Source organism: Collinsella sp. LCP19S3_A6, assembly GCF_052122015.1.
Classification (GTDB): domain Bacteria; phylum Actinomycetota; class Coriobacteriia; order Coriobacteriales; family Coriobacteriaceae; genus Collinsella.
In genome coordinates this window covers 1-230,686 of record NZ_JBQKDD010000002.1, presented here as the reverse complement: position 1 = coordinate 230,686, position 230,686 = coordinate 1, and the positions used below count along the sequence as shown (strand labels likewise).

The window sequence follows — 230,686 nt, the reverse complement described above, 5'->3', positions numbered from 1 at the left end:
GTCAATGAGCAGCGTGCAGTTCTTAGGGCTCGACTTGGCAAAGGCACGGAAAGCCTCGAGCTCGGAATCGAAGCTCATCACCCAGCTGTGCGCATGCGTGCCAAAGACGGGAATACCGTAGCGGCGACCGGCGAGCACATTGGACGTAGAGGAACAGCCGGCAACGTAGCTCGCGCGCGCGACGGCCAGACCGCCATCGGGACCCTGGGCGCGGCGCAGGCCAAACTCGGCCACGGGACGGCCGTCCGCCGCCAGCACCACGCGCGCCGTCTTGGTGGCGACAAGCGTCTGGAAGCCGACGATGTTGAGCAGCGCCGTCTCGAGCAGCTGGCACTCCAGCGCGGGGCCGGTGACGCGCACCATGGGCTCGCGCGGAAAGACGAGCTCGCCCTCGGGGACGGCGTCGATGTTTACATGCGCACGAAAACCGCGCAGGTAGTCGAGGAATTCGGGCTTAAACATCGCGCCGCCGGCCGGGGCCTGGAGCGATGCGAGGTAGTCGATATCCTCGGGCGTAAAGCGCAGGTTCTCGACCAGCTCGGGCAGCTCGGCGGTGCCGCACATAACGGCGTAGGCGCTGCCAAACGGATGGTCACGGTAAAACGCCGTAAAACAGCCCTGCTCATTGGCCTTGCCGCTCTCCCACAGGCCCTGGGCCATAGTGAGCTCGTACAGATCGGTGAGCATTGCGATGTCGGTGGGATGCGAGATGTCGGTCAAAGCCATGGGGCGACCTTTCGGATGCGTGGTGCAGAGGTTGAGGGTTGGACGAGAGCAGAGCATGCGGACATGATGCCCGATGCAAATCGGTTAGAGCAGGCCCATGCTGGTCATGATCGTGTAGCCCATAAAGACGACAAACGCGACCAAGGCGAGCGCGATGATGATCTTTTGAGCCGGGGCCATACCGGGGATCTCGCCCTCGGCCGTGGGTTCCTTGGAAGTGACCATACGCTGGGCAAACGTCATCTCGTCACGGCTCGGCTTGGGCTCGGCGGGCTTGGGGCGGGCGGCTTTTTTAGACTGAGGTTTGGGCTCGGCGGGCGCAGGCTTCGCAGCGGCGGGCCTGGGCGCGGGCGCGGGCTTGCGCTCGGATGCGGCGCTCGCGGCAGCCTCCTCGGCCTTCGCATGCTCGGCACGCAGGGCGGCCAGCTCCTCACGCTCGCGCCGGGCCTCTTCCTGGGCCTCGCGGCGGGCCTTCTCGGCGCGGAGCTCTTCCAACTCGGCGCGCTCCTCGTCGGACAATGGTTGGGAATCAAGCTCGGCCATAGTGCAGCCCTTTCTTTTTAAAAAAAGCCGCCGACACAATGTCAGCGGCTTATCAAATCCAAGGGTGGAGACGAAGGGAGTCGAACCCTCGGCCTCTGCCATGCGACGGCAGCGCTCTCCCAACTGAGCTACGTCCCCAGGACAAGTTGATATTTTACCTACGGCTCGCCAACTGTCAACGCCCAATACCCAGTCTTTTTGGGACGGGGCTTTTTTGACTACTTTTCGGATGGTAGCTCGACCCCCACCGGGAGCAGTCTTTTTGGGACGGGGCTATTTTAGCTACCCAGGCAGATAGCGAAAACGATTTGGACGATTAACGGCAGGGGCAGCTAAAATAGCCCCGTCCCAAAAAGACTGCTCAAAAGAGCTACTTTGCGCTGGTGAGGACGCCGGTAGTGTCGAACGCTGGGGTAAAGCTCTCGTCTACCGCGCCGCCCTCTTGCCAGAACATCGTCGTAAAGCCCAGGTCGTCGGCATGGTCGAGCACCCGCTCGTACTCCTCGCGCGTCACGGCTCGCGCCAAGTCGCCGCCCTGCTCGCGCATGAGCGCATTGGGCGTGTACTGGTTCATGACCGAGATAGGCACATCGCCCACCGTCTGCCACACCAGGTCCAGCACGCGACACGAATCGTCCGCATGCCCCGGCAACACCAGGTGACGCACGATCATGCCGCGCTTCATGAGCCCGTCCTCGTCCACCAGCTCTCCCCCACGGCGCTCAATCTCGCGCGCCATTTGCGCCAAACCCGACACGGCCACACGCGGGTAGTCCTTAATGTGGGAGAGCGACTGCGCAAGCCCCGCATCGGCATATTTAAAGTCGGTAAGCCACACATCGACCAGATCGCCGAGCGCCGCCACGGCACTCGCGCGCTCATAACCGCTTGTGTTGTAGACGATTGGAACAACCAGTCCGCGCGCCCGTGCCGCGGCAATCGCTGCCGGCAGCAGGTGCGCGTAGTGCGTCGCCGTCACCAAGTTAATATTGTTCGCACCCTGGTCCTGCAGCTCCAACATAATCTCGACCAGGCGCTCGGGCGAAATTTCAAGCCCAAAATTGCCCGTCGAGATCTCGTGGTTCTGACAATAGACGCATTTGAGCGAGCAGCCGCTAAAGAAGATCGTGCCCGAACCGGCCTCGCCCGAGATAAGCGGCTCCTCCCACATATGAAGCGCCGCACGGGCCACCTTGAGTGTGTCGTTAGCACCGCATACGCCGCGCGCACCCTCATCGCGCGCCGCACCGCAACGCCGCGGACACAAATGGCAGGCGGGCGAAAAAAGTTCGGTCAACGACGTCGGCATAAAAACATGCTCCAAAACAACGATTCAGCAGCTCAAGCGCAAAAGGACCAACCGCGCAGACGGCTCGAGCCCAAGGCGCCGTAATCGTCCGACACGATTTTTGTAATGTCAAGACTGGAATCGATAAAGTGTCGCTTTATGATGTAGGTATTCCGCCCCCCGCGGAGCAACTGGGTGAACCGTCGCGTTTATTTAGGGAGCCCACACAGTCGTACGTAGTACAGGTATCCTTCGTTGTTAAGGACGCTGGAACGGTCGATGAGGGCACCCACCTGTTTTAGGTGGGTTCATTTTCGTAACGTGGGGGGTGGTTTTCTTTTTCCGTTTTTGCCGAACATCAATGTTGCATAATCCCCACGGTTCCCAAAGAGCACCCTGCAGAGCCTCACCACCATCCCAATATCTGGTAAGCGCGTGATTATCGATCGGCGCGATTCCCCGCACCCCCTTTGGTCGAGTATCATGGGTCAGCTATACCCTTTGCGGCATGGCATCCTTTGACCTTTTCCTTCGACGCTTGGCGGTTTTTGATACATGGCTTCATCCACGAGCTACATACCGTTCCTTTGCGTGGCAGCCGCGGCATATATCACGACCTTCCTCACGGTGCCCCTGGTTAAACGTCTGGCAATCAAGCTCGACGCCGTTGACTATCCTTCAAAACGCCGTATCAACACCAAGCCCATCCCGCGCTTGGGAGGTACGGCGGTCTTTTTGGGCCTGGTCGTTGCCTGCATCGTTCAGATTATGGGCACCTGGCATCTGGGCTGGCCGCCCGTCTTGGTCCCGCATCCGCGCCTGCACATTAGCTACCCCATGCTGGCGCTTTCTTTTACCGTCATTTTTGCGACCGGCGCGATCGACGACGTCTTCCAGCTTAAGCCCAAGCAAAAGCTCGCCGGCCAGGTCCTCGCCGCGCTCATCGCCTGCGTGGGTGGCCTAAAAATCGGCGTCATCCTCAACCCGCTTGCCCCCGGCGAAATCATGCTCGGCTGGCTCGCCTACCCCATCACCGTGGTCTACCTGGTGGCGTTCACCAACATTATCAACCTTATCGACGGCCTCGATGGCCTGGCCACAGGCATCTGCGGCATCGCATCGTTCACGATGTTCTCGATGGCCGTTCTCTCGGGCCGCATCGATGCCGCCGCGCTCTCCATCGCGTTGTTTGGCGCCTGCCTGGCCTTCTTGCGCTACAACTTCAACCCCGCGAGCATCTTTCTGGGCGACTCGGGGTCGCTGCTGCTGGGCTTTGCGCTGGGCTCCATTTCGCTGCTTAATGTGAGTCGCACCGCCGCGCTCACCTCGCTTATCATTCCGCTCATCGTTGCCGGTGTGCCCATCATCGACACGTTTAGCGCCATCGTGCGCCGCAAGCGCGCCCACATTAGCATTGGACAGGCCGACAAAGGCCACATCCACCACCGCCTCATTCAAGAGGGCTATAACCAAAAGCAAGCTGTGCTGCTTATCTATGCCTGGTGTGTCCTGCTTTCGGCCGGTGCGGCCGCCATCAACCAGGTCGAAGTCCCCATGCGCGTGCTCATCTTTACCGTCCTTGGCATTGGCTCGGCAGCCTTCGCCAAGCACCTGCACCTGTTTGAGCCCGTGCTACGCCACCATTACAACAAGCGCACGCACGAAGACGAGCTGATAACCCCCGACGACCCCGCCTTTAAGCAGGAGGAGCAAGCGGCCGAGGAGCGTAAGGGAGAGCGCCACCACAGGTATTAAGGTTTGCTGCAGAAGGTTGTTCTGCTTACCGTCGGCCGCTCGTGACCGCGCCTCGACCGCCACGCATGCCTCGCCTTACCACCCCCTTGCCCACTTTCGCCCGCCCCTCTCAATAAACGCGTTATCATCTTGACCCATGAACATACGTTAGGAGCAATCATGCCAAACGAGAACAGCTACGAAGTCGCGCTGCAAAAGAGCAACGCCATTCGCGAGGGCCTGGCCAAGACGCCCGAGAAGTTCACCATGCTTACCGGCGACCGCCCCACCGGCCGTCTGCACCTAGGCCACTACTTTGGCACCCTCAAGGGCCGCGTGGAGTTGCAGAATATGGGAGCCAAGACCAACGTGCTCATTGCCGACTACCAGGTCATCACCGACCGCGACACCACCGAGCACATCCAGGACAACGTGTATAACATGGTCATGGACTACCTTGCCTGCGGTATCGACCCCGACAAGACCATGATCTACACGCACTCCGCCGTGCCCGCCGCCAACCAGCTCATGCTGCCGTTCCTGTCGCTGGTCTCCGAGGCCGAGCTGGCTCGCAACCCCACCGTCAAGGCCGAGATGGAGGCCTCGGGCCACGAGCTCACCGGCCTTCTGCTCACCTATCCGGTACACCAGGCCTGCGACATCCTGTTCTGCAAGGGTAACGTTGTGCCCGTCGGTCGCGACCAGCTGCCGCACATTGAGCTCACCCGTACCATCGCCCGCCGCTTTAACAACCGCTACGGCAAGGTGTTCCCCGAGGTCGACGCGCTGCTGTCCGAGACCCCGCTGCTGCCCGGCCTGGACGGCCGCAAGATGAGCAAGAGCTACGGCAACGCCATCAATATCTCGATGACCGCCGAGGAGACGGCCAAGCGCATCAAGAAGAGCCAGACCGACTCCGAGCGCATGATTACGTTTGATCCCGAGAACCGCCCCGGCGTGTCCGGCCTGCTTTCGACCGCCGCCATCTGCACCGGCCGTTCCGAGGTCGAGATTGCCGAGGAGATTGGCATGGGCGGCTCTGGCCAACTCAAGAAGTACGTGACCGAGGCCGTCAACGGGTACTTCGCACCTATCCGCGAGCGTCGCCAGCGCTACGAGAACGACCTGGACTATGTGAAGGACGTCCTGCACGAGGGCAACCGTCGTGCCAACGAGATCGCCGAGCAGACCCTGGCCGAGGTTCAGGACGCCATGGGCATGGTGTACTAGTCGAGAGCAATAAACAACACTCAAACTAAACCGCCGCGATTGGCACAATCCTCGTTGCGGCGGTTTTGTTTTCTTCAGAGGTCGGTCGCCGAGATATTCAGCCGCTTGGCAGAACCCCTAAGTCGCAAGCACCTTGAGGCTATATCCTGTTAAGCAATGACACCCTATTGTTTAACATGCGGCAGCTTTTACGGCAGACCCGACCGGAAGGAGTCCCATGAGCTCAGTTGCGTTTTGTACCTGCAACGACCGGAAATGCCCATTTAACCCTGTCAACCACGAGAAGGGCTGCACACCGTGTATCGCTAAGAATCTGCACGAGCACGAGATTCCAACGTGCCTGTTCAACGCGATTTCTCCCGATCGGCTTGAGGCCGATAAAGACGAGTGGTCGTGGCAAGCGTTCGCGCGGCATGTAGAAGCATATCTGGGAAGCGACAGCCCAAGAATCCCCGCAGGCGAAGAAGCGCCGCAGGGATTTACCAAGATCGGTTGCTGTAAGCGGGACTAACAATCAAAGTTAGTACCCCCCCTAAAACCAAACGTCAGTACCTCATTATGGGATAACAGACCTGATGGGTTTGCCCCATGCTTACAGGAAAGCGCCCGCCGACCATGGCAGCCGACGGGCGCTTTCCTGAAGTACACCGTTGAATCGCACAGAGGGGAGGAATGCGAATCAAACTCAACAGGGCAGGCTTTTCCATCGCCTACGGCCTGCTCCGTTGCTGCATACAATATAGTTCACCGTTGTTTACTTTGTAGCATCAAACCGCGCCGCCACACCTTCTGCATAAGTTAACCCCGTTAAACCTGCCAATTAGGGACAGGTTTATTTTGGCAGGTTTTATCTGGGGAAACATCAATGGAGCCAGCGTTCCACCACAAAGAGGACAGGCACCTTTGTGGTGGTCTTGGCCACGGCAGAGCCGCTAGAGCCCTGCTGGCCAACGACAGGCAGCCAAGTCGACGTGCATGGGGTCGACAAACGTCACGCCCTCCCCCAGCAGAAGTTCGCGCTGAGCATCGGGGCCGCCAAACGCAAAGCCCTCGCAAATGCTGCCATCGGCAAACACCACACGATGGCAGGGAATCTCGCCGGGGCGCGGATTGCTGTGCAGCGCATAGCCCACGTACCGCGCACTTCGTGGACGGCCGGCGAGCAGCGCCACCTGGCCGTACGTGGCAACCATCCCCTCAGGGATCTGCTCGACTACCTCGTACACCCGCTCAAAAAAGCCCTCAGACGCCATCGATGCTCCTTTCCGCCCGCAACAGCATAAATCAAATGATCCCTCGGGGACGGCAGGGTTGCTGATCATTTGCGGCCTCCGTGAGGCCGATGGTCCGCAACCCCGTCATCGCCGAGGGATCACATGGCATGGCAGGTAGCGTTTGCCCAGATAAAACCTGCCAAAATAAACCTGTCCTTTTTTGGCAGGTCGGTTAGTTGGCAGGCTGGAAGAAGGCTACGGCTACGGCACCGGGGCCTACATGGGTGCCGATGGTGGCGCCGATGGTGTGAACGGGCAGCTCGCCCTCGGTGTGGCCAGCCCACAGCGCGGCGCTGTCCTCGATATACTTCCTGAGCACCGCATCCGAAAGGCCCGTATAGCCCAGCGCCAGCGGCATGGAAAAGTCGACGCCGCCCGCCTTTTCGACCTTTTGGTTCAGCAGGTTGCGACCGTTCTTGGAACCGCGCGCCTTGCCCAGCTGCACGATCAGACCGTCCTCGGCAGCCACCACGGGCTTTACGTTGAGCAGCGTGCCCACGGCGCCGGCCGCAGCAGACAGGCGACCGCCGCGCACCAGGTACTCCAGCGTCTCGAGTAGGCCGATAACCACCACGCGGTCGCGCACGGCCTCAACCGCCGCCGCGATCTGAGCCGCGCTACGGCCCTCGTCCACCAAGCGCAGGGCATACTCGACCAGTACGCGCTCGCCCAGGGTGACGTTGTTGCTGTCTACCACGAACACATCGCCGCCCGGTGCCTCGGCAAGTGCGGTACGGGCACTCTGATTGGTGCCGGAAAGCTTAGCGCCCACGGTAATAATCACGGCCTCATCGCCGGCTTCACGAACCTCGGCGATAGCCTGCGAAAACGCGTACGGGTTGACCTGGCCGGTCTTGGGCAGCTCATCGCGCTCCACGAGCATCTCGTAAAAGCGCTGGTGATCGATGTCGACGCCATCCATGTACACATCGGTACCAAAGGTAACGGATAGTGGCAAAACAGCCAGTGCCGGGTGCTCCGCCGGCGACATATCGCTTGCGGAATCGGTAATAATGCGGACGGACATAGCGAATCCTTTCTTGCGCAGGTCCCGCGCAGGGAATTTTGACAGCAATGCCCCGGCACGGTATACGCGCTCAAACGGGACGATGCAGTTGTTAATGGGAAGCAAATGCCTAGGCGGCCCTACAGCTCGCGCAGGGTGTCGAGAATCGTACGCAGCGACGCGTACATCTGCTCGCGCTGCTCCACGCCCATGGCCTTGCCGGTGGCGTCGAGCACCTCGCGAATAATGCGATCGGCCTCATTCATGCTCTCGCCGCCCAACGTGGTCAGGCGAACCGGAGCGCGATACTTAACGGCGGCATCGCCCGAATCATCGACCTCGACGTAGCCGCCCTCTTCCAGATGCGCCAGCGTGCGCGAGACGGCAGCGCGGGTCACGCCTGCCATGCGGGCGAGGTCGGCACCAGTCAGGCCGTCCTTGCTGCGCTCAAGATAGTACAGGCACATGATATCGGAACCCTTAAGGCCCAGCCTTGCGCCCTCAGATGCCTTAATGCGCTGGATCTCCTTGTAGAGCCCGCTAATCAGTCCGACAAAATCCTCAAAACGTGTCTCGTCGTTCTGCTGCATGGGAGACGACCGCCTTTCGCTTACATGATGCTAACGGGTAAACATCTTAGCCGTACCCAGCGATCGCAAGCCCCGAACGCCCTAATTGTTAACTCATCAACATAAAAACCACCACAAAGGGGATAGCACCTTTGTGGTGGTTTGTGTGGTGGTTTGGCCCGAGCTAGAGTTCCACGCGCGGGTTATCGCGGGTCACAAGCGTCTTGACGACAACCGTCGCTCCCAGATAGCGCTCAAGCAGCTCGGCTAAGCGATCGATCGCGGCCTGACAGTCCCCCATTCGCTCGGGCCCAACACACTCAATCGCCAGGAACGCATCGGCAGAATCGTCGGACAGAGCCGTTCGAACGCCGTCGCGCCAGTTCCAGCAGCGGCACACGGCACCCGCATCATCGATGTAGGCGAGCTCGCCGGGCAGCGTCGGGTCATCCGCCTCCTCGCCAAGCGGCAGGAACGCATCGCCACCGTCGGTCACCTTCAAGCGAAGGTCTCCCTCAATCGCGTGCAAATCCTCGCCTCCCACGGGCAGCGCGTAGGTCAGCGACACCGTGTTGTAAATATCCACCGCCGGTGTGATATGACCGACCGGCTTGCCCTTGAGCACGCGCTTGAGCAAGTTCTCGATCGAGCAGCGGGCGCCCTTTTTAGTCTTGAACAGGCGATAGGCCTCGCGCCAAGCCTTGACCGGCGCGTTCTCGCTGATGGTATCGCTTGTCAGGTGGCGCTCCGCATCGATATTGGCGCGATCGAGCAGCGCCGCAATCGCGTCCACGTCCTCTTGAGGAATCGTAGCCGCGGGCTTCATGCCCTTTACGACCACGACGCCGACCGCCGCCTGTGGAAATAGCTCCCAAAATGAATCCTCGGCAACAAAGCTCTTCATACGTGCTCCTTTCGCAATTCGCGCCAACGCGAGCGCCTAAACAAAAAGCGCCCTTACAACGGCCACCTTCAAAGTCCTACGGTGCCGTCACAAGAGCGCTTACGCTGTCCCCATCCGGAGAAGGGGACGATATGTCAGGCGCATTGTAACCCGAGTCATCCACACGAGCAAAACCATCACAAAGGCGCCTGCCTCTTTGTGGTGGATATGGACTCGAGGCGACGCTAGTGGCGGAGTCCCAGCAGGCCGCGGCCGCGATGACGGGCCTCGGCGGACACCTGAGCGTGCGGGCCGGCGGCCTTGACGGACTCGGGCAGGTGCGAGTACTTCTTCTCGAAGTTCTCCTCGAACATCACCGCCAGGTTGTGCGCGGCCTCGTCGTAGCGCGCTGTGCTCTGCCAGTACTGGCGCGGCACCAGGATGCCGTCCGGCACACCGTGGCACGTGGTGGGAATGTCGACATTAAAGATATCGTCGTGCAAGAACTCGCTGTCCTCGATGGTACCGTCGAGGGCGCGTGCGACCAGGGCGCGCGTGTAGGCAAGCTCGATACGATGGCCCACGCCATAACCGCCGCCAATCCAGCCGGTGTTGAGCAGATAGACGCGGGTGCGACCGTCGGCGATACGCTCGCCGAGCATCTTGGCATAGACCATGGGGTCGAGCGGCATAAACGGCTCTCCGAACAGCGAGGAGAACGTAGGCGTGGGCTCGGTGACGCCGACCTCGGTACCGGGGATCTTGGCGGTGAAGCCCGTCACAAAGTGATACATGGCGGCATCGGCCGTCAGGCGCGAGATAGGCGGCAGCACGCCAAAGGCATCGCAGGTCAAAAACAGCACGACGCTCGGGGTGGTGCCCATGCCCTTGGTCCACGCGTTGGGGATATGCTCGACGGGATAGGCAACGCGCGTGTTGTGCGTGATCGAGACGTCATCGTAGTTGGGCTTGCGGTTCTCGTCGAGCACCACGTTTTCGCAGATCGCGCCAAAGCGAACGGCGTTGAAGATCTCGGGCTCGTGAAACTCGTCCAAGCCCTCGCACTTGGCGTAGCAGCCGCCCTCGATGTTGAAGATGCCCATGTCGGACCAACCGTGCTCGTCGTCGCCGATCAGCAGGCGCGTGGGATTGGCCGAAAGCGTGGTCTTGCCGGTGCCGGACAGGCCAAAGAACACGGCGGTCTCGTGCGTGACGGGATCCATGCTGGCCGAGCAATGCATGGGCAGCACATCGTCCTCGACGGGCAGCAGGTAATTCATGACGCTGAAGATGGACTTTTTAATCTCACCGGAGTAGCCGGTGCCGGCAACCAGAATCACGCGTTCCTGGAAGTTGATGACCACGGCGGCGCTGGAGTTGAGGCCCTTGATGGCAGGGTCGCACTGGTACCCGGGTGCCGCGAGCACGCAAAAGTCCGGCTCGCCGGTGCGCGCAATTTCGCGAGCGAGCGGACGGGCGAGCATCTGCTTAATGAAGAGCGCCTGGCTCGCGCGCTCGCAGGCAACGAGCAGGCGACGCGTGTGGTTGCGGTCGGCACCCGCCATGCCGCGCGTGACGAACACGTCGCGCTCGTTGAGGTAGTCAACGATGCCGGCCTTGATGGCCTCGTAGCTCTCAATCGAAAGCGGGCGGTTGACGGCGCCCCAGGCGATCTTGTCGTGAACATCGGGGGTGTCAACGATAAAGCGGTCGTTGGGAGAACGGCCGGTGCGCTCCCCCGTCTCGATTACCAGCGCGCCGTTGGATGCCATGCGGCCCTCTTCACGGCGGATGGCGTGCTCGACGAGCTCCGCAGCAGGTAGATCGACCAGCAGACGCGGCTGATTCTCGGCGGGATCTTCGACCAGCGTAATACCAAAGTTGGACAGAACTTCTGCAGGGGTAACACCAGGCATGGGGCCTCCTTTAAAAGCGCGTCACGCGGGCGCGGCGCGCACTTTACTCACGTAAAGCCCGTTGTACCCGATATGCAAAAACGTTTTTGCGGCAAGGGCGGCAAGCCCGCCCAACGGTCAAAAATCCCAGGCAAGCGGCCTAGTCATTGGGTAGTCATTGGGGACGTTCTTAAACGACGAGTCGTTGGGGACACTCTTGAACAGGCAACATTCAAGGAGTGTCCCCGGATGCCGGCACAAAAGGAGCGTCCCTAAGTGCCAACTATAGCGGCAAGCCTTGGCCGAGCATGGCGATGGCGCTCATGAGGACCAGCATGCCGGCGGCGTAGGGCAGGACGGCGCCCAGGAGCTCGGCATCCTTGCCGCGCACGTGCACGGCGGCCAGGCCGATGGCAAGCGTCTGCGGCGAGATCATCTTGCCGGCAGCGACGCCAAGCGCGTTCAGCGCGACCATCCAGTAGTCGCTCACGCCCAGCGCGGTGGCAGCCTGGCTCTGGATGGGACCAAACAGCATGCCAGAAGACGTGCCCGAACCGGTCACGAATGCACCGACCGCGCCGATCCACGGAGCCAGAATCGGGTACAGGCCACCGGCGACCGCAATGCAAAACGCGCTGATCGAAGAGATCATGCCCGCATAGCCCATAACCTTGGCACAGCCCAGAACCGAAAGCATGGTAATGACCGTCGGCATCATCTGCTTGACGGTCGCGGCCAGCACCTTGCCCATCATGCGCGGCGAAGCACCCTGAATGGCGCCGCCGACAAACGCCGCCAGGAAAATCCAGACGCCCGGCGTGTTGATCCACGAAAACGTGAGCGTGCCGGGGTTCTCGCCGCAATACACCTGCACCTGGCTCGCAAACGGTGCGAGCGCAGCATGCACGGCAGGCACCAGGTTAGACGTTCCCAACAGCAGCACAAAGATCAGGATGAAGCACGACCAAGCCGAAAGCGCCGACTTAGCGGTGAGCTGCTCGCCGGCCTCGATATTCATGTGGAAGCGTGCGTCCAGATGCCCCGACTTCTCGGCACGTATGGCAAGCGCAGCTGTCAGCGCGAGCGAAACGATGGAACCGACGACGACGGCAAGCTCGGGACCCACAAACATAGCAACGACAAGAGCCGCACCGGCAAAGGACACGCCGGAGAGCACGGCGATGCCCGCCACGCCGTTCAGGCGCTCGGCAACGCCCGCAACATTACCCTGGTCATCGGCGACACGACCCGCAACCAGCACGATAAACAGAGGCATCATCGCAAAGAAAGGCGCCAACTGCACCATCTGAACGGTCGCCAAATGCAGCGGATCCAGGCCCACCAGACCGGCAACGGACACCGTGGGAATGCCAATGGAGCCGTAGGGCGTGGGCACGCCGTTGGCCAGCAGACAGATGAGCACGGCGGGCACGGCCTCAAAGCCCAGGCCCGCGAGCATGCCGGCGGGAATAGCGACAGCGGTGCCAAAACCGGCCATGCCCTCCATAAAGCCACCAAAGCACCAGGCCACAAGCAGCGCCAGAAGACGGCGATCGCTGCTGATGGAGGTGATCATGCTGCCGATCACGTCCATGGCGCCCGTGCGAACGCACAGGTTATACGTGAACACCGCGGCGATGATTACCAAAACGATGGGCCACAGGGCCATCAAAAAGCCTTCGAGCGAGGCGGTCGCGATCTGTGCTGCCGGCAGGTGCCACCATGCGAAGGCAAGCACGCACGAAAGGACAAACGATCCGATGGCGGCTTTCCAAGCTGGCCATTTAAAGCACAGCAGCATCACGACAAGCCAAATGATCGGCACAAGAGCCAGCAAGAATGCGGCGACGTCCATAGGTAGAAGCTCCTTGGTGCCGCGCGGGCGGCATCGTGGTATCACATAACTTCAACAGGATACCGCACGCTCACCGACAATTTACTGCCGCCCCCCGAAAATATTGAACGATCCGTTCAAAAACATGAGTGACACCGTCGCGTCTATACTAGAACGCAGCAATAGAAAGGACCCGCCTTGAGCATCTCGCCCCTCGATAGCATCCGCCGCGCCATCGCCCGCCGCAACGGCATCGCCAACCCCGCCGTATCGGGCGGGGCGCACGGACAGGGCGGACGCATCGAGAATGGCCTCTTCCCCGCCTCGCACACCGCCGAGGAGCTCGCGCGCATCCAAGAGCTGAGTCAGCGCAACGCCGGCGGGCCAAATAGCGGCCAAGCCACACGCCGTCGCCGCGAGCGCGATCGCCAGCCCGGCCCCATCCGCCGCATGGTCAATGCCTGGTGGAACCGCCTGCTCGGCGCCGTCTACGGCGGCGGCTTCTCCACGCAAGAAGCCGAATACGAGGAGCACGCCACCAGCCGCGACTACCTTTGGAATACCCTCGGCACCGCCGTGTGGGGCATGGCGTTTCCGCTGCTCACTATCGTGTCCACGCAACTCGTGGGCGCCGAAGAAGCCGGCAAGTTCTCCATCGCCTTTGTCACCGGCACGCTCATCATGATCGCGTGCAACTACGGCGTGCGCAATTTTCAGGTCTCGGACATCGACGAGAAGGCGTCCTTTGCCTCCTACCAGCTCAACCGCTGGCTTTGCGGAGCTCTCGCCCTAGGCTGCGGCCTCATGTACAGCAGCGCCCGCGGCTACGACGCGCACATGGCGACGATCGGCCTGGGCGTCTACCTGTATAAGGTGATCGACGGCATCGCCGACGTGTACGAGGGCCGCCTGCAGCAGGCCGACAAGCTCTACCTAGCCGGCATGAGCCAAACGCTGCGCTCCGTCAGCGTCATCGCGGTCTTTAGCGCGGCACTGTTCCTCACGCGCAGCATGCCCATCGCGGCCATGGCCATGGGTGTCACAGCAATCGCCTCGCTTGTGCTGGTCACCGCCCCACTCGCCCTACTCGAGACCGAAAAATCGCGTCGCGTGAGCATACGCGAAGTCGGCCGCCTCTTTGCGCAGTGCGCCCCGCTCTTTGGCGCGCTCTTTTTGTTCAACCTTATCGAGAGCATGCCCAAGTTTGTGATGGAAGGCACGCTGGCCTACAAATATCAGCTGTACTTTAATGCCCTATTCTTTCCGGCGCAGGCCATTTTGCTGAGCATTGGATTTATCTATAAACCGCAGCTCTTACGCTTGTCGAGCATTTGGGCTAACCCGCGCAAGCGTCGCCGCTTTGACTTAATTATTGTCGCCGTCATGGCGCTGATCTTGGGTTTCACTGGCGCATGCGCCGCGTTTATGGCAGGCCCCGGCATTCCCCTTATGAGCTTTATGTACGGCCTCAACTTTGAGCGCTACCGCACATTGGCGCTGCTGATGGTCGTCGCCGGCGGCATCACCGCAGCCATCGATTATATCTACGCCATTATCACAGTGCTGCGCCACGCCGGCGATGTCACCAAGATCTACCTCATTTGCTTTGCCGTGAGCGTGGTGGTACCGATGGTCCTCATCAACCTACTGGGGCTGATGGGTGCCGTCGTGAGCTACCTGCTCATCATGGCCCTACTGCTGGTGCTATTGATTGTCGAGTACGCCCACATTCGCCAGCGCATAGAACGAGCCCGCAACCCGTACGGTGTCTAATTAGCTGCCTCGGCCACCGGAATTTGCGATGGAATTACCCGGGCTGGGGTCTTGTTGCGGACAATATACATCACGCAAAACTAAGTGAGTAGACTTTTACCGAATCCCCGACCACACCGACAAAGCACAAGTCTGTGACCTGCGGTTTTATTGAGGCAAACATGTTGGGTGCTCGGCATTTCCAAAAAAGTCTACTCACTTAGCCAGCGGGCAGCCAAATGATTACTTAATCCCCGTCCCAGAAAAATCATTTGATGGGCAGAAGGGCAAAAGTAGTCAAAAAAGCCCCGTCCCAAATTAGCTACCCTTTGCACCGATTACTCGCCAGGGAGAATGTTTGCATAGAACTCGGCCCCGTCGTCCAGGCGCAGAATGCCTACACGGCCGAACTCGGAGCCGGTGGCGGCGGCACAGTCGATGTCGATGCGGTCGGGAACGCCGGCGGTATCCTCGCCGCCCAGGCGCACAATCTGCCCGCGGCCCGACTCCTCATCGAGCCCTGCCAGGCCGCCAACCTCGCAATAGCGCCCCAGCGACACCGTGGGCGTGTGGCCACTCACCACGACCGGACCCTTGCCCTCGGCAGAAAGCAGCCCCGTCGGGGCATCCCAATAGCCATGCCGAATCCACAGCAGGTCATCGGACGACTGCACGGCGAGCATTTGCTGCAGCAGCTCGCTATCGGCATCGACGGCTCCCCTGCCATCAGCGCAATCGACACCATGCTCAAGCAAAAACGCACGCGCCGCCTCGGTCTGAATGCCGGCGTGCACCAGCAGATACGGACGCTCGGCAGTCTCTGCCACCGCATAGAGCGGCAGGGCGGCAGCCCAGCGCACCAGCTCCTCGTATGCCTCAAACTCCATTTCGTTGAGCTGCTGGCGCGTGGTCCATCCGCCGTTGATATCCCAGGTCTCGGCATCAAGCGGGTCCTGGCCAATGATCGCGTCGAGCATAATCTGCTCGTGGTTACCCTTAAGCACGCGAGCGTTGGGCAGCGAGCGCACCAAGTTAATGACGCCGACCGGGTCGGGACCGCGATCGACCATGTCGCCCAACACGTACAGCGTGTCGTCGGACGCCAGCGAGATCTTGGAAAGGGCCTCGTCCAGCGCGCGCACGTGCCCGTGAGCATCGGATGTCACATAGATCGCCATGGAACGCCTTTCCCTGCATTACGGCCGAAGCCCGGAGCCACAACTAAAACTTCAAGTTGAACTTAAACGTTACCCATTGTACTCCGTTGCAATAAAGCTGGGAAGTAGATACGAGCCGCCGCCAATAGTCTAGAAAAACGGCTCCGCCTTTGACGATATCACGAACGCCCTCCGTTCAACCCATAAACCCACCATCTTTTGGTACAAATAACCGCAGACAACTGACCGTGCCACGCCAACCTCCCAGGAGCGGACACTATCCATGAACCAGATACTTCTTTTTATCGGCCTCGTCATCATTTTGTGCCTGACCATCAAACCCGTCGGCAAAAAGCTTCCCTTCCCCACCCTGCTCATCTTTATCGCGCTGGGCATGCTGTTGGGCGTCAACGGCCTGGCTCACATCGACTTTAACGACTACGCGCTTACCGAAACCGTCTGCAGCACGGCGCTGCTGTTCATCATGTTCTACGGCGGCTTTAACACCAATATCGACCGCGCCAAACCTGTCGCCGCACCCGCGGTACTGCTGAGCACGCTCGGCGTCGTCATTACCGCCGGCATCACGGGCGCCTTTGCACACTTCGCGCTAGGCTTCGACTGGATCGGCGGCCTGCTGCTGGGCTCGGTCGTGGCGTCGACCGACGCAGCGAGCGTCTTTAGCGTGCTGCGCGAGCACAACCTGTCGCTAAAGGGCGGCACCGACTCGCTGCTCGAGGTCGAATCAGGCTCCAACGACCCTGTCGCCTACATGCTCACTGCCGTGCTCGCCACCCTCGCGGCGGGCGGCGACATTAACATCCCTGTGCTGCTGGCCAAGCAGATCATCCTGGGTGTGGGCCTGGGCCTTGCCATCGGCTGGGCATCGGGCCGCCTGATTGAGCGCGCACACGCAACGGCCGAGGGCGCGCAGACCATCTTTTTGTTCGCCGTGGCGATCGTCGCCTACGCGCTGCCGAGCTATCTGGGCGGCAACGGCTTTTTAGCCGTGTACCTTGCCGGCATCGTGCTAGGCGCGAGCGACATCACCGGTAAGGTCGAGCTGGCGCACTTCTTCGACACCCTCACCGAGATGGCCGAAATGACCATCTTCTTTTTGCTCGGCCTGCTCGTGACGCCCGCCCGCCTGCCGCAAATGCTGCTACCGGGCCTGGCACTCATGGCGTTTATGCTCTTCGTGAGCCGCCCCATCGCCGTCGGTCTGCTCCTGGCGCCCTTTAAGACAAACCCCCGCCAGGTAGCGCTCGTAAGCTGGGCGGGCCTACGCGGCGCGGCTTCGGTCGTCTTTAGCCTCTTTGCCGTGGTGGCCGGCGTTCCCGGTGGACATGACCTGTTTGACCTGGTCTTTGTGATTGCCGTGTCGAGCATTGTGGTGCAGGGTTCGCTACTGCCGGCGGTGGCGAAGAAACTCGACATGATCGATGCAGCAGGCGATGTACGCCGCACGTTTAACGACTACCGCGACGAGGACGGCATGTCGTTTGTTAAGCTCAAGGTTGGCGCGGGGCATCCGTTTGCCGGGCGCTCGCTTGCCGATATTGGCAACGCTACGAACATGCTCGTCGTCCTGGTGCTGCGCGATGGCGCGCATCCGGTACTGCCCAACGGGGATACTGTGATCAAGGAAGGTGACCTGTTGGTGATGGCTGCCCCGACGTTTGAAGAGCGTGCCGAGGTTACGCTGCGCGAGGTCACCGTGACACCCCACGGTCGCCTGGCGGGGCTGCGCCTGCGCGACGTGCCGCAAGGCAAGCACCCGTTTATCGTCGTGATGCTCAAGCGCGATGGCCAAACGATCATCCCCGACGGCAACACCCATATATACGCCGGCGACAAAGCCGTCATCGCCACCCTGGCGTCGTAGCGGCCAGGGGCAGCCGTCCCGAATTGGCTACATTTGAGCACCAATCGCCCCGGCTGGGGTCTCGTTGCGAACAATTAGCGCCTCTCAAAACTAAGTGAGTAGACTTTTGCCGAATCGCCGACCATGTCACCAAAGCACAAGTCTGTGACCTGCAGGTTTATTGAAGCAAATTAGTCGTGTGCTCAGGATTTCCAATAAAGCCTACTCACTTAGCCAGCGAGCAGTCAAAATAGAACGGTCGTGAGCTCATTAGACTCCATTGCAACGGCTTATCGTGCATTTTCGCGCAGCTGCGGATGCAGGCGCCCTATGCCAAATTAGCTACCCTTGTCACATTCCTAGTCATCGTCGACGGCAAAATCACGGAGGTCGAGGCCTTCGCGTTCGGCTCGGTCTAGAAGCTCTTGAGGGGACTCATCCTCGATATCCACTACGTCGAGCATGGCAGCCGGAAAGCCCACGCCCACTGCACTCCCCGCGCGATCGAGCAGGCTCTCGCGCAGTTGGTCTACGTCCACATCGATCTTCATGGTGTAACCTCCCACCGGGGAATCGCGTCCAAACAAACCGCACATCCCAAATGATGTGCAATAAACCCCAGATACGGTCATAATAAAATAATGAACATCTGGGAGGTTGCGGACGATGGATAAGCTCGATGCCATGACGGAACAAGTCAGAGATTTTTGCGACGATCGAGGCTGGCGCAAATATCACACGCCAAAAGAGCTTGCCATCGGCATGGCGACTGAGTCCTCCGAGCTCCTTCAGCTCTTTCGTTTTATGAGCGACGAGCGCATTGCAGAAATGTTCGAAGACACCGAGCAGCGCCAAGTCATCGAAGACGAAATTGCCGACATGCTTCTTTTCCTCCTGCGTTTTGCCGATTTAAATAGAATCGATCTCCCAGCTGCGCTCTCGTCCAAACTCAAACGCAATGGCGAGCGCTACCCCATCAACGCATCATCCAACGAATACAGAAAGGCGGGCCACCGTGAGTAATGAGTTCGCCCTTCGGCAATACACGCTTCCCCTGCCCCAGCCCTTTGAGACAAGCGAATCGCTTCAGGACTTTGGAACGCCAAAGCCTGGAGCCCATCATGACGAAAGTTGGCCCGTCCTTTACATTCTTACCAACAGCAGAAACAAGACGGCATACATCGGCCAAACAACCAACTACCAGCGCCGTATGAAACAACACGCTGCAAACGTGGACAAGGATTTCGATCGAACACTTCTGATCGACAACCCTACATTCAATCAATCAGCGACATTTGAGTTTGAAAACAGGCTCATCGAACTGTTCTGTGCCGACGAAAAATACCAGGTCACCAATGCCAACAACGGCTATGCCCAATTCGATTATTTTGAGCGGCCTCAATATCGCCAGAAGTTCCGAGACCTCTGGACAAAGCTTCGCGAAGAAAACTACGCGATTCATCCGATTGAAGAGCTCGAGAACTCCGATCTGTTCAAGTTCTCGCCTTTCAAGACGCTTACGCCCGACCAATACGAAACGATCGAGACGATTTATAAACGTCTCGAACAGGAGCATGAAGACACAAAACATGGCGGCTCAAAAAGAGAACGTATAACCGTCGTGAATGGCGCGCCGGGAACAGGTAAAACAATCCTCGCCATTAGTCTCATGTTCAAAATCAAAAATGAGCCCAACCTTTCCGGCCTGCGAGTCGGTTTTGTCACCCCGATGGATTCTCTGAAGAAGACCCTCAGGAAACTCACGCACTTCCTTCCAGGGCTAAAGCCTGGCGATATCTTGAGCCCCAGTGACGTAACCAAAAATGATCGTTATGACATCCTACTTGTCGACGAAGCACATCGACTGGGTAATTATCTAAGCATGGGCGCCGGCATTGGGGCTTTTTACAACACCTGCGATCGCCTCGGCCTTCCGCATACGAGCAACCAGGTTGACTGGATATTCAAATGCTGTGACAAGGCGTACCTGTTCTACGACCCCAAACAGCAGGTTCGCGCATCCGGACTCAATCGAGACGGCCTTGAGCAGCGACTCAATCAGCTCGAAGAAGCGGGCATTGAAACTGAAGAGTTCAGCCTAAGCACACAAATGCGCGTACGCGGTGGTGACGAATACCTCGATTTTGTCTATGACTTACTCAACAACAAGGCGTTTATGCATACCGGCATGAAGTTCAACGAACTCTTTTCATCGGAGCCTTACGATTCGCGAGCCGGGGATCCGGACAGCGATATCCCCAGATACCAGTTTGGAATCGTCGACCGATTTGAGGATTTCTGTTCCCTGCAGCAAGCCAAGGAAGAAGAAGTTGGTCTATCCCGCATGACGGCAGGCTTTGCGTGGAAGTGGGAAACGAAGAAACACAAAAACGCTTTCGACATCGTCATCGAGGGTATCCCCAAACGCTGGAACTCAACCCAAAAGGATTGGGTTAATTCTGCCAACGCCGTCAACGAGGTTGGATGCATCCACACGGTGCAGGGCTACGACCTCAATTACGGATTCGTCATTCTGGGGCCAGACATTTACTACGACACCGATAAAGGAGCCGTCTGCGTTAACAAAGCGAACTTCAAAGATGCCGTCGCAAAGAAAAAGGCGAGCGAAGATGAGCTACGGAAGATTATCGTCAACGCCTACTATGTCCTCATGACGCGTGGCATGCTGGGAACGTATCTCTATGTGTGCGACCCCGCGCTCAAGGAGTATTTGTCGCGGTATATCCCGGTGATTTAGACGCAGGACAGACGTCGCAAATCTAAGGCGTTACTCAAACGTTAAACACACGAACATATTTTCGTGTTTTATACTTGAGCTAGACAACCACAGCATGGTATAAAAGAGCTGCGTTCCGCTATGGAGGGCAGTCAAGGGCCGGGGGATCCCCCCGGCATTTTCTTTTTTGAAAGGCTGTTTCATGAACGAACTGCCCGCATTCCCCGACAAATCAAGGCGCCGCCCAGAAAAGATCAACTCGAGCGACGAGCGGGCACGAGTCCAGCAATCCATCGCCCGCGGCTACGATGACCTCGTCAACGGCCGCATGCGTCCTTGGAAACAAGCAAAAGCAGAGGCAGATCGGATGCGAGCCATCAGGTAAGGTCACCCCTCCCCCATGTAACCATCCTGTAAATCATAGCGGCGCGGTCGAGTTTTACCGTGATGCGGTCGCGCCGGGCGCTCCACTGTGCTAAAGTATCCCGAACGTTCAAACGACTACGAGGGGAACTAGAAGATGGCACGTGTGCACAACTTCTCAGCTGGCCCGGCCGCACTGCCCACAAGCGTGCTCGCCGAGATCGCCGACGAGATGATGGACTACCGCGGTTGCGGCATGTCCGTGCTCGAGATGAGCCATCGATCTAGCATGTACCAGCAGATCATCGACGACGCCGAGGCAACCCTGCGCCGCCTGCTGAGCATCCCCGACAACTACCGTGTCCTGTTTTTGCAGGGCGGCGCCACGCTGCAGTTTGCGGGCATCCCCATGAACCTCATGCGCCGCGGCCGCGCCGGCTACGTCGTGACCGGCAACTTCGCCAACAAGGCGTACAAGGAGGCCGCCAAGTACGGCGAGGCCGTGCTGCTCGCGAGCTCCAAGGACACCAATTTCGACCGCATTCCCACCATGGCCGACATAAACGCGCGCATTGCCGCCGAGGCCGCGGGCGACGGGCTCGACTACGTCTACATCTGCCAGAACAACACCATCTTTGGCACCATGTACCACGAGCTGCCCGCTTGCGGCGATGTGCCGCTGGTCGCCGATGTCTCGAGCTGCTTCCTGTCGCAGCCGCTCGACGTTGAGCGCTACGGGCTCATTTACGCCGGCGCGCAGAAAAACGCCGGCGCCGCGGGCGTGACCGTGGTTATCGTGCGCGACGACCTCATCGCCGATGGCCCCGCCTTTGCGCAGACGCCGCAGTACCTGGACCTTAAGACCCAGGCCGCCAAGGGCTCCATGCTCAACACGCCCAACACCTTTGGCATCTACGTGTGCGGCAAGGTATTCCGCTGGGTGGAGCAAGCCGGCGGACTAGCCGCCATGGCCGAGCGCAACTGGGCCAAGGCCAACCTGCTCTATGACCAGCTCGAGCACAGCGAGCTGTTCCATGGCACCACGCAGGCCGACAGCCGCTCCATCGCCAACGTAACCTTCCGCACCGGCGACGCCGATCTCGACGCGGCCTTTGTCGCCGGCGCGGCCGAGCACCAGATTCAAAACGTCAAGGGCCATCGCCTGGTGGGCGGCATGCGCGCCAGCGTCTACAACGCCGTAACCATGGAAGATGTGCAGGCACTGGCCTCGTACATGAAGGACTTCGAAGTGCAGCATAGTTTGAGTCCGCGATCTAACTAGCCCGCAACCCGCGGGCCGACCAGCCACTTCAAACCACTTGTTATAAACAAACCCGCTAAGGAGTTTTTCATGCGCAAGATCAAAACCATCGACGACATAACCAAAGACGGCAAGGTCGAGTTTGGCGAGGGCTACGAGTTTGTGGGCACCGCCGAGGAGGCCGACGCCATCCTGATGCGCTCCACCGACCTGCACGGCTACGAGCTGCCCGAGGGCATCCGCGCCATCGCCCGCTGCGGCGCCGGCGTCAACAACATCCCCGTCGAGGAGTACGCCAAGAAGGGCGTCGTCGTCTTTAACTCCCCCGGCGCCAACAGCAACGCCGTCAAGGAGCTCGTCCTGGGCATGCTGGTGCTCTCGAGCCGCGGCGTGGTGCAGTCGATGAACTGGGTGCGCGACAACGCCGACGACCCCGAGATTCAGGTCGACGCCGAGAAGGCCAAGAAGGCCTTTGTGGGCCGTGAGCTCAAGGGCAAGCGCATCGGCGTCATCGGTCTGGGCAACGTGGGCTCCAAGGTCGCCAACGCCTGCGTCGATCTGGGCATGGACGTCTACGGCTACGATCCGTTCATTTCCGTCGAGCACGCATGGGTGCTGAGCCGCGAGGTGCAGCGCGTGGGCACGCTCGAGGACCTCTGCCGCGGCTGCGACTACCTCACCGTACACGTGCCCAGCAAGGCCGACACCATCGGCATGATCAGCACCGAGCAGATCGACCTGCTGGCCCCGGGCGCCGTGCTCATCAACTATGCGCGCGAGACCATCATTGACGAGGACGCCGTCGACGCCGCCCTGCGCGCGGGCAAGCTGAGCTGGTTTAGCTGCGACTTTGCCACGCCCAAGACCGTCAAGATGCCCAATACGTTTATCACCACGCACTCGGGCGCCGGCACCGGCGAGGCCGAGGCCAACTGCGCCGATATGGCCATCAGCGAGCTCAAGGATTACCTGGAGAACGGCAACATCGCGCACAGCGTCAACTACCCCGCCTGCAGCATGGGCAAGGCGCGCGCCGCAAGCCGCATCGCCTGCCTGCATGCCAACGTGCCCAACATGATCGGCCAGATCACGGCAATCCTGGCCAAGGACAACGCCAACGTGCAGCGTATGACCAACGAGTCCGCCGGCGAGAACGCCTACACCATGTTCGACACGGACGAGCACCTAGATAGCAGCACCATCGAGGCGCTCAAGCAGATTCCGTCGATGTATCGCGTACGCGTGATCAAGTAGCGTCGGCGCCAAGCCTGCCAGACAGGCAATGAAGCTCATTCGGCCCCCGTTTTCGCGAAACGGGGGCCGATTTCGTTGCTCCGGCTGGTTTTGAAAATGCTACCCAGAATAAGTTTTTTCGGATAATAGACAGTACTACCCAAATCACTGAGCGCACCTACTCTGATAAACAGCTTTATCAGGGACTTTAGTAGGTAAAAATCGATCTCTATATGCCAAATTTAAGGTGACTGTCCATTTTCCGAAATAACTTGTTCTGGGTAGCGTTTTTAAAGCCTATTTCAAAGACCAACTGAAGCCTTTTCGTAACCAAGCCCTAGCTCACGCGACCGTTTTCCACCAGCGCGGCTACATTCCCGCCCAATCGATAAAAATCTCCTCACGAAGCCGCCGTTCGAGCTCCTGCTGCCGCGGCGTCTTGTCTTTCAACGGCACATCAAGATAGGACATGATGAGTTCCATCACCACGCGGAAGGCATCGGAGTCGACCAGCTGACCATAGGTCATCAGAACGACAGGATATCCCATCGCTTGAAGGGCCGTCGTTCGATCGGAGTCCGAGATCTTGGATTCTATGGATCCGTGAATGGCTTTACCTTGACATTCAACCAGGCACTCTCTGCTGCCGTCCTTATTTGACAGCAGGATATCGGCGTAGCGCCTATCAAGCCCCGAAATCAGGCGGGCGCTGCGCGTCATGCGAATCTCGACGTTATTGGTAAGGCGCAGCCCTTCGCCGCCGCGCAACCTCGTAAGGCCAAACAGCATCGAAGCCTGGACCTCGAGCGGCGATGCCACAACCCCCGTAATGCATTTCGCGGCACGCGTGAACGATTTAGCACCGCGGAGCCCCTGGATCTTATTGGCGAACTCTGTAAGTTCAGAGAGCTCAATCAAGGGCGGTCGTTTCCACAGGTCCGTTGGATTCCCCGAGGCATCCTTTACGTTTTCCCAGCCCAACCGTGCGTCACCCCACCGGCTCCCATACGCCTGCTCAAGTGCCGACTTTACCTGAGGCGCAATCTTGCACACGGCAAAGGTGCCGCACATCTCATACATGCACATGATCAGGCGCTCATTTGAGACCGAGGAAGCCAGGGTCAGCAGGGTAAAGAGCGGAGACGCAACATCAAGGCCAAACTCTGTCTGCCGCACGGAGCCAAACGGCCTCTCCCCGTTCCAGACATGCCTGACAATTCGACCGCCCTTACGCCCGCAGCCGCCCCGCGCCAACACGTGTAACGGAGTGCCCAGGAAATACTTGACAAGCGGATGCTCACAAAGATGCTCCCTGCGCGGATCGTCCGCAGAATCGGGCAGGTCCGGCATTATTGCCAAGACCTGCGGAGGTATCCGGTGATACCGAAAGGCAGATATGTCGCACAGCATGTCATCCATGAAGGATACCTACCCATTGCGTCGTTTGAGAGCCTGCCCGGACGCCAAACGCGATGGCTCGGCCTGCGAACGGTTAATACTGCTACGCACACGTCGCGAATCCTCCAGGTGGCTTACAATCGGTTTTGGAAGCAAACTGATTGTGAGGTTACATATGGTTGATGAAAACTTTGCCTGGCGGCTTACGCAGGAGCTCGTGAAGATTGATAGCTCGGACCCGGGCGCCTACGAAGGCGAGATCGAACACTTCATTAAGAGGCTCATTGAACAGCAGCTGGCGCAGCTTGATAGTCCTGCGCTCGATGCCGTGCAGGTTGCAGAGCTCGAAGTACTCCCCGGGCGCCGCAACCTTATGGTCACCGTGCCGGGTGTGAGCGACGAGGCGCGACTCGTCTACATCTGCCATATGGATACCGTCACCCTAGGAGATGGCTGGGACGCGGACACGCCGCCGCTTGGGGCGGTTGTGCGCAACGACAAACTCTATGGCCGGGGCGCCTGCGACATGAAGGGTGGTCTGGCTTGCGCCATTGCCGCGCTTATCCACGCACTCGAGCGCGTGGCGGCAGAGGGCGAGCTGCCCCACCGCGGCTTCTCGCTTATTTGCTCGGTCGACGAAGAGGACTTTATGCGCGGCTCCGAGGCGGCCATCGATGCCGGCTGGGTCGGCTCGCGCGAATGGGCGCTGGACACCGAGCCCACCGACGGACAGATTCAGGTGGCGCACAAGGGTCGCACATGGTTCGAGATCGAGATGACCGGCGTCACGGCGCATGCGAGCCAGCCCTGGAAGGGAGCGGATGCCGTCGCCGCCATGGCCGAGGCCGTATGCTCGCTTCGTCGCGCGTTTGCGGCGCTGCCCGCACATGAGGAGCTGGGTCCTTCGACCATCACGTTTGGACAGATCGAGGGCGGCTACCGCCCCTATGTCGTGCCCGACCACGCCAAGGTCTGGGTCGATATGCGCCTGACGCCGCCGACCGATACGGCCGCCGCGACGCGCATGGTAGAGCAGGCCATCGCCGGCGCCGAAGCCGCAATCCCCGGTTGCCATGGAAGCTATACCGTGACAGGCGACCGCCCCGCCATCGAGCGCGATCCGGTCTCTCCCCTTCTAGCCGCGCTCAAGCGCGCCGCCGATGACGTGACAGGCGCGGAGGCGAGCGTCGGCTTCTTTACCGGCTACACCGACACTGCCGTCATTGCCGGCAAGACGGGTAACCGCAACTGCATGAGCTATGGCCCAGGCTCGCTCGCGCTCGCCCATAAGCCCAACGAATATGTGCCCCACGCCGACATCGTTCGATGCCAGCGGGTGCTGATCGCGCTCGCCGACAACACGCTCTGGGGCGCGAATAGCCAAGTTGGGGCATAATAAGCCGCGAACAAACCGACTCGCGCGTTAGGACTGTCCATGAAAGCTCTTCCGTTTCCCTGCATCCGCCCGGCTCAGGACCGTGCGCTCGAGGCGCTGCCTGCGATGGACGGCATTCTGAGTGACAACGAAGCCCTGCGCGGTGCGATTGCCGATGGGCTCATGCTCAAGGATCCAGGTGCGGCATACTACGTGTACGAGTGCTCGGGAGAGCCGGGACGCGTAACGGGTGTCGTAGCGATCTGCCCGGTCGGCGTACTGACGGGTAGCGACGAGGCTGCCGCCGAGAGCGTCGACGCACTCGCCGCCGCGCGCGCGATCACCGAGCTCAAGGTGCAGCCGCGCCCCGTGTCGCTCGCCTACGAAGCCTCGCCCGTCATGGATATCATCCTTGGCGCCGCCAAAGAGGGCGCATCGCTCTACGCCGTCACCGATCCCGCAGGCATCACGCATCGCGTATGGGAAGTCAAGCGCGAGGACGCCGTTGCCGCCATCCGAGCCATGCTCGATCAGGCACCGGAGCCGGCGCCGGCAGACGACCCCGCCTACGCTGCCGCGCTGGCAGGGGCGGCGCAGCTCCTGGCAGACGAGGCCCGCGCAGCCGGCACCTACACGGGCAAAGAGCCGTTCAACTTTACCGTGGCCGTGCTGTTCCCCGCCGCGCAGGTCAGCGGCGGCGCGCCGCAGGTTCCGACGGGTCTGCTCACCCACCAGATCGCACGGTTCTAGCGAACTCAAACGCGAAGCAGGAAAACCCAGCATCCAAACAAACAAGGGGCGGAGATGCAATGCCCGTGCATGCATCCCCGCCCCTTTCGCATCAAACAATTACGCCGGCAAACCGCGCCGCGCCCGCGCTACCCGCGCTGTGGGCCCGCTGCCGCCACGAGCGGCTCTAGCCCCAGCTCACGCGCGTAATCCTCCTGCGTAAAGACTTCGACCAGTTCAAACGTATCGGTTGCATCGTCAAACGCAAAATGCAGAACCGAGCAGTTGCCCGGCACGCGCTCGCGCTCGTCGGCCGCCGCTCCCCTAGAGTGGTCCAAAAACTCCTTGATGGCCGAGGCATGGCTCACCGCGAGCACGCACGAATGGTCCGGGCGTCGCATAAGATCGGTCAACGTCGTCACCATGCGCTCACGTACCTGCATCTGGCCCTCACCGCCAAACTGACGATAAAAGTCACGCCACGGACGCTCGGGCATCAGCATCACGCGCTCGGCCTCAAAGTCGCCAAAGAACCACTCGCGCAGGCCATCCAGACGCTCGTAGGCAAGGCCCGGCCACAGGCTGGCGATAGTCTGCTCGGTGCGGTGCAGCGTCGAGGTGTAGGCGTGATCGGGCTCAACGCCACGCGCACGCAAGAACATACCGGCACGCGCCGCCTGCTCGCAGCCCAACTGCGTGAGCGGCGAATCGCTCCATCCCTGAATAATGCGTTTAAGGTTGAATATTGTCTGTCCATGACGGACCAGATACAGATCTTTGTTCATAGGGGTCCTTTCGTTCGTTACCAATCAAGGAGCGAAAACGCCCCGTCGCAATAGCCAAAATGAAGCACGGCACCGTTGTCGGGCTGCTCTCCCCCGCCGGTCACGCATCTAAGAAACTCCTGGCAGGCAGAGCCATGAGAGACCGCAAGCACACGATCGTGCTGCGGTCGGGCCATAATACGGGACAGCGCCGCGACCATGCGCGCCCGAAGCTCGCCTTCCGACTCGCCACCAAAGGCCACCGGATAATCGCCCCAGGGCTGCGGCGGCATATCGCGATTTGATGTGCCCTCCAGCGTGCCCAGGCGCCACTCGCGCAAATCATCGACCGGCTCTATGGGAAGATCCTCGCCAACGATCAGCTCGGCCGTGTGGCGCGCCCGACCCAACGGAGACGAATACGCGTGGTCAAAGGAGATGCCGCGCGCCTCAAACGCCGCGCGCGTCGCCAGTGCCTGCTCGCGCCCGCGCTCCGTGAGCGGCGAGTCTTGCCAGCCCTGCAAAATGTTCTGCACGTTAAGCTCGGTCTGCCCATGCCGAACCAAATACAGATCGGACACACGCCCTCCCCTCGCACCGCCACAAAGGGGACAGGCGCCTTTGTGGTGGTTTGCCGCCGGATCGCGCCGCAACGACGCAACTACACCAGCACGTCGGCAAGCGGACGCTTGGGCACGTGATGCACCTGCGCCTCGTCGCGCCAGTAATTAATTGAACCGTCGGGGTTGGAATCGATCGCGTCGATAACCTGGGTCTCGGCCGGCACGCCAAAGGCCATGATCAGCTTGAGCTCGTACTTGTCGCCGTCGAGCCCCATCGCATCGATCGCGCGGGGCGTAAAGGCCTTGAACATGCAAGCCGCCACCTCGGGCGTTGCGCTGCGCGCGGCGAGCATCATCGTCTGAGCCGCGATGCCCGTGTCGACCTCGGTGATAGGCGCGGCGGGCTTGCCGGGAACGGTGCGCTCGGCAAGAATTGCAATGTAGCCGGTCGGACGCTCGCCCTCGACAGGACCCGGCCAGTCCTTGAGCGCCCCGGCCCATGCAAGCTCGTCAAACACGCGAGCGCAGTCCTCGGCACCGCTCACCACATGAAAACGCAAGCGCTGGGCATTGGCGCCACAGGGGACCAGGTGCGCCAGCTCTGCCAGCTCGAGCAAAAACTCGCGCGGCACGCGCATGGACTCGTCAAAACGGCGGCATGTGCGGGCGCGACGGACCAGCGCATCAAACGCATCCAGGCCAAGCTTTTCGCAACCCTGCTTTGCCATCGACTCGGCGCTCGAAGGCGCCGCGGGAACAGCTTCGTTCATAGGGACCCCCAATAAAAGCCAATTGTTCTTAGGAAAATCTAACCTAAAACGCAGGCAATAACGAACAGAGCTGCAATGTTCTACACCTGTTGAATAGAAAATCGCGACGTGGGGAACAACGGAAACAAATCGGGGCCTTTGAGTTGCGTTTCGCCCTCCCCGGCCCATACGCCAGCTCCTTTAGGCGATACTGGTTGTAACGATCACGGCTTACGCCGTACGGAAAGGAGGCCTCATGGGCATCTTTAAGAATGACGACCAACAATCGAGTCTGTTTGGATTTGACGAGAAAAGCATGGCAGGCAAGGCGATTAAAGCCGTGCGCTGGATCTACGCCGCCACGGGTGTCATCGCGCTCATCGCCGGCATCGCGCTGCTGTTTGCACCCGCTAAGACCCTCGTCTTTTTGACGACCGTACTGGGCTTCTACTTTGTGATCACGGCTGGCGTCAGGCTGTTCACCGCCATTTTTGAGCCGCTGCTGCCCGCCGGCTGGCGCGTCACGAGCATCCTCGCCAACCTGCTCATCATCTTGGGCGGCGTGGTGATCCTACGCAACCAGGCGCTTTCGACCGCGACGCTCAGCACGCTTGTGGTGGTCGTGGCCGGCTTTGGCTGGATTGTCGAGGGCATCATGTCGATTCTGGAGTCCGAGCTTTCTTCCAACCGCGCCCTCGCCATCCTGAGCGGCGCGCTCTCCATCATCGCCGGCGTGTTCGTGTTCATCTATCCGCTGTGGTCGGCAAAGATGCTCGTCATCTTTACCGGCGCTGCGCTCCTGGTGTTTGGCGTGACGCTGGTTATTCGCGCTATCCGCTTTGGCAAGCTGGTGCACTAGATGCCGCGAACGCTGTTAATTGATGCCGACGCCTGCCCGGTCACGCGTGAGTCGATCGACTGCGCGCGACGGGCGGGTGTTGCCGTGGTTGTTGCCGGTAACAGTACGCAAAACCTGGAGCGGCACATTCGCCGTGACGACCCGCGCGATGCCGAGCACGCGCGACGTGGCTTTTGGGTCACAACGCTCGACGTGAGCGTAGGCGCCGATAGCGCCGACTTTGCCATTATCGAGCGTCTGCAGGCAGGCGATGTGGTCGTGACGCAGGACATTGGCCTGGCGAGCATGGTGCTCGGTCGCGATGCCGCCGCTATCGGCGTGCGCGGGCGCGTGTACGACAAAGCCACCATCGATATGCAGCTGTTTATTCGTCACGAAGAAAAGAAAGTGCGCCGCGCCGGCGGTCGCACCCGTGGACCGGCAGCCTTCACCAGCGAAGACCGCGCCCGCTTTAAGCGCAACCTCACCGACCTGCTGCGCTAACCAAAGTAGATTTTTGGGACATGCATAAAAATCTACCTTTTTGTTTTGGCGATTGGCGCGCATCCAACGCCGGTCATGGCGGTAGATGTTTGAGGCATGCCCCAGTTTTTACGGGATACCCCAAACATCTACTTAGAGGCCAAAGGCGGAAAGGATAAGGCCCCAGCCGGCGCCGATGACGTACATCATGACCAGGAACACCGCGTTTTCGCGAGCGCTGCGGTTGGTGCGGAACAGCACCAGGTAACCCACGCCGGCAGAAATGAGCGTGCCGGCGAGCATCGGTGCCAGCTGCAGCGCGCCTTCCAGATACAGCTGCGTAATGACCACGCTCGCCGAGCAGTTGGGAATGAGGCCGACAAGCGCCGAACCCAGGACAGCGAGCGTCTCGTTGCCGCGCAGGAACTGCTCGATCGCGGACTCGCCGAAGGTCTCGAGCACAGCGACCAGAATCAGCGTCACCAGGAAAATGAATACCGAAACCTGTACGGTGTGCGAAATCGCGCTGCGGATAATCGACAGGACGGGCGCGCCTTTGTGTGAGTGGGAGTGACCGTGGTGGTGTTCGTGCTCGCCCTCGTGTCCGTGGTCGTGGCCATGTCCGTGGTCACGCTCGTCCTCGTCTTCATCACAACCGCAATGATCGCGCTCGCACAGCTCATGGATGTGGTCGGCGCTCACGCCCGCCTCGGCCACCTCGTCGATGATGTCACCGCCGCTGTGATCGTCATGCGCGCAGTTAACGTGCGCCGGATTGGCAGCGGTTCCCAACACGGTACGGCGGATCGCCGCATGAGCACGGGCGTTGCGACGCAGGCCGCGAATGGCGGCATCCACGATAAAGCCCGTGACCAGCGCGATCAGCGCCTTCGAAGCCAAAAGCATCGCCATGGTCTGCACGGGAACCTGCTCGGCAAGTAGCAGTGGCAGCATCTCGTCGGAGGTCGAGAGAAACACCGCCACCAGGGTGCCCAACGTCACGACGCGACCGGCGTACAGCGTTGCCGCCATCGCCGAAAAGCCACACTGCGGCACCATGCCCAGCAACGAGCCAACCACGGGGCCAGCGGCGCCGGCACGCTTGATGGCGCCGTTGACACGATCGCCTGCCACATGCTCTAACGTCTCGAGGGTCAGATATGTCACCAACAAGAACGGCACCAGCGAGAGCGTGTCCTTGCCGGCGTCGAGCAAAATATCAATCAGCAAATCCATGACGGATGGAACCTTTCGTGTCTTTCGGCAGCATTGTAAAAGTCCTAGCGGTCAACTAGGGTATTGTAGTTGTCCTAGGCGTGATGCCAATAGTTGCCTGTGGTAAACTATCATCTCGCCACATCTCAATGATCCCGAGCCGCACGACGCGGCCCGTCCAAGGAGCAGTATATGAACGTTTCGCAAGCACTCGAATACGAGCGCCAGCCGTTTATCCCCATGTTCATCTATGGCGACCACGCCGCCATGGAGTCCGAGCGTCAAAAAGGCGAAGAGGCCCTCAAGGTGCTCGAGACCGAGTACTTTACCGCCGAGGGCGACCCTGGCTTCGACTTTGCCACCGTGCGCGACCTGGCCGACCGCAACCGCGACCTATGCGACCAGATTGGCGAGGCGCGCCTGCGCAACGTGACGCCCGCGACGCTTTCGCGCGGCCTGTCCGACGCCGATACCTGCGCCGGCATCGGCAAGATGCAAAAGCGCACCGCCGCGTCCGTCATGCGCGAGATCCGCGGCGACCGCGACGCACTCGGCGTGGCGTACGCCCGCAAGCCCATCCAGGGCACGGTGCTCGGTATCGACATCGAGACCACCGGCCGCGCACCCGAGCGCGGCTACATCATCAACGTGGGCTGGGAGATCATGGAGCTCACCAGCGACGCCGTCCCGCACGACGCCGAGGCACACTACTGCGGCCTGCCCGATATCTACCGCGGCGAAGATGTGCCGCTGTCGAATATCCACCACATCACCTGGGACGACATCGACGGCAAAACGCCCTTCCGCGAGAACAAGGAGCTGCAAAAGCAGCTGCTCAAGCTCATGAAGAAATACCCGTACATGGCGCACAACGCCGCCTTTGAGGACAGCTGGTTCAAGATCCATCTGGACGGCTATGCCGAGGCGCGCCGAGCCGGCAAGATTATCGTCATCGACTCGCGCCAGATCTGCCGCAGTCTGGACGCCGACGTGCGCTCGCTCCCCCGCGAGTCCGCACCCGCCGCACTCGAGAACTGGGCACGCCGTCGCGGCACCCTCGCGCCCGACGCCAACGAGCAGCACCTGGGCCTCGACGACACCGACCTCATGCTCCGGACGGTGCAGGCCGAGTTCAACCTCAAGAACCTGTTTGCCAAGTAGATTGCCAAGCAGAGGCGCCATTCGCGAGCAATACTTGCCGGACCATAGCGCCCCGCGCAAAAACGACACGCCGAGGCGCCCCTCTCAAGCGGCGCAAAAACAGGCCGATGTCCAAGCGGATATCGGCCTGTTTTTCGCGCCGTACAACGCGGCCCTCCAGCCCCCGATGTCTAGCCGCCGCATAACCAAGAACTTCATCTGCGCATGTTCAAGCCAAATTGCACATTTTTGTTGACGCCGTCTTTGCATCAAAACGATGCTGACCAGCATCAGTTGTGGAGGTCTGCGTAGCCAGCGAGCTGCGACAATGCTCCAAATAGCATCTTTCTCCATCATTGACGTCAAGCGCTTGGACAGCTTTTGTTATGCCGCGCCATTTTGCCTTGGCGTTCATTGCGAACCCCGCCGCCTGGTCTGCCATGCTATCTGTATGAGTATCGTGCTTTCACATAACACGGCAAAAGCGGTCTACCAAGCCGCATACTCGGTATCCGCAATTGGCACCGAGCCCTGCAGCCCTGCCAAGATCTACGGGGCGCGCCCCAGCAAGGAGCTGCTCGACTCTGCCGCCGACTGGCTCGCCAGGCACAACGTCGCTCTGGATAACGATGCCCCGCTCGATACAACGGTGTTCGAGCGCGCAAACGTGCGCAGCATGACGGGCTGCAAGTGCCACGTATCATCCAAGCGATTCGCGGGCTCGCGCTTTATCAAGCTTGCCGACGACATCTATATTGTCGGCGTCGAACTCTGTGCGCTTCAGGCCGCAACCTATCTTCCCTTTCGAGAACTTGTGGAGTACTACTTCGAACTGTGTGGAGCCTATTCCCTTGGGCACGATGCCTCGACATCCTATACCGAGCGCTTCGCGCTCACCTCGACTTCGAGCCTTAAACATTTCTTTAACTCCCTCATCGACTGCAAGGGCCTCGAGCTTGCCCGAAAAGCCATCCAATGCGTGCGGGACGGATGCCGATCGCCGATGGAAACGGCGTTTGTCATGATGCTCACGCTACCCAGGCGCGAGGGCGGTCTTGGCATTAGCGAGATCGAGACCGACTACGAAGTAAAGGTCACAGCTGCCGCAAAGAATCTCACGCGGCGCGAAAAGTTCTATATGGATGCATATCTCAAGCGGTCCCGAACCGACATCGAATACAACGGATTTCAGCACGATGCCGAAGAAGACCGCGCCATTGACGAAGAGCGCAAGAACGCGCTGGCGTCCATGGGCTACGGAATCATTACCGTCAGTCGCTATTCCTTTATGCACGCCAGCACCTTCGCCAGGGTTATGGAGGCAATCCAGCGAAAGGAGGGCATTCGCCCATCGCGCCTGCCCAAAGATTTCGCAATCAAGCAAGAAGAGCTGCGACAATTTGTGCTCAGGAGATTTATCGAGGAAAAGAAGCGTATTGAGGAGCTCCTCCGTCAAGACGCAGCGCAGGGTAATGCACTTGAGCTCGAGCGCGCAGTGCTCGAGGGCATCTCGCTGGACGACCCGACGATCAACAATGTCCCGGCCATCGACGACATGCAAGTCATCGAGCTGGATTGCCCGGAGTTCGCCCAAACAAGCACCTCCACACCCGAAGGCAGGGTGTACGGGGCCAGAAGTGAGGCGGACTGACAGGGTGGGTGCCCCGGCGACGTGCAAAAACGGGAGTTTTCAGCAGAGCCGAGTATCCGAGGGCGGCCGAATTGCCCCATTTTGCACCGAAGCCGCTGTTTTCGATGTAAGTTAGGCAACAGCTGGGGAATATCTATTGCCATTTGCACTCCAGTAAAGCCCTGTGGCGGCAAACGACGCCGTATCATGCAATAAATAACCCCTCGTCGATGCTGAAAACTCCCCTTTTTGCACGTCGCTAGGGTACCCACGTTGGCATCGGCGGCCTTATCAGCACCAACCAATGCCCTTAGCCGCCTCTAGAGCCATCCGATAGCAAAAAATTTCGCAAATTATATTGACATATGAACATGCGCTCATATACTCGGAAGTAAGTTATATGAGCACATGTTCATATGAAAGGATATTGCAATGAGCGAACACGCCGATGAAATAAGGACCGACATCGACACCACCATCGTGCCCGACATCCCCACCACTTGCTCGCCCGAGGACCTTCCCGACGAGGAGCTGCTGTACGACCTTGCCGACTTGTTCAAGGTTTTCAGCGACACCACGCGTATCAAGATCCTCTACGCTCTCATGGGCCGCGAACTCTGCGTGGCAGACATCGCCGAGGCGACTGCGACCTCGCAGTCCGCGGTGTCGCACCAGCTGCGCACGCTCAAACAGTCGCACCTGGTTAAATTCCGGCGCGACGGGCGCAATATCCTCTACTCGCTCGCCGACGATCATGTCTACACCATGCTCAACCAAGGCATGAGCCACATCTGCGAATAGCGACCAACCACGGTACCAGCGCGGTCTGCACCCAAGCCGCAAATACAGGGAAAGGAACCCATCATGAAAAAGCAGTTCAAGCTCGACGAGATCGACTGCGCCAACTGCGCGCGTAAGCTTCAGGACGAACTCGCCAAGCTCGAGGGCGTCAAATCCGTTTCGGTCAACTTTATGACCCAGAAGCTGACGCTTGAGGCCGACGACGCTGAGTTCGACGAGGTCCTTGATCGCGTCGTGGAGTTCACCGCCGACGCTGAGCCGGACTGCGAGATCATTCTCTAGCCTGCGCATACGCTGATACGCAAGGCCGCGCTTGCCGCGGCCTTTGCTCGCGAAATTACATGAGCGAGTGTTCATACATTCAAATGGAAGGATACGAGTCATGGCAACCGCCGACCCCAAGAAGAAAAAGAAGAAGCGCAAGAAAAAAGAGTCACTCGAGCATAAACGCAACCGCATCCTGGTAGCACTGGGTATTCTTGTCGTGGTGTACGCCCTCGATGAGCTCGGCGCCCTCACTATCGCATTTGGAGAGCCCGGCAACATCTACGCCAGCTTTGTGCTGTTCCTCGTGCCGTTTTTGATTGCCGGATACGACGTACTGCAAAAGGCATTCAATAACATCCGCCGCGGCAAGGCGTTCGACGAGAGTTTCCTCATGGCCGTCGCGACCATCGGCGCGTTTGCCATGGTGCTCTTCCCCGATACCGACCCGCACATGGCCGAAGGCGCCGCCGTTATGCTGTTCTACCAGGTCGGCGAGCTGTTCCAGGCATACGCCGTGGGCAAGAGCCGCAAATCGATCAGCGCCATGATGGACATCGCGCCCGATTACGCCAACGTTGAGCAGGCTGACGGCACGCTCGAGCAGGTCTTTCCCGATGACATCGCCGTCGGCACCGTCATTGTCATCAAGCCCGGCGAGCGCGTGCCCATCGACGGCGTTATCGTCGAGGGCGTAACCCAGCTCGACACCGCCGCCCTCACCGGCGAGTCAGTCCCCCGTACCGCCAAGACCGGCGACGATATCATCAGCGGCTGCATCAACATGACGGGTCTTATCCGCGTGCGCACCACCAAACCCTTTGGCGAGTCCACCGTCGCGCGCGTCCTGGAGCTTGTGGAAAACGCCAGCGAGAAGAAAGCACGCACCGAAAACTTCATCACACGGTTCGCCCGCGTCTACACGCCCGCCGTCACCGGCGCGGCAGCGGTGCTCGCGCTCGGCGGCGGCCTAGTGACCGGTGCTTGGTCCGATTGGATCCTGCGCGGCCTGACCTTCCTCGTCGTCAGCTGCCCGTGCGCACTCGTAATTAGCGTGCCGCTGAGCTTCTTTGGCGGCATCGGCGGCGCGTCCAAGCTGGGAGTTCTCATCAAAGGCTCCAACTACCTCGAGGCGCTCGCCGATGTGGATACCGTCGTCTTCGACAAAACCGGCACGCTCACCAACGGCACGTTCTCGGTCGTCGCGGTGCACCCCGAGGGCGGCTATACCGAGCAATCGCTGCTTGAAGTCGCAGCCCTCGCCGAGTCGTTCTCCGACCATCCCATCGCGCAGTCGGTGCGCGCCGCCTTCCAGGGCCAACTCGACCCCAAGCGTGTATGTGACTCCACCAACGACGCGGGCCACGGCGTGACGGCGAACATCGACGGCAAGCACGTCGTCGTCGGCAACGCCAAGATGCTCGCCGCGTCCGGCGTTGAAACACCGGACTGTGAGGTCGTCGGCACTATCCTCCATGTGCTGGTCGATGACGTCTATGCCGGTCACATCGTAATTGCCGACACCGTCAAAGCCGATGCCGAGCAAACGATTCGCGAGCTGCACGCCGCCGGCGTCAAGCGCACCGTCATGCTCACGGGAGACCGCGAGGAAGTGGCCGCCGCCGTGGCAAAGCAGTTGGGACTCGATGAGTTCCACGCGCAGCTTCTGCCAGCAGACAAGGTCGAGCGCGTCGAGGCATTGCTGGCGACCGAATCGGGCAAGGGCAAGCTCGCCTTTGTGGGCGACGGAATCAACGATGCGCCCGTGCTCACCCGCGCAGACGTTGGCATCGCCATGGGCGCCATGGGCTCCGATGCCGCAATCGAGGCAGCGGACGTTGTACTGATGGACGACAAGCCGTCCAACATTTCCCGCGCGATCCGCGTGGCTCGCAAGACCATGACGATTGTTTGGCAGAACATCATCTTTGCGCTGGGCATTAAGTTGCTGATTCTGGTGCTCGCGGCGCTCGGCATCGCCAACATGTGGCTCGCCGTGTTCGGCGACGTAGGCGTGGCGATCATCGCCATCCTGAACGCCATGCGCGCGATGGGTGTCAAGAACCTGTAGCATGCGTGGCTGTCCGGCCGGGCGACGCGGCACACCACGCGCAAGGGGCGTCCCCAACTGCCGGCAGAAAAGGAACGTCCCCAAGTGCCGAGCCGCAGCTATAGCAGCCCAAAGTGCTTTGCGGCGTTGTAAATTCCGTCGTCGTCCACGGCGGTCGTCACGTAGCTCGCCGCAGCCTTTACCGTGTCTTGCGCGTTGCCCATGGCCACGCTCGTACCCACGGAGGCAAACATCGACAGGTCGTTCTCGCCGTCGCCAAAGGCGATCGCCTCGCTCGCGTCGATACCCAGGCGCTCCAGCGTCGCCGCTACGCCCAGGTCCTTGCCGCCGTCTGCCGGAATAATATCGCAGAACAGGTCGCACCAGCGCGTGGTGAGCGAATGCGACACGGCATCGGTCACGATATGCTCGTCGGCAGGATCCACAAAGGCGCAAAACTGGTAAACCGGCGCATCGAAGGCGTGCTCAAACGGCTCCTCGTGGTAGACGATTCCCGCGTTGTTACCGGCCGTCACCACGCGTTCGGACAGGCGGTTCACAAACGAGTTCTCGCCCTGCATGCACAGTGAGTCATAGCGCCCCTCGGCCACCTGGTCCACAATCACCGCAACGTCGTCCGGATCAATCGGGCAGCTGCGGTAGACGCCCTCGGCATCAAAACAGTGCTGGCCCGAAAGCGTAATGTACGCATCCCAGCCCAAGCCGAACAGCCAATCCGGCATCTGGTAGGTCGGACGGCCCGTGGCGATCACGCACGCAATCCCCTGCTCGTGAAAGCTGTCGAGCACTTGCTGCGCCGACGCCGGAATCCGGTGCGTCTTAAAGCTCAATAGCGTGCCGTCGATATCGAAAAACGCGGCTTTGATCATCCTCGTCTACTCCTCGCCCTCGAGCTTCTCGCTTGCCTCGAGCCACGCCATCTCCAGCTCGTCCATAGCGGCGTGAGCCTCGTCGATCTTTGCCTGTTGCTCGCCCAGCGCCGTGTAGTTGGTGGGGTCGACCTGAGCCATCGCGGCCTCGGCCTCCTCCACGCGAGCGCGCTGCGTCTCCATCTTGCGCTCGAGCGAGCTCACCTCGCGGCGGAGCTTCTGGCGCTCGGCGTTGGAAAGGCCATTGGGCTGACCGCTCGCCTTGGGCTTTTCGGCCGCAGCTGCCGCGGCACCGGTGTCGAACGTGCCGGTCTTGGCGCTCGGCGCACCCACGGGCTCGCCCTCGGCGGTGGCATTGCACAGGCGCAGGTACTGGTCGACGCCGCCGGGCATGTGCGTCAGGTGGCCGTCGAGCAGCGCCCACTGCTGGTCGGTCACGCGCTCCATCAAAAAGCGGTCATGCGTTACCAGAATCAACGTGCCGGGCCAACCATCGAGCAGGTCCTCGACAATCGCCAGCATGTCGGTATCCAGGTCGTTGCCGGGCTCGTCCAAGATGAGCACATTGGGCTCGTCCAGGATCGTCAGCAGCAGCGACAGGCGACGGCGCTGTCCGCCCGAAAGATCGCCGATACGACTCCAGAGCTGCTGCGTCGTAAAGCCCAGACGCTCGCAGAGCTTCTCGGGCGAGGTCTCCTTGCCATCGATAACGTAGTACTTCTTGTAGTTGCTGAGCACCTCGCGGATCGTGTCGCCCATGTAGGGCTCGAGCTCCTCGAGCTGCTGCGACAGCACGCCAAAGCGCACCGTCTGGCCAATCTTCACGCGGCCGCGCAGGGGCGCGATCTTGCCCTGAATCACATCGAGCAGTGTGGACTTGCCGGCGCCGTTCTCGCCCAAAAGACCATAGCGGTCGCCCGCACCAATGAGCCAGGTCACGTCGGAGAGCACTTGCTTGGGCGCGCCGTCGGTATCGGCATAGCCGGCGTCCACGTCGACCACGTCGATAACCTGCTTGCCCAGGCGACTCACCGCCAGGCGCTTGAGCTCCAGCTCGTCGCGCACGGGCGGTACGTCGGCGATGAGCTCGCGAGCGGCCTCCACACGAAACTTGGGCTTGGTGGAGCGCGCCTGTGCGCCGCGGCTCAGCCACGCGAGCTCCTTGCGCGCCATGTTGCGACGGCGCTCCTCGGTAACGGCGGCCATGCGGTCGCGCTCTACGCGCTGCAGGATATATGCGGAGTAGCCGCCCTCGAAGGGGTCGACCTGGCCGTCGTGGACCTCCCACATGCTGGTGCAGACCTCGTCCAAGAACCAACGGTCGTGCGTGACCACGAGCATGGCGCCCTGGCCGCGCTGCCAGCGGGCCTTTAAGTGGCGCGCGAGCCAGTTGATGGTGCGCATGTCCAGGTGGTTGGTGGGCTCGTCGAGCATGAGTACATCGTAGTCGCCGATCAGCAGGCGCGCGAGGTCCACACGACGGCGCTGGCCGCCCGAAAGCTCGCCCACCGTGCCCTCCCAGGGCACATCGCTAATAAGGCCGGCCAGGATCTGGCGCGTACGCGGACTCGACGCCCATTCGTACTCGGGCGTGTCGCCGACGACGGCATGATGCACGGTGTCGGTATCGACCAGGTTGTCCTTTTGGCCGAGCAATCCGATCGTGGTGTCGCGGCGGTGCGTCACGCGGCCGTCGTCGGGCTCCAGCGTACCGGCGAGCACACTTAGCAGCGTCGACTTGCCGTCGCCGTTTTTGCCGACGATACCAATACGGTCGCCCTCGTCCACGCCGAGCGTCACGCTATCGAAAATATGCTTGGTGGGAAACTCTAGGCTGACGGAATCGCATCCCAAAAGAATCGCCATATGCCCTGCTCCTTCGTAGAAATTCAACGTTGTCCATGATAGCAGCGAGCCCCACCCCAAAACCTACCAAAAAGGGACAGGTTTATTTTGGCAGGTTTTATCTGGTCAAACGTCAGAGCAGTCCAAGGGCACTCCGTGGTAAAACGTTAAACCTGCCAAAATAAACCTGTCCCTTTTTGGTAGGTCGACGGCCGCATGCGACACAAAAAGGCGGGCCATCTCCCGCAGGAGATGACCCGCCTCTCCAATCAGTCCCGCGGCAAGCATGGCCGCCGCGGGCCTCAAGCATGTCCCGGACTAGGAGAACATGCCGGTGAGGTAATCATTCAGCCGCTTATCCTTGGGCCGTTGGAAAATCTCGTCGGTCTCGTCGTACTCGACCATATCGCCCATGTAGAAAAACGCCGTGCGGTTGGACACGCGCGCCGCCTGCTCCATGTTGTGCGTCACGATGACGATGGCGCGGTCGGCAACAATCGATGACATCAGGTCCTCGATCGCCAGTGTCGAGATGGGGTCGAGCGCCGAGCAGGGCTCGTCAAACAGAATCACATCGGGATTGAGCGCCAGCGTGCGCGCAATGCACAGGCGTTGCTGCTGGCCGCCCGAAAGCGCGTAGGCGCTCTTGTCGAGCTTGTCCTTGACCTCGTCCCACAGCGCCGCGCCGCGCAGGCTTTCCTCGACCATGCGATCGAGCTCGTCGCGGTCAGTAATGCCGTGGCGTTTGGGCGCAAACGTGATGTTGTCGCGAATGGACTTGCGAAAGGGGTTGGGCTGCTGAAACACCATGCCAATGGAGCGACGCAGCTCGTAGGTGTTCTCGGTCTTGGTGTTCACGTTGCGCCCGCGGTAGTTGATCTCGCCCTCCACACGGCAACCGCGAATCTCGCGATTCATAAGGTTGAGGCTGCGCAAAAAGGTCGACTTACCGCAGCCCGAAGGCCCGATGAGCGCCGTGATCTCGCCCTTGTGAAAGTCGAGCGACGTATCGTGCAGCGCATGGTGGTCGCCATAGTAAACGTTGACGTCCTTGGTGGAAAGCACGACCTCGTCGCTCACGGCTTTGCCGCTTACGCGCACGCGCTTCTCGCTCTCCCCCACGCTCGACAAAAAGTCCTGGGTCTCGGACGCGGCCGCCTCGGTTGCGGGCGTTGCATTTATCTCGCTCATTCGGCCGTCATCCTCCTTGCCAGTTGCTTGCCCACGATACGGGCGACTACGTTAAACAGCAGCACGCAGATCATCAGCAGTGCCGCGGTGCCCCAAACAATCTGCTGTACCTCGGGGCTGCCCTCGCCGTAGATCTTATAGATGTGCACGGCGAGCGACTCACCGGGGCGGAACACGTTCCAGGCGCAAGTGGGACTCGACAGGTTAAAGCTCAAGAAGTTCAGACGCACCGGCGAGCTCATGCCCGAGGTAAAGAGCAGTGCTGCCGCCTCGCCAAACACGCGGCCGGCCGAAAGCACGATACCGGTCACGATGGCGGGCATGGCCTCGGGGATCAGGATGTGCAGCGTGGCCTCCCAGCGGGTGAGGCCCATAGCCAGGCACGCATCGCGCTGGGCCTGCGGCACGTCCTCGAGCGCCTGCTGGATCACGCGCACCAGGATGGGGATGTTGAACATGGTGAGCGCGACGGCGCCGGAGATGATGGAGTACTTCCAGCCCAGCTGCACCGAGAACACCAGAAAGCCGAACATGCCGACGACGATGGAAGGCAGCGAGGACAGCGTCTCGATGGCGGTGGAGGCGATGTCGCGGATGGGGCCGTCCGGCGCGTACTCAACCAGGAAAACCGCGCCGCCCAAGCTGATGGGCACGGAGATACCTAGGGTGATCAGCAGCAGATAGAACGAGTCGAACAGCTGATAGAGCACGCCGCCCTGGGTTCCGTTGGCGCGCGCGGGCTGCGTGAGAAAGCCCGGCTGGAACAGCGTCGAGATGCCCTCGAACAGAATATAGGCCACCATGGAGACGACGATGAGCATGACGATGGCGACGATTGCCGTCAGCACGCCCGTGGCGATGCGGTCCTGTTTTTGGACGCGCCTGAGTCTCGCCTCGTCGATATGAATGCGCGTGCTAGCCACGAGCCTTCGCCCCCTTGCGGCCGATAAGGTGGATGATCAGGATAAAGATGAGGCTCATGCCCATCAGCAGCAGACCGAGCGCCCACAGGACATCGTCTTGGGCAGAGCCCTCGGCATAGACCGCCATGGACGTGGTGAGCGTGGTGGTGATGGTGGAGGCCGGCGACAGCAGCGACGTCGGCATGGCCTCGATACCGCCGATAACCATGCGCACGGCGAGCGTCTCGCCAAAGGCGCGGGTCATGCCAAGGATGACCGCGGTCATGAGCGACGGCATGGCGGATTTGAGTACCACGTGCCAGATGGTCTGCCAGCGGGTGTAGCCCAGCGCGAGCGAACCCTGACGGTAGCTATCGGGCACGGCACGCAGGCCATCGACCGAAAGGGTGGTCATCGTCGGCAAGATCATGACGGCCAGCACAATGGCGCCGGGCAAGATGCCCAGGCCCGTGCTCACGTGGAAAACGCTCTTCATAAGACCGACGACCACGTGAAAGCCGACCAGGCCAAAGACGACCGAGGGAATGCCGGTCAAAAGCTCAATAAGCGGCTGAAACACCTTGGAGCCAAACTTAGGGCTAATCTCGACCGCAAAGATAGCAGAGCCGATGGCGATGGGCAGCGCGATAAGCGTGGAGAGCACCATGACCGCAAACGAGGTGACGATCAGGGGCAGGGCGCCGGTATAGGGCAGGCCGTTTTCGGCCGTGTTGGCCAGGTCCCACTTGGTGCCGGTAAAGAACTCGACGACCGAAACGCCGTCCTTGAGAAAAGCCGAGAGGCCCTTTTGGGCGACCATAAAGATGAGCGCGGCAACGACAAGCGTCACGAGCGCTACGCACGCGCCCGTGACGCCCAGGCCCACGTTCTCAAGGTCGCGCTTTGGCAGCTGTTTTGCCATTGCAAACCTTTCCGGGGCGATTACTTATTTAGCGGAGACCTTGCCGCTGGCGTCCTTGACGACCTTCATGGCAGAGACGGGGATAAAGCCCTGCTCCTCGACAAGTTTGCCCTGGACGTCGTCGGAAAGCATGAACTCCAGGAAGGCCTTGGTGGCATCGTCGGCGTCCTTTGCGCAGTACATGTGCTCGGTCGCCCAGATCTTAAAGGAGTCGTCGGTGACGTTTGCGCTCTTGGGCTCCACGCCCTCGACCTTGATGGCGTTGAACTTGGAGTCGTCGAAGTGCGAGAAGTCGAGGTAGGAGATGGCGTTGTCGGTGCTGGCCATCTGAGTCTGGACGTCGCCGGACTTGTCGAGCTCGGCGTCGCCCTTAAAGTCGACGGCCTCGTCACCAAAGACGGCGGCCTCGAAGGTGGCGCGGGTGCCGGAGCCGGCCTTGCGGTTGAGAACGACGATGGTGGCGTCGTCACCGCCGACCTCCTTCCAGTTGGTGATCTGGCCGGAGAAGATGCCCTTGAGCTGCTCGAGGGACAAGTCGTCGACCTTCACGTTCTTGGAGACGACGGGACCCATGCCCACGACGGCGACCTCGTGGTCGACGAGGTTCTTGACCTGGTCGGCCTCGAGCTTGGTCTCGGCGAAGACGTCGGAGTTACCGATGGTAACGGTACCGGCGGCAACGGCGGTCAGGCCCTTGCCCGAACCGTTGCCCGAGCCAGAGACGGAGACGTCCGGGTTGGCGTCCATGAACTTCTCGGCAGCGGCCTCGACGAGAGCCTGGAACGAGGAGGCGCCGTCGTAGGTCACCTCGCCGGAGACGGACTCGGCAGCGGCGCTGCCCTTGTCGGCGGCGTTGGAAGCGCCTGCGCCGCCGCAACCAACGAGGCCGAGGCCCACGAAGCTGGCAAGACCACCAGCGAGGCCGAGGAACTGACGACGAGAATAAGCCTGATCGAGCATGATCTTCCTTTCATACATGCGACTCGCGGGCACCCTGCCCGCTTTGCTGTTTGGAAAGATACGGCCTCGATCGGGCGGTGCCCGCGCCAACTGCGGATTCTTACGGGCATTTGATAGACCCTTACCGCGAGCGCGACTCGGCTTTACAAACGAATAACAAACCCGCCCCCAAGCATGGCCCGCCTTTACACCAATAAAAACAAAGTTGCGGTGAAATAGTTCCTGCTTGGCCATCAAATGGCCCATTCTAGGAACTATTCCATCGCAACTTAGATTAGGAAACCGCGTAACCTTAAAGCTCTAATTCATTCAAGCGCAAAATCGCCACGATGTAGATCTTGAGCGCCTGCTTGAGCTGTTCCTCGTTGGCGCACTCGTTGGGGCCGTGCATCTGGCCGCCCCATGCGGGCAGCTCCAGGCCGGTTTCCTCGGGGCCAAACGACACGGCGCGGGCAAAGTTGCGCGCGTACGTGCCGCCGCCCATGGCAAAGGGCTCGGCATGCTTGCCCGTAAACTCGTTATAGGTATCAATAAGCGCCTTCACGGCCGGATCGTCGGCGGACACCGAGAACGGCACCTTTGCACGACCCACACGGCACGTCACGCCAAAGCGGCCCACGAGCGGATCGAGCTGCTCGCAGATGGTATCGGCGCTCGTGCTGTCGGGGAAACGTACGTCGATGACCTGCTCAATATGGCCATCCATCACACGGATAACACCGGGGTTGCACGTGAGCGGGCCAAACGCCGGGCTCGTCGCGTCGATACCCAGGCCGTGGCCATAGGCATCCGCATGTACAAAGGTCAGAAACTTGACAAACTCGTGCTCGGCGGGCGTCAGCAGGCGCTCGTCGCGTGCACCAAACGCGTCCTCGGCCTCGCGCAGATACGCCACGATGAGGCCGACGGCATTGATCGTTCCCTCGGGCATCGAAGCGTGACCGCCAATACCGTGGGCGAAAATCCGCGCATGCCCGTTATCGAGCGCCGTGATCTCCAGGCGGTCGGAGTTCTCAACGGGCGCCGGCAGCGCATCGGCGGCAATCGCGAGCTCGCAGATAGACTGCGACGGAATGGCGTTGCTCGCCTCGGCACCGCTCCACGATACGATGCGCCCGCCGTCGATCTTGGAGCTCACAAACGTCGCCCCAAACTGGCCCTTCTCGGCATTGCAGACCGGGAACTCGGCATCGGGCGTAAACAAAAAGTCGGGGTCTGCGTGGTTCTCCAGATAATGGTGAACGTCGGACATGCCCACTTCCTCATCGCAGCCCAGCAGCGCGCGGAAGGTATAGCGCGGCACAATGCCGTGCTTGATCAGGTAGGCACCGGCGTAGAGCGACAACACGGCCGGGCCCTTGTCGTCGATCACGCCACGACCGAGCAGCCAGCCCTCGCGGCGCTCCATCGCAAACGGGTCGGTGTTCCAACCGGGACCGGCGGGCACCACATCCACATGGCAGATGGTCGCAAGCTGCTTATCGCCGCGGCCGGGAATGTCGGCGATGCCCACATAGCCCTCGTCGTCGCTCGTCTGGTAGCCGAGCTTTTGCGCAATGCCGAGCGCACAAACGAGCGCATCACGGACCGGGCGGCCAAACGGCGCACCGGGCTCCGCATGGGCAGCAACGGCCACGGACGGATAGCTCACCAGCTGCTCGATATCGGCAACGACATCTTCCCAGATCTCGTCGACATACTCGGTAACGCTCTGCTCCACCTGATTCATGGACGACCTCCTTACCAATGAGCGACGGCCACACCCGCCCCTCGCATAACGTCATTAGATGGCGAAAAGTTTAGCAAGCTCGGCCACCGAGTGCACCACTGCATCGGCACCCGCCGCCTCGTGCTCGCCCGGCACCGCCGCACCCGAATAGATGCCAATGCACGGCACGCCCCTTGCGTGCGCGCCCTCCACATCGTTAAAGCGATCGCCGATCATCACGGCATCGTCCGCCGTCGCGCCGAGCGCCGCCAGGGCATCGCGAACCGAATCGGCCTTGGTCTCGCGCCCCTGCGGCGGATTCATACCGACCACCGCCTCAAACTGCGAAAGCCCCAGCTCGCCCACCATGTCGATGCACTTTGCCTCCATGCGCGACGTCGCCACGGCCAAGTGATGCCCCTGGGCGGCCAGGCCATCGAGCAGTTCGGGAATTCCATCGAATACGGGGTACTCTTCCGGTCCCAGCTCATCAAAAAAGGCACGGTACTCGTCGGCCACCACAAGCGACTCCTCGCGCGAGAAGCCGTAAAAGTCGTGGAAGCTCTTCCACAACGGAGGCCCGATCATGCGGCGCAGGTCACCCATCTGCGCCTCAGAAAACCCGCGCGCAGCCAGCGTTTTACGCGTCGAGGTCATCACCGCCCGGCCCGTATCGGCCACCGTGCCGTCAAAATCAAACAGCACGACCGGCCGCTTGCATATCTCCAGTGCCTCCATCGACATCCCTCTTCCCCAGTTGACGATTTCCACACCGACACTTCAAACTGTTGACTATTCAACAATTGAACCTAGCAATGTGGAGCGACTCTACTATACTTGTCGCACTTTGCTCTCAGAAGGCGGCGCGCAAGCGCCCCAACGAAAGGTGCAATTATGTCTTTTGCCATCATAACCGACTCCACGTCGGACATCTCCCCCGCCCGCGCCCAAGAGCTCGGCATTTACGTGATTCCACTTCATGTGATTATCGAAGGCGAAGACCTGCTCGACCAGGTGCAGATTACCGCCGAGGAATACGTCGCCCGCATGGCCGGATCCGAGCAGCTGCCGCACACCTCGCAGCCAAGCGCCGGCGAGTTCAAGGCACTCTTTGACCGCGTGCGCGCCGACGGCCACGATAGCGCCATCTTTATCTCACTGTGCAGTGAGTGGTCCGCCTGCTATGCCAACGCCAGCCTGACGGCCGAAGCGCACGAGCTCGACGTGCGCTGCATCGATTCGCGCACCGGCTCGGGTGCCGAGGGCCTGCTGGTGGAGTACGCGCTGGCCATGCGTGAGGATGGCCGCAGCCTGGACGAGACCGAAGCGCAGATCCGCGCGACGCTGCCCGACGCCCATCTGCTGCTGATTCCCCGCACGCTCGAGAACCTCGTTAAGAACGGCCGCGCGCCCAAGCTCGCCGGCCAGCTCACGCAGATGCTCAATATTCGCCTGGCCGTTTCGCCGGAGTGGAAATCGGGCGAGATCAAGGCGATCAAAAAGGGTCGTGGCGCCAAGTGCATCGTCACCAACACCATGGCAGATTGCCTCGCATTTTTGGCCGAGCACCCGGGCTCCAGCGTACGTGTGCTCACGACCGGCGCCGCCGAGGAGCAGGAGCTCGTCAACCAAGCGCTCGCAGGCCAGAACTACGTAGACGCCGGCACCGGCCCCATCGGCTGCACCATCGCCACCCACGTAGGCGTCGACGCCATCGCCATCAGCTACTGTCCCCGCTACCAGCCCATCCACTAGGGGCACCTTTACCACTTGCGGTGGAATAGGGACTGTTTTTGGCTTATCAACCGCAAATCAATCCCTATTCCACCGCAACTTGGAAGCAGTTCATTTGGGACGGGGCCAAAAAGACTGATATCAAACGTTTCAGACCAGTCTTTTTAGCCCCGTCCCATTTTACCTACCCTACATCAGCCCGCTCAGGACAATATCGACGGCCTCGTTGAGGTCATCGGTGATGTGGACGAGGTCTGGATCGAGTGGGCTGATCATGCCGGCATCCATCACCGGGCCGTTGAGCCAGTCGAACAGGCCCTGCCAGTATTCGCTGCCCACCAAAACAAGCGGCATGCGCTTGACCTTGTGCGTCTGCACCAGCGTGAGCACCTCAAACATCTCGTCGAGCGTACCAAAACCACCGGGAAACACGATGGCGCCCGAGCTGTATTTGACAAACATGGTCTTGCGCACAAAGAAGTAACGGAAGTCCATGCCGAGGTTCACGTATTTGTTGAGCCCATGCTCGTGCGGAAGCTCAATACCCAAGCCGACCGACTTGCCGTTGGCGCTCGCCGCTCCCCTGTTGGCCGCCTCCATAATGCCAGGACCACCGCCGGTGATAACCGCCACGCCGCGCTGCGCGATCTTGCGGCCGACCGTGCGCGCCGCCTTGTAAAGCGGATCGGTCTTGGGCGTACGGGCACTGCCGAAGATGGTCACCGCGGGCCCGAGCTCGGCAAGCGCGCCGAAGCCATCGACAAACTCGGCCTGAATGCGCAGCACACGCCACGGGTCGGCGTGCAACCAGTCAGTCGAGTCCTCGGGCGCCAGCAGGTTGGCGTAGGTGTTGTCCTTAGGAATCATAGGGCCGCGCATAACCACGGGGCCGCGTCGGTACGTCTCGTCGTAGGCCGGCTCGCCCTCGACGTTCTCATTCTTAATCATGGGATACTCCTATCGAAAATAGAAACGGGCGGGGTCGACGCCATGCGTCAAACACCCGCCCGAACATCAACCATTCGGTATGGTACCCACGATGCATCAAGCGCTTGCAAGGCATCGGTCAGAGGTCGTGCAAGCGATGCCGACGCATGCGATGCCCGGCGCCGGGTACGCACGGTCGATTGGCACGTAGCCTCGACACCGCGCGAGCGCCCCCGTAAGCGAACCCGCAGCTCTTAGTAATCCACTGCCGCGGGGCTGTTCATCCAGTCGCTCACGAACGCACCGTAACGGCCCTCGATAATGGCCTGGCGGGCACGCTGCATAAGGTTGAGCAGGTAGTAGATGTTGTGCATCGAAAGCAAAATGCCGCCGAGCATCTCCTTCTGCGTGACCATGTGGCGAATGAGCGCACGGCTGTAGCCGCCCGTGCACACCGGGCAGGTGCAGGTGGGATCGATGGGGCCGTCGTCGTGCGCAAAGCGGGCATTGCGGAAGTTAAGGCGACCCTCGCTCGAGAACGCCGTCCCCATGCGGCCGGTGCGCGTCGGCAGCACGCAGTCGAACATGTCGATGCCCACGCCTACACCACGCACGAGCGTCGTCGGGTTGCCGACGCCCATCAGGTAGCGCGGCTTATGTTTGGGCATGTACTCGCTCGCGAGCGGTGCCAGCGTCTCAAACATGGTCTCGTGGTCCTCGCCCACCGAGTAGCCGCCAATGCCGTAACCGGGGAAGTCACCGCACTCCTCCAGATGGCGCAGCGAACGCAGGCGCAGGTCCAGATGCATGCCACCCTGAACGATGCCAAAGAGCGCCTGGTCGTCGCGGGTATGAGCTTTATAGCAGCGCTCGGCCCACATGCTCGACAGCTCAACGGCGCGCTCAACGTAGGCGCGCGTGGCGGGATAGCCCGGGCACTGATCGAGCTGCATGCAGATGTCGGAGCCGAGCTTCATGGCGATTTCCATGTTGTCCTCGGGCGTCCAGAACACGTGGCGGCCGTCGTAGTCGTTGACGATAAAGCGCACGCCCTCGTCGGTGAGCTTGACGGCGTCGTTGTGGCTGAACACCTGGAAACCGCCGGAATCAGTGAGGATGGGGCCATGCCAGTTCATAAACTTGTGCAGGCCACCCAACTCGGCGATGGTGTCCTCGCCGGGGCGCATGGACAGGTGATAGGTATTGGCGAGCACGATCTGGGCGCCGAGCTGCTTGACGGTCTCGGCAGGAATGCCCTTGACGTTTGCCTTGGTGCCCACGGGCATAAAGATCGGCGTCTCGATGTCGCCGTGCGGAGTGTGCAGCACGCCGGCACGCGCATGCGTCGTCGGATCCTCGGCGATCAGGTCGAATTTAAATAGGCTCTGGTCCATAAACTGGAACTCCTTGGTTGCGGTTCATACGCAAACCATTATAAAGACCGTGGCAGGTGAACGGCATAACGTCTTTCGGAGAAGGGAATGTCAAGCGCAAACTGAATAGAGCGGCCAAATTTTTGCTATCCAAGCGAGCCATCGAACACGTTTTGAAACTTTGCTGCGGCGCGCGGGATGCCGGCGCGAGACTTTATCATAGGGTGACAATCAACGATGAGGAGCACATGCCTATGACAGAAGAGCTGGACCCCCAGACTCAGCAGCATATTGATCATTCCGCAGACGTCGTCGACGACTGCAGCACTCCTACCTGCGTCGCCGCTTCCGTCGATGCATCCGCCGAAGATGCGCACGCCGGTGCGGATAAGGCAACAGACACAGGCGATACTGTCGAGCATGACGAAGGCGAGCAACCGGAGTCGAACGACGCCGAGCCCGACGCGGACCCCGCGTCACAGGCGGCAGGCCCCATCGAGGTATCTTCGGAAGAAGAGCTCGATGCCGTCATGGACTCCATGATGGATGCCGTCAAAGCAATGAAAGACGCCGTGGCCGACGCCGATGTGGACGCCGAAGAAGAGAAGGCCGCCGAGGCCGCATCGACCTTCGTGCCTGGCGAGACCCCCGTTGCCGACCAAGGCAGCACCGTACCTTCGTTCTTACAGCTCGAGCACCCTACAATTGGCGCAGATGCAGTTGACCCGCACACTGCCGGATTTTCCGTGATCGAGGGTGGCACCGGCAATATCGCCACGTCGCAGGCGCCCGATGCGGGTACGGCCGACGCCGGTCACCCGACCGCTCCACACGCCCCTGCAGCCAGCCGCGATCTGGGAACCGCCGTCTCAAATACAGCAAACGCCGTAGGCACTTTTATCGCCCAGGGCGCCTCTGCCATGCGCGAGATGAACGCCGCAAAGAAGGCGCTCGCGGACGCTCGTGCCCACCTGGCCGAACTTGATCAGCGCATTTCCGATCAGACCGAGGAGCTCGAGACGCGGCAGGATATCGCGGGGCGTTACGACCAGATTGTCGCCGACCAGCGCCAGGCAATCGCCACGGCACAAAAGACCGCTGCGGCGGCAGAAATCGGCCGCGATACCCATGCCGCCAAGACAACAGAGCTCAAAGCGCAGCTCGAACAAATAAAAGAAGAGGACGACGCCACCGAGCGGCGTCTCAAAGCCGCACTCGATGCCGTCGAAGCGCGCGAAGCCAGCTCGCGCGAGACCGGTAACCGCCTCGTACGACGTCTCGAGGATTCCAAGCGCATCCGCGACAAGGTACAGGCCGAGCGCGACGCCGGCGTTGCCGCAGCGCAGCAAACCGTCGACGCCACGCGTGCTCAACTCGAAACGTTGCGCCGTGAGTATGCCGAGCTGCAGCGCAATCCCTCGGCAAATCCCGCCAACTATACGGTGCGCACCAGCGAGCTTTCGATGCAGATCTCCGACACGGCTGATGCCCTGCGTAAAGCCGAGGAAGATGTCCCGCGCATCACCGCCGATCTTGAGCACTCGCTCGCAGCCGCCGAGCACGCCGTCGAGCAGGCGCAAGCCCCCATCGCCGACGCCAAGCGCGCCCATCAGGCCGTGACGGCCGAGGCCGATGCCGCGCGCGACGAGCTGCAGACCGCAAAGGCGGCCGCTGCAACGCGCCAGCGCGAATTACGCGAGAAGATCGTCACCGAGGACAAAGCGCGTCAAGAGCAAGAGCAGGCTATCGCCAATGCCCAGGCGGACGTCGCGCATGCGCAGTCGATCATCGAGCAGGCGACCGAGGTGCACAACCATCCCGAGATCACCGAATCGCTCGCGGGCTCCCTGGCTCGCGATAAGGACGAGCGTGCCGAAACCGAGCGCGAAGTGGCTCAGCTCGAAGCCGCCGAGAACGACGTGCGCGAGCGCACCCGTGACTCACGCGTCAAATTCACCGGCGCAATCGTCTGCATTGTCACCGTAATCCTCGTGATCGTCCTAATCTGGCTGTTCGCGAGCAAGTAAACCAGCTGCCAAAAAACACTCACCGCAACGTTTTGATTGGTGCAAAGGGGCCAGGCTACTTTGCACCAACTTGGTGCATATAAAGCAGTCCCCATTGCACCAACAACGTTTGCCCAGATAAAACCTGCCAAAATAAACCTGTCCCTTTTTGGCAGGTTGAACCACGGCAACGCCAATGTTTTGGCGAAGTCAGCGAAAACCCGCCAGAACGGCAATCTCTTGACAACCAAAGAAATGCCGATGTTTTGCCAGCGACAGCGAGCGGGTCGCATTTGAGGCAAGGTGACGTGAAACGAAAGGGCGCTGACCTTCTGGTCGCGCCCTTGAAGTTGAACGTCAGATTGTCCAAATGCGGCCCGCGCAGCGTCGGCCGGTCCGCCGTTCGGTAGAACGGCGGAACCTACTGAATGAGCATGGCGTCGCCAAAGCTGAAGAAGCGGTAGCGCTGCTCGATAGCGGCGGCGTAGGCATCCATGATCTGGTCGCGGCTAGCAAGTGCGCTCACGAGCATCATGAGTGTGGAGCGCGGAACATGGAAGTTAGTGATCAGCGCGTCGACCACGTGATAGGTCGAGCCGGGCATGAGGTAGAGCTGCGTCGTCGCGTTCTCGCGCGCCACGATGTCACCACGGCCGAGCGTGTCGGCCCCGTCCTTACGGCCCTCAAAATAGCGCGCCGTCACAGCCGGATCGGACACCGGCGCGTCCGCGTCAAACGCACTCTCGAGCGAGCGGACTGCGGTGGTACCGACAGCAATCACGCGATGCCCCTCGGCCTTAGCCTTATGCACGGCGTCGACAACCTCCTGCGACACGTGATAGCGCTCGGTGTGCATCACGTGCTGCGTGGGGTCGTCCTCCTCCACCAGACGGAAGGTATCGATGCCCACCTCGAGCTCGACAGCGGCAAACTTCGCACCCTTGGCCTCGATAGCGGCCATGAGCTCGGGCGTGAAGTGCAGGCCCGCCGTGGGAGCGGCAGCTGAGTGCTCCTCCTTCATGGCGTAGACGGTCTGGTACTTCTCGGGATCGCCCTCGTAATCGGTAATGTAGGGCGGCAGCGGCACGTGGCCGGCAGCATGGATGGCCTCGTCGAGCGTGCGCGGCTCGCCGGCGGCATTGCAACCGGCCGGCTCAAAACGCACCAGGCGGCCGCCGCGGCTATCGGCGACAAAGTCGACAACCTCGGCCGTCAGCACCACGGGAGCACCCTCGGGCGCATGGGCACCACCGGCGCGATACTCAATCTGAGCACCGGGCTTTAGGCGCTTGCCCGGCTTGACCAGGCACTCCCAAACGTGACCCAGAGGATCCACGTCCTCGCGGCGCTTGAGCAGCAGCGTTTCGACCACGCCGCCCGAGCCGGCCTTGCGACCGATAAGACGGGCCGGCATCACGCGCGTCTGGTTGATGACGAGCACGTCACCCGGCTCGATATAGTCGATGATGTCGCGGAAGATGCGGTGCTCGACGGTGCCGCCATGCTCCAGCGGCGTTCCCGCCTGGGAGCCCTTGCGATCCACCACCAGCAGGCGGCAGGAGTCACGCGGCTCAGCAGGAGCCTGGGCAATCAGTTCCTCAGGAAGGTTGTAGTCAAAATCATCGGTACGCATAGACACGTCGAATACTCCTTATATAGCTAAAATCCGCTCTACATCCTAGCAGGCTACCAGCCCAAAAGAACTACTTTTTGGCGGCTTTGCGCTCGTCGCGGATGCGGGCGCGGTCCATGGCCGCCTCGACGGCCGAGAAGCGGCAACCACAGTAGTTCTGCCGATACATACCCAGCTCGCGCGAACGGCGTGTCGCCTCGGGATAATACGGGCGAAAATCGCGAATCACCGGGGTGAGACCATGTGCCGCCGCCAAGCGCTCCAACACATCGTTGCAGGTGTCGAACAACTGATACGGCGAGACGGCGAGCGTCGTGCCCACAAACTCAAACCCGCACTCCTGGGCCACACGGCATGCCTCGGCCAGGCGCAGGGCATAGCACGCACGACAGCGACGGGGTCGATCGGCGCCCAGCGGGGCCACGCCGGCCTCCCAGCGCTCGCGGTCCTCCCCCGCCTCGATAAGCTCGATGTCGCCATCGGCACACCACCGGCGAAGCTCGTCCAAACGCCGCTGCCATTCATCGCGCGGCTGAATATTGGGGTTGGTCCAGCAAATCGTGGGCTCAAACCCCTCCTCACGCAGCAGACGAACCGGCTCAAGCGAGCACGGCGCACAGCACGCATGCAGCAGCAGCGGCTTCATGGACATCTCCTCCCAATCTTTGCCCAGGGTAGTCTTTTTGGGACGGGGCTATTTTGACTACTTTTGACATAAAGCAGTCAAAAATACCCATCTCCAAAAAGTAGTCAAAATAGCCCCGTCCCAAAAAGACTACCTTGCGAAAAAGCGCACGCCAAAGGACGTGTCCTCGCAGGCGACAATGCGGCGGTCGCGCAAAATGGTCCGCACGTAATACCAGTCGCCCACACAGCCCGACAAATGCAAGCCGGCTGCCAGGTAGCACAGCAGCGGATAGCCCGAAAACGCAAACCCCAAGGTAAACGCTGTCGTCACGACAACCGTCGGCGCCAGACAAACTGCCATGTACCGCCGGCGCGAATACACCACGCCCTCGGCGCAGGCGTAAATCATGCACGTCTCGAGGTTCGCCCCAAAGGTCACGTGCGCACCGGCGGGCGCAAACAGCTTAAAGAACACGCCGTGCACCAACTCGTGCACGGCAAATGACGCCGCCGAAACCGCTGCCAAGCCAACTATCCAGCCCAAGACAGCCATCCAGCCACCCGCGTCAGCCGCGTCCAAGTCCGCGGGCCCACCCAGCAGCATAAACACCGGCACCAGGCACACGGCAAATGCGCCAAGCACGGCCATCCCCCACACAAAGCAAGCGTGCAGGAAATCCTCGTCTTCAAACGCATGTATGTTGGAAATCTCATTCATAGCATCTTAGGATAGCGCCCCTGCCACGTACCCGTCCGCATGTGCGATAATGTCGAACGATATGCACGAATTGACCACCGCGTCGCCGAGCCCCGCGCCCGGCCACGCTCTCACCATATGCGAAGGAGTCCCATGGCATCCAAATACTCCATGAACGACCGTCCCAGCTGGCCTCGCCGCGCCATCGTAACCGCCGGCGAGCCCTATGGCAACAAGGGCCTTCACTTTGGCCACGTTGGCGGCGTCTTTGTCCCGGCCGACTTCTTCGCCCGCTTCCTGCGCGACCGCCTGGGCCGCGAGAACGTCATCTTCACCTCGGGCACCGACTGCTACGGCTCACCCATCATGGAGAGCTACCGCAAGCTCAAGGAGAACGAGGGCTACGATAAGTCCATTAGCGAGTATGTCGAGTCCAATCACTCTCGTCAGGCCGCGACCCTCAACAACTACAACATCAGCTGCGACATCTACGGCGGCTCGGGCCTTGAGCCGGCGGCCCAGATTCACAACAAGGTGACCGCCGAGATTATCGAGCGCCTGCACGAGCAGGGCACCATCTCCAAGCGCTCTACCCTTCAGTTCTACGACGCCAAGGCCGGCACGTTCCTCAACGGTCGCCAGGTCATCGGCCGCTGCCCCATCCAAGGTTGCAAGTCCGAGAAGGCTTATGCCGACGAGTGCGACCTGGGCCACCAGTTTGAGCCCGAGGAGCTCATCGCGCCCAAGAGCCAGCTCACCGGCGAGGTGCCCGAGCTGCGCCCGGTCGACAACCTCTACTTCGACCTGCCGGCCTACCTCGACTTTATGAAGACCTACACCGCCAAGCTCGCCCAGAACCCGCAGGTTCGCTCCGTGGTCTCCAAGACCATGGAGGAGTGGCTGCTGCCGGCACAACTCTACATCCAGAACAAGTTCCGCGAGGCCTTCGATGCCGTCGAGGACCAGCTCCCCGAGCACACCGTGCTGGAGCCCGAGGGCAACAAGAGCAGTTTTACCGTCACCTTCCCCAGCTGGAAGGAGCGCGACGACGCCCACGCGGTGCTCGCCAACGGCGGCGTGCGCTTCCGTAGCGGCAAGGCGCTCGTGCCCTTCCGCATCACCGGCAACATCGACTGGGGCGTTCCGGTGCCCGAGGTCGATGGCGTGACCGATGTCACCTGCTGGTGCTGGCCCGAGAGCCTGTGGGCGCCCATCAGCTACACCCGCACCGTGCTCGCCCGCGACGCCCGCGCCGCCGGCGTGACCGAAGGCGTCGCCGCCCAGGATGCCGCCCTCATGGGCGAGCCCGCCGCCGATTCCACGCAGGTCCCCGCGCCCACCTACCAGCACAGCTCGCTCGACTGGCGCGACTGGTGGTGCTCTGACGACGCACAGATCTACCAGTTTATCGGTCAGGACAACATCTACTTCTACTGCATCGCGCAGACCGCCATGTGGGAGGCCCTGGGTTGGAACCTCACGCAGAGCACCGTCAGCGCCTGCTACCACCTGCTCTACATGGGCAAAAAGGCAAGCTCGTCCTCGCAGACGCCTCCCCCGCCGGCAGACGACCTGCTCAACCACTACACCTGCGAGCAGATGCGCGCGCATTGGCTGTCGCTCGGCCTGTCCGAGAAGCCGGTGAGCTTTAGCCCCAAGGCATACGACACGCGCGTGACCGGCAAGGACAAGGACGGCAACGAGGTACGCGCCTGCGACGACAAGCGCGTTATCGACCCGGCCCTTAAGGAGAGCGCGCTTTTGACCGGCGTGTTCAACCGCCTGGCCCGCAGCTGCTTTTACGGCGTCGCCGTCAAGGAGGGCGACGAGAGCCCCTACCGCAACGGCTGCATCCCCGCCGGCGCCGCCTCCGCCACCGTGATCGAAGCCGCCCAGCAGGCAGCTCTCGCCTTTGAGCAGGCCATGTACAAGTTCGAGACGCACCGCGCGCTCGCCGTGTGCGACGACTACCTGCGTGCCGCCAACAAGCGCTGGAGCGACGCCTCCAAGGCTGCCAACAAGCTCGAGGGTAGCGAGGCAAACGCCGCAATGACGCAGGCACTGGTCGACGCCTTTACCGAGCTGCGCGTGGCGACCGTGCTCATGCACGGCATCGTCCCGGCCGGCTGCGAGCTCATCTGCGAGTACTTCGACATCGATCCGGTCGCCTTCTTTAGCTGGGACAACATCTTTGCCTCCACGGATGAGTTTGTGGAGAGCCTGGGCGAGAAGCCCGGCGAGCACCGCGTAAAGCCGCTGCCCCCGCGCTTCGACTTCTTCAGCAAGCACGAGAGCCAGTACTAGACAAACGCCAAGGCAGAGTAGTCAATTTGGGACGGGGCTATTTTAGCTACCCCGTCCCAAATTTAACTGCAACGCCTGCCGAAACGGACGGGCAGCTAAAATAGCCCCGTCCCAAATTGACTACTTTTAATGGAATGGGAAGGAAAGACGGATGTCCAAGCCGCGTCGTCGTAAGCAGAAAAAGCAGGTTAAGCCCGAGCTCAAGCTCAGGCAGTTTGCCGCTACCGAGCTTTCCGACCAGCTTGCCGCCCAACACTCCGCCGCCGACCTGCCGCGCTTTATGGTCGATACGGTCGCCGGCGCCTATGCGCCTGCCGATGCCGAGCTCATGATTGAGGGCTTTGGCGCCGCGGCGACACGCCCGGTCACGCTGCGCGCCAACACGCTCAAGGCGACCGCCGAGGACATCGCCGCCGCGCTCGACGCAGCCGGCATCGCCCACCAAACCGTTGCCTGGTACCCGGACGCTTTCATCCTGCCCGAGGCCCAGGTATCCGACCTGTGGGATCTCGACATCTACCGCAACGGCATGATCTATCTGCAGAGCCTGTCGTCCATGATGCCTCCTTTGGTGCTGGGCGCTCAGGCCGGCGAGGATATCCTGGACATGTGCGCGGCCCCTGGTGGCAAGACGACGCAGATCGCCGCCCTCACCCAGGGACAGGCGCACCTCACCGCCTGCGAGATGAGCATTCCCCGCGCCGAAAAGCTCGAGGCCAACTTGGGCCGCCAGGGCGCCAAAAACGTGCCCGTCATGCGTATCGACGCACGCGAGCTTGACGAGTTCTTCCGCTTTGACCGCATCCTGCTCGACGCCCCCTGCACCGGCACGGGCACCGTCATCAGCGGCAACGAGAAAAGCCTGCGCGGCCTGACCGAGCAGCTGCTCTGCAAGTGCGCCCGCTCACAGCGCGCGCTTCTGGACCGCGCCATGGGCGCCCTCAAGCCGGGCGGCACGCTCGTCTATTCGACTTGTTCGATCTTGCCGCAGGAAAACGAGGACGCCCTGCAAGAGGCCCTCGACAAGCACATGGACTGCGAGCTCATTCCCCTCGACGGCACGCCGAGCGAAAGCGAAGCGCGTCGCGCCCAGGAAGCTGGCGAAGAGCCACGCGTCGAGAGCAACGCCCTCACCGAGGCCATCGCCACCGGCCACGTCTCGACCGTCGCCAACGGCATGCCCGGCACGCTGACCATCCCGCCCAGCCGCGACTTTGAGGGCTTCTACATCGCTCTGATCCGAAAACGCAGTTAGCGCACGGACCAACTCAACAAGCTATCTCCGTGCGCGCTTGTCCTGCTGGTCCTTATGCCGTGCAAACGCTTCACGCTCCTTGCGCTCGGCCTTTTTGCCCTTAATGGCCGTAACCACAAAGTAGATGACCGCGGCGGCTACGATTGCGCCCACGCATAGGCCAATCGAGCCCAATAATGTCGAGATTTCCATACCGCGTCACCTCTCTTTTGTATACGGGACATCCAAGATAGCACCTCGATTCCCGCCACCACAGCTCCTTCACGTTCGCGGCCCTTCGGTCTAACGGATAGCGCGGCGGGGAAAAATCAACTCGTCAAACGTTTTAGCAACGTAGCGCCGGTCGCACGCTGCCGACCGCACATTATAGAAACGGACCGCAATGGATTCTCTCAACGATTTGAACGAGCGTGTTGACGCTTTTGTCGCCACCAGCTCCTTCGACACGCCCGCCGCGACGAACGACCAAGCCCCCATCGATGTTCCCGCCGAGGTTCACGAGGACATCGTCGCCTCGGTCGATTTCTCAGAGGTTGAGCTTGCGGACGAATTTACCGAGCCCCAGGTGGCCGTAACCCCCAGCGGCCTTTTGCCCATGGAGCCGCTGCCCATCGACGGGCGCCTGCGCAAGGCGGCCCTCCGCATGCCCGATGAGATTGAGGAGGCCAGCGGCTTTACGCTCTTTGGACGCCGCATCAAATCGCTCATCTACACCACCGACGTGGCGGTCATCCGCAACTCCAATGCCGACGCCGTGTTTGCCGTCTACCCCTTCACGCCGCAGCCCGCCATTACGCAGGCGCTGCTGACTGTTGCCGAGTGCCCGGTCTTTGTGGGCGTTGGCGGCGGTACCACCACCGGTAAGCGCTCCGTGCAGATGGCGGCAGTCTCCGAGATGCAAGGCGCGGCGGGCTGCGTGGTCAACTCCCCCGCTACCGCCGAGATGGTCGAGCACATCACCAACATCGCCGACATCCCCGTCATCGCCACGGTCGTTCGCTGCGATGACGATGCCCACGCCAAGGTGCGCGCCGGGGCCAAGATCCTCAACATCGCCGCCGGCAAAAACACGCCCCAGGTCCTGCGCGAGCTGCGAGAGCACTATCCCAGCCTGCCGCTCATCGCACCGGGTGGCAAGACGCCCGAGAGCATCCGCGAAACCATCGTCGCCGGCGCCAACGCTATCATCTGGACGCCGCCTTCGGCCCAGCAGCTGCAAACCGACATGATGGAGCGCTACCGCAAGATGAAGGAAGACGCCACGCCTGTCATCTCGCGCGACGATGTGCCCATTATCGACCAGGTCGCCGCCGCCGAGGTCAGCCAGGTCGAGAACATGAATCCCGACGTGCCGATTCCCGACGAGGTCATCGAACGCGTCGCCTCGATCCACGATCATATCGAGGAGCGTCGTGCCAACCGCGGACTCAAGCCGTCACTGCACGGCTTTTTCTTCCGCGGAAAGAAACGCTAGCCGCAACAGCAAGGCCCGCCCCGCAAACAACGGGACGGGCCTTTTTCTGTTATCAAATGTCAGGAGGACAGGCGTAGCCGTTAAAACCGTCAGCCAGCCCACAAACGTTAGTCCACGCGCTTGTCGCCCATAAAGAAGAGCGCCACCGTACCAGGTCCGGTATGCGAGCCAATCAGAGTACCGATGTCATTAATCTCAATCTTGCCTTTAAGCTGCGGAACCTGTTCCTCGATCAGCGCCGCAACTGCCTCGGCATCCTCGCGACACGCCGAGTGCGACATGATGCACTTACCCGAATAATCCGCACCGCCCTGCACGTGTGCCATCATGGTCTTAGCCATCTCGGAAATCGCACGCTTCTTGGTGCGAATCTTCTCACGCGGCGCCAGCTCACCTTCGCAATCGACCGTCATAAGCGGGCAAATCTTGAGCGCCGTGCCGATGATCGCGCTCGCGGCCGAAATGCGGCCGCCGCGCAGATAGCTCGACAGATCGGTCGAGAAGAACCAGTGGTGCAGGTTGAGTTTATGCTCCTCAATCCAAGCGGCCGTCTCGTCGAGCGAAGCGCCGCTATCGCGAACGTCGGCGGCACATTCCGCCAGCAGGCCAAGGCCCGAAGACGCCGCCAGCGAATCGATGACGCGCACCTTGCCGCCCTGGGGATAGCGATCCGCGAGCATCTGCGCCGCAACGCAGGCCGATCCATACGTGCCCGAAATGCCCGACGATAACGTCAGGTGCAGCACGTCTTTACCCTCGACAATAAACGGCTCCCAAAACTCCTCGTACTCACCCACGCTCACCTGAGACGTCTTGGGCATAGCGCCCGCGGCAATCTGGGCAAAAAACTCGTCCGGCGTAATCGACTGATACAGATCGTCCGTATAGACAACATCGTCGATCTCGTAATGAAAACACACGACAGGAATATTGCGCGACGCAAAGAACTCACGGGTTCGATCGGCGGCGGATTCACAGGTCAGGACAAAATCACTCATATGAGGCTCCTTACTCATTGTTGCGCAAATTATCGCACAGCATGCGTGAATACGGTACAAATGTCCGTTATTTACCAAATTGAACCAAAGGTAGTGAACATCTTTACCGTCATCATCTCTAGCGATCCCGGAGGTATGCGCCTGCAAAAACGACCCTACGTCTCCACTCAACCGCCATATCTACCTCGACTAAATCGATTTAGCAAACCGTTCGGCCAACAATTCAATCTCCTAACCCCAATTGAAACAAAAGCGGCGCATACTGATAAACGTTTGACGCTGTTTATCAGTTTTACCAACCACATCGGAAGGTGTTTCATGGTCGCATTCGATCGCAATCCGCAAGACTTCAAGTATCTGCGCCTGCTGTCGAGACAGTTCCCCACCGAGCAATCCGCATTCACCGAGATCATCAACCTCTCGGCCATCCTCAACCTGCCCAAGGGCACCGAGCATTTTATGAGCGATGTGCATGGCGAGTACGAAGCCTTTATGCACATCCTCAACAACTGCTCGGGCGTCGTGCGCGAGCATGTCGACGAAATCTTTGGCGACACGCTCTCCTTTAACGAAAAGGGCGAGCTGTGCACGCTCATCTACTACCCGCGCGAGAAGATCGATCTGGTCCGCAGCCGGCACGAGGACTCGCCCACCTGGTACAAGACCATGCTCAACCAGCTCATTGTGGTTGCCCGCTCGCTTTCGAGCCGCTACACCCGCTCCAAGGTACGTAAGGCCATCCCGCGCGATTACGCCTACATCATCGACGAGCTGCTGCACACGCATCCGGACGAGAACAACTACCGCGTGCGTTATCACGAGCGCATTATCGAATCCATCTTGGAGACCGCCAGCGCCGACGACTTTATCGAGTCGCTCGCCTCGCTCATCAAGCGCCTCGCTGTGGACCACCTGCACTTGGTGGGCGACATCTTCGACCGCGGCGGCGGCGCGGCCAAGATTATGGACCGCCTGCTCACCTATCATTCGCTCGATATTCAGTGGGGCAATCACGACCTGTTGTGGATGGGCGCCGCTGCCGGCGAGCCCGCCTGCATCGCCACGGTGCTACGCAACAACCTGCGCTACGACAACTACGAGATTCTCGAGAACGACTACGGCATCTCGCTGCGCGAGCTTGTCGCCTTTGCCAACGCCACCTATACCGCCGGCGAGCCCATCAGCCCGCTCATCAAAGCCATCAACGTTCTACTCTTTAAGCTCGAGGGCCAGATTATCCAGCGCCACCCCGAGTTCGACATGGCCGACCGTCTACTGCTCGACAAGGTCGATCACGATGCCGGCACGGTCACCCTCGCCGATGGCAGCGTGTGGCCGCTCACGACTAACGACTTCCCCACCGTCGATCCAGCGGACCCCTACACGCTCACGCCCGAGGAGCAGCACATCATCGACAAGCTCGTGTCCGAGTTTGTCACCGCCGATCATCTGCATCGCCACATCGATTTCCTCTATACCCACGGCTCCATGTATAAGGTCGCCAACGGCAATCTGCTGTTCCACGGCTGCGTACCGCTCAACGAAGACGGCACCTTTAGCAGCATGAACTGCCTGGGTACCTGGCACGCCGGCCGCGATTATTTTGATTTTTGCGACTATATCGCCCGTCGCGCCTGGCGCGTCGGCGACCGCGATGCCCTCGATTGGATGTGGTACCTGTGGATCGGCTTTAACTCACCCGCCAGCGGACGCGTGGTGCGCACCTTCGAGCGCGCCTACATTGCCGATAAGAGCACGTGGGTCGAGCCGATGGACCCGTACTACACGCTCACCACGTCCTCGTCCGTTTGCGACGACATCATGCGGGAGTTTGGCGTCGCCCCCATGGCTTGCTCGCCGACGGGCCATATCATCAACGGCCATACGCCCGTCAAGACCACCAAGGGCGAGCAGCCCATCCGCGCCAACGGAAAGTTGCTGGTCATCGACGGCGGTTTCTGTCGCGCCTACCACCCCAAAACGGGCATCGCCGGCTACACGCTCATCTCGAGCTCGCGCGGATGCCGCCTCAAGTCGCACCAGGCCTTTACCAGCGTTGCCGAGGCGCTCACCCGCAACATCGATATCGAGAGCGAGACCAACCGCTTTGACGAGGCCGACCGGCGCCGCATGGTGAGCGACACCGATACCGGCGTCAAGATTCGCAGTCAGATCCAAGACCTGCGCCAGCTCCTCGATGCATATAGAAACGGTGCTATCGAGGAGCGCTCCTAGCCCCGCCTGTGGGGATTGGTTAAACTTGCTAGGTTTGTCATCCCCGCGGCGCCCCGGCGCCACCCTAAGGCAGGTACCATGCAAAAGCTCCTTGCGCAGATCATAAAGTTTGGCGTCGTCGGCGTCGTTGCCACCGTCATCGACTTTGGCATCATGAATCTGCTCCACTACGGCCTGGGCCTCAACATCTTGATCGCCAACACCAGCGGTTTTATCGTCTCGCTCATCTTTAACTACGTCGCGAGCATGAAGTACGTGTTTGCACACAAGGAGGGCATGAGCCGCCGCCGCGAGTTCATCATCTTTGTCGTGCTATCCGTTATTGGCCTGGCGCTCAACGACGGCATCGTGCTTGCCCTCAACGCCGGCCTGGGCCTCGAGGCCAATATCGCCAAGATTTGCGCTACCGCGCTCGTCATGGTCTACAACTTTGTAACGCGAAAGATCTTCCTAGAGGGCGAGCAGGCCAAATAGGTCGGCCTCCTCGTTGCACCACGGGGATCTGCGGATGACGCGCGTCAAGCGCAGCGTTGCCTGAGCCTTGCTCGTTTACGGGAAGATTTGCAGCGTTTGCGGATTTCCACTTGAATATTTGGCGAGTTCGTATAGTTCTTGCCAAAGACCTTACGTTTGCCATGCAAAAGCTCTAAAGTATCTTGTTGCTCGATTCATCAACGCATTGGATGTGATTACGTGCGCAACGCGCTGGCACAACCTCATACCAAGCAGTTCCTCAAGTTCGCTGTCGTGGGTCTTATCTCCTTTGGCGTCGACTGGGGCATGCTTATTGCGCTCGTCGAGCTGTTTCACCTCGACTTTTTGATGAGCACGACGGTCTCGTTTACCACGTCCGTCGTGGTCAACTACTGGCTCAGCATGAAGTACGTGTTCGACCATCGCGAGGGCATGAGCCGTAAGCGCGAGTTCACGATTTTTACCATCCTGTCGGTGATCGGTCTGGGCCTCAACGACCTGTACATGTTTGTGGGCGTCACGTTTTTGAGCATCGGCTACCAGGCCATGAAGGCCATCGCCACGTTCCTGGTCACCTGGTACAACTACTTTAGCCGTCGCTTTTTCCTCGAAGGCGCACGGTCGTAGACGGCCAAACATAATCTCGCTTCGCAGCCGGTTGGAATTCTCGTTCCAACCGGCTTTTTGTTTGCAGAGTCTGCCGAGGAAGGCGGGCTACGGTGCATGAATGGGACGCAGTTTCCCCATGAACGCCGTTCCGGAAAGTGTATCCCAGATTGCAGCCTCAGAATGGGATGCAGCTTCCGCAACGCCGTCCTAGCGGAAAGTATGTCCCGGAATTCACCTTCAGGGTGGGATGCAATTTCCGGTTGAGCCTCGATTGAGGAACCCCATCCCATCCGTATTAAAAGCGGGCGGCTCGGGTGTTGGTCCGAACCGCCCGCTCCGTGCGGTATGTCAAGGCATTTAGCCCGTTACGTAATACCAGACCACGCTGTCGCCATTGGAGAGAACATAGTTGCTGCAAGCCGTGTTGGGCGTTACGCCGTTGACGGAATACATCCAGCCGCTTGTACCACCGTGCTCCTTCTCAGCCAAACCACCGATAGCGGCGACATATGTGCCGTACGACGAACCGTGCGCATTGACGGAAAGGCCCAGTGCACACAAAGCATCGTAGGCCGTAGCGCCCTCGTTGAAGGTGAACGTACCGCCAGAAGACACAGGATTGCCCACGGCACTCGACGTCACAGAGACCGTCACAGTAATGTAGCCAGGCTGCTGCGAGCCGCCCTGATTGCCAGCAGAGGCGCTGTCGCCTTTGGATACAGACCCACCGTCAGACACCGAGCCGCCGCCCGAAGAGGAGCCGTTTGAAGAACTCGATCCACCAGCGGATTCGGAGTCCTGTCCGGCAGACGCGTTGTTGGACTTCTTGCCGCCCTTGTCTTCGGACTTCTTCTCTTTCGATTCCTTGCCCGACTTCTTGTCCGAAGACTCGGAAGCGTCCTTGGAATCCGATTCATTCGAGTCCTTGGACTCGGAGTCCACAGCGTCGGAAGACGAGGAGCCCGCTGTCTCCATCTTGCGAGAGGCGATAGAGCCAGAGTCGGCAACGCTCCTCCCCGCCACGGCCCGAGTGATCCAATCGATGGACCAGGCACCGCTGGCGGAAGGGTGAACAAAGCCCAGCGAGACGACAATCAGCGCGATGCAGACGGCCGTCAGAGAGCCAAGCAGCGCCTTGCGCCGAGGGGCGGACGCCGCCGAGGCGGCGCCCTTTTGCTTAGCATCGTCGAGCTGAATGAACGACGAGTCGGGTTGCTTGGAGTCGGCATCCTGAGGTTTATTGGACACAGCTCTCACCTACCGGCGCTTGGTAAACACGAACACGCCAATGACCGCAAGCCCGATCACGCCGGCCGCTACGCCGACAATGGCGAGCGGGTTGAAGCCAGACTGCTGCGCCAGAGCCTCAGCGGACTTCTTAGCGGTAGTCGCGGCAGCCGAGCCCGTATCGGACTTGGAGCTGGACTTGCCGGACTTCTTGTCAGACTTCTTGCTGTCCTTCTTGTCGCCCTTGCCGGAATCCTTCTTGGAATCCTTGCCGTCCTTGGTCTCGGTCGTGGTCGACGACACCGGCTTCTGCCCAGGCGAAACAGCGCCGCCGCTCTGCTGGCCGTTTGTGCCGTTACCGGAACCAGAACCAGCACCGGCATTACCCGAGCCGCCATTGGAGCCAGAGCCACCGTTACCGCCAGGGTTAACGGCATTCTTGGTCCACTTGGCGTAGAGCGTCATATCGGCCGTCACGACGTCTTTGGAGAAATTCCAAGCCTGATTACAATCGGCATCCTTATACCAGCCTGCAAAGGTGTAACCGGAGCGCTCGGGGTTCGCAGGGGCAATCATGGTCTTGTTTTGTGCGGTCATAGCGCTGGGAACCGTGCTGCCACCGCGCGTATCGAAGGCCACCGTATAACCCGGAGCAGCCTTGAGAGCAAATAGCGTACCGGAATCGTTGGTGTAGTAAAGGTTGCCCTGGACATCGGCGATCACGCTTGCAGTGCAATAGTTCGCATTGGAGCCAGACGGCGTATAGATCTCCACAGCCTCGCCAGTTGACTGGTTAAAGCAGTAGACAGCGCCCGGAGTCTTGTTGCAGGTAAAGTACACGTAGACATCGCTGCCCTGCACAGATGCAATCGGAGAGGCTTTGACCTCGGCCATTTTGCCCATATCGAGAGTTTTCTCGACCTTCATGGACGCAAGGTCGACAACCGTGAACTGGCCGTTATTCGAGGAGTCGCTTCCGCCAACATAGACCTTGCCGTTTGCCACGGCAGGCGTAGAGGTCGAGACCTTTGCGAACTCACAGGAGTCAGCAAGACGAAGGGCATCGCCTTCGCGAACGATCTTATAGAGCGTAGCCGGCTGACGACCGATCGCCAAAAAGACCGGGTTGCCACCCTCGGTACCGGCAGAAACGATCGTTGCACGAACGGGATTTCCAGACAGGCTCACAGAAGATTTGACCTTGCCGGATTTGCCGTCAATGAGCTTCACGCAGCCGCTCTCGTCACCGATAACAAGATCGGAGCCGGAAGCGGCGGCACCCGCCCAGTAGTAACCCTCGCCGGTCGAGGAACCGGTCTTTGTGATGACATCCGACCAGACGATCTTGCCCGTCGCAATATCGATGCAAACCATGGCCCCGCCCGTTGCGGTACCGGAAGCGCCGGCACCCGTGACAAACTCGGCGTATACACAGCCGTTCGCTACCGTCATGGTCGAATTCGCCTGATAGCGCCCGCCCGCGGCAGGAGCCTCGAGCGCAGAGGTCTTCCACACGCACTCAAGTGTCTCGGCAGAAAAGGCGTACACGGAACCATCGTCGTTTGCCGAGATAATCAGACCATCCGCGTACACAGGACGCGAGAAATAGTTAGTGGTCCCGCCCTTGGAAACGCGCGCAACAACCTTGCCCGCGTTGTCGATCTTGACGAGCTCGGAGTTCGTGGTAACGAAAACGTAGCCGCCCGCAATGATGGGGTCGCCCAGCGAAACCCACTTATCGGCAGCCGTGGCCAGATTGACCTTCCACAGCTCCGCGGCAGACTCGGTGGGCGTCGGCGTGTTCACGAGCGTCGTGCCGCCCGCATTGCCAAAGCCGTTCCAGCTTGCGGTCCAGTCCGGACGCGAAGCGAAGGGATTGACGATGAGGCCCTCGAGGGGCTTCTCGTTATCTGCAGTGTAGACCCACTGAACCTTGTCTCCCGGCTTGAGGGTAATCTGGCCCGCCATCTTTTGAGAATACTCGCCGTTGACATAGAGCTGCCAGTACCTACCGGTCGACTGGTCCCAGCCATAGGTCTTGCCGTTGCGGGTGATGCTGGCAAGGTAGAACGACGCACCGGACGTATCCTGGCTGTCATAGGTGAGACCTGCGGCCTTGAGCTCCTGCTCGGTAAGATCGGCAGCGGTGGATCCATCAGACATCTTGACGTCGCTGGCAAACGCCCATACGGAGTTGCCGCCATTCTCATCCGGTCCGATGAAGCTCACCGAGGCTTTGACGGTAGCCTTACTCGCATCGTCAAGGCTTGCGCCAAAGGCGGAGTAATACAGCACGACGCTATCGCCGGGGGCGAGGTGAACCTGGCCGGCGCCGACCTCAGACGCCTTCCCGTTAACAAAAAGCTGCCAGTACTTGCCCGTCGACGCATCCCAGCCCAGCTTGCGACCATCCGCCGAAGTGATATCACTCAGATAGTACCCTGCCGTGCCCACACCGGTCGCGGTATGGGTCATGCCCTTTAAGGCGTCTTCAATCACATCGCCGGCAGTCGAGCCGTAAACGACGCTCTTGGCGGAATCGGCCCAAACCTCGTCGTTGCCGTTGGCGTCGACGCCGACGAGCTTAAAGGCAACGGAAATCTTGGGGTCGGAATGATCGGCCGTACCAACAACGCGATACGTCGCTTTAACGCTCTGGTTAATGAGGCTCTGCAGCTTAGCGTTCTCGGGATGCGCCTTCGCCAGAGATTCGTACTTGGCGTACGTCAGGTTGCTCTCGACCGTAACAAGGGTATCGGCCTCAGGGCGCGTCACCTTTAGATTTTCGTTCGAGATGACCGAGGTGTCGCTCGTACGATACGTGCGCCAGTCGTTCCCCGACATCGCGTCGTATCCAGGAAGGTCTGCTGCCACAACGCCGGACAGCTTGCTGTCCTTACCCTTGCGGTACTCGATGCCGCCGTCTGCCGTAGGCACCGCCTCGGCAAAGGTCGACAGATTCTCGGTAACCGCGTCAACCGAAGCGTTAGCGCCGAGCAGAGACTTTGCGTAGGCATCCTTGACCTGCTGCATAAATGCCACAGCTTGGTCAATCTCGGAATCGTCGATGGGCTTAACCTTGATGACGATGTCGCGCGTTACGGTTATGCCGTCCTTGGCAAGCGTAGCCGTAATAACTACTTCATTCGAGACGCCTTTGGTATCACGGGTAACAACCACGCGGTAGCCGTTGACCTTCGCAACAGCCTCATTGTTCGATGCGTAGGAGAGTTTGGCGCCGGATGGAGCGTCGATGCCAGAACGACGGGTATTGGGCAGCTGGATGTCGCCCTCAACGGCATTGGCATCGATTACCTTTTGGGTAGCGAAATCCTTGAGCACAATGCGGTCAAGCGCAGCTGACAGCTCGGCCTTTTCGGCATCGATCTGCTCCTGAGTTTTCGCCTTGACGGTATAGGTGACAAGATAAGCCGTCCCGTTTGACGGGGCATTATTGTAGCCAGGAACCGCCAGCGAGAGCGTAGCCGTGAGCCAAGCAGTCTGGTCGGTCATACCGTGAGTATACGTAACCGTCGGATCGCCGTAGCTGGAATTCACCTTGGCAACAGAGTCATCAAGACTCATCCAGTCAATAGAAGCAACCTTTATACCGTTGATGCTGATTGAGCTGGGAAGCGTTCCCTGCGTGACGCCCGCCTCAATCTCGTCGGGCAGACCCTCAGCATGAGCCCATGCCGCCTTAAGATAGGCGATGACCTTGCCGCCGTCCCATGCGAGCGTCGATGCGCGACCGGGTGTATACGACACACTCTCGGAGCCAAGCGTCAGCGTATACGTCGGCGTAAACTGGCGAAGCAGCGAGTAATCAAGCGCGGAAGTCTTATCTGCAGGAGACAGGAAGAAATAGGAGATCTTTCCATCATCCGCGATGCCACCATCCTGCTTGGGATCGCGGCCGCCATAGGTTACGCCCGCAAGCGAAACCTTGATATCCGAGTAGCCCAAGTTGGCAAGCTTCGCCGAAAGCATGGAGCAGATGTTGGTATCGGTTCCCTGGGATGGATTGGGATACCAGCCTGAATAGCCATCGGCTTTGAGCTTCGCAACCGCCTCGTCCAGTTTCTTAGCCTCATCAGACTTGGGGGCCTCGGGCTCGGCAGAAGCCTCTACGGGATACTTGAGGCTTGCCGTGAACTCGTAGTCGCCGGCGCCGGCGCCATACGTAACACGGCATGCGACATACTTGCCGGCAAGATTGGAGGTCAGCTTGAGCTCACGAGCAGTTGCGCCTTCGATAGCGGTGTAGCCCGACGCCGTCGGAGCGGCAGACTGGCTATTGCCGACATACCACTGGTAACCCAGTTTCGCGTACTCGGTCTGGGAAATCTCGACGTCGTCCCAGTCGTAGTCGTCCCAATAATAGGCTGCGACCTTAACGGTATCGCCAACCTTGGCGATACCGCTGCCATAGGCAAGCCCCTTGCCGTCAGCATCAATAATTTCAGCCGAGTTAACGGTCACATATGCCGAACGTGCGGAAACGGCGACGGAGTCGGACGCATCGCCCTGCTCGGAAGCGACGGATACCGGCGCAGCCGAACCCTCTGTATTGACAGCATCACCAGCCGTCGCGTTATCGCTGCCAGCGGCATTTTCGGCGGCATCATCGTCGGCGCCTTCGGCAGCCGCGCCCTCGCCGCCCGTCGCAGCCTGGGCCACAGTCTCGGCAATGCCCTCGGTGCCCTCGGCCCAAAGTTGCGCCGGCGTGGTACCAAAAGCCATGGCAAAAGCCAGGAACGCCACCAGACCGCGCTTGGCTATGCCGCGGGCAATCGCTCCATGACGACGCCACGAGGCGCGCTGGCACTCGTCCTCAAACATATCCATTTGTCTCCTACTGTCTACACTTGGAGCATAGCCCAGCGGCTGCCCCACGTCATCGCGCACATTGCGCTCGAGTACCCCCATCGGGGTCCCCCCTTCCCTCCAGAGCCCAACGCGTACCGGCGGCATGCGCCGCGGCCGCGTGCAAGATGGGAGGCGATCCGACTTAACCTTACCGACCCGGGCGCGCCGTCCGATCTGCGGCGCGACCATCCCGGGCCAAGAGGAATTACGGTTACTGGTACAGCCGGGGACTTGCACCCCGATTCTCCCAAACGCGCAGGAAAACCGCGCATTCGTGCGTCTCCGCACCACCATCTAGGCCATCGATTATTACTGTCAATATGGTAGCACGCAAAAGGACCCCGCACGCAGGCGAAGCCCAAGGTAAAAGCTATGGTTTGCGATAGGAGAATGCGGTGACGGTCGCAGTCTCTACCGCTTGCCGCCGTGACTGTTGCGCCAGATCTCGCGGCCCAGCATCAGCGCCAGCGCCAGCGCACTCACGTAGCCCATAAAGCCAATGACCGGGATACCGAACACAACCGGCTCGATGCGCGCGTAGTACACCACCGACGAGCCGATAAACAGGCCGGCGATCACAATTGCCATCGACATGCGGTCGACAATTCCACCCAGCTGTCGCAGCGCCTTATCGCTGCTCATGATCTGCGTGTTCACCTTAAGCTGGCCGCGCGTGAGCATGCGCGACGCCAAGCCCAGATACTCGGCCGCCTCGAGCGAGCCTTTTGCCGCGCGATAGCTGCTCGCGGCAAGATCGTGCCCCATTTCGCGGACGCGCGCATAGGTGCTCTTCTCGTTTTTGATGTGCGTCTGGATGATCTGGATCATGTTGACGTCGGGCATATACTCGGTCAGCAGACCCTCGAGTGTCACCATGCCACGCGCGAACATCGTCACCACGCTCGGCAGCTCAACGTCGTTTTTGCGCGCCAGATTTAACAGCGAGGTTAAAAACTCGCCGATATCCAGGTCCTTAAGGTCGAGCCCTGCAAAGTCGGCGACGATAAAGTCCAAGTCGGACAAAAAGGCCGAATGGTCGAGCTCGGCAGAATCGCCGCGCGTCACGGCAAAGCGCATAAGCGAATCCTTGAGCTTGGGAACGTCACCTTCGGCCACGGCGAAAATCATATCCTTGACGATACCGCGGTCGTGACTCGACATGCGCCCGACCATGCCCAGGTCGATAAAGTAGACGATGCCGTCCTTGAGGATAATGTTTCCCGCATGCGGGTCGGCATGGAAAAAGCCGTCGTCGAGCACCTGCGTCGAGTAGTCCTCGACGATCGCGGCGCCAATCTTTTCCAAGTCATAACCCTCGGCCTCAAGGCGTTTGGGGTCGGCAATGGAGATGCCGTCGATGTAGTCCATGACCACGACGTGTTCGGTGCAAAGGTCCAAGTAGGATTTGGGACACGAGACGCCATGCACGCTTTTGTGGAAGTCATAGAAATCGTTGAGGTTTTGGGCCTCGGCCAAAAAGTTGGTCTCCTCGCGAAACGAGGTCCACAGCTCTTCGACCACGCCATGCAGGTCCACAAACTGGTCGGTGTTGACGAACTTGGAAACGATGCGCACCACCGAACGGATGATGTCGATGTCCTGAGCCATCAGCTGCTGCGCGCCGGGGCGCTGCACCTTAACGGCCACGTCCTCGCCAGTCACCAGACGGGCGCGGTGCACCTGCGCGAGCGACGCGCTACCGAGCGGGTTGGGGTCAATCGCGTCGAATATCTGCCCCAGGCGCTGGCCGTATTCCTCTTCCAAACAGCGGAGCACTACCTCATACGGCACCGGCTCTACGTCGGAGCGCAGACGGCGCAGCTCGTCGCAAAACCGCTGCGGCAAAATCTCGGAGCGGTTAGCCAGAATCTGCCCCATCTTAACGAACATGGGGCCGAGCTCTTCGAGCAGACGACGCAGGCGCACCGGCGTGAGGTTATCCCACACGCGGTACTTTTTGATCAGGCGAACGATCTGACCGATGCGCTCACGACGACCTGCCGGCGTGAGCTGGTATTCCTCGTCCGGCGCCATCGCGTCGGGCTCCTCGGGGACCATATCGACAGCGCGCGGCTTCTTGCGAGCGCCCGAGACGGCGGCCTCGACCTCATCGACAACCGCCGCCTCGTCACCCAAGGGATCTTGATTGCTGTAATCGGTGGTGGAATCTGCCATCTGCGCTGCTACTCGGCCTCTTCGGCGTCCTCTGCGTCGTCGGGCTCAACGGACTCGACGGGCACCGAGGTCACGTTGTCCTCGACCGAATCGACGATGTCGCGCACATGGGCCAAAAAGGCCGTGCGCTCGGGGGCGGTCATGACGCGCACGCGGGCGAGGATGAGCTCGTCGAGCACGCGCTGGGCCGCGGTCTCGCCCTGCATGCCCAGGCGCTCGGTCAGGTCGGAGATGGTGCCGCCGGCCTGTTCGAACATGTCGGACACGCTGCGGGCGATATCGGGGGTGCCGGCGTCCTTGCGCACCTGCTCGCCCTTGGCATTGAGGTCGTCGAGGACCTTCTTGCCGCCCTCGACGGCAACGGCGGCGGCACCGAAGCCCACGTTGATGGCACCGTTAACAAGCTGATCGAATTTCATAACCATGGTTGGCTCCAATCGTGAACAACTTCATTGGCCTACTTGTACCCAAGATTGAGCAAACGACACAAAATCGTTTGTCACCGGGATAGAAATCGAGCGAGGCAAAGCCTTTGACGGCGTTTGCCTCGCTCGTTCGCTGCAATGTGGCTTTTACCTAATGTTATCGTTCATCGCGAAGGAATTCTTCATGGCACAGCTCGTGGTGTAGAGCACCTTACCCAACAGGGCATCGGTCTCCACGCGCACAAGCTCGGCAAAGGCCTCGTTGGCGCGGGCGAGCTCGGCGGGCACCTCGGCCTCGGGCAGTACGGCTACAACGGCGTCAACGTCGTGGATCTGCTTGTGGCCCATGCCGCCGACCTTCTCCTGATAATCCTCGACCGCGCGACCGCACTCATGGAAGCGAACATCGGCCAAGGCGCCAATCAGGCGATTTGCCCAATAGAAATTCTCGGACGTCACGCGAGCCTGCGTGTCGGCATAGTACTCGGGCATGGTCTCGACATTGGCGTACAGCGGCACAAGCGCGTTAAACGAGTTGGAGCCAAACGCCATCCACTGCACGGCGCGATACGCCGGCTGCGCATAGGGGCGCAGCTGCAGCACGGCGAGCTGGCTGTTGCGGTTGATGCCGATGGGACGATAGGCGCCGCGCGTGGCGGGCGTACCCTTGCTGCCGTAGCAGTCGTACTCCGTGCCCTGGTAGTGGCTCGAAAGCACGTACTTGATGTCCTCGAGGGTCACCTTGCGCTCGGGCACGCGGCTCCAGGGAATGTCGTCGCTCTCGGGCGTGTAGTCGGCGTCGGGACCGTCCCACACATCGCTGGGGTTGAGACAGCGCTGCATGTACCAGGCGCGCGGTGTGTTGTAGACGTGGTCGCTGTCGCTGTGCGAGCCAAAGGCCTCGCGCGGGTTAAAGACCGCGGCGGGACCGTCGCCCTTAACGCCCAGCGTCAGGTCCAGATGCCACTCGGCCATCCAGGTGCGTAGGTCGGCCGAGCACATGTGGTCGACCTGCGCGCCCTCGGCGTCGTCCAAGTCAAAGCTGTCGATACCCAGCTGGTTGGGCATGGTCACATAGGCGTCGTCGGGCACGCGCTTGGCGATCCAGTGGTGGCCGCCGATGGTCTCGAGCCACCAGATCTCGTCAACGTCGCTAAAGGCGATGCCGTTGTTCTCGTAGGTGCCGTAGCGCTCGAGCAGGTCGCCCAGAATGCGCACACCGTCGCGGGCGGACTTGGCGTATGGCAGCACCAGGGTCACCATGTCCTCCTCGCCCAAACCGCCGGGCTGCGCCGGCACATAGCCGTCCTCGCCCTCGTTGCCCTTGGCGGGCACGAAATCCACGAGCGGATCGGCGCCGCGGACGCGCTCGTTGGTGGTGAGCGTCTCGGTTGCGGACATGCCAACATTGAGCTCGTTGAAACCGGCCTCGGCCCAAATGCCATGACCCGGGACAACGTCGGGGACGCTTGTGTAACGCATGGGATTGTCGGGCAGCTCAACGGTCAGGTGGCTCAGGACACTCGTGTAGACACGCGGCTGCTCGTCGGGATGCACTACGCGCATGCGCTTGGGCTCAAACACCCCATTGGACGAGTCCTCGTTGCGGGCAACCAGCGTCGACCCGTCGTAGCTCGCGTTCTTACCGACCAAAATCGTTGTGCACGGCATGCGCATCCTCCTTGAGCGAAGAAATCAAACGGCAACAGTGTATCGCTTCGGTGCAAAAAGGGCGAAACCACAGCCTCGGCAGCCCCCGTGGTCAAAAGCCTATTTCGATGTGCGCTCGACCGCTTCGATCACGTGTTTGGCGAGAATCGCGGTGGTCACAGCCCCCACGCCGCCCGGCACGGGTGTGATGGCGTTAACGATTGGCTCCGCAGCATCAAAATCGACGTCGCCGACCAGCTTGCCGGCGGCCTCGTCCCAGTTAATGCCCACATCGATGATCGTCTGGCCCTCGCGAACCGCATCCGCGCCAATCGTGTGCGCGCGCCCAACGGCCGCAACCACAACATCAGCCGCACGACACTCGGCAGCAAGGTCGCGCGTATGCGTATGGCACGTCGTCACCGTGGCATTGCGAGCCGTAAGCATGGCGGCAACGGGACGGCCAATCACCTGAGACCGACCGACGACCGCGACCTTGGCCCCATCCAGCTCAACACCGTAATGGTCCAGCAACGCCAACACGGCCTCAGCCGTGCAAGGAGCAAAGCCCTCGCCTCGCCCCGAAAGCGTGGTAAGTAGCGAGGCCGGCGTCATGGAGTCGACATCCTTGGCGGGATCGAGTGCCGCGGCAACCGCATCCTCGTCAAGCCCAGCGGGCAGTGGGCGAAACACTAGGCAGCCATGAACGGCGGGGTCGGCATTGATGTCCTTAATAGCCGCCAGCAGCTCATCCTGCGAAGCATCGGCAGGAAGCAAAACGCGGCGAGCCTCAATGCCAGCCTTTTCACAGCGCTTGAGGGCGCCGCGCTCGTACGATAGATCGTCCTCGCGCTCGCCCACACGAACGATGGCCAGCGTCGGCACAACGCCGCGTTCGCGCAAAGCAGCGCAGCGAGCGGCAAGTTCCTCGGTCAAAGTACGGGCAACGGGAGCGCCTTTGAGCAGCTCGGCCATGGCTATCCCCTCTTCCTGGCTGCGTCGGCGGCACGGCGCGCCAGCGCATCGGCACGCGGCAGCCACGTATCGAGCAGCTCATCGCACGCCGCCTCGAGCTCCTCGGCGCGTGCCCGGTCTTTCATAGACGTAGTGTTGGCAAAGAGCGTCAGACTCGCGCCCTGCATGGCGGCGCGGCAGAACACGGCGCCACAAGCCACGTCGGACAGCAGCTGGCGCGACCCCTTGTCCGCCATGTCCTCGAGCAGCGCCAGCGCGCGCCCGCAGGCATCCATAATGCGATACGGTGGCATAGCCGCCACGTGCAGCGCATCCTGAATCGCAGCCGGTCGAGCCGGATCCTCGCGCGAAATACCGTACGCCGCGGACACCTGCCCGTAGGCACGAACGTCCTCGGCAACCAACTCGACAAGCTCCTGGGCCAGCTCATCAGCCTGAGCAAACGCGTGCGCCAAATCGTCCGCTCGATCGGCAAGCGCGGGATTGGTCGCACCGTAGCGAGCAACCATCCCGCAAAGTGAGGCTCCCAGCGCGCCCACAAAGGCGCTCGCGCTACCGCCGCCGGGAACCGGCTCGCGCGCGGCAAGCGCCTCGGCAAACCCTCGGCAGGTCTTATCCATCATCTCTTGGCTCATGTGCATGCACCCTCAATGCTTGCCAAGCTAATCGGACAGTCGGCGCCGCCCGAACGCATCGTGTATTTCGTGGTGCCTAGTCTAGCCCATAAGAGCATTCGCGTCAGTGCGCCCAGTTATCGCACTTTTCTATGGCGGGCGATAGGCGCAACATCGCTGCGCTTATCGCCAAGCAATCAATCGCGACCCCTATCAAGGTCAGTCTTGCGCCCAGTCCATTGGGCCATAGACACACCAAGTGCCATCGCGCAAACCACACCGGCAAAACGAATGTATCTTTGTTGCACAATCCGATGCAACAAAGATGCAGGTATGCGGAATAAATATGCAAGAAGCGTGAGAAAGATTGGCGTACCGATAAAGGCGCGAAATAGGGGTTTAGCAAAATGTCAGAAGCTCTATAATATTTATGCTGATTTAATACTTTTAGAGTCGAAGGAGTCTCAGCATGAAGTCGTTTTTGAAAACGGTCTCTCGTGCGGTCGCAGCGCTGTTTGCCGTTGCGCTCGTCACGATGGGCGTAGCATCGCCTGCTTTCGCAGACGGTGCCGCCGGCACGATTACCAATGCCCGCACCGGTGAAATCTACAGCGATCTTGCCACCGCTACCGAAAAGGCGGAGAGCGGCGACACCATCAAGCTCGGCGAGGGCAACTATACCCTCTACGGCGTGAGCTCCGTGGGTCACACCAAGGGCAAGGACCTTACCTTTGAGGGTCTAGGCACGGACAAGACCGCATGGAACATCGGTGCGGAGGTTCCCGATCCTGCAAACTATGGTACCGAGTACAACGGCGACTATTCCTTTGACGGCGCCGGCACCGTTACGTTCAAGAACATGAAGCTGCGTTCGGGCTCTGCGGACTATCTTGGCTTCATTCGTGCCGACAAAACCGTGGTAGACAGCTGCATTGTTAATGGCAAGACGTTCTACTGGGGTTATTCTTCCGCCGAGTTCAGGAACACGACGTTCAACGCCCCGAATGGCGATTACGCCATCTGGACGTACAGCTCGCCGACCATGACGTTTGACAGCTGCACCTTTAATGCCAGTGGCAAGGTTATTAATGTCTACACCGATGCCGGTGCCGGCAGCCATGACATTACCGTTAACGTGAATAATTGCACGTTCAACTCGGCAACCAGCTTGCTTGCCCACAAGCAAGCTTTGAACATCAACGACTTTAATATGGGGGACTTCAAGTACATCCTCAACATTACCGGTACCAATACGGTTAACTTTACCGGTAACTATGCTAAGAATGCGCGCGACATCACTACCTGCTCGCAGCTCTTTGGCTTTGGTGGCAAGTCGGGCAACGACACCGGCCGCACCGATGTCTACATTGGCGGCACTCTCGTGTGGTCCAAAAAAGAAGGCGAGACGTTCAAAGGCGAGATGAAGACCCACTCCTACACCGACGGCGAGCATGACAACGCCTACGATGTCACCTACACCGAGTGGGCCTCTGACAATGCCGGTACTTGGACTCGTACGGGAACCCCTAAGTGCAAGTACTGCGGCTTCGTCAAGCCTGATTTCGTGGAAAAGGCCTACGATCTCTCCTACGACCTGAACGGTTCCGAGGATAAGCAAACTGTCGATTTCGCTACCGTCGAGCACGTTACCGAGGCCGAGGTTACGGCCGAGCAGCCGGTGCGCAAGGGCTACTCCTTCGTGGGCTGGAACACCGCAAAGGACGGCTCCGGCACAAGCTATGCCGCGGGCGATAAGGTTGAGCTTTCCGCTCCTGTGACGCTCTACGCCCAGTGGAAGAAGGATGAGCCCGCGCCCAAGCCTTCCGACAACAAGCCTTCCGACAACAAGCCTGCCGGCAAGCCTGCAAATAAGACCAAGGCAAACAAGCAGGATCTGCCCAACACGGGTGACGCCTCCGCCAACATCGTCGCTGCTATAGGCATCATGGCAATCGCCTGCTTTGTCGCCAGCGCTGTCGTGTCTAAGGTTCGCAAGTAATTTCAACTTCGAAACACGCCGCAGCAACTTGTTGCAACGCAAAGGGGTCCGCACCGCAAAAGGTGCGGACCCCTTTTTGCACAAAAAGCTGTGGCGAGACACCCACGATGACTACCCGGATGCGTCCATCGTCAAGATTCGCAGCCCCCGGCTACGCTCCGCCCCACCGCACCAAACATGGGACCAGTGGAAGGACAGCAGCACCGGCCCTCCCCTCTTTTGCGCCCGGACATATTGCCACTTAACGGCGCAAATCCAGCCCTCAGAATGGGACACATGGCCCACCCTTACGAGCCGCTCGCGCGTACAGTAAAGGCAGGTAATCCATGGGCGGTTACAGATGAGGAGACACGACCATGAAAAAGAAGGCCTTTGCGATTCTCACCCTCTGCATCAGTCTCTTTGCTGCAGTTGCCCTGGTGGGTTGCGGCGGAAGCGGTGGCGCTACCGGCAGTGGCGGTGGCGGCGGAGCAGAAAAACCAGCCGTGGATATGAGGACCGACTTCATCTGGTTTAAGGTCGAGGTCCCCGAGGGCGTCGAGATTACCGACGTCGCTGGCGACACCGCCGATAGGGCCCAGTTTAAGTTCACCGAGAGCGAGCACGCCAGCGATCGCTTCATCCCTGTCTTCGACTCTGACAAGAACGCCGACGAGCTGTTCGACTACGAGGCAAAGTGGAAGGCCAACTCCGGATGGACCGAGAGCGACCCCGTTAAGTACAACGGCAAGACCTGGCGCAGCGCCTACTTCACGCACTCCGGCGGTGTGACGACCGAGTACTTCACCGACGTTGACGGTGGCAGCGTGTATGTGCGCATCGACAACGTAGAAGAGCACAAGGACGCTGTCGAGACCATGATGAAGTCCCTGGAGTTTGCCGATGACATCGCCAAGGCCAAGACCGAGGCCATGGACGTCAAGCTCGACGATATCGAGATCAAGCGCTAAAGCTCCAACGGCATGCAGCAGCGCCGTTTTAGCTCAGCCGGGATGCAAGGTGTGACTCCTTGCATCCCGGTTTTTTGTGTTCGAAAGCGCCCGGTCACATCACCATATTGAGCACGTTGACGAATTCCTGCGCCTGGGAGCGGCTGCTCAGGCTAAAGACACAGGCAGTCAACAGCCGGTTACGTAGAAAAACGTCGCGGTCCTTGATCCTGTCGACCCTTTTCGCGGTCGCGCGCAGAACACCAAATCGTGTCCGCACGAGCAAATAAACTAATACCACAAGGAATATAAGCCGCCATCCAAGGATGGCGAAGTGAGACAAAGGGTTAGCAATAGCGAAGATTTAAGTCTAAAACCCTTAGGAAGTGCTAATATATAGTTATTGAAAGAGGCTAAGATGCAGAGACGCGAATTGATCCGCATCCTCGAAGAAGCCGGCTTCATCTCGAAAGGAGGCACTAATCACGAGAAGTTCGTCAAAGGAGATAAACTCGTGCTCGTGAAACGCCACCGAGAGATTGAGGATCAAATTACCAAAAGAATCTTAAGGCAGGCAGGACTTCGATAGCTCATCCTCATCACATTTCGCATCGAGTTTTAGAGGAGGTCTTACATGGTTTACGTATGGGAATTCGAGTTCTTTGATTCGGACGGCGTTGTCGACGCTGTGCCATGTGGCTCGCTGGGCGGAGGTGGAACGTTCGGATCCGACCTAAACGACGCTGTCGAAAGCGCCGCCGATTTTCTCGCATGTATGGTAGACGATCACCTTATGGGCGGCGCCGATCTTCCCGCGCCGGACTTTGGACACCAGCCACAACACGGCGGCAAGATTATCGCCGTGGCCGTCAGCCGCGAACTCGGCGACATCCCCGCCGTCACCGCAGCGGATGCCGCTCGTATGCTCGGTGTTAGCTCAGCACGGGTATCGCAACTGATAAATGCAGGACTGTTGGATTCATGGAAGGATGGCGCCAAGCGCATGGTGTCCAAAGCTTCCATCGAGGCACGACTCGCCGACGCCCCAAAGGCAGGACGCCCGAAAGAAATGCCTGTTGCCGTGTAAAGAGACGTCTATGCATACCATTTTGACATATTGACCATTGAGTTCTCTCGATTCGCTACGCACCGCGTCGCGAATCGAGCTGGACATATTGCCGCTGATTGCCGCGCATCTCCAATCCGAAGTGTAAGAGGAGTTTTCCATGACAGACAGACCGAAAACAACACTGCGCGACTGCATCTACGGACTTGCCGTCGGCGACGCGCTGGGCGTTCCATACGAGTTTATGCCTCGCGGCACGTTCGAATGCATGGACATGATCGGCTACGGCACGCATGGGCAACCCGCCGGCACCTGGAGCGACGACACATCTATGACGCTTGCTACCTGTGACTCGATTAGGGAGCTCGGGCATATCGACACCGCAGACATGCGCGACAAGTTCGTAGGCTGGATTGCCCGTGGCGAGTATACGATTGACGGTGTTTTCGATTACGGCGGCACGACCGCTCGAGCCCTGCGCACCGGCAAAGGAGGCTCCGGCGAGCGCGACAACGGCAACGGATCGCTCATGCGCATCGCGCCCCTGGCGTTTGTCGACGCGACGGACGAAGAGATCCGTGAGGTCTCTGCAATCACCCACGCTCATAGAACATCGACCGACACATGCGTCATATTTATCGAGCTGATGAGAGACGTGCTGAGCGGCGCACTCCCCTCGTGGGCGCTGCAGCTGAAAAGCGCGCCCGAGCACGAAATCAGATCCGGCGGCTTCGTGCGCGACACGCTTAAGGCAGCCACCTGGTGCTTCGTCAACACCAGCAGCTACGAAGACTGCGTGCTTGCCGCCGTCAACCTGGGCGACGACACCGACACCACCGCAGCCGTCGCAGGCGCCCTCGCCGGCACGGCATACGGTATCGAGGCAATTCCACAGGAGTGGGTCGATACCCTACGAGGGAAGGATCTGATTGAGAACTGCCTGTTTTAGGGCACCATTCAAGAAATAAGGTAGGAGGCATCGTGGAGGGGAAGATCGCGAATATCGATGAGTTCAAAATGGACGAAAACGAGACCCCGCTACTCCCAACGGAACTGAGGGAGGAAGAAAACCTTTACGTCCTCCCCGACGGGAGTTACCTCCCCTGCGGAGTCTACAAGACCGCGGACGGCGACTTGCTCCTTTATGAGCCATCCGAACTTAGTTTCTTCGGGCAGATGACTACCCAATTCAAAGAGAGCTAGAGGTTTGATTGCCCGTTAGATCGACACTGTTCCAAACCAGGGGATGGGTGGAGAAGGGGGTCATAGAAAAGGGCCAGTTGCTGCCGGCCCTTTAGACATTAGCTCCTGCGTTGCCCGCGTCTCCGAAGTTTAAGCGCTGAGGAGCGGGTTCCGCGGCACACCTTGATTTTACCCGGTGGGGCGGCTCTTTTGCATCCGTCCCACCGTTTATTTACATCTACCGCCACAAGCAGATATCGCGGGAACGAGAACAAAGAAACAACGCCAGCGCGGCCAACAGAACAGACAATCCATGCGACCAAAGAAATAGAAAAACTCCCGCGGCCTCGGTTCCTCACCCAGGTCTAGGCGCTTTTCTTGGCGCCATCGCACCACATCCGCCATCGCCTCCGGCCCGACACTCATTAAAATGCAAGCGGGAAACGATCTCAAGATCACCAACAACAGCTTCAAGCAAGCGCTTGGGCAGCTGTCACAACACGAGCGCCCATAAAGAGAAGTCGATTTAAATAACTAAGAGAGCCTTGCCACCAATTGTCGTTCTGGCGCGATCAACTGATAAGTCAAATGGCAACTAACAGGTGTCAGATATACCAATATACACAAGATTAACTGCTAGAATGCAATGGTGGACAGGCTCACCAACGTCGCGGAAGCATAAGGTAAGGAGTGCGCATGATTGCTGTCGATTACAGCTCCTCAACTTCATTTAATGAGGATGCTTTCGAACAAGGCATCATTGACCACTTGCAAACGAGTCTGGGGTACGAGCACCTCTATGGACCTGATGTCGCTCGTTCCTCCGACGCGTTTGACGACGCCTTCCTACCTGACGTCATCGGGCCCGCCCTTGAGTGCATTAACCCCACGCTCAATCGACACGCGATTGATGCCTCAATAACTAGACTAAAGGAAATCGAGGGCAGCGACCTCATCGCCAAGAACAGCATCTTCATGGACATGCTCCAGAACGGTGTGGAGACAAGCTGGTTTGACGGCAAAGAAGAGCATACGGACATCGTGCGCTTGGTCGATTACGACAATCCCGAAAAGAACTGCTTCCACGTTGTTAACCAGTGGACCTACATCGAGTGTGGCACCAACAAACGTCCAGATGTCATCGTATTCGTCAACGGGCTTCCGCTCGTTCTCTTTGAATTGAAGTCACCCGCTCGAGCCGACGCTGACAGCGAAGATGCCTACCAACAGATTCAAAACTACAAACGGCAGATTCCATCGCTTTTCGTGTACAACGCCTTCTGCGTCACCAGTGACATGCTTCACACCAAGGTTGGCACGATCACCGCCAACGAGTCACGCTTCGTTGAGTGGAAGAGCGTCGATGGAAGCTACGAGGCCACCCAGTACGCCGATTGGAAAACCCCTCTGGACGGCATGTTCCCCAAGAAGCGGCTCATCGACATCCTGAAGAACTTCATTCTGTTCTCCGAGGACGCGAAAATCCTCGCGGGATACCATCAGTACTTCGCGGTGAACAAAGCGCTCGAGAGCGTGCATGAGGCCATCGGCGGCGACGGCAAGGGCGGCGTCTTCTGGCACACGCAGGGCTCGGGCAAGTCGCTTTCGATGGTTTTCCTTGCCCATCTGCTCGAAGAGAAACTCGACAGCCCGACCATCGTGGTGATTACCGACCGCAACGACCTCGACTCGCAACTGTTCGCGCAGTTCTCCAGATGCTCAGATTTCCTGCGCCAGACGCCCGTTCAGGCGCAGAGCCGCGCCGATCTTGCGCAGCAGATCTCGAGCCGCCGCGCCAACGGCATCATTTTCACCACTATGCAGAAATTCGAGGAGGAGGCCATCGCCCTCTCCGAGCGCAAGAACGTCGTCGTGATGGTGGATGAAGCGCACCGCGGGCAGTACGGGTTCGAGGAGAAATACGACCGTGACGGCAAGAAGCACACAGGCACCGCGTTGCTCATCCGCCGCGCCCTTCCGAATGCAACCTTCATCGGCTTTACCGGTACCCCTATTTCTGCCGAAGATCGATCGACTCGCGAGGTTTTCGGCGATTATATTGACGTCTACGACATGACTCAGGCAGTAGAGGACGACGCAACTCGACCCGTGTTCTACGAGAGCCGCGTCGTCGCACTCAAGCTGGATCAGGGCATCCTTGCAAAAGTTGACGATGAGTACGAAAAGCTCACCGAGCAAGCTAACGCCGAAACCATTGACGCAAGCAAGCGTAACTTTGCAAATCTGGACGCCGTTCTAGGTGCACCCGAAGTCATCGATGCCCTATGTCAGGACATCGTAGCGCACTACGAGACCAACCGTGCGCACGAACTCACCGGCAAGGCGATGATCGTCGCGTATTCGCGCCCCGCCGCCATGGCTATATATCAACGCATATGCGAGCTGCGACCTTCTTGGAAGAACGAGGGCAAGCTCGGCGTTGTCATGACCATGGGCAATCAGGACCCCGAGTGGTGGTTCGACGTCGTAGGCAATAAGGCCCATGTGAAGGAGATGGCAAAGCGCTTTAAGGATGACGCCGACCCGCTCAAAATCGTAATCGTCGTAGACATGTGGCTCACCGGTTTTGACGTGCCGAGCCTTGCCACTATGTATGTGTATAAACCCATGCGCGGATATAACCTGATGCAGGCAATCGCACGCGTAAACCGAGTATACAAAGACAAGGTTGGCGGATTGGTTGTTGACTATGTAGGCATAGCCAACGCCCTTAAACGCGCCATGAAGGACTACACCAAACGCGACCAAAAGAAATACGGCGACATGGATATCGGGAAAACCGCCTATCCTAAGTTCTTGGAAAAACTGGCGGTCTGTCACGACAAAATGTTCGGATACGATTATTCGGAATTCATGAGCACCGAGTCCGCCGCACGTCGAAGCGAACTCATAACGGGTGGAGTAAATCATATCCTCGCACCCGGCGACGAAGATATCACCCGCGACTTTGTTGAGCAGGCAGGAGTCATGCTCAAAGCCTATGGACTCGCCAAAAGTCGCGCAACAGACATGCAGCGCATCGAGGCTGGCTATTTCCAGGTTGTTCGAGAGCTCATCCTTCAGCTCACCGAGCAGGGCGGCACCCGCAGCAAAAACGGAGGCAAACTTACCCTTAAGCAGGTAAATGACCGCATCAATGCACTACTCGAACAGAACATCGTCCATACCGACGGCGTAATAGACCTGTTTAAGGTGGAAGACGAAACGGTTTCGATTTTTGATCCCAAGTTTCTGTCGAGCCTCTCGCGTATGAAAGAGAGGAACTTGGCTTACGAGTTGTTGAAAAAACTCATCGACGACCAGATCAAGGGCTACCGCAAGAAGAGCGTAACGCAGGCAAAGAAGTACTCAGAACTCATGCAAAGCATGGTAAATAGCTATCTAAATGGACAGCTCACAAACGCTGAGGTATTCGAAGAAATGCTCAAGATGGCGAAAGAGATGCTTTCCGAAAACCAAAAGGCAAAGGAGCTTGGGCTTAGCGAAGAAGAGTTTGCGTTTTACGAGGCGCTAACACAACCGCAAGCAGTCGCCGATTACTATCGCGGGAGGAATGACGAGCTGGTCGCCATCACGCAAGAGCTCGCTGCGAAGATGCGCGAAATGCGCACGGTCGATTGGCAGAAGAAACAAAGTGCACGCGCTGCTATGCGCGTTGCAATCAAGCGTCTGCTCAAACATCATAAGTATCCGCCAGAGGGCATGGAGTCGGCACTGGCCACCGTGATGGATCAGTGCGAACTCTGGGCCGACAATGCAGCATAGGGAGTTAAAACAGCATGGCTAAAAGCAAGGCTAAGGACACCAAGAAGAACACGGCCGATGTTGGCTTTGAGGACCAACTGTGGAACGCCGCAGACGTGCTGCGCGGCAACTTGGACGCTGCTGAGTACAAAAACGTCGTATTAGGCCTCATTTTCCTGAAGTACCTCTCGGACCGCTTCGACGAGCGCTATCTAGAGCTCGTCGCAGAGGGTTACGGCGACGAGGAAGATCGTGACTGCTACATGGAGCAGAATGTCTTCTTCGTTCCCGAAGAAGCACGTTGGGCGAACATCTCACAGGCGGCGCATACGCCCGAAATTGGCCAGATCATTGACAATGCCATGCGCGCCATCGAGCGCGAGAACGACAAGCTCAAAGGCGTGCTACCCAAGAACTTCGCTCGTCCCGAACTAGATAAGCGACGCTTAGGCGACGTCGTAGACTTATTCACAAACGTACAAATGACCGATAACGAGAGCGAGAAAGACCTGTTAGGGCGCGCATACGAATATTGCCTACAGAAATTCGCATCAATGGAGGGCAAAAACGCCGGTGAGTTCTATACGCCGTCGTGCATCGTGCGCACGCTAGTTGAAATCCTCCAGCCTTTCCACGGTCGTGTGTACGACCCCTGCTGCGGCAGCGGAGGCATGTTCGTGCAGTCCGCCGCCTTCGTCGAGTACCATGGCGGCAACGTGGTACAGGACATCACTATCTTTGGCCAGGAGAGCAACCCTACCACGTGGAAGCTCGCAAAGATGAACCTCGGTATTCGCGGCATCGAGGCTGACTTGGGCAACTATGCAGACACCTTCAGCGCCGACCAGCACAAGAATGAAAAGTTTGACTATGTGTTGGCAAACCCACCCTTCAACCTCAAGAACTGGGGCGGCGAAGCGCTGCAGGAAGACGTACGTTGGAAGTACGGCATGCCGCCCACGGGCAACGCCAACTTCGCTTGGATGCAGCATATGATTTGGCATCTTAACGGCACGGGCAAGATTGGCCTCGTATTGGCAAACGGGTCGCTTTCGAGCCAGACGAGCGGCGAGGGCGATATCCGACGCGCTATCGTAGAGGACGATTTGGTCGAGGGCATTGTAGCCATGCCGGGGCAGCTGTTCTACAGCACCCAAATTCCCGTGTGTCTGTGGATCCTGAACAAGAAGAAGGCTCAGTCCGGCAAGACGCTATTCATCGATGCCCGCGAAATGGGCACCATGGTCTCTCGCAAACTGCGTGAGTTTACCGAAGAGGACATCAACAAAGTTGCATCCGCATTCGACTCCTTCCGCAAGGGCGAGTTCGAGCCCGTGAAGGGGTTCAGTGCCATAGCGGATTTGGATGAAATCGCCAAGCAAGATTTCATCCTGACGCCCGGTCGCTACGTAGGCATTGCCGAGGCTGCAGACGACGGCGAACCGTTCGAAGAGAAGATGTCGCGCCTGGCCAGCGAGATTTCGAAGTGCTTTGAAGAGTCCAACCGCTTGCAGGAGCAGATTAAGAAGAATCTGGAGGCGATTGGTTATGGGATGTAGGGCATCTTATGTCCCACTGGGCGAAATAGCTAAGTTTGAATCGGGCGGAACCCCGAGCAAAAAGAACAAAAAATACTGGAATGGTTCTATACCCTGGATTAGCGCAAAGACGCTTGTGGGGGATACGGTCTATGAGAGCGACTTTGCAATTACTAAGGAAGGCCTTGAGGCTGGTAGCAAATTAGCACCAAAGGGCTCACTGTTGCTTTTAACGAGAGGTAGCGGGCTGTTTAAACGAATACCACTTGCTATCGCTGGAAAAGAAGTCGCATTCAATCAAGATATAAAGTGCGTCAACTCAGCCGCTAAAGGCATATCAAATAGGTATCTTTTTTATGCACTCACATCGCTGGAGCCTTCCATTTCCGCAATGCTTGAGACAACGGGCATTGGTGCTGGGAAACTAGCGACCGATAGGCTTAAAGCACTGCCGGTCCCCGTTCTTGACGAAGCCGCCAGAGATAAAGTGACCCATTTTGCTGACTGCATCTATCGCAAGATACATCTCAACACTAAGCTAAATGGCTATTTAGCTGCTTGAGATCGACCTTTGAGACGTCGATTTCTCCTGACATTAATTTAGGGAGGAGGACGTCACGAAGAGCGGCGAGACGGTGTTTCTCTTTACTTGAGCTCGATGCTTGGCTAAGCGCTGATTCAATAAAATCAACAGTTGCTCCACTTGGATTACTTGCAACTTTATAAGTGAGCATCTGCTTTTTGTCCCCTCTTGGCATCTTTGTGCCCTTTGCGCCCTTCATGATGTAATCGAAGAAAGCATCGCTGCGCATACATGAATAGAGGTAACCGGACTGCTCCGGTTGCTTGGATCTAAACACTAGGACATCACCCGAACAGGTTCCAGTTCGGTCTGCGTACCAGATTTTTTTAAAGTATGGGCGAATGTTCGAAACCAGAATGTCCCCGGCCTTGTAGACCGTAACTTTTCCGGTTTGGGGCAGGGACGATGGTGCCTGCCTACCCTTCTTGCCAGGGAGCAGAGACTCTGTTGAAACGTAGGTATCAAAGTTAGCCTCATTGTAATCGACTTTCTCTTTCACTAAATCGCATAGCGAGGATAGTTCGACAGCGAAACCTTTTTCGTGATTGGCAACCGCTTCGCACTGTTCTTCTAAATAGCCATTTAGCTTAGCGTTAGTCACAATTTTTGACTCGAACAGTTCAAAGAGGCCAACCAATACGTCCCTGACATCGGATTGAGCCGGAATGTCCCAGTCCAAAAAGTCCTTTCGGGACAAGGACATATTTGTGGTGCCGGTCCCGCGGGCCTTACAATATGCGCGATATTGAGGGGTTCGCAAGCTCCAATAAACATACCGTCTCGTTTTCATATCTAGATCAGGATTGAATTCAAGCTTTACTGTGTCTTGGGTTAGACGACCTTCAGGCAAATCCGACGGAACACGTGCGACAGCGCCGAGCAAATCACACGACTGAGTCAAATCTTTAAGGGAGACATATAAATCCCCTGGATGAAGAAGAATGCGCGAATCAGAGTTGCCTGGGTATCGCTTCCAGGACCCGTGCTTAAATCCTCCGTTACGATGGATGCTGCCCAAACCCAAAAGGACGGGACCCTCCGTCTCCGAAAGTAAAGCGCTTTTATATGTATTCCCTCGAACAAGGGTAGTTACGTCTCCGAGCTTCATTCTAAATACTTCCTATGAGAAGCCTTCACGTTGTTTTGATTCACCATGGCGTAGTGCATGGTGGTATCTATTTTCGCATGCCCTAGCAGCTTTTGCACCTGCTCTATGGGCATTCCCTTATCGATGGCATGGGTGGCAAGCGTGCGGCGAAACTTATGCGGATGAACGCGGTTGATGCCGGCGCTTCTGCCTAGGTCGCGCAAACGGAGTTCTATGCTCCCAACCGTAATACGTCGAGCTGAGGAATCGAGCGCAACAAAGAGTGCAGGACTCTTGTCGACGCGGCTCGAAAGATATTCCGTAAGATGCAACTTAGCACGCGCGTCGAAATAAACGGGGCGCTGCTTATTTCCCTTTCCCATTACAAGGCATTCACGCTCGTGCAGATTGACATCCTTCCTGTCGAGTCGCACAAGTTCGCCAATACGCATGCCCGTCGAAGCGAGTAGATCGACGATGGCAAGATCTCGCTTGGACTCACAGGCATCTCGCAAGACCTCCAGTTCCTCATCGCTAAGCACCTCTTTGGCTACTTGAGCTGTTTTGACGCGACGAATGCGCCTTACAGGACTTTTTACAATGTAATCCTCATCTTCAAGCCACGAATAGAAGCTCGACATGATGCGGCGTATATTATCGATTGTGACTTTACTAGAACCGCGTTTCACCTCGTAATCATTGAGATAACGGCGCAAGTCGTCACTCTCAACCTGGGTATAGGGCTTAGCAAGCGCTGTGTTCATATGCTGTAAGGTTGCCTCATAGTATGCAATGGTTTTAGGAGAGCACCCCTCGACCTCTTTAGCGGTGAGAAAGAGCGCGAGCAGATCTTGTCCCGGTTCCGCTTGTTTCGGTCCAAGTGCCCGTCTAAGCGCAATGGCAAGATGCTTGAGCTGATGTGGGTCGAGAAGGCTCTGCATTTCCGAAAGCACGGCATTGATGACAGTTTCCACGCTGCTCCTTTCGTCGAGTACGATAGCCACAGTGTGGACGACGCGTTGTACATAGTGAAGTAAATGGCTATTTACTTGATTTGGCAACAGCGCAATTTGAGGCTGCGCTGAAAGAGTGTGCGTCCAATGTGAGGCTTGGAGATATCATCGGGCTCGAAGATTCAAAGAGAGTTCCTCTTAATAGCAGGGATCGTAAGAATCGAAAAGGGCCTTATCCATATTACGGGGCAACGTCAATCATGGATTATGTCGACGATTACCTTTTTGATGGGGTGCGGGTGTTGCTTGGTGAAGACGGCTCGGTCATCGATTCTGAGGGGAAGCCCGTTCTTCAGTACGTCTGGGGAAGATATTGGGTCAACAACCATGCCCATATTCTGAAAGCTGCTGGCGCGTATTCTCTAGAAGCTATATATGTCGCGTTGAGGCGCACTTCGATCGGCCATATTGTTACCGGTGCAGTCCAAATGAAGATCAGCCAGCGTAATTTAAAAAAACTCGAGGTATCTATGCCAGATCCGGGGTCGCTCGACTACCTACAGCCCCTTTTCGCTGCATACCGTAATCTGTGTGAAGAAAGTCGCTACCTTGCAACTCTTCGCGACGCCCTTCTGCCCAAGCTCATGTCAGGTGAAATTGACGTCTCGAAGGTCGTCCTCACGCAGCTAAATAGCCATTTAGCTAAGTCTCTACGGCAGCTCGGACTCCATGTCTCGTCGCAAAATAACGGGGCGGCCCGCACCCCTGCGAGCCGCCCCGTGCCCCTAGCTATCGCGTCATAAGGCTAACCAGCGCCACTCCCCTACTTCCCAAATAGCGCACCCAGCAGGCCGCGGCGTTTGGACTTCTCCTCTCGGTAGGAGCCCTCGGCCACCGCTGCCACCTGACGCGGTTGCCCGCCGCCTCCATGGCGCACGATCTGGTATAGGAAGGGCGATTTAACGTATTTGACCTCGATGGGCGTGGCGTGCACGGTGCTTTCGCTCGACAGCATCACGTTGGGATTGAGCGGTGCCACCACATGTGTCTCGCGCTTGTCGCTAAACACTACCGCGGCCGCGCGGCCCGTCTGGCCGTTTACGGCAATGCGCACCTGCTCGCCTTCGCGGCTGTCCGTCGCCGGACGATCGACAAAGTAGACCGGCACCATCACCAGACCATCCTTGTGTTTGCGGGCCTTGCGCGCCCACGTGCGGATACTCTTTTTATTGAGCCCCAGCACCGCCTCGGCATCGTTGCCGGCAACGTCGAGCGCCAGCTTATCAATGACCACCTGGTCCTTGGTAGACGCATCGACGGAAACAACGCGAAAGTCACCTTCCTGCATGGCAGGATCGAACGGCCCCACCTTGCCAAAGTCCCACGGCTCCAAAATGCCCATAAGACGAACGTCCAGGTAGTTTGCCCGCGGATATGCCCAGTCGAGCACCTCGTAGTACACCAAGGTCTCCTTGCTCAGCCCCTTGCCCGGGAAGGACGCCATCATGCGCAAATCCGCGAGCGCCATGGGAAAGTAGAAGAGCATCATGTCGTTTTGGATCGCGTCTTCTACATCGTGACCGGCAAAGGCTTCCGCATACTGGTGCACCAGCTGCAGCGCGTTGGCACGTGCCTGCTGCGGCGAGATTTCGCAGGGAATACCCTGCTCGGGTACATACTCCGCACCAACGCCCATGGTCAGGCGCTTGCTAAAGGTACCGGGCTTGAGTAGGTCTGCAACGCCGATCTTATTGCCGCAGGACGGGCATTCAAATACGCGCTGGGTCGACTCGCCTTCGAAGGATGCGCCACAGAAGGGGCACGGGATGCTCACATGCGCGGCCTCCTGGAACTCCTGCGCCGTGCCGCGGTCCTCCCACAGTAGATGCTCCAGAACCGACTGGTTGCGCCAGTGCGCATGAAAGAAATACCAGTCGGGGTCCACCGGGCGCTCGAGCTGCGACACATGGGTGAGCTTAAGCAACCCATCGACAACCGTCAGCGGCGCATGGCGAATGCCCAGGGCGCTCTTGGGCTCCCCCGCATCGGCCTGCCACGGAACGACCGTGCCGCAATAGGCGCACTCAAAGCTGCGTTGAGCCTGGTGCGAGTACATAGGGCCTCCGCAGTTTTGGCATTTAATGGCAAACATCTCGTCCATGGATACATCCTCCTTTACGCAGGGGCTGTCGACATTAAGTATGTCGGGCAGGCAGGCACAAGCCCATACCCATGTGGCCCAAAATGGAGCACCCGGTCGGACAAGAAGCCCCGATCGTTAGCTCCAGCAGACCATTGCTGCATTTTCTGAGCATCGGCGCACGGCGCGCCCATGCGAGCTACACTATCCCCTTAAACGAGGATGCGAGGAGGTACGCCATGCTATTTGTAAATCGGCTGGTACATACACTTGTTCCTGGCAGCGAGGGCGAGCCGGTCGATGCATCTTGTCGCACCAACGCGGGCTTTGCCGCAAGCCTCATCTGCATTGGCCTCAACATAACCCTGTGCCTGGCCAAGGGCATCGCGGGTCTGCTCGCCGGCTCTGTCTCGCTTGTCGCCGATGCCTTTAACAACCTCTCCGATGCCTCGAGCAACATTGTGAGCTTGCTCGGGTTCCGCCTTGCCAGCCGCCCGGCAGACGAAGGCCACCCCTATGGCCACGGCCGTTACGAATACCTCGCCGGCTTGTTTGTCGCCGTCCTCGTTTGTGCCGTCGGCATCAACCTGGTGCTCGAGTCCATTACCAAGATCATCAAGCCCTCCCCCACCGCCTACACGCTGGTCTCCCTAGCCGCCCTCGTCTTATCCATGCTCGTCAAATTATGGATGGCCGCATTCAACCGCGCGCTGGGCGACCGCATCGACTCGGAGACGCTCATCGCCACGGCGCAGGACTCCAAAAACGACGTCATCACCTCGGGCTCGGTCTTGGCGGCGGCGCTTATTTCGCAGACGACCGGCTTTGACCTCGATGGCTGGGCAGGCCTGGGTGTGGGTATCTTCATCTGCATCAGCGGCATGGGCCTGGTGCGCGACGCCATCAGCCCGCTGTTGGGACAAGCGCCCGACCCCAAGCTCGTCCAGGAAATCCGCGACAGGATCATGTCGTACCCCCAGGTCTTGGGCACACACGACCTCATGGTGCACGACTACGGCCCCGGCCGTCAGTTTGCCAGCGCACACGTGGAAATGCCCGGCGAGGGCGATGCCTTTGAGCACCACGAGATTCTGGATACCATCGAACACGACATCAAACGCCAGATGGGCATCGACATCACGCTGCACTGCGACCCCATCGCCACCACCGGCGACGACCTGCGCGGCTGGGTCAAGCGCGGCATAGCGCAAATCGATCCCGCGCTCTCCATCCACGACCTTCACGAACACGATGGCTTTGTGTCATTTGACCTGGTGCGTCCCGACGGCTTTCGCATCTCCGACGACGAGCTGTTGGAGCGCGTAACGCATATCGTGCACGAGCGCAGGCCCGATGCATCATGCGTTGTCACGTTTGACTCGGGCTTTAGCTCGCCCGACCGTCCGGCCGAGCAGCTGTAATCGACAGCAAAACGGGACGCAGGACCGCCGACCAACGCGCCCATGCGCCCGGTCACGCAATCCTACGTCCCGTTTTTGTTTGCACCGCTAAGGCTCTAGCCGCTCGGTCGCTAGTTTCCTTGCGCGCCCGAAATGCCATTTTGCAGGGCATCCCAGGCGTTCGTTGCCATATCGCCCAGGTTCTGTGCAGTATCGCCGAGATTCTGAGCTGTGTCGCCCAGCTCTTGCGCCTTGTCTCCCAACTCCTGCGCCTTGTTGCTCAGGTCCTCCAGCGTGTTGGAGCTCGAGCTGTCCGCGGTGCCTTGGTCGCCGGACGCGTTGCCCGACGAGCCGTCCTTGCGCGTGAGCTGAATCTCGAGGTTACCGTCAGCGTTGTAGTAGGCAGATGTGACGACCCAGTTGGCATCGACAACAGGTGTTGAGCCATCATCGGTCAGGATCACGGCGTTCGAAAGATCGGCCCCGCGCGACTTGAGGAGCTTCTTGGCGTTTGACCAGTACTGACCCGGGATATCGCTCAGGTCGACGGTGCCGAACTGGGCAGTCTCGGTCTGCTCGGCCGTGGTATCAGTCGTGGCGCCCCGCTTGTTGAGCATGCCCGACACGATGGCAAACACAACCGACAAGGCAAAGAAGATCGCCAGCACGATGAGGATCTTCTTGATCACGCTCGACGAACGCGAAGGCTTCTTCTCCTCGTCCTCGCCATACTGGGGGATGGACTTGGGATACTCACGATACGGCTCGCGCGCGTATCGGTCGTGCGACTCGTAGCGCGGCTGTGCCGTGCGCGGCATATATGTCGTCTGCTGAGGTTGTGGAATGGGATTTTGCAGCAGGTCATCATAAGGGTCTACCGCCGCGTTGCCGTAGGGGTTCTGCGATGAGACACCATGCGGGTCCTGCGCCGCGTTTCCGTAATTCACAACGCGCGTGGGATCGGCCGGCACCTGCGTCGTATCGGGGGCAGCGTAGCCGGGATTCGGCACGACGCGGGTCTCATCGGCGCCATTGCCCGTCCGCGGGGAGCCGTAGCCACCCATTACGGTCGTCTTATCCTGGTCCATGCAACGATTCCTTTCCGTCGCCTGTAAGCATCAAGTTATCCATGCATTCTACCCGCGCAAAAGTCTATGATGGGCAAAGCCTGCCGGTATTTACAAGACGTGTGCGGGCCTAAGGATCAAAAAGCCCCGCCGGGCTTTAGGAGTGCGGCGGGGCGGGCAAGCGGCTATGAGCAGCAGGCTTAGAACAGGCCGGTGATGTTGCCGTCGTTGTCGACGTCGATGTTCTCGGCCGCGGGAACCTTGGGTAGGCCCGGCATGGTCAGAACGCTGCCGGTCAGCGCGACCACAAAGTGGGCGCCGGCGGAAACCTTGAGCTCGCGCACGGTGATGCGGAAGTTCTCGGGCGCGCCCAGAGCCTTGGCGTTATCGCTGAAGCTGTACTGGGTCTTGGCGACGCACACCGGCAGGTTACCAAAGCCGTTCTCGCGCAGCTCGGCGAGCTGGCGCTTGGCAGCCGGCGTAAAGTCGACGCCATCGGCGCGGTAGACCTTGGTGGCAACGGCCTCCAGGGCGTCGGCCACATCGGCACCGTCCTCGTAGGCAAACTTGAGCTCGCTCGGCTGCTCAATCAGGCGCATGACCTCATCAGCCAGGTCGAGTGCGCCCTCGCCGCCCTTGGCCCAAACCTCGGACAGCTTAACGTTGACGCCGAGCTTCTGGCACTCGGACTCGATGAGCGCAAGTTCGGCGTCGGTGTCCGTCGGGAAGCGGTTGATGGCGACCACGCAGGGAAGACCATAGACGTTCTGGATGTTGTCGACGTGACGCAGCAGGTTGGGCATACCGGCCTTAAGGGCCTCGAGGTTCTCGTCGTTGAGGTCGGCCTTGGCAACGCCGCCGTTGTACTTAAGCGCGCGGGCGGTGGCGACGACCACGACAGCGCTGGGGCGAACGCCCGTCATGCGGCACTTGATGTCCAGGAACTTCTCGGCACCAAGGTCGGCGCCAAAGCCGGCCTCGGTAATCGCGACGTCACCAAAACGCATGGCCATGCGGGTGGCCATGATGGAGTTGCAGCCGTGAGCGATATTGGCGAAGGGGCCGCCGTGGACAAACGCGGGCGTGCCCTCGAGCGTCTGCACCAGGTTGGGCTTGAGCGCATCCTTAAGCAGAGCAGCCATGGCGCCCTGAGCCTTAAGGTCGCGGGCGCGGACGGGCTCGCCGGCATAGCTGTAGCCGACGACGATCTCGCCCAGGCGCTCCTTAAGATCGTTGATGCTCGTAGACAGGCACAGAATCGCCATGACCTCGGAGGCAACGGTGATATCGAAGCCGTCCTCGCGCGGCACGCCCTGGGCCTTGCCGCCAATGCCATCGATAACATGGCGCAGTTGACGGTCGTTCATGTCGACGACGCGCTTCCAGGTGATGCGCTTAACATCGATGCCGAGCTGGTTGCCCTGCTGAATATGGTTGTCGAGCATGGCGGCCAGCAGGTTGTTGGCGGCACCGATAGCATGGAAGTCTCCGGTAAAGTGCAGGTTGATGTCCTCCATGGGGATGACCTGGGCCCAGCCGCCGCCGGCGGCACCGCCCTTGACGCCAAAGACGGGACCGAGCGAAGGCTCGCGCAGGGCAACGGCGCTCTTGACGCCGCGACGACGCAGACCGTCGGCCAGACCGATGGTCGTGGTGGTCTTGCCCTCGCCCGCAGGCGTGGGATTGATAGCGGTCACGAGAACAAGCTTGGCCTGGTGATCGGTCGGCTCGTTGAGCAGTGAATAGTCGACCTTTGCCTTGTCGAAGCCGTACGGGATCAGGTGCTTTACGTCGACGCCGGCGTTCTTGGCCACCTCGGTAATGGGCAGCGGCGTGACGGAACGTGCGATTTCGATGTCAGTAGGCATGGGCGGTCCTTTCGTTACCGGATGAGAAAAAGACCAATTCAGCATAGCACGGGCGCGCAATAGTAAAACGCCCATAACCGATGAACGGCGATATGTTTATCCAATGCCCAGCGATAGCCTGACAGCCCGCCAAAACAAAGCGCCCTAAACGGTAGGTTCAATCCCCAGGTGTTCAAAGGTGCGAAGGGTTGCCTGACGGCCCTGCGGCGTACGAATCATCAACCCGCACTGCAACAGGTAGGGTTCGTAGACATCTTCGAGCGTACCCGGATCCTCGCCCACCGCGCTGGCAAGGGTCGTCAGGCCCACGGCACGGCCGGAGAACGTCTTGGCGAGCGTCTCCAAGATGCGAATGTCCATCCAGTCCAAGCCGAGCTCGTCAATCTCGAAGAACTCGAGCGCCTGACGGCAGATATCAAGCTCAATAGGACCGTTGCCGCGCACCTGGGCGTAATCGCGCACACGCTTGAGCAAGCGGTTGGCAAGACGCGGCGTACCGCGCGAGCGCGAGCCGATCTCGAGCGCGCTGGGATGGTCTATTGTCACGCCCAAAATGGTTGCCGAGCGCGTCACAATCTGGGCAAGCTCCTCGACCGTGTAGTAGTCCAGGCGATACGAAATACCAAAACGGTCGCGCAGCGGGCCGGTCAGCATACCCGAGCGGGTCGTTGCCGCCACCAGCGTAAACTTGGGGATATCCAGGCGAATCGAGCGCGCCGCCGGACCTTTGCCAATCACGATATCGAGCGCAAAGTCCTCCATCGCGGGATACAGGACTTCCTCGACCGAACGGTTGAGGCGGTGGATCTCGTCGATAAACAGCACGTCACCCGGCTGCAAGTTGGTAAGGATGGCCGCCAGGTCGCCGGTGCGCGCGATGGCCGGGCCACTCGTCGTCTTAATCTGAGCGCCCAGCTCGTTGGCGATAACGGTGGCCAGCGTGGTCTTGCCCAGACCCGGAGGGCCCGAGAAGATCACGTGGTCGAGCGTCTCGCCACGGCTCTGCGCCGCCTCGATCAGCACGCGAAGGCTCTGCTTGATATGCTCCTGACCGCAGTAGTCGTCCAGGCGCTGGGGACGCAGGGTACGGTCGACATCGAGGTCCTCGGGCGTTAGCTCCGAGCCCACCATGCGCTCACCGTGCGCCATGTATGCCGCCGGCGAGCTGCCGGGCGTCGCCCACAGGTCCTGAGAGTCATCGGCTTCCCACATCACGCATCCATTCCGAGTCGCTTAAGCGCCGCGCCGAGCAGATCCTCGACACGCATATCCTGCCCATCATACCCGCTCAGAGCGACATCGGCCTCCTGCGGGCTAAAGCCCATGGAAAGGAGTGCCGCGCGGGCATCATCGATGGCCGAGGGAGCGGCAGCGGGCACGGGCATCGCAACCTGTCCGGGAATCACGTCGACCGGCACAAAGCCCTTATCCTTGGCAAAGGTACTCTTGAGCTCCAGAATGAGGCGCTGTGCAGTCTTTTTGCCCACACCGGGTACCTTAGCCATGCCCTTGTCGTCCTCGGCCATCACCAGCGAATACAGCTGCCCCACGGTATAGGTGGAAAGCACGGCGAGCGCCAAGCGCGGGCCAACGCCCGAGACGGACACGAGCCGGTCAAACATCGTGCGCTCGTCCTTGGAGGCAAATCCAAAGAGCGTCATGGCGTCCTCGCGCACCTGCATACGCGTGTAGAGGCGGACCTCGCCGCCGGGCGTCGGCAACGTGGCCGCAGTGCTGCCCGAGATGCCGAGCTCAAAGCCCACGCCCGACACATCGACGACAGCAGAGCTCATCGTGGCCTCGACAAGCGTTCCGTGGAGCTGGGAGATCATCAGTATCCGGTTCCTCTCTGTTGATAGAACTCGCCGCCGGTAAGCGCTCGGGTGCGGCTGAGGTTAACATGACAGATGGCGCAGGCCAGGGCATCGGCGGCATGGTCGGGGTGCGGGTCGTGATCGAGCTGCGTAAGCGTACGCACCATGTAGGCGACCTGTCGCTTATCTGCAGCGCCGGTGCCCACAACAGCCTGCTTAATCTGCATAGGCGTGTATTCGCCAATCTCGAGCGCGCACTCCGAAAGCGCCACAAGCGCAGCGCCGCGGGCATGCGCCGTGGGGATGGCCGAACGAACGTTGGCGCCAAAGTAGATGCTCTCGATAGCAGCGGTATCGGGACGATAGCGTTCGACAACGCCCTTGAGGTCGCGGGCGATATGCGACAGGCGCACCGCGAGCGGACTTCCAGCACTGGTCTCGATGCAGCCATAGGCACGACAGCGAACCTCGCCACGTCGCTCCTCGATAATCCCCCACCCCGTATGGGCCAAACCAGGGTCGATACCCAAGATAACCAAGCCAACCTCCCCTCGTCACAAGCGCAGCGCAAGGCAAGGCCCCACGCACTATTCACGAACGTCTGTTCTAGAATAACACAACAGCGACCGTATCTGGCAAGCAAGGTCGAACCATAGGTTGAGCATAAGTCAGCGAGCGAGTCTCTGCCGTGGCAAGGTGTCGAGAAAGAGGAGCGCCGCGTACTTCTGTACGCAAGCGACGGTTTGAGCGGCAGATGGCCCGGCAGGGGCTCGCGTAGCGTCGACTCGTTACGCGGTTTGGCAAAACCGCGTAACCTTGGCCCTATCCCCAGTTTAGTTCTGCGAGAAAAAAGGAAACTGACGGGGATCCACCGGCGGATGTGGCATCGGCGTGCCCTGGGGCCCGCCCTGCGGTCCGCCCTGGCCGCCCATCATCCTTTCGATGGCGTCCTGGACCTCGCCCTCGAACTTTTTCATTCCCTCGTGCAAACGACGCTGACCGTCCTCAGAGCGCAGCTCCTCCATCTGCTCGGGCGAAATACCCAACAGCTCACCCAACAGACCCATCATCTCACCGCGCATGCGATCGCCCGTATCGCTATCGGCAAAGCGGCGCACTTCGGCGCGCGCCAGTGAATCAACCGTCATGCGCTCCTTGCCGTTGAGCCCCAAATCGGACCACGCAAGCATGTACGGCCAAGCGCGCTCGGCAAACGAACGGGCCGAAACGATCGGCGCCGTCGGCAACATGCGACGGGCAGCCTCACCCTGTCGAACGAGCATCAGCAGCAGCGAGCAGGCCTCAGGCTTGCCAGCGGCCATCGGGATGTCGTCGAAAGATCGATTGCGGTCCACGTGCGCCTCGAGCGCGCCATCGACCTCACCCGGCTCAAGCCCGCCGAGCAGCTGTGCCGCGCGGTCGAGCATATCGACCGGACCGTCGAGCGTCGAGAGCGCCTGCGCCAGCACTCGCTCCATACAATCTTCCACCGCGTTGAGCGTCACGAGCTCTTGGGGCACCACGGCAGACGTGCGGTTGCGCACGCGCGCCACAAACTCAAGCGTCGACAGGTACACATCGCCAAAGGGCGCAAAGTCGCCCTGGTAGCCGCCGGACAGTGCGGGCGCCGCCAGCGCGTACTCGGTCTTGGAGAGCGGGCTCAACGCCATGGCGCCCAGCTCGAGCGCCGTGTCCTCCAACATCAGGCCCAGCGCACGCGAGCGCAGACGCTCGGCATCGCCCGCCGACACGTCGCGATCGAGCACACGCGCCGCATCCGGTGCATCGCGCTCGACGGTGCGAATGTGCAGGCGCTCGGCAATCGCGCGGACGGCGGCACAGCGGGCAGCCTCGGCCTCTTCCTGAGCCGGCGTAAAGATACGGTTGCGCCCCAGCACAAGGCCAATCACATTACGCGGGCCCAGAGCGTCAACGGCAAGTGCCGCCAGCAGGGACGACGGCAAGTCACCCTCGAGTGCCACCACAGCACGCGACGTGCCGCGAGCGCGGGCGTTGTCGCGCACGGCGAGCACCAGCGCCTGCCACAGCCACTCCTCGGAACGAAACTCGGGCAGTTCGTGATCTTCCAGGGCATCGAGCATCACGCCGCGCTGAATCTCCTGAACCAGCAGGCTCTCCTCAAAACACGGCGCCTGGGCCACCACGCGACCGCAGTCGTCGAGCACAAACGAACCGCCGGTATATACCGACTCGTCGTACGCACCGACCGGCGCCATGCAGGCAAACCACACGCTGCGCTTAGATGCGATCTTGCGGTAGGCACCGCTGCGAACGGCGGCGATGGCGGCAGTCTCGCGGTCGGTCATGTCAAACGCGTTGAATTGGAAATACGCAATAAGGTCAACACCGGTCGGCAACATCTCGAGTTCGCGGTCCAAGTCAAAAATCACGGCGATGCGCACGCCGTCCACGTCGAACACCGGCGGCGCCCAACGCGTGTCGTTGTTCTCGCCACGCTGCAGGGCAATGCTCGATCGCGCCGGCACCACATGACCGTCCTTGAGCATCATGTAGTCGAGCAGCGGCTGGCCCTCAAACGAAACGGCCGCGGGCACGATGCAGATCATATCGAGCTCTTGGATACGCTCGGCAACACCGGTCAGGCCTGTCAGCATGTCGTGCTCAAAGTCGGCAGTACCCACCAGGCCGCCGGGCAGAGCACCCATAAAGAGCGGAGCCGGGACGCACAGCACGCGCGCCCCGCGCTCGTGGGCCAGACGAGCCTGGTCCTCGATGCGACCGCAAATGCCCTCAATATCACCCAGGCGCATATCGATCTGTGCAAGCGCGAGCTTCATGGCCCAGCCCTTTCCGTCGTAAACCATCGAAACCGTAGTAAAAGCGCCGGCCGCATAATGCAGCCGGCGCTTGCATGTGCATATGCTAGCTATGATACCCCGAGCGGGGGCGCGCTCCTAGAACGTCGCGGACCACAGCCCATGCAGGTTGCAGTAGGCATAGACGGTACCGGTCTTGGAGCCGCCAGCGAAAAACGTCGCGGGCTTCATGCCGGGCTCAAGGTAATGGACCTCCAGGCGGCCCTCGGCCTCAAGCGCGATCCACTCGATGTAGTGCTCGGGCAGCATGGGGTGCTCCGTCGAGCCCACGCGCGCACGAATGACGTGGCCGTCGCGCTCGATCTCGACAACAGGCACGTGCTTCTCGTGCGCCGCATCCTCGGTGTTTGCCGTCAGCTCCGTGCAGCCGGCAGGGGTCGCAACGTCGTCGCCAAGAGCGGCAACGAGCTTGCCGTCGGAGTCTTTAAAGAATTTCGCCATGATGTTCTCCTTTGCTGATGTGCCAATGTTCTCAATGGTTCTTATGCCCAAAGAGCGCCGAACCATCCATGGCATTACAAATGAACACATAACGGGTGAGGCAAGCGGTCGGGCCAGGACGAACCGGCGACCTGGCCCAGCCCGGCAGCCCCATCCCGCGCGCAGCTAGCGACCGTCGCCACCGAGCAGCGCCAGAACATCCTCGCGGGTAAACAGCGCCGACGAAATGCCATCGCCGCCGAGCACACTGTTGACCAGGTCGCGCTTGGACTCCTGCATCTGCATGATGCGTTCCTCGATCGTGTCCTTGGCGATGAGCTTGTACACGGTCACGGTGTGCTGCTGGCCAATGCGGTGGGCGCGGTCGGTCGCCTGGTCCTGCGCCGCCACGTTCCACCACGGGTCGTAGTGGATGACCACGTCGGCAGCCGTCAAATTAAGGCCCACGCCGCCCGCCTTGAGCGAAATCAAGAACACCGGCACCTCGCCCGCTTGGAACTGCGCAACCATCTTGGCGCGGCTCTCTTTAGACGATGCGCCCGTAAGCTTAAGGAAGGCGATATCCTCCTTGGCCAGGCGCTTGCCGATGATATCGAGCATGCCCGTAAACTGGCTGAACAGCAAGATGCGATGACCGCCGTCGAGCGCGCCGCGGACGAGCTCCATACACGTATCGAGCTTGGCGCTTCCCGCCTTGTAGTCCGCGTAATGCAGATGAGGATCACAGCAGATCTGGCGCAGCTTGGTGAGCTCGGCAAGTACCTTGAGCTTATCTTTTTTGAACTCCCCGGCCTCGCGGTGCTGCACTTGCTGGGCAATGCGGTCCTGGTTGGCCAGGTAGAGCTTACGCTGCTCGCCGGTAAGCTGCGCCATCACCGTGTCCTCGATCTTCTCGGGCAGGTCGGCCACCACGTCTTCCTTGACGCGGCGCAGCACAAACGGCGACACGAGCGCCTGCAGGCGAGCGGCGCTGTCACCCTCGACGTGCTCGACCGGGCTTTCGAAGCGCTTGGCAAACGACTCGCGCGTGCCGAGCAGGCCCGGCATCAAAAAGTCGAAGATGCTCCAGAGCTCGGACAAGCGGTTTTCGATGGGCGTGCCCGTCAAGGCAAAGCGCACAGCGGCCGGCAGACGCTTTGCGGCGCGAGCCACCTGCGTGAGCGGGTTTTTAATGTACTGGGCTTCGTCCAGCACCACGCGGGCAAAGTCCTGCTCGACGTACTCGTCGATATCGCGGCGCATGAGGTCATACGACGTCACGACCACGTTATGCTCGGCCACGCCGGCTATCTGCACGCGACGTTGGGCCTTGGTGCCCACAATGGCGCACACATCGAGCGACGGGGCAAAGCGCTCCAGCTCGGCGGTCCAGTTGTACACAAGCGACGCAGGGCACACCACAAGCGTGGGCTTAGCGTCCCCCGCCTCCACGCGCGCCAGGATATGCGCGATCATCTGGAGCGTTTTGCCCAGGCCCATGTCGTCGGCCAAGATGCCGCCAAGGCCCAGGTGTTCGAGCGAACCGAGCCACTGGTAGCCATCGACCTGGTAGCCACGCAGCGTGGCCTTGAGCGAGGCCGGCACCGTAAAGTCCATCTTGCCGAGCGTGTCCAGGCGCTCGACGGTGCGACGGAATGCAGCGTCGCGATCGACTTCGAGCGCGGACGTGCGCGCAAGCATGCTGTCGACGAACAGGGTACTCGACGCGGGAAGCGACACGCCGTCAAGCAGGTCGACAGCATCGACCCCCAGACCCTCGGCAAGGCCAAACGCGGCGCGCGCTCCCTCGTCCAGGCGAATGATGTCGCCCGACGTGAGACGAGCAAACGTCTGGTGACGCTTGTAGGAATCGAGGTAGATGGCAAGGTCTGCCGCCGAAAGGCCGCTCGCGCCCAGTTCGACGTCGAGCAGGTTACTCTTGACGGTGGCGCGCACTGAAAGCTTGGGGGCAGGGCGGACAGAGATCTGGCGCAGACGGTCGCTGAGCATGACCTCGCCCAGCTCGGACAGGGCAGACAGGCCCTCAGTCAGCAAGTGGAACAGGCTCTCGTCATCGCGTTCCTCAAACGCCAGGCCACCCTCGTAAAAGTCGAAATACAGAGCCGCCGTATCCATAACGCGAAACTCTGCCACCTCGTCGCGCGGCGGCACGCCCGGGCGCTGCTCTTCGAAGGGGCTGCCCGGAGCGCCCATGCTAAAGAGATCTGCCGACCAGTCGCCGTAGGTAACCGTAATTTTGCAGGTCACGAGCCCATCGTCGACGCCGATCGCCATGGCAAAGCTTGGCTCGGGCGCCACGGTATCGAGCACAGCGGGCGCGGTAAGGTCGGTGTAGTCGCGCAAGATAGGCAGCGCCATGCGGCAAAACTCACCCACCTGGTCGGCGGCGATATGGACCGGTGTGCGGCAGGGCAACAAGTGCGATAGGAACGGCGCGGCATGTTGGGCAAACGCCGTGTCGGTACGGCGCGCGCGGCGCGTATCGACCAGATAGGCGACGTCGCCCGAGGCAAAGCAGTATGTATCGGCCGGAAGGCGCAAGTCGTAGCTGCCCCCCGCCGCCGGCACAATCTTGGCAGCAATCAGCGGCGGGCGCTTAGCCGGGACTTCGTTCTCCCCTTCCGGCAACGGCTCGACTGTCACCTCGTAGGCGCGGTGCGTCGTCGTCCCCCGCGACCAAGCAGGTTCAAAGGACATGGTCCTGCCACGCAGCAGGTCCAACACGGACACGATGGAATACTCGGATATCGGCAGCTGACGCTCGGCGACAAAACCGCTGCGGGCAAAGTCGTACGATGCCGAGCGCGAGCTCGTAATATCGCCTAGGTAGGCGACCGTCATTGCAACAAAGTCGAGCAGCTTTGCCGATACATCATCGAAAGCCTCGGGCGCATGAAGGAACGTAAGCTTCTTGCCATAGGAGAACGTACCGCCGCGCACATAGGCATCGGCCATGCCGTCGATATCCTTAACCACGTAGGACACCGAGCCGCAGCGGATGCGGAACTCGAGCGCCCAGCTAAAGCGATCGGCAAACAGCGGATTGTAGTACGGCACCAGCGAGGGCTCCAGCACTGCTTTGGGCGCATCGGGGTCAATGGTGCCAGCGAGCTTGCGGCGCATGGCCACGAGTTTATCCATGCGCGCGTCCGAAAGATCGGAAAGCGCTGCCACAAGGCTCGGGCTCGTGGGCACGGGCGCCGGGAAGGGAAAGTTGGGGTTGACCGCAGATGCGCTGGGCGCGGGGCGTGTGGGCTGATTGGACTGTGCGGGCGACACCGTAAACGTGCGGACCGGCGTGCGCAAACCCTCGACGGGCTCGGCGCCGCTGGCATCCAGATACGCCAACGCCGTGGCGATGGCGTGCTTGCACATGCCGGAATAGCGGAAGGCGGCGGGGCAATCGCAGTCGTAGTCGACAACCTCGTGCTCGTCCATATCGAGCGCCACGTGCGTCTTATACAGGTCGCCGCGCGAGCCACGCACCGTGCCCTCGATATTCACGTTTTTGGAGAAGCGCGAGCCGGAGTCCTCAAACGACAGCACGGCGCCGTTGAGCATGAGCGAACGCCCCTTCATAAAGGTACTGCTGAGCGCCGCCTCCTTACGAAGCGTCTGCACAAACGTCCCCTGCGCCATCGCTTCCTCCAATCTCACCCGGGGTAGCTAATTTGGGACGGGGCTATTTTAGCTACCCCCATATGTCGGTTGAGATGTGTTACGACCCCGACTCATTCGCCGTCAGCCAAAGGGTAGCTAAAAAAGCCCCGTCCCAAATTAGCTACCCCGCCAACGGCGTCCTTAGATCACCGTCACTCTGCCTTGGTTACCCACGATGGCCTTGGCCTCGGCCAACAGCGGAATCGAGCGTGCGTTGACCTTAGCAGGTACCTCGGCACGCAACACGCGCCCGTCCGCCTGCTCGATAAAGATCTCTACGCGGTCGCCGCCCGGGTTGGCAGTGAGCACCGTGGCAAGACGCGCCATGTTGCCCTGGCTAAAGCGGCTGTTGGGCACCATGACCTCAAACACCTTGGGCTTGTTGTTCTCCTCGTTGAGCTCAAGCGGCACAATCTCCTGCGCGATGATCTGGTCGCCGCGGTCCGAGCGCTCGAGCTTGCCCTTAATGCGCACAAACGCATCGGACAGTTGCGCGCCGGTCTCGGGGTCGACCTCGCCGTACAGATACCCCTCGGCCTCCTTGAAGGTCTTGGGGAACACCACGACCGTGGCCTCGCCTTCCATGTCCTCGAGCTGCACGATGCCCATGGGTTCGCCGTTTTTGGTCACGCGCTTGGACACGCTCGAGACCATACCGGCCCACCACAGCGCCTTGCCCTCGGGAATTTCCTGGTTGATGGTGCCGCCCGTGGGGTTTTGCACCTCGTAGCCGGTGTCGATCTGCGAGAACGAGAAGTCGCGCGCTTTGCTGAGCGCATACTCAAACGGGCGCAGCGGGTGGTCCGAGACATAGATGCCCAGAACCTCCTTCTCCTGGCTCAGCTTAAGGTGGCGGTCCCATTCCTGGCCATCCGGATCGGGTACGCTCACCTCAAAGCCCGAGCCCTCAACGTCGCCAAACATGTCGAAGAACGACGTCTGGCCGCTCGCGCGATCCTTCTGGCGCTTTGCCGCGGCATCGATGATGTTCTCGGGGTTGTTCTTGTCCACAAAGTGCATCATCTGACGACGCGGATACCCCGTGGAGTCGAAGGCACCTGCCTTGATGAGCGATTCGATCACGCGACGGTTGGCCTGGCTCGAATCCACGCGCTCGACAAAATCATGCAGCGTCTTAAACGGACCGCCCGCCTCGCGCTCGGCGATAATCGCCTGCGCCACGCCGGTGCCCACGCCGCGGATGCCGGCCAGACCAAAGCGCACACCTTCCTTGGTAGCCGTGAACTCGGTACCGGACTCGTTGACATCTGGCGAAAGCACGGGGATGCCGTCGTGACGGCATGCCGAGACGTAGTGCACGATCTTGTCGGTCTTGCCCGTATAGGACGTCAGGACGGCCGCCATGTACTCGTGCGGATAGTGCGCCTTGAGCCACGCCGTCTGCATAACCAAGATGGCGTAGCCGGCGGAGTGCGACTTGTTAAAGGCGTAGGACGCGAACTCGAGAACATCGTCCCAAATCTTCTGGGCGACCTCGCGCGTGTAGTTGTTCTTGATGGCGCCGTTCATCCAGTGGTCGTAGGTGGTCTCGTCCGAGCCATCCTCCCAGTGGAGCACCGTCGACGTGAGCAGCTTGATCTTTTTCTTAGCCACGGGCTTACGGATACGCGAGTCCGATTCGCCCTTGGAGAAGCCGCACATCTCGACGGAGATGAGCATAACCTGCTCCTGGTAGACCATGGTGCCGTAGGTTTCACCCAAGATGTCGTCCAGACGGTCGTCGTAGGAGACGGCCGGCTCCTTGCCGTTCATACGGTTGATGTAGGACGAAACCATGCCGGCGCCCAGCGGGCCCGGGCGGTACAGGGCGATCAATGCCACGACGTGCTTGTACTCGGTGGGCTTCATGTTCTTGATCGTGGCCGTCATGCCGGCGGACTCGACCTGGAAGACGCCGGCGGTGTGGCCGGAGCCCATGAGCTTAAAGATCTCGGGATCGTCAAAGGGAATCTCTTCCTCTTTGATGTCGATGCCGAAGTTCTTTTTGATGTTTGCCTTGGCCTTGGAGATAACCGTCAGCGTACGCAGGCCCAAGAAGTCCATCTTGAGCAGGCCCATGTCGGCAACGGTATGGCCCTCGTACTGGGTAATCTCGACGCCGCCCTTGGTGTCGAGCTTGGTGGGCACGTGCTCGTTGACGGGGTCGCGGCAGATCAGAACGGCGCACGCATGAACGCCCTCGCCACGGGTGAGGCCCTCGATCGAGAGCGCCGTGTCGATGATGCGGCGGGCGTCGTCGTCCTTTTTATAGGCCTCGGCAAAGTCGGGGTTAAACAGATCCTCTTTGCCCGGTTGTTTTTCGAGCACCTGCTTGAGCTTGACCTTGGGGTCGCTCGAGACCATCTTGGACAGGCGCTGGCCCATGTAGACCGGGTAGTCCAGGACGCGCGCGGCGTCGTTGATGGCCTGCTTGGCCTTAATGGTCGAGTAGGTGATGACGTGGGTGACCTTCTCGGGACCGTAGAGCTGGCGAACGTGCTCCACGACCTCGAGACGCCGCTCATCGTCGAAGTCCATATCGATATCGGGCATCTCGGTACGCTGCGGGGACAGGAACCTCTCGAACATCAGACCGTTCTCGAGCGGGTCGAACGCGGTGATGTTCATGGCGTAGGCGACGATAGCGCCGGCGGCCGAGCCACGGCCGGGGCCGACGCCGATGCCGTTGTCCTTGGCCCATTGCACGTACTCGGCGACGATCAAAAAGTAGGCGGCAAAGCCCTTGTCGCAAATGACCTTGTATTCGTACTCAAAGCGCTCTTTGATGTTGACGCCACCGATCTCGCGCGTGGCCCAGTCGTCACCGTAGTGCTGGCGCAGGCCCTTCTCGCACTCGCGGCGGAACTGGCTCTCGTGCGTCTCGCCGGGATCGAGCAGCGGAAAGCGCGGCAGGATGATGGAGTCCCAGTCCAGCTCAACGTAGCACTTGTCGGCGATCTCGAGCGTGTTGTCGCAGGCCTCGGGGCAATACGGGAACATCGCCCGCATCTCCTCCTCGGTCTTCATGTAAAACTCCGAGCCGGTCATGCGCATGCGGTTGGGGTCGTCGACCTTGGCGTTCATGCCGATGCACATGATGACGTCCTGCACGGGCGCGTCCTCGCGGCGCAGGTAGTGGAAGTCGTTGGTGGCGATGACCTTGACGCCCACCTGTTTGGCGATATCAATGAGCGTGCGGTCCATCTGCTCGTCGGTCAGGCCGTTATCGGTGGTAATGCCGTGTTCCTGGATCTCGATGTAAAAGTCACCAGGCTCGAAGGTATCACGGAAGGTCTCGGCCCACTTGATGGCGCCCTCCATGTCACCGCGGTCGATGTATTTGGGGATGATGCCCGCGATGCAGGCGCTGGTGCAGATCATGCCCTTGGCGTGGCGGCGCAGGTTGTCGAGCGTCACGCGCGGCTTGTAGTAAAAGCCCTGCACGGCGGCCTCGGAGACCGTTTGCATCAGGTTGACGTAGCCCTCCTGGTCCTTGGCCAGAAGGATCATGTGGTAGAGCTCGGGTTTGTGGTCGCGGGCGAGCGTCTCGTCCGGCGTAAAGTAGACCTCGCAGCCAAAGATGGGCTTGATGACCAGAGGCGGCTTGAGCTCGTCGATATTGCCCTTCTCGTCCCACATGGCCATGTCCTTCACATACTGGGCATGCTCGCGCGGGTTTGCCTCGGGATCGGGCTCCACCAGCTCGTCACGGCGGTCCTTTTCCAAGAAGGCCTTGTCGTGGCTCCACGTTTTGTACTCGGGCGTATTGTGGTTGACGGCGTCGCAGGCCAGCGCCAGGTCGGGCACGCCATACATGTAGCCGTGGTCGGTAATGGCCACGGCGGGCATGCCCAGCTCTACGGCACGGTTGACCATATCCTGGATACGGGTTGCGCCGTCGAGCATGGAGAAAACAGTGTGGTTGTGCAGATGGACGAATGCCATGTGATGAGCTCCGATGCGGGTTCGTGTTCTGACTGAACGATTTTACCCCACGGCACGGACAGCGCCCGAACCTAGCCAAACCCACACGGGTAGCTAATTTGGGACGGGGCTCTTTTAGCTACCCTTTGACTGACGGCGAACGAGTCGGGGTCGGAATACATCTCAACCGATGTATGGGGGTAGCTAAAAGAGCCCCGTCCCAAATTAGCTACCCCTGAGCTGCAGTGGAATCGAAAAGGATTCCACCGCACGTTATCTGAGGGCTAGAGGTTGTAGGTGACCACCTGGGGCTCGGCGAGCTCGACTAAGACAGCTGGGGCCGTCTGCTCCACGCGGACGAACTTGACGGTCACCGTCTTAAAGCCCGCCTTATGCAGAACATCCGAATAGACGCGCGCCTGCAGGGCGTGCTTCTCAAGCAGCTGGTCGGGTGTCTCGTCCGGCGTGCCACCCGTCTTGTAATCGATGACCAGTGCGCGTGACGGATCGGCCGGGTCGGTCGCCAGCGCATCGATAGCGCCCTCGGCATATGCACCGTAGCGGGCAATGTCCTTGTCCTCGCAGCCCAGCGAGAAGAACGGCACTTCGGCACGGACGCACGGCCAGGCAAGAAGCTCGGCACGGACCGACGACCTGAGCCAGCGATTCAGGGCAACGTCAAAACGCTCGCGCTGCTCCGGCGTCAGGCACCACAGGCGCGTCAGCGCATCGGCACGCTCAGCGGGCAGCGCATCGGCACCCATCTCGATGAGCCACTGGCAGGCGGCATGGAACGCCGAGCCCAGCGCCATGGGGTTGCCGGCGGGCTCGACAGCAGCCACGTCTGCATCGGCCATCTCCGAGCCATCCGACTCGGCATCGTCGCCCGCCTCATCCATGGGAACACGCGCCTCGGCGGCACGGTCTTCCGTCTCGGCATGGAGCGCCGCGGCGATCGACGAATAGCTGTACGAATCACGCGCCGGGAACGGACACGTGCCCATGCGCACGCCCGCCGCCTGGGGATATACGAGTTCAAACGAATCGGGCTTGGGGTCGGCAGGACCGGGCACGGTTGAGTGCGCAGCATTATCGGCGACATCGGTATCGCCACGAACGAGCCTGCCCTCGGCATCCAGCGAAGCGTTGGCCTCAAACGCCTGCTCGCCAAAGGTAAAGTCCGAAAGCGAAATGAGCTCGTAGTCGCCCGGCTGGGAGTTGTCGAATACCAGGCGGTCGGCATCGAGCTGCGGCATGTCCAGAGCGTCGGTCGGCAGAATGCGGCGCAACACGTCGTAGGTCAGATCGGTCTCGACATCGAAGGTCGGCACCGTCACCTTGCCACGGCTCACGCCCGCATCCATCGCCAAGATCACCAGCTCGCGCGCACGGGTCATGGCAACATAGAGCAAACGGGCCCGCTCCTCGAGCGAAAGCTGCAGGTCGTCGTTGCGCAGGCGGGCAAATGCCTCGGCGGGAGAACCCGTCGCACAGACGTCCTCCATGAGCTCCGGCGGTAGCCACAGCGACGTGCCCTTGCCCTTAAACGCATGCTCAAACTGCTTTTTGACGTCATCGCCCTTTACGAACGTACCGTCCGAGAGTTTAACGCCGTCGAAGCGTGCCGGCAGCGCCACGACCTGCGCTCCGCCCTCGACGCGACCCATCTGTGCCGCACCCGAGGACTTACGCACGCCAAAGCACTCGGCGACCGCCACGACCGGATATTCCAGACCCTTGGAGGCATGAACCGTCATGATGCGCACCGCGCCGTCGCCCTCCTCGTTGAGGGCGCCCGGGGCCTCCTTGCCCGCCAGGAAGCGATCGAAGGCAAGCGCAATGGAGCGCGGCGAGTTACCGAACTCGGCCTCCGCCTCGTCCACGGCATCGAGCGCCTTGAGCACGTTGGCGGCGATGGCCTTGCCCTCGGGACCGCGCTGCGCCAGGCGCACGAACCAGCCGGAAGCATTGACCGCGTCGCGCGCGATGGCGGCGAACGAATCACGCCCCACGCGACGCAGTGCGTAGCGCAGCACCTCGCGGGCACGCGTCACGAGCGGCAAGCCCTGCAAGCCCGGCACATCGGAATCGCTCATGATGCCCGCGTCGATGTTGCGGCGCGACGTCTCGCCCGTCTGATCGTCGAGTTTGGTCGCCAGCGCCAGGAACTCCTGGGCGCCGAGTGCAAACATCGGCGAGGCCAGCAGTGGCATAAGGCCCTGCGCCGTATCGGCCGGATTGGCGAGGGCACAAGCCAGGGCGCGCACCGTCTGCACCTCGGCAGCTTGGGCAAAGACTGAGCCGCCCGCGATGACGCAGTCGAGCCCCTGGTCACGGAAGGCCTGCGCGTAGACGTCTGCGTTGGTCATGCGGCCCAGCAGCAGCACCATGCCGCCCTGGGGCTGGCCGGCATCGGCAAGCGCGCGGAATCGCTCCGCGATCGCGCGGGCCTTGGCCTGTGTGCGCTCCTGCGTACTGCCGCCGGCAACAAAGAGGGCCTGGCGGCGCGAGGCATCCGCCACCAGTGTGTCCTTGCGGCCGTCGCTCGCCTCAAGATCCAAAAAGCCCTGCATCAGGCCGCCGTCATCGCCGTCGAAGACGCGGGCCACATAGCGCAGCACCTCGTCGTGGCTGCGGAAGTTGCGCACGAGCTTGACGAGCTCGCCGGCGGGGGCATCGGACGTGGCAACCGTCTCCGACGCCGCCGTCGATTCCACTTTGCGCTCCTGGCGACGGAACACCTCGACCTCGGCGCCGCGGAAGCGATAGATCGACTGCTGCGCATCGCCCACGGTGCACAGCGCGCGCTCCCCCGCACCCGTCAGGTAGCGGATCAGGTCGACCTGCATCTGATCGGTATCCTGGAACTCGTCGATCATGACCATCTTAAAGCGGCCCTCGTACGCAGCACGAATGGCAGGGTAATCGCGCAGGGCCTCGTAGGCCATGCGCAGCAGGTCGTTATTATCGAGGGCGGACTGGGCAGCCTTCAGTGCGCGATACTCGGCCTCTACAGAGCGGGCCAAGCCCACCAGTGCATCGAGCGCGGGGCCACCGCAGGCAAGCACGATATTGATAAATGCATCGGCGGCCTCGGCCTTGAGCAGCTCGACCTGCTCCTTGGGGAATGCCTTGCTCGCGCGCGGCATGGTGCACGACATCATGAGTCGCGCCGCATCGGCCATGGTCTTGCCGCTCGCCTCGAACGCGTCGATGGCGTCGAGCGCCGTCTGCGCCTTCTCGGTCGCGGCCTTGCTTGCGCCCAGCGCCGATCGATAGGCATCGGCGAGCGCCGAGGTATCGGCCTGGCCGCGCGCCACGCACACGTCGTCCATACCGCCCGGCAGCTGGCTCGAGAGCTCCAGCAGGTCACGCACCAGACCCTTGATGGTCGTGCCGGCGCCAAAGGGACCGCCCTCGCCCGCCATGGGATACCAGGCGTAGAGGGCCTTGAGCGATGCCGCGAGCTCGGGGGCGGCATCGGGTGCCGTCGCGCGGGCCAGCACATGCTCAACAGCCTGGTCCATGAGCTCGTCGGTATCGGTGAGCACCGTGAACTCGGGGTCGATGCCCAACTCCAGCGCGTGTGCGCGCAGGATACGCGAGCACATGCCGTGAATGGTCGAGATCCACGCGTCGTCGACGGTCAGCGCTTCCTCGTCCATGCCCTCGTCGATAAGCGCACGGCGCACGCGATCGCGGATCTCGGCCGCGGCATCCTTGGTAAAGGTAATGGCGAGCACCTGGTCCAGATGCTCGACGAACGGACCGGATTCGGGCGAGAGCGCGTAGACGATGCGGCGCGTGAGGGTAAAGGTCTTGCCCGAACCGGCGCCCGCCGAGACAAACAGCGGACGGTCGAGCGTCTTGACGATCTGCAGCTGTTGCGGCATCAAGGTCGAAAGATCCATGGTCTACACGTCCCTCCTTACAAACGTTCCTTCGTGGTTATACGAGCAGCGGGCATGCGCGGCCTGCGTCGACGCCGGGTCGACAGCAGTGACGTTGCCCGCCTCGAGTTCGCGCAAGCGCTCGGCGATGCCGGCCTCCACGCGATCGAGCAGGGCGTCGAAGTCCATGCTGCCACCCTCGCCGGGGAAACCTTTCTTAAGGCCCGAGATGCGACCGTCGCCACGCTCTTCCTCGAGCAGCTCGGCGCTCGCGGCACCGCGCAACGCGGGCTTGCCGCCCTTGGTCGAAAAATAGAGCGCCGCACGGGTATCCAAATCCAGCGCCCGGCGCATGGCCTGGGCGTAGATGAGCGTTTGGGTATGTGGCGGCAACCAGCGCGGATCGTCGATGGGCGCCGTACCCGATTCCTCGTCGCGCACCGTGGGGTCGGCGAGCTTAAACTCCTCAACGCCCGTGCGATGCTTGTAGTCAATCACCACAGCGCGATTCTCGGCATCCACATCCACGCGGTCGATGCGCCCGCCGAGCGGCCAACCGGCATACTCGACCTGGAGCTCGTTGAACGCAAACTCCAGGTAGCGCGGAGCGAAGGGGGCAAGCGCCTCGGACTCGTAGGCAAGCACGCCCTCCAGCTGCGGCAAGATCTCGGCCACCTGACGCTCCTCCACCGGCGAGAGCGGCACCAGCGGGCCCTCGTTGCCACGTTTGCCGGCGTGCTCGGCCAAGGTCTCGGCAAAGACCTCGTGCAGCAGCTCCTGCGCGCGCGGCAGGTTTTCGGGCGTCACACGCTCCATGCCCTCTTGGGGCAAGCGGGCATGCAGATGTTCCAGCACGTCGTGGACAAAGTTGCCCTTCTCCATGTTGCCAAAACCCGCGTCGATAGACTGGGGCTTAACGCGATACGAGACGAACCAGCACAGCGGGCAGGTGGAATAGGCCTCGATCTGCGAGGCAGACGTCAGACGCGGTACAAGCGGCGCGTCCTCGCCCTCGCCGTCCCGACGGCGCAAGACCAGATATGGCACGGCCGCCTCGCTCAAATGCTGAGGAGCCTCGCATGCCACGCGCTCGCGCTTGAGGCCCTTGCCGGCTGCAGGGTCAAAATCACCTACGATATCGCCCTCGCCCACGCATGTCACCTGAGCGGCACCGGTGGCCTCGGCATGCGCCCGCAACTCGGTCCACACGGCAGCCGGATAGCACTCGCGCGCCTGGCGATCGTGCGTCACGCGCGCAAGCGCAACCGGGCCACGTGCCGCCCGCATCGCGTGGCCAAAGCGCACGCGCAACAAGGCCGCAGGCTCAAGCGTCACGCCCTCGCGACCAAGGCTCGCAGCCAACGTGGCCAGCGGTCCTTCCTCGTGTGAGAGCGGATAGCTGTCCAGATCGACATCGGCAAACAGCACGGCATCGTAGCTGCCGGGGCGCAGAGCCGCCACATCGGCAAGCGAGGCAAAGCGAACCTGGGCACGTGGCGCACCGTCAACCTCGTAGGTCTCGTAATCGTAGGCGGTGCTACGCTTGTCCACCTTGGTGCGAATGCCATCGAGCACGGGCACGGTCGCGGCCTGCGACACGTCGAGCGCGCGGGCGTCATTCATAAGGATGTCGATGGCGTGGCGCAGCAGGGCCGCCTCCGCTTGGCGACGAGCTTGGCCATCCAGGCTGCCCAGCGAGCGATCGGGCAACGCCTCGGCAACGGCAAGCATGGCCTTGAGCGCCGTCACGGGCTTGTCGCGCCACAGTGCCTGGAACACGTCCGAGACCACACACGGTACGTTCTTAAACCAGTTTTCGTCGCTCGCCGCCTTGCGTGCGCCCCTCACCTGGCCTTGCACGCTCTGCAGCAGGCTCTTAACGCCCGCGGTAGTCTTGCTACGCGAGAGACGCATATTCTTATCGAAGATACGGGCATTGGCGGCATCAGCGCCCGAAAGCGGGCTGTAGATCCAGTCGGCAAGCTCAGGCGCGGGCCACCACTCGGTCTTTGACGCCACACCCTCATCGGCCGCCTTCATGCGCTCGATCAAGCTGGCAAGCGCCGCAAACTGCCTGCCCGCAATGGATTGGGAAAACGCCGTGAATTCAGTTGTCTCGGCAGCGATATGACGAGCCGCCAGACGAGAGGCGAGCTCACCGAACAGCTGGGGTGCCCGGGCAGAAACAACGAGCACGCGTACGGGGTCGGCGGAGAGGCCGGCGGTATCGTCGGCCCCGAAACCCTGGCGCGCTTTTACCAGATCATCAATTGCGTCCGCATAAGCATGAGCGCGGGCGTGGGGGCCCGCGACCTCAATAAAGGCAGGCTGAGCGGTAGCTCCACAAGCGGCATCAGACGCGACGGCGTCCTCCCTCAGCGGCGCGACCTCAAACAGCACACCGCTGGCATCAAATGCCGCGGCAAGTTCCTCGCGCATCGCCGCCTGCTCGCGAGCAAGCAGCACGACGACCTCTCCCCCACTGTTCGCCACAGCAGACAGCAGCTCGAGCAGACCGTGCGTAAACGACGTGACGCCGCGTACACAGACGGCACGGGCGCACGCCGGCAGATTATCGGCCAGAGCGCTGGCCATAATGTCAGCCGCCTCGCAGGGCTCGACCATATCTCGACGGTCCAAACCGCCCGCGTAGGCACGCAAAAGCTCGAACACACGAGCCTCGGCATCGCTTTTTGGCTCAGGCCGGCAATTGTTGCCACGGCATCGCTCGGCAGCTGTCCCCGCCACACCTGGCAGCACATCGCGGGCCATACGCGCAAGCATGCGCACCGTGCCCTGGCTGCGCGAAAGCGGCTGCAGGTCGACATCATCGAGACGCGTGACCATGTCCGAAAACAGCATCTGGCGCTGCAGGTTGTCGACGAAACCGCGCCCGTCGCCCAAAAGCTCCCAAAGCGAGCGAAGCCACGACGCGGGCGTCTTGTAATCGATGCCCAGCGAAACGCCGGCTTCCGCCGCATCATGACGGCACAGGTCGAGCTCGGCAAACGTTGGCGCCAGCAGCACGGCACGCCCGTGGCGGGCAATAAGGTCGGCAAGCAGCGCCGACTCGGCATCGCTCAAATCCGTGCCGGCATTAGTGGTATAGATTCGAACAGGCATGGTCCTCCACTCAAACTGTTCGCAATAATCAATGCATCCATCCTACCCGCCCAAGCGGACACATTGCCACCGCAGCTTCATCTTTTGGCGCTTTGGAGACAAGTCGCTTTGCACCACATTGGTGCCAAGGGGGCAGACTCGTCCGTCGGTGCAAGGGGGACAGGTTCGCTTGCGCCACATTGGTGCAAGCGAACCTGGCCCCTTTGCACCAATTATTCGGCATATAAAAACCGCCCCCGGAGGAGCGGTTTTTCACAATTCGTTTTGCCGCGGCCTATTCGCCATCCTCCAGCTTAATGAGGATCTTGCGGTAGCCACCGTACTCGCCGTTGAGCGCCTTGGATACACGGCTCACCGTGGTGGACGAAGCGCCGGTACGGACCTGAACCTCGACATAGGGCTCGCCCTCATCCAGGTAGCGCGCGACCTGCAGACGCTGCGATAGATCGCAAATCTCGCGCGGTGTGCAGATATCGGTCAAAAACGCTTGGATATCTTTCTCGTCGTCCAAAAGACTAAATGCGTGGACTAGCTGCTTGACATCAGGCTTGTCAAACATGTTCTCAATATTCATCGATCACCGCCAAACCCGCCAAAAGGCATCGAAGTTGATACTGGCACCGGGCATCGTTCGCCCATTCTATGCAATAGGGCAACGCATGTGGCTTTTGCCCGTAGCAGTTTAGCACACCACCAAACTAAAGTGACAAGACTCTCTGTCAGCGGCGCGTTTTTTAGGACGAACGCCGTTTTGAAACCGAATGCGCACGCAAGCTCCACGAATATCTGAGACAATGGGCGCCCAACGCAGAGGCGCACGCCAAGGCAACCATCCGATTCGCCGCGGCAAACGAGCTTACGCGCCACCAACACGTCACGCGCACCGGAAAGGAACCCACCATGCGCTTCTTGCTCAACTGGCTTTTGACCTCAATCGCTATCGCGATCGCCACGTTCCTCGTCCCCGGCATTCAACCCTTCGGCATGGCCGACGCCTGGGTCTGCTTTGCCTTTGTGGGACTGTTCCTCAACGTCGTCGACTCGCTCGTCAAGCCGCTCCTGACGGTCATCTCGCTGCCGCTCACCATTATCACGCTGGGTATTTTTCAGCTTGTAGTCAACAGCTTTATGCTCGAGCTTGCCAGCTACCTATCGGTAAATCTGCTGGGCGCGGGCATCTCCATTGCCAGCTTTGGGTCGGCCTTTATGGGTAGCATTTTGGTGTCCATCACTCGAAGCATCTTCGACAGCATCGCCAGGAACTAAAGCAACCGGATACGGACCGCCACAACACGCCAAAACGAAGGCCGTCCATCGCAACGATGGACGGCCTTCGCCTTTGTCAAGCCTCAGAGGACAAAAGAATCTACCATTTCTACCCCGTCCTCAAATGGCTGGTGGGGCTAGATGACGTAGTCGTAGCCCCCGTTGGGGGCGACGAGCGCATCGAGCGTCACACCGTCGAGGTAGTCGTTGATGAGCTTGTCCAGGTTCTTCCACACGTCGAGCGTGGGGCACTCATCAGATCGCGAGCAGCCCTTGCAGTCGCCATCCAGGCAGGCGACCGGCGCCAGGCTGCCCTCGGTCAGGCGCAAGATCTCTCCCACCGTGTACTGCTCGGGCGGGCGCGTGAGCACGTAGCCGCCGCCCTTGCCGCGCATGCCCGAAAGCATGTTGGCGCGCACGAGCGTAGCCAAGATGTTCTCGAGATATTTCTCGGAAATCCCCTGTCGCGCCGCGATCTCTTTGAGCGGGATGCGACCGGCCGCCTGGTGCTCGGCCAGGTCGACCATAACGCGCAGGGCGTACCTGCCCTTAGTAGAAACCAACATATATAGTGCTGCCTTTCGGTCTTTTAATCCGTTGAAATTCTAGCCGAAAAATTGGCTTTGAAAATACCCATTCCAGTCAAGGTGGTTAATCAGCTCGTAATAATCTCCTATTTCCTATTGCATTACTAGGCTTTAGTGTCTACTATGCTTGCCAACAGCTAAATGAACAACCTATAAGGTTTATGGGTTTAGCTACTAGGCCACCGTAAAACCACACGGTATCCAGTCATTTGAACACTTTGGAGGTTCACCATGAGCAAGGTTTATACGTCCATCGATCAGCTTATCGGCCACACCCCGCTTTTGGAGCTCACTCACTTTGAGGCCGATGAGGACCTCAAGGCCCGCGTGCTCGTCAAATTGGAATACTTCAACCCCGCCGGGTCCGTCAAAGACCGCGTCGCCAAGAACATGATTGACGAGGCCGAGAAGGCCGGCAAGCTCGTGCGCGGCGGCGACTACACCATCATCGAGCCCACGAGCGGCAACACCGGCGTCGGCATCGCCTCGGTGGCGGCGGCTCGCGGCTACAAGGTGATCATCACCATGCCCGAAACCATGTCCGTCGAGCGCCGCAAGCTTATGCAGGCATACGGCGCGCAGCTCGTGCTCACCGACGGCTCCAAGGGCATGAAGGGCGCCATCGCCAGGGCCGAGGAGCTGCAGAAGGAGACCCCCAACAGCATCATCGCCGGCCAGTTCGTGAACCCCGCCAACCCCGCCATCCATAAGGCCACGACCGGCCCCGAGATCTGGAACGACACCGACGGCAAGGTCGACATCTTCGTCGCCGGCGTTGGCACCGGCGGCACCGTGACCGGTGTGGGCGAGTTCCTCAAGGAGCAGAACCCCGAGATTCAGGTTGTCGCCGTCGAGCCCGCCACCTCCCCGGTACTCTCCAAGGGCCAGGCCGGTCCGCACAAGATCCAGGGCATCGGTGCCGGCTTTGTGCCCGACGTCCTCGACACCCAGGTCTATGACGAGATCATCCCCGTCGAGAACGACGACGCCTTTGCCACCGGCCGCGCCGTGGGCCACAAGGAGGGCGTGCTCGTGGGCATTTCGTCCGGTGCCGCCGTGTGGGCCGCGCTGCAGCTGGCCAAGCGCCCCGAGAACGAGGGCAAGACCATCGTGGCACTGCTCGCCGATACCGGTGAGCGCTACCTGTCCACGGCACTGTTCCAGGACTAGAGCCTTTTTTCCCATAGGTTGAGCTCAGGGACGAACCTGCCTCCTCTCTCTCCCGGCAGTCTGAGTCCATCCCGTCAGGGTGTCCCACGAGACGTCCGAACTTGCTACAATGTCTGCGGCGCGGAACCAGCCTCCCGCGCCGCTTTTCTTTTTTGGCCACATGCCACCAAGGAGAACCTCCCCATGCACAACAAGCGCGTGCTCGTCGCCATGAGCGGCGGCGTCGATTCCAGCGTGACTGCCTATCTGCTCAAGTGCCAAGGCTACGAATGCGTCGGTGCCACTATGCGCCTCACCTGCCCTGCGCCCGATCCCGTCACGGGCATGAGCAAGGTCGACCGTGACATCGCCGATGCAAAGGCCGTCGCCGATCGCCTGGGGATACCTCACCATGTGCTCGACCTGCAGCAGGCCTTCGACCGCAACGTTATCGAGCGCTTCGTGACCGCCTACCAGGAGGGGCTGACGCCCAACCCGTGCATCATCTGCAACCGCCATATTAAGTTTGGCGCGCTGCTCGACGCGGCACTCGATATGGACTGCGACTACATTGCCACGGGTCACTACGCCAAAACGAGCCAAGCGCCCGATGGCACCTGGCAGCTGCACCGCGGCGAAGACTCCAAGAAGGACCAGAGTTACTTTTTGTATTCGCTCACGCAAGAGCGCCTGGCACGCACAATCTTTCCGCTGGCAGGGTTGGACAAAGAGCGCGACGTGCGCCGCATTGCCGCCGAGCAGGGCTTCATCAACGCCAAGAAGGCCGAGAGCGAGGATATCTGCTTTATCACGGACGGCGACTACGCGGGCTATATCGAGCGCCGCTGCGGGCATGCCGCCGAGCCGGGCGATATTGTATGGCGCGACGGCAGCGTGGTCGGACGCCACGACGGCGCACTGCGCTATACCGTCGGCCAGCGCAAGGGCCTGGGCGTCGCGATGGCGCGCCCCGTGTATGTAACGGGCGTCGATGCCGCCAACAACATTGTGCATCTGGGCGAGGCTGAGGACCTGACGGCGACAGCGCTCACGGCCAACGACTGGATTTGGAGTGCCCCTGCCGACCGCATGGAGGCAGAGCTCACGTCCGGCGACATTCGCGTGGGTACCAAGTACCGCTACCGTCAAAAGGACCAGGCAGCGACCCTTACACGTGGCGCCGACGGACAGATGCTTCTGACCTTTGACGAGCCGCAGCGAGCCATCGCCCCCGGCCAGGCCGTCGTTATCTATCGCGGCGACGTCGTCCTGGGCGGCGGCACGGTAACTGCCGCCATCAGGTAGCCGCAGGATTATCGCCGCACGTGTCGAAGCACCTCAACAGCAGCATTCACCTCGATAACGCGACGCTCGAGGCCGCGGCAAATGGACTCGAGCCGGCCCTCCGCTGTGGCCCATTCGCTCTGCGAAAGAATCTCGATCGCCTCATCAACAAATCCGTTGAGCCGCGATGAATCGAACCAATCGAGTGAGTCCGCAAGCGCCAGCTGGACGGAAGGGTCGGGCCCAAACGGCTTAGCAGAAAACCCAAACTCCCCAGCTGCGAGCACGGCAGTTGGTACGTTGTACCACAGGCAGTTGCCGCTATCGAACAGCGGAGCAGGCCTTATCTCCAGGGTGTCGACATTGCGGATGATGCCGAAGTTTCGCCAATGGCGATCGCTGTTGGCCAAAAGGGCATCGCAGACAATCATCTGCGACATAGACCTTCTCACGGCAGCCTCGTCTGCTCCATGCTTACCAAGGAAGCGGCAGTACCGGTCGTATGTCGAGTTTCCCCGCTGGCTACCAAGTGCGCCCTTAACGTAAACAGCCGGAACGTATTCTTCGCGGCCGTCAAGAAAGTCGTCGCACAGACACACAGGGCCATCGAACATCCGCCCAACCGTATAAGGAACAAACGCGCCCTCCGACAACAAGCGACGATGTAGAGCCGTTGCAACCGCCTCGTTAAAGGGACGCTGATCGTCCATGCCGCACCCCTTGACCAGAACGCGAACAGCGTTGCGAATCATCCACGATTTAGGGAGCTCGCCCTCGGACGTGTTATCCGGATTTTTAAGACCGATGCCCTCCAGCCAACCCGAACGTCCCTCGGGCGCCGATCGCTCAAAATCATTCTCGAAGTAATTGAGGTTTCGCCATTTGAGCCCGTCGCATTCTGCCGGCCGCAGCCAATAGCAATCCGAAAGCGAGAGGCCCAGGCACTGAACCGGGACCTCGATGCCACTGGCAATTCCCAGTTCGCGATAGCGCGAGACGAGTCCGGGGCGAACATCGGGCACCGACCGATGGCTCCACCACACGTTGAGCTCCCGTTTATTCACCGTAGGAGAAGAGCTCGAGCACGTGCCAAACGGCATTCGTTGTGCATCGAGGACCTCCGCGATTTCGAAGGGAAATTCGCGCGACGGATCAAATGAGACATGCGCGACCTCATGGTCGGCCGACATCAGCGTAAACTTGCGCCCCACATCGGCCGCAGGACGGCGTCCACGTTTGCGGACCTTTTGATAAGCGACCGCGGAATTGTACTCGACCATCTTCCGTCCGCCCACAATATCGCACGCAAGCGTTCCCGATGCGGCAAGTTGAGATATGCGGGCTTTCGTAACGCCCAGCAGGCGGGCAGCATCACCCATAGACAAGTACTCAGACGTATCCATACACCGCATCACCTCGTTAAGTAATTTACACGTTTAGTTAATAGATTACATATATCATAATACTAAACGACCCAAAGCAAAAAAAGCCCGAGAAATCGGGCTTTAGCGATTGGTCAGCCGAGTCGCAAGCTGCTCCCCTAGCGCTGAACGTAGGCGCGAACCAGCTCGTAGGTATTACGCACGCCGTCGATGTGGCTGCGCTCGTAGTTGTGGCTCGCGTACACGCCAGGGCCGATCAGGCCGTGACGGATGTCGTAGCCGGCAGAAAGCGTGGCCTCAACGTCTGAGCCGTAATGCGGGTACACGTCGATGGCGTAATCGAGCTCCAGCTCGCGCGCGATATTGGACAGCGTGGTCACCAGATCGTAGTTGTAGGGGCCGCCCGAATCCTTGGCGCAAATCGACACCATGCGCTCGGTGCAGCCCAGATCGTCACCCACGCAACCCATGTCAACGCTGATCATCTCGCGCGTGTCGGCCGGCACGAAAGCGCCACCGTGGCCAACCTCCTCGTACACCGTAAAGAGCAGTGAAACCTTGCGCGAAAGCGTCACCTCGCCAGCGGCGACGGCACGCGCCAAGCCCAGCAAAATGGAGGCCGACAGCTTGTCGTCCAAGAAGCGGCTCTTAATATAGCCGCTCTCCGTCACCGTGGTGCGCGGATCCATAGCGATGATGTCGCCGGTCTGAATACCCAGCTCGAGCACATCGTCCTTGCTGTCGACATTCTCGTCGAGCAGGATTTCCATGTTCTTCTCGATGGTCTTGACCGGCTCGTCGGCCACGTGCGCCGAAGGCTCGGTATTGAGGACCACACCCGTGTACACATTGCCATCGCGCGTGTAGACGGTGCAGTTCTCGCCATCGGCCGTAGACCACTGATGCCCGCCGAGCGTCGTGGGACGCAGGCGACCATTGTCCTTAATGGAGCGCACCATGGCGCCCAGGGTATCGACATGGCTCGCCAACACAAGCGGCTCGCCCTCGCCGCCAAGCTCAACCAGCACGTTGCCCTTATTGGAACGCTCGGGGCCAAAGCCCATATCGCGCAACGTTTCCATTAGATAATCAGTCGCCGCACGGGTATAGCCCGTAGGCGAAGCAATAGAAGTCAGCGTCTTCAACTGGTCAGTAATATAGGAGAGCGTAGAATCCATCTTGGACACCAAAGTCACCCTTTCATATCGAATTAAACCCACAGCAACGATACCACCGCGAACCATCTTTTTACCTAGCGAGACAACCCATCGGGCTTCTCAGAGCAGCGCCCGCCACGATAACGAGCCGGCGGGACCCGCCCGTTAGCCCCACAATCTTTCCGCAGGACAGAAGGAGGCCCCGCCGCACGTAGTGTGCAGCGGGGCCTCCGACATGTCCGAGGACGATTGTGGGGCTAACGGGCAGGGGCCCGCCGAACCATGTTAGGCAGCCGGGCAGATCTTCTTGAAGAGCTCGATGACGTCGTCGAGCGTCGCCTCACGCGGGTTGCCCGGGAAGCAGGCATCGGCCATGGCGTCCTTGGCCAGGACCTCGATCTCGTCAGCCTTCATGGCCTCGCAGACGTGCGGGATGTTCACGTCAGCGGAGAGCTGCTTAACGGCGGCGATAGCGGCGTCGGCAGCCTCATCGGTGCTCATGCCCGTGGTGTCAACGCCCATGGCGACGGCGACCTTGGCCAGGCGCTCGGCGCAAACCGGCTTGTTGAACTCCATGGCAATCGGCAGCAGCATGGCGCAAGCGACGCCGTGCGGGGTGTCGTAGTGAGCGGACAGGGTGTGAGCCATGGCGTGATCGATGCCCAGGCCAACGTTAGAGAAGCCCATGCCGGCAACATACTGGCCAAGAGCCATGCCCTCGCGGCCGGAGCCGGGCTGGCCGGACTTGGCCTCGGCAACGGAGTCGCGCAGGTTCTCGCTGATCAGCTTGATGGCCTCAAAGTGGAACATGTCGGAGAGCTCCCAAGCGCCCTTGGTGGTGTAGCCCTCGATGGCGTGGGTCAGAGCGTCCATGCCGGTGGAAGCGGTCAGGCCGGCGGGCATGGAAGCCATCATGTCGGGGTCGACGACGGCGACCTCGGGGGCGTCGTTGGTGTCGACGCACACGAACTTGCGGACCTTCTCGGGGTCGGTGATGACGTAGTTGATGGTCACCTCAGCAGCAGTACCGGCGGTCGTCGGCACGGCGATGGTGAACACGGCGTGGTTCTTAGTGGGAGCAACGCCCTCGAGGCTGCGGACATCGGCGAACTCGGGGTTGTTGATGATGATGCCGATGGCCTTGGCAGTGTCCATAGAGGAGCCGCCACCGACGGTCACGATAGCATCAGCCTCGGCGGCCTTGAAGGCCTCGACGCCGTCCTTGACGTTCTGGATAGTGGGGTTGGGCTTGATCTCAGAGTAGAGGCTCCAAGCGATGCCGGCGGCATCGAGCTCATCGGTCACCTTAGCGGTAACGCCAAACTTGACCAGATCGGGGTCGGAGCAGACGAAGATCTTCTTGTAGCCGCGACGCTGGAGCTCGCCGGGGATCTCCTTGATGGCGCCGGAACCATGATAAGAAATGGTGTTGAGAACGAAACGATTAGCCATTGATAGCCTCCCATCGTGTGCGGGGCACCCATTACGCCCCACGCTATGGCTCCCATCCTAACGCTTTTGAAGCGAAAAACGCGTGAGAACGTCAGATTATTTAAAGCGTTTCAACAACTGGTATTGTCACCGCCTGACCACTAAACAAAAAGGGGCGGCCGAGATGACCGTCCCCTCCCCATTATTGATCAGTGTGGCAAGGGGTCAGCCCCTTGCCACACCCTGCCGCTATTTTTGGCAGGCCTCTTTCCAATCTTCGCAGGCGCGCTTCCAGCGAAAACGCAGGTCGCGCTCGCGGTCGATAAACATGATGGCAAACGCCACGAACAGCAGCACGCTCGCCACCGCAATAGCGTGCAGCCCCATGCGCTCAATACACCAATTGCCCAGCACAGCGCCAAACACAAAGGTAAAGATCACGCCAAAGTACAGCAGGCCGTTTTCCAAAAAGCCGCGCTTGTGGGTGATGATGTAGTCGTCCACGTTTTGCAGCGCGTTGCGCAGGTTACCGATGCACATGGTCGTGGCAATGCCGTGACCGTGGATCTTGCGGAAGCTCTCGACCTGCATACCGCAGGCAAACGAGATGAGGCAGTTGGCGAGCAAGTTGTAGCCGCCACCGGGGATAAAGCTCACGCCCAGCAAGATGACGGCTTCAAAGAACACCGTCACCTGGCGCCAGTGAATCACGCTGCCAAACCGTTCGTGTACCAGGTCGGCAAGCATAATGCCCACGGCAAACGACACCACAGGGAAGAAATAGCGCCCCGCGAGCGCCCAATTGCCCTCCGAGATGCTCACGCCCACCAGCAAGATGTTGCCCGTCTGCGCGTTGGCGAAAACATGGTCGCGCCCAATGTACGAATAAACGTCCATAAAGCCACCGGCGAGCGCCAAGATGATGCCCAGCTCAATAGACTCCGATATCTGTTTGGCACGCTGCATCGTCGTGCGCCCTCCTTGTTGACGACCCTCTCGTGCGTCGGCGGAAACATAGCCGCCGTTCATACTGTAACCCATTGACAACATGGCGCGCCCGCGAGACGGACTCCCCAACGCGCAGATACACCGTCTGGAAACAAACGGCGGGCGCGGCATCGACACCCGACACCTCGTGTACTCCACCAGTCTTTTTAGCCCCGTCCCAAAAAGACTGGTTACAATTACGTGCAGCATACAAACACCGGGAGGAATCGTGGCAAAAAAGCCCCAGGACGCTCAGCACAACCAGCACGGCAAGCATGCCCAACGCGGCCAGCAGCAAAAGCGTGGAAGCAAAGCCCAGGGCTCGCGCCCCGCGCATGCCCCGGCAGCGCCTGTCCGCCCCTGGCGCCCGGGCCGCGATAAGTTCCTCCCCGTCAGCCGCGCCGACATGGATGCGCGCGGCTGGGACCAGTGCGACTTTGTCTACATCTGCGGCGACGCCTACGTGGACCATCCCAGCTTTGGCATGGCCATCATCAGCCGCGTCCTCGACGCGCACGGCTACAAGGTGGGCATCATCTGCCAACCCGACTGGACCGACCCCGCCAGCATCACCGTGCTCGGCGAGCCGCGCCTGGGCTTTCTCGTCAGCGCCGGCAACATGGACTCCATGGTCAACCACTATTCGGTGACCAAGCACCGCCGCCACACCGACGCCTATACCCCCGGTGGCGAGGAGGGACACCGCCCCAACCGTGCCGTCACGGTCTACGGCAACCTCATCCGCCAGACATTCAAGGACGCCCCCATCATCATCGGCGGCATCGAGGCAAGCCTGCGTCGCTTGGCCCACTACGACTACTGGCAGGACAAGCTCAAGCGCTCGGTACTGCTCGACTCGGGCGCCGACATCCTCATCTACGGCATGGGCGAGCACGCGATTGTCGAGATTGCCGACGCGCTCGACGCGGGACTGCCCGTCGATCAGATCACCTATATCAACGGCACCGTCTACCGCACGGGTTCGCTCGACGAGGTCTACGACTACGACCTGCTGCCCAGTTGGGACGACCTTACCGCCGACAAGCTCAACTACGCGCGCAGCTTTAACGTGCAGCAGCAGAATATGGACCCCATCACCGGACATCGCCTGGTAGAGCCCTACCCCAACAGCGTCTATGTGGTGCAGAACCCGCCGTCGGCGACGCTCACCACCGACGAGATGGACGAGGTTGCCGAACTCCCCTACGCACGCGATTGGCATCCCGATTACGACGCGGCGGGCGGCGTGCCGGCCTTTGCCGAGATCAAGTTTTCCATTAGTTCCAACCGCGGCTGTTTTGGCGAGTGCTCGTTTTGCGCGCTCACCTTCCACCAGGGCCGCGTGCTGCAGATGCGCAGCCACGATTCGATCATGCGCGAGGCCGAGCTGCTCACGCGCGATCCCGAGTTTAAGGGCTATATCAACGACGTGGGCGGGCCGACGGCCAACTTTAGCCGTCCCGCCTGCGACAAGCAGCTCAAGCACGGCGTATGCAAGAACAAGCGATGCCTGTGGCCGAGCGTGTGCAAGAACATGGTGGTCGACGAGAGCGGCTACACGCAGCTGCTGCGCGACCTGCGCCAGCTGCCGGGCGTCAAGAAGGTCTTTGTCCGCAGCGGCATCCGCTTCGACTACACCATGGCCGATGCCTCGGACGAGTTTTTGCGCGAGCTGCTGGAGCACCACGTCTCGGGCCAGCTACGCGTAGCACCCGAGCACGTGAGCGACGCGGTGCTTTCCGTGATGGGCAAACCGAGCCGAGCCGTCTACGATGCATTCTGCCGTAAATTTGAACGCTTGAACCGCGAGTACGGACTCAAGCAGTACGTGGTGCCGTATCTGATCTCGAGCCACCCCGGATCGACGATGAAGGAAGCCGTGGACCTTGCCGAGGCCGTGCGAGACATGGGCTACATGCCCGAGCAGGTGCAGGACTTCTACCCCACGCCGTCCACCATGTCGACGTGCATGTACTACACCGGCGTGGACCCGCGCACCATGGAGCCGATCTATGTGGCGCGCGACCCGCACGAGAAGGCCATGCAGCGCGCGCTCATCCAGTATCGCAAGCCCGAGAACTACAAGCTCGTGCGCGAGGCGCTAGAGAAAGCCGGGCGTCGCGATTTGATCGGCTACACCAAGCATTGCCTGATCCGCCCCGTGCCGCCACGCCCGGGCGAGACATCTGCCGGCGGCGGACATGGCACCGGCAAGAAGGGCGGCAAGGGCCACGGTGGCGCTGGCGGCGCTGGAGCCAAGGGGCCCAAGGGCGGCAAGGGCCACGGCGGCATGTCGCGCGCGCAGAACACCGCCGGACGCAACCGCGCAGCTCAGGGGCGTCAGGGTGCCAACGGAGGCGGTCGCCGCAACTAAGGCAGCAATGCGCTCGCTGCGTCCATCCCACACGCGTGGCGCAACGAGCGCATTGCCTCAACGAGGATGACGCCGGCGATAGCGACCGTGACCACCACGTCGACCGGCGTGTTCACAAACCACAGCATGCCCATGAGATACGACCCGGCATTAAAGGCAAAGTGCAGCAGGATCGTGTAGCGGAGCTTTCCGGTCGTTACGAGCACCCAACCAAAGATGAGGCCGGCGGCACCCGCGTAGCAACCCTGCACCCAATTCATGTGCATAAAACCGAAGATTGCCGCCTGCAGCATAATCGCCGCGGCGACACCCCACGTGCTTGGGGCCGCCCAGGGCACTATGGCGCCGTCTTGCGCACTCGCACGACGCCGGCGCTTCCAGAGCGGACGGCACTGGGGATTAAACGCACGCAGCGAAAACTCAAAGATGACACCGCGCACCAGGAGCTCTTCGCAAAACGGCGCGCCGAGCACCGTGGTCAGGACGGCAAGAGGACTGGTATCGCCCATGCCCGTGTCCTCGACAAGCTCGCTGTAGTCGGCCGCGGCATCGGGCAACAGCGACAGCACGGCGTCGGTCACGTAGCTAACGACCACCTGCAGGGCAAGACCGATCACGATAACGCAGGCGATGCGTTTCCACGCCCCACGCGCTCCCCCGCCGAGCGGATGCTCGCTTTGCGAACGCGCCATAAACGAGCGCGGCCACAGATAACGCCACCACAGCAGCGCCATCAAAAACGACGCCGTCTGAGCGGCGGCCTGAAGCAATTGAATGTCGAGGTCATCGATCGAAAAACCCATGAACACCGATGCGACGCCAAGGGCGGAGAACAAAACGACGCTCAGGGCAATATCGACAGCGACGACGCCAAAACAGGCGAGCGCCCACGCTATCGCATTGAGCATGCCAGCCTCCTCAAAACCCGGTACTTGGGAACGTTCCTTAACTGCCGGCAGAAAATGAACGTCCCCAAGTACCGGCAGTTTGGGACAGTCATTGTTGATGAGAATCGGGTGCAGTGCCAAAGGCCCCGTTGGGCGAGATGTCGAACGGGAAGGTGCCACAGCGATTGAACGCGGCGATAAACATGCGGATGGCATTGGACGGCGTGGTGCCCACGAGCTGGGTTGCCGCCGCGAAGGCCGCCTTTTCCTCGGGCAAGACCTTCGCGACAACCGGGGTCATGTGTTCTGCCATGGCGCTTCCTTTTTGAAACAACGGTAGTGCGGATAGATGCGGGCCACGCGGCTGGGCGACGGGCTGTGAAGGCAACCCGATTGGCCCGCATCTGGAGTTTGTTTCTGCGGCGTTGGTATTACTTGGTATTCCTAAGTTATACCCGGCAGATAGAATACCACACCCGGTCCCATGGGGACGGAGAAAAGACGGATTATTTTGTTGCTGGGTTAGTATTTAGAGCGTGATGATGTCCGAGATATCGAGGGCCTAAGCGTCGGCGTATGGCGCGCCCAGGCTGGGTATCCGACGCATGGCGCCCTATTGTCTTGCATTATTTCGCTTATGCTATGCATAAAAAGACGGGGGCACCCCTTCTCGTCCCAACGTACCCCCGCTTGAACCGTGCAAAAACCGGAGTTTTCAGCATCGCGGCCCCCGCAGGCGGTGCCGCAAATCGTGGACGCCGCGCGATTGGCGTCGTTTTGGGGCACGGCGCGACGCGAAACGCGCGTTATCGCCGCGCCGGACGCCGTCAGCCAACCCAAATCGCCTGCCGAAGGATCCCGCTGGCTCAAAAAGACGATTCCGGCGCGTATGCAGTCACCCCGGCTTGCTGAAAACTCCCAAAAATGCACGGCGCGCCCCGGGGGACCCGTGCGCGCCACGAAAAACACGCCCGCATCCAAAAGAATGCGAGCGCGAAAGCCGGATGGCGGCAAGGGCGCCAGGCAGCGGGCGAAATCCCCGGCGTGTCCGCCCGGGCACCGCAGCCGCCGCGCGTCAGCAGAAAACCTCATGCCCTGCGTTGATGTCAGAGAGCCCATCCCCCGTATCAATCCTTTGCGCAAAACGGAAATGCCTCGTCCGCGCAAGCACGCGGACGAGGCATTAATCATGTTTTGCGGTCAGCGACTCTTTTGCGCCAGCGTCTTCTGCCTTTAGCTAAGCTCGGGCCAGTAACCCTTGTTGGCCTCGATCATGTCGTCGAGAACCTCCTTGGCGACCTTCATCGACGGCACGGTCTTGTTCAGCGTAAAGGCCTTGAGCGCCTTCTCGTACGAACCCTCGATCGTAGCCTCGACCAGGAGCTTCTCGGAGTTCAGCTGCTGCATCATGAGGCCCTGCTGGAACAGCGGAATGTTGTCGCGGCTGATGACTTCGGGGCCGTTCTTGCCAATGTAGGCAGGCAGCTCGACCATGGCGTCGTAGGGCATGTTGGGGATAGCGCCCTTGTTCTCGCAAATGACCAGGAAGCGCTGCTTGGTGTCGTTCTTCAGAGCGATAGCCAGGTCGGCAATCCAGTCGCCGTGGCTGCCCGCATAGAACGTGCTCTCGTCGATCTCGCCCGTCTTCTCGTAGTGATCGATACCATCAAAAAGGTTCTTCTCGCGCGTCTCCTCGACCTCATTCGCACGGGTGCGCTCGGGGTTGGAGTGCTCGACGAACTCCTTCTGCTGCAGGTAGTAGTTCAGATACGTGTTGGGCAGATACTCCGGGAAGCACTCCATGATCTCGTACACGCCCTTCCAGACGTAGTACCAGCTGCCCTTGGTGTGACGGTTCTGCTCGGGATGCTCGTCGGTGGCCTCCTCGGGCTTCTTGGACATCAGCGAGCTCATGCCCTTGAGGTACGAATCGGCCAGCAGAATCTCATGCTCCTTGATGTACTCGCGCAGCTGCGGGAGCACCTCCTCGCCCTTGTGGCGGATCGAGGTGAACCAACCAAAGTGGTTGAGGCCAAAGTAATCGTACTCGACATCCTTCTTGTCGATATCGAGCGCAGCGCAAACCACGTCGATAATCGCGATCGGCATGTCGCAGATGTTGATGATGCGAGCATTGGGACGCAGAACGCGGCAGGCCTCGGAGACGATGGCGGCAGGGTTAGAGTAGTTGAGAATCCAGTAGTCCTTCTTGGCGTACTTCTCAACGTCATCGATCAGCTCGACCATGGGGAAGATGGTACGCATGCCATAGGCAAGGCCGCCGCAACCGCAAGTCTCCTGACCCACGCAGCCGTGACGCAGCGGAATCTTCTCGTCCTGCTCGCGCATGGCATAGCCGCCCACGCGCATCTGGGCAAACACGAAGCTCGCGTCGGTAAAAGCCGTCTTTTTGTCGGTGGTCACCGTGAGCTTGATGTCCAGGCCGAGGTCCTCGTGCAAAATCCAGTCCACGAGCACGCCGATCTTGCGCTGGCGCTCCTCGTTGATGTCGTACAGACGAATCTCGTCAACATCGAGCTCGTCCTTGCGCAGGGCGATGGACTTGACGATGCCGGGGGTAAAGGTGGATCCGCCACCACACAGAGTAATGATCATTGTTTACTGCTCCTTCTCAATTGTGTTTTCGACCTTGTCGCGCATCTCGGCGACCTTCATGCCAAAGATGATCTGGATATTGTTGCCGTTGCGGTTGATGCCACTGTTGGGCACGTGGTTGATGAGGTCCTCATCGATGAGGTCCGGGTTCTTAACGTTCACGCGGAGACGCGTAAAGCAGTTCTCGAGCTCCTCGATGTTGTCCTTGCCGCCAAGACCTGCGACCAGGTCGGCAATGCCTGCATCGACGCCCTCTGCGGGAGCCGCGGCAACAGCGCCCTGCTTCACCGCAACAGATGCGGCGGCCTCGCCCTCGGCAACGGACTCGGCGAGCTCGGACTCCTCCTCGCGACCGGGAGTGTGGAGGTTGAGCTTCTTGATAAGGAGGGTGAAGAGGAAGAAGTACAGAGCGGCGTTGACGACTCCAAGCACCAGCATAACCGGCCAGTTGGTCTTGTCGACACCCAGGACCAGGTTGGAAACCACGACGTTGATGATGCCGCCTGCAGTCGAAGCGGGCACGGAGAGGACCTTGAGCAGGACCAGGAAGATGCCGGAAAGAACCGAGTGAACGACAAAGAGCACGGGAGCGGCAAAGACAAAGAGGAAGTCCATGGGCTCGGTCACGCAGGAGAGCACGACGGTGATGATCAGCGGGATGATAACAGCCTTGGTCTTGTCCTTGTTCCCCTTGTAAGCAGTGAAGATAAAGGCGAGACCGATACCGATGTAGGGCCACAGGTTGTTGAAGGCATAGCTGTTGAAGTAGGTGCTATCGGAGAAGGGCTGGCCCGTCATTGCCATCTCGGCGACACGGATGGGATAGGCGCCGGCGATAACCTGATCGCCCAGCGTCAGGGTGCCACCCACATCGGAGAACTGGAACGGGATGGAGATGAGGTGGTGCAGACCGGTGGGAACGAGCAGCTTGTTGAGCATGCCGTAGATAAACAGACCGATGTTGCCCGAATCCTTAATGATGCCGGCAACGGAGGAGATAGCACCCTGAACCGGAGGCCAAACGATGCAAAAGCCAGCGCCCATAAACCAGGAGATGATGATCATGATCAGGAACGGAAAGCGAACGCCCGAGAACATCGACAGGGCAATGGGGAACTGCTTGTTCGAGTACTTGTTGAATACGGCACCGGTGATGCAACCAAGAATGATGCCGCCAAACACGCCGGTATCGAGCACTTGGATGCCCATAACGGTGCTCTGGCCAGTTCCGGTAAGGCCGAGCATGCCGCTCGCCTCGGCAAGAGAGCCGGTGGCGTTGAGCACGATGTTGTTAGCCTGCAGGAACAGGAAGAACGACATCAGGGCGATCAGCGAAGCATGGCCCTTGTTCTTCTTTGCCATGGCGCCGGCGATGCCCACGCAGAACAGAATCGAGAGGTTGTTGATGATAAACATCAGCGACTGATAGACAACGGCGCCCACGAGCTGGAACGGACCGAAGCCCAGCACAGGGACCATGGCGCAGATGGTCTTGTTGGTCAGAATAATGCCCACGACGAGCAGAATGCCGGCAACCGAGAGATACATCATCGGCTGGACGATTGACTTCGCGAACACCTCCAACGGCGCTTTGAAATTGAACTTCTTTTTTGCGGTCATAGCGGTACTCCCCTTCCTTTTCCGCAAATTAAGACAGATGTGCCCTGGACAAGACCGTGAGCCTTGCCTTATATCAATCGATGTGTGGGCACGTTATGCCTAGAGACCAGGTTCTCCAAGCAGGTTAACAATGTGATACGCGAGATAACTCTTCTCGGCATTGGTAACGACAACGTTATAGGTAGACGACAAGTGGGCGGCTATGGCGTCCGCGCACGAGAATGCGCACGGATATGCCGTTTCATCGATTCGGAACAGCGCGTCGCCGTTGATTTGCCCTGCCGCGGGATCGAGCGCTCGCTGTGCGAAAAACTGCAGGTGACGAACGAAACGTTCATAAGGCAGCGAGGTGTCATCGAGGGTCGTAGCATAGCGCTTGGAAACAATCGCGAGCACGTCACGAACAAGCTGGACCGAAACAATCAAACGATCGGAGCGTTGCGGCATGGTGGCGTTGACGATGTGCAGCGTAATGAAACCCTGCTCTTCTTCGCTCATCTGGATGCCCATATACTCCTTGACAATCTGCAACGCACGGCCCGCAAGCGCATACTCCTTGCGATAGAACTGCTGGATCTCGAGCAGCAACGGATTCTCACAGGAGACGCCCTTGCGCTCGCGCTCCAAAGCAAGGCTGATATGGTCTGCGAGAGCAATGAGAATCTTGTCGTTGATATCAACATTGAGCTCTCGACGGAGCATCTGAACAATGTCCTCGGCAATCACGAGGTTGACGGTGGGGATGGACTCCAAAAGATGCGCCAAGCGGTCAATCGTACGCGAATCCTGAGAAGTTCCCTCCTGCAACGCGTAGGTCTTTTCGATCGACGCCTCATCGATGGCATCGCCGGCATGACGGCCAAAGCAGAGGCCTCGACCGATGACGATGAGCTCGGAGCCATCGTCCGAAGTGACCATTGCGACGTTGTTGTTAAAAACTCGCTTGATAACCACGGTACCCACCACAAGAACTTACTCAGAAAGCCAGACGACAGACTCTTTAACAACAACAGGGCCGGAAGCATGCTCACGAAGAGTCGAGTTCTCTGAGCGCTCGCACACGATAACGAAGACCGTGGGATCGAAGCCGGCGGCGCGGACCGCGTCGAAATCGACCTCGACGAGGGGCTGGCCCGCGTCGACATGGTCACCCTGGGCAACAAGCGCATGGAAGCCCTTGCCTTCAAGCTTAACAGTATCGATTCCGATATGCAGCATCACCTGAGCAGAGCTGTCGTCGGACATGATGCCCAGCGCGTGCTCAGTCGGAAACAGCGCCGCGACGGTGCCTGAAACAGGAGCGCACACCGTTCCCTCTTGGGGAACCACGGCAACGCCATCGCCCACCGCACGGCTGCTAAAAGCGGGGTCATTGGTATTTTCTAGATGAACAAGCTCGCCGGAAACGGGAGCGAGGATTTCGAACTCGGAAGCTGCAGTCTTCTGCTCATCCGAACCGCCCATTAGGCGAGAAAAGAAACCCACGGTAGCATGTCCCTTCATAAATATAGCCCAACCAAAATCAAGCGAATGCATCCATAGAGACACACCCGTTCAAAGACTTTGGTTAGGCCCACGTCCGAGGGACTCGGTAACCTTCCGCATTTCTTTTACGGAAGCTATTGTAGACAAGCCCAAAGCCGGAACAACCATTATGACCGATGAACGGTATTTTTTCTTCGATAAACGGTATTTAGGCGACACTTGGGGACACTCCTTGTTTGGTGCCTTGGGGACAGGTTACTTTGCACCAATCATGAGTTGCGGTGAAATAGGGACTGAAAAGCCGCTCAAAAGGCCAAAACAGTCCGTACTCCACCGCAACTTCAAGACGTTGGTGCATATGAACCCGTCCCCTTGCACCAAAAAGGGCCCCGAGCATAGTCTGCTCGAGGCCCAAACTCGTGTCGCCTTACCGCGCGACGCGTATGTTACTTGCGCTTGCCGCCGCCGTCGCCGGGACGACGGGAGCTGCCGCCGCGCTTGCCGCCACGATTGTTACCATAGCTGCCACGGTTATCGCGACCGCCGGCACGGCCACCACGGGAGCCGGCCTGGTTGCCGCCGCGACCGCCACGGTGGCCGCCGCGACGCTCTTCGCGGGTATCGTCGTAGTTGCGCCAGTCATCGCGACGATCTCGACTGGCACGCGGATCGCGACGATCGCGCGACTCGCCAGAACGGCCGGCGCCACTGCGGCCGCCATTGCCGCGAGCATCCTCGCGACGCTCACCGCCGCGGCCACCGCGCTCTTCAAAGCGCTTGCCGCCACGGGACTCACCGCCGCGGCCGCCGCGCTCGTCATCGCGACCGGAACGACGACGGTCGCCCGCGCCGCGCTTGCCGCCGCGCGAGCCACGGCCCTCGTCCTCGCGCTCAACACGGCGACGACCGCCGCGATCCTCGTCCTCGCGGCGACGGCGGTGCGCCTCGCCCTGGAACTGCTTGGCACGGCGCTCGGCACGGTTGCCGCGCGGGGCCGGCTCGACGGCACCAGCACCGCCGCGCTCCTCGGCAGCCACCTCGCGGGCCACGCTCTCCACGGCCTCGTCCACGCGAGCCTGAACGCCCTCGCGCACGCGGGTCTTGCCGCCGCGCTTGGGACGGCTCGGGCGCTCGCTGTCGCCGCGACGCTCATCGCGACCGCGGTTGGAACGACCGGCCACATCGCCGTAATCGTCGCCGTTGCGTTTGCCGTCGCGACGCGCCTGTTCAAGCTTCTTCTTGCTCTTGGACTTGCCGCGCTTGGTCTTCTTCTTCACCTTAAAGGCCGCAGGGTCGCGCTCGGGGTCAACCGCGGGCGGATTGGGGCCCACGTGCAGGTCGCCGGCCTCGTAGATGTCGGCCGTCTTGTCCATGAGCTTCTCGATCTCGTAGAACTCATCCACGTCCTGCTCGGTCACAAACGTGATGGCCCAGCCCAGCTCGCCGGCGCGGCCCGTACGGCCAATACGGTGGATGTAGTCGGTCGGCTCGGCCGGCACGTCAAAGTTCACGACGTAGCGCACATCGCTGATGTCGATGCCGCGGGCGAGCACGTCGGTTGCCACCAGCACGTCGACGGTACCGTCGCGGAAGGCCGAAAGTGCGCGCTCGCGCTGGGCCTGGCTGCGGTTGCCATGAATCGCGGCAGCCTTGATGCCCTTGCGCTCCAGACGACGGCAGCAGCTGTCGGCACGGTGCTTGGTGCGCATAAAGACGATGGTGCGCTCCGGGCCTTCCTTTTTGAGGAACTCGGGCAGCAGGTTGTTCTTGGCCTCGATGGACACCGGGAACACAAACTGGTCGACGGTGTCGGCGGTCGATGTGGCGGGCGCGATCTCCACGCGGGCCGGGTGGCTCACCAGGTCGGTGATCTCGCCCACGGCCTCCTCGTCGAGGGTCGCCGAGAACAGCAGCGTCTGGCGCTCGGCCGGCGTCTCGCGCACAATACGGCGAACGGCGGGCAAAAAGCCCATGTCGAGCATGCGGTCGGCTTCGTCGAGCACCAGCACCTTGACCTCGTCCAGGTGGCAGGCACCCTGCTCGATCAGATCGACCAGACGGCCCGGCGTTGCGACCAGGATGTCGCAGCCGTACTTGAGGGCAGCGGTCTGCGGCTTGTAGCTCACGCCGCCCACAACGGTCACGGCAACATGGCCGGTGACGTCGGCGATCTTGCTCGCGACCTCGTCGATTTGCTGGGCGAGCTCGCGCGTAGGGGTGATGACGAGCATCACGGGGCCGCGGCCGTTGCCCTCGGGCTTTTTAGCACCGCGACGACGGTTACGGCCGCCGCGCTCGCGCACAGGTTTGGGAGGAGCGATGTGCTCCAGATTGTTCATGGTCGGCAGCAAAAAGGCGGCCGTCTTGCCGGTGCCGGTCTGAGCGGCGGCAAGCAGGTCGCGGCCCTCGAGCACCACGGGGATCGAGCCGGCCTGCACGGGCGTCGGCGCCGTGTAACCCAGGTTCTCGATGGCACGAAGTATCTCGTCCGAAAGACCCAGCTCGTCAAAGGCGGGCAGGTTCTCGGTAGCGGACTCGACGGTCTCGGCGGCGCTGGCCTCGTCGGCCGCATCGAAGGCAGCCTGGGCCATGGCCTCGCGGGTCTCGTCCAGGATCTCGGCGTCGGTGACGTCGGATACAGAATTACGCATATGTTGTTGTTCCTTATCTGCACGCGCAAGGGGCACGGCATGCGGCCGCGCGGGCGTGCTTGGTAGTGCGCTAGTACATACAAAAACGGGTGCGCACAGAGAGGACGTTGCTCAGCACGCTGGCGATCGCTTTGGCAGCCATATCACGCGCCGTCCAGACGCAGCAGCTCTAAGCGATGAAGCAGATTCGCCGCCGGTTAGTATACCCGTACTCCGTATGCCCCCACGTAAACCACAGATGACAGGGCGGGAGGGGCGGGTCTGGGCCAATTGTCTCAATCTGTAACAGTTACGAGGCAAAACCGGGTCTACACGTTACGAATCGAGACAAACCAAAACCTCGCAAAACAACATCTCGATCTGTAACAGATAGAGGTCATTTTCCCTGCCAGATGTTACAGATCGAGATGTTAAGCAACCTCCGAATTGTTTGTCTCAATCTGTAACAGTTACTCGGCAAAATCAGGCCTAGATGTTACAGATTGAGACGAAGGGCGAGGATGGTGCGCTAACTTGGCAGTCGACCCCCGTATCGGAATGTCATACATTTCAACTTTTGCCATACACCCCCAGGGGGTATGGGTGTATAGTATCGAGAGGTTAACAATTCCAACACCGAACCACAGAAAGGAGAGTCCATGGCTCAAGATAAGTTCGACGTAGGCGGCATGACATGCGCCGCCTGCCAGGCGCACGTGGACCGTGCCGTGAGCAAGCTCGACGGCGTCCAAAGCGTCGCGGTCAACCTACTCGCCGGTTCCATGATGGTCGACTACGACCCCGCGCAGGTCTCCCCCGACGATATCTGCACCGCCGTCGACCGCGCGGGCTACTCGGCCTCACCCGTCAGCACGGGCACCGGTGCCGCCGGCTCAAACGGCAGCGCACAAGCCAGGTCTGGCGCCGCCCATATGGAGTCGCCCACCAAAAAGCTGGAGGCCGCCGCCTCTGCCATGCACACCCGCCTCATCGTCTCGATCGTCTTCCTCATCCCACTGTTCTACATAGGCATGGGACACATGCTCGGCTGGCCGCTGCCCGGCATCTTCACCGACCATATCCACAGCATGACGCTCGCCCTCACCGAGCTTGTCCTGCTCATCCCCATCGTCTACGTCAACGACGCGTACTTTATCAACGGGTTTAAATCGCTCGCGCACGGCGCACCCACCATGGACGCCCTTATTGCCGTGGGCGCCACCGCTTCCATTGCCTGGTCGCTCTATGCCATGTTCATCATGGCCGACCAGCTGGCCACGGGGCAGGTGCACGAGGCCATGATGACAGGCATGGACAATCTGTATTTTGAGAGCGCGGGCACGATCCTGTCGCTCGTCACCGTGGGCAAATACCTCGAGACGCGCAGTAAGTCCAAAACCGGCGGCGCCATCGAGGCGCTCATCGATCTGGCGCCTAAAACCGCGACCGTCGTTGCCGACGATGGCAGCGAAACCACCGTCGACGTCGATAGCATCCTTCCCGGCCAGGTCCTGCGCGTGCACCCCGGCGAGTCAATCCCCGTCGATGGCGTGGTGCTCGAGGGTAGCTCGGCCGTGGACGAGAGTGCGCTCACCGGCGAGTCAATCCCCGTGGAAAAGACCGCCGGCGACACCGTCAACGCCGCCACCGTCAACCGCACCGGCTCGTTTACCTTCCGCGCCACGCGGGTTGGTGCCGAGACATCACTCGCCAAGATCATCCAGCTCGTCGAGGACGCCAACGCCACCAAGGCGCCCATCGCCCGCATGGCCGACAAGGTCGCCGGCGTGTTCGTGCCCGTGGTGTTCGTGATCTCGGCCGTGACCTTTGCGGTGTGGATGGCACTGACCGGCAGCATAAACGAGGCACTCACCTCCGCCGTGGCCGTGCTGGTGATCAGTTGTCCCTGCGCGCTCGGCCTAGCCACGCCCGTCGCCATTATGGTAGGCACCGGCAAGGGCGCCGAGATGGGCATTCTGTTTAAGAGCGCCGAGGCGCTGGAGAGCCTGCGCAGCGTGGGTACCGTGGTGCTCGATAAGACGGGTACGGTCACCCGCGGCAAACCTGCCGTGACCGATATCGTGGTAGCCACGCGCGCCGATGGCTCGCCCGCCATGAGTGAAAAGGCGTTACTGAAGCTCGCTGCCGCGCTGGAGCGTTCGAGCGAGCATCCGCTGGCCGAGGCGATTATGACCGAGTGCGAGGCGCGCGGAATCGTGGCGCGCATGGTCGAGGACTTTGCCGCCGTGCCTGGACGAGGCGTTACGGCGCGCGAGGGGCAGAATATCATCGCAGCCGGCAACGTGCGTCTGATGAACGAGCTGGGCGCGGAGGTGCCCGCCGGTCTTGCCGAGCGATTTGCCGCCGAGGGCAAGACACCGTTGTTCTTTGCCAAGAACGGCGAGCTTGTCGGCACCATTGCCGTGGCTGACGAGGTCAAGGAGACGAGCGCTGAGGCCATCGCTGCGATGCGTTCGCTCGGCGTCGACGTGCACATGCTCACCGGCGACAACCGTGTGACGGCCGAAGCAATCGCCCGCCGCGTAGGACTGAGCAGCAAGCAGGTCATTGCCGACGTGCTTCCCGCCGACAAGGAACGCCACGTGCGCGAACTGCAGGATGCGGGCGGCAAGGTCGCCATGGTGGGCGACGGCATCAACGACTCCCCTGCCCTGGCGCGCGCCGACGTGGGCCTTGCTATCGGCACCGGAGCCGACATCGCCAAGGAAGGGGCAGATGTGGTGCTCATGCGCAGCGATCTCATGGACGTCGCCCGCGCCATCGAGCTTTCGCGCGCCACGATTCGCAACATCAAGCAAGACCTGTTCTGGGCGCTGTTCTACAACGGCATCGGCATTCCGCTCGCTGCGGGCGTGTTCTTCCCCCTCACCGGCTGGCAGCTCTCGCCGATGTTTGGCGCCGCAGCCATGAGCCTGTCGAGCGTTTGCGTCGTAAGCAACGCGCTGCGCCTGAAATCCTTTAAGCCTAAAGTGGCAAAATAGGCTCACCATTACGTCCACTTAGAACGGGTTTTCCAGGTGCCCGAGATTGACCTGAAAGAGGAGCGACGCGTACTTTGGTACGCGAGCGACGGCTTGAAGGTCAAGGTCGGGTGCCTGGGAAAGCCGACATAACAGAGAGGAATACCCATGCGTTACACAATTAAGACTTCCGGCCTTATGTGTGGCCACTGCGACGCTACTGTCGAGACGGCACTGCTCAACGTTGCCGGCGTGACCGACGCCGATGCCGATCACGAGACTCAGACGGTACAGGTGGAGTGCGCCGACACCGTGGCCGCCGAGCAGCTCGCTGCCGCCGTCGAGAGCGCCGGCGAGAAGTTCCACGCCCTGTCCGTGACCGCAGCCTAGCTGCTATCAAAAGCATTCGACCCCATCGACCAGAAACGAGGACCGCCATGATGGCAGACCACAAATCGGTGAACCGTATGCTCAAGACGGCGCGCGGCCAGATCGACGGCATCCTGCGGATGGTCGAGGAGGACCGCTACTGCGTCGATATCTCCACGCAGCTCATGGCCACACAGGCACTCCTCGCGCGCATTAACGCCGACGTGCTCAAGGCGCATATCGAGGGCTGCGTGACTTCGGCAATCGAATCGGGCGACGAAGACCTCAAAGCCGCGAAGCTCGCCGAGATCGAACGCGTCGTCGACAAGCTCTCTAAGTAATCGGCGCATTGAGGACAAACCACTTTGCACCGTCTTGATGTTCCGAGGACAGGTATGTTTGCACCACATTGGTGCAGATTAACCTGTCCCCCTTGCTCTAAATCGGGTATAAAGGCGTGCGGCATATCGAACGAAAGGCAATTTGCATGAATGACTTTATGAAGGGCCGCAATGGCGCCGACGAGCTCACCATCGTGATGGGTTTTGCGGGCATCGTCATCGCGATGATCGGATCGATGGCCCGCATCCAGTGGCTCAGTTGGATCGCCATCGCCGTCATCGTGATCGGCGTGCTGCGCGGCCTGTCCAAAAACATCGACGCACGTCGCAAGGAGAACGAGGCCTTTGTCGCCGGCTCGGCTAAGGTCCCCGGCTTGGGCAAGTTTGTCGCCAGCTTGGGTGGCGGCGCTGCAGCGGCCAGCACCTCACGCGCGGCCGGCACCAGTAAGGAAGACTTTGAGCGTGCCAAGCGCACGGCCAAGAAGATGTGGAAAGGTCGCAAGACCACGGCATACCTCAAGTGCCCCAACTGCGGCCAGATGCTCTCCGTCCCCAAGGGCAAAGGCAAAATCCGCGTCACCTGCCCCAAGTGCCATGCCAAGATGGAGACGCGCTCGTAGCCGCCATACCGCAGGACAAAATAAAAGCCGAGGCCTCGCACCGGGACCTCGGCTTTTTTGAATGCGACAAAGGGCCCGCCCCCGTCACACCTACGCCACGCCGTCGCGAGCAAGCTCCTCGGCAAGCGCCTCGGCTGGCATGGCCATAATCGTGTCGAGCTCAGCGTCCACCTCGGGAATACGCTTCACCTTGAGTTTGCGCGCCAGATCGCCACGACACATCACGTGCATCGGCTCGCGCAGAGCACACAGGTCATCGAGCGGGTTCTCGCGCGTCACCAGGATATCGGCAGCCTTGCCGCACTCGATCGCACCGGTCTCGCCGCCCAGCCCCAGCAGCTCAGCATTGACCTGCGTAGCCGTATGCAGCGCAAACGCATTGCTCACGCCCACGTACTTGGCAAAATAGGCCACCTCGCGCCACATGTCGTACTGGGTCACGAACGGGCAGCTCGAATCCGTACCCAAACCTACCTTGATACCGGCTTCCAGCGCCGCACGAGCGCTCTCGATAATGCCCGAGCACACGATATCGCCGTTCTTCTTTTGCGTTTCGGTCGAATGAGTCTTCTCCGGATCGAGCAGCACAAACGGCAGTGCGGGGCTGATCGTGCAGGTCACACTCGGCGCACGCCCCTCGAGCTGAGTTCCCGCGGCGCCGAGGTACAGCTCCAGGATCTCGGGCGTCAACGGAGCGCCGTGCTCGATCGTATCGACGCCGGCCTCGAGCGCGGCGCGTACGCCCTCGGTGCTCTCGACATGAGCCATAACCGGAAGGCCCATATCGTGCGCTGCCTTGCACGCCGCCGCGGCAACCTCCACCGGCATACGCAGCACGCCCGGCTCGCCTACCTCGGTCGCATCGAACACACCGCCCGTTACGAACAGTTTAATGACGTCGGCACCGCGCGCATACAGGTCGCGCACCTGTTCGGCCGCCTCGGAGGGACTGTTGGCCACCTGGGCGAACAAGCCCGCGCCGTGGCCACCCGGCACCGTGACGCCCGTTCCCGGCGCCACCAAACGCGGACCCTGATACTTGCCGGCGTCGATAGCATCGCGCACGGCCAGATCGGCAAACAGCGGGTCGCCCGCGCCGCGCACCGTGGTCACGCCGCTTGCCAGCTGCTGTTGGGCGCTGCCCTTAAGAATATGGCGCACGATAGCGCGCCCCACGGGATTATCGAGCTTCTTCATCAGCGCGCCCGCATCGCCCGCCGAAACCGGCTTGCCCGAGCCGCACAGATGCACATGCATATTGATGAGGCCCGGCATGAGATACGCCCCGGCCAGGTCGAGGACCTCGGCACCTGCAGGCGCCTGCGCAACAGCGCTCGGCCCCATCCACGTGATGACACCGCGCTCAACGGCCACGGCCATGTCGGGCTGCGGCTCCATATGCTCCGAACCATCCAGGACGGTCGCATTGATAAACAACGTGGAACGATCGGCAGACGCCATATCGAGCTCCTCCCTCACGATTAACTTGAACATTTGTCCATTATCACCTAATGCAGCAAACTAAAGTCGAACATATCGGTTAGCGGAGGGACGAGAGAGCTGTGAGGGCAAACGGAGACAGCACGGCAATGCTCCGGCCGTTCCAGCAAAACGTCTTGATTTGTAACAGGTAGACCAGGTTTTAGCAGCCAGATGTTACAGATCAAGATCTTTCGGCACCGCGGCCAACCTTTGTCTCAATCTGTAACAGTTGGGTCGAATTTTGGCCGCTAGATGTTACAGATCGAGATCTTTCGGCACCGCGGCCAGCCTTTGTCTCAATCTGTAACAGTTGGGTCGAATTTTGGCCGTCAGATGTTACAGATCGAGATATTCTCCAGCCCTGTCGTCAAACATCTAAATCTGTAACATGTAGACAGGTTTTCGGCCTCTAGATGTTACAGATTTAGATCTTTTAGCGGCAGCCAACCTTCTGTCTCGATCTGTAACAGTTACGAGGCCAAACGGCCCCTTGTTGTTACAGATCGAGACAAAATCGACAGGAACAACCACATCCGCGTTAGTCGTATCCCTCAGCGCCCATACCACTGACGCTTCCATCCCTCAGCCAAATCGGCCCGCTGCGAAATACCCGCCAGCCTCATCTTTTCAGCCAGCTTCCCCGAGTTCTTGAGTTCATCAAACGTGAACCTCAGCACCTTGTGCCCGAGCATTGTCAGATGAGATTCCCGCTGACGCTCTGCTACGAACGGATCGACCGACTCCCGATCCCCACCATCCTGCAGGGTATACTTTCCTCTTCCGTCGAGCTCGCCAATCACGCACGTCCCGTCCTCGAGCCTCCAGAAATAATCGACCCGAAACACCTGTCTCGAATCGAGCGGATCGCGAAACTCCACCTGCAACTCTGGCACCGGAAAACCGTATGCAATAAAGAACGCTCGGAACCGAGACTCGCCACCATTTTCGGACAGCCCGTCCGCATGCGACGCAATCACCTGAGCTCTGCGATACCCGCGTCTGCCCTCGCAATCGGCCTGGAGCCGTTCGCAGAGGTCGTCGCGCGATATGCCCTTCGCCCGCAGCGCAGAATCGGCAATCGCCAGACCATATGAAAACGGCGCACGCAGCAGACAATCCTCCACCGTGCGCCAAAACGGCGTCACTCGCACGCCGTCGACGCACTCAAGCGCACCCGCCGCCTGCGGACGCAGCAGCCTATATCCCGTACTCAACGCCACCGAACAACCCGTCTTGACCAAGTAACGCGGCCCGAGCAGATCATTAGGCACCTCCAGACCCCATATCAGCGCGGCGTCATACCCCCAAAACGCCCAATCGGGATGAAACTCCGCAAGCCCCTTGATAGTCCGCCGAGCCCGCTCCGGCGGCGTCAACGCATCCCATTCATGCTGAAAACAGAATAGGTGCGATTCGGGCTCCGCAATATCGTCTGTGCCCACATGGCGCCGCAGCCACATGAGCTCGGCATTGTCGTGCGTCGCAAGCAGCACGCCTTGTTCAGCCGTCTCCGTGAGCCTGGCAAGCATCCTATTCCGCGCCAAGGTGCTACGTGCTGCATGTTTGTGTTTGAAAACGGTATTAGACACTTCCATCACCACCACGTCAGACAAATGGACCATCGTCACCGTTGCCTCCGCTGACAAATGTCTTGATCTGTAACAGGAAGACAGTCTTTGAGCCTCTAGTTGTTACAGATTTAGATTGTTCGGCACCGCGGCCAACCTTTGTCTCAATCTGTAACAGTTAGGTCGAATTTTGGCCTGTAGATGTTACAGATCGAGACATCCCCCCTGCCGGGTTCCAAACATCTCAGTCTGTAACAGTTAGACGTTCTCCAGACCCCTAAACGTTACAGATTTAGACAAACCAGCAACGCCCAAGCAGTCGTCTCGATCTGTAACAGGTAGACCGGTTTTTTGTCCCTAAACGTTACAGACCGAGACAAATAGACGGGCGGCGGAGGCGCGACTGCCCATCCCCTACTCCCATTCCTGTTTGTAGATGTTGAGTGACTTTACGTAGCGCCCCTGGGCGCCCATGATGTCGCGAACCAGCCGTAAGAAGAAGCTGATACACGAGGTATCGAAGCCATCTTCTAGGTCCTCAGGATGCACGGCGCCAGGCCCGTCGACCGCCGTATCGCTCAGGCGCGCAATGTCGTAGAGGTAGAGCTGCCCCGCCGTCAGCCAGACATCGTCGACGCACGCGAGGCGCACCGCAATCGCGCCATCGCGCCAGTGCTCCTTTTGCACGATATGCGGATCGTAGACGTCAAAGCGACGGTCGGTACGCGTGTCGCGCAGCGCGACCATACCGGTCGCGGGATCCTTATCCAAAATGCCAAAGCGAGAGAAATAGTGCGTGCCGCGCACCTGCTCGAGCCGTCTGAGCGAGACGGGCGAAAGCGACGCCGGCGGCTCGTCAACATACAGCTCAAGCAGCGTCTTGCCATGGCAATAGGGACGCTCGAACAGCAGCCAATCGGTAAATGCCATGTTATAGGCCATGATTTCATTTTGCGAGGGCTCCTCGCAATAGCTGAGCCATGGGTCGACTATCACTTCGAACTGTGTACGCGCCGCCTCCAAAAACTGAAACTTGCGCAGCATCCAAAACTGGGCCATGCCGGCAATATCGTCACCGACGGCCTCGGCCAGACGTCCCCGGTCCAAAACATGATCAGCCATGGCATCCTCCTCAAACTGATAAACCTCAATTTGAGCTTACGAGGAGGGCGGGTGGTCGCCGCCATCACGGGCGAAATGGGCATCGGGCTGCAAACCAGATGCTGACCAAGCACTTGACGGGATACTTGCAGATTATACAAATTGCCACAAAATCGCGGGTAGAACTAGACGAATCACCCGCGCCGCTGTCCGCAAACAACTAAAGCCGCCACATAAACAGCAGAGCGCAACGAGCGCAAACGCCAACGGGTAGGCAGCCAAACGTCGGCAAACGAGCAAAACGCTCGCAAACCCGCAAGGAGTGTCCCCGGATGCCGGCACGTAAGGAAAGTGCCCCAGCTGCCGGCACTTGGGGACGCTCCTGATATGCCGGCCGTTGGGGACAGCCCTTGCCGATTCGATTGTTGAGTAACTCCGTGATTGTCTTACAACCCCAGCGCCTCGGCGACCTCGGCTGCGCAGGCGAGGGCATCGGCCATGGCACTCACCACGAGCGAGCTGCCGTTGCGGGCATCGCCGGCCACATACACCGGCGCGGCATCCGCGGCAACGCCATCCACGCGAGCCGCAAGATGCGAGTCCTCGGAGGCCATCACGGGCAACGGACGGCCCGCCGTGGCAATAGGCACGTCAACAGCGTCGAACACGCCGTGCTCCGGACCCGTAAAGCCACAGGCGATCAGCACCAGCTGGGCCGACACCTCGTGCTCGGAGCCCGCAATGCGTTCGGGCTTGCCGGCCGACCAGTCCAGATCGACCACGCGCAGGCCCGCGGCAGCGCCCTTCTTGTCCAGCAATACCTCGAGCGTATCCACGCCCCAAGCACGCATCTCGCCGCCCATGGCAGCGATAGCCTCCTGCTGACCGTAGTCGGTCTTCTTAACGTTGGGCCACTGCGGCCAGGGGTTGCTCGCCGCACGCTTATCGGGTGCGGCCGGCAAGAACTCAAACTGACGCACACTGCGTGCGCCCTGGCGCACCGCGGTACCCACGCAGTCGTTGCCGGTATCGCCGCCGCCAATGACCACAACGTCCAGGCCGCGCGCGTTCACCGCGGGCTCACCGCCATCGAGCACCGAGACGGTCGAAGCCGTCAGGTAGTCCACGGCATACACCACGCCCGGGGCATCCACATTCGTAGCCAAAAGACCGCGGGGCGTACGAGCACCGGCAGCCACCACAACGGCGTCAAAACCATTGAGCTTGGCCGCCACCGCAGGGTTCGTAACGTCAGTACCCAGCTCAAAGACAATGCCCAGCTCGCGCATGAGCGCCACGCGGCGCTCGACCACGGACTTCTCGAGCTTCATGTTGGGAATGCCGTACATGAGCAGACCGCCTGGGCGGTCGTCGCGCTCAAACACCGTCACGCGGGCACCGCGACGCGCAAGTTCCCATGCAGCCACCAGGCCAGCCGGGCCGGAACCAACCACGGCGACCGATGGTGCGTCCTCCCCTGCCGGCTCAAAGCGACGCGGGCCGCCGTTTGCCCATTCGTGGTCGCTGATCGCGCGCTCGTTATCGTGAATCGTTGTGGGCTGGCCGTCGACCGAACCCAGGTTGCATGCAGCCTCGCACAGTGCCGGGCATACGCGGCTCGTAAACTCGGGCATGGGCGAGGTGAGCGACAGGCGCTCGGCCGCATCGTCCCAGCGACCGCGATACACCAGCTCGTTCCACTCGGGAATCAGGTTATGCAGCGGACAGCCACTCGGACGCGCCTTGCCAAAGCTCGCACCCATCTGGCAAAACGCCACGCCGCACATCATGCAGCGGCTCGCTTGGGCGCGGCGTGCATCGTCGTCGAGCTCCACATACAGCGGATCGAAATCGCGGCTGCGCTCCTCCACGGGGCGCAGCTCGTGGGTCACGCGATCGATATCAAGAAAAGCACCGGGCTTACCCATGGCACTTACGCCTCCTTCTTGGTCGAAGCAACAGAGCTGACAGCCACGGGCGCAGCACCGCCCGCGACATCAAAGCGAGCGACATCCGCGGCGCTCGCGCGGCCGGTCACGATGTCAAACGCCAACTCCTCGGCCTGCGCATGCGTCTTGCCCACGGCCTCGGCCGCAGCGACAATCGCCAGCACGCGCTCGTACTCGGTCGGAATGACCTTCACAAAGTGCTTGCTCATCGAGTCGAAGCTGTAGAGCAGCTTAATGCCGCGCGGGCTCTGTGTCGCGTCCACGTGCTCCTGGATGAGCGCGCGAATCTGTGCCAGCTCGCCAGCCGTCGGGGCCTTGAGTTCCACGCTCTCGTGGTTCACACGGGCCTCGAGCGTGCCGTACTGGTCAAAGACATAGGCCACGCCACCCGTCATACCGGCGGCGAAGTTCTGCCCGACCTCGCCCAAGATGAGCGCCAGGCCGCCCGTCATGTACTCGCAGCCATGGTTGCCGCAGCCCTCGACCACCACGGTGGCACCGGAGTTACGCACGCCAAAACGCTGTCCGGCAAGGCCGTTAATAAAGCCGCGGCCGCTCGTGGCACCAAAGAACGCCACGTTGCCCACGATGATGTTCTCGTCGAACTTGTAGGTCGCATGCGGGTTGGGGCGCACCGACACCTCGCCGCCCGAAAGGCCCTTGCCAAAGTAGTCGTTGGCGTCGCCGCACACGTTGAGCGTAATGCCGCGCGGCAGAAAGGCGCCAAAGCTCTGACCGGCCGAACCGTCGCAATCGATGGTGATGGAGCCGGCGGGCAGGCCCTCGGGATGCGCCTTGGTCACCGCATTGCCCAAGATGGTGCCCACGCAGCGGTTGACGTTGGCGATATCGGCGCGGAACCGAATCGGACGCAGGTGCGCACGGGCATCGGCCGTATAGGGCACGAACAATGTGGAGTCGAGCGTCTTGTCGAGCTCGCTGTCCGCAGCCATCTGCGGCAGGAAGTGGCGACCGTCGGCGCCCGGGATATGGGCACCGAACTCGCAGGTCGCGCTCGCCAGCACGGGCGACAGATCAAGCAGGTTGGCCTTGCGGTTGCCCGGTACCTCGATCTGGCGCAGGCACTCGGGATGGCCGACCATCTCGTCGACGGTGCGGAAGCCCAGGCTCGCCATGACCTCACGCAGCTGCTCGGCAACAAAGAGCATAAAGTGCTCAACGTGCTCGGGCTTGCCGCGGAAGCCGCGACGCAGGCGACAGTTTTGCGTGGCGATGCCGGCCGGGCAGGTATCCTGCTGGCAGTCGCGCTGCATGAGGCAGCCCATGGAGATGAGCGGCATGGTCGCAAAGCCAAACTCCTCGGCGCCCAGCAGGCAGGCGACGGCAACATCGGTGCCGTCCATGAGCTTGCCGTCGGCCTCGAGCACCACGCGGGAGCGCAGGCCGTTTTGCAGCAACGTCTGCTGAGCCTCGGCAAGGCCGAGCTCCAGCGGCAGGCCGGCGTGCCAAATGGAATCGCGCGCCGCGGCACCCGAGCCGCCATTGTGGCCGCTGATCAAGATCTTGTCGGCGGCACCCTTGGCCACACCGGTGGCGATGGTGCCGACGCCGGCCTCGCTGACCAGCTTGACCGACACGCGCGCACCGGGGTTGGCGTTCTTAAGATCAAAGATCAGCTCTGCCAGGTCCTCGATGGAGTAGATGTCGTGGTGCGGCGGAGGCGAGATCAGGCCGATGCCGGGCGTGGACTGACGGACCTCGGCGATCCAGGGGTAGACCTTCTTACCGGGCAGGTGGCCACCCTCGCCGGGCTTGGCGCCCTGGGCCATCTTGATCTGAATCTCGAAGGCGCTGCACAGGTAGCGGCTCGTTACGCCAAAGCGCGCACTTGCCACCTGCTTGATGGCGGAGTTCTTGGAGTCACCGTTAGCCAGCGGGGTCTCGCGACGCGGATCCTCGCCGCCCTCGCCCGAGTTAGAGCGTCCATGCAGGCGGTTCATGGCGATGGCCATGCACTCGTGCGCCTCTTTGCTGATAGAACCGTACGACATGGCACCGGTGTTAAAGCGGCGGACGATGTTGCGCGCGGGCTCCACCTCGTCGAGCGAAACCGGCGTGCGGCCGTTGGCATTAAAGTCGAGCAAGTCACGCAGGCGCACGGCACGGCCGGTGCGGTGCAGGCGGGCGCTGTACTCCTTAAAGGTGTCGTAGCTGTCCTCACGGCAGGCGGTCTGCAGCAAGTAGACAGTCTGCGGATCAATAAGGTGATCCTCGCCGCCGAGCGGGCGCCACTTGGTCAGACCCAGCGTGGGCAGCTGATCGGGAGCCGGGCTCTTAAGGATAGCGAGCGCGGCGTCGTAGCGCTCGTTTTGCTCGCGCTCAACGTCCTCGACACCCATACCGCCCACACGGCTCACCGTGCCGGCGAAGTACGCGTTGACGAACTCCGACGTAAAGCCCACGGCCTCGAAGATCTGCGCCGAATGGTAGCTCTGCACCGTGGAGATGCCCATCTTGGACATGATGGAAACGATGCCGGCGGTCGCAGCCTTATTGTAGTTGGCGATGCCCTGCTCGGCTGTCACGTCCAGATCGCCGTGCGCCGCCAGGTCGCGAATGCACGCATGCGCGTTGTACGGATAGATGCCGCTCGCGGAGTAGCCCACCAGCGCCGCAAAGTCGTGCGGAGACACGGCGTCGCCACACTCCACCACGATGTCGGCAAAGGTACGCACGCCGGCGCGGATCAGGTGGTTGTGCACGCAGCCCACGGCGAGCAGTGACGGCACGGGTACCTCGTCCGCTCCGGCGCGATCGCTCAACACCACGATGTTCACGCCGTCGCGGACCGCAGCCTCAACGTCCTCTGCAAGCTGCTTGAGCGCAGCCTGCAGCGCGCCCTCGCCGGCATCGCGGCGGTAAACGGCACGGAAACGGCGGGTCTTAAAGCCAACACGGTCAATCGCGCAAATGCGGTCGAACTCCTCCTCGCTCAGCAGTGGGCGCTCCAGACGCACCAGTTGGCAGGCCGTACGAGAGTCCTCGAGCAGGTTGCCGTGGTTGCCCAGGTAGAGCGTGGTCGAGGTGACCATATGCTCGCGCAGGGCGTCGATCGGCGGGTTCGTGACCTGGGCGAACAGTTGATAGAAGTAGTCAAAGAACGAGCGTGTCTTCTTGGACAGGCAGGCCAGCGGCGCATCGATACCCATCGAGGCGAGCGGGGCCTTGCCCTGCTGGGCCATGGGGCGCACGACCTCGTCAACATCATCCCAGTGATACCCGAGCTTAGCCATGCGCACGGCGGCGGGCACCTCGGCATCCTCGGCGGGCGTTGCCGCGGCGGGCTTGTCGAGCGCGTCAACGGTCAGCGTCTCCTCGGCAATCCAATCGCGGTAGGGCTTTTCCTTGGCATAGCGGGCGCGCAGCTCGTCATTGTAGATCACACGGCCGCGGGCAAAATCGACCTCGAGCATCTGGCCCGGTCCCAAACAACCGCTTGTCAGGATATTCTCGGGGCGCACCTCGATGGTGCCCACCTCGCTTGCCAGCATAAAGCGGCCGTCGCGCGTCACGTAGTAGCGAGCCGGGCGCAGGCCGTTGCGGTCGAGGGCGGCACCCAGCGTACGGCCGTCGGTAAAGGCGATGGCCGCCGGGCCGTCCCAGGGCTCCATGAGCATGGACTGGTAGGCATCGTAGGCGCGACGCTCCTCGCTCAGGTTGTCGTTGTGGTCCCACGGCTCGGGCAGCAACATGGACGCGGCACGCGTGAGCGGACGGCCGTTCATGACCAAAAACTCGAGCACATTATCCAGAATCGCGGAGTCGGAACCCTCGCGGTTGATGATGGGCATCACACGCTCAAGATCATGCTGCAGCACGGGGCTGTACAGGTTAGGTTCGCGGGCGCGAATCCAGTTGACGTTGCCCTTGAGGGTGTTGATCTCGCCGTTGTGGATAATAAAGCGGTTGGGATGTGCGCGCTCCCAGCTAGGCGTGGTGTTGGTGGAGTAGCGCGAGTGGACGAGCGCCACGGCCGTCTTGACGGCGGCGTCGTTGAGATCGATAAAGAAGCGGCGCATCTGCGTGGCGACCAGCATGCCCTTGTACACGATGGTGCGCGAGCTCATGGAGCACACATAGAAGATCTTGTCGCGCAGGGCAAACTCGGCGTCGGCCTTCTTTTCGATGGTGCGGCGGCACACGTACAGGCGACGCTCAAAGGCATCGCCGGCGGGCGTGTCGTCCGGACGGCCCAGGAAGGCCTGCAGGATGGTGGGCATGCAGGCGCGGGCCGTCTCGCCCAGATCGTGAGGGTCGACCGGCACCTCGCGCCAAAAGAGCAGCGGCACGCCGGCCTCGGCACAGCCTTCCTCAAACACGCGGCGGGCATCCTCTACGCCCTTGTCGTCCTGCGGGAAGAACAGCATGGCCACGCCATAGTCGCCCTCTGCCGGCAGAATCTGGCCGCACTTTTGAGCCTCTTTGCGGAAAAAGTGATGCGGAACCTGGAACAGGATGCCGGCGCCGTCGCCGGTATTCTTCTCGAGTCCCGTGCCACCGCGGTGCTCCAAGTTGACCAGAATGGACAGCGCATCGTCCAGAATCTGGTGGTGGCGCTCGCCGTTGATATCGGCAAGAGCGCCGATGCCACATGCATCGTGGTCGAATTCGGGGCGATAAAGGCCCTGCTGCTGAGCGGAATCTGCCTGCATCGCGATCCTCCCCTAGATATTTAGACAGTCAGTTGAATAGGCATACTAGAAGCATCGCCGGCCCATTGTGTTTCCCGCCCGTTTCGAAACAATTGCGTAACGCACACCCTACGAGTGGACACCGCCGACCTCAAGGGCAGCAACAAGGGCCCCAGGTTCGGCCTGTAAGCTCACCGCTTCAAACATCTCAATCTGTAACAGGAAGACCCAATTTCGACGACTAACTGTTACAGATTGAGATGTTCTCGAGAGACGGTTACGAATGTCTCAATCTGTAACACAAGGGGCCGGTTTTGGCGGTCAGCTGTTACGGATCGAGATTTTCCATAGGACCATTTCTTCCTGTCTCGATCTGTAACACCTAGGCCCAATTTCCATCCCTAGTTGTTACAGATCAAGACATTTCGGCAACCCCCTTTTACCATCCTATTCAAATACAACAATTTTGTTAGTCATGGTCAGATTTAGAGCCTAAAACGGGTATCCTTTGCGGCGTCAAACAAACGGCACGCAGGAGTGCACCATGATCGACCATCTCAAACATCACTTTGGCTCCCCGCGCACCGGCGGCCACGGCGGACTCGACATCGCACGGCATATCGGCCCCGGGCTGCTCGTGACCGTCGGCTTTATCGACCCGGGCAATTGGGCCTCCAATATGGCCGCCGGCTCGCAGTTTGGCTACGCGCTGCTGTGGATCGTCACGCTGTCCACGATCATGCTCATCGTGCTGCAACACAACGCGGCTCACTTGGGCATCGCCACGGGCATGTGTCTTGCCGAGGCCACGACGCGCCACCTGCCCCGCCTCGTCGGGCGTGCGATACTCGGCAGCGCGTATCTAGCCACGGTCGCCACCGCCATGGCCGAAGTCCTGGGCGGTGCGATCGCACTTCAAATGCTCTTTGGCCTGCCCGTACGTGCCGGCTGCATCATCGTGGCGGCGGCATCGATTGCCATGCTCATGACAAGCTCCTACAAACGCGCCGAACGCTGGATCATCGCCTTCGTGGGCGTGGTGGGACTTTCGTTTTTAGCCGAGCTTCTGCTGGTCAAGGTCGACTGGCCGCAAGCCGCCACAAGCTGGATCACACCCAGTATGCCCACCGGCTCAGTCGCGATTATCGTAAGTGTCCTAGGCGCGGTCGTTATGCCCCACAACCTCTTCCTGCACTCCGAGGTCATCCAATCCATGCACTTCGAAGGCCAAGGCGAGCAGGTTATCGAAGAACGCCTGCACTACGAGCTCTTCGACACGCTCTTTTCGATGGGTGTGGGCTGGGCAATCAACTCGGCCATGGTCATCCTGGCCGCAACGACCTTCTTTGCGCACGGCATTGTCGTAGACGACCTCGCCGTCGCAGCGGCCACGCTCTCCCCCATTCTGGGCCCGGCAAGCTCGACCATCTTTGCGGTGGCACTGCTGTTTGCGGGCATATCGAGTAGCGTGACGGCGGGCATGGCGGCGGGCACCATCACCGCGGGCATATTCGACGAGGAATACGACATCCACGACCGACATTCCTCGATCGGAGTGGCGGCCTGTTTCGTCGGCGCAGTGGCGGCGTGCCTGATCGTCCCGAATCCTTTTGAGGGTCTCATTTGGAGTCAGGCACTGTTGTCGCTTCAGCTGCCGATTACGGTCTTTGTGCTCATACGACTCACCAGCTCGCCCCGCGTCATGGGCAAATACGCCAACTCGCGCCCGCTCAACGCGTTGCTCGTAGGGATCGGTGTCATCGTGACGATTCTCGACATCGTGCTGCTAACGGGGATGTAATGGGATGGCGTGACTGTCCAGATATAACGTCTCAATCTGTAACACGTGAGGCCGTTTTGAGCCCTTAGATGTTACAGATTGAGATTTTCTGAGAGATAGTTTCAGTTTGTCTCGATCTGTAACAAGTGGACCCAATTTCCGCGCCCAGATGTTACAGATCGAGATATTTCTTCAGCCCCAACCTTTTGTCTCGATCTGTAACAAGTAGAGGGGGTTTACGTGCCTAAATGTTATAGATTGAGATTTTGAGAATGATGGTTTTGGTTTGTCTCGTTCTGTAACAGGAAGACCCGTTTTGAGCCGTTAGATGTTGCAGGTTAAGACAAAAGGTCGCCCGGACTCACAACAGACAGGATCGGCTAATAGCAGCCGTGATCCCTCGGGGACGGAGGAAAAGGGCCCCGGCCGGGATATCCGACCGGGGCCCTTGGACAGAGCTATATGTTGCTGCAAGTCGTGTGTCTACGAGCTACTCCTCGACGAGCTCAAACTGATCGGGACCGACGCCACACACCGGGCACACGTAATCCTCGGGCAGCTCGGGCGTGTCGACCTCTACCTCGTAACCGCAAACGGTGCACACGAACTTGTACGTCTTCTTTTCCTCGGCCATGATGTTCTCCTCTCGAACGTGGCTGCTGGTGTACTTTGCTTAATTAGTATATATTCTTAATAATATAGTGCAAGCGGTTTTACCGCATTTCTACCCTTGGTACGAAGACGCCTTGGGCGGCGTCTTGCCCTTCAGGACCTTATGGTAGTAATCGTAGGTGAGCGGCGTCTCGTCGCTCAGGCGCTCGGCATCCTCGACCTCGCCGATAAACAGTAGATGCGTGCCCACATCCACTGTGTCGATCAAACGGCAGCTAAACAAGGCCGCCGCATGCTCGGGAACATAGGGCATGCCCAGTGCGGTCTCGCGCGTCTCGTACTTGGCAAATTTGTCATAGTTGCTGCTGGTACGGAATCCAAAGTTACCAATGTAGGGCATATCGGCCGTCTGATCGATCACGGTCAGCGCAAAGGCCTTGGCAGACGAGATAACGCTAGACGTGACATTTTCCTTGTTCACGGCAACCGAAATGCGCGGCGGCGTGGACGTCACCTGCACCGCGGTGTTGATAATGCAGCCGGCGCGCGACCCATCTGCCGCGGCACTCACCACATACAGCCCGCACGGCATCGTAAAGAACGCAGTTTTATCCAAAACGATCACTCCCCTAACTCGGAATTGAGCCTTGCAGACGTATATACCCACAATGAGACCTATGTGTCAGAACGGTAAGAAAAATGAGCCACACGCAGTTGCGGTGAAAAAGTCCCTGTTTAAGCCTGGATACCCAACAAACAGGAACTATTCCACCGCAACTTGCGAGGAGCAGACCGGGAGTACGACAACAGTGATGGATGAACATCCCCGCCCGCCCGGATATCAACCCTTAGCGATTACGCTCCTTAAGCGCGCGATCGATTTCGCGCTGAACGTCACGTTTGGCCATGTCCTCGCGTTTGTCGTAGAGCTTTTTGCCACGGCCCAGGCCCAACAGCAGCTTAACGCGACCATCGGCATTAAAGTAGAGCTCGAGCGGCACCAGTGCATAGCCGCGGTTGCGTAGTTTGCCGTCAAGAAAATCAATCTCCTTGCGATGCAGCAGCAGACGGCGCCGGCGATCGGGATCACGGTTCCACACGCCACCGTGACTATAGGGATGGATGTGCAAACCCACCAGCCAGCACTCGCCGCCGCGAATCAGCGCAAAAGTATCGGTAATCTGACAGGCGCGCTCGCGAATCGACTTGACCTCGGTACCGCTCAACTCAATGCCGCATTCGAATGTCTCGTCGATAAAGTATTCGTGATGCGCCGAACGATTCTTAGAGATGAGCTTGCGCTCGCGCTTACTGGGCATCGCCGGCCTCCTCGGCGTCATCGGCTTTCCCGCTCGCGGCCTCGCGTTTGGCCTTGCGCTCGGCGTTGAGCTCGGCATCGCTTTCGCGCACCAGCTTAATGATCGCCGCGCATGCCTCCTCGCCCACCAGGTCGCGGGCACGGACCGTCAGGCGTGTAGCCTCCTGCTTGTCACCGTCGCCCGCAGCGTCGGTCGCACACATAATCAGACAAATGGCAATCTCGGCCGAAGGCGAGGTCGGTACGCCCTGCAACGCCAGCTCGCCCATCACATGCTCATCACTCTCGTCGGCGGCATCCGGATAGGTGGCATGGATCTTGCTGAGCAAGCGCGTCGTATGTGAATCGCCAGGGGCCAAGCGCAGCGCCAGACGTGCGCAACCCACGGCCGCCGAGACGTTCTCGGTCTCGGGCTCCAAAAAGTACTGGCCCAAGTTGGCGTAGGCGCGGGCGGCGCACCTGCCGTCACTCGCACGCTCCAGCACCGAAAACGAAAGCGAAGCCCACTCCTGCTTGTCCTCGAGCGCACGGAACAGCTCGGCCAGATCCAGTCGGTAGTTGCAGTTCATGGGGTCCCAGCGCACGGCCTGCATCAAGGCATTGCGGGCGCTCACATAATCCTGCTGACGGATGTAGGCAAACGCCATGTCGGAGTACAGGCGATCAAAGGGCACCTCGACCTGCACCAGCTCGCGTGGATCCTTTTCCACGCGGCGGTAGGCCAGGCGCTCAAACTTGCTATCGAAGCTAAAGTACTGGCGGTTCTCCTCCGTTTTGCACTCGGCATCGATATACTCCTCGGCGAGCTCCACCAAACGCTCCAGCAGCGGCGTCGCCGTGGCCAGGTCTCCCTGCGCCAGGTAATTCTCGGCATACGTAATGTCTTGTAGGCTGATGGGCAGGTCCATGGCAACTCCTCGGTCCAGGTGAAACGCGGCTCATTCCACACATGCGGTGTATACACAAAACCCGGGTCTCTTGCGAGGCCCGGGCATTCAATTTGTGGTAGCCCGTACCAGATTCGAACTGGTGATCTCCGCCTTGAGAGGGCGGCGTCCTAAACCGCTAGACGAACGGGCCATATGTAGCAAATGCAATGGCTGGGATGGAGGGAGTCGAACCCCCATTGACGGAACCAGAATCCGCTGTCCTGCCATTAGACGACATCCCAATGATTGCATCGCTGCGCTCGGCTGTGCCTTTGCGCAAGAAAGAAATATACGGGAAGTCGCTCCGTGACGCAAGCCCCAATTTTGACTTTTTTAAAATTCGGTCAAATTGGCCTAATTTCGTCCAACCCGTGAAGGACCTGTGATGCCGACCGCTGTACACGAAGGGCAAAACGCCGCGAGCGGTAGCCCTCAACCGTTGGCAGATACTAACGCGAAAACGATAGCACCAGGCAACACAATCGAAGTATCTTTTGATCATGCGGACGTCATGGCATGCGGCGCTCCCCAACCTCAAGCGCATCCAGGCAAGCCTCGTCGAGCTGTCCGGCATGCCGACCGTCATATCCGAGAAGAACCTGGAGCGGCGGCAGCGCGAGCGCCTGCAGCGGCAACGAATTCCGTTTATCTGCCCCGGCATTCAGGCATACCTGCCCTTTATGGACGAAGAGTACTGGAGCGACACGCCCGACAAGCACGTAAAGATCTACGACCCACATGAATGGGCGCAGCTGAAGGACTGACTGGGGCAGGCCCGCCCTGGAGTAGGCCCGCCGGCAGAAAGCGCATCCCAGATTTCAAGCTCAAACTGGTCCCCACTTTCCCGTCGAGCCCTCAACCGGAAACCGTGTCCCAGAATCAGCACTCAAAATGGGACGCACTTTCCGAAGTCGCTACAGCAACGCCTCGGTCCAAGCCGCTTCCCTAAAGCCGGGAATCGCAAAGCCGTCGCCCACCAGCAGCGGGCGCTTAACCAGCATGCCGTCAGTCGCCAGCAGCTCGCAGCATTCCTGGTCCGTCATACCCGCATCCAGGCGCGCTTTCAGACCAAGCTCTCGATATTTCATGCCCGACGAGTTAAAGAAGCGTCGCACCGGCAGCCCCGAACGAGCAATCCAGGTTGCAAGTTCCTCAGCCGAAGGATTGTCTGTAACAATATCGCGATCGACGTACTCAACCCCATGCTCGTCCAACCAGGCCTTGGCCTTTTTACACGTCGAGCATTTGGGGTATTCAACAAACAGCACTGCCATGGGGATTCCCTTCTTAGAAAAGACAAGTGTCTGGCAAACAGCGCATCGATGGCCATCTGCGACCGATGCCGATATTGTAACCAGCGCCGACGTACAGGCGGTCGCGATTTTCCATCTTGAGGTTAGCGCCTCGCATGGGCGCCAATGGGACAGGTCGCGCGCTGAACCAGCGCGGCGGCCAACAGCACCAACAGCATGGCGACAACGTAACCCGCGGCATCGAAGCCCAGGTCGATCATGTCGAAATGACGACCAGGAACAAAGATCTTGTGCACTTGGTCACCGACAGAGCAGACGGCGCAAAAGAGCAGAGCGAGTACGTACCGGAATCGCGCGCATGGCAGGCACTCGCCCAGGCATGCCACTGTCGCCGAAGCAAACAGTCCTACAAAGAAGAACTCAACGGTATGTGCGACGCGACGAATGTTGGCACCCATCCACAGACGAACGGGCGCAAGCGGGTCGGGATGAACAGTGGCAGTCGTTGAATCCGTGCCCTCGACGGCATCCCCCGCCTGGAACTCCTGCGTGGCGTCGGGCCGCACGTCCGCGGCCCGTCCTTCCACCGCACGCGCGGTGGACTCGCTGAGCGACGACGTCTGCTCCACGTTTTGCTCCGTCAGCATCCAAATACTTGCCAGCGTCACGACCAGCAGGGCAATCGAAATCCATCCGACCATGTGCTTCACACGCGCCAAGGGCCAACCTCCGTCATTTTTTGAGCAGCAGCGAGTGTACCCCCAAATGCAGTTGTCGCCGTAGCGAAATCCAAAATGTTCGAATCGGGGCGCCAAAGGACCGTGGCGCCCCTACTCCATCTCGCGCATCCAGCGATCGAACGTCCCCACGCACACGCCTAGCCGCTTTGCCGCCTGACTCCGCGTGATATCACCCGCCTCGTAGGCATCGCGTACCAGCTCGAATTGCGGGGGACAGGGCTTGCGGGGCCGGCCAAAGCGCACGCCGCGCGCTCGCGCCGCCGCAATGCCCTCGGCTTGGCGCCGGTGGATGTTCTCGCGCTCCACCTGCGCCACATAGCTCAGCAGCTGCAAAACAATATCGGCAATCAACGTACTCGTCACGTCCGACCCACCACAGTCTCTGGCGCGCGTGTCGAGCAATGGCATGTCCAGCACCACGATGGCGGCACCGAGCTCTTTGGTTATGCACCGCCATTCCTCGAGGATCTCGCTGTAGTTACGGCCCAGCCGATCAATGGAAAGTACCACCAGCACATCGCCGGAATCCAACGCGCACAGCAGCTCGCGATACCGCGGTCGATCGAAGTCCTTGCCACTCGCATGGTCGGCAAAGATATTCGCCGGTTCCACGCCATAGGCGCCCAGCGCATCCAGCTGCCGATTCAGATTTTGATCACGCGAGCTCACCCGCGCATACCCGTACACCGTTGTCATCTCATCCCCGCTCTCTCGTAAACCTCCCAAAAAGGGACAGGTTTATTTTGGTAGGTTTTATCTCCCCTGCAGCAGGCGGAAGACGCAAGCGCGCGAGCGGCAAGACGATTGAACCGCCACGAAAAAGGCAGCCCCAAAAGACCGCCCCGTTCTCTATCAATCATCAAATTCCGGCTAATGAATAAGCCTGAAATCCAAGTGCCCGCGGGTCGTGTTGACACGCGAGACCTCGATGATCACGCGTTGCCCCAACTCAAAACGGCGCCCCGTGTCGGCACCCGTCAACGTGAGCGCGTCCTCGTCAAACTCGAACCACTCGCTTCCCAAGCTCTTAATCGAGACCAAGCCCTCGACCTGTGTCAGGTCGAGGCGCACAAAGAGGCCCATGCTGCTGACCCACGAAATGGTTCCGGCATAGCGCTCGCCCAGACGATCCTCGTAATACTGGGCAATCTTGATCTTTTGCGTCGCATGGCTGGCGGCGTCGGCCGCACGCTCGGCATCGCTGCATGCACGGCAAATCTGCGGCAAGATGCGCGGCAGCGACTCGCGACCCTTGCCGATCAGCCGCGGCGTGCGCGCCAAGGCATCCTTGCCGCCCAGCTGCTCATACGCCAGTTGCAATTTGAGCACGCGATGGACAACAAGGTCCGGATAGCGTCGGATAGGGCTCGTAAAGTGGCAGTAGCACGGCGCGGCGAGCGCAAAGTGGCCCTCGTTGCGCGGCTTGTACAGCGCGCGCTGCATACTGCGCAATAGCAACGTGTTGACAAGCGGGGCATTTGCCGTGCCAGCGGCAGCGTCAACCGCCGCCTGCAGCTCATCGGGACTTCCCAGGGCAATGCCGGCCGCGCGGCGATCGTCGATGATACCCAGCTGCGCCAGCGTCACAGCGGCCCCGTGCAAGCTGTCGGGGCTGGGATCCTCATGCACGCGATAGCATGCCTCAATATCGCGGTCTGCCAGCCACTCGGCAACGCACTCGTTGGCAAGCAGCATAGCTTCCTCGATGAGCGACGTGGCACACGAGCGCTCGCGGGCCACGATCTGCACGGGAACGCCGTCCTCGTCCAGCAAAGCGCGAATCTCCGCCGTGTCAAAGTCGACCGAGCCGCGCGCACGGCGAATGCGACGGCGTCGCTCGGCAAGCTCGTTGGCAGCAACTAGGAAATCGCTCAGATCCACGTCGTAGTCGCGGGCAGTCTCTTCGCAAGTCAAACCGCGCTCAAGCGCCTCCTCGCGCGACGCCTCGGCTGCAGCAACATCCTCGGCGGCACCTTCCAACACGGAGTACTCCACCGCACCGGCACGCACCAGCAATGCCTCGGCACCGTCATAGTCCATACGCACGCGCGAGCGAATCACACTGGGATACGGATCGTAGTGGCGGACGTGCCCCTGCGCATCGAGCTCGATGTCGACGGTAAACGCCAGGCGATCCTCGTCGGGGCGCAAGGAACACAGGTCATTCGACAGGCGCTCGGGCAACATGGGAAGCACGCGATCGGCAAGGTACACCGACGTCGTGCGATGGCGAGCCTCTAGGTCGATGTGTCCATCCCAGGCCACATAATGCGATACATCGGCGATATGGACACCCAGCTTGTAGCCGCCCTGCGTCGTGCGCTCCAAAGAGATGGCGTCGTCAAAGTCGCGCGCGTCGACCGGATCAATCGTGATGATAAAACGGTCGCGCAGATCACGGCGAAGTGGGTCCTTAAGAGCTGTCGCCACGTCGAGCGATAGCTCCTCGGCCTCGGCAAGGGCGGTCTCGGGATAACTATCGGTATAGCCGTAACGAGCCATGACATATTGAACGCCCAAGTCGGGTGCATCGTCGCCGCCAATGCGGCGTTCAAGAGTCACGGTGCCCGATTCCAAGCGTGTCGGATAGCTCAAAATGCGTGCGACGACTGCATCGCCCGGATGCACGCCCAAACGCTCCGCCGAAGTATCCTCGGGCAAAATAAAGAAATCGGCCTTGAGACGCGAATCAAGCGGCTCGATCACACCGAGGGGGCCTGCCGTCTGATACGTGCCCACCACGCTTATGGCCGCGCGCTCGACAACGCCCTCGATCACGGCACGGCGATCGCCGCGCGGTCCGGTCTTAATGCTCACGGCCACGATGTCGCCGTCCATAATCTCGCGCTTGCCGCGACCCATAACCTTATAGTCGCCATTATCGGTGACAACATAGGCGCTATGCTCATGGAGCTGCACGCGGCCCGTCAGGCTGGGACGCCGCTCGCTGCGCACCGGCGCGCGCTTGTTGCGAGCGCTACGCTTATGTTTGTTATTGCGCCCCATGGCGCCTCCTTACTATCTGTTGCGGGGCCCGCAGGCGCATCCGCATCATGTCAAAACACTGTGCAGGCCTAAACCGCACGCATCAAAGAGTCTACCCAATCAACAACAGGGCACGCACCTCGCGTCATGATCCCTATGTGACGGAGAAAATCGAATTATCGAGACAAGCCGAACTGCCGGTGAGTCCTTTTCCTCCGTCGCACGGGATCAAAAAACGGGCCGCCCCAGAGCGGGACGGCCCGTTAGCAAAACTAATTCCAGCTGTGTCTACACGCGCAGGTAGCGACGCATGGCAATGGCGGAACCAAAGAGACCGATGATCACGCCGACCAGGATCAGTGCGGCATACGTCACCAGGTAGTATTGCATCGGCAGCGCAAACGACATCCAGCCAATGCTCTCCTGAAGACGCGGAACCAACAGGTTGCGAAGCAGCTCCAAAACACCGATGGAAAGCAGCGAGCCCAAAACGGCCTGCAGCACGCCCTCGGTGATAAACGGACCGCGAATAAAGCCATTGCTGGCGCCCACCAGGCGCATGATAGCAATCTCACGGCGGCGAGCCGTAATCGACAGGCGAATCGTGTTGTTGATAAAGATGAACGCGATAAACGTCAGCAAACCAACAAGCACAACGGCAGCGATGCGGATGTAGTTCGTCACCTGGAACAGGCGGCTCACTTCCTCCTGACCGTACAGAACGCTCGCGTCAACGTCACCGTCATCCGCGATCTTCTGGAAATCGGAGTTCTTCTTGAGCTTCTTGGCCGTGCTCTCGACCTGGGACGGATCGTCCATCTCGATCGCGAACGAAGCAGGCAGCGGATTCTGGCCGTCAAGTGCGCTCAGAGTGGCGTCGGCGTTACCCGACATCTTGCTCGTGTACTCGGCCAGCGCGTCGTCCTTGTCCTTATAGGTCACGGACTTAACGTTGTTCCACGTCTTGAGCTCACTCTCGAAAGCCTGGACGTCGGCCTGGTCGGCGTCATCGCTAATAAACGCGTTGATAACAACCTGGTCCTCAACGGTGCCGATCACGGAGTTCAGCATCGCGGAACCCATGATGAACAGGCCGATGATAAACAGCGAAAGAAAAATCGTGATGACGGCGCCGAGCGAGGTGGTCCAGTTACGGAAGAAGTGGCTCATTGCCTCTTTGAGCGAATAGCCCACGTTAGTTGGTGCCATAGTTGCCGTAACCTCCCCTCTCCTGGTCGCGGATTACGTGGCCGCCCTCGAGGGCGATCACGCGACGATGCATACTATCGACCATCTCGCGATCGTGGGTAGCCACGATCACGGTCGTACCGGTGCGGTTAATGCGCTCGAGCAGCTTCATGATGCCGAGCGAAATTGCCGGGTCGAGGTTGCCCGTTGGCTCGTCGCAAATCAGCAGCGGCGGACGGTTGACCATGGCGCGGGCGACGGCCACGCGCTGTTGCTCGCCGCCGGAAAGCTGATCGGGCAGCGAGTCCATCTGATCGGCCAAACCGACCAGACGCAGTACCTCGGGCACCTGGCTGCGAATGACGCCCTTGGGCTTGCCTATGCACTGCAGGGCAAACGCCACGTTTTCATAGGCGGTCTTTTGCGGCAGAAGCTTAAAGTCCTGGAACACGGCGCCAATCTGGCGGCGCAGGAAGGGAACCTTGCGGTTCTTGATTTTCATGAGATCCTGACCGGCGACCAAAATGCGACCGCTCGTAGGCCTGACATCACGGTTGAGCGTGGAAAGCAGCGTGGTCTTACCCGATCCGGAATGACCGACCAAGAAGACGAACTCACCCGGATAGATCTCGATGTTGATGTCGTCGAGTGCGGGCTTGTTGGGCTGTGCCGGGTAGATCTTGGTGACATGCTCCATCAGAATGACGGGCTCGACACCGGCCTGCTTGGCCATCTTCTTGCGACTTGCCTGCGGATCGATAGGCGCGAACACCGACGTAAAATCGGGGTTGTTGAGCGCATTGTCAAGACTTGCGACCTCGGCAGCCTGATCATTCTCGACCATGGGCGCAGCGGGCTGCGTAGGATCGGGAATGCCGGCAAAGAGGCCGGACTGCGCCGGCTGCGGCGCGGGCGTAGCAGGAACCATGGGATCGGGAATGCCCGCCATGGTCGGCTGAGGCTCGGCTGACGTCTGAGGCTGGTTCACGCGAGCAGTCACCTTTTGGACGGGCTCAAAGCCCGCAGCGGCAGAAAGCTCGGCATCGCTGGTGGGATTGTAGGCAAAGGGATCGGATGCCGGCCGTGCCTGATCTGCCGGCTGTGCGGGGGCCTGGGCAATATGCTGGCCCTCTGAATCCGGAGTGGCGAAACGTGTGCCCGGGACACCTTGCCGTGTCTTGGGGGCCTCATCGCCCGCACCGGAGGTACGGAAGTGGTTACCCACTGGTGCTCCTTATCATCGTGCGTTTAAACTACATGAGCGCTTTGTATTTTAGCAGCATTAGCTTCGCTGCACATAAGAAGCATGGCAGGGTTTTGGTCTCACCGGCCGCGCACAGGGCTACCTCCCAAATCGTCCTCGGACATGTCGGAGTCCCCGCTGCGCGCTTCGCGCTGCGGGGACTCCTCCGTCCTGCGGAAAGATTTGGGAGGTAGCCCTGTGCGCGGCCTGCGGCTACTAAGGAGTCGCCGCGTTTTTCTTGGGGTGCTGCATATACAAAATTGGAAGGGCTGAGTTGCACTTTGCTGATATGGGCCCGCTTCCCGGAGGAAGCCCTTGTTTGGTGCGGGCCCGATTTGTTTGTTACCGACAAAAAACAGGGGCGCCCTCTTTGGGGGCGCCCCTGTTCTGGCTTGCATACGGTTGCTAAAGCGATACTTTGCCTCGTCTTGCCCTAGGCCAAGAACTCCTTGGTGGTTGCCACGATGTTGGCGGCATCCAGGCCGTACTTGTGCAGGAGCTCGGCGCCCGGACCGGACTCGCCAAAGGTGTCGTTGACGCCAATCTTCTTGAGCGGCGTCGGGCACTGAGCGCAGAGCACGTCGGCAACGGCGCTGCCCAGGCCACCGATCACGGAGTGCTCCTCGACGGTCACGACGTGGCCGGTCTTGGCGGCGCTCTTGACGATCAGATCGGCGTCGATGGGCTTAATGGTGTGCATGTTGATGACCTCGGCGTCGATGCCCTCGGCAGCGAGCTGCTCGGCAGCATCGAGAGCCTCGCCAACCATCAGGCCGCAGGCGATGATGGTCACATCGGCGCCCTCACGCATGACGATGCCGCGGCCCAGCTCGAACTTGTAGGTCTCGGGGTCGTTGATGACCGGCGAGGCCAAACGGGCAAAGCGCATGTACACGGGGCCGTCGCACTCGTAGGCGGCGCGGACCACGGCGCGGGCCTCCACGTCGTCGGCCGGGACAATCACGGTCATGCCAGGGATAACACGCATAAGGGCGATATCCTCGCAGCACTGGTGCGTGGCACCGTCCTCGCCCACCGAAATACCGGCGTGCGTGGCGCCGATCTTGACGTTGAGGTGCGGATAGCCGATGGAGTTACGGACCTGCTCAAAAGCGCGGCCGGCGGCAAACATGGCAAAGGTGCTCGCGAAGGCAGTACGACCGGTGGTCGCGATACCGGCGGCGACACCCATCAGGTTGCTCTCGGCAATGCCCACATCGAAGAAGCGGTCGGGGCAGGCGGCCTTAAACTTACCGGTCTGCGTGGCGGCAGCCAGGTCGGCGTCGAGGACCACAAAGTCGTCGTGCTCGGCAGCGAGCTCAACGAGGGCCTCGCCGTAGCTTACGCGCGTGGCGATTTTCTTGACGTCTGCCATCCTAGAGCTCCTCTCCGGCGGCCGTGAGCTCTGCCATGGCCTGCTCAAACTGTTCATCGTTGGGGGCCTTGCCGTGCCAACCAACCTGGTTCTCCATAAAGGAAACGCCCTTGCCCTTCATGGTCTCGGCGATAATGGCGGTAGGCTGACCCTTGGTGGCGCGAGCCTCGGCAAAGGCGGCGCGAATCTGACCGAAGTCGTTGCCGTCGGCGAGCTCCACCACGTGGAACTTAAAGGCGCGGAACTTGTCGGCGAGCGGCATGGGATCGTTGACCTCCTCGACGGGACCGTCAATCTGCAGACCGTTGTGGTCAACGATCACGCAGAGGTTGTCGAGCTGCTGATTGCCGGCAAACATGGCGGCCTCCCAGACCTGGCCCTCCTCGCTCTCGCCGTCGCCCAGCAGGGCGTACGTGCGGTAAGTATCGCCCCAGTGCTTGGCGGCGACGGCCATGCCCACGGCGGCGGAGATGCCCTGGCCCAGCGAGCCGGTGGACATGTCGACGCCCGGGGTGTCGTTCATGTTGGGGTGGCCCTGCAGGTGGCTGCCGATATGGCGCAGCGTCTCGAGGTCCTCCTTGGGGAAGAATCCGCGCTCGGCGAGCACGGCGTACAGACCCGGAGCGCAATGGCCCTTGGAGAGCACAAAGCGGTCGCGGTCGGCCTTGCGAGGATCGGCCGGGTCGACATTCATTTCCTCAAAGTACAGATAAGTCATGATGTCGGCAGAGCCGAGCGAACCGCCCGGATGGCCGGACTTGGCAGCGTGCACGCCGGTGACGATGCCCTTCCTTACCTCGTTGGCAACCTTTTTGAGCTCTTCGTCGCTCATTGTGCCTTCCTTTCATCCTCTTTAGACAAGATGCGCACGGCGCAGAAGGTAATCCCAACCCAGCCGCAATGCACGTGCGCCATTCATTATGCTGGAAACTGAAGGCTTTACCAGAGTTTTTATCATTATTTGAATAATTTAGCTGGCAGACCCGCTGATGAATCGGTTTATCAATGTGAACGTCTTTTGGATGGAGCGCAGTCTGCCCTACGCGTTAATGTCCTTGAACCCCTCGCCGAAGGCTTCCGTAACGTCGGCGACCGTCACGATAGCTTGAGGATCGCGCTCACGCACGATGGTCTTAAGTGTATTGAGCTCGCGGCGGCTAACGATCACCATAATCACCGGCTTCTCCGCGCCCGAATACATGCCGGTCGCCTTAAATTTAGTGCAGCCGCGACCCAGGCCATACATGATATCGGCCGCGATATCGGGGAAATTCTCCGAGATGATGAGCACCATACGGCGCTTGTTGCCGCCATCGACCACAGCGTCGATCACATAGCCGCTAATTACCATCGAAAGCCCTGCATACAGCGCGTTCTCCAGAGAGAAGACGGGGGCCGATGCCGCGCATACGGCGACATCGATCGCCATGACGGTCGAACCCACCGGCAGCGAGGTATTACGCGAGATAATCTGGCCGATGGTGTCGGAGCCGCCGGTGTTGGCGCCGGCGCGTAACACCATGCCGTAACCAATGCCCGTGATAATGCCGCCCCACATAGCGGGAAGCATCAGGTCCGCATCTGCCAGAGGCGCTACAAACGGGGCAAACAGGTCGGTAAAGAAGCCCAGTAGCACAAAGCCTGTCGCCGTCTGTACCACATAGAACATGCCGCCCTCGCGCATGACGACCAGCAACAGCAAGGCATTCATCACGATGGTTTGGATACCGACGGGCAGCGACACGCCCCGCGCGGCACCGACCGCCTGGATAATAGTCGCAAGGCCCGTAACGCCACCGGCGGCAAGACCGTTGGGAATCAAAAACAGGTCGGTCGCGATGGCCGCCAAAGCGCACCCAAGCATGATCTGGGGCAGATCGCGGAAGAAGTTCATTGAAAGAATGCGCTTGATATCCAGACGATATGCCATGCTACCTCCCTCAAAAAAGCGCACCCCATTGGGTGCGCTTTGAACTTATTGCCGTATTCGATTCTACCGATTCGCCGAGGAAAAACCACCCCGCGGCGGGTTTGCTCTGGATATAAAACCGCCCTGGTCAGAGTTTAGTGTCGGTCCGAGACTCACCCGGGGCTTAAGCGGACGGAGACTCCGCATCAGCATTGCCGGTAGCCCAGCGATGGTAGCCGATCACAAACGGATCCAAGTCGCCATCGTCGAGAACGGCCTCGACGTTGCTGGTCTCCACGCCCGAGCGCAGGTCCTTGACCATCTGATACGGATAGAGCACGTAGCTGCGGATCTGGTTGCCAAAGCCAATCGTGGTCTTGGGACCGCGGATCTCGTCGAGCGCCTCGGCGCGCTTCTCGAGCTCAATCTCGTACAGGCGGGCCTTGAGAATCTGCATACACGCGGCCTTGTTCTGAATCTGGCTGCGCTCATTTTGGCAGGTCACTACAATGCCGCTGGGAAAATGCGTCACGCGCACGGCGGAGTCGGTGGTGTTGACGCCCTGGCCGCCCGGGCCGCTTGCGTGGTACACGTCGACGCGGATATCGTCGGGGTTGATCTCGATATCGATATCGTCGGGCAGCACCGGAATGACCTCGACGCCGGCAAACGTAGTCTGTCGACGCTTCTTGTCATCGGTGGGGCTAATGCGCACCAAACGGTGAACGCCGGCCTCGGCACGAAGCATACCGAAGGCATCCTTGCCCTCAACGGTAAAGGTCGCGCGATCAATGCCAATGACCTCGGCAGCGGGGCAATCGTTGATGGTGACCTTCCAGCCGCGGCGTTGGCAGTACTTCATGTACATCTTAAAGAGCATGAAGGTCCAGTCCTGCGCCTCCAAGCCGCCCTGTCCGGGCTTGATGGTCACAATCGCGTCACCGTGATCGAACTCGCCGGTAAACCAGCTCGAAAGTTCGAGCTCATCGATGGCGCGCGCCAGACGATCAGCCGTGGCGGCAGCCTCCTCACGCAGTGCAGCGGCATCGGGGTCATCGCCCATTTCCTCGGCAAGTTCCAGCGCCGCGCGGGCGTCGGAGAGCTCGCCGCGCGCGGTATCCACGGCGGCGATATCCTCCTTGGCGCGCGCAATCTCTTCCATCGTGGCGCGAGCGGCATCGGCGTCGTCCCAAAAGCCGGGAGCGACGCTCTTGGCCTCAAGCTCGGTCACGTGGGTGCGCTTCTCGTCCAAATGAAGATACGACTCGACCTCGCCGAGCCGGTCCGCAAACGCGTCCAACTCGGCGGGCGTTACCTCTAAAGCATCCGCCATTAACGATTCCTGCCGTGGCAGTACTTGAACTTCTTGCCGCTGCCGCAAGGGCACGGTTCGTTGCGACCCACGTTGACATACGGGTCGTCGCTCTCGGACTTGCGGTAGGTGGTCACCTTAGCGCCGTTGTTGACAGCTGCCGGTCCGCCCTGGACGGCCGTGCGAGCCTGTGCCCGTGCCTCCTTGCGCAGGACCGAGTTGCCGTTGTCGCCATCGACGTCGGCGGGGCCGGAGAAGCGCGCACCCTCGAGCGCGGGGTCCTCCTTGCGCTCCACAGCCTGCGGGGCGGCCTTGATCTCGATGCGCAGGACGGTGCGCAGGTAATCCTCATACATGGTGTCAACGAGCATCTGGAAGGCACCATAGGCCTCAGTCTTGTACTCGACCAGCGGGTCGCGCTGACCAAAGCCGCGCAGGCCGATACCGGTCTTGAGGTAGTCCATCTCCTGCAGGTAGTTCATCCAGCGGGTATCGATGACGCGCAGCATGACCTGAGTATTGAGCTCGCGCATGAGGTCCTCGCCCAGGCGCTCGGCCTTCATGTTGTAGCACTTCTCGACGTAGGCTAGGACATCGGCAGCAAGGGCCTCGTAATCCTCGTCGGGGAACTTGGGCGTATCGATATGGCCGGTCAGCTCCACGACCCACTTGCGCAGGCCATCGAGGTCGCGCTCGCCGTCGTGGCTGTCCTTAGTGCAAAACTCCTGCACGCAGCGGTACACGGTGTCGTGCATGACCTCGGTGATGTGGTCGGTCAGGTCCTTACCGTCCAGAATCTTGTTGCGCTCGGCGTAGATAACCTGGCGCTGCTTGTTCATCACGTCGTCGTACTCAAGAACGCTCTTGCGCATGGAGAAGTTGATGCTCTCGACCTTGTGCTGAGCGCTCTCGACGGCCTTGGAGATGATCTTGTGCTGGATGGGCATGTCGTCGCCCATTTCTGCCGTGACCATCATCTTGGAGACGCGGTCCATCTTGTCGCCGCCAAACAGGCGCATCAGATCGTCCTCGAGCGACAGGTAGAACTGGGTCTCGCCCGGATCGCCCTGACGGCCAGAACGGCCGCGCAGCTGATTGTCGATACGGCGGGACTCATGGCGTTCGGTGCCGATGACGGTCAGACCGCCGGCGGCAAGCACGCGCTCGCGCTCGGCCTTGCAGGTCTCCTTGGCCTCGGCGTTAAACTGCTCGAGCTGCTCGGGCGTCACGTCCTCCATGGTCAGGCCCTCGTACTCCAGGCGCTCGCGCACCAGCTCGTCGGGGTTGCCGCCCAGCAGGATGTCCGTACCACGACCGGCCATGTTAGTAGCGATGGTCACGGCGCCGTAGCGTCCGGCCTGGGCAACGATATGAGCCTCGCGCTCGTGATGCTTAGCGTTGAGGACCTCGTGCGCGATGCCGCGCTTGGTAAGGGCGGCCGACAGCTTCTCGGAGCTTTCGATGGAGACGGTGCCCACCAGGACCGGCTGGCCCTTGGCGTGACGCTGCTCGACATCATTGGCAACGGCGTTGTACTTGGCCTGGATGGTGCGGTACACCAGGTCCTCGTGATCGACACGCTGCACGGGCTTGTTGGAGGGAATGACCTCGACGGGCAGCTTGTAGATCTCGCGGAACTCGGCGTCCTCGGTAAGCGCCGTACCGGTCATGCCGGAAAGCTTGCCATACAGACGGAAGTAATTCTGCAGGGTGATGGTGGCCAGCGTCTGGTTTTCCTCGCGCACGAGCACGCCCTCTTTGGCCTCGATAGCCTGGTGCAAGCCCTCGGAGTAGCGACGGCCCTCCATGATGCGGCCGGTGAACTCATCGACAATCTTGACCTCGCCGTTGGTAACGACGTACTGCTTGTCGCGGTGGAACATGTATTGGGCCTTCAACGCCTGCTGCAGGTGGTTGACCAGCTGGCCCGAAAGGTCGGCGTAGATGTCCTCGATACCCAGGCGGCGCTCTATCTTCTTGAGGCCGCGCTCGGTGGCGGCAATGGTGTGCTTGGCCTCGTCCATGACGTAGTCGCCCGTGGGCTCCACGTCCTCGGTAGCGGTGAGCATATCGTGCGACACGTCCTCGCCGCGCTCCAGCCCGCGCACGGCGCGCGCGAAGTCCTTGTAGGTGCTGGCCGACTTGGTGCCGGCGCCCGAGATGATCAGCGGGGTCCTGGCCTCGTCGATCAGGATGGAGTCGACCTCGTCGACGATGGCGTAGCTGTGGCCGCGCTGGACGCGCTGCTCGGGGCGGGTGACCATGTTGTCGCGCAGGTAGTCAAAGCCAAACTCGGAGTTGGTGCCGTAGGTGACATCGGCCTGGTAGGCCGGGCGCTTAAGCTCGAGCGGCATGTTGTTCTGCAGCAGGCCGACGGTCATGCCCAAATACTTGTAGATGCGGCCCATCCACTCGGAGTCGCGCTTTGCCAGGTAGTCGTTGACGGTAACGACATGCACGCCCTTGCCGGCGATGGCGTTAAGATAGCCGGCCAGGGTGGAGACGAGCGTCTTGCCTTCGCCGGTCTTCATCTCGGCGATATGACCCTCGTGCAGCGCCATGGCGCCGATGAGCTGTACGTCAAAGTGACGCATGCCCGTGATGCGCTTTGAAGCCTCGCGCACGGTGGCAAAGGCCTCGGGGAGCATGTCGTCAAGCGACTCGCCGTTAGCATAACGCTCGCGGAACTTATCGGTCTGGCCGCGAAGCTCCTCCTCGGTCATCTTCTCAAACTGAGGCTCAAGCCCGTTGATCTGGTCAACGATCTTGTAGTAGCGCTTAAGGTCCTTATCGGATCCAAAGGACAGCAGCTTTGACATGAATCCCATGTGGTTTTCCTTTTTTGGCCATCGCCCGTAGCGCACTGCACTGGGCGAGTTAAACACAGATAGTTGTACTTTAGCCAAACGGGACGCACGCTATACGCTCGACCTCATCCCCCACGTAATAACTACGACCGACCTGCCAAAAAGGGACGTTTTATTTTAGTGGCTACGGCCCAGATAAGCGCCGATAACTTTGCGCTGCTCGGCGCTCGCCCGATAGTAGACGCGAAGCTCGCCTTCGGCATTCAAATCAAAGCGCGCCTCGTCAATCAGGCCATTCTTGTGCGCGGTCATGAGCGCCTCCTGCATGCGCGGCCTTGCAAAGGCGGCAAACGATGCATACTCGGCCGCGAGATCGGCCATCACATCGTCGACGCAAGCCTCGTCATGGCAAACAAAATAATCGAGCATGGCATAGTTAAGCGGAAGCATCCCGATCACCGTCCTTTTTAACCATGTCGAGGGGATTCACGGCGATCAGGCAAATGCCGACGAGGTTGACGACGGCCGCCACCCATGCGACGGACGGAAGCGCGTAGCCGTCAAAGCCCAAGACCAGGCCGACGATAATCCACGTAAACAGCGGCGCTGTAAAGGTATAGGTGCCGTTGATGGCCATGCCCAGCGCCGTGCCGCACATGGAGTTGGCGCGATACCAGCTCATAAACGAAAAGTAGGCGGCAAAACCGGAGCAGGCGAAAAACACGACGGAGGATTTGTCGGTGAGCGCTTGGGCGACAAGGACGTAACTCTGACCAAGGGGCTCTCCGCATGCCAAGGTTAGGGCCGGCAGTACCAAGCACAGGTTGCCGACGCCCGAGACAAGCTGACGGATGTTGATGGCGATCTGAGGATCGATCATGCAGGTGGCGCGGCCGCCCACGCATCCCTCGACGCCCCAGCACAGGGCGGCTAACAGCGCCAGGCCCAGGCCAAGCGCCATGCCGAAAGATGCCTGCCCGCTCAGGCCGGCGCTACCGATCATGGCGCCGGCGACCACGCAGACAACGATGCCGGTGACGACGCGGGGGCTAAGCGGCTGTCGGTAGAGCACGCGGGCGAGCACCGCACCGATCGCGGGGTTGAGCGCGGCGATGGGCACGGCAAGCGTGCCTGCCTGCGAAAGCGCGATAACGTAGGCGGCAGAAGCGATGGGCCCGCCAATGAAGGCGGCGGCGATAACGATGACGCCGGGCTTTGAGGCGATGCAGCGGCCTAGGTCGGCGAGTTTGCCCTGACCGGCAGTGAAAAACGTGGCCCAGACGGCACTCAGCACGTCATTGACGCCCGAGGCGATTGTGGGCAAGATGAATACCGCCAAAAGGCCGGAGGGAGCAAATGCATCGAACCAACCGGCCCAAACGCCAAAGAGCTGACCGGCGGTAACAAAGGCCGTGTACAGCGCATACATGCAGCTCGAAAGCGCCGCGACAGCGATACCCTTCCTAAAATAGGCAGCATCGAGCGCACGCTTCTTTGCCACCGCGAGCTCGCGATTGCCCAAGGACGTCGATGTGTCCACGTAGCCTCCTATCGGTTACCTGCCAAAAAGGGACAGGTTTATTTTGGCAGGTTTTATCTGGGCAAACGAAAAATCCCCACCGTTCGGTGCAAAGAGGACGTGCTGCTTTGCGTCGATAAGAAAAGGGCCGTGCACCCAATTGGATGCACGGCCCTTTTGCCATGAATGCGAGCGATTCCTCGGCGAGCTATTTACTCAGCAGCCTCGGTGGTCTCGGCCTCGGCAGCGGCCTCCTCGACGGGAGCCTCTGCGGGAGCCTCGGCGGCCTGCTTGGCAGCCTCCTCGGCAAACTTAGCGGCACGCTTGGCCTTCTCGGCAGCCTTAGCCTCAGCGGCGGCCTTGCGAGCGGCCTCGGCCTCAGCAGCCTTGGCGGCCTTGGCAGCCTTGGCCTCCTCGGCCTTCTTGAGCTGGGCGGCAGCGGCGCCACCGAACTTGTCGGCGAAGCGCTGGACGCGTCCACCGGTGTCGACGAACTTCTGCTGGCCGGTGTAGAACGGGTGGCACTCGTTGCAAAGCTCGACCCTCATCTCGGACACGGTAGCGTGCGTCTTGAAGGTGTTGCCGCAGGAGCACGTCACCGTGCACTCGACATACTGGGGATGGATACCCTGCTTCATGGTAGGACTCCTTATTGGTCAGGCGCTGGTTACCGATCAGCGCATAAGGCGTCTTGGTTTCCGACCAAGACAACAAACTCGGCTATGGTACCACGGCGTCGAGCGTCCCACAAAAGGTTCACGGTCTTTACGCCGGAGCGCACAGGCGAATCTGCCCGATCGCGGCGCCAACAGAGCCGCCCGAGCTGTCCAGGGTGCCAAAAATACACCCTACGAGACAAGCGCTCCATGTTGCAGACGTGTAACGCCGCAGCAAAGGTGCCCCTTTTTGCACGGGACAGGTACAATGATGAACACTGTACCGTAGCGGAGCGCCGCCGCGCGCCGCCAACACGCGAAAGGGTTTCCCATGGCCGAGATCTCGTCCTCCCGTATCGTCATCACCGTCCTTGGCAAGAACCGCCCCGGCATTGTCGCCGGCGTCACCCGCGTCCTGGGCGAAGCCAATGTCGACATCCGCGACATTACGCAGTCCATTATCGAGGACATCTTCACCATGACCATGCTGGCCGACACCGCCGAGTCCAAGCTCGACTTCGCCGAGCTGCAGAAGGCCCTGGCCGAGGCCGGCGAGCTTTCGGGCGTCAACGTGTCCATCCAGCGCGAGGACGTCTTTAACTTTATGTACCGCCTGTAGCGAACAGGCTGCGTGACGACGGCCCAACGTGCGCCCAGGCGCAACGTCGCCACATGGCCCGGAGAGGAGCGCACATGGCCTACGACGCCAAGAAAATCTATTACCGCTTCGATGACCATCTGAGCCGCCTGGTCCTGGACTACGAGGCCAGCCGCCAGATTGCGCCCGAAAGCGAAAATTTGTATTACGGCATGCCCACCGAGCCTTATGACGAGGGCCTGTTTGTCGAGCACAATGTTAAGCGCGGTCTTCGCAATGCCGACGGATCGGGCGTGGTCGCGGGCCTCACCCGTATCTCGGACGTGCACGGCTACAACAAGGTCGACGGCCAGGTCGTGCCCGACAAGGGTCGACTCACGCTGCGTGGTTACAACATCGAGGACCTCGTCAACAATGCCCAGGCCGAGGACCGCTATGGCTACGAAGAGGTCGCCTACCTGCTCATTACGGGCTCGCTGCCCAACAAGGATGAGCTCGACGGCTTTTGCGGGCGTCTGGGCGCGTTTAGGCACCTGAGCGACGAGTACGTTAAGGAATTCCCGATGACCACGGTGTCGTCGAGCATCATGAACGTGCTTCAGCGCGCCGTGCTGCTGCTCTATGCCTTCGACGCCGAGCCCGACGTGATCACCCCCGAGCACGAGATCGATGTTGCCATCTCCATGCTCGCCCGTCTGCCCCGTATTGCCGCCTTCGCGCACATGGCTTCGGTCGCCAAGCGTCGCGGCTCCGAGGTGCATGTGCCGCACCCCACGCCCGGCCTGTCCACGGCCGAGACCATTTTGCAGGTGCTGCGCGGCGGCATGGCGTTCACCCGCGACGAGGCCATGCTGCTCGACGTGATGCTCATGCTCCACGCCGAGCACGGCGGCGGCAACAACTCCACCTTCGCCTGCCGCGTGCTGTCTTCTTCGGCCACCGACCCGTATTCCGCCTACGCCGCGGCTATCGGCTCGCTCAAGGGCCCGCGTCACGGCGGTGCCAACGCCAAGGTCGTATCCATGCACGAGGACATTCGCGCGCATGTTTCCAACTGGGAAGACGATGACGAGGTCGCTGCATATCTGAGCAAGATTCTCGACAAGCAGGCCTTTGACGGCACGGGGCTCATCTACGGCATGGGGCACGCCGTCTACACGCTCAGCGACCCGCGCGCCGAGGTCTGCCGCCACTACGCACGTTCGCTCGCCGCCAAGAAAGATCTGGGCGAGGAATTCGCGCTGATCGAGCGCATCGAGCGCCTGGCGCCCCAGGTCATGCGCGACCATGGCATGACCAAGCCCATCTGCGCCAATATTGACCTGTACACGGGCTTTATCTACAAGATGCTCGGCGTACCCGAGACGCTCTTTACGCCGATGTTCGCCGTGGCCCGCATGGCAGGCTGGTCGGCACACCGCATGGAAGAGCTCTTCTGCGCACACCGTATTATTCGCCCGGCATACCGTCCGGTGATCGAGCCACTGGAGTACAAGCCACTCGCCGACCGTTAGGACGCGCACCGTTATAGAACACGAGCGTGGCCAGGGCATCACCGCCCTCGGCCACGCTTTTTATGCCAGCAGAAAGGGCTGTATCGAATGATTGTTTTTTCCGATATGGATGGAACACTGTTGACGAGTGACAAGCAGATGAGCGACGCCACCTGGGCGATGCTCGACGAGCTCGCACGTCGCGGCATTGAGTTTGTACCGTGCACGGGGCGTCCGCTGTCGGGCGTCTTTGAGGCCATCCTCGCCCATCCCGCCGTGCACTACGCGGTCTGCGCCAATGGCGCTAGCGTCTGGCAGCTCGACGAGGATGTGCCCACCGATGCCTCACGCGCCAAGTGCATATTGAGCCGACCGCTCGACCGCGCCATCGCCCACCGCGTCCATAGCATTGCCGCCGGCCACGATGTGACCTTCGATATCTTCGCGGACGGGCAGTGCTTCCTCCCCCGCTCGCTCTACACGCGCCTGGACGAATTCTGCGGCGGAGATCCTCACATCGCGGCTTCGCTCAAGCGCACGCGAACGCCGATCGACATGGATATCGACAGCAAAATCGACGAGGTCGAGGTGCTCGAACGCATCGCCATGTACTGGCACGACTCAGCCGACCGCGACGCTATCGTGGCGGCGCTCGACACACTCGAAGGCATTGAGGTCACGCGTTCGTACGCCATGAATATCGAGGTCATGGGCGGGGGCGCCACCAAGGGAACGGCATTGGCTTGGCTATGTGGGCATCTGGGCGAGCCTCTCGCCGACGCCTGGGCGTTCGGCGACAACATCAACGACATCCCCATGCTGCAGGCAGCGGGCCACGGTACGGCGATGATCAATGCCGAGCCCGAGGACCGCGAAGCCGCCGGCGCCATCACCGAATACGACAACGACCACGACGGCGTCGCCCGCGCCATCATGGCCGCCCTCGCCTAGCAGCAGCAACCCGGCAGGGTAGCTAATTTGGGACGGGGCTTTTTTAGCTACCCTGGTCACAGTAGTCGTTGGGGGCACTCTTCGCGGGGCGCTGCAAGGACTGTCCCCATCTGCCGAATTAGGCGAGACTCTCCAGCACGCGACGGAGCTCCTGCTGGACGGCGTGGTCGCGGTTGCACCCCACCACGCGATCGGCGACTGCCTTGAGCGCGGGGCGCGCGTTTTCCATCGCGCAGCCCGTGCCGACAAAGCGAATGATCTCGTAGTCGTTCATCGAGTCGCCAAACGCCATGACCTCGTCGCGTTCGACGCCATAGTGCTCCATGAGCTGTGCGATGCCCGAGGCCTTCGACACACCGGGCTGCATGGCATCGATCCACGCGTTGCCCGAAGGCGCAAAGGTAAAGAACTGGCCGAGCTCGCGCTGCAGTACGTAAGCGCTGTCCATAACGGCACAGTCATCGCAAAAGATACTCGCCTTGATGATATTTACGCTGGGATCGGGCAGCTCCCAAATGCGCTCGGCATTGGGAAGGTCCTTATCGACCTCGCGTACGAACTTGCACTCGTCATCGAGCAAAAAGGACTTGGTTCGGTCAAAGAGTGCAAGATGCAGATTGGGAAACGTCGCGACGGCCTGGGCTAGCTTTCGAATCGCCAGGTGCGAATACACCTCACGGCCTACCATTTTGCCGTCGGCGTAGACCTGGGCACCGTTAGCTGCGACAAAGTCCATTTTGTCGCGAACGGGCGCAAAGAACTCGCACAGGCGATCGTAGCGGCGGCCTGACGACGCGGCAAAATGCACGCCATGCTCGCGTAGTGCCAGGATCAGTTCGTAGGTCTCGGGAGGCACCTGGCCATTTTCGTCAAGCAGTGTGCCGTCCATATCGGATGCAATCAGCTTAAACATAGAAAAGCTCCCTTCGGGCTTGCTGGAATCGAACGTGTATCCGATTCCAACGTACCCAAAGGGAGCTCAAATAAGACCCCGCAGTCATAAACGTTACATAGACCTGGCAAATAGCTCACGCGCACCAGAGAGCCCACGGTCGCGGCGTCAGGCGACACGCCAAAGAGTGTCCCCAGCGACTAGTCGTTTAAGAACGTCCCGATGATTAGTCGGCGTAGGTGAAGGTGGTGACGTCGAACATGCCCTCGGGGCGGATGCGGAGCGTCGGGATGACCGGCAGGGGCAGGAAGATGATGCCCATGATGGGGTCGAGCGGCGGCTCAATACCCATGGCGCGCGCCTTGACCATAAAGTCGTCGTGCTGCGCCGCGACATCCTCGGCCGTGCCCTCGCTCATCAGGCCACCGAGCGCCAGCGGAATGCGCGCCACGACCTCGCCGTTGCGCACCAGCACGTGACCGCCCTGGCCCACGGCCTCAACAGCAGCCATCATATCGGCGGCGTTGTCGCCCACCACGCACACGTTGTGCGAGTCGTGGCCGATCGTGGAGGCAATGGCACCACCGGTGATGGTGAAACCGCGCACCCAGCCGCGACCGATATGCTTGCCGACCAGGCCCAGGCCAGCGGGGCCGTCGCCGTCGACACCCTCGGCCTGCAGCGACACGCCGCGGCCATGGCGCTCAATCAGCATAATGCGGCGCAGGCCCTCGGCGCTCTCGGGGCGAGCCATACCCGTGATGGCCTTACCCGGCACCACGTCAATCACAGCCTCGCCCGGCTTAAAGGCATAGTCGAAAACGTCGAGCGAAAGCTTCGGCAGCTTAACAGAGGCGCGCAGCTCGTCGGCAAGGGCTGCAACCTCAGCCATCTCGGGTGCGATCTCGCCCACAAAGGTGCCATCCTGCGCCACCAGAGCACCGGCGGCATATACGCGATGCGGGGCCGTGGCAAACGTCAGATCGTTGAGCACCAGCAGGTCGGCACGCTTGCCCGGAGCGATGGCGCCGCGGAGCTCATGCGGGTCGCGGCAACCGTGGTCCAGGCCAAAGGCCTCGGCCGTGGAAAGGGACGCCATGGAGATGGCGACCACCGGGTCGATGCCGGCCTCGATGGCCACGCGGCAGGCGTTGTCGATCATGCCGGTCGAAAGCGCGTCGGAGGGAGCGCGGTCGTCGGTCGCAAAGCAGCAGCGGCGAGCACGGGCGGGGTTTTCCAGCAGCATAGGCGACAGGTTGGCAAGATCATGGCTGCAGGTGCCCTCGCGCAGCATGACATACATGCCGCGGGATAGCTTGTCGAGCGCTTCCTCGGGAATCGTCGACTCGTGGTCGGCGATAATACCCGCCGCGGCATAGGCGTTGAGATCCTTGCCGGCAACAAGCGGAGCATGACCGTCAACCTGCTTGGACGGCGTCTGGTTGGCAGCATCGATGCGAGCGCAGGTCTCGGGGTCGGCCATAAAGACACCCGGCAGGTTCATCATTTCGCCCAAACCAAAGACGTCGCCCGGATGCTCGGCAAAAAACGCCTGCATATCGGCAGCAGTGATGACGGCACCGGCCTGTTCGTCGGGCAGTGCGGGCACGCACGAAGGCATCATGTACTTGATGGAGATGGGCGCGCGACAACCGTCCTCGATCATAAAGCGCAGGCCGTCTAGGCCGGAAACGTTAGCGATCTCGTGGCTGTCGGCAATAGCGGTGGTGGTACCACGCGTCGCCGCCATGCGCGCATACTCGGCAGGGCGGATGTTCGAAGACTCGATATGCAAGTGTCCGTCAATAAAACCGGGTGCGATATAGCGACCCTGACAGTCGATGACCTCAGCTGCCTCGTACGTGCCAGCAGCGTCATCTCGACCATCGTAGAGAACACCGACGATCACGCCGTCCTTGACGGCGACGCTACCGGGCGCCACGCGCTGACCGTACACATCAACGATCTGTGCGTTGGCAAACAGCGTGTCGACGGGCACGCGGCCCTCGGCGGCATCGATCACAGACCTCATGACCTCAACGGACATACATACTCCTTTAACCGTAGAAAAAAGCTGCGGAGCGGACAGACCTTCACCGCAGCAAGCCAATAGCCATTGTATGCCCAAACGATGGGCCAGCAATACGCCCCTCTGCTTAACGGCACACACCACTTGGCGCAATGGGGACAGGCTGCTTTGTACCAAAAAGAAACGTCCCTAAGTGCCAACCGGGACAACGCCGTAGGTGGAGGACGGACAGCGAGCGGACTCCAGAGCGAACAAATTGGCATGAAAAGAGGACGGCATAGACCTTCTGGTCATGCCGTCCTCTTTGAATGACAAGTTGTCGCTCTGGAGCCCGCGCAGCGTCGACCGGTCCGCCGTTCGTTAGAGCGGCGGAACTGAGGGCAGCGTCAAGCTGTTACGCGGTTTGGTAAAACCGCGTAACTAAATCAACTTAAAGCCCTTGCGCTTGCCCACGGAGAGGGTGTCGCCCAGCTTGAGGGCACTGGGGTCGATGTTGTAGCTCTTGGGAGCCACAGCCTTGCCGTTGATCTTGACACCGCCGCCGTCAATGTCGCGACGAGCCTGGCCGGCGCTGGCCGAAAGACCCAGGTCCTTGAGCAGGCCGGCAAGGTAAATCTGGCCCTCGTCGTTTACGGTCAGCTCAACATGCTTCTCGGGGAAGTCGGCGAGCTGGCCCTCCTTGAACACGCGGTCGAACTCGGCCTGGGCCTCGTCGCCGGCACCGGCGCCGTGGTAGGTGTCGCACAGGTCGCGGCCCAGAGCGCGCTTGAGCTCATAGGGATCGGCAGAGCCATCGGCCAGGGCAGCGTCGATCTTGTCGACCTCGGCCGGGGTGAGCGAGCTCGCCAGGCGGTAGTACTTGCCGATCATCTCGTCGGGGATGGACATGGTCTTGCCGAACATATCCTTGGGCGCGTCGGTCAGACCGATGTAGTTGCCATAGGACTTGGACATCTTACGGACGCCATCGGTGCCCTCGAGCAGCGGCATGGTGAGCGCGATCTGCGGCTCCATGCCCATCTTCTCCATGAGCTCACGGCCGGCGAGCAGGTTGAAAAGCTGGTCGGTGCCGCCCATCTCCACGTCAGCCTTGATCATGACCGAATCGTATGCCTGCATCACGGGATACAGGAACTCGTGCAGGGCGATCGGCGTCTGGGACTGATAGCGCTTGGTAAAGTCATCGCGCTCAAGAATGCGGGCGACGGTGAACTTGGAGCACACCTGCAGCAGACCGGCCAGGTCCATCGACAAGATCCAGTCGCCGTTGTGCACGATGGTGGTCTTCTCGGGGTCCAAGATCTTCATGGCCTGGCTCACGTAAGTCTCGGCGTTGGCCTCGATCTGCTCCTGAGAAAGCTGCGGGCGGGTGGAGTTCTTGCCCGAAGGATCGCCGATCAGCGCGGTACCGTTGCCGATGATCAGGGTGACGTTGTGGCCCAGGTCCTGGAACTGGCGCATCTTGCGCAGGGGCACGGCGTGGCCCAGGTGCAGGTCGGGGCTGGTGGGATCAACGCCGAGCTTGATGTTGAGGGGCTCACCCTTCTCAAGCTTCTTGCGAAGGTCGGCCTCGGGGACGATCTTCGCGGCGCCCGAGGTGATGATACGCATTTGCTCGTCAACAGACAGCATTGGGTATCCTCCTTTTGCTATAGCACCCTCGCCGAAAACGGCGGTGCTGGAAGTCCATAAACTCTCATATGATAACAAACTGACGCGACGCAGCACCTACGACAGGAAAATCCTCGTCCTGCCGCATGCGTCGATGGCAACTGGCAGACGTGTACCGTCACGATCAACCAGATAGCGCGTCTGCCGGCGACGCAAGCAGTCGCGGCAACAGGCCTGTCCCGTCGCATCGGTGGCACAGACGCCCTCGGCGGTCAGCAGGCAGTGCTCGCACACCATGAGCTCGGGACGATCGGTATCGACGGGGCCCAGGACGCCAGGACAGGCGGCAAGCTCGGCAACGCGTTTCGCATCGTGAGCGACAAGTTCGGCAGGCAAAAACACGCGCTGCGCCCCAAGCCCCCGCAACCAGGCGAGCGTTGCCCGGTTCGCACAGAACACCGGCGGCGCCACGTCAAAGACGACGCGCAGTTCGCGAGCTATCGCCACTTGTCCCAGATTACGACAGACGATGCGGCCGGCGCGCTGCATGAGCGACCGAGTCCGCTCGATATCGCCCACACGGCAGACCTCGTCGAGCACAACAGTCGCACCGGACAGGTCGAGCTCTTCGTTTGGGTCCTGGTCCATCAGCTGCCAGGCAAAGACCAAGCAAGCGGCGACAGACTCTGCAGGTTCTTCCGGCTGCGTTCCGCTATCCATCAGAACGCCCGCAAACGGCAGCGTCTCGACAGCGCGTTTCGCAAGCACGACCGCATCGGCCTCGGCCCGCATGCGCTCCAGTGCCGCCGCCGTTTGCTCAAGCACGCCAGCGCTGCGAATCAGATACACTTCGCAGCCCGCGTCGACCTTGCGCTTGCAATGGACAACGATGCGCTCCCCCGCCTCGGCATCCACCGGGCAGGGAACTTGCGGCCAGCGTTTAGGTACATCGGACCGAGCGTCGGCGCCCGGGTAAAACCTGATCTCGAGCGTATCGCCCGCCGCCACGGCGGCATCGAGCTCGACGGTCACTTCCTCGTGTCCCACGGCAACCAAACGGCCCACACGCACGCCCTGGTTGATCGCGCGTTCAAAACTCATAAGCTCCGCGCCCGAGCGGCCTCGCAGATACGCGTCGGTAAACCCGCGGTTAAACGACCTTCCCAGCTCACGTTCGAGCGCTTGCACGGCATCGGGATCCCACGCGCCATCACGCAGCATATCGAGCGCCCGGCGCCACGCCCGCACCACGTTGTAGACGTAGTCGGGGTTCTTCATACGCCCCTCGATCTTGAGCGACGCCACCCCGGCAGCAACAAGCTCGGGTAAATGAGCAATGCCCAGATAGTCACGCGGGCAGAGCAGACGATCGCCTTCGACGGCAACGACGCTCTCCCCAGCCTCATCCACCAAATCGTATGCCAGGCGGCACGGCTGCGTGCAGTCGCCACGCATCGCCGACCGTCCGCGCCGCAGGGCCGAAAACTCGCACGCGCCCGAATATCCAATGCATATGGCGCCATGGCAGAACACCTCGATGGGCACACCGGTAGCGCAGAGCATCGCAATCTCTGCCACGGTCAGCTCGCGCGCCGTCGTCACGCGCTCGACCCCCAGCTCGTCAGCCGCCAAACGCACGGCCCCCTTGCTATGGACGCCCGCTTGGGTGGACAGATGAATCTCGACCCCCGGAATTGCCGCATGCAGTGCGCGGGCTAGGCCCGCATCTGCCACGATCAGTGCATCGGCGCCCAGCGCATGCGCATGTGCCCCCAGTGTCACGGCATCGGACAGCTCGTCGTCGAACACGAATACGTTGAGCGTCACGTACACGCGCACACCATGGGCGTGCGCCACGGCACACCCGCGCGCAAATTCGTCGTCACTAAACCCGTGCGCACTCACGCGGGCGTTAAATCCGCTCAACCCGGCATAAATGGCATCGGCACCTGCCGCGATCGCGGCGAGCATCTGATTGAGCCCGCCAGCAGGAGCCAACAGCTCGGGCAGTGCCAGACCCGATGTTGGCGTCCCATTCCCGCATTGTCTGCTAGGCTCCGTCGCCCAAATCGCCATCGGCAAACTCCTTACCAAGGTATGCAATCACTCTGTTAATTGCCGTCAACCAGCATACACGAGGCTTCGCGCGGCTCGATTGGTTTATCGTGTAATAACTTATGTCCATCCTGCCCGACGCATACCCGCCGCCTGGCACGACATACTTGGAGGTCAACATATGGGTCCTCGCCAACGACAGGGACACGGTCGCTCTAAGACGCACGCTCTGCCCGTCATCCTGCTTTCGCTTTTGGGCTTTTTGCTCATCGCGGGCGTAGCATTTGGCATCGGCATGATCGGCAACGTCAACCGCTGGCTGTCCGACCTGCCCGACTACACCGACGCCAACGCCTATCTGGTCAGCGAGCCTACCGAGATTGTTGACTGCAACGGCAACAAGATCGCCAGCTTCTATACCCAAAACCGCAAGTCCATCACCAAGGACCAGGTCTCCCCGTACGTCCTGCAGGGCACGATCGACGTCGAGGACGAGCGTTTCTACGAGCACGGCGGCATCGACCTCTTGGGCATCGCGCGTGCCTCGGTGGCAACCCTTGCCGGCGGCCACGAAGGAGCCTCGACCATCACCCAGCAGCTGGTGCGCAACACCATCCTGCAGGAGGAGCAGTTCGACTCGACCATCGAGCGTAAGGTGCGCGAGGCCTATATCGCCATCAAGATGGAGGACATGTACTCCAAAGACGAGATCCTCATGATGTACCTCAACACCATTTACTATGGCCACGGCGCCTATGGCATCGAGGCCGCCGCCGAGACCTACCTCTCCAAGAGTGCTTCCGACCTCACCCTGAGCGAGGCCGCGCTGCTCATCGGTCTGCCCAACTCGCCTTCACAGTACGACCCCACGGTCAATCCCGACCTGGCGCTTTCCCGCCGCAATAAGGTGCTCGACAACATGCTGCGCCTGGGCCACATCACGCAGGAAGAGCACGATGCCGCGCAGGCTGAGCCCATCACCCTCAACGTGACCGAGATCTCGGGCAGCGGCGTCGACGTATACTCACAGCCCTACTTTGTCTCCTATGTCAAGCAGCTGCTCGAGCAGGAGTTCTCCACCGACGTACTCTTTAAGGGTGGCCTGACTGTTAAGACCACTATCGACCCCACCATGCAGCAGGTGGCCGAGGAGGCTGTGCGCTCACAGCTCGACACGCTTTCGCTCGATGGCCTGGACATGGGCATGGTTGTCGTTGACCCCAAGACCGGCTACATCAAGTGCATGGTGGGCGGCTACGACTACAACGCCGACGAGAATCACGTGAACCACGCTACGGCAAAGCGCCCCGTGGGCTCCACGTTTAAGGCCTTTACGCTGGCGACTGCCATCCAAAACGGCATGAACCCCAACGTCAGTCTCAACTGCAACTCGCCACTCAAGGCCAAGGGCACCACGACCGAGGTGCAAAACTATGGCAACCAGAGCTATGGCAACATCACGCTTAAGCAGGCAACGGCATACTCATCCAACACCGGCTACATTCAGGTGGCCGAAGCCATCGGCAATGACAAGATCATGTCGCTCGTCAAAAAGCTCGGCATCGATCCCGCCAAGGACAATATCGAGGACGTTCCCGTCATGACGCTCGGCACCGGGTCCATCTCACCGCTCGAGATGGCATCGGCCTACGCCGCTTTTGCCAACGGCGGCTATTATCGCCAGCCGATCGCCATCACCGAGATCGACTCGCGTACCGGCTCGGTTCTGTACCAGCACACCGACAATCCCACGCGGGTGCTCACCGAAGGTGAGGCTGCCGCGGTTACCGACGTTCTATCCGGCGTCATGCAGGGCAGCGGCACGGGTGCCGCCGGCGCGCTGAGCGTCAACCAGCCCTATGCCGGCAAAACGGGCACCACTGACAACACCACCAACCTGTGGTTCTGCGGCTACACGCCGCAACTGGCATGCGCCCTGTGGACCGGTTATTCCGCAGGCGAGATTCCCATCCAAAAGTACGGTTCGGACCTGCTGGGCGACAGCACCAACCTGCCCGTCTTTAAGAAGTTCATGAACACCGTTCTTGCGGGCGCCGAGCGCGAGGAGTTCCCGACCGGAACGGCTCCCACGTACAAGAACAATAACGTCTGGAAGTTCTACGGCACAAACAACAAGAAGAAGGAAGAGGACGAGGATAAGGACGAAGACGAGGAAGAAGAGACGGAGACCACCGGCGGGAGCGGCAGCGAGGGCGGTAACACCGGCGGCGAAGGCGATGGCGGCGGTACCACCCCTACTCCCAACCCCGACCCCAGCCCCAGCCCCGATCCCAGCCCCAGCCCCGACCCTGGCCCGACCCCCGATCCCAGCCCTAGCCCGACCCCCGATCCCTCCACAGGTCAGTAGATAGCAAAGCGCCCGAGCAGCTCAAATGCTCGGGCGCTTTTTGCTGGGACATACATGGCATATCGCGCGCAATCGAGATGCCACGACAGGAGCGTCACAAAAAGGGCGTCGGCTCAAAACCGACGCCCCTGTATTTCCACCGTCTTAGCTGGCGTTGTTTACGCGCGTAAAGCTATTTACGCGCGGCACTGAGCTTGTTAATCAGCGCTTCGAGGCGTTCGCCATCCTCGGCAGTCTGAGCGATAACCAAAATCGTGTCATTGCCGGCAAGCGATCCGAGCACATCGGGCAGCTCGGCCGCATCGACAGCCGCGGCAATGCCCGAGGCGGTGCCGGGCTGAGCCTTAATCATAACCAGGTTGTCGGTGCGCAACACACCGGTAACCAGCTCGGAGACCATGCGCTGCAGGTGCAGGTCCTCAGCCAGAACATAGATGCCCTCGGGCAGTTTGCGCAGCCCCATATCGGCGATGTCACGCGAAACCGTCGCCTGCGTGCAATCAAAGCCCATGGCGCGGAGTTCGTCCACCAGCACGCGCTGCGTACGCACGTCTTTATTGCGCACGATATCTCTGATGGCATCCTGGCGCCCGTTGCGTTTTTTAGCCATATAAAACCTCACTCCATAGATGGCGAAGACAATCTATCAGTGATTGAATAGTTTAGCGCTATTTGAGGCTATTTGTGAATAAGAACGCATTTCGAAACAATTATATGCAAATTATTTGCGAATATGACACAGCTAGGCTATCCTTGCGCCCGTTCTGTTCAAAAAAGCAGCCAGATGCGCATACATAACGCAGCGCATAGGCTTAACGTTGGCAATCGGCCCAAACAAAAGTCCAAGGCCTCGGCGCTCTCCCTTAAGGGCCACCGCCATCTGGCGGGTCCGCACGTCATTGAGCATATCACGCAATCGTGCCGTGCGCTCAATTGAAGACACCCCATGGGGGCTCAGGCACAAATTCTCGATACAAGCAACCAGGCGGCCATAGTAAAACCGTTGGCAGGCCAGCTTTAGATGGTTATCGTCATCTATTGCGTCAAATGGCACGCAAAGCTCTTCAAGCGCCTTGGCGTCATCGGAAAGTCGCGAGAACATGGTGGGGTCGAATGAATCCGCAACCGATGGCGCGGCCGTATGGAAACAAGCTTCGGCGCACCCCAATACGCGTTCCGCATGCGAAAGGGCAGGCGCCAAAAAGGCGATCGCACGATACGACTCGGCATGCTGCAGACACAACTCAAACAGGGAGCGTTCATACATCACACCGGAATGTTGACAAACCAGACCGCTCTCGACCAGCTTGGCCAGGCCTAAAGCCCGGTCTCCATCGTCGGCAAGGGCAATGGATTGCGCGTCCAACATACGAGAATGGCGTTCCCGATGCGTATCGTAGCGATCGAGCGACACCGAGGGAAATACGATATCTGCCGAGGTCTCACAAGCGACATCGAGCATTGCCAAAAACGCGTGCGGCGCAAACCACTCGTCGGCGCTCATTGCGATAATGTGGGCCCCGCGCGAAGCGGCAAAACCCTCGCGAAGGCAAGCTCCGCTCGACGGATCGTCAACGTCTATCAAATCGATGTGAATATCTCTGCCCGCGGCAACATCGAGCGAATGACGAACGCCCGGCGCAGCGTTGCGACATGCAACGACAATCTGCATATCGTAGAGGTCTTGGTTTTGGACGCTTTCGAGTGCGCGCATCGCGTAGCTGGGTGAACCCTCCACAACAAGGATCACCGAAAGTCGCGGAAGCGAGCCACGTCGAAGCAAGTTATCCATCCTCTCGACAGCAATAATCAACTGCCGTTCATGGTACACCCCGGCAATAAACGCAATGAGTCGCCTGATGCGCTGCATGCCAAGAACAGATGTTGCACACGGCTCGCCCACACGAGCAGCATACTTAGATGGCTCTCGCTTCTCACCTATTCGAGCGCGACGAGCTCGGTGGGGTCATAATCTACGCCCATAAAGGTAAGGCCGCACGCCGGCGCCGTGGGACCCGCAGCAGTACGATCGCAAGCGTCAATCACCTCGCGCATCCACTCGGGATCGCGGCGATGCATGCCGATCTCGACGAGCGTTCCCACGATGGTGCGCACCATCGAATGCAAAAACGCATTGCCCTCGATGGTAAACGTGAGGATATCCTCGCCAAAGGCGACCTCGTGGCCAAACTCGGCACGCATCACGCAACGATGCGTTGGCTTGCCCACGGCAGAAGCGACCTTACAAAAGCTCTTAAAGTCCTGTTCGCCCAAAAGCGCTGGGCAGGCGGCTGCCATCGCATCCACGTCCAAAGGATAACGATGCCACCATACCGCACCACGCGATAGCACCGGACGCGCATCGCGATCGGCAATGCGGTAGGTATAGGTACGAGAACGTGCGTCAAAACGCGCAGAAAAGCCCTTACGGGCCTTGTAGACCTCATTAACGGCGATATCTTTGGGCAGCAGCGCATCCATAGCTCGCAGCCACCTGCGGCGCGTTAAAGCGAGCTCTGCGTCCGTAACGGGCACGCTGATGTATTGGGCCACCGCATGCACCCCTGCATCGGTGCGCCCGGCACACGTCAAATCGACTGAGCGGCGCAAGAGCGTCTCTATGGCAAGACGCAGCTCTCCGGCAACCGTCGTCTGCCCCGGCTGCTCGGCAAATCCGCTATAGGACGAGCCGTCATAGGCAACACGAAACACCAACGTGGCATCGAGCTCTGGAGTCAAATTGAAATCAGACGGCGCGGTCATGGGCGCTCCCAACAAACAAACAACGATATCGCGACAAAAAAAGAGGGGTACGCGAACGTACCCCTCGAATATAGCCTATGCAGACGAATTGTCTACTCAGCGGTCTCCTCAGCAGGAGCCTCCTCGGCAGCGGTCTCCTCGACAGCCTCGACCTTCTTGGGAGCAGCGGCCTTCTTGGGGGCCGGAGCAGCCTTCTTGGCCTTGGGCGTGCAAGGCTCGGTGACGAGCTCCATGATAACGATGGGAGCGTTGTCGCCCTTACGGTTACCGAGCTTCATGATGCGGGTGTAACCGCCGTTGCGATCCTGCCACATGCCCTGAGCAGCCTTGTCGAAGATCTCGGCAACGAGCTGCTTATCGCCGAGCTTGGCGATAGCCAGACGACGAGAGTGCAGGTCGCCCTTCTTGGCCCAGGTGATAATCGGCTCGACAACCGAACGCAGCGCCTTAGCGCGGGTCTCGGTAGTCTTGATGCGGTCGTTCTCGAAGAGGGCCTTGGCCAGGCTCTTCTTCATGGCCTTGGTGTGGCTCGCATCGGTGCCGAGCTTCAGGCCCTTCTTAACGTTGTGACGCATGGTCTAGTTTCTCCTCAAATATGCGAAGCATTAAGCCTTCAGGCTCAGGCCCATGGACTCAAGCTTGTCCTTCACTTCCTCGATCGACTTAACACCGAAGTTGCGGATGTTCAGAAGATCGTTCTCCGAGAACTCAACGAGCTGACGGACCGAGTGAATGCTGGCACGCTTAAGGCAGTTGTAGGAACGGACAGAAAGGTCCAGATCCTCGATCTGCTTGTCCAGCTCGGCGTTGTCGTTGGTGACCTCGGGAGCGAAGATCGAAACCTCCTCCTCGACCTCGGGGGTCTCGGCAAGGTTCATAAAGGCAGCCATATGCTGGTTGATGATATTGGCAGCCTGGACCACGGCGTCGCGCGGGGCGATGGAGCCGTTGGTCTCGATCTCGAGGACAAGGCGGTCGTAGTCGGTGTGCTGACCGACACGGCAAGCCTCAACGAGCTTGGCGCAACGGGATACCGGCGAGTACAGCGAGTCGACGTGGATCACACCGATGGGATCGTTGTCGCGCTTGTTGGCCTCGCCAGAGACATAGCCGCGGCCATAGCCGATGCGCATGCTCATGGTGAGATGGCCACCCTCGGTGAGCGTAGCGATGTGCTGCTCGGGGTTGACCAACTCAAACTCGGACGGAATAAAGAAGTCCGCACCGGTGACCTCGCAGGGGCCGTCAACCGAGATGGTGGCGGTCGCCTCGTCGGTCGTGCCGAGAGCCCTGAAGACAAGACCCTTGACATTCAGGACGATGTCAGTGACATCCTCGACCATGTTAGGGATGGTCATGAACTCGTGCTGCGCACCATCGATCTGAATAGCCTCGACGGCGGCACCCTCGAGCGAGGACAGAAGAACGCGACGCAGGGAGTTGCCCAGCGTATCACCGTAACCGCGCTCGAGCGGCTCGACGGAGACACGAGCAGACGTCTCGTTGATCTCTTCGACCTGAACCTGAGGCCTAATGAATTCTGACATGTATTACCTCCAGCCTCAGCAGCCCGGATGGACTACTTAGAGTAGAGCTCGACGATGAGCTGCTCGTTGATATCACCGCTGATCTGCTCACGCGTCGGCAGAGCGAGCACGTTACCAGACAGCTTCTCGATATCGACCTCAAGCCAGCCAGGGACCTCAAAGCGCTCGGAGGAAATCAGAGCCTCCTTGATGGGGAGGAGGTCACGGAACTTCTCGCCGACAGCGACGACGTCGCCGGCCTTGACGCGGTAGGACGGGATGTCCACGCGCTTGCCGTTCACGGTGAAGTGACCGTGGCGGACGGACTGACGAGCCTCTTTACGGGTGCGAGCGAAGCCAAGACGGAAAACAACGTTGTCGAGGCGAGACTCAAGGATGATCATGAGGTTCTCACCGGTGACGCCGTTCATCTTACGGGCCTTGTTGAAGTAGCCGTGGAACTGCTTCTCCAGAACGCCATAGATGAACTTGACCTTCTGCTTCTCGCGCAGCTGCATGCCGTACTCAGATTCCTTGCGACGGCGCTTGGGCTGACGGATAGATTCCTTCTTGCTGCTGTAACCGAGCTCAGCGGGATCGATCCCGAGCTGACGGCAGCGCTTAAGAACAGGAGTCCTGTCGATTGCCATATTGATACGATCCTTTCAGTTACACGCGGCGACGCTTCTTGGGGCGGCAGCCGTTGTGCGGGATGGGGGTCTTGTCCTGAATGCTCGAGACCTCGAGGCCAGCAGCCTGGAGGGAGCGGATGGCGGTCTCACGACCGGAGCCGGGGCCCTTGACGAAGACGGAAACCTTCTTCATACCGTGCTCCATGGCCTGCTTGGCAGCAGCCTCGGCAGCCATCTGGGCAGCGAACGGCGTGGACTTACGGGAGCCCTTGAAGCCCACCTGGCCAGCCGACTTCCAGGAAATGACGTTGCCCTGGGGATCGGTGATCGAAACGATCGTGTTATTGAACGTAGAACGGATGTGAGCCTGGCCCACGGAAATGTTCTTACGGTCCGCGCGCTTCAGACGGGCAGCGCGAACGTTCTTCTTAGCAGTAGCCATCTATCTAGCGCTCCTTATTTCTTCTTCTTAGCACCGATCTGACGCTTCGGGCCCTTGCGGGTACGAGCGTTAGTGTGGGTGCGCTGGCCGCGGACCGGGAGGCCCTTGCGGTGACGAAGGCCGCGGTTGCAGCCGATGTCCATAAGGCGCTTGACGTTCTGGTTGCGCTCACGGCGGAGGTCGCCCTCAACCATGATCTGGTTCTTGTCGATATACTCGCGGATGGCGTTAACCTCATCCTCGGTGAGGTCCTTAACGCGCGTATCCACGTTAACGTTGCACTCGACGCAAATCTTCGTCGCAGTGGTGCGGCCGATGCCGTAAATGTAGGTCAGACCGATCTCAACGCGCTTCTCACGCGGGAGGTCGACACCATTAATACGGGCCAACGTAGTCTCCTCTCTTAACCCTGACGCTGCTTATGACGGGGGTTCTCGCAAATGACGAGGACCTTGCCATGGCGCCTAATGATTTTGCACTTATCGCACATCTTCTTGACCGAAGGACGTACCTTCATCGTTCTTCCTTTCGGTAGCGCTCAAACTACTTCCCTACTATCTACTCGCCCAGCCGCAGGCGTTTAAAACTATGGCTGGTCTTCACACACAATCCGACCGTAGGTTGAGCTAAGCCTGCAGTCGGAAATAGAGTGTGTGTATGCGTGCCGCTATTTGTAGCGATAGGTGATGCGGCCGCGGGTCAGGTCGTACGGGGAAAGCTCCACGACAACCCTGTCACCGGGGAGAATACGGATGTAATTCATTCGAATCTTGCCAGAAATGTTGCACAGAACCGAATGACCGTTCTCGAGCTCGACCTTAAACATGGCATTAGGCAACGGTTCCTTTACCGTACCCTCGAGCTCAATTGCGTCTTCCTTCTTCACAAGCAATCATCTTTCTCTAGAAAACGACAGCGATTGAGTATTCTACAACACGTATACACGCATCGTAATAACTTCGTAATGGCTCCACAACTACGTGGAACTTGTTACATTTGAAATGTAAAACAAAGCCGTTCCCTGATGCCCAAGATCGCCTTGAAATGAGAAGGCATAGACCTTGGGGTCATGCCTTCGAAATTGAAAGGCGAGGTTGGGCATCAGGGGGCGGCGACTTTTACATTTCTCCGCCTTGGAGCGAACACCAGGATCCTTGCGCATCGGTGGTGAGAATCACCGGACCGTCATTGGTGATGGCGACGGTGTTCTCGTAGTGCGCGGCGGGCAGGTGGTCGTTGGTGGTGACGATCCAACCGTCGGAGCCCGTGCTCACATGGTTGGAACCCATCGTTACCATCGGCTCGATGGCAATGACCATACCGGCCTGGAGGCGAACGCCCCTCCCCTTCTTTCCATAGTTAGGAACGTTGGGGTCCTCGTGCATCACGCGGCCAATGCCATGACCCACATAGTCACGAAGCACGCCATAACCGTGAGACTCGGCGAGGGACTGGACGGCATAACCAACATCCCCGATATGGTTACCGGGAACAGCCTGCTCAATGGCAGCCTTAAGGCAATCGCGCGTAACCTCGCACAGGGCCTTGGCCTCGGGCGTAGGGGTGCCGACGAAAAACGTCCATGCGTTATCGCCAACCCAACCGTCAACAACGGCTCCCGTATCGATAGAGATGATATCGCCATCGCGCAGGATCATATCGGGGTTGGGAATACCGTGGACCACGGCATCGTTGATCGATGCGCAAATGGTCCCCGGGAACCCGCCGTAACCCTTAAAGGCCGGGGTGCCGCCATGCATGCGGATAATCTGCTCCGCGAGCTGATCGAGCTCAAAAGTCGAAACGCCGGGGCGCACCATGGCTCCAACGTGGCGGAGCGCCATCTTAGATAGCGCTCCTGCCTTCTTCATCTGCTCGATTTGCGTTGCAGACTTAATCTTAATCATAGACCGAGGGCCTCTTTGACATCCCCGTATACGGTCTCGCGAGCCTGGTCACCGTTGACCGACTTGAGCAGACCCTGGCCACGATAGTAATCGACAAGCGGGCTCGTGGACTTCTCGTAGACGTCGAGACGGTTCTTGATGGTCTCGGGCTTATCGTCGTCGCGCTGATACATCTCGCCGCCGCATTTGGGGCAGGTAACATCGGCAGCAGTGCCGGTGTAACCGCAGGCGCGGCAGGTTCGACGCGAAGACAGACGATCGATAATGACCTCGGGGGCCACGTCGACCAGAAGGGCACAGTCGATCTCGCGACCCATGGCGGAGAGCTCGGAATCGAGCGTCACAGCCTGGGCGGTGTTGCGCGGGAAGCCGTCGAGGATGAAGCCCTGCTGGGCGTCATCGGCGGCAAGGCGCTCCTTGACAAGGTCGATCACGAGCTGGTCGGGAACGAGCTCGCCAGCGTCCATGTACTTCTTAGCCTGAATACCAAGCTCGGTGCCACCCTTGACGGCAGCACGCAGCAGGTCGCCCGTGGAGATGTGGGCGACGCCAAACTCGGCAACGAGCTCCTGTGCAACGGTGCCCTTACCGGCACCCGGAGCTCCGAGCAATACGAGGTTCATGAGCAATCCTCCTCTAGCCTATTTAAAGAATCCATCGTAATCATACATCTTGATCTGGCCTTCGAGCTTGTCGACCGTGTCGAGCACGACGCCGACCATGATGAGGATGGACGTGCCGCCAAATGCCTGGATCAGCTGATTACCCGTGAAGGAGAAGATGATCGAAGGCACGATGGCGATGAGCGCCAAAAAGACAGCGCTGGGAAGCGTAATCTTGTTGAGCGCGTTCTTGATGTAGGCCGCGGTAGCCCTACCCGGACGAACGCCCGGAATAAAGCCGCCCTGCTTCTTAAGGTTGTCGGCCGTGTCATCGGGATTGAACACCATGGAGGTGTAGAAGTACGCGAAGAACACGATGAGGACAACGTTAAGGACCCAGTTGAGCCAACCGGTCGAAAGCGCAGAGGCAACTGCCTGAATCCAGCCGATGCCGGGGAAGAACACGGCAACCTGAGCCGGGAAGTACAGCAGCGCCGAAGCGAAGATGATCGGCACGACACCCGCGGTGTTGACCTTGATGGGCAGGTAGGTGGTCTGGCCACCCATCATGCGACGGCCCACGACGCGCTTAGCGTAGGAGACCGGAATGCGGCGCTGGCCGCGCTCAAGGAAAACAATCAGCGGGATAACCAGCAGGATGATGGCGCAGATGATCACCATAGTGATGATGCCACCGCCATTGCCCTCGGTGCTGGAGAAGATCGCCTGCGGCAGACCGGCCATGATGTTCGCAAAGATGATCAGCGACATGCCATTGCCGATACCGCGCTGGGTAATGAGCTCACCAATCCACATGATCAGCATGGCGCCCGCGGTGAGCGTGCCGACGATCATGAGGTCGAAGATGATCTCGGGAGCGGCGGCGCCATTAAAGCTGATGCCGAAGCTCTTAAAGAGGAAGAGGTAACCCACGGAGTTGAGGATTGCCAGAGCCAGGGTGAGGTAACGCGAATACTGCGTAATCTTGGTCTGACCGACCTCGCCCTCGCGGGCAAGCTCATGCAGGGAAGGCACAACGGCCTGGAGCATCTGGAGGATGATCGAGCTGGTGATGTAAGGCATGATGCCCAGCGAAAACACCGAAACATAGCTCAACGCGCCGCCAGAGAAAAGATTCAGGAGGGCCATAGCACCTGCGGCGACCGAATTGTTATCGGTCGAGAAAAGGCCCAGCATCCCCTGGAAGGGAATGCCGGGCACAGGAACGTGCGCACCAATGCGGTACACGACGAGCATAGCTATGGTAAAAAGAATCTTTTCGCGCAGTTCTTTGATGCGGAAAGCATTCTTAAGACCATTTAGCACGGCAGCTCGACCTTTCCGCCGGCGGCCTCGATCTTGGCCTGCGCAGAAGCGCTGACCTTGTCGACCTTGACCGTGAACTTCTTGGTAAGCTCACCATTGCCGAGCACCTTGACGGGCTCGAACTCGCTCTTGGTGATGCGAGCGGCCTTAAGAGCGGCACCGTCGATCACAGCGCCATCCTCGAACTTACGCTCGAGACGCTCAACGTTAACAGCGGTGTACTCGATACGACGGGGGTTGCGGAAGCCCGGAAGCTTGGGCAGGCGCATAGCCAGCGGAGTCTGGCCACCCTCGAAGCCGGCACCCTTGGTGCCGCCAGAGCGAGAGCCCTGGCCCTTCTGGCCGCGGCCAGAAGTGGTGCCGTGACCCGAAGAATTGCCACGGCCAACGCGCTTGCGGTTCTTGGTGGAACCGGGCGCGGGAGTAAGATCGTGAAGCTGCATTTGCTACTCCTCTACAATCTCGACAAGGTGCTTGACCTTGAAGATCATGCCGCGGACGGACTCGTTGTCAGTAATCTCGCGAACCTCGCGGATCCTGTGGAGACCGAGGGCACGGACAGTACGGACCTGGTCCTGCTTGCAACCGTTGGTGCTGCGGACCTGCTTGATCTTGATGGTGTCAGCCATGCTTAGTTCTCCTTACCGACGAACATCTCGGAGACCGTCAGGCCACGGCGAGCCGCGACGTCCTCAGGGCTGGAGAGCTCCTTGAGGCCCTCGACGGCAGCCTTGATGATGTTGAGGCCGTTGTCGGTACCGAGGGACTTGGACAGGACGTTCTTGATGCCAGCAAGCTCAAAGAGGGGACGCACAGCGCCGCCGGCGATAACGCCGGTACCCTCGACAGCGGGCTTGATGATGATGCGGCCGGCACCAAAGTGGCCGATAACCTCGTGCGGAATGGTGCCCTCTTCGGTCACCGGCACGTGGAACATGTTCTTCTTGGCATCGAGAGACGCCTTGGAGATGGCCATGGGCACCTCAGCGGACTTGCCCATGCCAACGCCGACGTTGCCCTTGCCATCGCCAACGACGACGAGAGCGACGAGGCTCATGCGACGACCGCCCTTGACGGTCTTCGACACGCGGTTGATGTAAACGACGCGCTCCTCGAACTCGGAGGCCTCGCGCTGCTGCTTCTGATTACGAGCCATGTGCTACATACCTCCTAGAACTCGAGACCGGCGGCACGAGCACCGTCGGCGAGGGCCTTGACGCGGCCATGGTAGATACGGCCACCGCGATCGAAGGCGACCTTGGTGATGCCGGCCTCGATGGCACGCTTGCCAACGAGCTGACCGACCTTCTCCGCAGCCTCCTTGTTCGAGGTGTGGGTGCCCTTGAACTCGGCCTCGAGGGTCGAGGCAGAGACGAGCGTCAGGCTGGAGCCCTTGCTGTCGTCGATGATCTGGGCATAGATGTTGGCGTTGGTACGGGTCACGCGAAGACGCGGACGCTCGGCGGTACCCGAGATCTTGCCGCGAACACGACGCTGACGACGCTTGAGGCCTTCCAGCTTCGCCTTATGCTTGTTCATACGTAAACTCCTAAAAAGGTTGATCTTGCCAGCACCTAACGGGGTGCTGGTCTTATGCGAGTGAGTCGGTTACGACTACTTGGCGGCCTTACCCAGCTTGCGGCGGATGTGCTCGCCAACGTAGTGGATACCCTTGCCCTTGTAAGGCTCGGGAGGACGATGGCCGCGGATCTCAGCGGCGATCTGACCGACCTGCTGCTTGTTGATACCCTTGACGTTCACGTGGGTGTTGTCGGGAACCTCGAAGGTGATACCCTCGGGAGCCTCGACGATCACGGGGTGCGAGAAGCCCAGGGAGAACTCGAGGTTCTTGCCCTTCTGCTGCACGCGGTAACCGACGCCGGCGAGCTCGAGCTTCTTCTCGAAGCCCTCGGAAACGCCAACAACCATGTTGTGGATGAGGGCGCGGGTGAGGCCGTGGCGGGCACGGGTCTCACGCTCGTCGTCGGGACGGGAAACGGTGAGGACGTTGTCCTCGATGTTGATAGCGAGCTTCTCATAGACATCGAGCTCGAGCTGGCCCTTGGGGCCCTTGACGACAACGTTGTTGCCGTTGACTGCCACTTCGACTCCGGCGGGAATCTGGACAGGCTTATTACCGATACGAGACACGGTGATCTCCTTTCCTTCTACCTACCGAGCGAATTACCAGACGTAAGCGATGATCTCGCCGCCGACGTTGTGCTTGCGAGCATCGCGGTCGGTCATGACGCCATGGCTGGTGGAAATAATGGCGGTACCAAGGCCACCGCGGACGCGGGGCATGTCGGCAACGCCGGTGTACTTACGCAGGCCCGGCTTGGAAATGCGGCGGATGCCGTTGATGACCTTAGCCTTCTTGGGACCATACTTAAGCGTGATGTGCAGGGTCTTCTGGGGAACGGTGTCCTCGACATCGTAGCCCTCGATGTAGCCCTCCTCGTGCAGAACACGAGCGATCTCGACGAGCTTCTTGCTGCTCGGCATGGAGACCGTGGCCTTGTTCACAGAGTTAGCGTTACGAATGCGCGTAAGCATATCTGCGATCGGGTCTGTAAGGTTCATACAGATTCTCCTTCGTTCTTGATGAACACGTGCTCTTGGTTCTTCGCCGCCCTTAACGGCAAAGCCTAACTAGCACGTTTTCCCTGTTCCAAACGGATGCTTGAAACGCTGGTAGTGACTTACCAGCTGGCCTTCTTAACGCCGGGAAGCTCGCCCTTGAGTGCAAGCTCGCGGAAGCAGACACGGCACAGGCCGAACTTGCGGTACACAGAGTGCGGACGGCCGCAGCGCTGGCAGCGCGTGTACTCACGAGTAGAGAACTTCTGCTTGCGATTGCACTTGACGATCATCGATGTCTTAGCCACTTATATCCTCCTCACATAGAGTATTGTTCGCCCCAAGCGCCGCCCCCTTGTGGGAACGGCGCTTATAGGGCAGGTGAACCTATTTCTTGAACGGGAAACCAAAGGCGTCCAGAAGGGCCTTGGCCTCCTCATCGGTGTTGGCGGTGGTCACGAAAGTGATGTCCATACCACGCTGGTGATCGACGGAGTCAAAGTCGATCTCGGGGAAGATGAGCTGCTCGGTGACGCCCATGGAGAAGTTACCACGGCCGTCGAAGCTCTTGGCGGAGATGCCGCGGAAGTCGCGGATACGGGGGATAGCGACGGAGGTCAGACGATCGAAGAACTCCCACATACGGTCGCCACGCAGGGTAACCTTGCAGCCGATCGGCATACCAGCGCGCAGGCGGAAGGTAGCGATGGACTTGCGGGCACGGGTGATCATCGGCTGCTGGCCGGTGATGGCGCGCAGGTCGCGCACGGCACCGTCGATGGCCTTGGAATCGGTAGCGGCCTCGCCGACACCCATGTTCACGACGATCTTCTCAAACTTGGGGATCATCATGACGTTCTCGTACTGGAACTTGTCCTGAAGCTGCTGCTTGACCTCGTTGTTGTACTTGGCCTTCAGACGCGGCACATACTTCTCTTCTGCCATTGTTCACTCCTTCTTGGGGTTTTAAGCACGGGGCGTGGCCACGGTGGGTTGTCCTCGTGCCTCCTGACTGCATCCGCGCCGCTCATGGCATTTCGCGGTTTGGACTCGACGCAGCAGGAGCCGACAAAACAATCGGTACTATACGCGCATTGGGTGCGTATTTCCAGAAAAACATCGTCTGCCTGCACAACTCCACAACTCCCCCGCACAAATGGGTCCCAAAAAACAGTTGCGGTGAAATAGGGACTGTTTGACAGCATAACCGGCTTAAACAATCCGTATTTCACCGCAACTCATATATGGGGCGTTATTTTTGGCGAGGCAGGACCAGGTTGAGGACGACGGCGACAAGTGCGGCGACGGCAATGGAGGATCCGCCAAAGACGGTGTCGACCCATGCGGGGAATCCAGCGCCGGCAAGTGCGCCGGCCGTGCGCTCAATGCCCGTGCCAAAGGCGATAGAGAGACCCATGAGCGTGGTATCGCGCTGAGACAGGCCGTGGCGGGAAAACATGACCACACCGTTCATGCCGATGGTTGCGAACACGCCGATCGTGGCGCCGCCGATCACCGGTTGCGGAACGGACGTGAGCACTGCCGCGCACTTGGGCAGCAGGCCCGCGACGAGCAGAATGGCGGCTGCGAGCGTAAAGACCATACGGTTGACGACCTTGTTCTCGGCGATGATGCCCACATTCTGGCCAAAGGTTGCCGTGGGGACGCCGCCCAAAAAGCCCGAGAGCATACCGACGAGACCATTGGCGATCAATCCGCCCGAGATCTGACTATCGGTCGCGGGGGTATCGAGCGCAGCAGAGGACACGGCGGCAAACTCTCCCATGACCTGCACGGCGTTCACGATGGCCACAACGCCCACCACGGCACACGCCGCTGGATCGAACACCAGACGATGGGCGCCAAACGCCGGAGGAGCAAACCAACTTGCAGTCGCGACAGCCGAGAAGTCGACCATGCCCAACACCGCCGCAACGACAAAACCTGCGCAGATACCGGCCAGGATGCTGCCCAGCTTGAGCGCGCCCTTGCCGTAGTTACCGGCCATAAAGGTGACGACAAACGTCACGAGCGCGACGGTCCAGTTGGTGACGCTGCCAAAATCGGCCGCGCCCTCCCCGCCTGCCATGGACGCCACGGCAACCGGGCACAGCGACAGGCCAATGACAAAGATGACGGTGCCGAGCACCGGAGCTGGGAACAGAAAGCTCACGCGCTTAAACAAAAGACCGAAGAGCACGACGAGCGCGCCGCCGATAACTTGAGCGCCCAGCACGGCCTCGAAACCAAGCTCAAGACCGACCGCTTTAAGTGCCGGCACGAAGGTAAAGCTCGCGCCCATCACGATGGGCAGGCCCGAACCGACGATGCCTTTTATGGGGAACTGTTGAAGGAAAATGTCAAGCGCCGAGAGAACCAGCGACGCCTGAATGACGGCGGCTTCCTCTTGAGGGGTAAAGCCGCAGACCGACGCGATGATGATAGCGGGCGTAACGATACCCGCGAATGCCGCCAGCACATGCTGCTGTGCATGGGGCAATACCTGCACAAACGAAACTTTTCCCGTACGCTCGAACAGGGCGTCCCCTGCCACCGACTCTGCCATTTGCGCCTCCCATACCCTAGGCAGCGGCCCTATGCCGCCCAACGGGCGGACATTATAGGGCATATGGCACAGGTAGCATTTTGACCCGCATGCGGCAGAGGGCTGGGGTAGCTAATTTGGGACGGGGCTCTTTTAGCTACCCAACAGTGAGCGAACGCCTCGAGATGATTTTTCTGGGACGGGGATTTAAAAATCATTGCGTACCTAATGATTTTTTAATCCCCGTCCCAGAAAAATCATCGAGCAGGCAGGGTAGCTAAAAGAGCCCCGTCCCAAATTAGCTACCCCTGGGATGCGACTAGCGCTTGCGGGGGACGAGCTTGGTGCGACGCAGATGGATCATCTCGGCGGCGATGGAGATGGCGATCTCTTCGGGGTCCTCGGCCTGAATGGCAACGCCGATCGGCAGGTGCAGCTCGTCGATCTGGTCCTGCGTAAAGCCCTCCTGCTCCAAGCGAGCCCGCACAAAGGCCGTCTTGCGGCGCGAACCCAGGCAACCCAAATAGGCGGGCTTGGCGCGCAAGGCCTGAATCACCACATCGATATCGGACTTGTGGCCCGCCGTGGCGACGACTACCAGATCGCGCGGACCGATGGAGCATTGCTCGTCCAGGTTCTTGTAGTCGACCAGACGACGGTCGTAGACGCCGGGTACCCATTCGGGCGTCAGCGTGCCGGGGCGATCGTCGCACGCCACGACGGCAAAGCCCGCCGCCGTGAGCACGCGCGCCGTCGCGGCGCCCACGTGACCGCAGCCAAAGATGTAGGTCAGGCCCTCGGGGCAAAGCGTCTCGATGTGCGCCGGGGGAATCTCGGAGGCGGCGTTGGTGTAGGTGACCTTACTCCCCTCTTCCGTCAGCGAAAGCCCGGGGCAGCCCACAATGGTGCGGCGCGACTCCTCGCCATGGTATTCGGCGGCGTCGCTTTCGAGCGCGCTTGCGATAAACGGTTCAAAGTCGATGACGAAGTCGCCGATGCGTCGATACGCCAAGACGTCGGCAACCGACTGGAACAACGGCGCTTGCGATACATCCAGGTGCAGATAGCACAGGCAGATGGCTCCGCCGCAGATCATGCCGGTATCGGAGTTCTCGCCGCCCATGGTGTAGCGGACCAGGCGCGACTGCCCTGCGGCCAGCAGCTCGCGCGCCTCGTCCAGCGCAAAGAGCTCGATCTTACCGCCGCCGATGGTGCCCGCTTGGCTGCCATCGGCAAAGACGGCCATCCAGGCGCCCACGCCGCGCGGCGATGACCCTGCCGTGCCGGCAACTACCACCAGCTCGCACGTCTTACCAGCCTTCAGAGCGCCAAGCGCAGCATTCACCACATCGAGCTTTTCCATCGTCGCTTCCTATCCCCTAAAAACGTCGGTGAACATGGCGAGCGCCTCGAGCACGCCGCCGCCGACCGACGTCGCCTTGTCCGAAATATAGTTGATATAGCTGGCATCGCCGCGCGGGTCGACGTCGGCACATTTAAAGCCCTCGGTCACCAGAACGCCGTCGGCCAAAAGGCCGCGCAAGCAGCCGTCAATCTGCGTGACCATGGGCGCATCGCCCGCATACCCAATCACATCACCGGCACTCACGATGTCACCGATCGCGCGGTCGGACCTAAACACGCCGGCGGCGGGGCTGTGGATAACGCGCTCCTTGCCATAGCCGGCGATGACACCCGGCACGCCCGTATTGGGCTGGGGCGAGCCCTGGGTGATGACGCGGCCGAGGAAATGACCGCGCATGGTCTCGACCACGGCATCACAATCGACCGGCGCGGTAAAGCCCGGCCCCACGGCGATGACGACAGGCGCCATATCGCGCGTGGTGCCCAAGTTGCGCTTAGCCAGGATCGCGTCGACCACAGCAGCGGGCTTAAGTTCGCCGAGCATCTTGGCCTGGGGATCCACCACAACGGCGACATCTCCGGCCTGGGTAATTGCAAGCGCCTCTGCCGGCGTCTGCGCCAAGCGAGCGCGAATGCCCTCAACCTGAACCTCGCCCAGGCGAATGGCCTCACAAAAACTGATCGTGCGACGGATACACGTGGGAACCGCGATATCGGCCATGACAACCGACACGCCGGCGCGCACCAAACGGGCGGCGACGCCCGTGGCGATATCGCCGGCGCCGCGAACATAAACGAGCATTTTCGGGGCACCTCCCTGTGCTACGGTTTGAGCAGAGCAAAAGCGGTTCGACCGCTACTCTGATGATTATTTATTATCACAGTATTATACGGCGGTGAACAGATGGAAACGACGAGCGGAAACCTTGCCTCCGCGCTCAAGCTCGAGCCGGGCATCACCGCAATTATCGGCAGCGGTGGCAAGTCGACCTTGCTCAAGGCGCTCGGCCTTGAGCTTATGCGCGCGGGCGGCCGCGTGCTCCTCTGCACCACCACGCATATGTTTCCCGTCGCCGGCGTGCCATGGGACGGGTCGAGTCGTCGCCTGGACGCCGCACCTTGGAAGCCGGGCGCCTCACATGTCCCCGGTTGCACCTGCGAGGCCTGCACGGGCCTTGCGCGGGGAAGCATCTGCCAAGCAGGTGTCTTGGACCCCGAGACGGGCAAGCTCTCTGCCCCCGCCGAGCCGCTCGGCGAGCTAGCACAGCGCTTTAACTACGTCTTGGCCGAGGCGGACGGCAGCAAGCGGCTCCCGCTCAAGGCCCACGCCGCCTGGGAGCCGGTGATTCCCTCTGGCACGGCCAACATCGTCTGGATCGTTGGCGCCTCGGGGCTCGGCAAGCCCATCAACGAAGCCGTCCACCGCCCCGAGCTCTTTTGCGAGCGTTGCGGCTGCGAGCTCACCGATACCGCCACGCCCGAGCACGTCGCCCAGGTGCTCAATGCCGAGATGCAGGCGCTGAGGCTCGACGCCGCGCACGTCATACTCAACCAAGTCGACACGCTCAGCGACCCGGCTATGGCCGCCCGCTTCGAAGCAGCCCTCGGCCGCCCCGTCGTCGCCACCAGCCTCCAGGGGTAGCTAATTTGGGACGGGGCTCTTTTAGCTACCCCATGTTGAGAGAAAAATCATCAGGTAGGCAGGGTAGCTAAAAGAGCCCCGTCCCAAATTAGCTACCCTGGCGGCACCCCCTGCTAGCGGGGCACGTAGCGACCGGGCTGGGCTCCGGTGGGCTCGCCATCGCGCGCCACCAGCACGCCGTTGACGTAAACGGCCTTGGCGCGACCATGCGCCTCAAAGCCCTCGAGCGGCGTGTAGTCCACAGCCTGATGCTGCGTCGCCGCGTGAATGGTCCAGCGCGCCTGGGGATCCCACACGCACACGTCGGCATCGGAGCCCTCGGCAAGACAGCCCTTGCGCGGGTACATGCCAAACACGCGCGCCGGGTTCTCGCTCATCAGGCGGCAGAGGTCCTCGGGGCCCAGCTGCCCCTCAAAGCTCGTAGCAATCGCGACAGGACGATGCTCCACGCCGGGCCCGCCGTTGGGAATCGCGCGGAAGTCGTCGCGCCCGCGGTCCTTTTGCCCGTGCAGATTAAAGCTGCAGTGGTCGGTGGCGATAGTATCGATCTCGCCGGCCACAAGTGCCTCGCGCAGAGCCGCACGGTCGCCGGCATGGCGCAGTGGCGGACTCATCACATACTTGGCACCCGCAAAGCCGTCCTCTCCCTGCTCCAGATAGCAGGTGTCGTCGAGCATCAGATACTGAGGACAGGTCTCGACATAGATGTTCTTCTGCCCGCGCGCCTTGGCAGCGCGAATGGCCTCGAGCCCCAGCTTGGTCGAAAGATGCACCACGTTGACCGGAGCGTCCCCTGCCAAGTGCGCCAGATACAGCAGACGGCTCACGGCCTCGGCCTCGCACACGTCCGGCCGGCTGAGCGCATGCCCCTCGGGCCCATGAATCCCCTGCTCGTACACGCGCTTCTGCAGTTCATTCACCAACGTGCCGTTCTCGCAATGCACGCACAGGATACCGCCCACGCGCTTGAGCTCCTCGAGCACCTCGAGCGTCTCGGCATCGTCCAAGCGCAGGTGGTCGTAGGCAAAGTAGGTCTTGAACGACGATACACCCGCCTCGCGCATGGCCGAAAGGTCGGCGCGATTGCGCTCATTCCACTCGGCGAGTGCCATATGAAAAGCGTAGTTTGCCGTGCAGGTGCCGTCGGCGCGGCGATGCCACTCGGCAAAGGCATCGGGCATGGTCACGCCGCGATCGGCCGTCGCGTAGTCCACGATGGTCGTCGTACCGCCGCAGGCAGCCGCGCGCGTACCGGTCTCAAAGCTATCGGCCGTCCAATCCATGCCAGTCCAGCACTGCATGTGCGTGTGGCCGTCGATAAAGCCGGGGAACACCCAGCAGTCGGTGGCGTCCTGGACGGTATCGCCCTCGGCCGGCTCGATTGATGCGGCAATCCGCACAATCTTGTCGCCCTCCATGGCAAGATCGGCGCGGCGAAGCCCCTGGGGCGTCACGAGCGCGCCGTTTTTGATGATGATCATGTTGCTCCTTATTGATTCATACAGTTGGCCACGCGATCAAAATACGAGCAGGCCGCGATATGCTCCGTTATGCGTCGCTGTCCCTTGGCAGTATCGACGTCCCACAGCTCGTAGGCACGCGCCTCGACCAGCACCACGTCGGTGCGGTCCTTGAGGATCGAACCGCCGCCGTCCTTGCCCTCAAGACACATAAGCGCATCGAACAGTTCCGTCGGAAAGAGCACCGGGCTCGAAGGCTCACCGTTGCACGCAAGACGTACCGGGTGCTTGCGGCCGTGCTCGTCAAACGCGCGAACCATGGCCTCAAAAGAATCCGCGCTCACAAGCGGCTGGTCGCCCGGCAAAAAGAGGCAACCTTTCCAGTTGTGATCGACTCCCCACGAAAGGCCCGCACGGACGCTTTCGCTGCGCAGCTCACCCTCGTGCAGCGCGCACGGGCAATGCTTGTCCTCGCAAATCTGAGCAACCTCGGACCAACGCGTCGAAACCACAACGTCAAAGCCCCGGGGAACCGAATCGATGGTCCGGGCAATCAGCGGCTCGCCATAGATATCGGCAAGCATCTTGTTAGAGCCAAACCGCTTGCCCTCGCCCGAAGCCATAATGACGCAACCAAGTTTCATCTTCGCAAACCTCCCCTGGTTGCCTTGGACAACATAGTTGCTATACCCACCATACCAAGCTCGCACTCCGTCGGAACAGGCGCACGCTCGTTTTTCCAGCGAGCGCCCCTCGGCTCTCTGTAACACAAAGGAGGGCATCCCGCAGCGCAGGACACCCTCCTCTACATCAGTACGATATGCCTACTCGGCGTTGTCAGTAAACGTGGTACCGGTCTTGCCGGCAAGGCCATCGCGCGCCTTCTCGAGCAGCGTGATGAGCGCCGTGCGGCCCGGCTTGCTCTCGGCAAACGTCGAGGCGGCCTGAACCTTGGGCAGCATGGAGCCGCGACCGAACTCGTTGGCCTCGGACAGACGCTTAACGTCGGCAGCGGTCAGCGTGTCGAGCCACTGCTCGTGGTCGGTGCCAAAGCCAATGGCAACCTTCTCCACAGCCGTCAGGATGATCAGGGCATCGGCGTCGAGCTGCTCAGCGAGCTTCTCGGCCGCAAAGTCCTTATCGATGACGGCGGCAGCGCCCTTAAGGTGGTTGCCCTGGGACTTGGTGACGGGAATGCCGCCACCGCCGCAGGAGATCACCACATGGTTGGACTCGACGAGCGACTTGATGGTGTCGAGCTCGACGATGTTCACGGGCTTGGGCGAGGCAACCACGCGACGGAAGCCCTGCTTCTCGTCGTGGATGAACTGATAGCCGCGGTCGGCCTCCAGCTCCTTGGCCTCGGCCTCGCTCATCCACGGACCGATCGGCTTGACCGGGTCGGCAAAGGCCGGGTCGTCCGCCGCAACCTCGACCTGGGTGAGCACGGTGGCGACACCCTTGTCGATATTGCGGTCGAGCATTTCCTCGCGCAAGGCGTTTTGCAGGTCATAGCCAATGTAGCCCTGGCTCATGGCGCCGCAAACGGACAACGGGCAGGGAATGTACTTCTGAGGGTTAGAGCGCGTGAGCTCGGCCATCGCATTGGCGATCATGCCCACCTGGGGGCCGTTGCCATGTACGACGACGACCTCGTTGCCCTCCTCGATCAGGTCGACAATGGCCTTGGAAGTCGTCTTGACGGCCTCCATCTGTTCGGGAAGGTTGGCGCCGAGGGCGTTTCCGCCCAAGGCGACAACAATACGCTTAGCCATTTCTCAGCCCAGCTTTAGGCCTGGAACCAACGGGCGGTGTTTCGCTCGTCGAGGGCCTTGAGGGTGGCGGCGGGATCGGCAACCTTCTGCAGGAACATCATGGCAGCAATGGCATACGGCTTGTAGCTGGCCTCCTTGTACATGCCCACGCGGTGCATGTCGAAGACGTCGGCGTTGACCTCGCCGTGCTCGCAGGAGACACCGGAGATGTCGGCGGGCAGCGGGTGCATAAAGATGGTGTCCTGGCCGTTGGCAGTCTTCTCCATGAGCTCGGTCGTGGAGCACCAATCCTGGTGCGTGGCGTTCTGGGCAAGCAGCTCCTTCTCGAGCGCTGCGATGCCGGCGTCGTCGCCCTCGGCGTACAGGTTGGTGCGCTTCTCCATGGCGGCAAACGGAGCCCAGCTCTTGGGAATCACGATGTCGGCACCCTCGAAGGCCTCGGCCATGGTGTTGACCTGCTTAAAGGTGGTGCCGGACTCGGCGGCATAGCCGCGGGCGCGCTCGACGACCTCGGGCATGAGGTCGTAGCCCTCGGGGTGAGCCAGGGTGACGTCCATGCCAAAGCGGGGCAGCAGGCTGATCAGCGACTGCGGGCAGGACAGCGGCTTGCCGTAAGAGGGCGAATAGGCCCAAGTGACGGCAACCTTCTTGCCCTTGAGGTTCTCGAGACCGCCAAACTCGTTGATGAGGTAGAGCATGTCGGCAGAGGACTGCGTGGGGTGGTCAGAATCGGACTGCAGGGAGATGAGCGTGGGACGGTGATCCAGAACGCCGTCCTCGTAGGCCTGCTGCACGGACTCGGAGACCTCGGCCATGTAGGCGTCGCCCTTGCCGATGTACATGTCGTCGCGGATGCCGATGACATCGGCCATGAAGGAGATCATGGTAGCGGTCTCGCGGACGGTCTCGCCGTGGGCGATCTGGGACTTCTTCTCGTCAAGGTCCTGCAGCTCAAGGCCAAGCAGGTTGGCGGCCTTAGAGAAGGAGAAGCGTGTACGGGTGGAGTTGTCGCGGAACAGCGAGACAGCAAGACCGGAGTCGAAGATCTTAGACGAAACGTTGTTCTCACGCAGCTCGCGCAGGGCGTCGGCGACGATGTAGAGAGCCTTGAGCTCATCGGTGGTCTTGTCCCAGGTGTGCAGGAAGTCGCTGCCGTACATACCCTTAAAATCGAGGCCGTTCAGCTGCTCGACGAGCTCGGTAAACTTAGCGTCCATGTAAATATCCTTTCTAAAGGTGAAGCGATCGCAATGAGTAGATGTGCTCCGGCATGCGCGTGTGGCTAGAACATGCAGAGCACCATGACGAGGACCCGCCACCGTTGAGGAAGCATGGGAGATAACGACCGCGGGCCCCAAGTCAACAGGGGGTGCCGGGGACACGAGCGGCCCCCGGCTCAACAAAATCGAGGAATGGGACTAATCGATCTTGTTGTTGGTCAGACCGGCGCGGAACACGGTGGCGTCGCCATCGGCCTGGCTCGGATCGTAGAGGTTCAGGGCAGCAACGTACATGGCGGCAGCGGTGACCAGGTCGTCCTTGTAGGTGACCTCGTTGGGAGCGTGAGCCTGAGACTCGGCACCCGGGCCAAAGCCCACGCAGGGGATGCCGTAACGGCCCTGGATGGAGACGCAGTTCGTGGAGAAGGTCCACTTGTCGCACAGCGGGCGACCGGTGCGCTTGTCCATGCTGGGCTCGCAGCCGATACGCTCGTCACCAAACATGGCCTTGTGGGCGTCGACGAGGGCCTTGACGTGCGGAGCGGTCTCCTTGTTGATCCACGTGGGGAAATAAGCCTCGGTCTCGTAGACCTCGCCGGTCCAGGACGGACGGTCGTACATGTACATGGAGACCTTCACGTCGTCGCCGTACTTCTTGGCGGCCGGCAGGTTGCGGATCTCGTCCAGGCAGGACTCCCAGGTCTCACCGGCGGTCATGCGACGGTCGATGGAGATGGCGCAGGAGTCGGCCACGGCGCAGCGGCTGGGGCTGGTGTAGAAAATCTGGCTGACGGTGCAGGTGCCGCGGCCCAGGAAGCGAGCATCCTCGTAGTGCTCGGGGTTGTACTTGGGGTCGAGCATCTTGACGAGACCCTTGATGTCGGTCGACTCGTCGCAGCCGTTGTTGTTGAGGGCACGGACGTCGGCGATGATGTCGGCCATCTTGTAGATGGCGTTGTCGCCGCGGTCGGGAGCGGAGCCGTGGCAGGAAGTGCCGTGAACGTCGACGCGGATCTCCATGCGGCCGCGGTGACCGCGATAGATGCCGCCGTCGGTGGGCTCGGTGGAAATGACGAACTCGGGCTTAATGCCGTCCTTGTTGTAGATGTACTGCCAGCACATGCCATCGCAGTCCTCTTCCTGGACGGTACCGACGACCATGATCTTATAGCCCTCGGGGATAAGGCCCATGTCCTTCATCATCTTGGCAGCGTAGGTAGCAGAAGCCATGCCACCCTCCTGGTCGGAGCCGCCGCGACCGTAGATGATCTCGTCGGTCTCGTAGCCCTCATAGGGATCGGCGTCCCAGTTCTCGATGTTGCCGATGCCGACGGTGTCGATGTGGGAGTCGATGGCGATGATCTTGTCGCCCTCGCCCATAAAGCCCATAACGTTGCCCAGGCCGTCGACCCTGACCTCGTCATAGCCGAGGTTCTCCATCTCGGCCTTGATGCAGGCGACAACCTCGCCCTCCTCGCAAGACTCAGAGGGATGGGAGATCATAGCGCGCAGGAAACGCGTCATATCAGCACGGTGGGACTCAGCAGCAGCCTTGATAGCGTCGAAATCGAGTTCTTTAGCCATAACAGTCAACCTTTCTACAAGGGTTTACCTACAGGTAGATATTTCAGATAGATCACTTGTGCCAAGCAGCGTGAGGTCGAGTACCCGGCAAGCAAGTCAACGAAGGGTGGCGGAGCATATGTTTGCTCCGTCGCGAGTTCCGCACGCAAAGGAAAGCACTTAATGTGCTTTCCGTCTTGCGCAGGACTGTTCGAGCAGCGGAGTAAACATATGCTCCGCCACCCGGACAGGTCGTCCTGCTAGCAGGTGGGGTACTCGCCCTCCCAGACGATGCGACGGTACTGATCCGGATCCGTGTCGCCCTCGGTGGAGAAGCAGAGCACGGAGCTCGTCTTGTCCAGGCCGATGAGCTCCTTGAGCTCGGCGTACTCGGGGTCGAGCATGATGGTCTCGACCAGGCCGGTGGTCACAGCGCCGGACTCGCCGGAGATAACGCGCGGGTCGCCCTTCTCGGGAGCGCCCAGGGTGCGCATGCCGCGAGCGGTAACCCAGTCGGGGCAGGACACGAAGGCGGTGGCGTGGTTGCGCAGGATATCCCAGCCCAGGATGTTGGGCTCGCCGCAGCACAGGCCGGCCATGATGGAGGGCATGTCGCCGTCCACGATGCGCGGGTCGCCGTCGCCGGCGGCAGCGCCCTTGTACAGGCAGGCGGCAGGCGCGCACTCGACCACGACGAATGTGGGCGGGTTATCGGGATACAGGTTGGTGAAGTAGCCCACCACGGCGCCGGCCAGCGAGCCTACGCCAGCCTGGACAAAGACGTGCGTCGGGCGGTTGATGGCCATCTCGCGCAGCTGCTCGGCAGCCTCGGAAGCCATGGTGCCGTAGCCCTCCATAATCCAGGACGGGATCTTCTCGTAGCCCTCCCAGGCGGTGTCCTGGACGATGACGCCGCGCTCGCAGGCGTCGGCCTCGGCGGCGGCCATGCGCACGCACTCGTCGTAGTTGACCTCTTCGATGGTCACCGTGGCGCCCTCGGCGGCGATGTTATCAAAGCGGGGCTTGGTGGAACCCTTGGGCATGTGCACAACAGCCTTCTGGCCCAACTTGTTGGCAGCCCAAGCCACGCCGCGGCCATGGTTGCCGTCGGTGGCGGTAAAGAAGGTGGCCTGGCCAAAGTCCTTGGCAAGCTGATCGGAGGTCAGGTAATCGAAAGTGCACTCGGCAACGTCCTTGCCGGTCTCGTCGGCAATGTAGTTGGCCATGGCAAACGAACCACCCAGGACCTTAAAAGCATTAAGGCCAAAGCGATAGCTCTCGTCCTTGACGCACAGATTGGACAGGCCCAGGCGCGCGGCCTGGCCGTCCAGGCGGGCAAGCGGAGTGACGGTGTACTGGGGGAACGACTGGTGGAAGGCGCGGGCCTTCTTCACGTGGTCGAGGCTCATGATTCCCATGTGCTTGTCATCGCTCTTGGGCATCGTGTTGCCCGCCCACTGGATCTTATCGGCCATACGGTGAACTCCTTAAGTCCTCTCTTGCCGGCCCCCGCATACGCGTTTCAGCCCATTCCCATTCATGCGACTGAACTTTTATGTGGATGCCAAACAAAAAGTTTGTTAGCAATGTTCTATCATACTTTTTGATTGGTAAACCTAACAAATTGTTTGTTGCCGTAATCGGTACCTTTTCCCCGACGAACGGTCACATAACGCAGCGGCACTTTCGTTATTTGCGAACAAGTGGGGTTTATGGCAAAGTGTGCCCAAACTAATTTTTAGGAAGGCACCCATGACCCCCGCACAGATTGAGTTTTATAAGCGCCTTGCACACGGCCTAGCGCTCCAGTTTGGCCCCAACTGCGAAGTCGTCGTCCACGACCTGGAGACCGAGGACGTGGATCACTCCATCGTGGTGATCGAAAACGGCCATGTAAGCGGGCGCAAACTGGGCGACGGTCCCAGCCATATTGTGTTTGAGTCCATGCACGAGGACACCACCGACGTGCACGACCGCGAACCATACCTCACCAAAACCGCCGATGGCAAGCTGCTTAAGTCCTCGACCATCTTTATCCGCAACGACGAGGGCAAGCCTGTCGGCATTTTGGGCATTAACTTTGACATTACGCTCATGAAAGCTTTTGAGCGCTCACTCGATGCCTTTACCGGCACCGACGGCACGGGCTACACCGAGCCCGAGCCCATTACCAAAACCATCGGCGACTTGCTCGAAGATCTGCTGCGCGAGTGCGAGCAATACGTGGGCAAGCCCGCAGCCCTTATGACCAAAGATGAGCGCATTCGCGCCATTGGCTACCTCGATCGTCGCGGCGCCTTCCTCATTTCCAAGTCGAGCGAGCGTGCCTGCGAGTTCTTTGGCATCTCTAAGTACAGCTTCTATAGCTACCTCAACGAGGCAAAGGCTGCCGCCGGCGACAAGTAGGCAACTCGGCCAGATCACCCCTCCCCTTTTGGGTGTGAGTTCCAAAATGCACGAATCCAAGACTCGGCCGCAAGGCAAGTTCCATATAATCGAAGGACGAGACAGTTCGAAAGGATGGAACAAGATGGGGTCGAGCAACGCATCGCGCAACGACCACGGAGGCTTCGCTTCTGCCGCCAGGCATGCGAAACGCGCGTTTGACGAGGGCGAAGACGATCTGTTTGCGTTGAGCCTCGACGACGTGATGAGCGACCGCCCCGGGACCGCCGACGAGCCCATGAGCGGCAAAACCCATTCGGCAGGCGATCCTTCCGAGACGGCATCGTTTATCGCCGCGGCGCAGCATCTTGCGCCCGAACCGCCCGTTGCAGATCTCGACGACTTTGCGACCCGTCAGTTTGCCTTCGATTCCTGGGCTGATGCCGATCTGGACGAAACATCTGCCGGCGCGCCGACGCTCGGCGAGCCGGTAAATCCGCTTGTCGCCGCGTCCGCTTCCGAATACGAGCCGGACGACCATGCGCAAGCTATACCCACATCCTCATACACCGATAGCCACACTGATAACGACGATTATTATGGCGACTACTACGCCGCAGAAGAGGCGCCGCGCTTTTTGGATTTCAATCCAGTAGCAAAGATTGTCTTTATAGCGATTGTCGTGGTGCTACTTGGCGTCATTGCGTTTGAGGGATTCCAGCTGTTCCTCAGCCCCGTCGAGTCCGAATCGGCAACGCAGCAAAAAGAGGACGAGAGCAACGACTACCTCGACGTCAACAACCTCAAGGGCGACCCCAACGACGGGGACGAGTAGCGAGGGCTGAGGGCGACCACATAGTCAGCGGTGCGCTACGGCTCCAAGAGCCCTGCCATAAAGATGGGCAGATACAGCACGTCACCATCGCGATGCAAATTACATTCCGCAAGTACCAGGGCGCGATCGATTCCGTAGCCCTTCGTTGCCAGTGCGTTGTCGAGTGCCGCGTGGGACTTAAAGCTCTTGCCCGATTTGACCTCGATGGCAAGAACCTCGCCATCGAGCGTCTCCTCAACAAAATCGAGCTCGCCAACCTTTTTGGACGTAAAGTAGCGCAATCTGAATCCGTGGGCTTTGAGCTCTTGCGCGACAAAGCCCTCAAACGCCGCCCCCATATTCATGCCAAAGGGGCCTTCTGCCTCTCCATCAAAAACCCCTTGGGCAACCTTCTTGGAATACGACGACATGAGCATTCCGGTGTCCAAGTAAAACAGCTTAAACAGATTTCGCTGCTCCCCCAATAAAAGGGGTGCCACGGGCGCCGTTACGTTATACACGGGAAGCGCAACGCCCGCCTCCGAGAGCCAAAGAAAATGGTCTGTCACCTGCGAAAAACGTTTGACACCGTTAATCGACGACAGCTTGAATCGCTTGTTTTTGGAGCCAGCCTCGCTGGGAATCAAATCGTAGATATCGCGAATAACCAGGCGCAGCTCGGGCGGAGCGTACTTTGCGATGTCATCGCGATACAGGGCGTGAAGATCGCGGTGGATGTTTCGAACCTCGTCGACATTGCGCGTCGCCAAGAAGGAATTGACCGCGTCGGGCATGCCTCCCACCACCACATACTGATGGAACAGATCGAGCAAGCGGTCATACAGGTAGCTGGGGAGCTCCTCCTCATCCTTTAGACAGCCCCTGAGCATGTCAAAAACGCTGGCACCAACGCCATTTGCCCAGCAAAACTCCTCAAAGTCGAGCGGGTACATCTGGACCTGCTCGACATAGCCCACCGGCAGGGAATCGATGCCCTCGAGCTCAACGCCAAGGAGCGAACCGGTAAGGATGTATCGAAAGTCGCCGCGCTGGACCAGGTATTTGATAAACGTCACCACGTTGGGACATCGCTGCACCTCGTCGATAACCACGACGGTCTTGTTCGCAACCATCGGCTGCGTCGCAGCGATAGACATGCGCATAAGCAGGTCATCCGCACTTTTCGCCGCCAAAAACGAATCGCGCACGGATGCGTCGGCGATAAGGTCGAACGTCACGACATTTTCGAACGATTCGTTTGCAAAGACGTTGACCAGATATGACTTTCCTACCTGTCGGGCGCCCTTGACCAAAAGAGCCTTGTTAGGCGACGAGGCAAGCCAAGATTCAAACTGTGCTTTCGCTTTTCTCTGCAGCATAAGCGCACCCCTTATTACGTGCTGTTTTAGCACTAGGATACACTTTTCCGTAGTTGAATGACGGTCGAATCGACACTTTTCCGTAATTTGGGCGGCTCGAATTTGACACTTTTCCGTACTATTATAAGGCTGATTTCGACACTTTTCCGAATGTTGGCCGAATAATTGCCGCGCAATCAAGCGCCGTCTGCACATCATTTCGCAGGCGGCGCTTGATTTGTGTCCGCGTGCGCTGATAGACTCCATAGTGCCCGCAAGGAGCGGGCGTGTTTTATCCAGAGTCGGGGTAGAGAGTTGGCTCCACGATCCCGACGCCAACCGGCCAAGAGGCACGGTGGCCCTGCCAACATCGATGAAAGGAGTCCGTATGGACAATTTCTCCGTGCGCAGCGAGCGCAATTTCCACAACCTGGCAGCCAAGCCAAAACGAATGCATCTTCTGGACAAGCCGAGCGGCTATGCCTCGGCCATGGTCAAGAGCAGTCTCTCCCACCAGATGCGCTTTACGGTGCAGGTACTCGAGGAAGAGCTCTGCGCCGCTGGCGACCCGCACGTGCTGCAGATCAAGCTGCTCGGAGACGACTCGCGCGAGCCGTCGAGTTGGAAGCTGCTTGCAGACGGCACGTGCGTCGCGGACGGATCTGGCACCTTTGCACGCGAGTGCTTCTGCGAGGGAGCCGAAGTGTTTTTGGACCTGTGTCGCGATGCCGTGCGCGCGGCCGAACTGCACCAGTGGAGCCAGAGGGAGTACGAGCTGCTGAGTGCCGCGCGCGGGATCGCGGGGGTGTAGGCGAACTCGCGTACCGTTAAATCTGCAAAGCACTAAACGCGCCCACTCGACTCCCCGCCCCACATCCAGGTGGCTAAGAAACAAGCTGGAGATTAAGGCGGCAATCGAATACCCAATAACAAGGGGGCGTTGAAGATGGTTCTTCAGCGCCCCCTCAATACTTACGAGCGATATGTCGTCTTTACGTTGTAGAAGAAGTCAGGTTCCCAAATGGCTTCGAAGTGCTTCTCGGCACAATTGATCTTACCCTGCTCGGTCGGGCGCGTATGGATATCGTTGTTTCCGCCGCCCTTAGTCTCGGTAACAAAATACACGCGATGTTCGCCCTCGATCTCTTGCACGTAGGCCCAATCGGGGTTGTAGGCTCCTAACGGCGTATCGATCTTAAAGCTGCTCGGCAGCTTGGCAAACACCTTGATCTCCTCGGCCTGATCAAGTTCAACGGCAAACGGCTTCTCAACCGACGACGAGTCGTAGACAACGTAGTTGTATAGACTCTTGTGGTGCGCGGACTCCCAAGCGTTCTGGCCAACATAGGCCTTAAGATCACCAGGGTCCAAATCTTTCATCGTGTACCAATCTTCTTCGGGCAGCTTTGTGTACTTAATACCCTTGGCAATTGCTACGGCCTTAACCTTGTTCACCTTAGAAGCCACCTGGGCCAGGAACAGCGCGGGATTGAGAGCAAACTCGTCATAGCGACCACAGCCCTCCAAAATGCGCTTGATGGTAGCGCGGGTAAGACCGACGGCATCCTGCAGCTCCGCGATAGGATCGGGCAAGTCATACACTGCACGACCCGCCGTTCGCACGAGCGCGGTCGAGTGCGCCTCGGCATTCACGCCAGCGGTATCCACCGTTAGGTCTGCACGAGTGCTCAAAATTTCAGGTGCCTTTACCTCGGGCATCTTGGCAATCTCCTCGCACGCGTCCTCGACCAGCTTGTCGGAGTCCACATCGACCTCAAAGCGTGTGCGTTTGCGAATGCGCTCCCAAAGCTCCTGGAAAGCAGGGTTGGCAGTCACATCCTTGCAGAGCTTAACCTCAACCTCCTTGGCCTTGTCGCGAATCTGCAGCTTCTGAGCCTTCTTGAGGATAATGCGCTCAACCTCGGTCTTAACGTTTTCCAGACCCTCGGGAACAGGGACACTACCCTGCTCGGCCGCCTGCTTGAGCTCGGGTGTAATCTTGCCCTTATCATCGATGAGCCCCTGGTCCTTAAACGAGTCGAAGACGGCCTTAGACTTCTGGAAGCCCAAGAGCTCCTCGGTTCCGTCCTCGCGTTCCACCACGACATTCGAGAAAGACTCAGCGGTGAGAATGCCAAACTTGTAGCCATCCTCCTCAAACTCAGACTGCAAGCCATTGGCAAACGAGTCATAGCTCTCGTTTGCGATGACAGTCAGTACGTTCACGCCTTCGTCATAGCAGCGCTCACCATTCTGATCTACGCACAAACGAAGACCGCGACCGATCTTTTGGCGCTTAGTCAGCTTGTCCTTGGTCTCCACCAGCGTGCAGATCTGGAACACGTTAGGGTTATCCCAGCCCTCCTTAAGGGCGGAGTGGCTCCAGATAAACTGGATACGTTTCTTTGCGCGCGTCTCGTCGTCATCGCCGTCCGCAGGGAAGGAAAGTAGCGTCTCCTTATCACGCATGATAGTCTCGAAGGTCGAGATGTCAGCAGCCGAGGACGCCGCGTCGGACGTATTCTTAAGATGCCCCTTGCCGTCCTGCGAGAAGTAGCCCGAATGCACCGCAGTAGCATCCGTATCCAATTTCACGCCAGCTTCGGCATAGCGCTTGCGCCACTTGGGCGAATTCACCGCTGCAGTATATTCCTCCTCGAACATCTGCGCATACTCGCCGTTTCGCACCGGGTCATACAGGCGGTACTTCTCAACCTTGTCGATAAAGAACAGCGAAAGTACCTTGATGCCGCGCGGGGCAAGCTCAAGCTGACGCTGCAGATGGTCCTCGATAGTGCTCTTTATTTGCGCACGCTTGATAGCTTCGGCAGCAACATCGCCAATGGCCTGACCGAGCTCAATACGCCCGCCGTTCTGGAACTCGACCCACTCGTCGCCAGCAGCAGCGGAGATGTTACTCACGATCCAGCCAGCCTCATAGTCGGCATTCTCGCCGCTCTTGTTAAACAGGTTGTCACCCGTCTTGACGTTTACCTTTTTGCGCTTCTGGGAACCATCCTTCTGGCGCACATCAATTGTCAGCTTGGCCGTAATGGGCGAGGCGATCTTTGTAGACTCAAGCCTCACGTACGAGCCGTTCAAATCCTCCTGAGAGAGCACCGAATCGACGGTGATGCCCTTGACCAGTCCGCGTTGAAAGGCGTCGACAGGCGTCAAGCGATAAACCTTGTTGTAGGCTTCCTTATGGGTTGCCGAGTAACGCAGCACAAACAGCGGATTCAAGCTTCGAATGGCCCTTTTGCGTTTAGCAGTAGAGTCAACGCTCTGCGGCTCGTCGATAATGACGATAGGATTGCACGAGCTTACGAGCTCGCGAGGGCTTTGACCGCCGATGAGCCTTTCGCTCGGACGGTGGAACAGGTTACGCTTATCCCGACCACCGGTGGGCCCGGCGATCTCATCGTCATCGAAGTCGTTATCTTTGTCGAAGGCACCGATATTAATGATCATCACTTGGATGGAGCTCGAGGTGGCAAAGCTACCCACCGGCCCCATGTCTTTGGAGTCATAGACGAAGCACTCGAGCGGTGCCTTGTCATAGAGCATGTCGAAGTGCTTCTTAGTGCTCTCGAAGCTCTTCTTAACGCCCTCGCGAATGGCAACGCTCGGCACCACGATAATGAACTTGGTCAGCCCATAGCGACGATTGAGCTCGTAGATGGTGCGAATATAGACATAGGTCTTGCCCGTGCCCGTTTCCATTTCGACAGTAAAATCGCGCAGATGTCCATCGGTAGCAACGCTCGACGGAGCGAGCGCGTTACCTTCTTGGATCACGTGCAGGTTACGCTCGAGCTGGGCCGCCGAAAGACGAAGTCCGTTGGCATGACCCACCTGAGCAACCTGTCCCTCCAGAATGCCGGTACCCATCTCCGCAACGAAGTCAGAGTCCATAAACTCCTGGCCTCGAAACAAATCACAGACGGCGTTGACGGCCTCGACCTGGTGCTCCTGATCAGCGGAATATTTTATTTCCAAAGCCATGCGTTACACCGTCCTCAGCTGTACCTCGTAACCGGCCCGTTCCTCCACACGCCTAAACGCCTGGACGGCATTGAGCTTGAGCGTATCGGTAAGGATCGAGTCGCGCATGAGCACACGGCGCGGCTCCATGTCGGCAATAGCATCGAGCGCTTCCATGGTAAGGCCGTCCGCCAGACAGCACACAAGCTCGCCACAAGCGACAGAATATACGGGATAGCCGGCAACTTCCTCCTTCTCGACGGGAAGCGTGAGTTCGAGTCCCCATTTGAGCATCATCTCAAAGACGATATCCATATCGGAACGGTCGGGCTTCACCACATCGAGCACAAGCTGCCCAGGCTGAGGCTTTTCGATGCCGGAATTGTCGAGCGAAAACACACGGAAACCGATGTCAGGCAGACGCTTGGACTCTTCGCCGAGCTTGGGCTGAGCGTTAGCCTCCTCAATCTCAGCTTTAATCTTGTCGCCTGCACGACGGATGCGCTCTTCACCAATTTCGGTCAACGTTAAATAACCCGCCCCTCTAGCTGCGGAGTTATCAGCTGTGGCTTCTGGCAATTGAACCAAGATATACTGCCTATTTCCGCCGTATTCGACGTTGATATTCATCAGTGCATGTGCGGTCGTCGCAGATCCTGAAAAAAAGTCAAGTACGATTGCCGAATCGTCGGCATAAGTAATCATCTTAAGCATACGCTCAATTAATTCGAGCGGTTTAGGAGTATCAAAGGAGGGCCCGCCCATGAGATCTTTAAGCTTGGATGTTGCAGAAGAGGTTAGTCCAGCATCATCCCACCAAGTCGTAAGGGTCTTCCTAGTCTCGATGGCCTTATATTGATAGTACTTCTGATAGAGACTATTCCCTCGCCTAACAACGAGACCCTCATCGTACTTGTCTTGCATTGTTTCTAGAGAGAAGCGCCAATAGCCTTCGACGCCGAGAAATTCATAGTGTGGATTTCCCTTTTTCGCCCCTCCTGGTCCATCGACGGGCACGAGGCGGTAGGGACCACGCCCATCGTTATCATCCTCACCAAAACCATCTAAACAAGGGTCATCACCAATTTCTTTTCGAACAGCCTCGAGCACCTCAATCGATTTTGCATAGAAGGCGACAGTATTGTGATTTGGCGAGATAATTTTGTCATTAGAAACCGATGCACGAGCCTTATGGCAGATGAGAGCGATGCGACACCTCTCACCAAAAATATCGTCCATTATTTTTGTCAGATTGGTTACTTCATTGTCATCTATAGAAACGAAGATAGCCCCGTCGTCACTCAGCAGCTCTCGCGCCAGTCTCAACCTGGGATACATCATCGAGCACCAGTCACTGTGATAGCGACCACTCGTATCAGCGTTGGACTGGCCGGCCAGCCCTGCCTGCTCTTTGTAATTCTCGATGGTGTCGCCAAACTTATCCTTGTAGACAAAGTCGTGACCCGTGTTATAAGGGGGATCGATATAGATCATCTTGACCTTGCCGTGATAGCCGCTCTGCAGCAGTTTCAGCACCTCAAGATTATCGCCTTCGATATAAATGTTGTCGGAGTCAAAGCTGCCGTCCTCGCCATCGCGGCCACGGCTCTTCTCAACGCAAGGGCGCAACGTGGCAGTGCTCGGCGTTTGCGACTGACGAATGGCGTCCATCTTGCCAGGCCAGGTAAAGGCGTAGCGCTCCCGGCCCTCGTCGACCTCGTCACCAAGCTCCAAGCGCAGCTTATCAAAGTCGATACCGCTCTCGGTAAATACCTCGGGCATCAACTCTTTGAGCTGCGCCAGGCGGTCTTCCACGAGGTCTTCGGACTCGAGGTTCATCTTCTCGATCTCAGCCATTGCAGATCTCCTTTATCTCGTCGGTCGTCTGACCGAGCTCCTTTTCCAGCTTTTTGAGGTCCATGCGTAGGTGCGCAGATTCATTCAGGGTCAATTCCCGATCGAGACGGCGTCGCTTGGTATCCTCAACTTGCGAAGCGAGCACATCTCTCCGCGCCACCAACCCCTCCAGACGCTCATAATCCTGTTCCGCGCACGTCGGAAAGAATCCTAGAGACGGAACCACGCGTGAAAGTCGCACTGCCCAGGCAATGCTGCGCAGATAGACCAGAAGATTCACCTGTGGCAATCGCTCAAACGCGAGTGCATCCAAAAACGGTGCATACCGTGTGTCACCAAGATCGAATGCCCCCGTTGACTCAACGTCATCAATCACCATGGCGCCCTGCTCAGCAAGGCTCTTACGCGTCGTTGCCAGCGAAATGCAAGCCTCGTCCTCGCCGCCAAACAGAATCACCGTTGGATTGGGAAAACACTTGTGGACGAGCCTTGCCACCTCGGCATAAGCCGCCCCACGAGACAGCTCGCATCGAAGGATGAGCACGCTTTGAATATCGTGTTCATCATCTTGAACAGGTGCGATGCGCGTCGTGGACTTTTGCACGGTGGCAAAGTGCATAAGCGCAGCTACACGATCGAGCACTTTCTGCTCGGTCTTTGTAAGCTGAGCTTGGCGCGTGAGCACCGTCTTGGGGATACGCCTGTCGCCCGCCAGAGCGGCATCGGGCAAACAGAACACGTCGTTCCAGTCAAAACCTCTCATCGCAACACCGCAAAACTGATCAGCGAGTAATCGTCGAAGCCAAGGCTCGTGCCCGTTCCCACTTCGCCCAGCGAGAACAGGCTCTCAATGCCCTTGTCCTGTTGCACGCCGCTAATGGTGGCAACCACTTTGTCCAAAAGCTCGGTGTAAGCGCCCATACGCTCGCCGTCGCGCGTCTCGCGGTTAAAGTCGCGACACAGCTCCGCAATTGGCTCAGATTCGCCCGCGCAACAGGCGCGCATCATATCGAGCGCATGCTTGGGCTGTGTATGTTTGGTCATCACATCGCCGTCGGCCGATACGTACACCACGTAATACGGGAAGGTAGGATTCGTGTCCTTGGGGTTCGCATTCTCATCGTTTTGCGCCAAACAGAACACCACGCCCGGCGCCACGGAATCACGCAGTTCATCGGGAATGCGCGCCACCGCATGCATACCAGCCGGCGAGTTTTCTAAAAGACCCGGGTGTTCCTTTTCGTAGCGCTGCAATTCAACACGAAAATCATCAAAGGCGAAGTCGGTGATCGAGATGCCGCCTGAAATATCCTCCAGATCCAGCACCTCGCTCTTGAGCTGCTGAAGTTGCTGGCGACGATACTTAAGGTCGTTCATCTCGCCCGTTGCTTTGGACTCCAGCACGTTCTCCTCGCCGGTGGCCGAGGCGTCGAGCAAGGCCATACGACCCTTTACGCGACTCTCGAGCTGAATGTACTCATCGAGCGCAATGTCGGGCCAAAAGTCCACCAACTGAATTTGCGTGTTGGTGGAGCCCAAACGGTCGATACGACCAAAGCGCTGGATAATGCGTACCGGATTCCAGTGAATGTCATAGTTGACGAGACAGTCGCAGTCCTGAAGATTTTGGCCCTCGGAGATGCAGTCCGTGGCAAATACAACATCGATTTCGCCTGCAGCGAGAGACGCCTCGGGCAGCTCCTTGGAGCGCGGACTAAAGTACGCCAGGATGTTCTCGAAGGTGGTTCGGCGCAACTTAAGCGAGTAAGTGCGATTTGCGCTTCCGGCAACCTCGGCACACTCAAGGCCGAGCTCGTTCTTAAGGCGAGGCGCCAGCTGATCAAACAGATAGTCCGCCGTATCCGCAAACGCCGTGAATACGAGTACTTTGCGGTTGCCGGGGTTGTAAGGGTTATTGACCTTATCGACTATGAACTTGTAGAGCTCATCCAACTTGGCATCGCGCTCAGGCGTTACGGCATTGGCATAGTCGAGTAAGCGGCGCAGCACGGTGATATCAAAGTCCAGATCGCTGCCCAGACGCAAGGCATCGACATCGCGCAGGTCGACGCGCACCTTGCCACCGCGCTCGATTTCCTCGGCATCATCGTCGTCCATGCCATCCTCGATGCCCGCCGCATCATAGCTTCCCGCTCCCATGGCCGCAGGGTCATCGAGCCGCACGCGAAGCTCCTCGCATCCCGCCAGGATGCGCGAGAGCGTGATTCGGAAACTGTTAACCGAAGATTCCATTCGCTTGAGCACGTTTACGCGCATAAGGTTGGCAACAGCACCTGTACGGTGGACCTGGCTCTCAAAGTCCTTGCCCCAGGTGTCGCCGTAACGATCCTCGTACTTACGACGCTTATCGCTGCGTACATAAGAAAGCAACTGATACTGCGCAAACGTGAGCTGAGCGATCATGTCATTGAGCTCAGCGATAGGAGGAAGCTCCCCCGCCAAATCGATTGGCGTGGTAATAGAGAGGGGCTTGCGACGCTGTGGGAACGTACCCGAAGCGGCGCCATAGTACTTAGAGATATGCTTGCGGCTGCGCGCGATGGTAAGCACGTCGAGCAGCTTAAAGTAATCGGCGTTGACGGCGTTGACGAAGCTCTCGGTGGTGCGCTCGGCATCGTCGAGCTTGCTCCACTCGTTGAAGCGCGCTTGTGCTGTACGGCACACCTGAGTAATCGACTCAATACCATCAGTATCCGCCAGATACGCATCATCGCCCTCGGTGATGAGCTCAATCTGGTTGCGCAGATCCAGCAGGCGATTGTTCACAGGCGTAGCCGAGAGCATCAGCACCTTGGTGCGCCGTCCGCTCTTAATCACATCCTCAATGAGGCGTGTGTAACGGTCTTTTTTCTCGGAATCCGTGCTCTTGTTACGGAAGTTATGGCTCTCATCGATCACCAGCAGGTCATAGTGGCCCCAGCGTAGATGCTCCAGGTCCACATCACCGCTCGTGCCCGTATAACGAGACAGATCGGTGTGATTGAGCACGGTATAGTTAAGACGATCGTCCGCCAACGGGTTGCGGTCGTCGTTGTCCTGCGTCCATAGCGTCCAGTTATCACGCAGGCGCTTAGGCGCCAGGACCAAAATGCGGTCGTTGCGCTCCTGGTAATACTTAATAACGGCGAGCGCCTCGTAAGTCTTACCCAGGCCAACGCTGTCCGCAATGATGCAGCCCTTGTACTTCTCGAGCTTTCGGATGGCGCCCACCACGGCGTCCTTTTGGAAGTCGTAGAGCTTGTTCCAGACAACGGACTCCTCAAACTTAAGGCCGGGCCTCAAATCGTTATCTTCGTCGGAAAGGTAATCGCGGAACAAGTGGTAAAGCGTAAGGAAATAAACGAACTCGGGCGGATTCTCACGATAGAGCGTGCCTACCTGCGCCGCCACCTCATCGGTAACATCGGCGACCATCGCAGGCTTATCCCAGACGGACTCAAACATCGCCTTTAGGCCGGCAGTTTCCGTCGCGCCCTCGTAGTGGCTTACGCCCATTACGGTGTTGGGGCGGCGCTCGTAACCAAGTCCTTCCTGGGTAAAGTCAGCGGCGGCACCCATGAAAGCATGGTCGTCGCCATTGGGGTTCTCGACTATATAGGTGCCTCCGGGCTGAATTGCCCCGTTCATCTTGGCAGATTGAAACTCGCACTTAGCGCGCACCCATTCGGCGCACTCGCGGGCAATGGCGCGTTGATTGAGATTGTTGCGCAGCGTGAGCTCGAGACCCAAACCGCCCACGCCACGCTCGCGCGAGCATTGCGATATGGCAAACTGGCGTGGGTCCTTATCGGTGGCCATGCGCTTAACGAACGTAGGTTCGCTAAAGAGAAAACGCACTGAGTCAAGCTTCTCCAGCTCTTCTTTGAGCTCAGAGAAAGCAAAGACCGTAAAGTAACTGCTGATGATTGAGAGCTTGGCGCCCTCATCGATGGATTTAGCGAGTGCGTCTCCCAGACGATTGCGTCCGACGTTATCGAGAAACTCCATCAGCACACCGTTCTTAAGACGGCGTGCCAAGCTATTTCATTATTGACCGAGAGGGGACGCCCGCTTCGGAGCGCCTCCCCCCGAAGTTTATCCGCAGGCATATCCACGAAGTACACTCCAGGTTTAATTGCTATTGGTTCAGGACGCAGGGCCCTTTGCTAAAACTTTATCCATTGTCTCCCAACTATAGAGGAGCGTCAGGACATTTTCGGCAAGCGGGTTATCTCTACGACCTCAATTATTTGTTGTGCAATTAATAGACACCGTTCATGTACTTCGTGAATGCTTCGTTATTTTGTGTACCACGCAGGTCGGGACGATGTCGACCTTGACCCTTGTTTGCTGTATTTGAACCTCACTTTATATTTTGCCTCGATGCCGAGGCGCTTTTCTTTAAACACCGGATCGTCAATGACCCATAGCGCACCGTGTTTGCTTCGCTTATCAATACAGGTGAGGCCCAGAGAGTTCAACTCAGCGAGCAAAGCATCCCCACAACTGTTTCCTTTATGCCATTTAAGTGCTTCTGATTGCAGCGTAAGCGCTTCTGATTGCAGCGCATGTGCAATGCTAGCCCGCTTACCCTTAGGGTACAAAATCCATCCGGAAAGACCAGTGTTCACGCCGGTGTCCCCAAAGTTGTAAACGCAACTGTAATCAAACGAAGAACAGATGTCCTTTATTGACGCCCGCATTGATAAGTCCCCAGGCACCCAAAAGACGTCCGCCTGCTCGGTTTCATAGAACCGATGCCCCGCCCGTTCGAGTGCGAGCAGAAGCATCTCCTGACGCGAATCCTCAGTTATTGTCTGTCCACGTTGTTCGTCCACCTGCTCGCACTGGCCGCTTGCGTCGTCATTCTCGATCACATCCGAGCAGCCAGCCGCAACAGCAAAGTCATCCGCCTTGGCATGCGCTTCCTTAGCGCCATCATCTTTCGATAGCATATCCGGCTCTCGCGGCGGCTCCTGTTCTTGAAGGGCGGCCGCGATGGCCGAATCTCGAGCAACCGTGGACTCGAGTGTGTTCTCGTCCACTTCGTCATCGAAATTGTCACGAACCGCCTCGAGCACTCGCTCGAGGAGTTCGCTGGTGTCACGGGCAACCGTGGGGAGCTGCTGGCCTGGCTTAATGTCGTAAATAGCGAGTTCGGCTACAACTCGATCCATCGTTGCATCCCGATCGCTGTAGAATTCACTACCTCGAATACGGATGAAATCCCATCCCACACGTTCCAGAATCGTCTGTCGCTCCATGTCCGCGATAATTTGCCCCTCGGTTGAATGCCAACGATCGCCGTCGCATTCGATAGCAACGTTGTGATGGTCGCTTTGCACGACAATATCAATGCGGTAGCTTCCGACTTCCTTTTGCTGCTCATATTGATAACCGCGCTTGGAAAGCTCAGCACACACCTGTAACTCAAAGTCGGACTCGGCTTTTTCTTGCGCCTCCTCAATCTGGGCGTCAAACGTATGCGGATCGAGCATGTACTCAATTAGCTGCCTACGCAGGTCGCCGCTCTTTAGATCACGAGCTGGATCAAGCGAATATACAAGCCACATCTGGTCTTTCGCGCGGCTTGCAGCAACGTTGTAACGCTTCTTGTATGCGTCATCCGAGCCCGTCCCCATAAAGCGCAAGGGAGTCTCGGATTCGTTGCTGTCAACCATGCTTAGAATCATGACATCGCGTTCATCGCCCTGGAAACCCGCAGCGTTGCCGCAAATAATCTCATGTTTTTCAAACTCAGCGGGATCCATCTCTTTAAGCAGTTCGTTTCGAATCAGGTCAGCCTGCTCTTCTCCCAGCAAGGACAAAACGCCAAATGTCTTGTTCTCATATTCTGGCTGCTCAAGACAGGCACGGATAATCGCAACTGCGGCTTTGGCCTCTTGCTGGTTAATCTTCGCCTTGCCCGAGCGCATGCCGCTTTTGACGCGAAAGGGAACCAACGCCGGCATCAATCCACCCGCATCGGCGTCTCTCAGCGCCTTGATTTTTCCACCGTACGATAGCCCATTGCTAAAGCCGATGATATCCGGCACGCACCTAAAGTGCTCGGTAAGCATGATGGGCGAAAAGCCCTGCTGGGCAATTTCGTAAAGCGAGTATCTTGCTCGATACAGATGGGCGTTGGGAATTCCCTTTCCCTCGATATATGAAGCAGCCAATCCTTCGGCAGTGGATTCCTTTGCACCGACAGAAAGAGGGCTTACTTGTTTGTCATCACCAACAACAATTACCTTTTTTGCAAGATATGTAATAGCCAGGGCGGTCATGTCGGCCTGGCTTGCCTCGTCGATGATTACGATATCAAACAGATTGTTGGCGGGGTCAAAAGAGTCAAGCGCTTGGCCAATCGGCATAATCCATGCCGGCACAGCCCGCTGACATTTCGCCATGAGAGCACGGGCCTTCGAGCGATGCCGCGATGCATTCTTGCCCGTTCCCTTGCCAATTCGCGCGACCGTCTGCTTCCAGCCGTTCAGCGCGACCTTGAGCTCTGTATTGCTCTCAAGGTCCTTGTGAATCTTGAGCCACGCCATCATGCCTGCCAATTTTGCCGTTATGTCACGATAGCGTTTGCCCAGCTCAGAAATTTCCTTCTGGGGATTGGAAGAGTTTGCACGATCGGCATACTCAACGATTGCCTGGCACTGCTTGTATTTCCATGCTCGTTCGATATCCCGCGGAACGCTCGTAGCCCCGTGAACGCCCTCGCGCTCACGAACGGCTTGTGCCCATCCCGGAGCAATTTGCGACAACTGATTCAGTTGCTCATGTCGGCGCTTAACTGCCGCCCTTATTTCGCACAGCCACTGTAGACGATTGTACTGATCGCGGTATGTTTGCACCAAGCCGAGTTCGGGGTCAACCGCTTCGCCGAAATCTCCAACAGGGCGAAGCTGCACAATGCAGTCACTCAATGCAGCGACGGTCTCACAGTGCTTGGCCGAAGCGTCTTCGATTCTCTTCAAAACGTCCTCTGCCCATGCCTTAATCGCCCTTATTTTTTTGAGTGCGACACACAACTTAAGGTAATCCGTGAGATCCGTTTCCAGTGCTTGCAAGGTTTTGGCCACGACCTCCTTTTCGGAAATCATGGAAGGGCAGTCAAAGAACGCTTCATGAGAGATACCGTTTGAGTCCAATGCGTCAAACAGCTTGTCAATGCACTCGGCTTTCCACGCAAGGGCCGCCTTAATACCCTCAACATATCGAAATGCCACGTGCTCGGGCTCACTGCTATCCAACTCTGCAAAGCAGCTCACGCCAACGGTTCCCATAAGCGCATCCCATTGAATGGCGCAAGCGTGTCGCTTGTCCATAAGCTCTATGTAATCCAGGATGGCATCGCAGTCCTCGGGCGAAGCCGCCTGTGCCCCGTTGACCGCCACACCATCGGGCAAGCTCTTGACCGAAGAAAGCAACTTTCGCAGGCCCGTTTTAGCTAGGTACTCTTTGTACCCGCTTACAAGCGCGCGCAGTTGTTGATAATCGCCGTTGTCACCAAGCGCAACCTGCCTCGGAAACCACTTGCTTCGATATGACGAAGCCTGCTGTTCAAGCAACTGAACCTCATCGCAGAGACGATACCAGATCGTTTTCTCGCCCTCGCCCCTCAAGGATCTCGCAGCGACCCCTCGCTGCCACTCCTCGCTCAGAGCTCCGTGCATTACGAGGTTCTTCACCGTGCCGAATGCTTCGGACTCATCGTCCAAAACGGGAAGAACAGCCGATCCAATCTCCACCGTTCCCCCATCGTCGCATAGTTCCCAACCGTGGCGACGAATCAGCTCGTCCGCCAAAGAACTGGCTTGGTTATATTTCTCAAACTCCTGTGCATAGACGTCTGGCTTGGGGAGCAAAGCCATCCAGTCGACATCCTGTAGACAGATCGCCTCTGCCTCATCTTCTGCAGAGGCAATGCCGTTGCTTTGGTAAAGCTCCTCGACAATCGAAATATCAAGCTGCGCTAACAGCTTCACCTGGCCGGGAATAATGTCGTCCAGCTCTTCCTTATTCTTCGCAACAAATTGCGCGGCATCATGCGGAGTGAGGGTTTCATTCCCCAGATCAAACTGTTTGTTCTCGGCCTCTCGTTCAACAAAGGCGGATTTGCGCGCCTTTGCAAGATCAACCAGTATCTCTTCTCGCTGACAAGATAATTCCTGCACGGATTTATTCAGTTCACTTATCGAATGCTCGCCGAGATGGTTGACGATTGCTTCTACCGAATCACGAGCGTCCTTGCCGTTAGATGCCAGCGAAGACACACAAAGGCTTCTGAGCTCAGGAGGCATCTTGTCGGCAAGAACCGTCAAAGCCTTTGAGGTATAGCTCGTTACAAGCACCCTTTTGCCTTGTGCCAAAAAGCTTCCCATCAGGTTTGCAATCGTATGGGTTTTACCGGTACCCGGAGGGCCCTGAACGAGAACGGCGTCATCTTGCTCGATTCGCTTGGCAATCTCTAACTGCGCACGGTTGGCAGGTTTCGCCAATAGAATCTCGTCGTCTTCTCCGTTTGCCTCCGCCAAGCGCCGAGAAACCGTAGACCCGTCCGATAAATCCTCAAGGACCGGAGTGGTTTCATCGTGCGTAAACTCGCCAAGAAGGCCGTTTAAGAACGCAGGGACGCGCTGAGTCTCATCAATCGTTTTTACAATTCTGCCGATAGCGCCCGCGGTTCCATCAGGGCGCTGCCTAAAGATTAAATAGAAACCGGGTCGAACGTCTATATCGGCTTCTTGGTCTCGCGCAGCATCAGCGCGGTCAAAATAACGAGACTTGGGCGATAGCTGATTCACGAGCAGTTTGGCTTCACGGGCAATTGCATCACGATCAAGCGGATGCACTTCTTCCTCGTCGAGCCTCTGTTCCGCCTCACTAATCTTGCTCATCGTCAGATTCTGAGACTGAGACAGCAGGTCCTTTTGAATCAACGTGTCGGAATCGACGTCTTCAACGGAAATGATTCCCTTTTCCGCATCGAGCTGAATCCTCATGTTCCGCGTAAAGACTGGGTGATCCACCCTCTTGTCTTCGGAAAGCCGAACGTTCATCGATGCGGCAACAACCTCGAGTTTATCGGGGTCGCTCTTGAGTTTTTCTTTCATTATAAACAGGCGCTCATACACCCCAGAGGCTTCTGTCGCCTTAGTTTGGTATGTGACCCATTTGTCTCGCTCGCCACCCCATTCCTCAAGCAGTTGAGCTCTAGCGGGATCGGACATAAATAGATCTTGAGGCGCTTCTTCATTTGCCTCCGCAAGCTCCTCGGGTGGAAACTTGAACCCTATCTGGTTCTTATAGCTTTCCCATCCGCTTGCAATCCACGGCGCGATCTCATCCGGAGGCTGCGGGCACGTTTTGAACTCCGGTTTAGCGACACTCAAAATCGGACCATCGTTATTAGCGGAATCGCGAAATCGCACCTCGATCCATCCGTTATCTGTTGGCAAGCTCTCCAAATCAATGCAGTCCGAAGCGTAATCGCTTACGTTGCGAACGATCTTCATCCTAATCTTGGAGAACTCTTCCAAGTATCCAAAAAGGGCCTCTGCCTTATCTACAACCGATAAGTTATTGAGATCAGAACCCATTTGACACCATCCGCGCAGTCATCTATCTCGGCCAGCACAATATGTTACTAGCTTACGCGGAAAACCTGGCGATATTGGCATTAAATCGACAAGCGTGCGTTTGCATGCCTAGTTATCAGTAGGGCCCTCTAACTCAACGGAATGCATCGCACGCATATGAATCGCTACAATCTCATATCAATATAAAATGAGCCCCGGTGACTTGAATCAGGGGTCATTCCCGGGGCCATTGACTTATAGCTTTTTCGCATGAGGACAATTTATCAAATGGGCTTCGGTTGCGAGGACCGACAACGCCCCTACCTCCCCTCTGCCTTCAGCTTCAGCAGCAGGTCGCCCAGCTCGGGGCACTTGCTGGAAAGGCGCGTCTCGGCTCGCTCGCCCATTCCCCACCGCTGGCGGACTTCCTGGGCGCGCGGGCTCACGTGGTAGTCCCCGTCCATCACCTGCTTGAGCAGCTTGGCGGTCACGCGCGCATCGGCTAGAGCGCTGTGGGCATGGCCCGTCGACTCGTCGAACTCGATGCCAAACCACATCGCCGCGTCACCCAACGAGACGCGCCCGTGGCTGCCCACGTCCATAATCGAGGTGTAAAACGCCTGCAGGTCGGCCCAGTCCGTAGGAAATGCGGAAAGGTCGATGCGCTTTGCCTGGCACTCGGTCAAAAGCTGTCGACGGTCCGTCCCGCTCCAGCAAACCACCTGGGCGGAGTAGCGACCGATCCAATCGCCGAGCCTTTTGATCACTATGTAGAGCGGATCGGCCATCGCGGTGTCCACGGCCGATATCCCTGTGAGCTCGCGGACGGGATACGCAACGCCTTCGGTAAATTCCGTCTGCACAAACTGCGAGAACTCGCCCATAACGTTGCCGTGGTAATCGATCTTAACGGCGCCGACCTCGATAATCTCGTTGCGCAACCCACGGCGCTGGCGTTGCTTTGGCACCGGCGCAAACTCAAAGTCCAGCACGATCTGTCGCGCAAAGTTCGTCGTATCGATAGCCGAGATACCCGGCGTCTTTTCAGCTGACACGGTTATGGCCTCTCTCCGTTGCCTGCCGCTTGCTACATAGGCGGCTACATTGCCGTAAGGATAGGCGCTCGTGCGGACATGAAAGCGCCCAGCGCGGCCACCCGGCACCCTTGCGTAAAGCTGCGTTTTGAGATGGCCAGATCGCTGTTATTATCGAACATATATTCGTATTTATGACTGCAGTTTGATAGACTGGTTATTGTTGACGGCAGTTCCATGTGCCGGGCAGCGCCCTCCATGCGACGGGAGGTGATGCCCATGACCGATCTGATTGATTTCGTGAAGCTCCTGACCTCTTTGGTCTCGCTCCTCACGGCGCTTATCGGACTTACCGAGGCACTCAAGCAGCGTACGAAGCAAAAGAAGAGGGGTCGACGCCGTTAAGGCATTGACCCCTTGAACTAAGTAACGGCGCTGCCCAGCTATCACCCTTGGGCTGCCGTCGACTTTATTCTACCCACGGTTGCCAGGTTTAACAAATGAATTTTCAGTAATGGAGCCTCGGGGCCCGCTCGCTCAACCACCTGGCCATCGGGTTAGCCGGATTCTGGGACATGCCTTCCGTCCCAGGCCTCTACCGGAAAAAGCGTCCCACCCTGAGGCTCGATTCCGGGACACGGTTTCCGTTTGAAGCCCCAATGGGAAAGCGTGTCCCGTTCCGAGAGCGGGACTGCGGACGATTTCTTGGACCGTTACGCGGCCCTTCCCAGCGCGGCGCGGAACTCGGCCGGCGTGCGGCCGCCGAGCGCATTGCTGCGCCTCTCCGTATTGTATCGGCCGATCCAGCCCCCGAGCTCCTCGATGAAGCGGGCAGGGGTCCAGCCCGACCAGTCCCTGCCGTGCCAGAACTCCCTCTTGAGCAGGCCTGTTAGCGCTAATCTAAAATTGACCACTTTCGCAAACGCATCTCGCCGAATGCGCTAACGCGCTTTCGCCGACCCCGCTAACGCACTTTCACCAACTGCGCTAACGGAACTATGCTCCGATCGGGTATCCGACCCGGGAGGAGCGGGATATGGAGCGAAACGTAATGGGAGAGCTGAACGTCTACAGGGGGTCCGGCGCGAAGCCGAACTTCAGCGAGATCGCGAGGAGGCACGGCATGGACCGGCACACGGTCGCCAAGTACTGGCGGGAGGGCGAGTCCGCCGCCGACGGCAGGTCCGCGAGGGGCAGCGCCTTCGACCCGCTCGAGGAGGTGATCCGCTCGAAGGCCCAGCTGCCCGGGATGACCAAGATGGCCGTCTACGCGTTCCTGCGCGAGGGCCGCGGGGAGGGGCTGCCCGGGTACGGCGCCTTCACCGCCTGGTGCCGGGCCCGCGACGTGCCCTTCGGGGGCGCGGGCGGCCGCGAGCCGCACCCGCGGTTCGAGACGCCCCCGGGCAGGCAGCTGCAGTTCGACTGGAAGGAGGGCATG

187 protein-coding genes, 3 tRNA genes, 1 pseudogene and 1 riboswitch (1 of these 192 cut by a window edge) are annotated in these 230,686 nt (G+C 60.0%); of the genes and pseudogenes, 58 read left to right on the top strand and 133 right to left on the bottom strand.

The genetic code is table 11. The features are described 5' to 3' along the window. The 4 genes from ACTQVX_RS02195 to ACTQVX_RS02180 all read right to left on the bottom strand — a co-directional run. Positions 1-726: the beginning of a nicotinate phosphoribosyltransferase gene (locus tag ACTQVX_RS02195; protein WP_441546405.1), read on the bottom strand. The gene continues 780 nt to the left of window position 1, outside the view; the window shows 726 of its 1,506 coding nt (coding positions 1-726); the start codon lies at positions 724-726; the stop codon falls past the left edge of the window. Positions 727-810: 84 nt separating this feature from the next. Further along, positions 811-1,269, bottom strand: a complete 459-nt coding sequence (locus ACTQVX_RS02190; protein ID WP_441546404.1) for a hypothetical protein — start codon at positions 1,267-1,269, stop codon at positions 811-813. 65 nt (positions 1,270-1,334) lie between these two features. Next, positions 1,335-1,407 (bottom strand) — tRNA-Ala (locus ACTQVX_RS02185). A gap of 232 nt (positions 1,408-1,639) precedes the next feature. Then, positions 1,640-2,578 (bottom strand): radical SAM protein, encoded by a 939-nt coding sequence (locus tag ACTQVX_RS02180; protein WP_441546403.1) that lies wholly within the window; start codon positions 2,576-2,578, stop codon positions 1,640-1,642. Between the two features lie 534 nt (positions 2,579-3,112). On the opposite strand from ACTQVX_RS02180, the gene ACTQVX_RS02175 reads away from it, so the two are divergent. From ACTQVX_RS02175 to ACTQVX_RS02165, 3 genes are all read left to right on the top strand, one after another. Continuing rightward, positions 3,113-4,312, top strand: a complete 1,200-nt coding sequence (locus tag ACTQVX_RS02175; protein ID WP_441546402.1) for an MraY family glycosyltransferase — start codon at positions 3,113-3,115, stop codon at positions 4,310-4,312. Positions 4,313-4,471: 159 nt separating this feature from the next. Further along, positions 4,472-5,521 carry a tryptophan--tRNA ligase gene (gene trpS / locus ACTQVX_RS02170; RefSeq protein WP_427794591.1) on the top strand — a complete coding sequence of 350 codons (1,050 nt, stop codon included), beginning with the start codon at positions 4,472-4,474 and terminating at the stop codon, positions 5,519-5,521. A 217-nt stretch (positions 5,522-5,738) separates the two neighbouring features. Then, positions 5,739-6,032 (top strand): DUF6485 family protein, encoded by a 294-nt coding sequence (locus tag ACTQVX_RS02165; protein WP_195838532.1) that lies wholly within the window; start codon positions 5,739-5,741, stop codon positions 6,030-6,032. 421 nt (positions 6,033-6,453) lie between these two features. Here the strand turns inward: ACTQVX_RS02165 and ACTQVX_RS02160 are convergent, their stop codons facing one another. The 6 genes from ACTQVX_RS02160 to ACTQVX_RS02135 form a co-directional block, all read right to left on the bottom strand. Next, entirely contained in the window at positions 6,454-6,774 is a 321-nt protein-coding gene (locus tag ACTQVX_RS02160) for an MGMT family protein (protein WP_441014804.1), read from the bottom strand. Between the two features lie 193 nt (positions 6,775-6,967). Further along, positions 6,968-7,822: a DegV family protein gene (locus tag ACTQVX_RS02155; RefSeq protein ID WP_441048219.1), complete on the bottom strand. Its 855-nt coding sequence runs from the start codon at positions 7,820-7,822 to the stop codon at positions 6,968-6,970. A gap of 119 nt (positions 7,823-7,941) precedes the next feature. Next, positions 7,942-8,391, bottom strand: a complete 450-nt coding sequence (locus tag ACTQVX_RS02150; protein WP_154515655.1) for a MarR family winged helix-turn-helix transcriptional regulator — start codon at positions 8,389-8,391, stop codon at positions 7,942-7,944. A gap of 163 nt (positions 8,392-8,554) precedes the next feature. After that, positions 8,555-9,274: a B3/B4 domain-containing protein gene (locus tag ACTQVX_RS02145; protein ID WP_441546401.1), complete on the bottom strand. Its 720-nt coding sequence runs from the start codon at positions 9,272-9,274 to the stop codon at positions 8,555-8,557. Positions 9,275-9,498: 224 nt separating this feature from the next. Then, a complete protein-coding gene (pckA, locus tag ACTQVX_RS02140; RefSeq protein WP_427719537.1) occupies positions 9,499-11,169 on the bottom strand; it encodes a phosphoenolpyruvate carboxykinase (ATP) in 1,671 nt (556 codons plus the stop codon). 262 nt (positions 11,170-11,431) lie between these two features. Then, positions 11,432-13,003 carry an L-lactate permease gene (locus tag ACTQVX_RS02135; RefSeq protein ID WP_441540563.1) on the bottom strand — a complete coding sequence of 524 codons (1,572 nt, stop codon included), beginning with the start codon at positions 13,001-13,003 and terminating at the stop codon, positions 11,432-11,434. A gap of 177 nt (positions 13,004-13,180) precedes the next feature. On the opposite strand from ACTQVX_RS02135, the gene ACTQVX_RS02130 reads away from it, so the two are divergent. After that, the gene (locus ACTQVX_RS02130) at positions 13,181-14,755 is read left to right on the top strand and encodes a lipopolysaccharide biosynthesis protein (protein WP_441546400.1); all 1,575 of its coding nucleotides are present in this window, start codon (positions 13,181-13,183) and stop codon (positions 14,753-14,755) included. Positions 14,756-15,072: 317 nt separating this feature from the next. Here the strand turns inward: ACTQVX_RS02130 and ACTQVX_RS02125 are convergent, their stop codons facing one another. Further along, complete coding sequence (locus ACTQVX_RS02125) at positions 15,073-15,912, bottom strand: metallophosphoesterase (protein ID WP_441540561.1); 840 nt, start codon at positions 15,910-15,912, stop codon at positions 15,073-15,075. Between the two features lie 262 nt (positions 15,913-16,174). Here ACTQVX_RS02125 and ACTQVX_RS02120 point away from each other — a divergent pair, with 262 nt between their 5' ends. After that, entirely contained in the window at positions 16,175-17,776 is a 1,602-nt protein-coding gene (locus ACTQVX_RS02120) for a potassium/proton antiporter (protein WP_441540560.1), read from the top strand. A gap of 338 nt (positions 17,777-18,114) precedes the next feature. On the opposite strand, the gene ACTQVX_RS02115 is transcribed toward ACTQVX_RS02120, so the two are convergent. After that, complete coding sequence (locus ACTQVX_RS02115; RefSeq protein ID WP_441068325.1) at positions 18,115-18,306, bottom strand: hypothetical protein; 192 nt, start codon at positions 18,304-18,306, stop codon at positions 18,115-18,117. A gap of 115 nt (positions 18,307-18,421) precedes the next feature. Between ACTQVX_RS02115 and ACTQVX_RS02110 the strand changes: the two genes are divergently transcribed. The 5 genes from ACTQVX_RS02110 to ACTQVX_RS02090 all read left to right on the top strand — a co-directional run bounded on the left by ACTQVX_RS02110 (position 18,422) and on the right by ACTQVX_RS02090 (position 23,370). Then, positions 18,422-18,778 carry a nucleotide pyrophosphohydrolase gene (locus ACTQVX_RS02110; RefSeq protein ID WP_441540559.1) on the top strand — a complete coding sequence of 119 codons (357 nt, stop codon included), beginning with the start codon at positions 18,422-18,424 and terminating at the stop codon, positions 18,776-18,778. Continuing rightward, the gene (locus ACTQVX_RS02105; protein ID WP_441540558.1) at positions 18,771-20,513 is read left to right on the top strand and encodes a DNA/RNA helicase domain-containing protein; all 1,743 of its coding nucleotides are present in this window, start codon (positions 18,771-18,773) and stop codon (positions 20,511-20,513) included. Before ACTQVX_RS02110 ends, ACTQVX_RS02105 begins: the two co-directional genes overlap by 8 nt. A gap of 181 nt (positions 20,514-20,694) precedes the next feature. Continuing rightward, positions 20,695-20,877, top strand: coding sequence for a hypothetical protein (locus tag ACTQVX_RS02100; protein ID WP_441540557.1), 183 nt, complete (start codon positions 20,695-20,697; stop codon positions 20,875-20,877). Between the two features lie 135 nt (positions 20,878-21,012). Further along, the gene (gene serC, locus ACTQVX_RS02095) at positions 21,013-22,137 is read left to right on the top strand and encodes a 3-phosphoserine/phosphohydroxythreonine transaminase (protein ID WP_441546399.1); all 1,125 of its coding nucleotides are present in this window, start codon (positions 21,013-21,015) and stop codon (positions 22,135-22,137) included. A 69-nt stretch (positions 22,138-22,206) separates the two neighbouring features. Continuing rightward, entirely contained in the window at positions 22,207-23,370 is a 1,164-nt protein-coding gene (locus ACTQVX_RS02090; RefSeq protein ID WP_195544739.1) for a phosphoglycerate dehydrogenase, read from the top strand. Positions 23,371-23,718: 348 nt separating this feature from the next. Here ACTQVX_RS02090 and ACTQVX_RS02085 read toward each other — a convergent pair whose 3' ends face one another. Beyond that, a complete protein-coding gene (locus ACTQVX_RS02085; RefSeq protein ID WP_441546398.1) occupies positions 23,719-24,768 on the bottom strand; it encodes a hypothetical protein in 1,050 nt (349 codons plus the stop codon). A gap of 154 nt (positions 24,769-24,922) precedes the next feature. On the opposite strand from ACTQVX_RS02085, the gene ACTQVX_RS02080 reads away from it, so the two are divergent. After that, complete coding sequence (locus ACTQVX_RS02080; protein WP_441546397.1) at positions 24,923-26,143, top strand: M20 family metallopeptidase; 1,221 nt, start codon at positions 24,923-24,925, stop codon at positions 26,141-26,143. A 39-nt stretch (positions 26,144-26,182) separates the two neighbouring features. Beyond that, on the top strand, positions 26,183-26,872 hold the full coding sequence (locus tag ACTQVX_RS02075; protein ID WP_441540553.1) for a DUF1015 family protein: 690 nt from the start codon (positions 26,183-26,185) through the stop codon (positions 26,870-26,872). Between the two features lie 128 nt (positions 26,873-27,000). On the opposite strand, the gene ACTQVX_RS02070 is transcribed toward ACTQVX_RS02075, so the two are convergent. The 3 genes from ACTQVX_RS02070 to ACTQVX_RS02060 form a co-directional block, all read right to left on the bottom strand. Beyond that, on the bottom strand, positions 27,001-27,636 hold the full coding sequence (locus ACTQVX_RS02070; protein ID WP_427794603.1) for a histidine phosphatase family protein: 636 nt from the start codon (positions 27,634-27,636) through the stop codon (positions 27,001-27,003). Between the two features lie 17 nt (positions 27,637-27,653). After that, the gene (locus tag ACTQVX_RS02065; protein ID WP_427747436.1) at positions 27,654-28,196 is read right to left on the bottom strand and encodes a histidine phosphatase family protein; all 543 of its coding nucleotides are present in this window, start codon (positions 28,194-28,196) and stop codon (positions 27,654-27,656) included. An 80-nt stretch (positions 28,197-28,276) separates the two neighbouring features. Next, positions 28,277-28,948: a nitroreductase family protein gene (locus tag ACTQVX_RS02060; protein ID WP_441546396.1), complete on the bottom strand. Its 672-nt coding sequence runs from the start codon at positions 28,946-28,948 to the stop codon at positions 28,277-28,279. Positions 28,949-29,183: 235 nt separating this feature from the next. Between ACTQVX_RS02060 and ACTQVX_RS02055 the strand changes: the two genes are divergently transcribed. Both ACTQVX_RS02055 and ACTQVX_RS02050 read left to right on the top strand, forming a co-directional pair. Then, positions 29,184-29,786 (top strand): HdeD family acid-resistance protein, encoded by a 603-nt coding sequence (locus tag ACTQVX_RS02055; RefSeq protein WP_118099399.1) that lies wholly within the window; start codon positions 29,184-29,186, stop codon positions 29,784-29,786. Next, positions 29,787-30,269, top strand: coding sequence for a YaiI/YqxD family protein (locus ACTQVX_RS02050; protein WP_441546395.1), 483 nt, complete (start codon positions 29,787-29,789; stop codon positions 30,267-30,269). 132 nt (positions 30,270-30,401) lie between these two features. Here the strand turns inward: ACTQVX_RS02050 and ACTQVX_RS02045 are convergent, their stop codons facing one another. Beyond that, a complete protein-coding gene (locus tag ACTQVX_RS02045; RefSeq protein WP_441546394.1) occupies positions 30,402-31,484 on the bottom strand; it encodes a putative manganese transporter in 1,083 nt (360 codons plus the stop codon). A 171-nt stretch (positions 31,485-31,655) separates the two neighbouring features. On the opposite strand from ACTQVX_RS02045, the gene ACTQVX_RS02040 reads away from it, so the two are divergent. The 5 genes from ACTQVX_RS02040 to ACTQVX_RS02020 all read left to right on the top strand — a co-directional run bounded on the left by ACTQVX_RS02040 (position 31,656) and on the right by ACTQVX_RS02020 (position 37,369). Then, positions 31,656-32,624, top strand: coding sequence for a 3'-5' exonuclease (locus ACTQVX_RS02040; protein WP_441031470.1), 969 nt, complete (start codon positions 31,656-31,658; stop codon positions 32,622-32,624). A 439-nt stretch (positions 32,625-33,063) separates the two neighbouring features. Continuing rightward, a complete protein-coding gene (locus ACTQVX_RS02035; protein WP_441546393.1) occupies positions 33,064-34,254 on the top strand; it encodes a hypothetical protein in 1,191 nt (396 codons plus the stop codon). Positions 34,255-34,665: 411 nt separating this feature from the next. After that, complete coding sequence (locus ACTQVX_RS02030; RefSeq protein WP_117794534.1) at positions 34,666-35,034, top strand: ArsR/SmtB family transcription factor; 369 nt, start codon at positions 34,666-34,668, stop codon at positions 35,032-35,034. A 63-nt stretch (positions 35,035-35,097) separates the two neighbouring features. After that, the gene (locus tag ACTQVX_RS02025) at positions 35,098-35,316 is read left to right on the top strand and encodes a cation transporter (RefSeq protein ID WP_195363207.1); all 219 of its coding nucleotides are present in this window, start codon (positions 35,098-35,100) and stop codon (positions 35,314-35,316) included. A gap of 100 nt (positions 35,317-35,416) precedes the next feature. Continuing rightward, positions 35,417-37,369 (top strand): heavy metal translocating P-type ATPase, encoded by a 1,953-nt coding sequence (locus tag ACTQVX_RS02020; protein ID WP_441560062.1) that lies wholly within the window; start codon positions 35,417-35,419, stop codon positions 37,367-37,369. A 98-nt stretch (positions 37,370-37,467) separates the two neighbouring features. Here ACTQVX_RS02020 and ACTQVX_RS02015 read toward each other — a convergent pair whose 3' ends face one another. The 8 genes from ACTQVX_RS02015 to ACTQVX_RS01980 form a co-directional block, all read right to left on the bottom strand. Then, the gene (locus tag ACTQVX_RS02015) at positions 37,468-38,238 is read right to left on the bottom strand and encodes a Cof-type HAD-IIB family hydrolase (protein ID WP_441546391.1); all 771 of its coding nucleotides are present in this window, start codon (positions 38,236-38,238) and stop codon (positions 37,468-37,470) included. A gap of 6 nt (positions 38,239-38,244) precedes the next feature. Then, complete coding sequence (locus ACTQVX_RS02010; protein WP_427794612.1) at positions 38,245-40,104, bottom strand: ABC-F family ATP-binding cassette domain-containing protein; 1,860 nt, start codon at positions 40,102-40,104, stop codon at positions 38,245-38,247. Between the two features lie 297 nt (positions 40,105-40,401). Next, entirely contained in the window at positions 40,402-41,274 is an 873-nt protein-coding gene (gene pstB, locus ACTQVX_RS02005) for a phosphate ABC transporter ATP-binding protein PstB (protein ID WP_441540545.1), read from the bottom strand. Continuing rightward, positions 41,271-42,197, bottom strand: coding sequence for a phosphate ABC transporter permease PstA (gene pstA / locus ACTQVX_RS02000; protein WP_441546389.1), 927 nt, complete (start codon positions 42,195-42,197; stop codon positions 41,271-41,273). The genes pstB and pstA overlap by 4 nt, the downstream gene beginning before the upstream one ends. Then, positions 42,190-43,098 (bottom strand): phosphate ABC transporter permease subunit PstC, encoded by a 909-nt coding sequence (gene pstC / locus ACTQVX_RS01995; RefSeq protein WP_427719566.1) that lies wholly within the window; start codon positions 43,096-43,098, stop codon positions 42,190-42,192. Before pstC ends, pstA begins: the two co-directional genes overlap by 8 nt. A 24-nt stretch (positions 43,099-43,122) precedes the next feature. Beyond that, positions 43,123-44,058 carry a phosphate ABC transporter substrate-binding protein gene (locus tag ACTQVX_RS01990; RefSeq protein WP_154515770.1) on the bottom strand — a complete coding sequence of 312 codons (936 nt, stop codon included), beginning with the start codon at positions 44,056-44,058 and terminating at the stop codon, positions 43,123-43,125. A 292-nt stretch (positions 44,059-44,350) separates the two neighbouring features. After that, positions 44,351-45,787: a M20 family metallopeptidase gene (locus tag ACTQVX_RS01985; protein WP_441546388.1), complete on the bottom strand. Its 1,437-nt coding sequence runs from the start codon at positions 45,785-45,787 to the stop codon at positions 44,351-44,353. Positions 45,788-45,841: 54 nt separating this feature from the next. Continuing rightward, a complete protein-coding gene (locus ACTQVX_RS01980) occupies positions 45,842-46,504 on the bottom strand; it encodes an HAD hydrolase-like protein (protein ID WP_441031453.1) in 663 nt (220 codons plus the stop codon). A 156-nt stretch (positions 46,505-46,660) separates the two neighbouring features. Here ACTQVX_RS01980 and ACTQVX_RS01975 point away from each other — a divergent pair, with 156 nt between their 5' ends. Further along, positions 46,661-47,521, top strand: coding sequence for a DegV family protein (locus ACTQVX_RS01975; protein WP_441546387.1), 861 nt, complete (start codon positions 46,661-46,663; stop codon positions 47,519-47,521). Between the two features lie 168 nt (positions 47,522-47,689). Here the strand turns inward: ACTQVX_RS01975 and ACTQVX_RS01970 are convergent, their stop codons facing one another. Both ACTQVX_RS01970 and tgt read right to left on the bottom strand, forming a co-directional pair. Then, positions 47,690-48,448: a TIGR00730 family Rossman fold protein gene (locus tag ACTQVX_RS01970; RefSeq protein WP_154515782.1), complete on the bottom strand. Its 759-nt coding sequence runs from the start codon at positions 48,446-48,448 to the stop codon at positions 47,690-47,692. A gap of 233 nt (positions 48,449-48,681) precedes the next feature. Then, positions 48,682-49,821: a tRNA guanosine(34) transglycosylase Tgt gene (tgt, locus tag ACTQVX_RS01965; RefSeq protein ID WP_441014862.1), complete on the bottom strand. Its 1,140-nt coding sequence runs from the start codon at positions 49,819-49,821 to the stop codon at positions 48,682-48,684. A gap of 233 nt (positions 49,822-50,054) precedes the next feature. Here tgt and ACTQVX_RS01960 point away from each other — a divergent pair, with 233 nt between their 5' ends. Then, entirely contained in the window at positions 50,055-51,827 is a 1,773-nt protein-coding gene (locus tag ACTQVX_RS01960; RefSeq protein ID WP_441031450.1) for a hypothetical protein, read from the top strand. Between the two features lie 400 nt (positions 51,828-52,227). On the opposite strand, the gene queA is transcribed toward ACTQVX_RS01960, so the two are convergent. The 3 genes from queA to ACTQVX_RS01945 form a co-directional block, all read right to left on the bottom strand. After that, positions 52,228-53,439: a tRNA preQ1(34) S-adenosylmethionine ribosyltransferase-isomerase QueA gene (gene queA / locus ACTQVX_RS01955; RefSeq protein ID WP_441546426.1), complete on the bottom strand. Its 1,212-nt coding sequence runs from the start codon at positions 53,437-53,439 to the stop codon at positions 52,228-52,230. Positions 53,440-53,509: 70 nt separating this feature from the next. Beyond that, a complete protein-coding gene (locus ACTQVX_RS01950; protein WP_441048256.1) occupies positions 53,510-54,085 on the bottom strand; it encodes an epoxyqueuosine reductase QueH in 576 nt (191 codons plus the stop codon). Between the two features lie 129 nt (positions 54,086-54,214). Beyond that, on the bottom strand, positions 54,215-54,784 hold the full coding sequence (locus ACTQVX_RS01945) for a DUF3267 domain-containing protein (protein ID WP_441546386.1): 570 nt from the start codon (positions 54,782-54,784) through the stop codon (positions 54,215-54,217). 132 nt (positions 54,785-54,916) lie between these two features. Between ACTQVX_RS01945 and ACTQVX_RS01940 the strand changes: the two genes are divergently transcribed. Both ACTQVX_RS01940 and ACTQVX_RS01935 read left to right on the top strand, forming a co-directional pair. Further along, positions 54,917-57,067 (top strand): methionine--tRNA ligase, encoded by a 2,151-nt coding sequence (locus ACTQVX_RS01940; RefSeq protein ID WP_441546385.1) that lies wholly within the window; start codon positions 54,917-54,919, stop codon positions 57,065-57,067. A 151-nt stretch (positions 57,068-57,218) separates the two neighbouring features. Further along, complete coding sequence (locus ACTQVX_RS01935) at positions 57,219-58,322, top strand: RsmB/NOP family class I SAM-dependent RNA methyltransferase (protein ID WP_441546384.1); 1,104 nt, start codon at positions 57,219-57,221, stop codon at positions 58,320-58,322. Between the two features lie 21 nt (positions 58,323-58,343). Here the strand turns inward: ACTQVX_RS01935 and ACTQVX_RS01930 are convergent, their stop codons facing one another. Further along, a complete protein-coding gene (locus ACTQVX_RS01930; RefSeq protein WP_441546383.1) occupies positions 58,344-58,514 on the bottom strand; it encodes a hypothetical protein in 171 nt (56 codons plus the stop codon). Between the two features lie 190 nt (positions 58,515-58,704). Here ACTQVX_RS01930 and ACTQVX_RS01925 point away from each other — a divergent pair, with 190 nt between their 5' ends. After that, positions 58,705-59,796: a hypothetical protein gene (locus tag ACTQVX_RS01925; RefSeq protein ID WP_441546382.1), complete on the top strand. Its 1,092-nt coding sequence runs from the start codon at positions 58,705-58,707 to the stop codon at positions 59,794-59,796. Between the two features lie 107 nt (positions 59,797-59,903). Here ACTQVX_RS01925 and ACTQVX_RS01920 read toward each other — a convergent pair whose 3' ends face one another. Beyond that, positions 59,904-60,794 carry a DegV family protein gene (locus ACTQVX_RS01920; protein WP_441546381.1) on the bottom strand — a complete coding sequence of 297 codons (891 nt, stop codon included), beginning with the start codon at positions 60,792-60,794 and terminating at the stop codon, positions 59,904-59,906. Positions 60,795-61,112: 318 nt separating this feature from the next. Here ACTQVX_RS01920 and ACTQVX_RS01915 point away from each other — a divergent pair, with 318 nt between their 5' ends. The 3 genes from ACTQVX_RS01915 (at position 61,113) to ACTQVX_RS01905 (ending at position 64,130) form a co-directional block, all read left to right on the top strand. Next, positions 61,113-63,029 (top strand): fructose-1,6-bisphosphatase, encoded by a 1,917-nt coding sequence (locus ACTQVX_RS01915; protein WP_441546380.1) that lies wholly within the window; start codon positions 61,113-61,115, stop codon positions 63,027-63,029. 78 nt (positions 63,030-63,107) lie between these two features. Beyond that, positions 63,108-63,503 (top strand): GtrA family protein, encoded by a 396-nt coding sequence (locus ACTQVX_RS01910; RefSeq protein WP_427719820.1) that lies wholly within the window; start codon positions 63,108-63,110, stop codon positions 63,501-63,503. Positions 63,504-63,722: 219 nt separating this feature from the next. Beyond that, on the top strand, positions 63,723-64,130 hold the full coding sequence (locus ACTQVX_RS01905; RefSeq protein ID WP_370450581.1) for a GtrA family protein: 408 nt from the start codon (positions 63,723-63,725) through the stop codon (positions 64,128-64,130). A gap of 339 nt (positions 64,131-64,469) precedes the next feature. Here ACTQVX_RS01905 and ACTQVX_RS01900 read toward each other — a convergent pair whose 3' ends face one another. The 7 genes from ACTQVX_RS01900 to ACTQVX_RS01870 form a co-directional block, all read right to left on the bottom strand. Next, on the bottom strand, positions 64,470-65,360 hold the full coding sequence (locus tag ACTQVX_RS01900; RefSeq protein WP_441546379.1) for a DUF4430 domain-containing protein: 891 nt from the start codon (positions 65,358-65,360) through the stop codon (positions 64,470-64,472). Between the two features lie 9 nt (positions 65,361-65,369). Then, the gene (locus ACTQVX_RS01895; protein ID WP_441560061.1) at positions 65,370-70,187 is read right to left on the bottom strand and encodes a DUF4430 domain-containing protein; all 4,818 of its coding nucleotides are present in this window, start codon (positions 70,185-70,187) and stop codon (positions 65,370-65,372) included. 432 nt (positions 70,188-70,619) lie between these two features. Beyond that, positions 70,620-72,383: an ABC1 kinase family protein gene (locus ACTQVX_RS01890; RefSeq protein ID WP_441560060.1), complete on the bottom strand. Its 1,764-nt coding sequence runs from the start codon at positions 72,381-72,383 to the stop codon at positions 70,620-70,622. A gap of 8 nt (positions 72,384-72,391) precedes the next feature. After that, complete coding sequence (locus tag ACTQVX_RS01885) at positions 72,392-72,808, bottom strand: hypothetical protein (RefSeq protein ID WP_154515830.1); 417 nt, start codon at positions 72,806-72,808, stop codon at positions 72,392-72,394. Positions 72,809-72,955: 147 nt separating this feature from the next. Beyond that, positions 72,956-74,479 carry a C69 family dipeptidase gene (locus ACTQVX_RS01880; RefSeq protein WP_441540530.1) on the bottom strand — a complete coding sequence of 508 codons (1,524 nt, stop codon included), beginning with the start codon at positions 74,477-74,479 and terminating at the stop codon, positions 72,956-72,958. Between the two features lie 99 nt (positions 74,480-74,578). Further along, positions 74,579-75,433 carry a bifunctional 5,10-methylenetetrahydrofolate dehydrogenase/5,10-methenyltetrahydrofolate cyclohydrolase gene (locus ACTQVX_RS01875; RefSeq protein WP_441540529.1) on the bottom strand — a complete coding sequence of 285 codons (855 nt, stop codon included), beginning with the start codon at positions 75,431-75,433 and terminating at the stop codon, positions 74,579-74,581. A gap of 2 nt (positions 75,434-75,435) precedes the next feature. After that, a complete protein-coding gene (locus tag ACTQVX_RS01870; protein WP_441540528.1) occupies positions 75,436-76,068 on the bottom strand; it encodes a cyclodeaminase/cyclohydrolase family protein in 633 nt (210 codons plus the stop codon). 448 nt (positions 76,069-76,516) lie between these two features. Between ACTQVX_RS01870 and ACTQVX_RS01865 the strand changes: the two genes are divergently transcribed. The 9 genes from ACTQVX_RS01865 to ACTQVX_RS01825 all read left to right on the top strand — a co-directional run bounded on the left by ACTQVX_RS01865 (position 76,517) and on the right by ACTQVX_RS01825 (position 87,088). Continuing rightward, a complete protein-coding gene (locus ACTQVX_RS01865; protein ID WP_441546376.1) occupies positions 76,517-78,046 on the top strand; it encodes an InlB B-repeat-containing protein in 1,530 nt (509 codons plus the stop codon). Between the two features lie 356 nt (positions 78,047-78,402). Then, complete coding sequence (locus tag ACTQVX_RS01860; protein WP_441042047.1) at positions 78,403-78,996, top strand: hypothetical protein; 594 nt, start codon at positions 78,403-78,405, stop codon at positions 78,994-78,996. 397 nt (positions 78,997-79,393) lie between these two features. After that, positions 79,394-79,564, top strand: a complete 171-nt coding sequence (locus ACTQVX_RS01855; RefSeq protein ID WP_427795745.1) for a type II toxin-antitoxin system HicA family toxin — start codon at positions 79,394-79,396, stop codon at positions 79,562-79,564. A 45-nt stretch (positions 79,565-79,609) separates the two neighbouring features. Next, a complete protein-coding gene (locus ACTQVX_RS01850; protein ID WP_441546375.1) occupies positions 79,610-80,062 on the top strand; it encodes a helix-turn-helix domain-containing protein in 453 nt (150 codons plus the stop codon). A 139-nt stretch (positions 80,063-80,201) separates the two neighbouring features. After that, on the top strand, positions 80,202-80,990 hold the full coding sequence (locus ACTQVX_RS01845) for an ADP-ribosylglycohydrolase family protein (RefSeq protein ID WP_441546374.1): 789 nt from the start codon (positions 80,202-80,204) through the stop codon (positions 80,988-80,990). Positions 80,991-81,022: 32 nt separating this feature from the next. Further along, the gene (locus tag ACTQVX_RS01840; RefSeq protein WP_441546373.1) at positions 81,023-81,244 is read left to right on the top strand and encodes a hypothetical protein; all 222 of its coding nucleotides are present in this window, start codon (positions 81,023-81,025) and stop codon (positions 81,242-81,244) included. Between the two features lie 675 nt (positions 81,245-81,919). After that, positions 81,920-85,009, top strand: a complete 3,090-nt coding sequence (locus ACTQVX_RS01835; protein ID WP_441546372.1) for a type I restriction endonuclease subunit R — start codon at positions 81,920-81,922, stop codon at positions 85,007-85,009. Positions 85,010-85,023: 14 nt separating this feature from the next. Then, complete coding sequence (locus ACTQVX_RS01830) at positions 85,024-86,547, top strand: N-6 DNA methylase (protein ID WP_441546371.1); 1,524 nt, start codon at positions 85,024-85,026, stop codon at positions 86,545-86,547. Continuing rightward, the gene (locus ACTQVX_RS01825; RefSeq protein WP_441560059.1) at positions 86,537-87,088 is read left to right on the top strand and encodes a restriction endonuclease subunit S; all 552 of its coding nucleotides are present in this window, start codon (positions 86,537-86,539) and stop codon (positions 87,086-87,088) included. The genes ACTQVX_RS01830 and ACTQVX_RS01825 overlap by 11 nt, the downstream gene beginning before the upstream one ends. On the opposite strand, the gene ACTQVX_RS01820 is transcribed toward ACTQVX_RS01825, so the two are convergent. Further along, on the bottom strand, positions 87,060-88,217 hold the full coding sequence (locus ACTQVX_RS01820) for a restriction endonuclease subunit S (protein WP_441560058.1): 1,158 nt from the start codon (positions 88,215-88,217) through the stop codon (positions 87,060-87,062). The two genes, ACTQVX_RS01825 and ACTQVX_RS01820, sit on opposite strands and share 29 nt — an antisense overlap. Then, positions 88,214-89,170: a site-specific tyrosine recombinase/integron integrase gene (gene xerA / locus ACTQVX_RS01815; RefSeq protein ID WP_441560057.1), complete on the bottom strand. Its 957-nt coding sequence runs from the start codon at positions 89,168-89,170 to the stop codon at positions 88,214-88,216. Before xerA ends, ACTQVX_RS01820 begins: the two co-directional genes overlap by 4 nt. A gap of 128 nt (positions 89,171-89,298) precedes the next feature. Here xerA and ACTQVX_RS01810 point away from each other — a divergent pair, with 128 nt between their 5' ends. After that, positions 89,299-89,952 carry a restriction endonuclease subunit S gene (locus ACTQVX_RS01810; protein WP_441560056.1) on the top strand — a complete coding sequence of 218 codons (654 nt, stop codon included), beginning with the start codon at positions 89,299-89,301 and terminating at the stop codon, positions 89,950-89,952. A 20-nt stretch (positions 89,953-89,972) separates the two neighbouring features. On the opposite strand, the gene ACTQVX_RS01805 is transcribed toward ACTQVX_RS01810, so the two are convergent. Further along, a complete protein-coding gene (locus tag ACTQVX_RS01805; RefSeq protein ID WP_441546368.1) occupies positions 89,973-91,310 on the bottom strand; it encodes a hypothetical protein in 1,338 nt (445 codons plus the stop codon). A 218-nt stretch (positions 91,311-91,528) separates the two neighbouring features. On the opposite strand from ACTQVX_RS01805, the gene ACTQVX_RS01800 reads away from it, so the two are divergent. Continuing rightward, entirely contained in the window at positions 91,529-92,710 is a 1,182-nt protein-coding gene (locus ACTQVX_RS01800; RefSeq protein WP_441560055.1) for a cation diffusion facilitator family transporter, read from the top strand. Between the two features lie 110 nt (positions 92,711-92,820). On the opposite strand, the gene ACTQVX_RS01795 is transcribed toward ACTQVX_RS01800, so the two are convergent. The 12 genes from ACTQVX_RS01795 to ACTQVX_RS01740 form a co-directional block, all read right to left on the bottom strand. After that, positions 92,821-93,777, bottom strand: coding sequence for a hypothetical protein (locus ACTQVX_RS01795; RefSeq protein WP_441560054.1), 957 nt, complete (start codon positions 93,775-93,777; stop codon positions 92,821-92,823). A gap of 179 nt (positions 93,778-93,956) precedes the next feature. Beyond that, positions 93,957-95,624, bottom strand: coding sequence for a formate--tetrahydrofolate ligase (locus ACTQVX_RS01790; protein WP_441560053.1), 1,668 nt, complete (start codon positions 95,622-95,624; stop codon positions 93,957-93,959). A gap of 144 nt (positions 95,625-95,768) precedes the next feature. Then, positions 95,769-96,836, bottom strand: coding sequence for a Holliday junction branch migration DNA helicase RuvB (ruvB, locus tag ACTQVX_RS01785; RefSeq protein ID WP_441540514.1), 1,068 nt, complete (start codon positions 96,834-96,836; stop codon positions 95,769-95,771). Then, on the bottom strand, positions 96,836-97,456 hold the full coding sequence (gene ruvA, locus ACTQVX_RS01780) for a Holliday junction branch migration protein RuvA (protein ID WP_427793317.1): 621 nt from the start codon (positions 97,454-97,456) through the stop codon (positions 96,836-96,838). Before ruvA ends, ruvB begins: the two co-directional genes overlap by 1 nt. Beyond that, complete coding sequence (gene ruvC / locus ACTQVX_RS01775; protein ID WP_035137351.1) at positions 97,456-97,977, bottom strand: crossover junction endodeoxyribonuclease RuvC; 522 nt, start codon at positions 97,975-97,977, stop codon at positions 97,456-97,458. The genes ruvA and ruvC overlap by 1 nt, the downstream gene beginning before the upstream one ends. A 294-nt stretch (positions 97,978-98,271) precedes the next feature. Further along, the gene (locus ACTQVX_RS01770; RefSeq protein ID WP_441560052.1) at positions 98,272-100,257 is read right to left on the bottom strand and encodes a hypothetical protein; all 1,986 of its coding nucleotides are present in this window, start codon (positions 100,255-100,257) and stop codon (positions 98,272-98,274) included. Between the two features lie 117 nt (positions 100,258-100,374). Next, positions 100,375-100,737: a desulfoferrodoxin family protein gene (locus ACTQVX_RS01765; protein ID WP_154515902.1), complete on the bottom strand. Its 363-nt coding sequence runs from the start codon at positions 100,735-100,737 to the stop codon at positions 100,375-100,377. Positions 100,738-100,902: 165 nt separating this feature from the next. After that, positions 100,903-104,376 carry a DEAD/DEAH box helicase gene (locus ACTQVX_RS01760; protein WP_441560051.1) on the bottom strand — a complete coding sequence of 1,158 codons (3,474 nt, stop codon included), beginning with the start codon at positions 104,374-104,376 and terminating at the stop codon, positions 100,903-100,905. 162 nt (positions 104,377-104,538) lie between these two features. Next, on the bottom strand, positions 104,539-108,342 hold the full coding sequence (gene dnaE, locus ACTQVX_RS01755) for a DNA polymerase III subunit alpha (RefSeq protein ID WP_441560049.1): 3,804 nt from the start codon (positions 108,340-108,342) through the stop codon (positions 104,539-104,541). Positions 108,343-108,605: 263 nt separating this feature from the next. After that, positions 108,606-112,232, bottom strand: a complete 3,627-nt coding sequence (locus tag ACTQVX_RS01750; protein ID WP_441560048.1) for a UvrD-helicase domain-containing protein — start codon at positions 112,230-112,232, stop codon at positions 108,606-108,608. Between the two features lie 3 nt (positions 112,233-112,235). Next, a complete protein-coding gene (locus tag ACTQVX_RS01745) occupies positions 112,236-115,334 on the bottom strand; it encodes a PD-(D/E)XK nuclease family protein (RefSeq protein WP_441560047.1) in 3,099 nt (1,032 codons plus the stop codon). 274 nt (positions 115,335-115,608) lie between these two features. Then, positions 115,609-115,908: a YerC/YecD family TrpR-related protein gene (locus tag ACTQVX_RS01740; protein WP_154515917.1), complete on the bottom strand. Its 300-nt coding sequence runs from the start codon at positions 115,906-115,908 to the stop codon at positions 115,609-115,611. A gap of 326 nt (positions 115,909-116,234) precedes the next feature. On the opposite strand from ACTQVX_RS01740, the gene ACTQVX_RS01735 reads away from it, so the two are divergent. After that, entirely contained in the window at positions 116,235-116,600 is a 366-nt protein-coding gene (locus tag ACTQVX_RS01735; RefSeq protein WP_427717799.1) for a phage holin family protein, read from the top strand. Between the two features lie 137 nt (positions 116,601-116,737). Here the strand turns inward: ACTQVX_RS01735 and ACTQVX_RS01730 are convergent, their stop codons facing one another. Further along, positions 116,738-117,166 (bottom strand): RrF2 family transcriptional regulator, encoded by a 429-nt coding sequence (locus ACTQVX_RS01730; RefSeq protein WP_154515923.1) that lies wholly within the window; start codon positions 117,164-117,166, stop codon positions 116,738-116,740. A 252-nt stretch (positions 117,167-117,418) separates the two neighbouring features. Between ACTQVX_RS01730 and cysK the strand changes: the two genes are divergently transcribed. Together cysK and mnmA are read left to right on the top strand one after the other, a co-directional pair. Then, positions 117,419-118,357: a cysteine synthase A gene (cysK, locus tag ACTQVX_RS01725; RefSeq protein ID WP_441545505.1), complete on the top strand. Its 939-nt coding sequence runs from the start codon at positions 117,419-117,421 to the stop codon at positions 118,355-118,357. Between the two features lie 18 nt (positions 118,358-118,375). Next, entirely contained in the window at positions 118,376-119,641 is a 1,266-nt protein-coding gene (gene mnmA / locus ACTQVX_RS01720) for a tRNA 2-thiouridine(34) synthase MnmA (protein WP_441560046.1), read from the top strand. Between the two features lie 8 nt (positions 119,642-119,649). On the opposite strand, the gene ACTQVX_RS01715 is transcribed toward mnmA, so the two are convergent. The 4 genes from ACTQVX_RS01715 to ACTQVX_RS01700 all read right to left on the bottom strand — a co-directional run bounded on the left by ACTQVX_RS01715 (position 119,650) and on the right by ACTQVX_RS01700 (position 124,556). After that, positions 119,650-121,023, bottom strand: coding sequence for a hypothetical protein (locus tag ACTQVX_RS01715; protein ID WP_441560044.1), 1,374 nt, complete (start codon positions 121,021-121,023; stop codon positions 119,650-119,652). Positions 121,024-121,160: 137 nt separating this feature from the next. After that, a complete protein-coding gene (locus ACTQVX_RS01710) occupies positions 121,161-122,180 on the bottom strand; it encodes a M42 family metallopeptidase (RefSeq protein WP_441044734.1) in 1,020 nt (339 codons plus the stop codon). Positions 122,181-122,444: 264 nt separating this feature from the next. Further along, a complete protein-coding gene (gene fucO / locus ACTQVX_RS01705; protein ID WP_154515935.1) occupies positions 122,445-123,611 on the bottom strand; it encodes a lactaldehyde reductase in 1,167 nt (388 codons plus the stop codon). Positions 123,612-123,839: 228 nt separating this feature from the next. Beyond that, positions 123,840-124,556, bottom strand: coding sequence for a YoaK family protein (locus tag ACTQVX_RS01700; RefSeq protein WP_154515938.1), 717 nt, complete (start codon positions 124,554-124,556; stop codon positions 123,840-123,842). A gap of 250 nt (positions 124,557-124,806) precedes the next feature. Between ACTQVX_RS01700 and ACTQVX_RS01695 the strand changes: the two genes are divergently transcribed. Further along, positions 124,807-126,951, top strand: coding sequence for a YgiQ family radical SAM protein (locus ACTQVX_RS01695; RefSeq protein WP_441560042.1), 2,145 nt, complete (start codon positions 124,807-124,809; stop codon positions 126,949-126,951). On the opposite strand, the gene ACTQVX_RS01690 is transcribed toward ACTQVX_RS01695, so the two are convergent. The 7 genes from ACTQVX_RS01690 to ACTQVX_RS01660 all read right to left on the bottom strand — a co-directional run bounded on the left by ACTQVX_RS01690 (position 126,948) and on the right by ACTQVX_RS01660 (position 136,210). Further along, positions 126,948-127,859, bottom strand: a complete 912-nt coding sequence (locus tag ACTQVX_RS01690; protein ID WP_441560040.1) for a CPBP family glutamic-type intramembrane protease — start codon at positions 127,857-127,859, stop codon at positions 126,948-126,950. The two genes, ACTQVX_RS01695 and ACTQVX_RS01690, sit on opposite strands and share 4 nt — an antisense overlap. Positions 127,860-127,947: 88 nt before the next feature. Beyond that, positions 127,948-128,151, bottom strand: coding sequence for a type II toxin-antitoxin system RelB/DinJ family antitoxin (locus tag ACTQVX_RS01685; protein ID WP_117734431.1), 204 nt, complete (start codon positions 128,149-128,151; stop codon positions 127,948-127,950). A 920-nt stretch (positions 128,152-129,071) separates the two neighbouring features. Beyond that, on the bottom strand, positions 129,072-130,454 hold the full coding sequence (locus ACTQVX_RS01680) for a 6-phospho-alpha-glucosidase (RefSeq protein WP_427795718.1): 1,383 nt from the start codon (positions 130,452-130,454) through the stop codon (positions 129,072-129,074). Between the two features lie 3 nt (positions 130,455-130,457). Then, positions 130,458-132,074, bottom strand: coding sequence for a PTS transporter subunit EIIC (locus tag ACTQVX_RS01675; protein ID WP_441032990.1), 1,617 nt, complete (start codon positions 132,072-132,074; stop codon positions 130,458-130,460). A gap of 99 nt (positions 132,075-132,173) precedes the next feature. Continuing rightward, positions 132,174-133,028 carry a PRD domain-containing protein gene (locus ACTQVX_RS01670; protein ID WP_441032987.1) on the bottom strand — a complete coding sequence of 285 codons (855 nt, stop codon included), beginning with the start codon at positions 133,026-133,028 and terminating at the stop codon, positions 132,174-132,176. Positions 133,029-133,046: 18 nt separating this feature from the next. After that, positions 133,047-133,559 (bottom strand): PTS sugar transporter subunit IIA, encoded by a 513-nt coding sequence (locus ACTQVX_RS01665; protein WP_427795715.1) that lies wholly within the window; start codon positions 133,557-133,559, stop codon positions 133,047-133,049. 446 nt (positions 133,560-134,005) lie between these two features. Continuing rightward, positions 134,006-136,210: a DEAD/DEAH box helicase gene (locus tag ACTQVX_RS01660; protein WP_441560038.1), complete on the bottom strand. Its 2,205-nt coding sequence runs from the start codon at positions 136,208-136,210 to the stop codon at positions 134,006-134,008. A gap of 638 nt (positions 136,211-136,848) precedes the next feature. Between ACTQVX_RS01660 and ACTQVX_RS01655 the strand changes: the two genes are divergently transcribed. From ACTQVX_RS01655 to ACTQVX_RS01640, 4 genes are all read left to right on the top strand, one after another. Continuing rightward, entirely contained in the window at positions 136,849-139,191 is a 2,343-nt protein-coding gene (locus ACTQVX_RS01655) for a heavy metal translocating P-type ATPase (protein WP_441560036.1), read from the top strand. A 147-nt stretch (positions 139,192-139,338) separates the two neighbouring features. After that, positions 139,339-139,560 carry a heavy-metal-associated domain-containing protein gene (locus tag ACTQVX_RS01650; RefSeq protein WP_154515953.1) on the top strand — a complete coding sequence of 74 codons (222 nt, stop codon included), beginning with the start codon at positions 139,339-139,341 and terminating at the stop codon, positions 139,558-139,560. A gap of 50 nt (positions 139,561-139,610) precedes the next feature. Continuing rightward, positions 139,611-139,880 (top strand): metal-sensing transcriptional repressor, encoded by a 270-nt coding sequence (locus ACTQVX_RS01645; RefSeq protein ID WP_229778266.1) that lies wholly within the window; start codon positions 139,611-139,613, stop codon positions 139,878-139,880. Positions 139,881-140,026: 146 nt separating this feature from the next. After that, the gene (locus ACTQVX_RS01640; protein WP_427747716.1) at positions 140,027-140,500 is read left to right on the top strand and encodes a hypothetical protein; all 474 of its coding nucleotides are present in this window, start codon (positions 140,027-140,029) and stop codon (positions 140,498-140,500) included. 90 nt (positions 140,501-140,590) lie between these two features. On the opposite strand, the gene ACTQVX_RS01635 is transcribed toward ACTQVX_RS01640, so the two are convergent. The 5 genes from ACTQVX_RS01635 to gltB form a co-directional block, all read right to left on the bottom strand. After that, positions 140,591-141,961 carry an amidohydrolase family protein gene (locus tag ACTQVX_RS01635; RefSeq protein ID WP_441560034.1) on the bottom strand — a complete coding sequence of 457 codons (1,371 nt, stop codon included), beginning with the start codon at positions 141,959-141,961 and terminating at the stop codon, positions 140,591-140,593. Between the two features lie 572 nt (positions 141,962-142,533). After that, positions 142,534-143,610, bottom strand: coding sequence for a hypothetical protein (locus tag ACTQVX_RS01630; protein ID WP_441560032.1), 1,077 nt, complete (start codon positions 143,608-143,610; stop codon positions 142,534-142,536). A gap of 354 nt (positions 143,611-143,964) precedes the next feature. Next, a complete protein-coding gene (locus ACTQVX_RS01625; protein WP_441560030.1) occupies positions 143,965-144,672 on the bottom strand; it encodes a hypothetical protein in 708 nt (235 codons plus the stop codon). A 425-nt stretch (positions 144,673-145,097) separates the two neighbouring features. Then, on the bottom strand, positions 145,098-146,579 hold the full coding sequence (locus ACTQVX_RS01620) for a glutamate synthase subunit beta (RefSeq protein WP_441560029.1): 1,482 nt from the start codon (positions 146,577-146,579) through the stop codon (positions 145,098-145,100). 5 nt (positions 146,580-146,584) lie between these two features. Next, positions 146,585-151,273 (bottom strand): glutamate synthase large subunit, encoded by a 4,689-nt coding sequence (gene gltB / locus ACTQVX_RS01615; RefSeq protein ID WP_441560027.1) that lies wholly within the window; start codon positions 151,271-151,273, stop codon positions 146,585-146,587. Positions 151,274-151,796: 523 nt separating this feature from the next. Here gltB and ACTQVX_RS01610 point away from each other — a divergent pair. Then, positions 151,797-153,053: an Nramp family divalent metal transporter gene (locus ACTQVX_RS01610; RefSeq protein WP_441054826.1), complete on the top strand. Its 1,257-nt coding sequence runs from the start codon at positions 151,797-151,799 to the stop codon at positions 153,051-153,053. 469 nt (positions 153,054-153,522) lie between these two features. On the opposite strand, the gene ACTQVX_RS01605 is transcribed toward ACTQVX_RS01610, so the two are convergent. From ACTQVX_RS01605 to ACTQVX_RS01580, 6 genes are all read right to left on the bottom strand, one after another. Next, on the bottom strand, positions 153,523-153,666 hold the full coding sequence (locus ACTQVX_RS01605; RefSeq protein ID WP_035137395.1) for a rubredoxin-like domain-containing protein: 144 nt from the start codon (positions 153,664-153,666) through the stop codon (positions 153,523-153,525). Between the two features lie 90 nt (positions 153,667-153,756). Beyond that, entirely contained in the window at positions 153,757-154,260 is a 504-nt protein-coding gene (locus ACTQVX_RS01600; protein ID WP_117743517.1) for a flavin reductase family protein, read from the bottom strand. A 232-nt stretch (positions 154,261-154,492) separates the two neighbouring features. After that, on the bottom strand, positions 154,493-154,963 hold the full coding sequence (gene smpB, locus ACTQVX_RS01595) for an SsrA-binding protein SmpB (RefSeq protein ID WP_196025254.1): 471 nt from the start codon (positions 154,961-154,963) through the stop codon (positions 154,493-154,495). Next, on the bottom strand, positions 154,953-155,870 hold the full coding sequence (locus ACTQVX_RS01590; RefSeq protein ID WP_427727424.1) for a hypothetical protein: 918 nt from the start codon (positions 155,868-155,870) through the stop codon (positions 154,953-154,955). Before ACTQVX_RS01590 ends, smpB begins: the two co-directional genes overlap by 11 nt. A gap of 95 nt (positions 155,871-155,965) precedes the next feature. Then, positions 155,966-156,042, bottom strand: a tRNA-Glu gene (locus ACTQVX_RS01585). Positions 156,043-156,059: 17 nt separating this feature from the next. Continuing rightward, positions 156,060-156,133 (bottom strand) — tRNA-Gln (locus ACTQVX_RS01580). A 258-nt stretch (positions 156,134-156,391) separates the two neighbouring features. Between ACTQVX_RS01580 and ACTQVX_RS01575 the strand changes: the two genes are divergently transcribed. After that, positions 156,392-156,655: a hypothetical protein gene (locus tag ACTQVX_RS01575; protein WP_441537941.1), complete on the top strand. Its 264-nt coding sequence runs from the start codon at positions 156,392-156,394 to the stop codon at positions 156,653-156,655. A 150-nt stretch (positions 156,656-156,805) separates the two neighbouring features. Here ACTQVX_RS01575 and ACTQVX_RS01570 read toward each other — a convergent pair whose 3' ends face one another. The 14 genes from ACTQVX_RS01570 to rpmE all read right to left on the bottom strand — a co-directional run bounded on the left by ACTQVX_RS01570 (position 156,806) and on the right by rpmE (position 172,860). After that, positions 156,806-157,171 carry an arsenate reductase family protein gene (locus ACTQVX_RS01570; RefSeq protein ID WP_441560095.1) on the bottom strand — a complete coding sequence of 122 codons (366 nt, stop codon included), beginning with the start codon at positions 157,169-157,171 and terminating at the stop codon, positions 156,806-156,808. A 116-nt stretch (positions 157,172-157,287) separates the two neighbouring features. Next, the gene (locus ACTQVX_RS01565) at positions 157,288-157,854 is read right to left on the bottom strand and encodes a VanZ family protein (protein WP_441560093.1); all 567 of its coding nucleotides are present in this window, start codon (positions 157,852-157,854) and stop codon (positions 157,288-157,290) included. Positions 157,855-157,974: 120 nt separating this feature from the next. Beyond that, entirely contained in the window at positions 157,975-158,580 is a 606-nt protein-coding gene (locus ACTQVX_RS01560; RefSeq protein WP_427717749.1) for a recombinase family protein, read from the bottom strand. 174 nt (positions 158,581-158,754) lie between these two features. Next, positions 158,755-160,890 (bottom strand): ribonuclease R family protein, encoded by a 2,136-nt coding sequence (locus ACTQVX_RS01555; RefSeq protein ID WP_441560025.1) that lies wholly within the window; start codon positions 160,888-160,890, stop codon positions 158,755-158,757. A 267-nt stretch (positions 160,891-161,157) separates the two neighbouring features. Then, on the bottom strand, positions 161,158-162,078 hold the full coding sequence (gene ftsX, locus ACTQVX_RS01550) for a permease-like cell division protein FtsX (protein ID WP_154515997.1): 921 nt from the start codon (positions 162,076-162,078) through the stop codon (positions 161,158-161,160). Beyond that, a complete protein-coding gene (gene ftsE / locus ACTQVX_RS01545; RefSeq protein WP_441054830.1) occupies positions 162,065-163,282 on the bottom strand; it encodes a cell division ATP-binding protein FtsE in 1,218 nt (405 codons plus the stop codon). Before ftsE ends, ftsX begins: the two co-directional genes overlap by 14 nt. Before the next feature lie 451 nt (positions 163,283-163,733). After that, a complete protein-coding gene (locus tag ACTQVX_RS01540; protein WP_441560023.1) occupies positions 163,734-164,675 on the bottom strand; it encodes a transketolase family protein in 942 nt (313 codons plus the stop codon). 1 nt (position 164,676) lies between these two features. After that, a complete protein-coding gene (locus ACTQVX_RS01535) occupies positions 164,677-165,507 on the bottom strand; it encodes a transketolase (RefSeq protein ID WP_154516003.1) in 831 nt (276 codons plus the stop codon). A 207-nt stretch (positions 165,508-165,714) separates the two neighbouring features. Beyond that, positions 165,715-166,605, bottom strand: coding sequence for a YitT family protein (locus ACTQVX_RS01530; protein WP_441048319.1), 891 nt, complete (start codon positions 166,603-166,605; stop codon positions 165,715-165,717). Between the two features lie 163 nt (positions 166,606-166,768). Next, positions 166,769-167,917: a peptide chain release factor 2 gene (gene prfB, locus ACTQVX_RS01525; protein WP_441560021.1), complete on the bottom strand. Its 1,149-nt coding sequence runs from the start codon at positions 167,915-167,917 to the stop codon at positions 166,769-166,771. Then, the gene (gene secA / locus ACTQVX_RS01520) at positions 167,917-170,724 is read right to left on the bottom strand and encodes a preprotein translocase subunit SecA (protein WP_441560019.1); all 2,808 of its coding nucleotides are present in this window, start codon (positions 170,722-170,724) and stop codon (positions 167,917-167,919) included. The genes prfB and secA overlap by 1 nt, the downstream gene beginning before the upstream one ends. A gap of 156 nt (positions 170,725-170,880) precedes the next feature. Then, positions 170,881-171,153 carry a hypothetical protein gene (locus ACTQVX_RS01515; protein ID WP_427794657.1) on the bottom strand — a complete coding sequence of 91 codons (273 nt, stop codon included), beginning with the start codon at positions 171,151-171,153 and terminating at the stop codon, positions 170,881-170,883. Then, positions 171,140-172,243: a hypothetical protein gene (locus ACTQVX_RS01510; RefSeq protein ID WP_441044638.1), complete on the bottom strand. Its 1,104-nt coding sequence runs from the start codon at positions 172,241-172,243 to the stop codon at positions 171,140-171,142. Before ACTQVX_RS01510 ends, ACTQVX_RS01515 begins: the two co-directional genes overlap by 14 nt. Positions 172,244-172,434: 191 nt before the next feature. Next, complete coding sequence (gene rpmE, locus ACTQVX_RS01505; RefSeq protein WP_154516018.1) at positions 172,435-172,860, bottom strand: 50S ribosomal protein L31; 426 nt, start codon at positions 172,858-172,860, stop codon at positions 172,435-172,437. A 349-nt stretch (positions 172,861-173,209) separates the two neighbouring features. Here rpmE and ACTQVX_RS01500 point away from each other — a divergent pair, with 349 nt between their 5' ends. From ACTQVX_RS01500 to ACTQVX_RS01490, 3 genes are all read left to right on the top strand, one after another. Next, positions 173,210-173,497 (top strand): ACT domain-containing protein, encoded by a 288-nt coding sequence (locus ACTQVX_RS01500; RefSeq protein ID WP_006235289.1) that lies wholly within the window; start codon positions 173,210-173,212, stop codon positions 173,495-173,497. 74 nt (positions 173,498-173,571) lie between these two features. Further along, positions 173,572-174,990, top strand: a complete 1,419-nt coding sequence (locus ACTQVX_RS01495; protein ID WP_441044635.1) for a citrate synthase — start codon at positions 173,572-173,574, stop codon at positions 174,988-174,990. A gap of 87 nt (positions 174,991-175,077) precedes the next feature. Beyond that, positions 175,078-175,920: a Cof-type HAD-IIB family hydrolase gene (locus ACTQVX_RS01490; protein WP_441560017.1), complete on the top strand. Its 843-nt coding sequence runs from the start codon at positions 175,078-175,080 to the stop codon at positions 175,918-175,920. 118 nt (positions 175,921-176,038) lie between these two features. On the opposite strand, the gene ACTQVX_RS01485 is transcribed toward ACTQVX_RS01490, so the two are convergent. From ACTQVX_RS01485 to ACTQVX_RS01470, 4 genes are all read right to left on the bottom strand, one after another. Then, complete coding sequence (locus tag ACTQVX_RS01485; RefSeq protein WP_441560015.1) at positions 176,039-176,833, bottom strand: Cof-type HAD-IIB family hydrolase; 795 nt, start codon at positions 176,831-176,833, stop codon at positions 176,039-176,041. Between the two features lie 205 nt (positions 176,834-177,038). After that, entirely contained in the window at positions 177,039-178,859 is a 1,821-nt protein-coding gene (locus tag ACTQVX_RS01480; protein ID WP_441560013.1) for an adenine deaminase, read from the bottom strand. Between the two features lie 402 nt (positions 178,860-179,261). After that, positions 179,262-180,473, bottom strand: coding sequence for a tyrosine--tRNA ligase (tyrS, locus tag ACTQVX_RS01475; RefSeq protein ID WP_117769435.1), 1,212 nt, complete (start codon positions 180,471-180,473; stop codon positions 179,262-179,264). Positions 180,474-180,569: 96 nt separating this feature from the next. Then, the gene (locus tag ACTQVX_RS01470; RefSeq protein WP_441560011.1) at positions 180,570-182,528 is read right to left on the bottom strand and encodes a U32 family peptidase; all 1,959 of its coding nucleotides are present in this window, start codon (positions 182,526-182,528) and stop codon (positions 180,570-180,572) included. A gap of 160 nt (positions 182,529-182,688) precedes the next feature. Here ACTQVX_RS01470 and ACTQVX_RS01465 point away from each other — a divergent pair, with 160 nt between their 5' ends. Further along, positions 182,689-184,875, top strand: a complete 2,187-nt coding sequence (locus tag ACTQVX_RS01465) for a transglycosylase domain-containing protein (protein WP_441560010.1) — start codon at positions 182,689-182,691, stop codon at positions 184,873-184,875. A gap of 172 nt (positions 184,876-185,047) precedes the next feature. Here ACTQVX_RS01465 and ACTQVX_RS01460 read toward each other — a convergent pair whose 3' ends face one another. The 24 genes from ACTQVX_RS01460 to yqeB all read right to left on the bottom strand — a co-directional run bounded on the left by ACTQVX_RS01460 (position 185,048) and on the right by yqeB (position 201,365). Continuing rightward, on the bottom strand, positions 185,048-185,485 hold the full coding sequence (locus ACTQVX_RS01460; RefSeq protein ID WP_154516043.1) for an arginine repressor: 438 nt from the start codon (positions 185,483-185,485) through the stop codon (positions 185,048-185,050). A gap of 132 nt (positions 185,486-185,617) precedes the next feature. Further along, the gene (locus tag ACTQVX_RS01455) at positions 185,618-186,745 is read right to left on the bottom strand and encodes a glycosyltransferase (protein WP_441548433.1); all 1,128 of its coding nucleotides are present in this window, start codon (positions 186,743-186,745) and stop codon (positions 185,618-185,620) included. 68 nt (positions 186,746-186,813) lie between these two features. Beyond that, positions 186,814-187,638, bottom strand: a complete 825-nt coding sequence (gene truA, locus ACTQVX_RS01450) for a tRNA pseudouridine(38-40) synthase TruA (protein WP_427717709.1) — start codon at positions 187,636-187,638, stop codon at positions 186,814-186,816. 92 nt (positions 187,639-187,730) lie between these two features. Next, entirely contained in the window at positions 187,731-188,213 is a 483-nt protein-coding gene (gene rplQ / locus ACTQVX_RS01445; protein ID WP_271742473.1) for a 50S ribosomal protein L17, read from the bottom strand. A 30-nt stretch (positions 188,214-188,243) separates the two neighbouring features. Further along, positions 188,244-189,185 (bottom strand): DNA-directed RNA polymerase subunit alpha, encoded by a 942-nt coding sequence (locus tag ACTQVX_RS01440; RefSeq protein WP_154516055.1) that lies wholly within the window; start codon positions 189,183-189,185, stop codon positions 188,244-188,246. 32 nt (positions 189,186-189,217) lie between these two features. After that, positions 189,218-189,814, bottom strand: coding sequence for a 30S ribosomal protein S4 (rpsD, locus tag ACTQVX_RS01435; RefSeq protein ID WP_006235275.1), 597 nt, complete (start codon positions 189,812-189,814; stop codon positions 189,218-189,220). 19 nt (positions 189,815-189,833) lie between these two features. Continuing rightward, positions 189,834-190,238 (bottom strand): 30S ribosomal protein S11, encoded by a 405-nt coding sequence (rpsK, locus tag ACTQVX_RS01430; RefSeq protein ID WP_006235274.1) that lies wholly within the window; start codon positions 190,236-190,238, stop codon positions 189,834-189,836. A gap of 14 nt (positions 190,239-190,252) precedes the next feature. Continuing rightward, positions 190,253-190,627 (bottom strand): 30S ribosomal protein S13, encoded by a 375-nt coding sequence (gene rpsM / locus ACTQVX_RS01425; protein WP_154516058.1) that lies wholly within the window; start codon positions 190,625-190,627, stop codon positions 190,253-190,255. 14 nt (positions 190,628-190,641) lie between these two features. Further along, positions 190,642-190,755, bottom strand: a complete 114-nt coding sequence (rpmJ, locus tag ACTQVX_RS01420) for a 50S ribosomal protein L36 (RefSeq protein WP_006363204.1) — start codon at positions 190,753-190,755, stop codon at positions 190,642-190,644. A 150-nt stretch (positions 190,756-190,905) separates the two neighbouring features. Further along, positions 190,906-191,124: a translation initiation factor IF-1 gene (gene infA, locus ACTQVX_RS01415; protein ID WP_035137443.1), complete on the bottom strand. Its 219-nt coding sequence runs from the start codon at positions 191,122-191,124 to the stop codon at positions 190,906-190,908. A gap of 232 nt (positions 191,125-191,356) precedes the next feature. Then, positions 191,357-192,145: a type I methionyl aminopeptidase gene (map, locus tag ACTQVX_RS01410; protein WP_329738298.1), complete on the bottom strand. Its 789-nt coding sequence runs from the start codon at positions 192,143-192,145 to the stop codon at positions 191,357-191,359. Further along, entirely contained in the window at positions 192,142-192,768 is a 627-nt protein-coding gene (locus tag ACTQVX_RS01405) for an adenylate kinase (RefSeq protein WP_347486596.1), read from the bottom strand. Before ACTQVX_RS01405 ends, map begins: the two co-directional genes overlap by 4 nt. Positions 192,769-192,786: 18 nt before the next feature. Then, positions 192,787-194,073, bottom strand: a complete 1,287-nt coding sequence (gene secY, locus ACTQVX_RS01400) for a preprotein translocase subunit SecY (protein WP_370450586.1) — start codon at positions 194,071-194,073, stop codon at positions 192,787-192,789. Then, entirely contained in the window at positions 194,067-194,516 is a 450-nt protein-coding gene (gene rplO / locus ACTQVX_RS01395) for a 50S ribosomal protein L15 (protein WP_006235267.1), read from the bottom strand. The genes secY and rplO overlap by 7 nt, the downstream gene beginning before the upstream one ends. Before the next feature lie 3 nt (positions 194,517-194,519). Beyond that, positions 194,520-194,702, bottom strand: a complete 183-nt coding sequence (rpmD, locus tag ACTQVX_RS01390; protein WP_154516067.1) for a 50S ribosomal protein L30 — start codon at positions 194,700-194,702, stop codon at positions 194,520-194,522. 2 nt (positions 194,703-194,704) lie between these two features. Beyond that, a complete protein-coding gene (rpsE, locus tag ACTQVX_RS01385; protein WP_154516070.1) occupies positions 194,705-195,229 on the bottom strand; it encodes a 30S ribosomal protein S5 in 525 nt (174 codons plus the stop codon). Positions 195,230-195,243: 14 nt separating this feature from the next. Beyond that, the gene (gene rplR / locus ACTQVX_RS01380; RefSeq protein ID WP_118270231.1) at positions 195,244-195,612 is read right to left on the bottom strand and encodes a 50S ribosomal protein L18; all 369 of its coding nucleotides are present in this window, start codon (positions 195,610-195,612) and stop codon (positions 195,244-195,246) included. Positions 195,613-195,687: 75 nt separating this feature from the next. Further along, a complete protein-coding gene (gene rplF, locus ACTQVX_RS01375) occupies positions 195,688-196,224 on the bottom strand; it encodes a 50S ribosomal protein L6 (RefSeq protein ID WP_370450587.1) in 537 nt (178 codons plus the stop codon). A 33-nt stretch (positions 196,225-196,257) separates the two neighbouring features. Beyond that, entirely contained in the window at positions 196,258-196,656 is a 399-nt protein-coding gene (rpsH, locus tag ACTQVX_RS01370) for a 30S ribosomal protein S8 (protein ID WP_006235262.1), read from the bottom strand. 119 nt (positions 196,657-196,775) lie between these two features. Beyond that, on the bottom strand, positions 196,776-196,961 hold the full coding sequence (locus ACTQVX_RS01365) for a type Z 30S ribosomal protein S14 (protein ID WP_022094280.1): 186 nt from the start codon (positions 196,959-196,961) through the stop codon (positions 196,776-196,778). Positions 196,962-197,040: 79 nt separating this feature from the next. After that, positions 197,041-197,598, bottom strand: a complete 558-nt coding sequence (gene rplE, locus ACTQVX_RS01360) for a 50S ribosomal protein L5 (protein WP_154516073.1) — start codon at positions 197,596-197,598, stop codon at positions 197,041-197,043. Between the two features lie 307 nt (positions 197,599-197,905). After that, the gene (locus ACTQVX_RS01355) at positions 197,906-199,219 is read right to left on the bottom strand and encodes a uracil-xanthine permease family protein (protein WP_441560008.1); all 1,314 of its coding nucleotides are present in this window, start codon (positions 199,217-199,219) and stop codon (positions 197,906-197,908) included. A gap of 298 nt (positions 199,220-199,517) precedes the next feature. Further along, positions 199,518-200,561: an XdhC family protein gene (locus tag ACTQVX_RS01350; RefSeq protein WP_441560006.1), complete on the bottom strand. Its 1,044-nt coding sequence runs from the start codon at positions 200,559-200,561 to the stop codon at positions 199,518-199,520. 9 nt (positions 200,562-200,570) lie between these two features. After that, complete coding sequence (yqeB, locus tag ACTQVX_RS01345) at positions 200,571-201,365, bottom strand: selenium-dependent molybdenum cofactor biosynthesis protein YqeB (protein ID WP_441560005.1); 795 nt, start codon at positions 201,363-201,365, stop codon at positions 200,571-200,573. A 102-nt stretch (positions 201,366-201,467) separates the two neighbouring features. On the opposite strand from yqeB, the gene yqeC reads away from it, so the two are divergent. Then, entirely contained in the window at positions 201,468-202,205 is a 738-nt protein-coding gene (gene yqeC / locus ACTQVX_RS01340; RefSeq protein WP_441560003.1) for a selenium cofactor biosynthesis protein YqeC, read from the top strand. Positions 202,206-202,318: 113 nt separating this feature from the next. Here the strand turns inward: yqeC and hydA are convergent, their stop codons facing one another. From hydA to dpaL, 6 genes are all read right to left on the bottom strand, one after another. After that, positions 202,319-203,686 (bottom strand): dihydropyrimidinase, encoded by a 1,368-nt coding sequence (gene hydA, locus ACTQVX_RS01335; RefSeq protein WP_441540480.1) that lies wholly within the window; start codon positions 203,684-203,686, stop codon positions 202,319-202,321. Positions 203,687-203,694: 8 nt separating this feature from the next. Further along, positions 203,695-204,309 (bottom strand): nucleotidyltransferase family protein, encoded by a 615-nt coding sequence (locus ACTQVX_RS01330; protein ID WP_441032350.1) that lies wholly within the window; start codon positions 204,307-204,309, stop codon positions 203,695-203,697. 180 nt (positions 204,310-204,489) lie between these two features. Then, positions 204,490-205,440, bottom strand: coding sequence for a carbamate kinase (arcC, locus tag ACTQVX_RS01325; RefSeq protein ID WP_441032353.1), 951 nt, complete (start codon positions 205,438-205,440; stop codon positions 204,490-204,492). 14 nt (positions 205,441-205,454) lie between these two features. Beyond that, complete coding sequence (gene ygeW / locus ACTQVX_RS01320; protein WP_441032356.1) at positions 205,455-206,657, bottom strand: knotted carbamoyltransferase YgeW; 1,203 nt, start codon at positions 206,655-206,657, stop codon at positions 205,455-205,457. Positions 206,658-206,858: 201 nt separating this feature from the next. Further along, positions 206,859-208,244, bottom strand: coding sequence for a YgeY family selenium metabolism-linked hydrolase (locus ACTQVX_RS01315; RefSeq protein ID WP_441032358.1), 1,386 nt, complete (start codon positions 208,242-208,244; stop codon positions 206,859-206,861). Between the two features lie 239 nt (positions 208,245-208,483). After that, positions 208,484-209,698, bottom strand: coding sequence for a diaminopropionate ammonia-lyase (dpaL, locus tag ACTQVX_RS01310; RefSeq protein ID WP_441032361.1), 1,215 nt, complete (start codon positions 209,696-209,698; stop codon positions 208,484-208,486). Between the two features lie 277 nt (positions 209,699-209,975). On the opposite strand from dpaL, the gene ACTQVX_RS01305 reads away from it, so the two are divergent. Both ACTQVX_RS01305 and ACTQVX_RS01300 read left to right on the top strand, forming a co-directional pair. Next, positions 209,976-210,629, top strand: coding sequence for a helix-turn-helix transcriptional regulator (locus ACTQVX_RS01305; RefSeq protein WP_427717686.1), 654 nt, complete (start codon positions 209,976-209,978; stop codon positions 210,627-210,629). A 124-nt stretch (positions 210,630-210,753) separates the two neighbouring features. Continuing rightward, positions 210,754-211,443 (top strand): hypothetical protein, encoded by a 690-nt coding sequence (locus ACTQVX_RS01300; RefSeq protein WP_441560001.1) that lies wholly within the window; start codon positions 210,754-210,756, stop codon positions 211,441-211,443. A 35-nt stretch (positions 211,444-211,478) separates the two neighbouring features. Here the strand turns inward: ACTQVX_RS01300 and ACTQVX_RS01295 are convergent, their stop codons facing one another. Continuing rightward, positions 211,479-212,801: an ATP-binding protein gene (locus ACTQVX_RS01295; RefSeq protein ID WP_441559999.1), complete on the bottom strand. Its 1,323-nt coding sequence runs from the start codon at positions 212,799-212,801 to the stop codon at positions 211,479-211,481. Between the two features lie 268 nt (positions 212,802-213,069). Continuing rightward, positions 213,070-213,160, top strand: a riboswitch (SAM riboswitch). An 8-nt stretch (positions 213,161-213,168) separates the two neighbouring features. Between ACTQVX_RS01295 and ACTQVX_RS01290 the strand changes: the two genes are divergently transcribed. Then, positions 213,169-213,591: a hypothetical protein gene (locus tag ACTQVX_RS01290; protein ID WP_441559997.1), complete on the top strand. Its 423-nt coding sequence runs from the start codon at positions 213,169-213,171 to the stop codon at positions 213,589-213,591. A 161-nt stretch (positions 213,592-213,752) separates the two neighbouring features. On the opposite strand, the gene ACTQVX_RS01285 is transcribed toward ACTQVX_RS01290, so the two are convergent. From ACTQVX_RS01285 to ACTQVX_RS01260, 6 genes are all read right to left on the bottom strand, one after another. Next, on the bottom strand, positions 213,753-216,785 hold the full coding sequence (locus ACTQVX_RS01285) for a restriction endonuclease (RefSeq protein ID WP_441559995.1): 3,033 nt from the start codon (positions 216,783-216,785) through the stop codon (positions 213,753-213,755). 3 nt (positions 216,786-216,788) lie between these two features. After that, positions 216,789-218,621 (bottom strand): site-specific DNA-methyltransferase, encoded by a 1,833-nt coding sequence (locus ACTQVX_RS01280; protein WP_441559993.1) that lies wholly within the window; start codon positions 218,619-218,621, stop codon positions 216,789-216,791. Then, positions 218,614-219,384: a DUF4391 domain-containing protein gene (locus ACTQVX_RS01275; RefSeq protein ID WP_441559992.1), complete on the bottom strand. Its 771-nt coding sequence runs from the start codon at positions 219,382-219,384 to the stop codon at positions 218,614-218,616. The genes ACTQVX_RS01280 and ACTQVX_RS01275 overlap by 8 nt, the downstream gene beginning before the upstream one ends. Continuing rightward, a complete protein-coding gene (locus ACTQVX_RS01270) occupies positions 219,381-222,659 on the bottom strand; it encodes a helicase-related protein (RefSeq protein WP_441559991.1) in 3,279 nt (1,092 codons plus the stop codon). The genes ACTQVX_RS01275 and ACTQVX_RS01270 overlap by 4 nt, the downstream gene beginning before the upstream one ends. A 260-nt stretch (positions 222,660-222,919) precedes the next feature. Further along, the gene (locus tag ACTQVX_RS01265; RefSeq protein WP_441559990.1) at positions 222,920-228,235 is read right to left on the bottom strand and encodes an AAA domain-containing protein; all 5,316 of its coding nucleotides are present in this window, start codon (positions 228,233-228,235) and stop codon (positions 222,920-222,922) included. 299 nt (positions 228,236-228,534) lie between these two features. Further along, complete coding sequence (locus tag ACTQVX_RS01260; protein ID WP_441559989.1) at positions 228,535-229,269, bottom strand: exonuclease domain-containing protein; 735 nt, start codon at positions 229,267-229,269, stop codon at positions 228,535-228,537. Positions 229,270-229,527: 258 nt separating this feature from the next. Here ACTQVX_RS01260 and ACTQVX_RS01255 point away from each other — a divergent pair, with 258 nt between their 5' ends. Next, positions 229,528-229,653 carry a hypothetical protein gene (locus tag ACTQVX_RS01255; RefSeq protein ID WP_427717649.1) on the top strand — a complete coding sequence of 42 codons (126 nt, stop codon included), beginning with the start codon at positions 229,528-229,530 and terminating at the stop codon, positions 229,651-229,653. Positions 229,654-229,961: 308 nt separating this feature from the next. Here the strand turns inward: ACTQVX_RS01255 and ACTQVX_RS01250 are convergent, their stop codons facing one another. Then, positions 229,962-230,162 carry an IS3 family transposase gene (locus ACTQVX_RS01250; RefSeq protein ID WP_441559988.1) on the bottom strand — a complete coding sequence of 67 codons (201 nt, stop codon included), beginning with the start codon at positions 230,160-230,162 and terminating at the stop codon, positions 229,962-229,964. A gap of 122 nt (positions 230,163-230,284) precedes the next feature. Between ACTQVX_RS01250 and ACTQVX_RS01245 the strand changes: the two are divergent. Then, positions 230,285-230,686, top strand: a pseudogene (locus tag ACTQVX_RS01245) (IS21 family transposase); the annotation flags it as partial.

What these genes read in the sequence shown, in the direction of transcription:
- ACTQVX_RS02190 (WP_441546404.1), bottom strand. Translation starts at nt 1,269, where the DNA reads ATGGCCGAGCTTGATTCCCAACCATTGTCCGACGAGGAGCGCGCCGAG.
- ACTQVX_RS02180 (WP_441546403.1), bottom strand. Translation starts at nt 2,578, where the DNA reads ATGCCGACGTCGTTGACCGAACTTTTTTCGCCCGCCTGCCATTTGTGT.
- ACTQVX_RS02175 (WP_441546402.1), top strand. Translation starts at nt 3,113, where the DNA reads ATGGCTTCATCCACGAGCTACATACCGTTCCTTTGCGTGGCAGCCGCG.
- trpS (WP_427794591.1), top strand. Translation starts at nt 4,472, where the DNA reads ATGCCAAACGAGAACAGCTACGAAGTCGCGCTGCAAAAGAGCAACGCC.
- ACTQVX_RS02165 (WP_195838532.1), top strand. Translation starts at nt 5,739, where the DNA reads ATGAGCTCAGTTGCGTTTTGTACCTGCAACGACCGGAAATGCCCATTT.
- ACTQVX_RS02160 (WP_441014804.1), bottom strand. Translation starts at nt 6,774, where the DNA reads ATGGCGTCTGAGGGCTTTTTTGAGCGGGTGTACGAGGTAGTCGAGCAG.
- ACTQVX_RS02155 (WP_441048219.1), bottom strand. Translation starts at nt 7,822, where the DNA reads ATGTCCGTCCGCATTATTACCGATTCCGCAAGCGATATGTCGCCGGCG.
- ACTQVX_RS02150 (WP_154515655.1), bottom strand. Translation starts at nt 8,391, where the DNA reads ATGCAGCAGAACGACGAGACACGTTTTGAGGATTTTGTCGGACTGATT.
- ACTQVX_RS02145 (WP_441546401.1), bottom strand. Translation starts at nt 9,274, where the DNA reads ATGAAGAGCTTTGTTGCCGAGGATTCATTTTGGGAGCTATTTCCACAG.
- pckA (WP_427719537.1), bottom strand. Translation starts at nt 11,169, where the DNA reads ATGCCTGGTGTTACCCCTGCAGAAGTTCTGTCCAACTTTGGTATTACG.
- ACTQVX_RS02135 (WP_441540563.1), bottom strand. Translation starts at nt 13,003, where the DNA reads ATGGACGTCGCCGCATTCTTGCTGGCTCTTGTGCCGATCATTTGGCTT.
- ACTQVX_RS02125 (WP_441540561.1), bottom strand. Translation starts at nt 15,912, where the DNA reads ATGGCGATCTATGTGACATCCGATGCTCACGGGCACGTGCGCGCGCTG.
- ACTQVX_RS02120 (WP_441540560.1), top strand. Translation starts at nt 16,175, where the DNA reads ATGAACCAGATACTTCTTTTTATCGGCCTCGTCATCATTTTGTGCCTG.
- ACTQVX_RS02115 (WP_441068325.1), bottom strand. Translation starts at nt 18,306, where the DNA reads ATGAAGATCGATGTGGACGTAGACCAACTGCGCGAGAGCCTGCTCGAT.
- ACTQVX_RS02110 (WP_441540559.1), top strand. Translation starts at nt 18,422, where the DNA reads ATGGATAAGCTCGATGCCATGACGGAACAAGTCAGAGATTTTTGCGAC.
- ACTQVX_RS02100 (WP_441540557.1), top strand. Translation starts at nt 20,695, where the DNA reads ATGAACGAACTGCCCGCATTCCCCGACAAATCAAGGCGCCGCCCAGAA.
- serC (WP_441546399.1), top strand. Translation starts at nt 21,013, where the DNA reads ATGGCACGTGTGCACAACTTCTCAGCTGGCCCGGCCGCACTGCCCACA.
- ACTQVX_RS02090 (WP_195544739.1), top strand. Translation starts at nt 22,207, where the DNA reads ATGCGCAAGATCAAAACCATCGACGACATAACCAAAGACGGCAAGGTC.
- ACTQVX_RS02085 (WP_441546398.1), bottom strand. Translation starts at nt 24,768, where the DNA reads ATGGATGACATGCTGTGCGACATATCTGCCTTTCGGTATCACCGGATA.
- ACTQVX_RS02080 (WP_441546397.1), top strand. Translation starts at nt 24,923, where the DNA reads ATGGTTGATGAAAACTTTGCCTGGCGGCTTACGCAGGAGCTCGTGAAG.
- ACTQVX_RS02075 (WP_441540553.1), top strand. Translation starts at nt 26,183, where the DNA reads ATGAAAGCTCTTCCGTTTCCCTGCATCCGCCCGGCTCAGGACCGTGCG.
- ACTQVX_RS02070 (WP_427794603.1), bottom strand. Translation starts at nt 27,636, where the DNA reads ATGAACAAAGATCTGTATCTGGTCCGTCATGGACAGACAATATTCAAC.
- ACTQVX_RS02060 (WP_441546396.1), bottom strand. Translation starts at nt 28,948, where the DNA reads ATGAACGAAGCTGTTCCCGCGGCGCCTTCGAGCGCCGAGTCGATGGCA.
- ACTQVX_RS02055 (WP_118099399.1), top strand. Translation starts at nt 29,184, where the DNA reads ATGGGCATCTTTAAGAATGACGACCAACAATCGAGTCTGTTTGGATTT.
- ACTQVX_RS02050 (WP_441546395.1), top strand. Translation starts at nt 29,787, where the DNA reads ATGCCGCGAACGCTGTTAATTGATGCCGACGCCTGCCCGGTCACGCGT.
- ACTQVX_RS02045 (WP_441546394.1), bottom strand. Translation starts at nt 31,484, where the DNA reads ATGGATTTGCTGATTGATATTTTGCTCGACGCCGGCAAGGACACGCTC.
- ACTQVX_RS02040 (WP_441031470.1), top strand. Translation starts at nt 31,656, where the DNA reads ATGAACGTTTCGCAAGCACTCGAATACGAGCGCCAGCCGTTTATCCCC.
- ACTQVX_RS02030 (WP_117794534.1), top strand. Translation starts at nt 34,666, where the DNA reads ATGAGCGAACACGCCGATGAAATAAGGACCGACATCGACACCACCATC.
- ACTQVX_RS02025 (WP_195363207.1), top strand. Translation starts at nt 35,098, where the DNA reads ATGAAAAAGCAGTTCAAGCTCGACGAGATCGACTGCGCCAACTGCGCG.
- ACTQVX_RS02020 (WP_441560062.1), top strand. Translation starts at nt 35,417, where the DNA reads ATGGCAACCGCCGACCCCAAGAAGAAAAAGAAGAAGCGCAAGAAAAAA.
- ACTQVX_RS02015 (WP_441546391.1), bottom strand. Translation starts at nt 38,238, where the DNA reads ATGATCAAAGCCGCGTTTTTCGATATCGACGGCACGCTATTGAGCTTT.
- ACTQVX_RS02010 (WP_427794612.1), bottom strand. Translation starts at nt 40,104, where the DNA reads ATGGCGATTCTTTTGGGATGCGATTCCGTCAGCCTAGAGTTTCCCACC.
- pstB (WP_441540545.1), bottom strand. Translation starts at nt 41,274, where the DNA reads ATGAGCGAGATAAATGCAACGCCCGCAACCGAGGCGGCCGCGTCCGAG.
- pstC (WP_427719566.1), bottom strand. Translation starts at nt 43,098, where the DNA reads ATGGCAAAACAGCTGCCAAAGCGCGACCTTGAGAACGTGGGCCTGGGC.
- ACTQVX_RS01990 (WP_154515770.1), bottom strand. Translation starts at nt 44,058, where the DNA reads ATGCTCGATCAGGCTTATTCTCGTCGTCAGTTCCTCGGCCTCGCTGGT.
- ACTQVX_RS01985 (WP_441546388.1), bottom strand. Translation starts at nt 45,787, where the DNA reads ATGAATCAGGTGGAGCAGAGCGTTACCGAGTATGTCGACGAGATCTGG.
- ACTQVX_RS01980 (WP_441031453.1), bottom strand. Translation starts at nt 46,504, where the DNA reads ATGGAGGCACTGGAGATATGCAAGCGGCCGGTCGTGCTGTTTGATTTT.
- ACTQVX_RS01975 (WP_441546387.1), top strand. Translation starts at nt 46,661, where the DNA reads ATGTCTTTTGCCATCATAACCGACTCCACGTCGGACATCTCCCCCGCC.
- ACTQVX_RS01970 (WP_154515782.1), bottom strand. Translation starts at nt 48,448, where the DNA reads ATGATTAAGAATGAGAACGTCGAGGGCGAGCCGGCCTACGACGAGACG.
- tgt (WP_441014862.1), bottom strand. Translation starts at nt 49,821, where the DNA reads ATGGACCAGAGCCTATTTAAATTCGACCTGATCGCCGAGGATCCGACG.
- ACTQVX_RS01960 (WP_441031450.1), top strand. Translation starts at nt 50,055, where the DNA reads ATGACAGAAGAGCTGGACCCCCAGACTCAGCAGCATATTGATCATTCC.
- queA (WP_441546426.1), bottom strand. Translation starts at nt 53,439, where the DNA reads ATGCGTACCGATGATTTTGACTACAACCTTCCTGAGGAACTGATTGCC.
- ACTQVX_RS01950 (WP_441048256.1), bottom strand. Translation starts at nt 54,085, where the DNA reads ATGAAGCCGCTGCTGCTGCATGCGTGCTGTGCGCCGTGCTCGCTTGAG.
- ACTQVX_RS01945 (WP_441546386.1), bottom strand. Translation starts at nt 54,784, where the DNA reads ATGAATGAGATTTCCAACATACATGCGTTTGAAGACGAGGATTTCCTG.
- ACTQVX_RS01940 (WP_441546385.1), top strand. Translation starts at nt 54,917, where the DNA reads ATGGCATCCAAATACTCCATGAACGACCGTCCCAGCTGGCCTCGCCGC.
- ACTQVX_RS01935 (WP_441546384.1), top strand. Translation starts at nt 57,219, where the DNA reads ATGTCCAAGCCGCGTCGTCGTAAGCAGAAAAAGCAGGTTAAGCCCGAG.
- ACTQVX_RS01930 (WP_441546383.1), bottom strand. Translation starts at nt 58,514, where the DNA reads ATGGAAATCTCGACATTATTGGGCTCGATTGGCCTATGCGTGGGCGCA.
- ACTQVX_RS01925 (WP_441546382.1), top strand. Translation starts at nt 58,705, where the DNA reads ATGGATTCTCTCAACGATTTGAACGAGCGTGTTGACGCTTTTGTCGCC.
- ACTQVX_RS01920 (WP_441546381.1), bottom strand. Translation starts at nt 60,794, where the DNA reads ATGAGTGATTTTGTCCTGACCTGTGAATCCGCCGCCGATCGAACCCGT.
- ACTQVX_RS01915 (WP_441546380.1), top strand. Translation starts at nt 61,113, where the DNA reads ATGGTCGCATTCGATCGCAATCCGCAAGACTTCAAGTATCTGCGCCTG.
- ACTQVX_RS01910 (WP_427719820.1), top strand. Translation starts at nt 63,108, where the DNA reads ATGCAAAAGCTCCTTGCGCAGATCATAAAGTTTGGCGTCGTCGGCGTC.
- ACTQVX_RS01895 (WP_441560061.1), bottom strand. Translation starts at nt 70,187, where the DNA reads ATGGATATGTTTGAGGACGAGTGCCAGCGCGCCTCGTGGCGTCGTCAT.
- ACTQVX_RS01890 (WP_441560060.1), bottom strand. Translation starts at nt 72,383, where the DNA reads ATGGCAGATTCCACCACCGATTACAGCAATCAAGATCCCTTGGGTGAC.
- ACTQVX_RS01885 (WP_154515830.1), bottom strand. Translation starts at nt 72,808, where the DNA reads ATGGTTATGAAATTCGATCAGCTTGTTAACGGTGCCATCAACGTGGGC.
- ACTQVX_RS01880 (WP_441540530.1), bottom strand. Translation starts at nt 74,479, where the DNA reads ATGCCGTGCACAACGATTTTGGTCGGTAAGAACGCGAGCTACGACGGG.
- ACTQVX_RS01875 (WP_441540529.1), bottom strand. Translation starts at nt 75,433, where the DNA reads ATGGCCGAGCTGCTCAAAGGCGCTCCCGTTGCCCGTACTTTGACCGAG.
- ACTQVX_RS01870 (WP_441540528.1), bottom strand. Translation starts at nt 76,068, where the DNA reads ATGAGCCAAGAGATGATGGATAAGACCTGCCGAGGGTTTGCCGAGGCG.
- ACTQVX_RS01865 (WP_441546376.1), top strand. Translation starts at nt 76,517, where the DNA reads ATGAAGTCGTTTTTGAAAACGGTCTCTCGTGCGGTCGCAGCGCTGTTT.
- ACTQVX_RS01860 (WP_441042047.1), top strand. Translation starts at nt 78,403, where the DNA reads ATGAAAAAGAAGGCCTTTGCGATTCTCACCCTCTGCATCAGTCTCTTT.
- ACTQVX_RS01855 (WP_427795745.1), top strand. Translation starts at nt 79,394, where the DNA reads ATGCAGAGACGCGAATTGATCCGCATCCTCGAAGAAGCCGGCTTCATC.
- ACTQVX_RS01850 (WP_441546375.1), top strand. Translation starts at nt 79,610, where the DNA reads ATGGTTTACGTATGGGAATTCGAGTTCTTTGATTCGGACGGCGTTGTC.
- ACTQVX_RS01845 (WP_441546374.1), top strand. Translation starts at nt 80,202, where the DNA reads ATGACAGACAGACCGAAAACAACACTGCGCGACTGCATCTACGGACTT.
- ACTQVX_RS01835 (WP_441546372.1), top strand. Translation starts at nt 81,920, where the DNA reads ATGATTGCTGTCGATTACAGCTCCTCAACTTCATTTAATGAGGATGCT.
- ACTQVX_RS01830 (WP_441546371.1), top strand. Translation starts at nt 85,024, where the DNA reads ATGGCTAAAAGCAAGGCTAAGGACACCAAGAAGAACACGGCCGATGTT.
- ACTQVX_RS01825 (WP_441560059.1), top strand. Translation starts at nt 86,537, where the DNA reads ATGGGATGTAGGGCATCTTATGTCCCACTGGGCGAAATAGCTAAGTTT.
- ACTQVX_RS01820 (WP_441560058.1), bottom strand. Translation starts at nt 88,217, where the DNA reads ATGAAGCTCGGAGACGTAACTACCCTTGTTCGAGGGAATACATATAAA.
- ACTQVX_RS01805 (WP_441546368.1), bottom strand. Translation starts at nt 91,310, where the DNA reads ATGGACGAGATGTTTGCCATTAAATGCCAAAACTGCGGAGGCCCTATG.
- ACTQVX_RS01800 (WP_441560055.1), top strand. Translation starts at nt 91,529, where the DNA reads ATGCTATTTGTAAATCGGCTGGTACATACACTTGTTCCTGGCAGCGAG.
- ACTQVX_RS01795 (WP_441560054.1), bottom strand. Translation starts at nt 93,777, where the DNA reads ATGGACCAGGATAAGACGACCGTAATGGGTGGCTACGGCTCCCCGCGG.
- ACTQVX_RS01790 (WP_441560053.1), bottom strand. Translation starts at nt 95,624, where the DNA reads ATGCCTACTGACATCGAAATCGCACGTTCCGTCACGCCGCTGCCCATT.
- ruvB (WP_441540514.1), bottom strand. Translation starts at nt 96,836, where the DNA reads ATGTGGGAAGCCGATGACTCTCAGGACCTGTGGGCGACGCCCGGCAGC.
- ruvA (WP_427793317.1), bottom strand. Translation starts at nt 97,456, where the DNA reads ATGATCTCCCAGCTCCACGGAACGCTTGTCGAGGCCACGATGAGCTCT.
- ACTQVX_RS01770 (WP_441560052.1), bottom strand. Translation starts at nt 100,257, where the DNA reads ATGAAGCTCGCGCTTGCACAGATCGATATGCGCCTGGGTGATATTGAG.
- ACTQVX_RS01765 (WP_154515902.1), bottom strand. Translation starts at nt 100,737, where the DNA reads ATGGCGAAATTCTTTAAAGACTCCGACGGCAAGCTCGTTGCCGCTCTT.
- ACTQVX_RS01760 (WP_441560051.1), bottom strand. Translation starts at nt 104,376, where the DNA reads ATGGCGCAGGGGACGTTTGTGCAGACGCTTCGTAAGGAGGCGGCGCTC.
- dnaE (WP_441560049.1), bottom strand. Translation starts at nt 108,342, where the DNA reads ATGGCATTCGTCCATCTGCACAACCACACTGTTTTCTCCATGCTCGAC.
- ACTQVX_RS01750 (WP_441560048.1), bottom strand. Translation starts at nt 112,232, where the DNA reads ATGGATCTTTCGACCTTGATGCCGCAACAGCTGCAGATCGTCAAGACG.
- ACTQVX_RS01745 (WP_441560047.1), bottom strand. Translation starts at nt 115,334, where the DNA reads ATGCCTGTTCGAATCTATACCACTAATGCCGGCACGGATTTGAGCGAT.
- ACTQVX_RS01740 (WP_154515917.1), bottom strand. Translation starts at nt 115,908, where the DNA reads ATGAATATTGAGAACATGTTTGACAAGCCTGATGTCAAGCAGCTAGTC.
- ACTQVX_RS01735 (WP_427717799.1), top strand. Translation starts at nt 116,235, where the DNA reads ATGCGCTTCTTGCTCAACTGGCTTTTGACCTCAATCGCTATCGCGATC.
- ACTQVX_RS01730 (WP_154515923.1), bottom strand. Translation starts at nt 117,166, where the DNA reads ATGTTGGTTTCTACTAAGGGCAGGTACGCCCTGCGCGTTATGGTCGAC.
- cysK (WP_441545505.1), top strand. Translation starts at nt 117,419, where the DNA reads ATGAGCAAGGTTTATACGTCCATCGATCAGCTTATCGGCCACACCCCG.
- ACTQVX_RS01715 (WP_441560044.1), bottom strand. Translation starts at nt 121,023, where the DNA reads ATGGATACGTCTGAGTACTTGTCTATGGGTGATGCTGCCCGCCTGCTG.
- ACTQVX_RS01710 (WP_441044734.1), bottom strand. Translation starts at nt 122,180, where the DNA reads ATGGATTCTACGCTCTCCTATATTACTGACCAGTTGAAGACGCTGACT.
- fucO (WP_154515935.1), bottom strand. Translation starts at nt 123,611, where the DNA reads ATGGCTAATCGTTTCGTTCTCAACACCATTTCTTATCATGGTTCCGGC.
- ACTQVX_RS01700 (WP_154515938.1), bottom strand. Translation starts at nt 124,556, where the DNA reads ATGCAGCGTGCCAAACAGATATCGGAGTCTATTGAGCTGGGCATCATC.
- ACTQVX_RS01690 (WP_441560040.1), bottom strand. Translation starts at nt 127,859, where the DNA reads ATGCTCAATGCGATAGCGTGGGCGCTCGCCTGTTTTGGCGTCGTCGCT.
- ACTQVX_RS01685 (WP_117734431.1), bottom strand. Translation starts at nt 128,151, where the DNA reads ATGGCAGAACACATGACCCCGGTTGTCGCGAAGGTCTTGCCCGAGGAA.
- ACTQVX_RS01680 (WP_427795718.1), bottom strand. Translation starts at nt 130,454, where the DNA reads ATGATCATTACTCTGTGTGGTGGCGGATCCACCTTTACCCCCGGCATC.
- ACTQVX_RS01675 (WP_441032990.1), bottom strand. Translation starts at nt 132,074, where the DNA reads ATGACCGCAAAAAAGAAGTTCAATTTCAAAGCGCCGTTGGAGGTGTTC.
- ACTQVX_RS01660 (WP_441560038.1), bottom strand. Translation starts at nt 136,210, where the DNA reads ATGCGTAATTCTGTATCCGACGTCACCGACGCCGAGATCCTGGACGAG.
- ACTQVX_RS01655 (WP_441560036.1), top strand. Translation starts at nt 136,849, where the DNA reads ATGGCTCAAGATAAGTTCGACGTAGGCGGCATGACATGCGCCGCCTGC.
- ACTQVX_RS01650 (WP_154515953.1), top strand. Translation starts at nt 139,339, where the DNA reads ATGCGTTACACAATTAAGACTTCCGGCCTTATGTGTGGCCACTGCGAC.
- ACTQVX_RS01645 (WP_229778266.1), top strand. Translation starts at nt 139,611, where the DNA reads ATGGCAGACCACAAATCGGTGAACCGTATGCTCAAGACGGCGCGCGGC.
- ACTQVX_RS01640 (WP_427747716.1), top strand. Translation starts at nt 140,027, where the DNA reads ATGAATGACTTTATGAAGGGCCGCAATGGCGCCGACGAGCTCACCATC.
- ACTQVX_RS01635 (WP_441560034.1), bottom strand. Translation starts at nt 141,961, where the DNA reads ATGGCGTCTGCCGATCGTTCCACGTTGTTTATCAATGCGACCGTCCTG.
- ACTQVX_RS01625 (WP_441560030.1), bottom strand. Translation starts at nt 144,672, where the DNA reads ATGGCTGATCATGTTTTGGACCGGGGACGTCTGGCCGAGGCCGTCGGT.
- ACTQVX_RS01620 (WP_441560029.1), bottom strand. Translation starts at nt 146,579, where the DNA reads ATGGGTAAGCCCGGTGCTTTTCTTGATATCGATCGCGTGACCCACGAG.
- gltB (WP_441560027.1), bottom strand. Translation starts at nt 151,273, where the DNA reads ATGCAGGCAGATTCCGCTCAGCAGCAGGGCCTTTATCGCCCCGAATTC.
- ACTQVX_RS01610 (WP_441054826.1), top strand. Translation starts at nt 151,797, where the DNA reads ATGATCGACCATCTCAAACATCACTTTGGCTCCCCGCGCACCGGCGGC.
- ACTQVX_RS01605 (WP_035137395.1), bottom strand. Translation starts at nt 153,666, where the DNA reads ATGGCCGAGGAAAAGAAGACGTACAAGTTCGTGTGCACCGTTTGCGGT.
- smpB (WP_196025254.1), bottom strand. Translation starts at nt 154,963, where the DNA reads ATGCCCAGTAAGCGCGAGCGCAAGCTCATCTCTAAGAATCGTTCGGCG.
- ACTQVX_RS01590 (WP_427727424.1), bottom strand. Translation starts at nt 155,870, where the DNA reads ATGGACCTGCCCATCAGCCTACAAGACATTACGTATGCCGAGAATTAC.
- ACTQVX_RS01575 (WP_441537941.1), top strand. Translation starts at nt 156,392, where the DNA reads ATGCGGACGTCATGGCATGCGGCGCTCCCCAACCTCAAGCGCATCCAG.
- ACTQVX_RS01560 (WP_427717749.1), bottom strand. Translation starts at nt 158,580, where the DNA reads ATGACAACGGTGTACGGGTATGCGCGGGTGAGCTCGCGTGATCAAAAT.
- ACTQVX_RS01555 (WP_441560025.1), bottom strand. Translation starts at nt 160,890, where the DNA reads ATGGGGCGCAATAACAAACATAAGCGTAGCGCTCGCAACAAGCGCGCG.
- ftsX (WP_154515997.1), bottom strand. Translation starts at nt 162,078, where the DNA reads ATGGCACCAACTAACGTGGGCTATTCGCTCAAAGAGGCAATGAGCCAC.
- ACTQVX_RS01540 (WP_441560023.1), bottom strand. Translation starts at nt 164,675, where the DNA reads ATGGCAGACGTCAAGAAAATCGCCACGCGCGTAAGCTACGGCGAGGCC.
- ACTQVX_RS01535 (WP_154516003.1), bottom strand. Translation starts at nt 165,507, where the DNA reads ATGAGCGACGAAGAGCTCAAAAAGGTTGCCAACGAGGTAAGGAAGGGC.
- ACTQVX_RS01530 (WP_441048319.1), bottom strand. Translation starts at nt 166,605, where the DNA reads ATGGCATATCGTCTGGATATCAAGCGCATTCTTTCAATGAACTTCTTC.
- prfB (WP_441560021.1), bottom strand. Translation starts at nt 167,917, where the DNA reads ATGGCGGATGCTTTAGAGGTAACGCCCGCCGAGTTGGACGCGTTTGCG.
- secA (WP_441560019.1), bottom strand. Translation starts at nt 170,724, where the DNA reads ATGGGATTCATGTCAAAGCTGCTGTCCTTTGGATCCGATAAGGACCTT.
- ACTQVX_RS01515 (WP_427794657.1), bottom strand. Translation starts at nt 171,153, where the DNA reads ATGCTTCCGCTTAACTATGCCATGCTCGATTATTTTGTTTGCCATGAC.
- rpmE (WP_154516018.1), bottom strand. Translation starts at nt 172,860, where the DNA reads ATGAAGCAGGGTATCCATCCCCAGTATGTCGAGTGCACGGTGACGTGC.
- ACTQVX_RS01500 (WP_006235289.1), top strand. Translation starts at nt 173,210, where the DNA reads ATGGCCGAGATCTCGTCCTCCCGTATCGTCATCACCGTCCTTGGCAAG.
- ACTQVX_RS01495 (WP_441044635.1), top strand. Translation starts at nt 173,572, where the DNA reads ATGGCCTACGACGCCAAGAAAATCTATTACCGCTTCGATGACCATCTG.
- ACTQVX_RS01490 (WP_441560017.1), top strand. Translation starts at nt 175,078, where the DNA reads ATGATTGTTTTTTCCGATATGGATGGAACACTGTTGACGAGTGACAAG.
- ACTQVX_RS01485 (WP_441560015.1), bottom strand. Translation starts at nt 176,833, where the DNA reads ATGTTTAAGCTGATTGCATCCGATATGGACGGCACACTGCTTGACGAA.
- ACTQVX_RS01480 (WP_441560013.1), bottom strand. Translation starts at nt 178,859, where the DNA reads ATGTCCGTTGAGGTCATGAGGTCTGTGATCGATGCCGCCGAGGGCCGC.
- tyrS (WP_117769435.1), bottom strand. Translation starts at nt 180,473, where the DNA reads ATGCTGTCTGTTGACGAGCAAATGCGTATCATCACCTCGGGCGCCGCG.
- ACTQVX_RS01470 (WP_441560011.1), bottom strand. Translation starts at nt 182,528, where the DNA reads ATGGCGATTTGGGCGACGGAGCCTAGCAGACAATGCGGGAATGGGACG.
- ACTQVX_RS01465 (WP_441560010.1), top strand. Translation starts at nt 182,689, where the DNA reads ATGGGTCCTCGCCAACGACAGGGACACGGTCGCTCTAAGACGCACGCT.
- ACTQVX_RS01460 (WP_154516043.1), bottom strand. Translation starts at nt 185,485, where the DNA reads ATGGCTAAAAAACGCAACGGGCGCCAGGATGCCATCAGAGATATCGTG.
- ACTQVX_RS01455 (WP_441548433.1), bottom strand. Translation starts at nt 186,745, where the DNA reads ATGCAGCGCATCAGGCGACTCATTGCGTTTATTGCCGGGGTGTACCAT.
- truA (WP_427717709.1), bottom strand. Translation starts at nt 187,638, where the DNA reads ATGACCGCGCCGTCTGATTTCAATTTGACTCCAGAGCTCGATGCCACG.
- rplQ (WP_271742473.1), bottom strand. Translation starts at nt 188,213, where the DNA reads ATGCGTCACAACGTTAAGAAGGGCCTGAAGCTCGGCACCGATGCGAGC.
- ACTQVX_RS01440 (WP_154516055.1), bottom strand. Translation starts at nt 189,185, where the DNA reads ATGTCAGAATTCATTAGGCCTCAGGTTCAGGTCGAAGAGATCAACGAG.
- rpsD (WP_006235275.1), bottom strand. Translation starts at nt 189,814, where the DNA reads ATGGCAATCGACAGGACTCCTGTTCTTAAGCGCTGCCGTCAGCTCGGG.
- rpsK (WP_006235274.1), bottom strand. Translation starts at nt 190,238, where the DNA reads ATGGCTACTGCTAAGAAGAACGTTCGCGCTGCCCGTCTGAAGCGCGCG.
- rpmJ (WP_006363204.1), bottom strand. Translation starts at nt 190,755, where the DNA reads ATGAAGGTACGTCCTTCGGTCAAGAAGATGTGCGATAAGTGCAAAATC.
- map (WP_329738298.1), bottom strand. Translation starts at nt 192,145, where the DNA reads ATGATTAAGATTAAGTCTGCAACGCAAATCGAGCAGATGAAGAAGGCA.
- ACTQVX_RS01405 (WP_347486596.1), bottom strand. Translation starts at nt 192,768, where the DNA reads ATGAACCTCGTATTGCTCGGAGCTCCGGGTGCCGGTAAGGGCACCGTT.
- rplO (WP_006235267.1), bottom strand. Translation starts at nt 194,516, where the DNA reads ATGCAGCTTCACGATCTTACTCCCGCGCCCGGTTCCACCAAGAACCGC.
- rpmD (WP_154516067.1), bottom strand. Translation starts at nt 194,702, where the DNA reads ATGGCTGACACCATCAAGATCAAGCAGGTCCGCAGCACCAACGGTTGC.
- rpsE (WP_154516070.1), bottom strand. Translation starts at nt 195,229, where the DNA reads ATGGCTCGTAATCAGAAGCAGCAGCGCGAGGCCTCCGAGTTCGAGGAG.
- rplR (WP_118270231.1), bottom strand. Translation starts at nt 195,612, where the DNA reads ATGAACAAGCATAAGGCGAAGCTGGAAGGCCTCAAGCGTCGTCAGCGT.
- rpsH (WP_006235262.1), bottom strand. Translation starts at nt 196,656, where the DNA reads ATGAACCTTACAGACCCGATCGCAGATATGCTTACGCGCATTCGTAAC.
- rplE (WP_154516073.1), bottom strand. Translation starts at nt 197,598, where the DNA reads ATGGCAGAAGAGAAGTATGTGCCGCGTCTGAAGGCCAAGTACAACAAC.
- ACTQVX_RS01355 (WP_441560008.1), bottom strand. Translation starts at nt 199,219, where the DNA reads ATGGCAGAGTCGGTGGCAGGGGACGCCCTGTTCGAGCGTACGGGAAAA.
- ACTQVX_RS01350 (WP_441560006.1), bottom strand. Translation starts at nt 200,561, where the DNA reads ATGGAAAAGCTCGATGTGGTGAATGCTGCGCTTGGCGCTCTGAAGGCT.
- yqeB (WP_441560005.1), bottom strand. Translation starts at nt 201,365, where the DNA reads ATGCTCGTTTATGTTCGCGGCGCCGGCGATATCGCCACGGGCGTCGCC.
- yqeC (WP_441560003.1), top strand. Translation starts at nt 201,468, where the DNA reads ATGGAAACGACGAGCGGAAACCTTGCCTCCGCGCTCAAGCTCGAGCCG.
- hydA (WP_441540480.1), bottom strand. Translation starts at nt 203,686, where the DNA reads ATGATCATCATCAAAAACGGCGCGCTCGTGACGCCCCAGGGGCTTCGC.
- ACTQVX_RS01330 (WP_441032350.1), bottom strand. Translation starts at nt 204,309, where the DNA reads ATGAAACTTGGTTGCGTCATTATGGCTTCGGGCGAGGGCAAGCGGTTT.
- arcC (WP_441032353.1), bottom strand. Translation starts at nt 205,440, where the DNA reads ATGGCTAAGCGTATTGTTGTCGCCTTGGGCGGAAACGCCCTCGGCGCC.
- ygeW (WP_441032356.1), bottom strand. Translation starts at nt 206,657, where the DNA reads ATGGACGCTAAGTTTACCGAGCTCGTCGAGCAGCTGAACGGCCTCGAT.
- ACTQVX_RS01315 (WP_441032358.1), bottom strand. Translation starts at nt 208,244, where the DNA reads ATGGCTAAAGAACTCGATTTCGACGCTATCAAGGCTGCTGCTGAGTCC.
- dpaL (WP_441032361.1), bottom strand. Translation starts at nt 209,698, where the DNA reads ATGGCCGATAAGATCCAGTGGGCGGGCAACACGATGCCCAAGAGCGAT.
- ACTQVX_RS01305 (WP_427717686.1), top strand. Translation starts at nt 209,976, where the DNA reads ATGACCCCCGCACAGATTGAGTTTTATAAGCGCCTTGCACACGGCCTA.
- ACTQVX_RS01300 (WP_441560001.1), top strand. Translation starts at nt 210,754, where the DNA reads ATGGGGTCGAGCAACGCATCGCGCAACGACCACGGAGGCTTCGCTTCT.
- ACTQVX_RS01295 (WP_441559999.1), bottom strand. Translation starts at nt 212,801, where the DNA reads ATGCTGCAGAGAAAAGCGAAAGCACAGTTTGAATCTTGGCTTGCCTCG.
- ACTQVX_RS01290 (WP_441559997.1), top strand. Translation starts at nt 213,169, where the DNA reads ATGGACAATTTCTCCGTGCGCAGCGAGCGCAATTTCCACAACCTGGCA.
- ACTQVX_RS01285 (WP_441559995.1), bottom strand. Translation starts at nt 216,785, where the DNA reads ATGGCTTTGGAAATAAAATATTCCGCTGATCAGGAGCACCAGGTCGAG.
- ACTQVX_RS01280 (WP_441559993.1), bottom strand. Translation starts at nt 218,621, where the DNA reads ATGGCTGAGATCGAGAAGATGAACCTCGAGTCCGAAGACCTCGTGGAA.
- ACTQVX_RS01275 (WP_441559992.1), bottom strand. Translation starts at nt 219,384, where the DNA reads ATGAGAGGTTTTGACTGGAACGACGTGTTCTGTTTGCCCGATGCCGCT.
- ACTQVX_RS01265 (WP_441559990.1), bottom strand. Translation starts at nt 228,235, where the DNA reads ATGGGTTCTGATCTCAATAACTTATCGGTTGTAGATAAGGCAGAGGCC.
- ACTQVX_RS01255 (WP_427717649.1), top strand. Translation starts at nt 229,528, where the DNA reads ATGACCGATCTGATTGATTTCGTGAAGCTCCTGACCTCTTTGGTCTCG.